Genomic DNA, 221,715 nt, shown 5'->3' on the forward strand with positions numbered 1-221,715 from the left:
GCGGCCCTGTCGCGGCTGCTCGACTTCTACCTGGCGTCCGCCGCGCAGATGTACATGATGGAGCGGCCAGGCGACAGCCTGCTCGACCAGATGGAGACGCCGCACTACCCGGGCCTGGTCTTCACCAACCGCTCGGAGGCGCTGACCTGGCTGTTCGGCGAAACCCGGTGCCTGATCGCGTGCGCCCTCCAGAACACCGGGCCCGCCGGGCTGCGGCGCGCCGTCGATCTGCTGCTGCTCACCCGGGACATGGCCGAGTCCGGCGCCAACAACCGCCAGTACGAACAGGCCAACCTCACCCTGCTCGCCGCCGCACTGGAGGCCGACGACCAGCACGCGGCCGGGCGGGCGCACTGGGCGCTGTCACCGATCTGCACCCAGTTCGGCAGGCTCAGCGACGCCGACGAGCACGCGAAGCTGGCGACCCTGCTCGGGCTCGCGGCCGGCGACCCGTTCAGCTCGTCCAACGGGCCCAACGACCGCGGCATCATCGCCGGCATCCGGCACCACCACGAAGAGGCGGAGGCGTACCTCAACCAGGCGCTGGTCGCCTTCCGCGACAACCGCAGCAAGCAGTCCGAGGCCAGCGCGCTGTGCAACCTCTCCCGCGTCCACCTGGACACCGGGCGCATCGACAGCGCGATCCACCTCGCCGAGCAGGGCATCGCCTGCTACCGCGAGGCCGGCGCCTCCCGCAGGCTGGGCAACGGCATGTACGCCCTGGGCATGGCCCTCACCCTGGCCGGGCGCCTCGACGAGGCCACGGACCAGCTCGCCGCCGCGCTCGCCATCTTCCAGGACAGCAGGCAGCGGTTCTGGGAGGGGATGACGTACCTGAGGATGGCCGAGGTCGACCTCGCCGCCGGGCGCCCCACCAGCGCCGCCAACTACGCCGAGCAGGCGCTCACCGCGCTCCGCGGCATCGGCGGCGGGCGCTGGCGCGCCGACACCCTGACCACCCTGGGGCACGCCCTCAGCCAGATCGGGCACACGGGCCGCGCCAAGGTCTGCTGGCAGGAAGTCATGTCGCTCCGCGCGCAGCTCGGCCTGCCCGCCGACACCGGCATGCACCACCTCATCTCTCCGGCGGCCGTCGCATAACTCCAGGTCAGGGCCTACGTCGCGGGCGTTTATCGATCGTTCATCGCCACGCGACAACCTCTTACACATCGAACCGCCGCCTCGGGGGGCAAGCGGCTCGGTGTCAGGGCCCCACCGCCAAGGTGTCAGGCTCTGGTCCACTCGTCCGGCAACCCACGGGGGAGTTGCCGGACGGGTGGCATCATCAGCGCCCACACACAGGAGTTGAGCCACCGTGAGCACTCAGAATCAGGCACGGCCAGGCGACGACAAGGACATCGTCCGGCCGATGGACAGCAACCGCCCGATCCAGCCCATGGACAGCAACCGTCCGATCCGCCCGATGGACAGCAACCGTCCCATCCAGCCCATGGACAGCAACCGCCCGGTCCGCCCGGCGGACAGCAACCGCCCCATCCAGCCGATGGACAGCAACCGCCCCATCCAGCCCATGGACAGCAACCGTCCGATCCGCCCGGCGGACAGCAACCGTCCGATCACCGACGGGCCGGCTCCTGCTGACGACACCGTGCGCAAGGCCGCGGGCGAGGACGCCATCCACACCAAGGACAGCAACCGCCCGATCGCCGACCCGAAGTAACCGGATCGCGCATCGGACCGTCGCGCATCGCCCATGCGCGCCGCAGTCCTTTCGCAGCGGATCCCGCCGTGCCGTGCCGGTGGCAGGGGATCCGCAGGGGGGAGGGCCGGAGGGTCGGGATCCGTGGGGGGACACGGGTCCTGGACACCGGCGCTCGTAAGGGGGGACCGGCAACCGGAACGACCGGAGCTCTGGGGAGGGACCGGTCGTTCCGGGCGTCCCGGCAGCCGTGCTGCCGGGACCGGGGGATCGCAGGGGCCGGATTCCGCGGCGGCAAAGGCCGACCGCGGAAACCGGCCCCTGCGGCACGCCCGCGACCACACCGCGCCCCAGCTCTCGCAACCGGCGTCAACTCACGGGATTTTTACGGAAGTTATCCGGTTCCGGTCGAACATCTGCCTGGTGAAGGGCTACCGTCGTTCGGCAAGAGATGTTTACACACGGGAACGCTCTATTCCAAGGCGCGTTCCTCACGGAGGAGTTGACATGAGTCGTACCCGACGCACGCTCGTCACCATCGCCCTCGCCGTCGCCGCCGCCGGCGCCGCGGCGACTCCGGCCCTGGCCGACAGCCACTTCCCCAGCCCCGGCCCGGGTGTCACCGCCCAGGACAGCCACTTCCCCGTGGCACCCGGCGACGTCACCACCCAGGACAGCCACATACCCGTGGCCCCGTAACCCGCGAACGCCACGCCTCGCACCCGTTCCCCGTCAGCAAACTCCGGTGGTTCACGCACCCCGGGACGGGGCCGGGTGCGAGCGGCCGTTGCGGCCCCTCAGAGCGCCGCGGCACGGCCGTCACCGGGGCGACCGCGTGCGAGGGGGCAGCGCCGCGCGCCCCCGGCAGCGGGCCGGGATACGGTGGTCCGCCTCGTTCCGATGTGCGATTTCGCCATCCGTGCGACGCCACCGCTGCCGCAAAGGAAGATCACCGTGTCCGCGTATCCACCGCCGCCGGACGGCCACACCCCCTACGGACAGCCGGGCCAGGCGCCTTACGGACCGCCGCCCCCGTACGGGCCGCCGCCGCAGGCCCCGCACGGACCGCAGGGCGCACCCCCGTACGGGCCGCAGGGGTCCGGCCCGATTCCCTACGGGCAGCCGCCGCAGGCCCCGTACGGGCAGGGCGGGCCGCAGCAGGGCGGGTTCGCGCCCGGCTTCCCGCCGCCTCCGGGCGGGAAGCGCGGCAATCCGGTGCGGTTCAGCCTCATCGCCGTGGCGCTGCTCGCCCTCGCGGGCGGCGGCCTCTGGGCGCTGACCGGCAACAGCACACCGGTACGCACCGCGAAGCAGGCACACGTCGGCGAGTGCCTGGAGAACCGGGGAACGACCGCGGACCCGGTGCTCTTCGTCATCGACTGCGGCGACGCGAAGGCCGAGTACAAGATCGGGGCGGACAGCTCCCGCATCGACGAGTGCCCCGCCGGGACCACCCGGTACGCCGAGCACCAGGGCCGCATCAAGACGGTCACGCTCTGCCTTGCGGACGTGAGCCACTGAGGCATGCCCGTAAGGGGCCCGCCCCTACGGGCGAGCACCCCTCGGGCGAGCGCCCTCCCGGGCCCGAGCGCGCCGCGACCGCGGGCCGGTGGCCGCCCCGCATCTGGACCTGACGCATCGTCAGTTCTAGGCTGGGCGCCCCGGTTCCGCCCGCTCCCCTCGCAGCCAGGAGGCGCGCCGTGTTTGAGTCCGCTCGCATACAGACGCTCTGGGAACTGGTCGATCACCGGGCCGGAGCCTCCCCCGACGCGCCGATGTTCTTCGACGGGGAGGGGCGGACCGTCACCTTCGGGGAGGCCCGTGACCAGGCCCTCCAGGTGGCGGCCGGGTTCCGGGAGCTGGGGATCGGGGCCGGAACGCGGGTGGTCTGGCAGCTGCCGACGCGGATCGGGACGGTGATCGCGTCGATCGCCCTGGCCCGGCTCGGGGCCGTGCAGACGCCGGTCATCCACCTCCACCGGGAACGTGAAGTCGGCTTCATCCTGGCCGAGTCGGCGGCCGAGTTCGTGCTCGTACCGGGGGTGTGGCGGGGCTTCGACTTCACGGCGATGGCGCGGAAGCTGGCCGGGGACGGGGTGCGGGTGCTCACCGTCGAGGAGGAGGGCCCCGGGGGCGGCGGATACGGTCTGCCGTCCGGTGACCCGCGCGCCCTCGCGGCGCCGGCGCCGGTGCCGGCGCCGGACGGCCACGCCACCGGAGACACCCGGTGGATCTACTACACCTCGGGCACCACCTCATCCCCCAAGGGCGTCGAGCACACGGACGCCTCGCTGATCGCCGGCGGGGTGGGTCTTGCCACCGCGCTGGGGATGTCGGCGGACGACGTCGGCTCGATCGCGTTCCCCTACGCGCACATCGCGGGGCCCGACTACCTCATCGCGATGCTGGTCAGCGGCTTTCCCGCGGTCGTCATCGAGGTGTTCAGGCCCGGCGATGCGGCGGCCGTCTACCGGCGTCACGGCGTGACCATGGCAGGCGGCAGCACCGCCTTCTACCAGGCGTTCCTGGACGAGTCGCGGCGCTACCGGCAGGAGTCGCCGCGGGCCGGGCGGCTGATCCCCGCGCTGCGGCTGCTGTCGGGCGGCGGGGCGCCGCTGCCGCCCGAGCTGTACGCCGAGGCCCGGCGGGAGCTGGGCTGCGCGCTCGTGCACGGGTACGGGATGACGGAGTCCCCGATGATCGCGATGGGCACGCCGTACGACCGGGACGAGCAGCTGGCGCACACCGTGGGGCGGCCGGTCGCGGGCGCGCGGGTGCGGATCGCCCGGCCGGACGGGAGCGCGGCGGCTGCCGGGGAGACCGGCGAGGTGCGGGTCAAGGGGCCGATGGTCTTCCGGCGGTACACCGATCCGGCGCTGACCGCCGACGCGTTCGACGCCGACGGCTACTTCCGCACCGGCGACCTGGGGCATCTGCGGCCCGACGGCCACCTCGTGCTGACCGGGCGCAGCAAGGACATCATCATCCGCAAGGGCGAGAACATCTCGGCGCAGGAGATCGAGGATCTTCTGCTGACGCATCCGGCGGTCGCCGAGGCGGCGGTGATCGGGCTGCCGGACCGGGCGCGCGGCGAGCGGGTCTGCGCGGTGGTCACACTCGCCGAACCGGCCGCGCCGCCGCCGACGCTGGCGGAACTGACCGCCCACCTGCGGGCCGCCGGGCTCATGCCGCAGAAGCTGCCCGAGCAACTGGAGATCACGGCCGGACTCCCCCGCGGCGGCCCGCTGGGCAAGGTGCTGAAGACGGCGCTGCGGGAGCGGTACGCGCCCGGATAGGGCCGCTCGTCCGGACCGGGCAGGGCGGTGCGGGCACGCCCGAAGCGGGCGGCGGTCGGGCGTACGGCGGTGTGGCGCGGGGGCGGTGGCGGCCCTGACGTCTTCACTGGAGGCCGGGCGGGTGGCACCGGCCGCGGATGCGCGGGGCGGACACGGCCGCGGCGCACCCGCCCTGGGCACCGGTGACGACGGAAGGAAGCCCGGACATGACCGAGACGATCGACTTCACGGCGCAGACGCGTCTGGTCGCGCAGCTCGCCGCGGACACCCGTGAGGACCAGCTCGACGCTCCCACGCCGTGCGAGGACTACGCCGTGCGCCATCTGCTGGGCCACCTCGTCGGCCTGACCGGCGCCTTCCGGAGCGCGGCGGACAAGGATCCGGGGCCTTCGACCGCCACCCCGCCCGGCGCGAGCAGACCGGACGTGCAGGCCGGCTGGCGGGCCCAACTGGAGCGGAATCTGGCCGAGATGGCGGATGCCTGGCACCGGCCGGAGGCGTGGGAGGGCGAGACCCAGGCGGGCGGTGTCACGCTGCCCGCCGCGATTGCCGGGCGGGTCGCGCTCAACGAACTGGTGCTGCACGGCTGGGATCTGGCCCGCGCCACGGGGCAGGCGTACGCGCCCGACACCGCCGCGCTCGGGGTCTCGTACGCGCTGCTCGCGCCGTCGGCCGGCGATCCGGAGCGCGGCATCTTCGGGCCCGCCGTTTCCGTGCCGGACGATGCGCCGCTGCTGGACCGGGTGGTGGCGCTGAGCGGGCGCAGCCCGTCCTGGGCACCGCCGCAGGGGCGGTAGGCGGCGGGCGCGCACCCGGCCCGGCGGCCGGGCCCCGCCGCCTCACGACTGCACTCCGGGGCGCGAACCGCCCGGCTGTGCCCCAGGGCGCGAACCGCCTTCCCGCAGCCGCCCCTTGAGGACCTTGCCTGCGGCGTTGCGCGGCAGTTCGGCGACGAACTCGACCTCCCGGGGGACCTTGTAGTTGGCCATCTCGCGGCGCGACCAGGCGATGAGGTCGTCGGCGGAGAGGGACGAGCGGGGGCGGCGGACGGCGTACGCCTTGCCGACCTCGCCCAGGCGGGGGTCGGGTATGCCGACGACGGCGACATCGGCGATCTCCGGGTGGCGGCCGAGCAGTTGCTCTATCTCGGCGGGGTAGGCGTTGAAGCCGCCGACGATGAACATGTCCTTGATGCGGTCGGTGATGCGGAGGTTGCCGTCCGCGTCGAGCACGCCGACGTCGCCGGTGTGCAGCCAGCCGTCGGGGGTGACGGCGCGGGCGGTGGCCGCCGGATCCTCGAAGTAGCCGGACATGACGTGATAGCCGCGGACCAGCACCTCCCCCGGGGTGCCGGGCGCCGCCGGGCGGCCATCGGGGCCGACGACGCGGACCTCGGTGCCGGGCAGGGCGCGGCCCGAGGTGGCGGCGACGGCCTCGGGCGGATCGCCACGGCGGCACATCGTGACGATGCCGGAGCTCTCCGACAGGCCGTACGCGGTCAGCACGGTGGAGACCTTCAGTTCGCCGCGCAGCCGCTCGACCAGCTCCAGGGGGACGACGGCGGCGCCGGTGACCACCAGCCGCAGCGCCGACAGGTCGTGCCGGTCGCGGGCGGGGTGGTCGAGGAGCTGCTGGTGGAGGGTGGGCGGCCCGGGGAGTACCGAGATCCGTTCGGCCGCGATGCGGGCGAGCGCCGCCGGGACGCTGAAGACGGACTGCGGGACCATCGTCGCGCCGCGCAGCAGGCAGGCGATGATGCCCGCCTTGTAGCCGAAGGTGTGGAAGAAGGGGTTGATGATGAGGTACCGGTCGCTCGCGCGCAGACCGGCCAGTTCGCTCCACACGCCGTAGGCGCGCAGGGTCTGGGCGTGGGTGATCACGGCGCCCTTGGGGTGACCGGTGGTCCCGGAGGTGAAGAGGATGTCGGACGGCGCGTCCGGGGGCAGCGCATCGGCCCGTGCGCGGACCGCGTCCGCGGGCACATCGGCGCCTTCGGCCAGGAACTCCTTCCAGGTGGTGAAGTCGGCGGGCGCGTCGTCGGAGAGCACCACCACCCGCTGGAGGTGCTCAAGGCCGGGCAGCGGTCCGCGGCCTTCGCCCTCATGGGCCGCGCGGCGCAGCGAGGCGACGTAGGACGTACCGAGGAAGGTGCCGGTGATGAAGAGGATCTTGGCGCGGGTGCGGCGCAGGACGTAGGCGGCCTCGGCGCCCTTGAAGCGGGTGTTGACGGGGACGAGGACGGCGCCGGCGGTGACGGCGCCGAGTGCGGAGACGATCCAGTCGGCGGTGTTGGGCGCCCAGACGGCGACCCGGTCGCCCGCCGCGACGCCGGAGGCGATGCAGGCGGCTGCCGCGCGCTCCACCCGGGCGCCCAACTCCGCGTAGGAGAGGCGGATTCTGCCGTCGATCACGGCCTCCCGGGGGCCGTGCCGTTCCACGGCCGCGCGCACCAGGCGGGGGATGGAGCCGTACTTCAGGTCCGCCCGCAGTTCCAGGTCACCGCGCATCGTCCGACCTCCCGGGAAAGTGCCGCCCGCCCGATAGCTGACTACCCGTCAGATTAACGGTAGCCTCCTCCGCTGTCAGCACTGGCGACCGACCACGGAGGTGGCGATGGGGGCAACTCTCAAGGACGCTACGGCGATAGCCGGCATCGGGCAGACTCCCTTTGCCAAACAACTGCCCGCCTCCGAGAAGGAGTTGGCCTGCCGCGCGATCGTCGCCGCACTGGACGACGCCGGCATCGCCGCATCCGAGGTGGACGCCTTCGCCTCCTACACCATGGAGGAGACCGACGAGGTCGAGGTCGCCAAGGCCATCGGCGCCGGCGACGTCACCCACTTCTCCAAGGTCGGCTACGGAGGCGGCGGTTCCTGCGCGACCGTGGCCCACCTGGCCGCCGCCATCGCCACCGGACAGGCGAGCGTCGGCGTCGCCTGGCGGTCCCGCAAACGCGGCTCGGGCCCCAGACCCTGGAAGAACACCGCGGTCCAGCTGCCCACCCCGGGACAGTGGACCCGGCCCTTCGGGCTGCTGCGCCCCGCCGACGAGATCGGCATGCTCGCCCGCCGCTACATGCACGAGTACGGCGCCACCCGCGATCACCTCTTCAACGTCGCACTCGCCTGCCGCAACCGCGCCAACCAGAACCCGGCCGCCGTCATGTACGAACGCCCGCTGACCCGGGAGATGTACATGACCGCACGCTGGATCAGCGAACCCCTCTGCCTCTTCGACAACTGCCTGGAGACGGACGGGGCGCTGGCCTGCGTGGTGGTCTCCGCCGAGCGCGCCCGCGACTGCCGCCGCAAGCCCGTCTACGTCCACTCCGCCGCCCAGGGCCTGCCCGCCCAGCACCACGGCATGGTCAACTACTGGAACGACGACCCGCTCACCGGGCCCGCCTGGACCGCCGCCCGCCACCTGTGGAAGGGCGCCGACCTCGGCCCGCAGGACGTCGATGTGGCACAGATCTATGACGCGTTCACCCCCCTGATTCCCCTCTCCCTGGAGGGCTACGGATTCTGCGGACGCGGCGAGGGCGCGGCCTTCACCGAGGGCGGCGCCCTGGAGACCGGCGGCCGGCTGCCGATCAACACCGGTGGCGGCGGCCTCTCCGAGGCGTACGTCCACGGCTTCAACCTCATCACCGAAGGCGTCAAACAGCTGCGCGGCACCAGCACGGCGCAGGTCAAGGACGCCACCACCTGCCTGGTCACCGCGGGCGAGGGAGTCCCCACATCGGCCCTGCTGCTGAGGAGTTGATACCCGATGAGCGCTCGTGACACCGCAGGCACAACGGGCCGGGAAGCCGCCGCACCGAGCGGGGAACCCGCCACCGCACCGATCAGGGAAACCACCGCACCGGACCAAAAAGCCACCGCGAACACTGTTGGTAATTCCATGGCACCCATCGTGACACCCCCCACTGACAATCCCCCCGAGACCGCCGCTGACCTGCTGGTTCCCGTCCCCGACGAGGACGGCGCGCCGTTCTGGGAGTACGCGGCCCGCGGCGAACTGCGCATCCAGGTCTGCACGTCCTGCGACGAGCTGCGCTTCCCGCCCCGCCCCTGCTGCCCGCACTGCCAGTCGTTCGACAGCCATTGGCGGCCGATGAGCGGCCGGGGCCGTATCTGGTCCTACGTCCTGCCGCACCCGCCGCTGCTGCCCGCCTACGCCGCGCAGGCGCCGTACAACGCGATCGTCGTGGAGCTGGCGGACGCGCCGCGCATCCGGCTCGTCGGCAACCTCGTCGCCTCGGCCGACGCCGCCCTCAACTCCGTCGACCCCGCGCGGCTGCGGATCGGCGCCCCGGTGAAGGTCGCCTTCCACACCCTGCCGGGAGGTACCACCGTGCCCCGCTGGCTCCTGGAGCGGCCGTGAGCATCAGGACCGAGATCGCGGACGGGGTCGCGCAGATCACCCTGGACCGGCCCGAGCGGCTCAACGCCATCGACCTCGCGTCGGCGGCCGAACTCGCCGCCGTCTGGCGGTCGTTCCGCTTCGACGACTCCGTACGCGCGGCCGTGGTCACCGGGGCGGGCGGCCGGGCCTTCTGCACCGGCATCGACCGCTCCGTGGACGTGCCGCAGCCGTCCTCGCCGTTCTCCCTCGACGACCCGCTGCTGCGGATCGGGCCCAAATCCAACGACCTGTGGAAGCCGGTGATCGCCGCGGTCGACGGCATGGCCTGCGGCGGCGCCTGCTACCTCCTGGGCGAGGCGGAATTCATCATCGCCTCCGAGACGTCCACGTTCTTCGACCCGCACACCACCTACGGGATGGTCAGCGCCTACGAGGCGATCCTCATGGCTCAGCGAATGCCCTACGGGGAAGCGGCCAGGATGGCCCTGATGGGCACGGCCGAGCGGCTGAGCGCGGCGCGCGCGCACGCCACCGGCCTGGTCAGCGAGGTGACCGCGCCCGGCGCCGCCGCCGCGACGGCGCTCCGCCGCGCCGCCGTCCTGGCCGCCCAGCCGACCGACGCCGTCCAGGGCACCGTGCGGGCCCTCTGGGCGGCCCACGAGGCGACCAGGGAACGGGCGCTGGCCCTGGCCCCGCAGCTGATCGCCCTGGGCAACCTGCCGCCGGACCGCCAGGCCGCCCTGTTCGCCGCCAGAGAGCGGGACGCCCCGACCTGACCCGGAGGACAGCCCTTAGGTCACCGCCCCGCTCACATCCGGGACTTGTCCGCCTTGGTGATCTCGCAGGTGAACCAGAACCGCGCGAAGGACGACTGGTTGACGGTGTAGCGGGCGGTGTACCTCTCGGTGTCGCCCGGCCCCACCACGATGCTCCGCTGGTGCCGCCCGTACGTGTGGCCGTCCGCCGGCTTCGACTTCATCCAGTTGACCTCCATGTCGTAGGAGAAGCTGTCGGACGAGGACGGGTTGGTGACGGAGACGGTGTACGAGAACTGGTGCAGCGACTCGGAGAAGTCGCAGCCGCTGCCGTCGACGTCGGAGCGGCCGTCCGGGTCGAAGTACTCCTGGGTCGGCGACGGCGACGAGGACGGCGCGTACGGGTCGTCGCTCGCGCCGTCCGCCGGGGTGGCGTAGGGGTCGGGCGTCGAGGTGGCGTACGGGTCGGCCGCTGGCGAGTAGGACGGCGCGGACACCACGTGGTCGGGGCCGCCGCCGATGCCTCCGATGAATCCGCCCCTGCCGTGGCTCCGTCCGCAGCCACCGACCGTGACGGCCGTGGCCAGCACGAGTCCCGCCGCCACCGCCGCCCGGGTGCGGGTGCGGATGTGTGCGCGCGTGCGCGTGCGTTGTTGCATGACGTGTCAGACCCCCGTGAAAACGACCTACCGCGCCCGCCCACCAGGCTTGACGCGTGCACGGCAGCCTAGCAAGCGGCGGCCACCGAAACCGCCGCGGACGGCTCCGCGCACCGGCCATGACACCCGTCCACAGGGCTTGACCGTCCGTCGCGGACATGTCTCGCGGGGGCCGACGGGCAGGCGTAGCGTCGGTGACGGAGGACATCAGGACCACCCGAAGCGAGGCGACGCCCGTGGTGCGCAACGTCATCGGATCCCTGATAGCCCTCGTAGGAGCGACGGCCGCCGTCTGGAGCCCCTTCCGTCCCTGGTACGACGGCCGTCACGGACGCGACGTCCGCATCGAGGACCTCTTCGGCGGCCTCACCACCGCCTCCGCGCCACTGCCGGCTTCGCTGCTGCTCCCCATGGCATTCGCCGCCCTGCTGACCCTGATCGGGGTGGCACTGCGCGCACGGGCCGTGGTCGCCGCGGCGGCGGTGGTGGTGTGCGGCTTCACCATCTTGTGGATGATCCGCCAGGGACAGGCGGCCGGCAGTCTCACCGCGGGCCACAATGGCCTGGGCACCGGCGTGGCCTACGCGCTGGGCGGCGGCGCGCTGCTGCTGATCGGCGCGCTGGTGATGCGCGGCCGACCGCCGCGCTACCGCGGCGACGCACCACGCCACGGCCGCGGACGGCACCGCGGCGGACGGCACGCCGACGGGTACGAAGCGGGCCGGTACGACCAGGGGCGGTACGGCGACGGCCGGCAGGGGATGCGGGAGCCCTACCCGCCCGAGCCGTGGGATCCGGGGCGGCCACCGGCCCAGCAGTGGACGCCGGGACCGCCCGGCACCCCCGCAGGGCAGGGCGCGTCGGCCGCCCCCTGGCCCGGCCCGGCAGCGCCGTCCCAGGACACCCGGCAGCCCCCGGAGAGACAGCCGGACGTCCGGGCCGCGCAGCAGCACCCCACGCCGCCGGTGCAGTGGGCCAAGGACCTGCGGCAGCACCCCGAGGGCCTGCCGCCCCGGCACAGCGGCGCACACCGCTCCCCCGACGGGGACGGCGAAGCGGAACCCGACCCGACGGTTCAGCAGCCGCAGGTGGACAGCGACGACACCGTGCAGCACCCGCGGGCACACCCCGCCGCCGGCGCCGGTGACGACCGGGCGCTCGACGACACCGTGCAGCGCCCCGCCTCCCCGCCGGACGACGGATCCGGATCCGGGCCCCAACACCCCCGCGACGAACGGGAATAGCCCGGCGGACGGTGTCCCCCGGGCCGCCTCACGTCCGTCGCGCCAGGCCCGTCCCCCGCGCCGCGTCCAGCGCGTACACGCAGCGGTCCTTGCTGCACGCGTACACCACGCCGCCCACCGCCACCGGAGAACCGGTGATCTCGCCTCCGGTGGCCAGCTTCCAGCGCAGCTGACCGCCCATCGCGTCCAGCGTGTACAGGCAGTGGTCGGCGGAGCCGAAGTGCACCCGGCCCTCGGCGACGACCGGCGAACCGATCACCTCGGCGCCCGCCTGGAACCGCCAACGCGGCGTGCCGGTCACGGCGTCCAGGGTGTAGAGCGCCTTGCCGCTGCCCAGGTGGACGGCGCCGTGCGCGACCAGCACCGGTTCGGCGGACTGCCGCGCCTCGGTGGCGATCCGCCAGCGGTCGCGGCCGTCGGCGGCGTCCAGTGCGTAGACCGTGCCGAGGTAGTCCGCCAGATAGACGCCGCCTCCGGTGACGGCGGGCCCCGGCGCGAAGGCGGGCGGGCTCAGGAAGACCGCGGGCGCCTCGAAGTGCCAGCGCACGTCGCCGCGCGCGCTGTCGATGGCCAGCACCCTGGCCCCCGCGACGACATAGACGGTGCCGTCCGGCGCCGCCGTCAGCCGCATCGGGACGCCGCCGCAGGCCGCCGCGTCACCCACCGGGTACGACCAGCGTTCGGCGCCGGTCCGCGCCTCCAGGGCCTTGAGCCTGGCGTCGGCCCAGACGTACACCGTGCCGCCGTGCACCACCGGGGCGGCGTCGGCCGTCTCGAAGTCCGTCTGGACGCCGCCGGTCTCCCACAGCAGTTCGCCGGTGCCCGCCTCCCACGCCTGGACGGTGCCACCGCGGGTGCTGGTGACGACGGTGCCGCGGTCGGCCGACAGGGCGTAGACCCAGCCCTCGGTGTGCAGCCGCCAGCGTTCGGTGCCGTCGTCCGCGTCCAGCGCGTACAGGCTCGGCCCGTCCGACGCGTGGATACGGCCGTCGGCCACCGCCAGTGCCCACGCCACGTCGCGGGTCTTGAACTTCCGCCGCCCGCTTGCCACATCGAGCGCGTGCACCTCGAACGAGGTGACGTAGAGCAGGTCACCGGCGACGGCGGGGGTGCCCCACACGTCGTTCGACATCCGGAACCGCCACGGGCGCCAGCGCCCCGGCTCCGCGCCGGGCGGCTCACTCGGCGCGGGCGGCGCGTCCTGCCGGGCCGCGCCCTGGGCCTCGCCGCCCTGGCCCGGCACACCGGGCGCGGCGGCGCCGGGTGGTCGTACCCAGTTCGTCGCCGCGCCTGCCTGCCCGCGCGGCTGCGGGTCGCGGCCGTCGGCGGCCCGCGGACCAGGCCCTATCGGAGCGGGCGAACCGCCGAGCCGTACCGGGCCGCCGACCCCATCCGCCTCGGGCGGCGCGGCGGGCGGCGCGGAGAGCGCGGCGGCAGGTGCCTGCGCGCCCACGGGCGGCGCGACGGAGACCGGCGTCGCACGGGCCGACGCCTCCGGTCCGAGCGAGCCCTGCGGCAGCGGGGCGCCGCGCGGGTCGGCGCCGCGGTGCGCACCGGGGCCCGCGGCGACCTGTCCCGGCCAGCCTGGCTGTGCCTGCGGCGCGTTGGCGGGGCGCGGCGGCACCGCCCGGGGCTCGGCGGGGCGCGCCGCGGCACGGCCGGCACCCGCGCGCTGGCTGTTCCTGGGGACGGACGAACGGCCGCCGCGCCGCCCCTCGATGAGCGCCACGGCGCCACAGGGCAGCCAGGCCGACGCCGTGCCGCTGTCGTCGCTGCCGGAGCCGAAGAGGTGCGGTGCGAGCTGCGACTGGAGGTCGGCGGGCGACGGCCGGTGGGCCGCCTCCATCTGCATGCAGGACTCCAGCAACGGCCGCAGCTCGTCCGGTAGCCCGGCGAGGTCGGGGCCCTCGCGCAGCAGCATGAAGACCGTCTCGACGGGGTTGGCGCCGTGGAAGGGCGCGTGTCCGGTGGCGGCGAACACCAGCGTCGAGCCGAGCGAGAAGACGTCGCTGGCGCCCGTGACACTGCGGGAGTCACGGGCCTGCTCGGGCGACATGTACGCGGGCGTGCCGACGGCCACATTGGTCATCGTCAGACGGGTGTTGGACACCCCGGACGCGATGCCGAAGTCGATCACCCGGGGGCCGTCCTCGACCACCAGGACGTTCGACGGTTTCAGGTCACGGTGCACCAGACCCGCGCCGTGGATGGACTGCAGCGCCTCGGCGATCCCGGCCGCCAGCCACCGCACCGCCTGGGCCGGCAGCGGCCCGCACTCATTGACTATTTCTTCCAGCGAGGGGGCCGGCACGTAGGCGGTCGCGAGCCAGGGCACCGCGGCACGCGGGTCGGCGTCGACCACCGCCGCGGTGTAGAAGCCGCTCACCGCGCGGGCCGCCTCGACCTCGCGGGTGAAACGGACCCGGAACAGCTGGTCCTCGGCGAGTTCCGTACGCACCGTCTTGATCGCCACGCGCCGGCCGGACGCCGAGCGCGCCAGATAGACCAGTCCCATGCCGCCGGCCCCGAGACGGCCGAGCACCTCGAACGGGCCGATCCGCCGGGGATCGTGCTGCGTCAGCTGCGTCAGCTGCTCCACCACTTGCCTGCCACCTCCCCGTGGGGCGTAAAAGAGACTCTCCAAAGCACCGAGCCGCCGAGAGCCACTGCCCCGAGCAGCGTCTCATCGCCTGGCCGAAACGGCCGTACGCGAGCTGATTCTTCCTGGCCTAGCCGACGGTGGCGAACCCGGGGCCCGGCCGCCGCACCCCGGCCCGCCTTCAGCAGTACGCAGCGAAACCGTTACCCGGGGTTATCAACCCTCGCCTGACGTGCACGGATACGTCCATCGGCGGGTGATTGCCCGGGGGTTACCGATCGGTTGCGGGACGCGGGCGAGAACCCGCCGCGCCCTTACACGGCCCGTGCGCCCACCGCCCGCCCGGCGGCCCCGCGCGTGGGCCAACGCGTGGGCCGAGACGTCACCGCTACCGCACGGGCCCGGCTCCGGCGCTCCGTATCGGCAGCCCCACCCGTCTCGGCCCCACCCGTCTGTGCCCCTCAGGATCCTGAGGGGCGGGTCTCCGCTCCCGCGCGCCCCCGGGATTCCGGCGCGAGCCCGCGGATCCGGGCGCCGCGTCCCGCGCCTTCGGCCGTCCCGTTGTCCGTGCGGCGCCGACGCGCCCCCGTTGCCTGCTGGTCATGCACTCCCCGCCGTCGCCCGTGCCGTTCCCCCAATTCTGCGGTGTCCACGGCTATTTCGGGGCCATGACACCGAAGGTGGCGCCTTGATTGTCGCGGAACACCGCGAACGGGCCGCCGGGGGACCGCTCGGGCCGCGCCACCACCTCGCCGCCGTGCCCCGTCGCGGTGCGGATCGCCTCGGCCATGTCGTCGACGAGGAAGCAGACCGTGAAGTGCGACGGCAGGTCGGCGGGCACCGACGCGTCCATCGCGATCCGGCAGCCGATCTCCCGTTCCTGGCCCGGCAGTCGCCACGGCAGGAAGCCCGGCCTGGCCATCGGGGCCTCCCGGGCCCCGGCGAAGCCGAAGACCTGGGCGTAGAAGGCGTCGGCGGCCTGTGGGTCACGGGTGTTCAGCCCCATCCAGACGTAGCTGCCGGGCTGCCTTGCGATCTCGAATCCCGTGTGCGCCCCGGCCTGCCAGGCGCCGAAGACCGCCCCTGCGGGGTCGGCGGCGATCAGCATCGAGCCCAGGTCGCCGACCGGCACCGCCTCGTGGAGGACCCGGCCGCCGGCTTCCCTGACCGCGGTTTCGGTGCGCCCGATATCGGAGGTCGCGAAGAAAATGCCCCATGCGGTGGGCATCGTCTCGTCGCTGCGGGGCATCAGCCCGGCCGCTTTCCTGCCGTCGCGGAACGCCTGGGTGTACCCGCCGAATTCGGCGGCGCCTTCGTCGAAGGTCCAGCCGAAGAGGTCGCCGTAGAAACGCTTTCCCGCGTCGAGATCCGGCAGCAGTACGTCGACCCAGCAGGGTGCGCCGTCCGCGAATGCAGTCATGCGGCCACGCTAGTGGCGAATCCGCGAGCGCGCCCGGCAGGAAATCGAACGGGTGGATCAATGTGAAATCCGGCACGTATCAGCGGGCTGCCGCACGACTCAACGGGCCGCCGCCGACGGCCACTTGTGGCGCGTTGTCCACCGAAGTTTTCCACAGGCTGTTGATAAGGTGATTCACCGGTTCGGACCAATCGGCCTTTTCCCGTACCGATACCGCGCCATTCACCGCGGCGAAGCCCGCGCCGCCTCGGCGACACCCGTCCCGCTCGCCCCGGATACGCCCGGAAAGCGCCGTCTTGGATACCTTGCGCACCGCCGCCACGTCAGAAGGAACCGGGACCGATGCGCGCGAACTCCCCCGTCCCCATTTGCAGGCAGCCAAATCGCGCTCCGATCACCCCTCGGTAAGCTGACGGCATGACAGGACAAGTGCGAACCGTCGACGGCAGAGTTGCCGGCCGCCGCGGGCAGGCCACGCGGCAGAAGCTTCTCGACTGCCTCAGCGACATGCTCAGTTCATCCCCGTACCGGGACGTCAAGGTCATCGACGTGGCCCGAAAAGCGGGTACTTCACCCGCTACGTTCTATCAGTACTTCCCCGACGTTGAGGGCGCCGTCCTCGAAATCGCCGAGGAGATGGCCAAAGAAGGCGCACAACTCACCGACCTTGTCGCCGGGCGCTCCTGGGTGGGCAAATCCGGCTGGCAGGCGGCCGAGGAACTCGTCGACGGATTCCTCTCTTTCTGGCGCAAGAACGACGCGATCCTCCGCGTCATCGACCTGGGCGCGGCAGAGGGCGACAAGCGGTTCTACAAGATCCGCATGAAGATCCTGAACGCCGTCACCAACTCGCTCACGGAGTCCATCCAGGAGCTCCAGGGCAAGAACAAGGTCGACAAGGAGGTGAGCGCGGCAGCCATGGCCGGTTCGCTCGTCGCCATGCTGGCAGCGGTCGCCGGGCACCAGAAGGGCTTCCAGAGCTGGGGCGTCAAGCAGGCCGAACTGAAGCCGAATCTGGCGCTGCTCGTGCACCTCGGCATCACCGGCAAGAAGCCGACGAAGTAGCCGCGGGCCCCGTTCGTCCCCCGCCGACGGGCCCTCGCGCACCGCTGCCGCACGCGGCGTCGCTCCCCGGCGCCGGCGCAGCCGCCGGGAGCGCGGCCCCCGGCCGAGCGCACTGCCGTGCAGTCACGGCGGCGCTCACTCCCCGGCCGTGCCGCGGGAGTTCCCCACCGTCCTGCCAGGGTGGCCGCCTGCCGCCCTCAGCCGGACGGCCGCGGGCGCCCGGCCCTCGGAAGGCCGGTACCGCAGGCGTCCGTCCCGCCCGACGACGGCCGCGTTCCGCGGCTCAGGGCTCCGGCGGGCCCGCGCCGCCCGCGCCACCGCTTCTCCGGCCCTTCCGTGCCCTTCCCTGCCCCGCGTCGCCCCCTGTCAGCGTCACCGCAGGTCCAGCCGGAAGAGCCGGATCTCCCGGTCCACCCGCGACTGGTACGCGGCGTACGGCGGCCAGCACGCGAGCGCGGCCGACCAGGCACGCTCCCGTTCCTCGCCCGCCAGCAGCCGGGCCCGTACCGGAAGGTCGCGCCCGCGCCAATTCACCTCCGCCTCCGGGTGCTTGATGAGGTTCCCGGTCCACGCCGGGTGCCCTGGCCTGCCGAAGTTGCTGCCGATCAGCAGCCAGCCGCCGTCCTCCTGGGGCAGGCAGGCCAGTGGCGTACTCCGGGGCAGGCCGCTGCGCGCGCCGGTCGCGGTCAGGATCGCCCCGGGCAGCATCCGCGCGCTGAGCAGGACCTTGCCGCGGGTCAGCCGGTGGACCGTGCGGTCGAGCGCGGGGACGACGTGCGGGGCGATCCGCGCGAAGGCACGCGTCGACGACACCGACTGCACCAGCCGCTCGCCGCGCGCCCTCACGCGCCGGCCGCCGCTCGCGCCCCGGCGCCGCCGCGCGCACCCGGTGTCCCGTCGCGGGCTCCGGTGACGAACAGCCCGGCCTCGTCCGCGGCCCGCGCGCGCAGCCGGTGCACGGGCCCCAGCAGCAGTTCGTCGCAGGCCGCGCGCTTGAAGTAGAGATGCGCCTCGTGCTCCCAGGTGAAGCCGATGCCGCCGTGCAGCTGCACCGCGTCGGCCGCCACCGCCCGCAGCGCCTCCAGCGCCTGCGCCAGCGCCAGTGCCCCGGCGCCGGGTTCGACGGCGCCCGCGGGCGCGGCGCCCGCAGCCCAGGCCGCGTAGTAGGCCGCCGAGCGCGCCGCCTGCACCGCCACGTACAGGTCGGCGAGCCGGTGCTGGACCGCCTGGAAGGCGCCGATGGGCCGCCCGAACTGCTCCCGGTCCTGGACGTGGGCGAGGGTGCGGGTGAGTGCCGCGTCGGCCGCGCCCACCGCCTCGGCCGCCAGCGCGGCAGCGGCGGTCCTGCCCACGGCCGCGAGCCCGTCCTCCGGCCCGCGCTCCGCCTCATCCCCCAGCAACTCCCCCTGCACCTCGCGCAGTTCGATCCGCGCCTGCGGCCTGGTCTCGTCCAGCACGGTCTGCCGGGTGCGTGAAAGGCCCGCCGCGTCACCCCGCACGAGGAAGAGCCGGGTGCGGCTGCGCGCGAAGCCGCCGGTGTGCGCGGCCACTAGCAGGACGTCGGCCGTGTGGCCGTCCAGGACCTGCCCCGCCTCGCCGTACAGCACCCACCACCCGTCGCGCCGCCGCGCCTGGATGCCGCCCGCCCGGCCGCCGCCGGCCCAGCCGCCGTCGTTGGGGCCGGTCAGCGCCAGCGCGGTGGCCAGCCGTCCGCCCGGTACGGCCAGCGTCCCGGTCAGCTCGCCGGCGGCGAGCCGGGGCAGCAGCGCGGACCGCTGCCGTTCGCTGCCCAGCGCGAGGATCAGCGGCGCGGCCAGTACGGCGGTCGCGACCAGCGGCGAAGGCAGCAGCGCCCGGCCGGTTTCCTCGCAGGCCAGGGCGAGTTCGGTGGGTCCGCAGTCCGCTCCGCCGTACGCGGCGGGCAGGGCGAGGCCCGGGAGTCCGAGCTGCCCGGCGAGCCGCCGCCACAGCTCCTCGTCGTAGCCGTGCGGGGTACGGGCCGCGGCCTTGACCTCGTCAGGGCCGCAGTGTGCGGCCAGCAGTGCGCGCAGGGTGCGGCGGATCGCTTCCTGCTCATCGGTGAACGCGGCATCCATCGGCGGACTCCTCCCGTCCGCGGACCGCTCCCGTCCGGTCCGACGGGAACCGTCCACGGAACTGACGGGCCGTCATAGTAAGGACGCGGGCCCGACTTTCCTAGGGTTCGCCCGCTCATCACGCCACCTCCCCGAGGCGCCCGCAGACCCCCTGCCCCGACCCCGATATCTGATGTACCGTCAGATTCATGACGTCAGGGAACCCCTACGGGAAGCGCAGGGTCGCCGTCGCCGGAGTCGCCCTGTCCGACTGCGGGCGCGTGGACGAGGCCACCCCCTACGCGCTGCACGCCCAGGCCGCCCGCCGGGCACTGGCCGACTCAGGACTCGACCGGTCGGTGATCGACGGCTTCGCCTCGGCCGGCCTCGGCACGCTCGCCCCCGTCGAGGTGGCCGACTACCTCGGACTGCGCCCCACCTGGGTGGACTCGACCTCGGTCGGCGGCGCCACCTGGGAGGTGATGGCCGCGCACGCCGCCGACGCGATCGCCGCCGGGCACGCCCGCGCCGTCCTCCTCGTCTACGGGTCCACCGCCCGCGCCGACCTCAAGGCCAAGCGCCGCACCGCCAACCTCTCCTTCGGCTCCCGCGGCCCCCTCCAGTTCGAAGTCCCCTACGGGCACACCCTGATCGCCAAATACGCGATGGCCGCCCGCCGTCACATGCACCAATACGGCACCACGCTGGAGCAGTTGGCGCAGATCGCGGTCCAGGCGCGGGCCAACGCGGTCGGCAATCCGGACGCGATGTACCGCGACCCGGTCACCGTCGACGAGGTGCTCTCCGGGCCGATGATCGCCGACCCGTTCACCAAACTGCACTGCTGCATACGGTCCGACGGCGGCTGCGCGGTCCTGCTCGTCGCCGACGACCTGGTGCCCGACCTCGCCAAGCCCCCGGTGTGGGTGCTCGGATCCGGCACCGCCGTCTCGCACACCACCATGTCGGAGTGGCCGGACTTCACCGTCTCGCCGGCCGCGGAGTCCGGACGCCTCGCCTTCGCGCGCGCCGGGGTCCGCCCGTCGGAGATCGACATCGCCGAACTGTACGACGCCTTCACCTACATGACGCTGGTGACCCTGGAGGACCTGGGCTTCTGCGCCAAGGGCGAGGGCGGCGCGTTCGTCGGGACGGGGCGGCTGCTGCGGGACGGCGAGCTGCCCGTCAACACCGACGGCGGGGGCCTGGCCGCCTGCCACCCCGGCATGCGCGGCCTGTTCCTGCTGGTCGAAGCCGTGCGCCAGCTTCGCGGCGAGGCCGGACCCGGCCGCCAGGTGCACAAACCCGGCGGCCGGCTGCCGCAACTCGCCGTCGCGTCGGGCACCGGCGGCTGGTTCTGCTCATCGGGGACGGTGGTGTTGGGGACGGGCTAGGGCCGCTTCCCGTAAGGGGCCGCGTCCCGTAAGGGCCGTCCCACCCCCGTGTCCCAGGGGCCGCGGGTCGCCCCGCGGCCCCTTACGGGTCGCCCGCCCTCAGCCCAGCCGCTCCTCGATGAGGTCGGCCGCGCGCCGGGCGCCGCCCTCCGCGCTTGCGTCCGCACGCAGGTGGGCCGAGCGTGCGGCCACGTCCGGGTCGGCCAGCAGCTCCAGCAGGCCCGTACGCAGCGCATCCCCCGTGGCGTCGGCGGTGTCGATGCGACGGGCGACTCCCAGCTCGACGAGCCGGTCGGCGTTCACGAACTGCTCGGCGCCCTGCGGGACCGCGATCATCGGCACCCCGCTCGCCAGCCCCTCGCTGCAACTGCCCATCCCCGCGTGCGTCACGAAGGCGTCGGCCTGCTCCAGGATCGCCACCTGCGGCACCCAGGACCGCACTTCGACGTTCCCGGGAATCGCGCCCAGCTCCGCCGGGTCGGTGTACTTGCCGATCTGCAGCACCACATGCCACCCGGGCAGACCGCCGAAGGCCGCCAGGCACTGCCGGTAGAACTCGGGCTGCCGGGTGTAGGCCGAGCCCAGCGAGATCAGCAGGACCTTCTCCGCGCCGGCCGGACGCGTCCAGCCGCCCTGGTCCGTGCGGTCGCCGAAGCAGGGTCCGACGAACGTCACGACGTCCGCGTCGACCCGGCCGGCGTGCGGCTGCATGGCGCGCGGGATCATCGCCAGGGCCCGCCGGGGCCGGCCGACGAACGTGTCCACGTCCGTGGTGGCCGCACCGCAGCCGGCCAGCCACTCGGCGAACCGCCGCTGGTAGACATCGGCCCCCGGAAGCCCGGCGAACATCGCGCCGGCCTCCTCCTGCATTCCCTCCCAGGCCACGAAGGTCGGGGAGAGCTGGACGAGGTCCCGGCCCTGCGCCTCCGCCAGCGCGCGGGCCGCGTAGGCGCCGATGTCGTAGAGGTAGAGGTCGGCCGGGTCCTCGTCGTACGCCCGGTGCAGCTGCGGGAGCACCGCGATGGCGTCGTCGAGGAAGAGCGAGGCAGCCGCCACCGGGTCCTGCGGCCAGGCATTGTCGATCACCGGGAGGGTGGAGGTGTAGCGGACGAACTCGGCGCCGGTGGGCGCGATCAGCCCGGCCGCGTGGTCGGTGTTGGCGTACGTCACGCGGTGGCCGCGGGCCACCAGCTCGCGGATGATCTCCAGGCTGGGCAGCACGTGGCTGACCATCGGCGTACCGACCATCGCGATGTGGGCGGGACGGCGGCCGACGGGAGACGTACGGGGGTGGTGCGGGGTGCGCTCAGGCACGGGACTTCCTTCGGGTCAGAAATACGGCAGGGGGACACGGCAGCCCGACGGCCCCGGGCAGCGGCGGCGCGGGCACGGCGAAGCCGGCCACGGGCGCGCTGCGCGCCAGGGTGCGGGCGGGGGCGGGACGTTGCGCCCGCTGCGGTGTCAGCCGTAGATCTGGAAGAGATGCATGCGAGGACAGTAGCGCCGCCGTCCGACAGCGGGCCAATGATTTTCCGGGCCGCTGTCGGACGGCACCCGGCCCGGCGCACGGCACCCGGTCCGGCGCACGGCCCGCAGCCGGACCGCTCGCGTCACCTGCCCGCCGCCGCTGCGCACGCCGTCCTACCGGGCAGGCCGTCGGGTGATGACACCGAAGGCGGTGCCGAAGGGGTCGGTGACCTCCGCCATCCGCCCGTACGGGGTGTCCTGCGACGCGCCTGCCGTACCGCCCGCGGCCACCGCGCGGGCCCGCAGCGCGTCGGTGTCCGCGACCTCGAACACGGTCCGCCAGCGCGCCGCCGCGCCACCCGGATCGCCGAAGATGCCGCCGATCTCGTGCCCGTCGGGCCGCCGCAGAAAGGTGAAATCGGCGTCCGGCAAGTCCTTGTTGCCGTCCAGCGTGAAGCCGAACACGGCCGCGTAGAAGCGGCGGGCGGGCTCCGGGGACGGGGCGGAGAGGTCGTTGCGCACCAGTGTGTCCGGTTCGTTGACGAGGGCGCAGCCGGGGTGCGTACGTCCCTGCCAGAGGCCGAACCGCGCCCCCACCGGATCCTCGACCACGGCCGCCCGCCCCAGCCCCGCGACATCGGTCGGCGGCTGGAGCACGGTGCCCCCGGCCCCCGTCACCCGGCGGACGGCCGCCGCGCAGTCGTCCGCCGCGAGGTACACCGTCCACCAGGACTCGCCCGCGGCATCCGTGGCCGCCACCGGCCGCAGCGCCGCCACCCGCCGCCCGCGCAGCAGACACATCGTGTAAGGACCGGTCGCGGCCGTCCGCTCCTCGTACTCCCAGCCGAACAGCGCGCGGTAGAAGTCCCGCGCCCGGCGGGGTTCGGCGACCCCCAGATCGAGCCAAGTCGGCGTTCCGTAGGGCTGGTTACCGCTGACGACGCTCATGACGCGCTCCTTCGCTCCGGCACGGGACCGGGGCGCGGCTTCGGAACGCGGCCCCGGTGCCCGAAGGTAGCCAGGGATGCGGACAGGAGGTGTCCTCGTTGCTCCTGGCCCCGGCCGCCCGGGGTGTCCGCCGTACGCTGCCCGGCATGGCCGATCACCGTGCAGATGACCAGGAAACCGCCGAGTCCCACGCCTTCCGCGCGCTGCTGCGGGGGCTGCGGGTCTGGGACCACGAGCTGCCCGCTTTCGACGTGTCCCGGGCGCCGGACGCGCCGCTGCCGCTCTTCCGGCAGTGGCTGCGGGAGGCCGCGGCAGCCGGCCAGCCCGAGCCGCACACCATGGCGCTGGCCACCGCCGACGCGGCCGGAAACCCGTCCGTACGCACCGTGATGCTGCACGACGCCGACGAGCGCGGCTGGCACTTCGGCTCGCACCGCGGCAGCCGCAAGGGCCGCGAACTGGCCGCCCGCCCCAGGGCCGCCCTCGGCTTCTACTGGCCGGTGGTCGGGCGGCAGGTGCGCGTCCACGGGACGGTGAGCGAGGCAGGCGCCGAGGAGAGCCAGGCGGCGCTGCACCGGCGTTCCCCTGGCGCGCTGGCCGCGGCGCTGGTCGGACGGCAGAGCGAGGCGCTCGGCTCGACGGATGAACTGGCCCGCGCATCGGACGCCGCCTGGGAACGGGCGCACCGCGAGCCGGGCGCCGCCGCACCGGGGTGGACGGAGTACCTGCTGCACCCCGATGAGGTCGAGTTCTTCCAGGGCGACGCGCGACGGCGGCACGTACGGCTCAACTACCTGCGGGAGGGCGGGAGTTGGCGGCAGGATCTGCTGTGGCCGTGACGGGGGCGCGGCCGGGACCGTGAAACGGGGCGGGACCACGGAACGGGGCGGGGCGGGACCGCGGAACGGGGCGGGGCGGACGGACGCCGGGCCTCCCGCCCGCCCCGTCGCCGTGTCACAGCTCCCGGTACATGATGTGCAGCCCCACGAATCCCTTGTCCGGGTGCCGGAACGCCTCAGGGACGGTGGCCAGGATCGTGAAGCCCAGGGACTTCCAGAGGGCCACGGCTCCGGTGTTGGCCTCCACGACGGCGTTGAACTGCATCGCGCGGTACCCCTCGGCGCGGGCCCGCTCCAGGACGTGTTCGCCCAGCGCCCGCCCGACGCCGCGGCCCGCCCGACGGGGGTCCACCATGAAACTGGCGCCCGCGATGTGCGAGCCGGCGCCCAGCTGGTTGGGGTTCATCTTGGCCGAGCCGAGCACCGTCCCGTCCTCGTCCACCGCGACGAACGTACGGCCCGGCGGGCGGAGCATCCAGATCTCGCGCCCACCGTCCTCGTCGAGGTCGCGCGGATAGGTGTAGGTCTCGCCGGCCGCGACGATCGCACGGAAGAACTCCCAGATGGCGGGCCAGTCGGCCGCGGTCGCTTCTCGGATCAGCATCGCCACAGCATCCGTGGTGATCCGGACGCCCGCCACCGGATATCCACGGACCAGGGCGGGACAACGGCCCCCTCCCCCTGCACCCCTCTGCCCTACGCCCCCTCCGCCGGCCGGAACACCGGGACGGCCCAGCCGCCGCCCCCGGCTTCCGCGCCGGGGTCACCGTCCCCGCCCTCCGTGCGGAAGCGGACCGTCAGCGGCATGCCGATCCGCAGGTCGTCCGCCGCGCAGTCGACGACCTCGGTCATCATCCTGGGGCCCTCGGCAAGGTCGACCACCGCCGCGACGTACGGGGTCCGGCCGCCGAACGGCGGCAGGTCGTTCCGGTGGACGACGGACCAGGTGTAGAGGGTGGCGCGACCGCAGGCCGGCTGCCACTCGACGTCCTCGCTCCAGCAGTACGGGCAGAACTCCCGCGGGTAGTGGTGCGCCGCCCCGCACCCCTCGGCCCGGCAGCGGCGCAGCAGCAGCCGCCCCTCGCCGGCCGCGTCCCAGTACGTGCGGGTGAATGCGTCGGCCTCCGGCAGGTCGAACCGCGCCACCGCCCCGCCGCCCCGCGTCGCGCCCCGCTTCCCCGCACCTTCGGCCTCGCCGCCCCGCTTCCCCGCGGCTTCCGCCTCGCCGGTCTGCCTCACGTATGCCCTCCCGCCGTCCGCACTCGCCGCGCCAGGAACCGTTGCGCGCGGCCGGGCCACGCCCTTCCCTTCCTGCCCACCACTAACGCCTTTTTGACGCTGCATCAGTTTTCCGTCAGGTCAGTTCAGCGGATGCCCGGCGGGGTACGCAAGAGGCGGGGCGCGGAGGGAGCGACCCCGCGCGCGCCGCGAAGCTTTACCGTGCAGCCCCATTCCTGACATGACGTCAGTTCAGTAATCTGACTGGGCGTCAGGTAATGAGAGCCGTCACACAGGAGCGGGCCTCTGCGATGCTTGGATCGACTCACGGCACCCTCAGCACTCACTCCCGGCCGGCCCGCGTCGTGGCCTGCGGGGAGCAACCACCTCACACCGTCCACGGCGTGGCCGATCCGGCCGACGGCGGCGGGCAGCGCGCCGACGGTACGGCGGACGTGGACGTCAGCGGGCGCCCGCTGCACGCCCCGGTGCCGGACCTGGACCGCTTCTTCCGGCCCGCTTCGGTGGCCGTCATCGGCGCGTCCGACACCGAAGGCCGCCCCAACACCGGCATCACCCGGCAGCTGATCGCCTGGTCCGAGCGGGTCGGCGCCCGGCTGCACCCGGTCAACCCGGGGCGGCGGAGCGTCTTCGGGCTGCCCTGCCACGCGGCCATCGCCGACCTCCCCGAGCCGGTCGATCTCGCCGTGCTGCTGGTCGGCGACCCGGTACCGGTCATCGAGCAACTGGCTGACGCGAAGGTGAAGTTCGCGGTCGCCTTCGCCTCCGGCTTCGCCGAGACCGGCGAGGAGGGTGCCGCCGCGCAGGAACGGCTGGCCGATGCCGTGCGGCGCTCCGGCCTGCGGCTGCTCGGCCCGAACACCAACCTCAACGCCTTCGAGAAGTTCCGCGAGGACCTCGAAGGGCCCGCCATCGCCCTGATCACCCAGTCAGGCCACCAGGGCCGTCCCGTCTTCACCCTCCAGGAACTCGGCATCCGCCTCTCCCACTGGGCCCCGACCGGCAACGAGGCCGATCTGGAAACCGCCGACTTCCTCTCCTACTTCGCCTCCCGTCCCGAGGTCGGCGCCATCGCCGCGTATGTGGAAGGGCTCAAGGACGGCCGCAGCTTCCTGCTCGCCGCCGATCACGCGGCCCGACAGAAGGTGCCCGTCGTCGCGGTGAAGGTCGGCCGCACCGAGACCGGCGCCCGCACGGCCGCCTCGCACACCGGCAAACTCACCGGCGCGGACGGGGTGGTGGACGCCGCGATGCGGCAGTTCGGCGTCATCAGGGTGGACGGTCTCGACGAACTCCAGGACACCGCCGCCCTGCTGGCCCGCGCCAAGCCGCCGGCCGCGGAGGGGGTCGCCGTCTATTCGATCTCCGGGGGCACCGGCGCCCACTTCTCGGACCTGGCGACCGCCGCGGGGCTGCGGCTGCCCACCCTGACGGACGCGAAGCAGGCCGAGCTGCACCAGTGGATACCGGAGTACCTCCACGTCGCCAACCCGATCGACAACGGCGGGCACCCGGTCGGCGACTGGCGGGGCCGCAAGATCATCGACGCGATCCTCGCCGACCCGTCCGTCGGCGTTCTGATCTGCCCGATCACCGGGCCCTTCCCGCCGATGAGCGACAAGCTCGCGCAGGATCTCGTCGACGCGGCGGAGGAGACCGACAAGCTGGTGTGTGTGGTGTGGGGCTCGCCGGTCGGCACCGAGGACGCCTACCGCAGCACCCTGCTCGGCTCCTCGCGGGTGGCGACCTTCCGCACCTTCGCCAACTGCATCACGGCCGTCCGCGCCTACCTCGACCACCACCGCTTCACGGCCGGCTACCGCTCCCCCTTCGACGACGCCCCGCGCACGCTCTCGCCTTCGGCGCGCAAGGCGCAGGCACTGATGCGCCCGGGAGAGCAGCTCAGCGAGCACGCGGCGAAGCAACTGCTGCGCGCCTACGGCATTCGCGTCCCGCGCGAACAGCTCGTCACCAGCGCCGCCGCGGCCGTCCGCGCGGCGAGCCAGGTCGGCTACCCGGTCGTCATGAAGGCGTCCGGGCCGCAGCTCGCGCACAAGACCGAGCTGGGTCTCGTCAAGGTCGGCCTGACCTCCGCGAGCCAGGTCCGCGACGCCTATCGCGAGCTGACCGACATCGCGCGCTACGAAGACGTCCCCCTCGACGGCGTACTGGTCTGCCAGATGATCGAGCGCGGGGTCGAGATGGTCGTCGGCGTCACTCACGACAGCCTCTTCGGGCCGACCGTGACCGTCGGGCTCGGCGGCGTCCTCGTGGAGGTACTCCGGGACGTCGCGGTGGGTGTGCCGCCCTTCGGGGAGCACCAGGCCCGCGCCATGCTCGGCGAACTGCGCGGCCGTGCCCTGCTGGACGGCGTACGGGGAGCCCCGCCCTCGGATGTCGACGCCCTGATCGAGGTCGTGCTGCGGGTGCAGCGGATGGCGCTCGAACTGGACGGGCGGCTCGCGGAGTTGGACATCAACCCGCTGGTGCTGCTGCCGAGCGGCCAGGGCGCCGTGGCGCTCGACGCGCTGGCCGTCTGCCACTGACCGCCCCGGACCCGCCCCTTGGAGCCGTACCCCCATGACCCACACCCCCGCTTCCCCCGAACCCCCGGACACCCCGGGCGCCGCGGACACCCGCACACCGGACACCCCCGCCGCGGCACCCGCTGATTCCTTGATACTGCACACCACTGACAACGGCGTCTCGTGGCTCACCCTCAACCGGCCGAAAGCCATGAACGCCCTCACCCACGACCAGCGCGAACACCTCATCGGCCGGCTCGCCGACGCCTCGGCCGACCCGGACGTACGGGCCGTGGTGATCACCGCGACCGGCAAGGGCTTCTGCGCGGGCGCCGACCTGCGGGGCGCACCGGCCGCCCGTCCCGGTGAGCGGGTGGCCGGCGATGTGGCGCGGCTGATCCGGAGCGGCGCGCAGCGTTTCATCGGCGCGGTGCTGGACTGCGAGAAGCCGGTGATCGCCGCGGTGAACGGCACGGCGGCCGGTCTCGGCGCGCATCTGGCGTTCGCCTGCGACCTGGTGCTGGCCGCCGAATCGGCGCGGTTCATCGAGGTGTTCGTCCGCCGCGGCCTGGTGCCGGACGGCGGCGGCGCCTACCTGCTGCCGAGGCTGATCGGGCCGCAGCGCGCCAAGGAGCTGATGTTCTTCGGCGACGCGCTGCCGGCCTCCGACGCCGAACGGCTGGGTCTGGTCAACCGGGTCGTACCGGACGACGCGCTGGAGAAGACCGCGCGGGAGTGGGCCGAGCGTCTCGCAGCCGGCCCCACCCGCGCCATCACGCTCACCAAGCAGCTGGTCAACGCCTCGCTCGACGCCGGCAGAAGCACCGCATTCGCCGCCGAGGCCACCGCCCAGGAACTCAACATGACGACCGCGGACGCCCAGGAGGGTGTCGCCTCCTTCGTGGCGCGCCGCAGCCCCGTGTACCGGGGGCGGTGAGCCGTACCGGAGGGCGGTGGGCGCGCCGCCTCTGCCGGTGGCGGGGCGGACCGCCCTGCCACCACAGGTGCTTCGCGTCTCCAGGACCGCCCGGCTTCCGCCCCGCCCTCAGGGAGACGACGCCGGTACGGCCGAACGGGCCGGGGCGACCGCCTGCCCGGTGGCGGCCCCTGGCTCGGCCTGTGCCTCCTCGGCCGCCCGCGCCACCGGACCGTCCGCTCCGGCCGGGCCCCCGGTGGCGGCGCCCGCGACCCCCAGAAGGCCGGCCGTGAGGATTCCGGCACCGACGGCGAAGGGGAACCTGCCGCGTACCCTCATCACTCAACTCCCCGCGTAGTGCGATTGCAGCACTCTGTACACGGTTGAACCATCTGCTCCGTATGACCTCACCAGAAGTGACCCGCGTCACACCGCGCGTCGCCACCCCGGGCCGCACCCGGGCCCGCGTGCGCCCCGGTCACGCCTCTCCCGCCGGGCACACCGGCACCTCTCGCGTGTTGCGCGTCCGCACCCCCGGCAGCCAGCCACGCGCGCCTTCCCCGGTCGTGACCAGGTACCAGCGGGTGGAGGTCAGGCCCTGTTCGTCGCGGACCATCCGGCCATCGGTGACCACGCAGTGGGCCTCCAGGACGTCGCCGTGCCAGACCCGGCCCGCGGTGTTGTCCCGCGCCGCGTAGCGCGCGTGCGGGTCCTTCGCCAGCCGCAGGGCGCACTCCAGGGTGCGGGTCTCGCGGCACACGGACTCGGTGTTGTAGACCGTGACCGGCACGGCCGGGCTCTTCGCGGGCGAGGGAAGCGCGCCGCCGCCGGGGCGCACCATCCACCACGCCCCGAGCGCCACGGCGGCGACCGTGGCGGCGACCGCGAAGGCGACGGCGTACGGTCTGCGGCGCGGCAGCGCTACGGCTTCGGGGCGCCGCTGTTCGGGCGCCGTCTCCCGGATCCTGGACCACAGTCCGGGCGGCATCTCGATCCGCTCGTCGGCCTGCCGCAGCCGCTCCCTGAGCAGCGCTTCGATGTCGTCCCCGCCGCCGCCCCCGGAGGCGCCGGTGCCGCCGCCCGCACCCCCGCCGCCCCGCCCGGCGCGTGCGTCGGGACCGGCGCCGTCCTCGGCGTCACCGCCGTACCGCCGGCCCGTGCCCACCGTGCCGTTCACCTCCCCGCCCGTCCCTGCTCCGATTCAACGAGGTGCGCGCGGAGCCTGTCCAGTGCGCGGGCGCGATGCCGGGCCGCGGTGCCACGGTGCACCTTCATGATCTTGGCGGCCTGGTCGATGGTGTAGCCGTCGAGGTCGACGAGGATGACGATGCCCGCCTGCCGGTGCGAGAGGGTGCCCAGCATCCGCACCGCTTCCAGCTCGGCGTGCCGGCGGCCGAGACCGCCGTCCCAGTCGCCGCCGGCCTCCCCGTCGCCGGACGCGGCGTCGTCGAACCCCTCGACCGCGTCGACCAGCACCTGCCTGCTGTCCTTGCGGTAGGCGTCCCTGGCGACGTTGAGTACGGCGGTGAAGGCGTACGCGTACGGCTCCGGGTGGGCGAGGAAGCGCTGCGGACGTACGGCGAGTTTGAGGTAGGCCTCATGCACCACATCCTCCGCGGACTGTCGCGAGCCGGCCAGCATCACCGCCCGCCGGTAGAGCCGGGGCAACAGCCCGCAGAAGACCTCGTCGAAGGTCGGTGACGCGGCAGACGAGGATGACGACGGCGTCACATCGGCCATGAACCGGAACTCTCCCCCGTTGCTCGGCTACGGGCGCGGCCGGGGTGGAGGCTACCCGTACGGCAGGCAGCCAACCAGGGGTATGGCACCGATCGCCCCGAATCGGCCCCTGCCTCACCCCTGAGGTCCCCCCAAACCACCCTTGAGGGTCAACCCTGGTTCCTCCCTTGCCCGTTGGGACTTCCTGACGCTTCCCATCTGACGCACCATCAGCTTCAATGGGGGCATGATGGGACATGCAGGAATGGCGGCCACGGCCGTGCGGTATCTGCGCTCGGCGGGTGCGCCGACCTCGGCCGCCGCACCCGCCACCGCACCACCACGCCCCGCCCTGCGCGCGGTACGCGACGACGAACGCGCCCCTCTGGACCCGGCCGAATTCCGGGACGTCCTGGGGCACTTCGCCAGCGGCGTCACGGTCATCACGACGCCGGAACCGGAGAGCGCGGAGAGCACAGCGGACGCCGCGGGACCGGCCGGGTTCGCCTGCCAGTCCTTCGCCTCGCTCTCCCTCGATCCCCCGCTGGTGACCTTCATGGTCGCCCGCACGTCCACGACCTGGCCGCGGATCGCCCGCGCCGGGGTGTTCTGCGTCAACATCCTGGGGGCGGAACAGGGGCCGCTGTGCAGGCAGTTCGCGGTCAGCGGCGCCGACAAGTTCGCCGGGGTCCGGCACACACCGGCCCCCGCGACCGGCTCGCCGCGTCTCGCCGAGGCGCCGGCCTGGATCGACTGCACCATCCAGGCGGTGCACACCGGGGGCGACCATCTCATCGTCGTCGGCCGGGTCGACGCGCTCGGCACGGACCCCGCAGCGGCCGACGCGGGACCGCTCCTCTTCCACCGCGGCGCCTTCGGCGGCTTCGGCGCTCTGTAGCGAAGAGCCCCCGGGCGGCCACCCGGGGGCAGGCCGTTCAGAAGACCAGCACGCCCCGCGCCACCCGTCCGTGGTGGGCGTCGTCCGCCGCCTTCGCGAAGTCCTCCACCGGGTAGGTGCAGGTCACCAACTCGTCGAGGAGCAGCCGTCCTTCGCGGTACATCCGGGCGTAGAGCGCGATGTCACGCTGTGGCCGCGAGGAACCGTAGCGGCAGCCGAGTATCGACTTGTCGAGATACATCGACGACACCAGGAACGACGCCTCGGCGGTGGCCGGCGGTACACCCAGCAGCACCGCCTGGCCGTGCCGGTCCAGCACGTCCACCGCCTGCCGGATCAGCCGGGTACTGCCCACGCACTCGAAGGCGTGGTCGGCGCCGGTCGGCAGCACCGCCTTCACCGCCTTGACCGCGTCCGGCACGGCGGACGCGTCGATGAAGTGCGTCGCGCCGAACTGCCGCGCCGCCGCCTCCTTCGCCGGGTTCGCGTCCACCGCGACGATCACCGAGGCCCCGGCGATCCGCGCCCCCTGGAGGACGTTCAGGCCGATGCCGCCGGTCCCGATGACCACCACCGAGTCACCGCGGTCCACCTTCGCGCGGTTGAGCACCGCCCCGACGCCGGTCAGCACCCCGCAGCCGATGAGCGCGGCCGAAGCCGCAGGGACGGCCGGGTCGATCTTCACCGCCTGCACGGCCTTGACGACGGTGCGCTCGGCGAAGGCCGAGTTGGAGGCGAACTGGTACAGCGCCTCACCGCCCCGCCGGAACGGCGTACCCGGCATCCCGATCGCCTTGCGGCACATCGTCGGCCGGCCCCGGTCGCACTCCGCGCAGGTCCCGCAGTTCGCCAGCGTCGACAGGGCCACCCGGTCACCGGGCGCGACGTGGCCGACCCCCGCGCCCACCGCCTCCACCACCCCGGCGCCCTCGTGCCCGAGCACCACGGGCACCGGGAACGGAATGGTCCCGTCCACCACCGAGAGGTCGCTGTGGCACAGCCCGGCCGCCTCGATCGCGACCAGCACCTCGCCAGGACCGGGGTCGCGCACCTCCAGGTCGTCCACGACCCGGGGCTTCTCGCCGTCGAAGATGACGCCTCTCATCAGTTCTCCAGTCGGGGGAGGCCGAGCACGCGCCCGGCGATGATGTTGCGCTGGATCTCGTCCGAGCCGCCGTAGACGGTGTCGGCCCGGGTGAACAGGAACAGCCGTTGCAGCGGGTCGAGTGCGTAGGGGGCGGCGGGGCTCCAGTCGGCCGGGCCGAGCGTCGCTGCGGCGCCGCGTACCCGCATGGCCAGTTCGCCGAGCCGCTGGTGCCAGCCGCCCCACAGCAGCTTCGCCACGCTGGGCGCCCCGGGGCCGCCCGCCGCGCCCAGGGTCCGCAGCGCGTTCCACCGCATCACCCGCAACTCGGCCCACTGGCGTACCAGTTGCCCGTGCAGTACGGGATCGTCGAGTGCGCCGCAGCGGACCGCTTCGCCGATCACCTCGTCCAGCTCGGCGGCGAAGCCGATCTGCTGGACGAGGGTGGACACCCCGCGCTCCAGGGCCAGCAGGCCCGTCGCGACCCGCCAGCCGGCGCCCTCGCCGCCCACCACGTGCCCGGCGTCGGCGACCGCACCGTCGAAGAACACCTCGTTGAACTCGGCCGTGCCCGACATCTGGCGGATCGGCCGCACCTCGATCCGTCCCGGCTGGTCCATCGGCACCAGCAGGAAGGAGAGCCCGCGGCGGCGGCGCTCGCGCGGGTCGGTGCGGGCGAGGACGAAGCACCAGTCGGCTTCGGCGGCCAGCGACGTCCAGATCTTCTGCCCGGTGATCCGGTACGCCGCCCCGTCCCGCACCGCAGCCGTACGCAGTCCGGCCAGGTCGGAGCCGGCGTCCGGCTCGGAGTAGCCCTGGCACCACAGCTCCTCACCGCGGGCGACGGCGGGCAGGAAACGGTCCCGCTGCGCCGCGTCCCCGAAGGCCAGCAGCGTCGGCGCGAGCAGGTTCTCGCCGATGTGCCCGACCCGGCCGGGCGCCCTGGCGCGGGCGTACTCCTCGGCCCAGACCACCTGCTGGGTCAGGCTCGCCGCACGGTTCCCGTACCCGCCGTTGGCACGGTCCCAGCCGATGCCGATCCAGCCACCGGCCCCCAACTCCCGCTCCCACACCCGGCGTTCCGCGGCGTCCTCGTGCTCGCTGCCGGGCCCGCCGCGGCCGGCGAGCGCGGCGAACGGGCCCGCCAGACGCTCCTGGAGCCACTGCCTGGCCTCACCGCGGAACCCGTCCTCCGCGCTCCCGAACCCGAAGTCCATCCCAGCCTCCCCACATTCGGCCGTACCGGACAGCTCCTACCGGTTGGGACGCGTGCCCGCCGCGGCTGCCGCGGCCATCGCCTCCAGCTGCGCCAGCATCGGCATCGGGTCCGTCCCGACCGTCCCCGGCAGGAACGCGGCGATCCGCTCCGGCGTCCACCCCTCCTCGCTGTAGGCGGCGCGCAGCTCGCGCGGCTGGGCCCAGACCGCGACCTTCGGGCCCGCGATCGTGTAGACCTGCCCGGTGATCTTCTCCTCGCGGGCCTTCTCGCTCAGCAGGTAGACGACCAGCGCCGCGACGTCCTCGGGCTCGCCGATCTCCGTCAGCTCCATCGGGACGTTCGCCGACATCCGGGTCCGCGCGACGGGCGCCACGGCGTTGGCGGTCACCCCGTACTTGTGCAGGCCGAGCGCCGCGCTGCGTACCAGCGAGATGATGCCGCCCTTGGCCGAGGCGTAGTTGGCCTGCGCGACGCTGCCCTGGTGGTTGCCGCTGGTGAAGCCGATGAGGGTGCCCGAGCCCTGCTTGCGCATCACCGCGCTCGCCGCCTTGAAGACCGTGAAGGTGCCCTTGAGGTGGGTGGCGACGACCGGATCCCACTCCTCCTCCGACATGTTGAAGAGCATCCGTTCGCGCAGGATGCCCGCCACGCACACCACCCCGTCGATCCGTCCGTAGCGGGCGAGCGCGGTGTCCACGATGCGCTGACCGCCCGCCATCGTGGAGACGTCATCGGCGACCGCGACCCCCTCGCCGCCTGCCGCCTCGATCTCCTTCACCACGGACGCGGCGACCTCGCTGCTCGGTTCGCCGCCCTCGATGGAGACCCCGTAATCGTTGACGATCACCTTCGCGCCGTGCGCGGCGCAGGCGAGGGCGACCGCCCGGCCGATGCCGCGCCCCGCGCCCGTTACGGCGATCACCTTGCCGGTCAAGAAGTTCCCCATGCCGCGCCCCTTCCCGCAGTTTCTGACGGACCGTTAGATTTTTGAGCAGTCCCGGTCCGAACACAAGACCCCGAGCCGAACCCGCCCCGAGGAGGGCCCGTGCCGCTGCCGCAGGAGTTCCACGACCTCGCCGAACGCGTGAACAACTGGGGGCGCTGGGGGCCCGACGACGAGATCGGCACCCTGAACCTGATCACCGACGAGGTGGTGCGGTCCGCCGCCCGCTGCGTCCGCCGCGGCCTGCGCATCCCGCTCGCCCTCCCGCTGCGGCAGGACGGCGTACAGACCGGCGCGATCCCCGGCAGGGTCAACCCGCTGCACACCATGACCGCGATCAACCAGCAGCTGTTCGGCCCCGGCACGGTCGCCACATCGGACGACGCGGTCACCATGAGCCTCCAGGCCGCCACCCACTGGGACGGCCTCGCGCACGTCTCGCACTCCGGCCGGCTCTACAACAACCGCCCCGCCGACACCGTCACCGCACACGGCGGCGCCACCCACCTCGGCATCGAGCAGGCCACCCCCCTCGTCTCGCGCGGGGTCCTGCTGGACGTCGCCCGCGCCCACGGCACCGACCAGCTGCCCGGCGGCTACGCCGTCACCCCCGAAGACCTGGACATGGCAGAGGAGTTGGCCGGCACCACGGTAAGGCCCGGCGACATCGTCCTGATCCGCACCGGCCAGCTGCGCCACTACCTCGCCGGCGACCGCCAGGCATACGCGTTCCCCTCGCCCGGCCTCTCCGTCCGCACCCCGCAGTGGTTCCACACCCGCGACGTGGCAGCCGTCGCCAACGACACCCTGACCTTCGAGATCTTCCCCCCGGAAATCGAGGGCCTGTGGATGCCGGTACACGCACTGCACCTGGTCGAAATGGGCATGCTCCAGGGCCAGAACTGGAACCTGGAGAACCTGTCGACCGCCTGCGCGGAACTGGGCCGGTCCACGTTCTTCCTGTCGGCGGTCGCCGAACCGTTCACGGGCGGCACGGGGGCGCCGGTGGCGCCGGTGGCGGTGTTGTGACGGGGGGATGGCGCGGGGCGGCCGGTGCTCGGTCCCTGCCTGCACGCCACGGGACAGCGTACGGACGGGGCGGCCTCAGGGGGAGTTCAGGCGGTGAACGACCACCCACCGCCCGGCGCGGTGAGCGTACTGCCTTCGGGGCTCAGAGCCACCTTCAACGAGCGAAGCGCGAACCGGTCCCCCTCTTCCCACCGTCGCCGGACACGCTCAACTTCCGAGGTGTTCGGGGGCGGGGAGACCAGGTATCGCACTCCGAACGGGAGGGCGGGGGTGGTCGCGGTGCTCATGCTGCGTACCTCCATGTTGTCGGTTTCCACGGTGTCTTGCCGACCCACCCCGGCAGGCGCTCGGGCTGTCCTGGACCGCGTTCCGCCGGGGCGGGGGTTTTCTACGCTGCCCGATGAGTCAACTCACCGGAGAACAGCGCAAGTTCGCATGGTGATGGTCCGTCGATTTCTCCGACGGACCGCCACGAAGAATCGAGGCTATTCCGACGAGTCGGCGGGGTAAGGCCGCTGTTCGCGGTACGCATCGAGCAGGTCCAGCGCCCGGTTCACCTTCCAGGCGAAGTCGCCCGCCTCCTCCACGGAAATCGACCCGATGAAGATTTTGTGCTCACCTCGCCGACAGCCGCCGCAGGGTTCTTTGATTTCGATCCCGTCGAAATCAATCTCCAGACGTCGGAATGCATTGACAAAGGAACTGGCCTTCTCCTCGGCCGCTCCCCGCTCGCGGGTAACCCAGTAATCGTGGCCAACTGTGCTGAATTCCATCTGCTGTGTGTCTCCGTGAGAGAGGGTTACGCCGCGACGGCGAGGGTGCAGTGTTCCCGGGCCTGCGAGCGGACCGGCTGCGGCTCGGTCCGACGCTCGCGGGCGACGAGGTACGGGCGGATGAGAGCGACGTCCTCGCAGACGAGGGGCCACGCCCGTTCCCGCACGTGATCGGCTACGGGCCGACGGGCATACGGCGGGGCCGGAGCGATGACCGGGGGCGCGGCGGGAGCCGCGGGTGGGAAAAGAGAGGCCGAGGCACTCCGTGCGACGGAGCGCGCACGGCACCGTGTCGGTTCCCCTAACCAAATGAACAAGAGGGCGATAAAATCGCGCACTGAATGTCAACTCCTCAGCGGTGGTGACTTCTTGCCCTGGCGGCCGTGGCTGCGGCCTACCGGGGTGGTACCCGCACCCCTGTCGCGGGAGATCAGCGCTTGCAGGCGCCGATCGGTTCATCCGGGACAGGGGGCGGGGCATCAGTGCCGCCGGGAGAGACCGGCGGCGAGAGAGATGGCCGAGTGCTCAACTCGTCCTGCGGGAAGCACATTTGCTGACGTCGTTCATCTGCCCCCGTCGCCGGGTTCGCCCACAGCCCCTGCCGGGTTCATGACGTGCAGGAATCCGCCCGCAGCCTCGATTTCTCCCGCGACCTGCTCGTATTCCTGCAGTACGGGCGAGATCATCGACCGCCCTGCCGTAAGCACCGCATGCGCCTCGCCGCCCGCGATGCGGCCGATGGCCTGCCTCAACCCCTCGCGGCCCTCCGGCGGCAGCAGCCCTGCGGCATCCTCGATTACGCCTGCGATCTCCCACCCGAACGCCTCGGCGTACTCGGTGCACTCCTTGCGAGGCGCACCGAGGTGCGCATTGGGCGCGCCGCACAGGTAGATCACACAGCGGAACCGCTCGATCTTCGCGGCCTCGACCGGCCCGTCATTCTCCCCCCGGGAGACGCCTGTTGCCGCGTCGGCGAGTGCTCGACGCCGACTACGGGCACCCTCAGTTCGACGGGCCTCAGTCGGCCCTTGACCTTGCCCACTCTCGATGCTGACCATGCATCAATCGTGTGCGATTGATCACCGCCAGTGAAGAGACGGGGCGTACTACCGGGCCAGGTTGTCCAGTCCCCACTTGTACGCTCCGTAAGGCTTACGCGATCAAGGGCACGCCGATCAGCTCGCTGATGTTCCGCACACGCGATGTGGAGACCTTGGCGATGCGCTTCCCGATGACGCCGGGCAACGCCTGGTGCTTGACCCACTCCGGCGCGTCGAGTCCGACCTCGATCAATGTGTCACCGGCCTTGTCGTGGAGACCGGTTGCGCACTGCGCGAGGGCCACATCGAGCTTGTAGCGATTGCGCGCCACCTTGGACATGCTCTTGGGAAGCTTCTGCATGTCAGGGTGATTGGCGAGCTTCAGGGCACGCCCGTAGTTCTTCAGCGCAACATGGATTCCTACCGCCTCTGTTTTGGCTGCCGTTGGACCGAAGCTCGTACCGTAAAGCTTCTCGTCGCGACCCAGCCTTGCCGCCGCAGCGTGAGCCTGCGAAATGTAGTCGTCTGCTGCGGCTTCGTCCTCGCGGCGCGAGGCTGCCACGGCCGCGGAGATCATCAGGCGTCCATACGCGAGAAGTTCGGGGCGTGCCGCCTTACTGAACGATGGCTCGATCGCCAAGGCCGCGCGCTCGGCCACAGCCACAGCGCGAGGTGTCTTGGCGCCTCGCAGATAGACCCATGACAGCGTGGATTCCAGCAGCGCAGTCATCACCGGGTCGTCGGCTTCCCTTGCGAGGAGTTTCGCCGACGTGAGCGCGCTGAGCGCAAGGTCTCGCTGGCCAAAGCCTGTTGCGCAGGATGCCGCGACCCGGTATGTGCTCGCCAGGACCAAGGCCAGTTGTTCACGCTCGACCCCTGTGGCGCTGTCGTATCGAACCTGTCCTTCCATGAGGATCTTCGAGGCGACAGCGCTTACCTGCGCCGTATCGCTGTCCCAGTAGGCAGTCCACGCGAGGTTGCGAGCCGCAGTCAGTTCGTCGAGGGTGCTCGGGTCATCGATGCCGTCCCACTCTCCGAGCGCGCTCTCGTGCACGGCGTCGGAGAGTTGGCGCAGGGCAGCACGGTCCCCCCGGTCCATGCCCCGTCGCGGTGCTTGCTGCCCCAGAATTACCCCGACGTCGGTCTTGAGCGCGCCGGCCAGCTTGAGCAGCGAGCCGACCGACAGCTCGCCGCGGTCCTGCTCGGCTTTCTGCACCAAAGCGAGCGAGACACCCGCGGCCTCGGCGAGCCCCTGCTGCGTCAGATCAGCGCCCCGTAGGTGCTTGATGCGCTTACCGTTCGTAAGATCGGCCCAGTTGCTCACGATCACCTCGGTGGATTGCTCGGGCTCAGTGGCTGTACTTCGATGCTAGGTCTCGCCGCCGATGCGCTCGGGGTGAACGGCACAGTAGGAATTCGGCCGCATCGGGCCCCAGCCCTCGCAGGAGCATTCCCGCACGGTGCCGAACCACACAGACGAAGCGCTGCCCGACGGTACGCCACGCATCGGCAACGACAAAGGCGCGCCCTCTCACCGGTGTTGGGCCGATGAACAGACGCGCATCGTCGTAGTGAAGGAATGCCACACAGCCGGGGCGGGAGCGGCGACGGAGGGGTGAGGCCGGGGAGGCAGGACCGGCCGGGAGGGGCTGGAGTGACCGTTTCGCCGGTGCCCCGGTTGCCGTCCTAATTCGCCAGCCGCGCCGGCCGTACGCCGCGCTGTTCGTACGTGCCCCGTTCGCCGCCAGCGGTGATCACCAGGGACTGGCCGCGGTCCACCTCGCACCAGATGCGTTTCCCGGTGCCCTCCGGCTGCCAGCCCCAGCGGTCGGCCAGGCCGTCGACGAGTTCCAGGCCGCGGCCGTGGGTGTCGTCGCCGTCGGCATGGCGCTGCGAGGGCGGGCGGGCGCTGGAGTCGATCACCTCCACCCGTACCGTTCCCACCACGGCGCCCGAGCCGGAGAAACACATCCGCAGCTCGGCCGCGGTGCCGGTATGGACCACGGCGTTGGTCACCAGTTCCGAGATCAGCAGGATCAGGGTCTCGGCCAACGGCTCGTCGACACCTATCCCCGACCCGGCCAGCCGCGACCTGGCCCACCGCCTGGCCCGCCCCACCTCCGCGGGGTCCGGCCGTACGTCCAACTGCACCTGAAGCACCTGCACCGCTCACACCATCCGAACCGGCGGAAACTTCGCCTTGCGCCTCCACGAAGTCACGGTGCGTGACCCCGTCAAGGCACAGCATGGTTGACGTTCTGTCACCCCAACAAGCGCTTCGGGCATATTCCAGCGCAAGGGAGTATGCGTGTTGCATACTGTGCGACGCACTTTGCGGGGAGTCGAACACGGGGGAATCCGCGGCCCCCGGCCGGGGCGAGGGGTGCGCAGTCCGTACCCCGGAGCCGCCTTTCCGACGGCACCGTGATCGTTGCGCCACAGAACCACTCGCATCCAAGTGAGCGTACCCGAGCGGGCCGTCGACTCCCGCGCGTAACGAGTCACACGCTGGTCACCCACCGATATCGACGCTCCGTGACCGAATCTGGCTGCCCAGTCCCGACATTTCGCGCATCGACTGCAAGAACCTGACATCGTCGGCCGCGTCAGGCGCAGTTCATCCGGCCGGCAGGTCGGCTGCGAGGCGTTCCTCCATCACGTGCGCGGGCCCCCAGCTCTCCGCGCGCAGCCACCCGCGCTTGAGGTGCAGGTGCACGTCCGCTTCCCAGGTGAATCCCATGCCACCGTGCACTTGCACGCAGTCGCGGGCGTTACGCACCGCTGCCTCGTCGGCGAGCAGCTTCGCGCCGGCCACCTCCTGCTCGCTCTGGGTGACCGCCGCCGCGTACACCGCGCTCCGTGCGATCTCGGCCCGTACGAGCATCCCGGCGCAGAGGTGCTTGACCGCCTGGAACGAGCCGATGGGCGCGCCGAACTGCTCGCGGGTACGGGCGTGGGCCACCGCGTCGTCGACCGTGCGGGCCGCGCTGCCGAGCTGCTGTGCGGCGGTCAGCAGGGTGGCTTCCCTGCGCAGCCGCGGTACGTCAACGGCCGTGCCCAGGGGGGTACGCGGGGCGTCGGAAGGGCCGGGGACGCGGGCGAGCGGGGTGAGCGGGTCGACGGATGACGGTGGCCGCTGCGCTGCCGCGCGGGCCTCGGGCGCCGGGATGCGGTAGGCGCCGCAGGGCTGCCCAGGCGGCTCGTCCAGCAGGATCAACTCGTCGCAGTCGGCCGGGTGTTCCCACCAGCCGGGGCCCTGCGCGGCGTCGGCCAGTGCGACGATCCGCTCGCCGTCCGCCACCCCGTCCACCACGCCGGCCAGCAGATGGCAGGCCACCAGCGGCCCGGGGAGCAGCGCCCGGCCGGCCTCCTCGCAGACCAGGACCGCTTCGGGCAGCCCCAGGCCCACCCCGCCCGCGGCCTCCGGCAGCCGCAGCGCGAAGAAGCCGGCCGCGCCCAGTTCACGCCAGAGCGCGCGGTCGAGCGCCGGGTCGCCGACCGCTTCCCGCAGCCGCTCCCTGCCGAACCGTCCGGCCAGCAGCTCCCGCGCGGCGGCCCGCAACGCCTGTTGATCATCGGTGAGTTGGAAGTCCACGTCACCGCCCCTTCGGCAGGCCGAGTATCCGCTCGGCGACGATGTTCCGCTGGATCTGCGAGGTGCCGGCCGCGATCGTGTACGAGAGCGAGGAGAGCCGGGCCGCGACCCACTCGTGGTCCGCGTCCAGCGCGCCGGCGCCCAGCACCTCTGCCGCCGCGTCGTACAGCTCCTGCCGGGCGTGCGAGTAGCGGAGCTTGAAGACCGAGCCGCCGGTGCCCGGCACGCCTCCGGTGCGCTGCGCCTCGCTGACGTTCCACTGCGTGAGCCGCCACAGCGCGGTGAACTCGGCGGCGAGCCGGCCGAGCCTGCGCCGCAGCACCGCGTCGTCCCAGCGTCCGTTGTCCCTTGCGGTACGGGCCAGCGCGGCCAGCACCCGCCGGCAGGCCACCACCTCGCCTACGAAGGCGGTGCCGCGCTCGAAGGACAGTGTGACCATGGTGACCCGCCAGCCGTCGTTCTCCGCCCCGATCCGGTTGCCCACCGGCACCCGCACCTCGTCGAGGAACATCTCGGCGAACTCGGCGGTGCCGGCGAGGGTGCGCAGCGGCCGTACGGTGACACCGGGGGCGTCCATGGGCAGGGCGAGCCAGCTGATGCCGCGGTGCTTGGGTGCGTCGGGGTCGGTGCGGACCAGGAGTTCGCACCAGTCGGCGACCTCGGCGTGCGAGGTCCAGATCTTGGCGCCGGTCACGACGTAGTCGTCGCCGTCGCGGACCGCTCTGGTGCGCAGCGCCGCGAGGTCGGATCCGGCGTCCGGCTCGCTGAAGCCCTGGCACCAGATCTCGTCCCCGCGCAGGATCGGCGGGAGCCAGCGGGCGCGCTGGCCCGCGGTGCCTTCGGCGGCGACGGTCGGCCCGGCGTGCAGCAGTCCGACGAAGTTCGCGCCGACGTAGGGCGCGCCGGCCCGCTCCGTCTCCTCCAGGAAGATCAGGTGCTGGGTCGGCGTCGCGCCCTGCCCGCCGGCGTCCCGCGGCCAGTGCAGCCCGGCGTATCCGGCGTCGTACAGCATCCGCTGCCAGGCCGTGTCGTAGGCCCGGCGGCCCGGCCAGTCGTCGGCTGCGGGGCGGGGCGGCAGCGTGGGCAGCGCCTCGCCGAGCCAGCGGCGCAGCCGGGCGCGGAAGTCCTCCTCGTCCGGCGTGTAGGAGAGGTCCACTACCGGTCCAGGTCGAGGTCGAGCATCCGGATGGCGTTGCCGCGCATCAGCTTGTACACCGTCTCGTCGTCCAGGCCCTTGACGTGGTCGAGCGCGACCTCCTTGGTGCGCGGCCAGGTGGAGTCGACGTGCGGGTAGTCGGTCTCGAAGGTGGCGTTGTCCCGGCCGACGACGTCCAGCGAGTCGATCCCGTGCTTGTCGCGGAAGAAGCAGCAGAAGATCTGCCGGTAGTAGTACACCGACGGCGGCTCGGGGATGAGGTCACGGACGCCGCCCCAGGCGCGGTGCTCCTCCCAGACGTCGTCGGCGCGCTCCAGGGCGTACGGGATCCAGCCCATCTGGCCCTCGCTGTAGGCGAGTTTGAGGCGGGGGAACTTCACCAGAACGCCACTGAAGAGGAAGTCCATCATCGAGGCCATCGCGTTGTTGAAGCTGAGCGACGCCTGCACGGCGGGCGGCGCGTCCGGCGACGCGGCCGGCATCTGCGAGCTGGACCCGATGTGCATGTTGACGACGGTGCCGGTCTCCTCGCAGGCCGCGAAGAACGGATCCCAGTAGCCGCTGTGGATGGACGGCAGCCCCAGGTAGGTGGGGATCTCGGAGAAGGTGACGGCGCGCACGCCGCGGGCGGCGTTGCGGCGGATCTCCGCGACGGCCAGGTCCACGTCCCACAGCGGGATGAGGCAGAGCGGGATCAGCCGCCCGCCGCTGTCCCCGCACCACTCCTCCACCATCCAGTCGTTGTACGCCCGCACGCACGCGAGGCCGACTTCCTTGTCCTGCGCCTCGGCGAAGGTCTGGCCGCAGAACCGCGGGAAGGTCGGGAAGCACAGTGACGCCTCGACGTGATTGAGGTCCATGTCGGCCAGCCGCGCCTGGGGATCCCAGCAGCCGCGCCGCATCTGCTCGCGGGTGATCCCGTCCAGCGTCATCTCGTCCCGCGAGAAGCCGACGGCGGCGATGATGCGCTTGTACGGGAAGACGTCGCCCTCGTAACTCCACCAGTCCGTCAGCTGGCCTGCCGGGTCGGTGGTGAACTTGTACTTGCCGCCGACGTAGGCCAGTTCACCGATCCCGGCCGTCAGCGGCTTCGGCCCCCGGTCGCGGTACTTCGCCGGAAGCCAGGTCTCGAAGAGGTGCGCGGGCTCGATCACATGGTCGTCGACGCTGATGATGCGCGGTAGCTCCACCGGATTCCCCTCACCGTTATCTGATGACCCGTCAGAAAGAGGCTAGCCCCGCACCCTCTGGACCGACAAGGCGCAGGCCCTTACCCTCGGGCCAGATCTGACGAGTCGTCAGTCACTGGGGAGGGGCCCATGACCGGCAGCACCCTGTGGGACCTGGTCGTCTGGCGCGCCGCGCGCACCCCGGACGCCCCCGCGCTCATCCAGGGCCGCGAGAGCGCGCGGCAGGAGCGCCGGATCACCTTCGGGGCCCTGCGCCGGCGCGCCGAACGGGTCGCCGCCGGGCTGTACGAACGCGGCGTACGCCCCGGCACCCGGGTGGTCTGGCAACTGCCGACGCGCATCGAAACCGTGCTGGTCAGCCTGGCGCTGGCCCGGATCGGCGCGGTCCAGAGCCCCGTCATACCGCTCTACCGCGACCACGAGACCGGCCACGTACTGCGCCGCACCAGGGCCGCGTTCCACCTGAGCCCCGGCACCTGGCGCGGCTTCGACCACACCGCGATGGCCCACCGCCTGGCCGCGGGGCTGCCGGACCCGCTCACCGTCATCGAGACCTACGGCGCGCTGCCCGACGCCGACCCCGCCGTGCTGCCCCCGCCGCCCCGGGACGCCGGAGCGGTCCGCTGGATCTACTGGACATCCGGCACCACCGCCGCGCCCAAAGGCGTCCTGCACACCGACCACAGCCTGCGCACCGCGGGCCGCTGCCTGGCCACGGCGCTGCGCATCGGCCCGTCCGACACCGGCTCGATGGCCTTCCCCTACGCCCATGTCGCCGGGCCCGACTACACCGTCATGCTCCTGCTGCACGGCATCCCCGCCGTCCTGCTGGAGCACTTCGCGCTGCCCGGCTCGCTTGCCGCCTACCGGCGCCACCGCGTCACCGTCGCCGGCGGCTCCACCGCCTTCTACACCCTCTTCCTCGCCGAACAGCGCCAACTGCCGCCAGGCCGCCGCCTGTTGCCGTCCCTGCGGCTGATGGCGGGCGGCGGCGCGCCCCGGCCGCCAGGACTCCACCACGACGTGGTCGCCGAACTCGGCTGCCGGCTCGCCCACGGCTACGCGATGACCGAGGCCCCGATGGTCACCATGGGCGACCCGCTGGAGCACCCGGAACACCTCGCGACCACCGAAGGACGCCCGCCCCCGGGGATGGAGATCCGCATCGCTCCGGACAGCGGCGAGATCCTGCTGCGCGGCCCGGCCGTCTGCCGCGGCTACCTGGACGAGCCGCCGCCCTTCGACGCCGACGGCTTCCTGCCCACCGGCGACCTCGGCCGCCTCACCCCCACCGGCCACCTCGTCGTCACCGGCCGCCTCAAGGACATCATCATCCGCAAGGGAGAGAACATCTCCGCCCGCGAGATCGAGGACCTGCTCCACCTGCACCCGGACGTCGCCGAAGCCGCCGTCATCGGACTGCCGGACACCACGCGCGGCGAACGGGTCTGCGCGGTCGTCGAACAGCCGCCGGACGCCGGGGATTTGACACTCGCCGAGGTCACCGCGCACCTGCGGGGCACCGGCCTGGCACCGCACAAGCTGCCCGAACAACTGGAAGTGCTGCCCGCCCTGCCGCGCGGCGCGACCCTGCGCAAGGTGCTCAAACAGGAGCTGCGCGAGCGGTTCGCGGACGGGCCACCGGATGCCTTCCCCCCGCCCACGGACCGGGAGTTGCGAGATCAGGCCGGACGGTAGCTGCCGGTCGCCTGGTCGTAGTAGCGGTCCACCTCGCGGCGGTCGCCGTGCGGGCCGATGACCTGGACGAGGTGGTAGCGGCCGTCATGGATCATCGCGAGGTTGCGCACGTACACCTCACGGCCGCTGCTGTCCTTCCAGGTGAAGGTGCCCTCGGCCATCGCCGTCCGCCCCACGTCCGTCCGCCGCAGACCGGACGCCGTCGCCCAGCCGGAACCGCGGTACGGCGCCAGCTCCGGCTCCTTGTCCTGCTGGTACGCCATCGGGTCGGCGCCGAACTTCGCCGTCGTGTCCCGGCCGGGCACGATCACCAGCTCGTAGCCGCCGCCGACATAGCGGACCTGGCCCCGGTCGTTCGCCGCCCTGCGCTGCCAGCCGTTGCGGACGCCGACCTGGAAGCCCTCGGGGTCCTTGCGCACCTCGAACCCGTCGGCGAGCCCGGCGGGCGCCGTGGTCTGCGGGCTGCCGGTGCCCGACGCGCCGCCGTGCTGCCCGCCCTGCGACGGCGTACCGGACGCGGCCGTCGCCTGCATGGCGCCACCAGGACCCGACGCCCGCGAACCGGCCTTCGGCAGGAACACCATCGCGTAGACGACGGCGCCCACCACCAGCAGCAGGATCAGCGCGAGCAGCAGCCTGCCGAGATGCCGCGGGTTGTGCCGCTGCGGCTTCGACGGCTTCGACGGCTTGCCCGGCCGGTCCAGGGCCGCCGCGCCCGCGACGGGTGCGGCCCGCTGCCGCTTCGGGCGCTTCGCGGGCCGGGGCGCGACGGCATCGGGCGACCGCCGCGCCGTACCGGCGGCGGCCCGGTCGGCGCGCGCCCGGCGTGCCGCGCCGCGCCGGGACCGCCCGGTGCGGACCAGTTCACCGCGCCGCCGCACGATCGGCAGCCGCCGCGGGTCACCACCCGCACCCGGCGCCGGCACCGTCACCAGCACACCGCCGAGATCCGGCTCGGGCGCCGTACGGATCACCGACCACAGCAGGACCCGCAGCTCGTCGAAGCCGGGCCTGGCCGCCGGATCCCGGCTCAGCAGCGCCTCGACGACCGGCCGCAGCCGCCCGCACCCGTCGGCCGCCGCCGGAAGCTGCGCACGGACCAGCCGCGCCAGCTCGACGCTGCTCTCCTCGGGAAACGGCGGCCGGCCCTGCACACAGCGGAACAGCAGCGCGCCGACCGCCCAGAGATCGGCGGCGGCACCCGGCGACGCCTGCGGGCCCGCCAGCTCCGGCGCCCAGCGCTCGGTGACCGGACCGATGACCTGGAGCCGTGCCTGCCGGGCCCGTTCGGCGGCGAGCGCCGCACCGGGACGCCCGCCCGGGGCCGCGTCCTGCGGCGGGCCCGCGGGCGCGGGCACCCGGGGTATGGACAGGTCAGGAGCCGATGCGCCAGGGGGCTCGGCGCTACGGGGTGCGGGCAGCCCGCCCGAAGGCCCCGCACCGGGCGCCGCGCCCGCGCCGTCCCCTCCCACCCGGGCGGGGTACGCGCCGGTGCCGGGCCCCTCGCCCGCCCCTGCGGCCGTCACCCCGGCAGGTACCGCCCGCGCCCCTTCCGCGGCGCCGTGGGCCGTCGCCGCCTGCTTCCGCATCTGCACCCGGGGCTCGGCCTGCGCAGGCCCGGCCCCCTCCCGCGGCACCGGATCGCCCCCGCACAGCGCCTCCTGGGCCGCGCCCACCGCCAGGCCGGTCAGCATCGCGCGGCCGTCGTGGCAGACCAGGACCGTACGGGCGGTGAGATTGCGGTGGGTCCAGCCGTGCGCGTGCAGGGCGCGGAGCGCGGTGAGCACATCGGCGGCGATCTCCGCGGCGCGCTGCACGGTCAGCGGCCCTTCGGCGAGCAGCGCGGACAGCGGGCGTGCGGCGACCAGTTCACCCGCGATCCACAGGCTGCCGTCCTGGACGAACACGTCGAAGACCTGGTCGAGCAGCGGATGGTCGGGCAGCTGCGCCGCGGCGGCTGCGGCCTCCAGCGCGCGCCGCGCCACCGGATCGTGCGGGCTGCGGTCTGCCGTCCCCGGCCGCCGGCCCGGCCGCGCCCCTGCGCCACCCGGCGGCCGGCCGCCCGCGCCCGGCTCCGCGTCGGCGAACTCCGCCTCCACCACCTCGGGCAACGGCACCTGACGGAGCAGCACTTCCTGCGCGCTGTACGTGTCGAAGGCCCGGGTCTCGGCGAAGTCCTCGTCCCCCGCGGGCCGCAGCGGAAGACGGTACCGCTCGGCGAGCACTCTCCCCGCGTACGCGTCCACGACGCCTCCCCACCCCGCAGCAGCTGCCGACCGCGGCCATCTCCGGCCCGCCTGTGCACACTTGCGGCGGTCCGCGCCTGCGGAACTCTCACGATACGCGGCCGGGCGCCCGGACACGGAGCCGAGTGCGTTTTCGACCGTAACCCGGGACCGGCCGGGGCGGCCGGCCCCTTACGTCAGCCGAAATCCCGGTAGGTCAGGGCTCCTCCGGCCGGAAGCTCTCGGTGAGCTGCTTCCACGCCGAGCGGCTGCCCTCACCGCTCCACTTGTCGGCCGGCGCGGTGTACATCAGGCCGTACCCGAGGTCGTCGTCGACGACGGTGCCGCGGTCCACGGAACGGAACTTCTTGCCGCCGTCCTCGTAGGTGAACTCCCAGTCGGCGGTGGGCCAGTCATGGAACTTCACGGACTTGATGGCGATCCGGTGGTAGTGCGAGCGGCGCATGCCGCCCTCCTGCTTCTTCCAGTCGGCGACCGGGTCGTCCTTCGGGGACGTCGTCCACCCCACGAGCAGCTTCTGGTCGTCAGGACCCGTGAAGCGGGCGCCCGCCTTGTCCGTGGAGCGGTACTTCCAGCCCTCCGGAAGCCGCAGCGAGAACCCCTGGTCGTGCGTGTACGAGGTGCCTTCGTCGGGCTTCGGGGACGGCTTGTGCGCCGGCTTGTCCGAGGGCGAGGGCGCGTCGCCGTCCTCGCCGTTCTCGTCCTTGTCGTCGCCCTCGCCCTTGTCCGCGCCCTTGGCGGGACGGCTCTGGTCGGCGGTCGCCTTGATGTCCTTGCCGGCCGCCGCGCCGTTGTCGCTGTCACCACCGCTGAGCGCGAAGGCCAGCACGCAGGCCACCACGACGACGACCACCACGACGGCCACCGTGATCAGGGTGCGGCGCGGTACGACGTCGGTGACCGAGGCCCGGGGCGGCGACGGACGGTCGCCCTCGCCGGGGGGTCTGGACTCCGGGCGGGCCGCGGCGGCTGCCGTGGCGGCGGCGTTGCGCACCGACTGGAGCGCCCCGCGCATCCGCTCCTTGGCCGCGTCCGAGTCGAACCCCGGCCGGCCGCCGCCGGACGACGCCTTCGCGGATACACCGGCCGCCGGCGCACCACCGGGCTTCGACGGCGCCTCGTCCTTGTCCCCCGACGCACCGCCGGACGCGCCACCGCCCGCCGCAGGCCCGGCCGGCTTCGGCTTGCGCTGCGGACGCTGCTTGGGCGCGGCCTTCGGCTTGGGCTTCGCCGCGGGCCGCGGCGGCGTCCGCTCCTCGGGGACCGTCGGCAGCGCCATCGCCCGGGTCGCGTCCATCGGCGCCTGCGCCTCGGCTTCATCCGGCGCGTGGATGACGTCCGTCAGCAGGGCACGCGCCCCCGCGTCGTCCAGCCGCCCCGCCGGGTCCTTGACCAGCAGGCCGTAGATGACCTCTTCCAGGGCGCCGGCGCTCTTCGGCTTCTCGACCGGCTCGGTCATCACCGCGGTCAGGGTGGCGATCGCCGACCCCTTGTCGTACGGGGGCACGCCCTCGACGCAGGCGTACAGCAGGCCGCCCAGGGACCACAGGTCGGCGGGCGGGCCCGGCTTCTGGCCGCGGGCCCGCTCGGGGGAGATGTAGGAGGGCGCGCCGACGAGCATGCCGGTGGAGGTCACCGACGGGTCGCCCTCGACCTGGGCGATGCCGAAGTCGGTCAGCACGACCCGCCCGTCGTCGGACATCAGGACGTTGGACGGCTTCACGTCGCGGTGCAGGATGCCCTCGCGGTGGGCGGCGCGCAGCACGTCCAGGACGGCCAGGCCGACCTCGGCGGCCCGACGCGGGGTGAGCGGCCCGTCGTCGCGCACCAGTTCTGCCAGCGAACGCCCCTCGACCAGCTCCATCACGATCCACGGCCGGTCGTCCTCGTCGACGACGTCGTACACCGTCACCGCGCCGTTGTTGCGGATCCGGGCAATCGCCTTGGCCTCGCGCAGGGTGCGGGTGATCAGCCGGCGCTTCTCGTCCTCTTCCACGCCGCCGGGGAAGCGCAGCTCCTTGACCGCGACCGTACGGCCCAGCACCTCGTCGCGCGCCCGCCAGACCGTGCCCATGCCGCCGCGGCCGAGGACTCCGGCGAGCCGGTAACGGCCGGCGAGCAGCCTGCCCTCCTTGCCGTCCATCTCGACCTCGTCGCCCACTGAATCCCCTCTGCAATCCAGCCGAGTTGGCGGCTTCGATATGGCATCGATCGCCAAACTGACCCAACTCGGACAACCCACCCTGGCAGAGCCTTCATTCTCCCTCATCCGCGGCCGTGCGGAAGGCCCGGGGCTGTGACGTGCCGCGCCCCGTACACCCGTCATCATGGCCCCGACGAACGGGAGTCCCGATGACGACGCGACGGCCGCGCAGCACATCCGGGGGCCCCGCACGCCCCGCGCTCCGGCCGCCGGGCAGCCGCCGCACCGGCCGTCTGCTCCGCGCCGCCGCACTGGCCCTGGCCCTCGCGGCGTGCACGGCGCCACCCGTCCGCACCCCCATCGGACCCGCGCCCCTGCACCGGCCGCCCGCCACGACCGTGCGGGCCCTGCACCGCCTGGTGGCCGCGGGTGCGCCGGGCGCCGCGTCCCTCATCACCCGCGACGCCGACCTCCACGCCTCGCGCTTCTCCACCGCCGGCGTCGCCGACCTGCGCAGCGGCCGGCGGATGGGCAGGTACGACCGCTTCCGGGCCGGCAGCCTGACCAAGACCCTGGTCGCCACCGTCGTCCTCCAGCTCGCCGCCGAAGGCCGCCTCGCGCTGGACGACACGGCGGCCCGGCGGCTGGCACAAGGCCCGCAGCGCACCGGCCCCGGCGTCCCGCGCAGCGCCCTGACACCGCTCGCACGGGTGACCATCCGCCAGCTCCTCGACCACACGAGCGGATTGTTCAACTACACCGACGACGCCGCGCTCGCCCGCCGGCTGCACGGCACGGGCTTCGGCGCGCACCGCTACGACACCTACACCCCCGCCGCACTCCTGCGCATCGCCCTGAGCCACCCGCCGACCGCACCCCTCGGGGCGCGCTACTCCTACTCCAACACCAACTACCTCGTCCTCGGCATGATCATCGAGGCGGTCACCGGACGCAGCTACGCCGAGGAGATCCGCCGCCGCCTGCTCGTCCCCGTACAGCTCCGCCGGACCTCGTTCCCCGGTACGGATCCGGCGCTGCCCCAGCCGCACGGCCGCGCGTACTCCGAGGCCGGCCACCACCGGGTGGACGCCACCGCCCTCGACCCCAGCCGGGCGGGCGCGGCGGGCGAGATGGTCACCACGCTCGACGACCTCAACCGCTTCTTCGCCGCGCTGCTCGGCGGCAAGCTGCTGCCGCCGCGCGAGATGGCCGAACTGCGCGACGAGCGGACCACCGGGGGCGCGTACGGACTCGGCCTGTACGCCACCCGGCTGCGGTGCGGCGTCACCGTCTGGGGCCACAACGGCAACATCAACGGCTCGTACGCGCAGACCGCGGGCAGCGCCGACGGCCGGCACCTCGTCAGCTACCGCCTCAACACCGACGACCTCACCGACCCGGCCCGCGGCACCGCCGTCCTGACGGCCGAGTTCTGCCCTCGGACGAAGGGCACGGCACGGGCGACCGCCGCGGCAGGCGACGGCCGCCCCGGATCCTGACCGCGGACTACAGCGGCACGATGTCGGGCGCGCCCAGCCGGGCCGCGTCCGCCGTCAGGTCGTCCGGCTGCCGCTGCGATTCGCGCTCCGCCTCGACCCGCTTCTGGTAGTGCGCGACCTCCTTGTCGACCTGCGCCGCGTCCCAGCCCAGCGCGGGCGCCATCAGTTCGGCCACCTCACGGGCGCAGCGGGTGCCGCGGTCGAAGGTCTCGATCGAGATGCGGGTGCGCCGGGTCAGCACGTCGTCCAGGTGCCGGGCGCCCTCGTGCGTGCACGCGTACACCGCCTCGGCCCGCAGGTAGTCGTCGGCGCCGGTCAGCGGCTCGCCCAGCGAGGGATCGGCCACCACAAGCTCCAGCAGCTCGTCGGCGAGGGAGCCGTAACGGTTCAGCAGATGCTCGATGCGGGCGACGTGCAGCCCGGTGCGGGCCGCGATCCTGGCCCGCGCGTTCCACAGCGCCTTGTAGCCCTCGGCGCCGACCAGCGGCACGTCCTCGGTCACGCACTCCGCGACCCGCTGGTCGAGACCGTGCACCGCCTCGTCCACCGCGTCCTTGGCCATCACCCGGTACGTCGTGTACTTGCCGCCCGCGACGACCACGAGACCCGGCACCGGGTGCGCCACCGTGTGCTCCCGCGACAGCTTGCTCGTCGCATCCGACTCACCCGCAAGCAACGGCCGCAGCCCGGCGTAGACACCCTCCACGTCGTCCCTGGTCAGCGGCGTCGCGAGCACCGAGTTCACGTGCTCCAACAGGTAGTCGATGTCGGCGCTGGACGCCGCCGGATGGGTCTTGTCCAGATCCCAGTCGGTGTCCGTGGTGCCGATGATCCAGTGCCGCCCCCAGGGGATGACGAACAGCACGCTCTTCTCGGTCCGCAGGATCAGCCCGGTCGTCGAATGGATCCGGTCCTTGGGGACGACGAGGTGGATCCCCTTCGACGCGCGGACGTGGAACTGCCCGCGCTCGCCGATCAGCGCCTGGGTGTCATCGGTCCACACCCCGGTCGCGTTGACGATCTGCCGGGCCCGCACCTCGTACGTCCCGCCCGCCTCGACGTCCTCCACCCGCGCACCGACCACCCGCTCGCCCTCGCGCAGAAAGCCCACCACCCGCGCCCGGTTGGCGACCTGCGCGCCGTACGCGGCGGCGGTCCGCACCATCGTCGCCACGTAGCGCGCGTCGTCCATCTGCGCGTCGTAGTACTGCAACGCCCCGACCAGCGCGTCCTTCTTCAGACAGGGCGCCACCCGCAGTGCCCGCTTGTGCGACAGATGCCGGTGGACGGGCAGCCCGCGGCCGTGCCCCGACGAGATCGACATGCCGTCGTAGAGCGCGACACCTGAACCGGCGTACCAGCGCTCCCAGCCCTTGTGCTGCAACGGGTAGAGGAAGGGCACCGGCTTCACGAGATGCGGCGCGAGCCGCTCCAGCAGCAGCCCGCGTTCCTTGAGCGCCTCCCGCACCAGCGCGAAGTCCAGCATCTCCAGATACCGCAGCCCGCCGTGGATGAGCTTGCTCGACCGGCTCGACGTGCCCGATGCCCAGTCGCGGGCCTCGACGAGTCCGGTGCTCAGTCCGCGGGTCGCCGCGTCCAGTGCGGTACCGGCGCCGACGACGCCGCCGCCGACCACCAGAATGTCCAGCTCCCGCTCCGCCATTCGGGCGAGCGCCTCGGCACGCTGTGCCGGTCCCAGTGTCGCTGTCTTCACCACTGCCTCCCGCTGTGATCGGGGCCACACCCCCGTCTGTCGAGTCTGTCCGCGCTACGTGGCCGTATCCACCCCCTCCGCCCGATGCGGCAACACCCCGCGACCTTGATCGACCAATTCCCATTCTGCGGGAAATGTCGGCTTAGTCTACTTATGCGTCAATCAGAAACCCGGGAAGGACGGCCGCAGCATGCCCGCAGACCTCGCCGTCATCGGACTAGGTCACCTCGGCCTCCCCCTCGCCCAGGCCGCCACCGCGGCCGGCATCAAAACCGTCGGCTACGACCCCGCACCGCACGCCGCCGCGCCCTCAGGCGCCGACGGGCCGCTCTCGGCGACCGAGATGCGCCGGCTCCTCGCGGCGGGCTTCCGCACCACCACCGACCCCGCCGCGCTCGGCAAGGTCCGCACCGCCGTCATCTGCGCGCCCACCCCGCTCGGCGAGGACCGCGCACTGGACCTGACCGGCATCGCCGACGCGGCCCGCGCGCTCGCCGCCCAGCTGCGCCCGCACACCACGGTCGTCCTCGAATCCGCCGGGTACCCCGGCACCACCGAGGAATTCCTGCGCCCGCTGCTCGAAGAGGGCTCAGGACTCACCGCGGGCCGCGACTTCCACCTCGCCTGCTCCCCCAGCAGGCACGACCCGGGCAACCGCGGCCACCGCTACGGCAACACCCCCAAGGTCATCGGCGGCCTCACCCCCGCCTGCACGGAAGCCGCCGCCGCCTTCTACGGCCGCCTCACCGACAAGGTCGTACGCGCCCGCGGCCCCCGCGAGGCGGAGACCGCCAAGCTCCTGGAGACCAACTACCGCCACATCAACATCGCCCTGATGAACGAGATGGCGGTCTTCTGCCACGACATCGGCGTCGACCTCTGGGACGTCATCCGCTGCGCCGAAACCAAACCGTTCGGCTTCCAGTCCTTCCGCCCCGGGCCCGGAGTCGGCGGCCACGCGGCCCCCGTCGACCCCAACTACCTCGCCTACAAAGGGCGTTCACTCGGCTACCCGCTCCGCATGGTCGAACTCGCCCAAGAGGTCAACACCCGCATGCCGCGCTACATCATCCAGCGCTGCGCCACGCTCCTCAACGAGCACGGCAAGTCCGCCCGCGGCGCCCGGGTCCTGCTGCTCGGCGTCACCTACAAGCCGGACATCGGCGACCAGGAGGGCTCCCCCGCCCGCGAAATCGCCGCCCGCCTCATGGAACTCGGTGCGCACATCACGTACCACGACCCCTACGTCCCCCACTGGACGGTCCTCGACCGCCCGGTCCCCCGCGCCGACTCCCTCTACGAAGCCGCCACCGGCGCCGACCTCACGGTCCTCCTCCAGCCCCACCGCACCTACGACCTCCAGGGCCTCTCGGTCAAGGCCCAACTCCTCCTGGACACCCGCGGCGCCACCCCGACCGGCACCGCACACCGCCTGTAACCGCACCCAGCAAAAAGACCGGCCCGCCGACACACGTCGGCGAGCCGGTCTCTGCCTGTCTCCACCCCCACTCAGGGGCGGGCGCCCGCCCCACAACCCACCCCGCTCCCGCCGCCAGGCGGGTTCAGAACAACGGACGAGGCACGGTGGGACAGACGGCAACGTGGGGAAAAACCCGCGTCAGCGGTTGTCGTGCTGCGACGGCGCCACCGTCACCTCGACCCGCTGGAACTCCTTCAGCTCGGAGTAGCCGGTGGTGGCCATCGCCCGGCGCAGCGCACCGAAGAAGTTCATCGAACCGTCCGGGGTGTTCGACGGGCCGAGCAGCACCTCCTCCGTCGTGCCGACCGCACCGAGGTCCATCCGCTTGCCGCGCGGCACGTCCTCGTGCACGGCCTCCATGCCCCAGTGGTGACCGCGGCCGGGCGCGTCGGTCGCGCGGGCCAGCGGGGAGCCCATCATCACGGCGTCCGCACCGCAGGCGATGGCCTTCGGCAGGTCGCCGGACCAGCCCACGCCGCCGTCGGCGATGACGTGGACGTAGCGACCGCCGGACTCGTCCATGTAGTCCCGGCGCGCAGCGGCGACATCGGCCACCGCCGTCGCCATCGGGACCTGGATGCCCAGGACGTTACGGGTGGTGTGCGCGGCGCCGCCGCCGAAGCCGACCAGCACACCGGCAGCGCCGGTCCGCATCAGGTGCAGCGCGGCGGTGTACGTGGCGCAGCCGCCGACGATGACCGGGACGTCCAGCTCGTAGATGAACTGCTTGAGGTTCAGCGGCTCGGCGGCGGACGACACGTGCTCGGCCGAGACCGTCGTCCCGCGGATCACGAAGATGTCCACGCCGGCGTCCACCACGGCCTTGGAGAACTGCGCGGTGCGCTGCGGCGAGAGCGCGGCGGCGGTGACGACACCCGAGTCGCGCACCTCCTTGATCCGCTGGCCGATCAGCTCTTCCTTGATCGGCGCTGCGTAGATCTCCTGGAGCCGCTTGGTGGCCGCGTCGCTGTCCAGCTCGGCGATCTCGGCGAGCAGCGGCTCCGGGTCCTCGTAGCGCGTCCAGAGCCCTTCCAGGTTCAGGACGCCGAGGCCGCCCAGCTCGCCGATGCGGATGGCGGTCTGCGGGGAGACCACCGAGTCCATCGGAGCCGCCAGGAACGGCAGGTCGAAGCGGTAGGCATCGATCTGCCAGGCGATCGAGACCTCCTTCGGGTCGCGCGTACGGCGACTCGGTACGACGGCGATGTCGTCGAAGGCGTATGCCCTACGGCCGCGCTTGCCGCGCCCGATCTCGATCTCAGTCACGTTGGTGTGGCCTTTCCCTCTACGTCTGCCGTTCCAGTATCCCCGACACGGCGGAACCCGCGGCCGGGGTCCGGCCGCGGGCTCCGTCGCGAGTGCTAGCGCCGGGAGTAGTTCGGCGCCTCGGTCGTCATCTGGATGTCGTGCGGGTGGCTCTCCTTGAGGCCCGCGGACGTGATCCGGACGAACCGGCCCTTGTCCTTCAGCTCCGGGATGTCGGCGGAGCCGACGTAGCCCATGGAGGCGCGCAGGCCGCCGACGAGCTGGTGGGCGACCGAGGAGAGCGGGCCGCGGTAGGGCACCTGGCCCTCGATGCCCTCGGGCACCAGCTTGTCCTCGGAGAGGACGTTGTCCTGGAAGTAGCGGTCCTTGGAGAAGGACCTGCCCTGCCCGCGGGACTGCATCGCGCCCAGCGAGCCCATGCCGCGGTACGACTTGAACTGCTTGCCGTTGATGAAGACCATCTCGCCGGGCGACTCCTCGCAGCCGGCCAGCAGCGAGCCCAGCATGACGGTGTCCGCACCGGCCGCGATGGCCTTGGCGATGTCGCCGGAGAACTGCAGGCCGCCGTCACCGATCAGCGGCACACCCGCCGCGTGCGCGGCCTGCGCGGCCTCGTAGATCGCGGTGACCTGCGGCACGCCGACACCGGCGACGACGCGGGTGGTGCAGATCGAGCCGGGCCCGACGCCGACCTTGATGCCGTCGACACCCGCGTCGATCATGGCCTGGGCGCCGTCACGGGTGGCGACGTTGCCGCCGACGACGTCCACGCCGATGTTGGACTTCACCTTGGCGATCATGTCGAGGATGCCGCGGCTGTGGCCGTGCGCACTGTCCACGACGAGGAAGTCCGCGCCGGCCTCGACCAGCGCCTGCGCCCGGTCGTACGCCGCGTCGCCGACACCCACGGCGGCACCGACGACCAGCCGGCCCTCGGCGTCCTTGGCCGCGTTCGGGTACTTCTCGGCCTTGACGAAGTCCTTGACGGTGATCAGGCCCTTGAGCACACCGGAGTCGTCGACCAGCGGCAGCTTCTCGATCTTGTGGCGGCGCAGCAGCTCGATGGCGTCCTCGCCGGAGATCCCGACCTTGCCCGTGACCAGCGGCATCGGCGTCATGACCTCGCGGACCTGACGGCTGCGGTCCATCTCGAAGGCCATGTCGCGGTTGGTCACGATGCCGAGCAGCTTGCCCGCGGCGTCGGTGACCGGCACACCGGAGATACGGAACTTCGCACAGAGCGCGTCGGCCTCGGCGAGGGTGGCGTCGGGACGGACCGTGATCGGGTCGGTGACCATGCCGGACTCGGAGCGCTTGACCAGGTCGACCTGGTTGGCCTGGTCCTCGATGGAGAGGTTGCGGTGCAGCACACCCGCACCGCCCTGACGCGCCATGGCAATCGCCATCCGCGCCTCGGTGACCTTGTCCATCGCCGCCGAGAGCAGCGGGATGTTCACCCGTACGTTCCGCGATACCCGGGAGGCGGTGCTGACCGCGTTCGGCAGCACCTCCGAAGCGCCGGGCAGCAGCAGAACGTCGTCGTATGTCAGCCCAAGCATGGCGAATTTGGCGGGCATACCGTCGACGTTGTCACTCATGACACCTTCCCCAATGCTCTTGCCTCAGCGCGGATCTCCATGCTAACGGCCCGCGGAGGTGTCTCATTCCACGAGCGATGAGGGGCTCATCACCCGTAGGTTCCTACGGCCATATCCAGCCAGTTCACAGGGGGTTTCCCGCCGCCGGGCTACTGCTCGGCGAGCGCCCGCAACCGGCTCAGCGCACGGTGCTGGGCGACCCGCACCGCACCCGGTGACATCCCGAGCATCTGCCCGGTCTCCTCGGCCGTCAGCCCGACGGCGACCCGCAGCAGCACCAGCTCGCGCTGATTCTCCGGAAGGTTGGCCAGCAGCTTCTTCGCCCACGCGGCGTCGCTGCTCAGCAGCGCCCGCTCCTCGGGGCCGAGCGAATCGTCGGGCTGCTCGGGCATCTCGTCGGACGGCACGGCCGTGCTGCCGGGCCCGCGCATCGCCGCCCGCTGGAGGTCGGCGACCTTGTGCCCGGCGATCGCGAAGACGAACGCCTCGAAGGGCTTTCCGGTGTCGCGGTAGCGCGGCAGCGCGCAGAGCACCGCGACGCAGACCTCCTGCGCCAGGTCCTCCACGAAGTGCCGGGCGTCACCGGGAAGCCGGGAGAGCCGGGTGCGGCAGTACCGCAGCGCGAGGGGGTGCACATGGGCCAGCAGATCGTGCGTGGCCCGCTGATCGCCCTCGACGGCGCGTGCGACGAGATCGCCGATCTCCTGCTTGCCGTCATCGCGCATCGGTCCATGGTGCCTTGGTGCGGCACCGGGTTCGGCACCGCCCTCGTCGTTGTGCACTGAACCGTTACGAGCCGCTGCATTAGCACGCACGTCCCACGCCTCCCCCGATCGGGTTGTGCCCATGCCGACCCCGAGTCCTCGCCGGTAGCGTGTATCCGTGCCGTGAGGCACCGGGTAGGGCTTGTCCGTCATGAGGTCTCTTCTGGCCGAGTGAGAAGCCCCGGCCTCCGCCGGGGAGGAGTCACACGTCAAGGATGCGGCATCCCGTGACGTTTCGGCGCCGAGCGTCGTACAACGGGGCTACGACGGCCGCCACCCGAACCAGCGGCGGCCCGCCGTAACCCCGTCGCTCAGCAGGTCAGCGGACGAGCCCCCAGCGGAAGCCCAACGCCACCGCGTGCGCCCGGTCGGATGCGCCGAGTTTCTTGAAGAGACGCCTGGCGTGCGTCTTGACCGTGTCCTCGGACAGAAACAGCTCGCGGCCGATCTCGGCGTTCGAGCGGCCGTGGCTCATCCCCTCCAGCACCTGGATCTCGCGGGCGGTGAGCGTCGGTGCGGCGCCCATCTCGGCGGACCGCAGCCGGCGTGGGGCGAGCCGCCACGTCGGATCGGCGAGCGCCTGGGTCACCGTCGCCCGCAGCTCGGCGCGCGAGGCGTCCTTGTGCAGATAGCCACGGGCACCGGCGGCGACCGCGAGCGCGACGCCGTCCAGATCCTCGGCCACCGTGAGCATGATGATCCGGGCACCGGGGTCGGCGGACAGCAGCCGCCGCACGGTCTCGACGCCGCCGAGTCCGGGCATCCGTACATCCATCAGAATCAGATCCGAGCGATCGGCACCCCAGCGGCGGAGGACTTCCTCGCCGTTGGCAGCCGTCGTCACACGCTCGACGCCGGGGACGGTCGCAACCGCCCGGCGGAGCGCTTCTCGGGCAAGCGGGGAGTCGTCGCAGACGAGGACGGAAGTCATGACCGTCCTCCGCAGCTGATGCGCGTCACCTTGAGCCTCCAGGCTGGTACGTATCGTCACCTGTGCGATTGACGGCCTCGGACACCTGCCCGAGGTCTACCTCTGTCAACCGCCTCCGCACACTCAACGACGGTCACTCGAAAGAGTTACGGGTTCGACGACCGACTTCGGCACGCTGCGTAAGGGCCTGGATACGCAGACGGAACAGCGGACGGCCGCCACCTCGCGCGCACCCTATGCCCTATTTGGCTCTCTTTCTTCCATTTTCCTGCCAGGTGAGGCTAGATTCGCAATGAGTCATATTTACATCTACTTACACAGTAGATGTACGTTCTTGAGCACCGAGCCCGATACAGCATCGCTTCGAGGGGACAAGCAATGGCAGATTTCTCCCGCCTCCCGGGCCCGAACGCAGACCTCTGGGACTGGCAGCTGCTGGCCGCCTGCCGCGGCGTGGACAGTTCACTGTTCTTCCACCCCGAGGGCGAGCGCGGAGCGGCCCGCAGCGCGCGTGAGACATCGGCGAAGGAGGTCTGCATGCGCTGCCCCGTGCGGGCCGAATGTGCGGCGCATGCCCTGGCCGTCCGCGAGCCCTACGGGGTCTGGGGCGGCCTGACCGAGGACGAGCGCGAGGAGCTGATGGGCCGGGCCCGCCACCGGCTGATTCCCGCGACCACGCTGGCCGGCCCCGCAGGTCCCGGCGTCGACTGACATCCAGGGAGCGCAATCACCCAGGAGAAACGTTCCTGCACCTCGGCCCGCGCACCCGTCCCGCACGCACGGGCGGAGTGTGGCTGCGGCCTTCGCGGGTGGCCGGGCGACGTTCGGGTCACCGTCCGGCGGCGCGCACCAGTTGGTCGAGCATGGCGTCGACCGCGGGCACCCTGGCCAGGTCGGGCAGCGTGAGCGCGACGATCTCGCGGTGCACGGGAGGCTCCAGGCGCACCGCTCTGGCCCCCTTGGGGCGTACCGACTCCACGGCGAGTTCGGGCAGCGCCGCCACCCCGAGACCCGCGCCGACCAGGCCGATCACGGCGGGGTAGTCGTCGGTGGCGAAATCGATGCGCGGGGTGAAGCCGGCGCTCTCGCAGACCTCCACCAGGTGCCTGCGGCACCGGGGGCAGCCCGCGATCCACGGCTCGTCGGCCAGGTCGGCGAAGCTCGCCGCGCCTGCCGCGGCCAGCCGGTGGCCCGTCGGCACCAGCCCGATCAGCCGGTCGGCGAGGATCGGCCTGACCACCAGGTCGTCCCACTCCGCCCCGGCCTCGGGGTCGGCGCCGCGTACCTCCGGATAGCGGAAGGCCAGCGCGATTTCGCAGTCGCCGTTGCGGAGCATCTCGATGGAGCGCGGCGGTTCGGCCTCCACCAGGGAGACGCGGGTGCGGGGATGGGCCGCGCGCATCGCCCCCAGCGCGGCGGGCACCAGCGTCGAACTGCCCGACGGGAACGACACCAGCCGCACCCGGCCGGCCCGCAGCCCGGCGATCGCGGCGATCTCCTCCTCGGCGGCGGTGAGCCCGGCCAGGATGCCGACGGCGTGCCGTACCAGCGCCTCGCCCGCTTGGGTCAGCCGCATCTCGCGGCCCGCGCGGACCAGCAGCGGGGTGCCGGCGGACTGCTCCAGGGCCTTCATCTGCTGGCTGACGGCCGGCTGGGTGCAGCCGAGTTCGCGTGCGGCGGCGGAGAAGGAGCCGGTGTGGGCGACCGCGCGGAGCACACGGAGATGACGAGCCTCGATCATTCTTCAAGCATAAGCGCGACTTGGAGGGGAACCGTAAATTCCGGACACGGCTTTGAGGAGGGCCACCGTCGGCCCCTTCGTCGCGAGAGACTTCCGGCCCGCTCGCTTACGTTGGCGATATGGAGCCTCAGCACCGTAGGCAGCTGTTGACCGTGAACGTGGGGCGCCCGGCCCCTTCCGCGCACACCGACGCCGACGGCGGGCGCACCGGCTTCGACAAACGGCCGGTGGACGGCCCAGTGACGGTGGCCGCGCCCGGCCCCAAGGGCCTGGCGGGCAGCGGGCTCACCGGCGACTCGGTGGTCGACATCCGCCATCACGGCGGCGACGACCAGGCCGTGTACGCCTACGCCCGCGAAGATCTGGACGTCTGGCAGCACGAACTCGACCGGGAGCTGGCCAACGGCGCCTTCGGCGAGAACCTCACCACCTCGGGTGTGGAGGTCACCGGCGCCCGGATCGGCGAGCGCTGGCGGATCGGCCGGCGGGTGCTGCTGGAGGTGACGTCGCCGCGCGTTCCGTGCCGGACGTTCCAGGGGCGGATGGGCCGCAGTGGCTGGATCAAGCGGTTCACGCAGGCGGGGCTGCCCGGCGCGTATCTGCGGGTGATCGAACCGGGCGAGATCCAAGCGGGCGACGGTGTCGGGCTGGTGTTCCGGCCGGATCACGACATCACCGTGGGGCTGGTGTTCCGGGCGGTGACCACGCGCCGGGAGCTGCTGCCGCGGCTGCTGGCCGCCGGGGACGCGCTGCATCCGGAGGCCCGGGGGCGGGCGCTGGCGTACATCGAGCGGCAGCGGAAGGGGAGTTGAGGGGCGGGTGCGGCGTCCTCGGGTGGCCGGGCGGCGGGGATGGGTGGGTTCATGTCATCCCTGCGGCGGATAGCGTGCCCGTATGACGACTGCATTGATCACGGGAGCGACCGCGGGCATCGGGGCGGCGTTCGCCCGGCGGCTCGCGGGCAACGGCCACAACCTCGTCCTGGTGGCGCGCGACGAGAAGCGGCTGCACGAGCAGGCGACCGAGCTGCACGACCTGCACGGCATCGAGGCGAAGGTGCTCAGCGCCGATCTGGCCACCGAGGAAGGCATCGCCGCCGTCGAGGCCCGGCTGGACGACCGTCAGCACCCGGTGGACCTGCTGGTCAACAACGCGGGCTTCGGCAACAAGGGCGAGTACCTGGAAGTGCCGATGGCCGACGAGCTGACGATGCTGAAGGTGCACTGCGAGGCGGTGCTGCGGCTGACCACCGCCGCGGTGCGCGGCATGCGCGACCGGCGGCGCGGCGCGGTCGTCAACGTCGCCTCGGTCGCGGCGTTCGTGCCGCGCGGGACGTACGGGGCGAGCAAGGCGTGGGTCGTGCAGTTCACGCAGGGCGCGGCGCGCGATCTGGCCGGGAGCGGGGTGCGTCTGATGGCGCTGTGCCCGGGGTTCGTAAGGACCGAGTTCCACCAGCGGGCGGGGATGGGCACGGACAACATCCCCGGCTGGCTGTGGCTGGACGCGGACAAGCTGGTGGACGCGGCGATGAAGGACCTCACCCGCGGCAAGTCGCTGTCCGTCCCCGACCCGCGGTACAAGGCGCTGATGGGCGCGGTGAAGCTGGCGCCGCGCGGGCTGCTGGGCGGCGTCACGTCGCGTACGGGGCGGAAGTACGGGCCCCGCTAGGCCGGTTGAGGACGGTGGGCGGGCGGCGACCGCCCACCCACCGCCCGTCGCTCAGCCGGTGGGGAACGGGATCTCGGTGGCCTCCCCGTCCGCCCATGTCACGTGCAGCAGGCCGGGGGTGACGCGGACGGTGGCCAGGGTGTCGGCGGGTGCCGGGTCGGGGACGTCCGTCAGGGAGGCGAGGGCGAGGAAGAGGGTGCCCTGGGGGTCGTCGGTGACGGTGCCTTCCAGGACGGTGGTGCGGGCGGCGGGGCCGATGAGGGTGCTGCCCGCGGGGATCTCCCGGGGCGGTCCTTCGTAGCCGCGGACGGGGTGGAGCTGGGCGGCCGGGCCTTCAGCGGTGACCGCCCAGCCGGTCTGGCAGACCCGGGTGCCGGGCGCGGCGCCGGTCACCAGGTGGGCGCGGAGTTCGGCGCGGTCGTGCACGAGGGTGGCGGAGTGGATCCGGACGCCGGGCAGCGGTTCGCCGTCGGCCCCGTGCGGGGTGTGCGCGGAGGCGGCCCAGCCGGGGCCTTGCCCTGACGGGGTCACCGGGCCGCGCTGGGTGGGCAGGCCGTCGGCGAGCAGCGCGAAGTGGTTGTCGGTGAGCTGCGCCGGGTCACTGCCTGACGTGCCGTCGGGGTCCGTGCCGTCGGCGGACCCGGGGTGCGCGGGGCCGGTGCGGGTGGAGTAGGCGAAGCGCGCGTAGTACGGGGCGAAGCTGGGGTGCAGGGCGCTGCTGCCGTGGTTGTGCAGGCGCACCAGGCCGTCCGCCGCGGTGGAGTGGACGAGCAGGCCGGTCGGGCCGAGCGGCAGTGCGACGTCGGAGGTCTCGGCGGGCAGCGCCTCCTCGGGCGCGGTCCAGGCCGGGTGGTCGGACGGCAGCAGCAGGCCGACGAAGCCCTTGGACGCCCAGTACGGCGATGCGGGGCCCGAGTACATCTGGATGAGCGGCGGGTACGGGCCGTACCAGCCGAGCGGCAGCAGCCCTTCGTCGCTGACGGCGCCCCGGTCGACGAAGTGGCGCAGCGCTCCGGAGGCGAGGCGGCGGGTGGTGCCGGGGGTGAGGGGCGTGTGTCCGGTGAGCGCGCCGATCCAGGGGGCGGCGGTCGCGGCGAACCGGTAGGTGAGGGAGCGTCCGAACGGCAGGGGCGCGCCGTTGGCGTCGAAGAGGCGGGCGGCGTGCGCGAGGTGGTCGTGCAGCCGTGCGCCGTGCGAGGCGAGCAGGGCGCGGTCGCCGGCGAGGTGGGCGTGCAGCATGGGGTAGAAGTGCAGGGCCCAGCCGTTGTAGTGGTCGAAGGAGCGGTTGGGGCCGTCGCTGTACCAGCCGTCGCCGACGTACCACTCGTCGATCCTGGCCAGTGCCCGGTCGATGGCGGTGCGGGAGCGGTCGGTCTCGATGCCGGCGTCGGCCAGGAAGCCGCCGACGGTCAGGCCGAAGAGCCACCAGTTGTTGTCCATCGGCGAGGGGCCGAGCGCGGGCCGCAGCCAGTCGGCGACCCGCTCGCGCACCTTCTCGTCGAGCCCGTCCCACAGCCAGCGGCGGGTCAGCCGCAGTCCCAGGGCGATGGAAGCGGCCTCGACGTGAGCCTGGTTCACGGCGTCGAGGCTCGGCCAGGATTCGGGGTGCTCGGCCGTCAACTGCCCGTCGGGGACGGGGGATTCGGTGCCGGCGGCCAGGCCCTGTGCGTAGCGGTCGAGGAAGCCGTGCGGATCGTCGCCGTTCGCGCCTGCCACCCGCAGGGCGGCGAGCAGGAAGGTACGGGCGAACCCTTCGAGTCCGTCCGAGCGGGTGCCGGAGAAGCTGGGCCGGCCGCCGGGCAGGAGCAGCAGCCCGTGGCGTGGTGTGGCATGGGCGAGCGCCGCCCGGAGCAGACCGTCGGCGGTCGCTTCCCAGTGGGCGCGGGTCCAGCCGGTGTACGGGCTGAGCCCGCGGTCATCGGCGGGTAGCGGGAAGGGCGGCGAAGCCATGGCGACCTCTCTCACGAACGGGGTGGGGGGCGCACGCCGGAGCGCGGGCCGGTGCTTGACTCCTTCCCCGTACGAACGAAGGATCATGCCGTCAAGTGCCCGCGGAGAGGCCCGCGTTCGTGCGGACCGCGCCGCCGGGCCACCGTGAAGGAGCGTCCCTGCCATGTCTCCCACCCCCGGCCACGGCCCGGGTCAGGCGGCCACGCCCGGCACCCGGCCCGCCCTGCTGCTGTCCATGGGCCCCGGCATGGCCGAACGGCTGCTGGCACCCCGTCACCACGCACGGCTGGCGGCACTCGCCCGTACCGATCCCCGGCTCGTCGCGCACGATCTGACCGCACCCGCGCCCGCGGTCGCCGCCGCGCTGGCCACCGCCGAAGTGCTGCTGACCTGCTGGGACGCGCCGCCGCTGACCGGGCGGGTACTGGAGCGCGCGCCCCGGCTGCGGGCTGTCGTGCACGCCGCGGGTTCCGTCAAGGAGCACATCACACCGGCCTGTTGGGAGCGCGGCATCGCGGTCTCGTCGGCGGCCGGGGCCAACGCGCTGCCGGTCGCGGAGTACACCCTCGCCGCGATCCTCCTCGCCAACAAGCGGGTGCTGCACGCGGCGCGGCGCTACCGGAGCCTGCGCACCGCGCACGACTGGCACCGCGAACTGGCCGCCGCGGGCAACTACCACCGCACCGTCGGCGTCATCGGCGCCTCCCGCACAGGCCGCCGGGTCATCGAGCTGCTGCGCCCGTTCGACCTGCGGGTTCTGCTGCACGATCCGTACGTGGACGCGGCGGACGCGGGGCGGCTCGGGGCGCGTGCGGTGCCGCTCGACGAGCTGTGCGCGGCCAGCGGCGTCGTCTCCGTGCACGCGCCCGCGCTGCCCGCCACCCGGCATCTGCTCGGCGCCGCGCAGCTCGCCCTGCTGCCGGACGGCGCGACGCTGGTCAACACCGCGCGCGGCTCCCTCGTCGACGAGGCCGCGCTCGTCACCGAGCTGCGCGGCGGCCGGATCAGCGCGGTCCTGGACGTCACCGAACCCGAACTCCCGCACCCCGCATCGCCGTTGTACGACCTGCCGAACGTGCTGCTGACCCCGCACGTCGCCGGGTCGCTCGGCGGTGAACTGCACCGGCTGGCCGACCACGCGCTGGACGAGCTGGAGCGCTACACCAGGGGCCTGCCGTTCGCCGAACCCGTACGGGCGGCGGATCTCGGCCATTCCGCCTGAGCCGGGGAGATCCGTCAGAAGCACCCGAGGCCCGGCCCCCGCGAAGGGGACCGGGCCTCGGTCAGGCACTACCGGATCGGCGCTGCCGACTAGTGGGAGTGACCGTGGCCGTGGCTGTGACCGGCCTCGGCCTCTTCCTCCGCCGGCTTCTCGACGACCAGGGTCTCGGTCGTGAGCAGCAGCGAAGCGATCGACGCGGCGTTCTCCAGCGCGGAGCGGGTGACCTTCACCGGGTCGATGACGCCGGCCTTGACCAGGTCGCCGTACTCGCCGGTGGCGGCGTTGAAGCCCTGGCCCTTGTCCTGCTCGGCGACCTTCGCGGTGATGACGTAGCCCTCGAGGCCCGCGTTCTCCGCGATCCAGCGCAGCGGCTCGACGACGGCGCGACGGACGACGGCGACACCGGTGGCCTCGTCGCCCTCCTTGCCGAGGGAGTCGTCCAGCACCTTGGCGGCGTGCACCAGGGCGGAGCCACCACCGGAGACGATGCCCTCCTCGACCGCGGCGCGGGTCGCGGAGATGGCGTCCTCCAGACGGTGCTTCTTCTCCTTGAGCTCGACCTCGGTGGCCGCACCCACGCGGATGACGCAGACGCCACCGGCGAGCTTGGCGAGGCGCTCCTGGAGCTTCTCGCGGTCCCAGTCCGAGTCGGTGGACTCGATCTCGGCCTTGATCTGGTTGACGCGGCCCGCGACGTCGTCGGAGTTGCCGCCACCGTCGACGATGGTGGTGTCGTCCTTGGTGACGGTCACGCGACGGGCGGTGCCCAGCACGTCGAGACCGGCCTGGTCGAGCTTGAGGCCGACCTCTTCGGCGATGACGGTGGCACCGGTGAGGGTGGCCATGTCGCCGAGCATCGCCTTGCGGCGGTCGCCGAAGCCGGGGGCCTTGACGGCCACGGCGTTGAAGGTGCCGCGGATCTTGTTGACGACGAGGGTGGAGAGCGCCTCGCCCTCGACGTCCTCGGCGATGATCAGCAGCGGCTTGGACGAGCCGGCCTGGATGACCTTCTCCAGCAGCGGCAGCAGGTCCTGGATCGAGCCGATCTTGCCCTGGTGGATCAGGATGTACGGGTCCTCGAGGACGGCCTCCATACGCTCCTGGTCGGTGACCATGTAGGGCGAGAGGTAACCCTTGTCGAAGGCCATGCCCTCGGTGAAGTCCAGCTCCAGACCGAAGGTGTTGGACTCCTCGACGGTGATGACACCGTCCTTGCCGACCTTGTCCATCGCCTCGGCGATGAGCTCGCCGACCTGCTTGTCCTGGGCGGACAGACCGGCGACGGCCGCGATGTCGGCCTTGTCCTCGATCGGGCTGGCGGTCGCGAGAAGGTCGTCGGACACGGCCTTGACCGCGGCGTCGATGCCCTTCTTCAGCGCGGCGGGGGAGGCGCCGGCGGCGACGTTGCGCAGGCCCTCGCGGACCAGCGCCTGGGCCAGCACGGTGGCGGTGGTGGTGCCGTCACCCGCGATGTCGTTGGTCTTGGTCGCCACCTCCTTCACGAGCTGGGCGCCCAGGTTCTCGTAGGGGTCGTCGACCTCCACCTCACGGGCGATGGTGACGCCGTCGTTGGTGATGGTCGGCGCGCCGAACTTCTTGTCGATGACGACGTTGCGGCCCTTGGGGCCGATCGTCACCTTCACCGTGTCGGCAAGCTTGTTGACGCCGCGCTCGAGGGCGCGACGGGCGTCCTCGTCGAACTTCAGAATCTTCGCCATGAGTTACGTGTCCTTAGTCGTACTCTCAACGAACTGCGCCCCTGCCCCGGTTGTTTAGACACGGGAACCAGGGGCGCAGATCACAGCAATGCTGGGTGACTTACTTCTCGACGATCGCGAGAACGTCGCGAGCCGAGAGGACGAGGTAGTCCTCGTTGTTGTACTTCACCTCGGTGCCGCCGTACTTGCTGTAGAGCACGACGTCGCCGACGGAAACGTCGAGCGGAAGACGGTTGCCGTCCTCGAAGCGGCCCGGACCGACGGCCAGGACGACGCCCTCCTGGGGCTTCTCCTTGGCAGTGTCCGGAATGACCAGGCCAGAGGCCGTGGTCTGCTCGGCGTCGAGCGGCTGGACCACAATGCGGTCCTCGAGCGGCTTGATGGCAACCTTGGTGCTGGCGGTCGTCACGATCCGACCTCCCCCTTCGGAGATCTCACGGGGTTAACTGTCTGAGGTGGCGACCAGGAGGATCCGTCGTCGCGGGTGCCGGACCAGCCCATCGCCGTGTTTAGCACTCCCCTGCGGAGAGTGCCAACGCCGACACTATGACGCAGTTAGCACTCGGTCAAGCGGAGTGCCAGTCGAGCCTTTGCGCGGGTCGCCGCCCACCAGGCGGTTCCGGTGCCGAACCGGACACACCTGGACCGGACACCGCAACCCTGCCCAGGTCCGCCTCGTCTACCTCTTCGACTGCCGAGCCGACAGCCAGGCCCGTCCCGTCCGGGGACTGCGGCTCCGACGAACCATGGCGGAGGAAACAGGTGCGAGAACCCACGAGTGTGCCCCGGGCGACGGGCGGAGAGGAGAACGAAGCCGAGCGCACCATGACCTTCGCCGCGCTCGCCCAGGCACCCGACCGCCGCAGGACGGAGGCCGGGCTGCTCGCGTTCGCCGTGGCGATCACCGTCTTCGGCTATGCGTACGCCGGTCTGTCGATCAAGGGTGAACTGCCCGACGGGCTGGCCGGCTTCGCCGCCGCCATGATCGGTGTCGCCCTGGTGCCACACCTGGTCGTACGGCGCTTCGCGGCCCGCGCCGACCCGCTGATCCTGCCGCTGGCCACCCTGCTGACCGGCCTCGGCCTGGTCCTGCTGCACCGTCTCGACCTCACCTACGAGGCCAGGCCCTCGCTGCACATGCAGCCGGCGGGCAGCGGCCAGTTGGTGTGGACCCTGATAGGGACGGCGGTCTGCGTCGGCATCCTGATAGTGCTGCGCGATCACCGCTTCCTCCAGCGTTACGTCTACCTGACGATGGCCGTCGGACTCGTGCTGCTGATGGCGCCGGCCTTCTTCGGCGCCGACCAGTTCGGCGCCAAGCGCTGGATCCTGCTCGGGCCGCTGTCGCTCCAGCCGGGCGAGTTCGTGAAGCTGATGATCGCGGTGTTCTTCGCGGGCTATCTGACGGTCAACCGCGACGCGCTCGCCCTGACCGGACGCCGGGTGATGGGCGTCCAGCTGCCGCCCGGCAGGCAGCTCGGGCCGATCTTCACGATCTGGGTCGTCAGCCTGCTGGTGCTGGTCTTCGAACGGGACCTGGGCACCTCGCTGATCTTCTTCGGCGTCTTCGTGATCATGCTGTACATGGCCACCCAGCGGACCGGCTGGGTGGTGTGCGGCCTGCTGATGGCCGTGGTCGGCGCCGCCGTCGTCGGCTCGGCGGAACCGCACGTCAAGGGCCGTGTGATGGCCTGGCTGCACCCCATGGACATCTTCCTCCCCGAGGGCAAGCGACCGCCGGGGCTGATCTCCGACCAGTCGGCGCAGGCGCTGTTCAGCTTCGGCAGCGGCGGCATCGGCGGCAGCGGCCTGGGCCAGGGGCACCCGGAGCTGATCGGCTTCGCGGGCAACAGCGACTTCATCCTCACCACCGTCGGCGAGGAACTGGGCCTGGCCGGGGTGATGGTCGTCCTGCTGCTCTACACGCTGCTCGCCCAGCGCGGGATGCGGGTGGGGCTGACCGCCCGCGACCCCTTCGGCAAGCTGCTCGCCGTCGGCCTCTCCGGTGCGCTGCTGCTCCAGGTCTTCGTCGTCTGCGGCGGCGTCACCGGGCTGATCCCGCTCACCGGCAAGGCCCTGCCGTTCCTCGCCAAGGGCGGCTCGTCGCTGGTCGCGAACTGGGTGATGGTGGCGCTGCTGATCCGGATCAGCGACAGCGCGCAGAAGCGCCGCGAACCGGTGGGCGCCTTCGCGCGGGGCTCGCGGCGCCGCGGCAGGGGCCGGCGCGCGGCGGCCCCGCCGGGCGACGGGTGACGGCCTGGGGGGCGGCCCGCGCCGGCCGCCCCCGCGCCTGGCTACATGTAGTCCTCAAGACGCGCCACCGCGTACCCCTGCCGGGTCGCCGTGTTCAGCACCTCGCGGACCAGGTCGGGCATGGTCGCCGACCAGTCCTCGCGGCCCCGGAAGTGGCTCAGGATGATGTCGCCCGGGTGGAGTTTTCGGTCGTCGCCGCTGTAGTCGAAGTGGTCGGGGAACGCCTCCGTGGCCCACAGCGGGAACGCCTGCACGCCACAGGAGGCCGCGGCCTTGAGGGTGTCAAGCGTGAAGTCGCCGTACGGCGGGCGGAACAGCCGGGGCGTGTGGCCGAGTTCGCGGGTGAGGTTGTCCTGCTGGCCGCAGATCTCGGTGCGCTGGTCGTCGGCGCTCAGTCCTGGCAGGTAGCGGTGGTGCAGCGTGTGGTTGTGCACGCCGTTGCCCAGCTGCTGCGCCGTGCGGAAGTAGGCGTAGCCGGCGCCGTCCTTGGCGAGGTAGTCGCTGAGGAACGCGCTGTAGGGGACCTTCAGCTCGTCCATCATCCGGAGGAAGTCCGGGTCCTTCTCGTAGCCGTCGTCGAGGGTGAGGAAGACGACCTTCTGGTCGGTGGGCACCCGGGAGACGGCCTGCGGCAGTTCCTTGCCGCCGCCCTGCGAGAACCACGGCTCGGTGGTCAGCTCCGGTTTGACGGCCGGCGGTTCGGGGGGCTCCAGCGGCACCGCGTCCAGCCCCCAGCGTTTGGCCGCCGCCACCTTGCGGGCCTGCGCCCGCTCCGCGTGCCGCGCCTGGGTCAGCAGCGCGCGGGCCTCCGGGGCCAGGGCGGCCCGGCGTGCGGCGGGTTCGTTGTCCTGCTGGTCACCGGAGTGTTCCGTGCCGCAGCCTGCGGCCAGCAGTCCGAGGACGCTCAGCGCCGCCAGGCCGCGCGCCCCGCGGGATGCCGTCCCGCTCCGGGCGGGTCTGTGCCCGCTTTTGTGCCGGAAAAATCTGACAAGATGCATAACGCCGGATACTGGCAGCGCCGCCCGCCGCCACGCCGCCCGCCACGCGGCAAGGTCCACCGACCGGCCCACCGCCCCCGGAGCCGGGACGGCACCCCCCGCCGGGCCGTGACACCGGCCCCCGCACCGGCACGCGATGATGGGCGGGTGACCGACCTCGACTCCTTCTCCGCGCTGCTCACCCCCGAGGGACAGGCGCTGCTGGCCGCACTGCACGACCACGACCCGGCCGACGAACTGGCCACCGCGACCAGGCTGCGCCGCGACCACCCCGCGGACCTGGTGTCCGCCGCCCTGGGGCAGGCCCGGCTGCGGCAGCGCGCCGCCGCCAAGTTCGGGGCGGACGCGAGCCGGATGTACTTCACGCAGAACGGCGTCGAGCAGTCCACCCGCGCCACCGTCGCCGCCCACCGCGCCGCCCGGCTCGCCGCGCTGGGCGTGCGCACACTGGCCGACCTGTGCTCCGGGATCGGCGGCGACGCCATCGCGCTGGCGCGGGCCGGGATCCGCGTCCTGGCCGTCGACCGCGACCCGCTGGCCTGCGCGGCGGCCCGCGCCAACGCCGACGCGCTGGGCCTCGCCGAGCTGATCGAGGTGCGCTGCGCGGACGTCACGGAGGTGGAAACCGCGGGGTACGACGCGGTGTTCGTCGACCCTGCGCGGCGTCAAAAGGTGCGGGGCGGCCGGATTTTCGACCCTGAGGCGTACTCGCCGCCGCTGTCCTGGGCCGTCGCGGCGGCCCGTACCGCCCCGTTCGCGGCGCTGAAGATCGCGCCGGGGGTGCCGCACGACGCGCTGCCCGATGACGCCGAGACGGAGTGGATCTCCGACGGGGGCGACGTGAAGGAGGCGGTGGTGTGGTTCGGCACGGAGCCGGGCGCCCGCCGCGCCACGCTGCTGCCGGCCGGCCACTCACTGCTCGGCGCCGGTCTGCCCGACCCGGAGCCAGGACCCGTGGGCCGCTATCTGTACGAGCCGGACGGCGCCGTGATCCGCGCCCATCTCGTCGCGGACGTCGCCCGGCAGGTCGACGGCCGGCTGATCGACCCGACCATCGCGTACGTCACCGCCGACGCGCTGCGCCCGACCCCGTACGCGACCGCCTACGAGATCACCAACGTCCTGCCGTTCCACGTCAAGCGGCTCAGGGCGCTGCTGCGGGAGCGCGGCGTGGGCATCGCGGTGATCAAGAAGCGGGGCTCCGCGGTCGAGCCGGAGGAGCTGCGCAAGAAGCTGAAGCTGCCCGGTGGCGGCAACTCCGCCACGATCTTCCTGACCCGGGTCGCCGGGGCGCCGTCGATGCTGCTCGGCCGGCCGGCCGGGGACGCGGTCACGTGAGGTCGGTGAGGTCCTCGGCGTAGATCCGGGCGAGCGGCTGCGGGCCGACGTACTGCTGGCAGGTGCACTGGCCCGCTTCGTACCTGACCGGCTTGCGGTCGGCGTCCCAGGCGATCGGCAGCTCCACCACCTCGTGGCACTTGCCCTGCTTGTCGTGCTTGGCGAGATGGTGGGTGCAGCCGCACACCGGCTTGGGCTGCTCCTGGGCGGCGGCCAGTTCCTGGCGCTCCTGGCGCACCGTCTCCAGGCGCTCCATCTTGCGCTCGTGGCGGGTGCGCAGCGCCGTACGGGCGGCGTCGGCGACCTTCGCGAAGCCGCCCGCCATGAAGAAGATGAACACCCACCAGAACCAGTCCACAGTTCGTCCCCTCCCGCTCCCCGCCCCTGTGCTGCCGTAGCCAGGGTATGACGTCCCCGCTGCCGGCGGTCCGTCAGGAGTAGAGGTTGTCCTTGCTGATCTCGTGGACGTGATCGTGGTCGTGGGAGTGACCGTGGGAGTGCGGGCCGCCCTCGCCGGGGACGTGCGGTTCGGTCACCGGGAGGGACGAGTCGGCGGACAGGTCCCAGTCCGATGCCGCGCGGTTGCGGGCCACCATCTCGGCGCCCAGGGCGGCGACCATCGCGCCGTTGTCGGTGCACAGCTTCGGCCGCGGCACCCGCAGGGTGATGCCCGCGTCCTCGCAGCGGCGCGCGGCCATCGCCCGCAGCCGGGAGTTGGCCGCGACCCCGCCGCCGATCATCAGGTGGTCGACGCCGTTGTCCTTGCAGGCGCGTACGGCCTTGCGGGTCAGCACGTCGACCACGGCTTCCTGGAAGGACGCCGAGACGTCCGCGACCGGGACCTGCTCGCCGGCCGCCCGCTTGGCCTCGATCCAGCGGGCGACCGCCGTCTTGAGGCCGGAGAAGGAGAAGTCGTAGAGCGGGTCGCGGGGTCCGGTCAGCCCGCGCGGGAAGCGGATCGCCTCGGGGTCGCCCTCGCGCGCGTAGCGGTCGATGACCGGGCCGCCCGGGAAGCCGAGGTTCAGCACCCGTGCCACCTTGTCGAACGCCTCGCCCGCCGCGTCGTCGATGGTCGCGCCCAGCGGCCGGACGTCGGCGGTGATGTCGGGAGCCAGCAGGAGGGACGAGTGGCCGCCGCTGACCAGCAGCGCCATCGTCGGCTCCGGCAGCGCGCCGTGCTCCAGCTGGTCGACGCAGATGTGCGAGGCGAGGTGGTTGACGCCGTAGAGCGGCTTGCCGAGCGCGTAGGCGTACGCCTTGGCCGCCGAGACGCCGACCAGCAGCGCGCCGGCCAGTCCAGGGCCCGCGGTGACCGCGATGCCGTCGAGGTCGCTCGCGGTGACCCCGGCGTCCTTCAGGGCGCGCTGGATGGTGGGGACCATCGCCTCCAGGTGGGCGCGGGAGGCGACTTCGGGCACCACGCCGCCGAAGCGGGCGTGCTCGTCGACGCTGGAGGCGACGGCGTCGGCGAGCAGGGTGTGCCCACGGACGATGCCGACACCGGTCTCGTCGCAGGAGGTCTCGATGCCGAGGACCAGCGGTCCGCCGCGTGAGTCAGCCATGATTCTTCAGTTTCCTTGTGACGGGGTGGTGTCGGGGGCGGAAGCGGCGCCGGGGCCGGTGTCGGGGTCGGGGTCCTCGGTGTCCGGGTCGGTCGCGGTCCTGCGCATGACCAGGGCGTCGATGTTGCCCGGCTGGTAGTAGCCGCGCCGGAAGCCGATCGGCGCGAAGCCGAAGCGTTCGTAGAGGCGCTGCGCGCGGACGTTGTCGACGCGGACCTCCAGCAGCACCTCGTGGCACTCGAAGGCGGTGGCGGCCGACAGCAGCGCGGTCAGCAGCCGGGCGCCGAGTCCGCTGCCCCACTGGTCGCGTGCGGTGGCGATGGTCTGGATGTCGCCGGTGCCGTCCACGGCGGCGAGGCCGCCGTAGCCGACCAGCCGGCCGGCCGGCCCCTCGCCCGACCACCGCCCCTCAACGTCACCGCTGCGCGGCGGCACCTCCAACTCGGCGACCAGGTAGCGGCGGTTGGCGCCGGCGCCGCGCGCGCGTGCCAGCTCGGACCAGAACATCCCGGGCGACCAGGCGTCGTCGGGGAACAGCTCGTGTTCCAGCGCGAGCACCGCGTCCAGGTCCCACCAGCGCATCTCGCGCAGCACCGGGGCGTCCGCTGCGGGTGCGCCGGCCGGCGCTCCGGAGACGGTGCGGGTCACTGGGGGGTGACCACCTTGTAATTGGCCGGCACCTGGGCGTCGGGGCGGCGCAGGTAGAGCGGCCGGTCCGGCAGGAACTCCTCGCCCGCCGCCAGCTTCTCGGCCGCCAGCGCGGCGAGCGCGGCGGCGGACTGGTGCTCGGGCCCCTCGCGCCGTACGCCGGTGAACACCGCGTCGTAGAGCAGCGCGCCGGCGCCGACGGCGGGGACGCCTGCCATCTGCTCGGCGAGGTCGGCCGGGCGGTCCACGGCGGGCTCGGTCAGCCGGGTTCTGGCGTCGGCGTAGCGGGCCCAGTAGACCTCCTTGCGGCGGGCGTCGGTCGCCACCACGAAGGGCTCGTCGAGGCCGGCGGCGTAGGCGAGGCCGTCCAGCGAGCACAGGCCGTGCACGGGGATGCCCAGCGCGGCGCCGAAGGTCGCCGCGGTGACCAGGCCGACCCGCAGGCCCGTGTAGGGGCCGGGGCCGACGCCGACCACGAGGCCGGTGACCGCGTCGAGCTTCGTTCCGGCCTCGGCCAGTACCCGGTCGACGGCGGGCAGCAGCAGCTCGCCGTGGCGGCGGGCGTCCACCTGGCGGGACTCGGCGATGACCCGGGAACCGTCGTGCAGCGCGACGGTGACGGCGGGGGTGGCGGTGTCAAGAGCTAGCAGCAGCACGCCCTCAAGACTACGGCGCGGCGGGCGGTGCCTGTTCCGGTGCTACGGTCGGCCCGTAGCAGCGGCGTTCGGGCCGCCGGGATCGGGGCTTCCCCTCTGACGGGGAGAGTACGGAAAGGTGGCACAGCGGTGCCCGCTAAGAGCAGCACGATCGTCACCGCTCTCACCGCGGCGGCCCTGGTCGCGGTCGGCGTACTCGGCTACCAGGCATCGGCGTCCGCGCCTGACGACCTGACGCAGGCCCGCAAGGCCGGCGGGCACTCCGCCGCCAAGAGGCCCTCCGGGCAGGACGGGCACGGCAAGAAGGAAGCGCACCCGGCACCTGCCGCCGTCCCCGCGGCGTCGGGCAAGGGCCGCCGGGTCGTCTACTCGCTCGGCGACAAGCGGGTCTGGCTGGTCGGCGCGGACGGCAAGGCCACCCGCACGTACCAGGTCGCGCCGAGCAGCGTCAGCCCGCCGATGGGGGCGTACGCCGTCACCTCGCGTTCGGTGAGCGTCACGGGCTCGGACGGCATCGCGATCGAGCACGTGGTGCTGTTCACCAGCGTCAACGGCGTGGTGATCGGCTTCAGTGCGGCCGTCGACGGCTCGACGCCGGATCCGGGCGCCTCGCAGAAGACCGGCGGGATCCGGGAGACGCGCGATGACGGTGCCGCGCTGTGGAAGTTCGGGCAGACCGGCACGAAGGTCGTCGTCGTCGCCTGACGCGCGCGCAGCGGCGTCACCGGGGCCGCCCGGTCGCTTTCCCGCCACCGGGCCGCCCCTCCCTCACGGACGCCCCTTTCGGGTTACGCCGCGTCGCGGCGCTCGGTGGACGCGGGGTCCGCGGCGCCGTCCTCCCCCTTCGCCGCACGGGCCGCTCCGGCGGCGCGTGCCTCGTCCGGGGCTTCGGGCGGTGTCGATACGGCGCTGGCCGCGGCGCAGGCGGCGAGCAGTTGGCGCATGGTGGGCGGCTGTTCACGTGCGTCGCGCTCATCGCGCCTGGCCGCCGCGAGGGGGGTGCCCCCGCGCCCGTCAGGCGTGGGAGAGGGCTGGTGGGCAGACATGGACGCCTCCCGGGCTCCTGGGGCAAGCGACAGAACGAGATTCAAAGTTAGGCAGACCTAACTTCCTCTGCCACCATGTCACCACGCCCGGTACCGCCCGCGCAACATGTTACCGACGGCTTGTCGGAAACTACGGGTGCACGGGACCGGGCCCCGGGCACTTCGGGGCCTGACAAACCAGCGGAAAAGCGGAGGTAAGGCCGGTCAGCCCGCGGCCAGCTCCGGCACGCCGGCGTCCGCCCAGCGCGCGCCGATGCCGGTGACGGTCACCTCGCGCACGTCGTCCACGTCGCTCCCCAGGGCTGTGTCCAGGGGGTCAGGGGCGTCCGCGCCGACCGCGCGCTCGATCACGACGTGCAGCCGGTCGTCGGACAGCTCCTCGACCTTGCCGTCGCCCCACTCCACGACCACCACCGAATCCGGCAGCGACACATCGAGGTCCAGATCCTCCATCTCGTCGAGACCGCCGCCGAGGCGGTAGGCGTCGACGTGCACCAGCGCGGGGCCGCCGGACAGCGGGGGGTGCACACGGGCGATGACGAAGGTCGGCGAGGTGACGGCGCCGCGTACGCCCAGGCCCTCGCCCAGGCCGCGGGTCAGCGTCGTCTTGCCCGCGCCCAGCTCGCCGGTGAGCAGCACCAGGTCGCCGGGGCGCAGCAGGGCGGCCAGCCTGCGGCCCAACTCCTGCATCTGGTCGGGGGACTTGACGGTGACGTGGGTCTGGGTGGCGGTGGTGCTCATGCCGGAAATGGTACGGGCAGGGCGGGGTGCGGGGTTTACTCCCCAGGTCATTGCCCCGGACGGATGGCCTCGGGTGTCAGGCCCGCGCCGAGCGGGAACGCCGTGGGGCCGCCGCCGCCCGTTCGACGAGGGACACCAGCTGTTCGGTGACCAGCTCGGGCCGCTCCAGCATCACCAGGTGCCCGGCACCCGACACGCGTACCAGCTCCGCGGCGGGCAGCAGCTCGGCGATGGCCTCGCTGTGGTCGGCGGGGGTGATCAGATCCTGCTCACCGGCGAGCACCAGCGCGGGCACGGTGTCGTACGCCACCAGCGAGGCGGCCTTGTCGTGCGTCGCGAAAGCCGGGAAGAACTCGGCGACCACGTCGATCGGCGTCGCCTCGATCAGCCGCTCGGCGAAGCGCGCGACCCCCGGGTCGACGTCCTGCGGCGTCCCGAACGAGTAGCGCTTGACGATCCCGGCGAACAGGTCGGCGGTGGCCCGCCGCCCCCGCTCGACCATGTCGCTCTGCGCGCCCAGCACCTTCAGGAGACCCGGTGCGAGCCGGTGGAACGCCTTGACGCCGAGCGACGGCAGCCCGAAGGCGACCTCGCTGAGCTTGCCCGCCGACGTACCGATCAGGGCCACCGCGACCACCCGCTCGGCCACGAACTCCGGGAACTGGTCGGCCAGCGCCATCACCGTCATCCCGCCCATGGAGTGCCCGACCAGCACGATCGGCCCCTCGGGCACCGCCGCGTCCAGGACCGCCTTGAGGTCGCGGCCCAGCAGGTCGATGGTGACCGGCTCGCTGCCGTCGGCCTGCGACCTGCCGCGGGCCGAGCGGCCGTGGCTGCGCTGGTCCCAGTGCACGGTGCGGACGGCGCCGCGCAGCGCGGCCCGCTGGAAGTGCCAGGAGTCCTGGCTGAGGCAGTAACCATGGCTGAAAACGACCGTGGGGGCGGGCGAGCGGCGCCGCAGTGCCGCGCCGAGCCGCTTGCGGAGCGCGGCCTGCGCCGCCGTCTGCGCCGCGGCGGCGGTGCCGGGCCCGCGACCGGCGGCGCCGTCCTTGCCCGCCGCGCCCTTGCCCTTCGCGCCCCGGCCCGGCTTCGCCGCCGGTGCGTCGCCCGCCTCGTCGACCTCGTAGGTCAGCTCGGTGCCGTCCTCGGCGTACGCCGTGCCGGGGGTGCCGCGCAGCGTGCCGTACGGGCCCGCGGAGTCCAGCGCCAGCCGGGCCCGGCGGCGCATCCCCCGGCCCACCGTCATCCGCTCGATCGCCACACCGGCCGCCGCGCCCGCGGCGACCACGCCGATCGCCGCGCCCGCGATGCCCGCGTGCCGCCCGGCCTTCGCCCAGTTGCCCGCGGTCTCGGATGCCGCCTCGATCGCCTGCGCCGCCGCGTCGGTGCCCTCGCTCATCCCGTGCCCCCCGTGTCCCGGCTGCCGGCCGCCGCGGGTACGCCGGCCTCCGGCGCGCTGTCCCGGTGGACGCGCGGCACCCGGTTTCCGATCCGCGTGACGATTTCGTAGCCGATGGTTCCGGTCGCCTGCGCCCAGTCCTCCGCGGTCGGCTCGCCGCCGTCCCCAGGACCGAACAGCACCGCGCGGTCCCCCGGCAGGGCGGTGTCCTCGCCCAGATCGACCACGAACTGGTCCATGGCGATCCGTCCGGCGACCCTCCGCCAGGCCCCGGCGACCAGCACCGGGCCGCTGCCCGACGCGTGCCGCGGGATGCCGTCGGCGTAGCCGAGCGGCACCAGCGCGAGGGTGGTCTCACCCGACGTCGTGTAGTGGTGGCCGTACGAGACGCCGTGGCCTTCCGGGACGCGCTTGACCGACGCCAGGGACGCCTCCAGCGTCATCGCGGGCCGCAGCCCGAGATCCCGCGCGGTGCCGATCTCGGGGGCAGGCGAGATGCCGTAGACGCCGATGCCGGTGCGCACCAGATCGAAGTGCGCCTCGGGGAGGGTGAGCAGCGCGGGGGTGTTGGCGATGTGCCGGACCTCGGGACGCAGCCCGGCGGCCTCGGCGACCGCCAACGCCGCGTGGAAGGCGGTGAGTTGGGCGGCGATGGACGGGTGGCCCGGCTCGTCCGCGCAGGCGAAGTGGGACCAGACGCCGGTCACGGAGATCAGCCCGGCGCTCTCGGCGTCGCGGGCGGCTGCGGTCAGCTCAGGCCAGTCGTCCGGCTGGCAGCCGTTGCGGCCCAGGCCGGTGTCGGCCTTGAGCTGCACCCGGGCTCTGCGGCCTGTGTCCCGGGCCGCCACCGTCACCTCGCGCAGCGCCCACAGCGCGCTGACGGAGACGTCGATGTCCTGCTCGACGGCCGTGCGCCACGGGCCGCCCGGTGTCCACAGCCAGCACATCAGCCGCCCGGTGTCGCCCGCAGCGCGCAGCGCGAACGCCTCCTCGGGCAGCGCGGTGCCCAGCCAGCTCGCGCCGGCCGCGCGGGCGGCGCGTGCACAGGGCACCGCGCCGTGTCCGTAACCGTCGGCCTTGACCACGGCCATCAGCTCTGCCCCGGGTGCGCGGCCCCGCAGCGCGCGCACATTCGACCGCACGGCGGCGAGGTCGATGGCGGCGCTGGCCCGCATTGCTGTCTCGTTCATCCCCCTCAGTGTCTCAGGCGATGCCCCGCAGACCCCGGGTACGGGCGGTGAACCCAGCCACGCGCGCCGCATCCGCCCCGTCCTTCGCACGGCCGACAGGCGTGCCCGTCCGGTACGCCGCACCCGCCGTACCGGCCCTTCCCTGCCCGCCCTTCCCCGTCAGTCCTGGACGTCGCGCCAGGCCACGCCCAGGTGGTCGGCCACCTGGGAGGCCGTGACCGGGGCGCCCCGCACCCCGGCCGCCCGCCGGGCCGCCAGACCGTGCAGGTAGGCGCCGACGGACGCCGCGTCACGGGCCGGAAGGCCGGCGGCCAGCAGCGATCCGGACAGCCCGGACAGCACATCGCCGCTCCCGGCCGTCGCCAGCCACCCGGTCCCCGTCGGATTGACCCGCACCGGCCCGGTCGCGTCGGCGACCAGCGTCGTCGAGCCCTTGAGCAGCACCGTCGCCCCGTATCCCGCCGCCAGTTCGCGCACCGCGCGCAGCCGGCCCGCCTCGATCTCCGCGCGGTCCCTGCCGAGCAGCGCGGCGGCCTCACCTGCGTGCGGGGTCAGCAGGGTGCCGGCCGTCCTGGCGCGCACCCGCTCCGGCGTCAGGAAGCGCAGCCCGTCGGCGTCCACCAGCACCGGCACGTCCGCCGCCAGGACGTCGTCCAGGGCCTCGGCCTCCTCGCCGATGCCGGGCCCGATCACCCACGACTGCACCCGGCCCGCCCGGTGCGGCGGGCCCGCGTGCACCAGCGTCTCCGGGAAGTGCGCGAGCACCGCGTCGGCCGCCGGACCGACGTACCGCACGGCCCCCGCGCCGCCGCGCAGCGCGCCCGCCACCGCCAGCACCGCGGCACCCGGATACCGCGCGGAACCGGCCACCACACCGACCACACCGCGCCGGTACTTGTCGCTCTCCGCCGCGGGCCGCGGCAGCAGCTCCGCGACGTCCGCGTGCTGCAACGCCTCGGCCGCCGGCTCCCCCGGCAGGCGGAGCCCGATGTCCACCAGCCGCAGCGCCCCGGCCCGCTCCCGCGCCGGGTCGATCAGCAGCCCCGGCTTGTACGCCCCGAACGTCACCGTCGCGTCGGCGTGCACCGCGTCGCCCGGCACCTCACCGGTGTCCGCGTCCACCCCGCTCGGCAGATCGACCGCCAGCACCGTCGCCGTAGCGGCAGCCGCCCGCACCAGCCGGTCGGCCTCCGGGCGCAGCCCGCCGCGACCACCGATCCCCACGATGCCGTCCACCACCAGATCGGCCCGCTCCAGGGCGGGCCGCGCCTCGTCCGCGACCCGGCCGCCGGCCGCCCGCAGCGCGGCCAGACCACCCGGATGCGCGCGGCCGGGCGACAGCAGAACGGCGGTCACCCCCGCACCACGACGGGCCAGCCCGGCACCCGCGTACAGCGCGTCCCCACCGTTGTCACCACTGCCCACCAGCAGCACCACCCGGGCGCCGTACACCTTCCCGAGCAACTCCCCACAGGCAACGGCAAGCCCGGCCGCCGCCCGCCGCATCAAGGCCCCTTCGGGAAGCCGCGCCATCAACTCCCGCTCCGCCGCCCGCACGTCCGCGACGCTGTACGCAGTCCTCATGGGGTCAGTGTCACATCGGGGGGGCGGCGTGGCCCCGCGCCACGGCAGGCCGTCGCGGCCCGCCCCTCACCCCTCCGCGATCACCACAGCCGAAGCAACCCCCGCGTCATGGCTGAGCGAGATGTGCCAGGAGCGGACGCCGAGTTCGGTGGCGCGGGCCTCGACCGTGCCGCGGACGCGGAGCCGGGGTTGGCCGCTGTCCTCGACGTACACCTCGGCGTCGGTCCAGTGGAGGCCGCCGGGGGCGCCGAGTGCCTTGGCGACGGCTTCCTTGGCGGCGAAGCGGGCGGCGAGCGAGGCGGTGCCGCGGCGTTCGCCGCTGGGCAGCAGCAGCTCCTCGTCGATGAAGAGCCGCTGTGCCAGTTCGGGCGTGCGCTCCAGTGCCGCGCCGAACCGGTCGATCTCGGCGACGTCGATGCCGACTCCGATGATCACCGGCCCGCTCCGTGTCCCGTCGAGGGGTGGGTGAGGCCGCTCATTCCACCGTCACCGACTTGGCGAGGTTGCGCGGCTGGTCGACCTCGTTGCCACGGGCGGTGGCCAGTTCGCAGGCGAAGACCTGGAGCGGGACGGCGGACACCAGCGGCTGGAGCAGCGTCGGCGTCTGCGGGATCCGCACGAGGTGGTCGGCGTACGGCACGACCGTCTCGTCGCCCTCCTCGGCGATCACGATGGTGCGCGCCCCGCGGGCCCTGATCTCCTGGATGTTGGAGACGATCTTGTCGTGCAGCACCGAACGGCCGCGCGGCGACGGAACCACGACGACGACCGGCACGTCCTGCTCGATCAGCGCGATCGGCCCGTGCTTCAGCTCGCCCGCCGCGAAGCCCTCCGCGTGCATGTACGCGAGTTCCTTGAGCTTGAGCGCGCCCTCCAGGGCGACCGGGTAGCCGACGTGCCGGCCCAGGAAGAGCACGGTGTTCTTGTCGGCGAGCCCGCGGGCCAGTTCGCGCACCGGCTCCATCGTGCCCAGCACCTGCTCGACCTGGGTGCCGATCTCGGCCAGTTCGCGGACCACGGCCCGGACCTCGTCGCCCCACTTGGTGCCGCGCACCTGGCCGAGGTACAGCGCCACCAGGTAGCAGGCCACCAACTGCGTCAGGAACGCCTTCGTCGACGCCACCGCCACCTCGGGCCCGGCGTGCGTGTACAGGACGGCGTCCGACTCGCGCGGAATCGTGGATCCGTTGGTGTTGCAGATGGCGAGGACCTTGGCACCCTGCTCACGGGCGTGCCGCAGCGCCATCAGGGTGTCCATCGTCTCGCCGGACTGGCTGATGGCGATGACCAGGGTCCGCGGGTCCATGATCGGGTCGCGGTAGCGGAATTCGCTGGCCAGCTCGGTCTCGCAGGGGATCCGCGTCCAGTGCTCGATCGCGTACTTGGCGATCATCCCCGCGTGGTACGCCGTACCGCAGGCCACGATGACGACCTTGTCGACCTCGCGCAGCACCTCCGCCGGGATCCGCACCTCGTCGAGCGCGAGCACACCGGCGGCGTCGATCCGGCCGAGCAGGGTGTCGGCGACGGCCTTCGGCTGCTCGGCGATCTCCTTGAGCATGAAGTAGTCGTAGCCGTCCTTCTCGGCTGCCGACGCGTCCCAGTCGACGTGGTACGCCCGCACCTGCGCGGGCGCGCCGTCGAAGTCGGTGACCGTCACGCCGTCCCTGCGCAGCTCCACGACCTGGTCCTGGCCCAGCTCGACGGCCTCGCGGGTGTGCGCGATGAACGCCGCCACGTCCGACGCCAGGAACGCCTCGTCCTCGCCGATGCCCACCACCAGCGGGGAGTTGCGGCGCGCCCCGACGACCAGGTCGGGTGTGTCCGCGTGCACCGCGACCAGCGTGAACGCGCCCTCCAGGCGGCGGCACACCTGCCGCATCGCCTCGGGCAGATCGCCGCAGGACGAGTACGCCTCGGCCAGCAGATGGGCGACCGCCTCGGTGTCGGTCTCGGACGTCAACTCGTGGCCGCGGCCGGTCAGTTCGGCGCGCAGCGCGGCGAAGTTCTCGATGATGCCGTTGTGGACGACGGACACCCGGCCGGCGTTGTCCAGATGCGGATGGGCGTTGTCGTCGGTGGGACCGCCGTGCGTCGCCCACCGGGTGTGGCCGATGCCCGTCGTACCCGTCGGCAGCGGCCGGCTCGCCAACTCCTTCTCCAGGTTGGCGAGTTTGCCCGCCTTCTTGGCCGCGGCGAGCTGCCCGTCGGCCAGCACGGCGACACCCGCCGAGTCATAGCCGCGGTACTCCAGCCGCTTGAGCCCGGCGAGGACGACATCAAGAGCGGGCTGCCCGCCCACATAACCCACGATTCCGCACATGCCCGCAGCCTACGCGCCCCCGCCCGGCGCCCCCCGGACCGCGACGCAGCGGGGAACGGGGCGCCGCCGGCCCGGGGTACGCCTCACCAGCCCCGGGCCAGCCGGTCCACCGCGTCCTGCACCGCGTCCAGGAACTCCGCCTCCTCCTCCGAGTCCGTCTCGCCGCCCCGCTCGTCGTTCTCGACGAGTTCGGCGAGGTCCTCGGCCAGGTCCATGTCCGGGTAGGCGTCCGCCAGCTCGGCGTGCACCTGCGCCGCGAATCCGTCCATCGCCATGTCGTCCCCCACTCCCCCGGCGGCCCCTCGGCCCCGGTCCTTCCTCACGGACCGCCACCCCGGCCGTCCGAACAGGCGCGCGTGCACGCCCACCCCCCGTACTTCCCTCGGGCCGCGTGCGACCCTCATCCACCACTGACGGTAACCGCGGAAACCCGCCGGGTACAGACGCCCTTCCGGCGCCTCCCCCGCTCCGCCCGCCTGTTGCGGCACGTATGCCCGCCTCCGGGCGGCGCCGCTCTCCCGCAGTGCCACCCCGAGGTGAACCGCCCGCCGCGGCTGCGCACAATGGGCGCGTGCCTGAGACGACCGATCCGCAGCAACGACGCCGCGCCGAGCGCTCCCCGTACGTCGATCTGACGCGTACGGAATGGAGCGCCCTGCGGGAGAAGACCCCGCTGCCTTTGACCGCCGAGGAGGTCGAACGGTTGCGCGGCCTCGGCGATGTGATCGACCTGGACGAGGTACGGGACGTCTATCTCCCGCTCTCCCGGCTCCTCAACCTCTACGTCGGCGCCACCAGCAATCTGCGCGGGGCGCTGAACACCTTCCTCGGCGACGCCGGCGGCGGCCACGGCGCGCAGCCAGGCACCCCGTTCGTCATAGGGGTGGCAGGCAGCGTCGCGGTCGGCAAGTCGACCACCGCCCGGCTGCTCCAGGCGCTGCTGGCGCGCTGGCCCGAGCACCCGCGCGTCGAGCTGGTCACCACCGACGGGTTCCTTTTCCCCAACGCCGAGCTGCACCGCCGCGGCCTGATGTCCCGTAAGGGCTTCCCCGAGTCGTACGACCGCAGGGCGCTGACCCGCTTCGTCGCCGACGTGAAGTCCGGCAGGTCCGAGGTCACCGCGCCCGTCTACTCGCACCTGATCTACGACATCGTGCCCGGCGAGCGGCTGACCGTGCACCGCCCCGACATCCTCATCGTGGAGGGCCTCAACGTCCTCCAGCCCGCGCTGCCCGGCAAGGACGGCCGCACCCGCCTCGGGCTCGCCGACTTCTTCGACTTCTCCGTCTACGTCGACGCGCGGACCGAGGACATCGAGAGGTGGTACCTCGGCCGGTTCCGCAAGCTGCGCGAAACCGCCTTCCAGAACCCGTTCTCGTACTTCCGCAAGTACACCCAGGTCTCCGAGGACGAGGCCCTGGACTACGCCCGGATGATCTGGCGCACCGTCAACAAGCCCAACCTCCAGCAGAATGTCGCCCCCACCCGCGGCCGTGCCAACCTCGTGCTGCGCAAGGGCCCCGACCACAAGGTGCAGCGGCTCTCGCTGCGCAAGCTCTGAAACGCCCGCCAGATCCGCCCGGCCCCGGAGAAACCGTGCTGCACCTGCGCCTGATCGTCCCAGCGGACCGCACCGACGACGTCCTGCGGCTGCTGGAGACGACCGTCGGCACCGCCCATCTCGCCGTGCTGACCGGCGCCGCCCGCGACCCGCGGGGCGATGTGGTGCTGTGCGACGTGGCCAGGGAGGCCGCCGACACGCTGCTGGAGGAGCTGCGCGCCCTCCGTCTCGACGAGGACGGCTCGATCGCGGTCGAGGACATCGGCCTGTCGCTGTCCGCACGCGCCGACCGTGCCGAGCGGGAGGCGCCGGGCGAGGGCGCCGACGCGGTGCTGTGGGAATCGCTGACCGACGCCACCCACGAGGAGTCCACGCTCTCCGTTACCTACCTCGCCTTCCTCACCCTCGCCACGATGATCGCGGCCTGCGGCGTGGTGCTGGACAACGCGATCCTCATCGTCGGCGCGATGGCGGTGGGCCCTGAGTTCGGCCCGGTGGCCGGGATCTGCACCGCGCTGGTCCGGCGGGCGCCGCGGCTGGCCTGGCGCTCCCTGCTGGCACTGCTCGTCGGCTTCGCGGTGGCGATGACGGTGACCATCGGCTTCAGCTTCTTCATGGACGCGGTGCACCTCTTCGACATCGGGGCCCTCGACGCCGCGCGCCCGAACACCGCCTTCATCTACCGGCCCGACTGGTTCTCCTTCGTCGTCGCCGTCCTGGCAGGTATCGCCGGGGTGCTGTCGCTGACCTCGTCGAAGTCCGGCGCGCTGGTCGGCGTGGCGATCTCGGTGACCACCGTCCCGGCCGCCGCCAACGCCGCGGTCGCCTTCAGCTACGGCAGGTTCGGCCAGGCCCGCGGCTCCACCGAACAGCTGCTGCTCAACCTCGGCGGCATCCTGCTGGCCGGCGTCGTCACGCTGCTCGCGCAGAAGCTGCTGTGGTCCCGGCAGCAGCGCCGGCAGCGCCAACGCAGCACCGCCTGACGGCACTCCGGGAACTCTCCCGCCCTCGGTGATTCTCCTGACGCACGCGTCTTGTCACCGGTACGGGCCGGCCTTACCGTCAGGTAACACGGTCTGAACACGAGCCCTATCGCACCGCGTCGACGGCGAGGCAGGTTTTATGGCGCGTTCACGTCCCTTCGGCGGCCCGGCAGTTGGCGACCCCACGGGCCGTCGGCACCCGGCGGCGACCACCGCGTCCGGCCCCGCACACCCGACCGTGTGAGCCGCGCGGGCCCGGCGGCCCGCCCGCACCGCACACGCACGGCCCCCTCGCACCCCTACCGCCATCCGGCCTGCCCCCACCCCCTCCGGCATGCCCTCCGGCGCGTCCCCTCGTTGGCAGTCCGTCGGGCTCCCCGACGCGTCAGGCTCCGGCCTGCCCACCCCCACCTGGAGGCCCCATGAACCGTCCCCCCGCACCCCGCCGGCCACTGCGCCGATGGCTCTGCGCCGCCGGCACCGCCCTGTGCCTGGGCGCCGCCGCCCTCACCGCCACCGCACCCGCCCAGGCCACACCCGCCCCCGCGGCCCCGCAGGCGCGGCCCGCCACCGCCGACGGACCGCCCTACCCCGTGGGCGACCTCGGCACCGCCGTACACAACTTCATCGCCAGCCCGGACACCGTCGCCGGCGCCAACGACTGGACGTGCAAGCCGACCTCGCGCCACCCCCGGCCGGTGGTCCTCACCCACGGAACCTTCGCCAACTCCGGGGCCAACTGGGTCGCGCTCGCCCCGATGCTCGCCAACGAGGGCTACTGCGTCTACACCCTCAACTACGGCATGAACCACCTGTCGCTGGGCCGGGTCGGCGGGCTCGCCGACATCGGCGCATCGGCCAAGTCGCTCGGCACCTTCGTCGACAAGGTGCTCGCCGCCACCGGCGCCGAACGGGTCGACCTGGTCGGCCACTCCCAGGGCGGCATGATGCCGAACCAGTACCTGAAGCGTCTCGGCGGCGCCAAGAAGGTCCACGCCCTGGTCGGCATCGCACCGAGCAACCACGGCACCACCCTCGACGGCCTGCTCAGCCTCGGCCGGTCGATGAACGCCCTCGGCTTCGCCAACAGCTTCCTCGACCTCGCGGGGCTGACCGCCCTCAAGCAGCAGGAAGCCGGATCGGACTTCCAGAACGCCCTGTGGAAGGACGGCGACACGGTGCCAGGTATCCGGTACACCGTCATCCAGACCCGGCACGACAAGGTCGTCACGCCCTACACCAACGCCTTCCTGCACGGCGAAGGCGTGACCAACGTCCTCCTCCAGGACCAGTGCCCCGACGACAAGGTCGGCCACGTCGGCCTCTTCCTCGACGGCCCCACCCTCCAGAACGTCATGAACGCGCTCGGCCCCGACGACCCGGACTTCAAGCCCGCCTGCACCAACTACGGACCGACGACCTGACAGGCAGTCAACTCCCGGCAGCACAAAGGGCCTTCCTTCCCCGGCCGGGGAAGGAAGGCCCTTCGGCACACGCCTCGCGTCCGGTCAGCCCAGCGCCGACTTCACCGCGTCCGCCAGCCGCTCGGCGACCGCGCGGGCCTGCTCGATGTCGGCGGCCTCGACCATCACCCGGACCAGCGGCTCCGTACCGGAAGGCCGCAGCAGCACCCGCCCGGTCGCGCCCAGCTCACGCTCCGCCTCGGCGACCGCCGCGGTCAGCGAGGGCGAGGTGGCGACCCGGGACTTGTCGACGTCGGGGACGTTGATCAGCACCTGCGGCAGCCGCTCCATCACCCCGGCCAGCTCGTCGAGCGGCCGTCCGGTCGCCGCGACCCTGGCCGCCAGCATCAGGCCGGTCAGCGTGCCGTCCCCGGTGGTGGCGTGATCCAGCACGATGACGTGCCCGGACTGCTCGCCGCCCAGCGCGAAGCCGTTCGCCTTCATCGCCTCCAGGACGTACCGGTCGCCGACCGCGGTCGCCACGAAGTCGATGCCCTCGCGCTCCATCGCCAGCTTGAAGCCCAGGTTGGACATGACCGTGCCGACGACGGTGTTCTTGCGCAGCGCACCGGAATCGCGCATGCCGAGCGCCAGAACGGCCAGGATCTGGTCGCCGTCGATCTCGTTGCCCGCCCGGTCCACGGCCAGGCAGCGGTCCGCGTCACCGTCGTGCGCCACACCCAGGTCGGCGCCGTGCTCAACGACCGCCGCGCGCAGCAGACCCAGATGGGTGGAGCCGCAGCCGTCGTTGATGTTCAGGCCGTCCGGGTCGGTGCCGATGGTGACGATATCCGCGCCGGCCCGCGCGAACGCCTCGGGCGAGACCCGCGCCGCCGCGCCGTGCGCACCGTCGATGACGATCTTCAGACCGTCAAGGCGGTTGGGGAGAACACCCACCAGATGGGCGACATAGTTGTCGAAGCCCTCGTCGTAGACGGTGACCCGGCCGACACCCGCGCCCGTCGGACGCTCCCAGGGCTCGCCCGTGCTGTGACCCCGGTACGTCTGCTCGATGCGGTCCTCCAGCTCGTCAGCGAGCTTGTGGCCGCCGCGGGCGAAAAACTTGATGCCGTTGTCGGGCATCGGGTTGTGGCTGGCGGAGAGCATCACGCCGAGGTCCGCGCCGAGCGACCCGGTCAGATAAGCGACCGCAGGGGTCGGCAGCACGCCCACCCGCAGCACGTCAACCCCCGCGCTGGCCAGGCCCGCCACCACGGCGGACTCCAGGAACTCACCGGACGCCCGCGGATCTCGCCCGACCACGGCCACCGGCCGATGCCCCTCGAAAGCCCGCCCGTCGCCCGGCCACCGCCCCTGTAGGGCGTGGCTTCGCCCCGACTCCTCCTCTGCGAGTACGTGCGCCGCAGCGACCGACAGACCGAGCGCCAGCTCCGCCGTCAGATCCGCATTGGCGACACCGCGCACCCCGTCCGTTCCGAAGAGTCGTCCCACTGGTGTCCTCCGAGTGTCTGAGCTTGGTCCAGCGTGTGGAATCCAGGTATACGCCCCCGGCGTCCAGATATACGTCCCTGGCCCCGGATAGCCGAACGCCCCGGCAGCACGGAAAGTGCCACCGGGGCGTTCGCCAAGTGCTGCATGTCGCAGCGAGCGCGCTTAGCGCTTGCTGTACTGCGGCGCCTTGCGGGCCTTCTTCAGACCGGCCTTCTTGCGCTCGACCGCACGGTCGTCGCGCTTGAGGAAGCCGGCCTTCTTCAGCGTGCCACGGTTGTTCTCGACGTCCGCCTCGTTCAGCGCACGGGCGACGCCCAGACGCAGCGCACCGGCCTGGCCGGAGATGCCGCCGCCGGAGATGCGCGCCACGACGTCGTAGCGGTTGTCCAGCTCGAGCACCTTGAAGGGCTCGTTGACTTCCTGCTGGTGCACCTTGTTGGGGAAGTAACCCTCAAGGGTGCGACCGTTGATCTTCCACTGGCCGGTGCCCGGAACGATCCGGACGCGGGCGATGGCGTTCTTGCGACGGCCCAGGCCGGCAGCCGGCTGCGGGTCGCCGAAGCGGGAGGCGAGGGACTCGGAGGTGTACTCACCCTCCACGACCTCGGTCTCGGTGGTGTATTCCTCGACGGCCGCCTCGTCGTTCTCGATGACGGGGGTCTCGGGAGTGGTCTCGGCCACGATGCTCCTCAGATTCTTTTCGTCTTAGGGGGTGGCCGGACTTACTGCGCGACCTGGGTGATCTCGAACGGGACCGGCTGCTGCGCAGCGTGCGGGTGCTCGGCGCCCGCGTAGACCTTCAGCTTCGAGAGCATCTGACGGCCGAGGGTGTTCTTGGGGAGCATGCCCTTGATGGCCTTCTCGACGGCCTTCTCGGGGTTCTTGTCGAGCAGCTCGTCGTAGCGGACGGACCGCAGACCACCCGGGAAACCCGAGTGGCGGTAGGCCATCTTCTGGCTCCGCTTGTTACCGGACAGGTGCACCTTGTCGGCGTTGACGATGATGACGAAGTCACCCATGTCAACGTGCGGCGCGTACACCGGCTTGTGCTTGCCCCTCAGGAGGGACGCGGCCTGGGTGGCCAGACGGCCCAGGACAACGTCCTGCGCGTCAATGATGTGCCACTGGCGCTGGACATCGCCGGGCTTGGGGCTGAACGTACGCACGGTCGTAGCCTTCGCTTCTTCAGTGATGGGGTCACCCCGTACCCGCGAGGGTCCGGAGGACGGGGTCCTGTACTGGACACCTGGTCGATCGCACCAGCACTGGCAGCGCTACGGGTGACGCAACCCGATCGTCCGCCGCTGGTTCATCGGCCCGGTGGCCGGCGTAAGGGCCCCTCACGTGAGATAGAGCAAGCCAATACGCATAACGAACCAGCAGAATACCGGCCTGCACCCAGCCGGGTCAAAACGCGCCGGAGCACCGGGCCGGGCCCGGCACTCCGGCGACCCGCCCTACCGCGCCCGCTCCACCCGGCGCTCGTCCCACACCGGCTCCGCCGTCTCCCGCACCAGACCGTCCGACCCGAAGACCAGATACCGGTCGAAGGACCGCGCGAACCACCGGTCGTGCGTCACCGCAAGCACCGTCCCGTCGTACGCCTCCAGCCCCTCCTGCAACGCCTCCGCGCTCTCCAGGTCGAGGTTGTCCGTCGGCTCGTCCAGCAGCAGCACGGTCGCACCCGCCAGCGCCAGCAGCAGGATCTGGAAACGGGCCTGCTGGCCGCCCGAGAGCCGCTCGAAGCGCTGCTCCGCCTGGCGTTCCAGCTCGTACCTGCGCAGCGCGCTCATCGCCCTGCCGCGGTCCTTGGCGTGCTCGGTCCACAGGATGTCCAGCAGGGTGCGGCCCTGAAGCTCGGGATGGGCGTGCGTCTGCGCGAAGTGCCCGGGTACCACCCGCGCGCCCAGCTTCCAGGCGCCGGTGTGCGCGACGGGATGCTCCGCGTCCCCGGCCAGCAGCCGCAGGAAGTGCGACTTGCCCGAGCCGTTGGATCCCAGCACCGCGACCCGCTCGCCGTAGAAGACCTCCAGGTCGAAGGGGCGCATCAGGCCGGTCAGCTCCAGGCCCTCACAGGTGATCGCGCGCACGCCCGTCCGGCCGCCCGCCAGTCGCATCGTGATGTCCTGCTCACGCGGCGGCTCCGGCGGCGGGCCCAGCTCCTCGAACTTGCGCAGCCGGGTCTGCGCCGCGTGATAGCGCGAGGCCAGCTCGTGGCTGTTCTCCGCGGCCTGCCGCAGATTGCGCACCAGCTTCTTGAGCTGCTCGTGCTTCTCGTCCCAGCGCCGCCGCAGCTCCTCGAAGCGCGCGAACCGCTCCTTGCGCGCCTCGTGGTACGTGGCGAAGCCGCCGCCGTGCACCCAGACGTCCGACCCCGCGGGCCCCGGCTCGACGCTGACGATCTTGTCGGCGGCCCGTGCCAGCAGCTCCCGGTCGTGGCTGACGAACAGCACCGTCTTCTTCGTCTCGCGCAGCCGCTCCTCCAGCCAGCGCTTGCCCGGCACGTCCAGATAGTTGTCCGGCTCGTCCAGCAGCAGCACCTCGTCGTTGCCGCGCAGCAGCGACTCCAGCACCAGACGCTTCTGCTCGCCGCCGGAGAGCGTGCGCACCAGCCGCCACTGCGCCTTCTCGTACGGCATCCCCAGCGCCGCCATGGTGCAGATGTCCCAGGCCGTCTCGGCCTCGTAGCCCTGCGCCTCCGCCCAGTCGCTGAGCGCCTGCGCGTACCGCATCTGCGCGGCCTCGTCGTCCACCGTCATGATCGCGTGCTCGGCCTCGTCCACCGCGGCAGCCGCCCGGCGCAGCCGCGGCTGGGCCACCGACACCAGCAGGTCGCGCACCGTGCGCTCGTCCCGCACCGAGCCGACGAACTGCGGCATCACACCGAGCCCGCCGCTGACCGTGACCGCACCGCCGTGCGGCGTCAGCTCCCCCGCGATCAGCCGCAGCAGCGTCGTCTTGCCCGCACCGTTGGCCCCCACCAACGCAACCGATGCGCCCTCCCCCACCCGGAAGGAGACGTCCCCCAGCAGGACCCTCCCGTCCGGCAGGTAGTACTCCAGATGCCCGGCCTCCACATGTCCCATGAAGCGGATTGTCACCGGACACCACCGGATTCCCCAAGCGGGTTTGTACGAGCGGGCCCGGGGAGCCCCTCCGGGCAGCCGCCGCCCCGGACCGGCTCCTCTAAGATGCGCGGCATGAGCTTTGGGCATGGGGGGCCGTTCGACGGCCCCGGGGGATCCGGTTCCACCCCGGACTGGGAAGCACTGGCCGAGGAGAGCGAAGCGGGCGCCAAGCGGAAGCGCTGGCTGCTGATCGGCGGCGGCGCCCTGGCCACCGTCGTCGTGGCGGGCATCGTCGCCACCGCGGTGGTCAGCAGCAACAGCGGCGGCTCCGACGGCAAACCGACGGCGCACGGCTCCGCGTCCGGCTCGGCCGTCGAACCGGACGCGCCGCACCCGTCCTTCTCCGACGTCTCGGTCCCGCCGCCGCCGAACCCGCGGGACTACATCACCGACCCGCAGAAGGACAAGGCGCCCTTCACCCCCGCCACCCTCTTCCCCGACAAGAAGATGGTGATCGGCGAGCACACCTACCCGCGCACCGCGACCGCCGCGTCCAAGGACTGCACCGAAGCGGCCCAGGGCGCCCTCGGCTCCCTGCTCAAGCACAGCGGCTGCACGTCGCTGCTGCGCGCCACGTACGCCAAGAGCGGCGTCGCGGTCACCGTCGGCGTCGCCGTCTTCGACTCCGCCGCAGCCGCCGATCACGTCAAGGACAAGGCTCCCAACAACCTCGCCCCGCTCTCCGGCGGCAGCGTCGACGAGACCTTCTGCCGCGGCACGGCCTGCCGGATGACGACCAACGCCACCGGCCGCTACGCCTACTTCACGATCGCCGGCTACCTCGACGGCAAGCGCGTCACGAACGCCTCAGCCCCGGTGATAAAGATCGGCAGGGACGGCGAGTCCTACGCGTTCGCCCGGATCATCCAGCGCGGCAAGGACCAGGCGGAGAAGGCCGCGGAGGCGCAGGCCGGCCAGTCCTGAGCCGGCCGGGCGGGGGCGGCACCGCACCGGCGGCCCCCGCCGCCCCCGGCCGCCTCAGCAGCAGCCGGCCCCCGGCAGCGTCCGCTTGTTGCGCGCCTCGCGGTTGCGGGCCATCAGCTGATCGTCGGCCGGGTAGCCGACCTCCTCCAGCGTCAGCCCGTGGGGCCGCACCACGTGCACCGCCGAGTCCCGCACCCCCGCGGCCAGCACCTTCCCCGGCCACTCCACCGGCCGGTGCCCGTCCCCGACGAACAGCAGCGCGCCCACCAGCGAACGCACCATGTTGTGGCAGAACGCGTCGGCCCGCACCGTCCCGGTCAGCACCCCGGCCGCGTCCCGCACCCAGCTCAGCTCCTGGAGCGTACGGATCGTCGTCGCACCCTCCCGCCGCTTGCAGTACGCCGCGAAGTCGTGCTCGCCCAGCAGCGCCTGCGAGGCCGCGTTCATCGCCTCGACGTCCAACTCCCAGTCGTGCCACAGCACATGGCCGCGCAGCAGCGGATCGACGCCCCCAGGGTGATCGGTCACCCGGTACGCGTACCGCCGCCAGATCGCCGAGAACCGCGCGTTGAAACCGTACGGCGCCTCGGCGGCCCGCCACACCCGTACGTCCTTCGGCAGCCGCCCGGCCAGCCGGCGCAGCAGCCGCTCGCCGTGCTCGGCCCAGACCGCCTCCGGCAGATCCACATGGGCCACCTGCCCGCGCGCGTGCACCCCGGCATCGGTCCGCCCGGCGACGGTCAGCTCGAACGTCTCGTCCGAACGGGTCACCGTCCGCAGCGCGGTCTCCAACTCCCCCTGGACGGTGCGCCTTTCGCGCTGCTTCGCCCAGCCGGAGAAGTCCTTTCCGTCGTACGAAAGATCCAGCCGCACCCGGACGTACCCGGGCTCCACCTCATCGCTCACGCGTCGATCCTCTCAGAGCGGGCAAACGGAACGGGCCCGCTCCCCGAAGGGAACGGACCCGTCCGCAGACTCAGCGGCCTCAGGCGTCCTTGGACTCCTCGGCCGGCGCCTCGTCGGCCTTGGCCTCGGCGGCCTCGTCCTTCTTCAGCGCGTCTTCCTTGACCGCACGCTTGGTGGCGGCCTCGGCCTCACCGGTGGCCTGCTGGGCCACGGTCAGGGCCTCCACCAGCTCGATGACGGCCATGGGAGCGTTGTCGCCACGGCGGTTACCGATCTTGGTGATGCGGGTGTAGCCACCCGGGCGGTTCTCGAACCGCGGGGCAACCTCGGTGAAGAGCGTGTGCACGACGCTCTTGTCCGAGATCAGCTGCATGACCTGGCGGCGGTTGTGAAGGTCGCCCTTCTTCGCCTTGGTCACCAGACGCTCGGCGTACGGACGCAGACGACGGGCCTTGGCCTCGGTCGTCGTGATGCGGCCGTGCTCGAAGAGCGCGGTGGCCAGGTTGCGCAGCATCAGACGCTCGTGCGCAGCGCTGCCGCCCAGACGGGCACCCTTGGCGGGCTTCGGCATGGTGTTTCTCCTTCATTGCTGCACCGGCCGTATCAGGTACCGGTGTCAGTTCCCACGAGGCGGGCGCCCCACGGAAGATTTCACGCGACCGGGCCCGGGGACGCACCCCGGGCCGGCCGGACAAACTCAGTACTGCTCGGTCTCGACATTGCGATCCCCTGAGGCCACGGCCCCAGCCGACTCAGTACTGTTCGGTCTCCACGAAACCGGCGTCCGCGTCGTCGTCGGCGCCGAAGGCGTCGGCGGCGGCGGTCGGGTCGAATCCGGGCGGGCTGTCCTTGAGCGCCAGGCCCATGCCGGCCAGCTTCGCCTTGACCTCGTCGATCGACTTCGCACCGAAGTTGCGGATGTCGAGCAGGTCCGCCTCGGAGCGGGCCACCAGCTCGCCCACCGAGTGGATGCCCTCGCGCTTGAGGCAGTTGTAGGAGCGGACCGTCAGCTCCAGCTCCTCGATCGGCAGCGCCAGATCGGCGGCCAGGGCGGCGTCCGTCGGCGACGGGCCCATGTCGATGCCCTCGGCGTCGATGTTGAGCTCGCGCGCCAGGCCGAACAGCTCGACCAGGGTCTTACCGGCCGACGCCATGGCGTCACGCGGACGCATGGCCTGCTTGGTCTCGACGTCGACGATCAGCTTGTCGAAGTCGGTGCGCTGCTCGACACGGGTCGCCTCGACCTTGTACGTGACCTTGAGCACCGGCGAGTAGATGGAGTCGACCGGAATCCGGCCGATCTCCTGGCCCACCTGCTTGTTCTGGACGGCGGAGACGTAGCCGCGACCGCGCTCGACGGTCAGCTCCATCTCCAGCTTGCCCTTGCCGTTGAGCGTGGCGAGGACCAGGTCGGGGTTGTGGACCTCGACACCGGCCGGCGGGGCGATGTCCGCGGCGGTGACCAGACCGGGGCCCTGCTTGCGCAGGTACATGACCACGGGCTCGTCGTGCTCGCTGGACACGACCAGCTGCTTGATGTTGAGGATGAGGTCGGTGACGTCCTCCTTGACACCCGGCACGGTGGTGAACTCGTGCAGGACGCCGTCGATGCGGATGGACGTGACCGCCGCACCCGGAATCGAGGAGAGGAGCGTGCGACGCAGGGAGTTGCCGAGGGTGTAACCGAAGCCCGGCTCCAGGGGCTCGATCACGAACCGCGAACGGTACTCGTCGACGACCTCTTCGGTCAGCGACGGACGCTGAGCGATAAGCATGTGTGCATCCTTCAGTCGTGGGCGCCCGCTATTTGACGCCCTCTGTACACAAGGGTACGGGCGGTACCGCTCCGAAGAGCCTGTACCGCCCGAGCCCGTCGCCCTACTTACTTGGAGTAGAGCTCAACGATCAGCTGCTCCTGCACCTGGGTGTCGATCACCTGGCGCTCGGGCATGCTGTGCACGAGGATCCGGAGGTTCGACGGGATCGCTTCCAGCCACGCCGGAACGGTCCTCTCGCCGGCCTCGGCCTGCGCCACCGCGAACGGGGTCAGGTTCCGGGAGCCCTCACGGACCTCGATGATGTCGTTCGCGGACACCCGAGCCGACGGAATGTCGGTCTTGTGGCCGTTCACTGTGATGTGTCCGTGACGCACCAGCTGACGGGCGTGGTCGCGGGACTTGGCAAAGCCGGCCCGGTAGACCACGTTGTCGAGGCGGGTCTCAAGGATGCGCAGAAGGTTCTCACCGGTCTTGCCGGTCTTCTGGTTCGCTTCCTTGTAGTAGTTCACGAACTGCTTTTCAAGGACACCGTAAATACGGCTGCACTTCTGCTTCTCACGAAGCTGGAGCAGGTATTCGCTGTCCTTGGTGCGCCCGCGACCGTGCTCACCCGGGGGGTAAGGACGAATCTCGATCGGGCACTTTGCGCTCTCGCACTTGCTCCCCTTGAGGAAGAGCTTCTGCTTCTCCCGACGGCAACGCTTGCAGTCGGCCCCGGTGTAACGCGCCATATTGTTTTGTCTCCTACTTCAGCGAGTCAGACGCGGCGACGCTTGGGCGGCCGGCATCCGTTGTGCGGAGTGGGGGTGACGTCCTGGATCGAACCCACCTCCAGGCCGGTGGCCTGGAGCGAGCGGATCGCGGTCTCACGGCCGGAGCCGGGGCCCTTGACGAAAACGTCGACCTTGCGCATGCCGTGCTCCTGCGCGCGACGGGCAGCCGACTCGGCGGCCATCTGCGCGGCGAACGGAGTCGACTTACGCGAACCCTTGAAGCCCACGTGACCGGCCGAAGCCCAGGAAATCACGTTGCCGGTCGGGTCGGTGATCGACACGATGGTGTTGTTGAACGTGCTCTTGATGTGAGCGTGCCCGTGGGCGACGTTCTTCTTCTCCTTGCGGCGCACCTTCTTGGCGCCGGCCGTACGGCCCTTCGGAGGCATTCATAACTCCCGTGGAGGTGGTCGGTCCTACAGCGAAGACCGCTTGGGGGGCCTAGGGGGAAGTCCCCCGGAGGCCACAGTGCGTCCTGCTGAGGACTACTTCTTGCCCGGCTTCTTCTTGCCGGCAATCGCGCGACGCGGGCCCTTGCGGGTACGGGCGTTCGTGCTGGTGCGCTGACCGTGGACCGGAAGGCCACGACGGTGACGCAGACCCTGGTAGCAGCCGATCTCGACCTTGCGGCGGATGTCGGCCTGAATCTCGCGACGGAGGTCACCCTCGGTCTTGAGGTTGTTGTCCACGTACTCGCGGATCTTGATCAGGTCTTCCTCGGCCAGGTCGCGGACCCGGGTGTCCGGGTTCACGCCGGTGGCGGCGAGGGTCTGCTGCGACAGCGTGCGCCCAATGCCGAAGACGTAGGTGAGGGCGACCTCCACGCGCTTTTCACGCGGGAGATCAACGCCTGCGAGGCGTGCCATTGATGTGGCTCCTGATGGCTATTCGGAGGTCTTCCGCAGCACCGTTCCCGTAAGACTCTGCTGAATTACGAGCCGGGCCCCGGCCTCCGAGCCGGGGGTGTCGTCCCCACGCGAGAAATGCGGGGGTCGGGTGTCTGCGTATGTACGTATTTACGTGCGTCGCGCGAAAAACTGCGAAATGCAGGTTGGTCGGCGTGCGTCAGCCCTGGCGCTGCTTGTGGCGCAGGTTGTCGCAGATGACCATGACCCGGCCGTGACGGCGGATCACCTTGCACTTGTCGCAGATCTTCTTGACGCTCGGCTTGACCTTCATGGGTGTGAGGTTCTCCGGGTCAGTGCCGTCACCCCACGGGAGCGGGGCGGCGACAAGATCTACTTGTAGCGGTAGACGATCCGGCCACGCGTCAGGTCGTACGGAGAGAGCTCCACCACGACCCGGTCATCCGGGAGAATACGGATGTAGTGCATCCGCATCTTGCCGCTGATGTGCGCGAGGACCTTGTGACCGTTCTGGAGCTCTACCTTGAACATCGCGTTCGGCAGAGACTCGATCACGGTGCCCTCGATCTCGATGGCACCTTGCTTCTTGGCCACGCTTCGCCTTTCGAATCGGCTACCTTGATCAACTCTCCTGCGTGGACCGCTCCGAGAAGCGGGCACACGGATGCACGAGAGCCGACGCGTCAGTCTACGTCAGCGTCACCGAAAAGACGAATCCACGATTATTGCCCACCCGGGGAGATCCTTACGCCACCGCGCCGCCATCGGCCCGTCACCGCGGCCCAGCAGCGGGTCCGAGCGTCGGATCAGGCGCCCGCGAGCGGGTCGGGCGCGGCCTGGATGCCCAGCTCGGCCAGCTTCGCCTTGCCGCCGTCCACCGCGGTCAGCACCAGCGGGCCCTCTTCGGTCAGCGCCACCGAGTGCTCCCAGTGCGAGGACCAGCCGCCGTCGTTCGACTTGACCGTCCAGTCGTCCTCGAGCACATGCGTCTTGGCGGTGCCGAGGTTGACCATCGGCTCGATCGCGATGCAGAAGCCGGGCACCAGCTTCGGGCCGCGCCCGCGCTTGCGGTCGACGTAGTTCAGCAGGTGCGGGTCCATGTGCATCTGCGAGCCGATGCCGTGGCCGCCGTAGTCCTCGACGATGCCGTACTTGCCGTTCGAGGGGCGCGGCTGCCGGCGGATGTAGCCCTCGATCGCCTTGGAGATGTCCATGAGGCGGTTGCCCTTGCTGACCGCGGCGATGCCGGCCCACATCGACTCCTCCGTCACCCGGCTCAGCTCGACCAGCTCCGCGGAGTGACCGCTGCCGACGAACGCGGTGTACGCGGCGTCGCCGTGCCAGCCGTCGATGATGGCGCCGCAGTCGATGGAGATGATGTCGCCGTCGCGCAGCACCGTCTCCGTGTCGGGGATGCCGTGCACCACGACGTCGTTCACCGACGTGCAGACCGTCGCGGGAAAGCCGCCGTAGCCAAGGAAGTTGGAGGTGGCGCCGTGCGCGGCGAGCACCTTGCGGGACACGTCGTCCAGGTCCTTGGTCGTCGCGCCCGGCACTGCGGCCTCACGGGTCGCCGCGTGAATGGCGGCGACCACCAGCCCCGCCTCGCGCATCTTCGCGATCTGCTCCGGGGTCTTGATCTCCACCATGGCGAATAACGCCTTCCTGAACCGACGATGACGACATCTGCGTCCTTTGCCCGGCCGACCGCCGGACGGGCGCGCCCGCCCCCATACACGATACGGCCGCGCCGCCCTCGCCGGGCAACGCGGCCGTACCGGAGTGTGTGTGCGGCCCTACGCGCCGCGACCCAGCGCGGTCATGGACCGCTGGGTGACCTCTTCGACCTTGCCGAGAGCCGGAATCGTCACGACGAGTTCCTGCGACTTGTAGTAGTCGATGATCGGCTCGGTCTCCGAGTGGTAGACCTCCAGGCGCTTGCGCACCGTGTCCTCGTGGTCGTCGTCGCGCTGGTACAGCTCGCCGCCGCAGACGTCGCAGACGCCCTCGGTCTTCGGCTTGCTGTACTCGGCGTGGAAGACGTGCGCGGAGTCCTTGCGGCAGATGCGCCGCCCGGCGATCCGCTTGACGACCTCGTCCTCGGGAACCTCCAGGTCGAGCACCGCGTCCAGCGCGATGCCCTTGCCCTTGAGGTAAGCGTCCAGCGCCTCGGCCTGCTTGAGGTTGCGCGGGAACCCGTCCAGCAGGAAACCCCCGGCCGCGTCCGACTGCTCCAGGCGGTCCTCGGCCATGCCGATCGTGACCTCGTCCGGCACCAGGTTTCCGGCGTCCATGTAGGACTTCGCCTGCACACCCAGGGGCGTGCCCTGGCTGATGTTGGCGCGGAACAGGTCGCCCGTGGAGATGTGCGGGATCTGGAGGTTCTTGGCAAGGTACGCAGCCTGCGTACCCTTACCGGCCCCCGGAGGTCCGACGAGGACGATTCGCATCAGCGGAGGAACCCTTCGTAGTTGCGCTGCTGAAGCTGGCTCTCGATCTGCTTCACGGTTTCCAGACCCACACCCACGATGATCAGGATGCTCGTCCCGCCGAACGGGAAGTTCTGGTTCGCGTTGAACAGCACCAACGCCACTGTTGGTACGAGTGCGATCAGCCCCAGGTACAGCGAGCCCGGCCACGTGATCCGGTTGAGCACGTAGCTGAGGTACTCGGCCGTCGGGCGACCAGCCCGGATGCCCGGGATGAAGCCACCATACTTCTTCATGTTGTCGGCAACTTCTTCGGGGTTGAAGGAGATTGCCACGTAGAAGAAGGCGAAGAACACGATCAACAAGAAGTACGTAACGATGTAAACCGGGTGATTGCCCTTGGTGAAGTTGGTGGCAACCCACGTCGCCCACGCCGCCTTCGATCCGCTGAACTGCGCGACCAGGGCCGGAATGTAGAGCAACGACGACGCGAAGATGACGGGAATCACACCCGCCTGGTTCACCTTGAGCGGGATGTACGTGGACGTACCGCCATAGGAACGGCGACCGATCATGCGCTTCGCATATTGGACCGGAATACGGCGCTGAGCCTGCTCGACGAAGACCACGAGGGCGACCATGGCCAGACCCACGACAATCACGGCGAAGAACTCGATCCAGCCGTCGGCCAGCTTGCCCTGGACCTTGATCTGCCAGAGGGCGCCCGGGAATCCGGCGGCGATCGAGATGAACATCAGGATGGACATGCCGTTGCCGATACCGCGGTCGGTGACCAGCTCACCGAGCCACATGACCATGGCCGTACCGGCGGTCATCGTGATGACCATCGTGATGGTGGTGAAGATGGAGTCGCTCGGCACGATCTCGCTGGCGACCGGGCAGCTCTGGAAGAGCGCACCACTGCGGGCGGTGGCCACCAGGCCGGTGCCCTGCAGGATCGCCAGCGCCACGGTCAGATAGCGGGTGTACTGGGTGATCTTCGCCTGACCGGTCTGCCCCTCTTTCTTGAGGGCCTCCAGTCGTGGAATGACCACGGTCAGCAGCTGGAGAATGATGCTCGCCGTGATGTACGGCATGATGCCCAGCGCGAAGATCGTGATCTGCAGCAGCGCACCACCGCTGAACATGTTCACCAGGGCGAACAACCCGCTGTTGCCGCCGGCCTGCTTCATGCAGGTCTCGACGTTCGCGTAGTTCACCCCAGGGACCGGGATATGCGCACCGATCCGGTAGAGCACGATGATGCCCAATGTGAACAGCAGCTTCTTGCGCAGGTCGGGCGTCTTGAACGCTCGGGCGAACGCGGTGAGCACGGTGCCTCCTGCGCCTCCCGCCTCGTGGGCGAGAGGTGACGGTCTTGAGGATCGACGAATAGAAAGTGGCAAACGCCGCACGACCGGGGCCGTACGGCGGGGGTCCGGTGCTCTCCCCCTGGAAAACACTGCACCGGCAAGCCACCTTACCGGCGACCGTACCCCCGTGGAACGACCAACCGGGGATGCCCCAAACGATGGGCATCCCCGGTCAGTTGAACCAACGAACTCAGATGAGTTCGGTGACGGTGCCGCCGGCAGCGGCAATCTTCTCCTTGGCGGAGCCGGAGACGGAGTCCACCGTCACCTGCAGTGCCACGGAGACCTCGCCGGCGCCGAGCACCTTGACGAGCTCGTTCTTGCGCACCGCGCCCTTGGCGACCAGATCGGCCACCGTGACCTCGCCACCCTGCGGGTACAGCGCGGCCAGCTTCTCCAGGTTCACGACCTGGAACTGCTTGTGGGCGGGGTTCTTGAAGCCCTTCAGCTTCGGGAGGCGCATGTGGAGGGGCATCTGCCCGCCCTCGAAGCGCTCCGGAACCTGGTAACGGGCCTTCGTGCCCTTGGTACCACGACCAGCGGTCTTACCCTTGGACGCCTCACCACGACCCACACGGGTCTTGGCGGTCTTGGCGCCCGGGGCGGGCCGGAGGTTGTGGACCTTCAGCGGGTTCTGCTCCGCCATGTCAGTCGACCTCCTCAACCGTCACGAGGTGGCGGACGGTGTGCACCATGCCGCGGAACTCGGGACGGTCCTCCTTGACAACCGAGTCGTTCAGGCGCTTGAGCCCGAGCGAACGCAGGGTGTCGCGGTGGTTCTGCTTGCTGCCGATGTAGGACTTCGTCTGCGTGATCTTGAGGTGCGCCATTACGCGGTCACCCCGGCACGCGCACGCAGCAGGGCTGCGGGAGCAACGTCCTCCAGCGGCAGGCCACGACGGGCGGCGATCTCCTCGGGACGCTGCAGTCCCGAGAGGGCCTCCACCGTGGCGTGCACGATGTTGATCGGGTTCGACGAACCGAGCGACTTGCTCAGGACATCGTGGATGCCCGCGCACTCCAGAACGGCGCGCACCGGGCCACCGGCGATCACACCGGTACCGGGGGAAGCCGGCTTGAGCAGGACGACGCCCGCAGCCTTCTCGCCCTGGATGGGGTGGGGGATGGTGCCCTGGATACGGGGGACCTTGAAGAAGTTCTTCTTGGCCTCTTCCACGCCCTTGGCGATGGCAGCCGGAACTTCCTTGGCCTTGCCGTAACCGACACCTACGGTGCCGTCACCGTCGCCCACCACGACCAGCGCGGTGAAGCTGAAACGACGACCACCCTTGACAACCTTGGCGACACGGTTGATCGCGACAACGCGCTCAACGTATGCGGTCTTCTCGGCGGCAGCGCCACCGTCGCGACCCTTCCGGTCCCGCCGCTCGCCGCCACCGGCACCGCTTCCGCGGCGCTGGGGTCCAGCCATTGGATTTACCTCTCTCTGTTACGTCCGCTAGCTCCGGAACCGGGGCTTAGAACTTCAGCCCGGCTTCGCGGGCGGCGTCCGCCAGAGCGGCAATGCGCCCGGCGTACTGGTTGCCACCGCGGTCGAACACGACGGCCTCGACGCCGGCGGCCTTGGCGCGCTCAGCGACCAGGGCACCGACCTGCTTGGCCTGGTCGCCCTTGCTGCCTTCGCCGCCACGGATCGACGCGTCCAGGTGCGACGCCGACGCGAGCGTGTGGCCCGCGATGTCGTCGATGACCTGGGCGGTGATGCCGCGGTTGGAACGCGTCACGACCAGACGCGGACGCGCCGGCGTACCCGCAATCCGCTTACGGATGCGGATGTGGCGCCGCTTGAGGGCGGCACCCTTACGGGCATTGCCCTTCGCGATCTTCACACCGTATGCCATGGCTTACTTACCAGCCTTTCCGACCTTGCGGCGGATGACCTCGCCGGCGTACTTGACGCCCTTGGCCTTGTACGGGTCAGGCTTGCGCAGCTTGCGGATGTTCGCCGCAACCTCGCCGACCTTCTGCTTGTCGATGCCCTCGACGCTGAGCTTGGTCGGGGACTCGACCTTGAAGGAGATACCCTCGGGCGCCTCGACGACGATGGGGTGGCTGTAGCCCAGGGCGAACTCCAGGTTGGAGCCCTTCGCCTGGACGCGGTAGCCGACACCGCTGATCTCGAGCGCCTTGCTGTAGCCCGTGGTCACGCCGGTGATCATGTTCGCCACCAGCGTGCGGGACAGGCCGTGGAGGGCCTTGTTCTGACGCTCGTCGTTCGGGCGCGAGACGGTGATGAAGCCGTCCTCACCCTTGGCGACCTCGATGGGCGCGGCAACGGTGTGCGAGAGGGAACCCTTGGGGCCCTTCACCGCGACCGTGCGGCCATCGATGGTGACGTCCACACCAGCGGGAACCTGGATGGGCAGCTTGCCAATACGCGACATTAGCTATTCCTCCGTTCCCTGGTTACCAGACGTAGGCGAGGACTTCCCCACCCACGCCCTTCTTGCTGGCCTGCTGACCGGTCAGGAGACCGTGGGACGTGGAGATGATCGCCACGCCCAGGCCGCCGAGGACCTTCGGCAGGTTGGTGGACTTTGCGTAGACCCGCAGGCCCGGCTTCGAAATCCGCTTGATGCCGGCGATCGAGCGCTCGCGGTTCGGGCCGAACTTCAGCTCGAGGGTGAGGTTCTTGCCGACCTCGGCGTCCTCGACCTTCCAGCCGGTGATGTAGCCCTCCTGCTGGAGGATCTCCGCGATGTGCGACTTGATCTTGCTGTGCGGCATCACGACGGTGTCGTGGTACGCCGAGTTCGCGTTACGCAGACGGGTCAGCATGTCTGCGATGGGATCAGTCATGGTCATGAATTGGCCTTCGGCCTCTCTCGCCGGGGTTTCCTATGTGCGCCATCCCTCTCCCCGATCAGAGTCGGGACGGGTGCGGCGCGGGGACCTACGGCGTAGTAAGCGACGTTATGCGGGCAGCGAGCCCGCGGTCGGTCTCGGGCGGCGGGGCGCCCAACCCTTCTACCCTACGGGACAAAGGGCGGGGCGCCTGCCGACCGGATGCTTACCGAGAGCTTCCGGGTGAACCCAACTAGGGGTTTACCAGGAGCTCTTGGTCACGCCCGGCAGCTCGCCACGGTGAGCCATCTCACGAAGGCACACGCGGCAGAGGCCGAACTTACGGTAGACGGAGTGCGGCCGGCCGCAGCGCTGGCAACGCGTGTACGCGCGCACAGCGAACTTCGGCTTGCGGGCCGCCTTAGCAATCAGGGCCTTCTTCGCCACGGTCAGTTCTCCTTGAACGGGAAGCCGAGGTGACGAAGCAGGGCACGGCCCTCATCGTCGTTCTGGGCGGTCGTCACCACGGTGATGTCCATGCCCCGGACCCGGTCGATCTTGTCCTGGTCGATCTCGTGGAACATGACCTGCTCCGTGAGACCGAAGGTGTAGTTGCCCCGGCCGTCGAACTGCTTCGGGGACAGACCACGGAAGTCGCGGATGCGCGGCAGCGCGAGCGACAGCAGGCGGTCCAGGAACTCCCACATGCGGTCACCACGGAGGGTGACGTGGGCACCGATCGGCTGGCCCTCACGCAGCTTGAACTGCGCGATGGACTTACGGGCCTTGGTGACGGCCGGCTTCTGGCCGGTGATCGTGGTGAGGTCCTTGATGGCACCGTCGATCAGCTTGGAGTCGCGGGCGGCGTCGCCCACACCCATGTTGACCACGATCTTGGTCAGACCGGGGATCTGCATGACGTTCTCGTACGAGAACTCGTCGCGCAGCTTTCCGGCGATTTCTTCGCGGTAGCGCTGCTTGAGGCGCGGCGCGTTGGTGGTGGCAGTCATCAGATGTCCTCACCGGTCCGCTTGGCAACGCGGATCTTGTTGCCGTCATCGTCGAAGCGGTAACCGACGCGGGTGACAACCTTGTTGCCGTCCTTCTCCACGACCAGCTGAACGTTGCTGATGTGGATCGGGGCCTCGGTCGTGACGATGCCGCCGGTCTGCGAACCGCGAGCGGTCTGGCCGGCCTTGGTGTGCTTCTTGACCCGGTTGACACCCTCGACCAGGACACGGTCCTCGCGGGGGAAGGCCGCGATGACCTTGCCCTGCTTGCCCTTGTCCTTACCGGTGATGACCTGGACCAGGTCGCCCTTCTTGATCTTCATCGGTTACAGCACCTCCGGCGCGAGCGAGATGATCTTCATGAACTTCTTCTCGCGCAGCTCACGGCCCACGGGGCCGAAGATACGGGTGCCGCGGGGGTCGCCATCGTTCTTGAGGATGACGGCCGCGTTCTCGTCGAAGCGGATGTACGAGCCGTCCGGACGGCGGCGCTCCTTGACGGTGCGAACGATGACGGCCTTGACGACGTCACCCTTCTTCACGTTGCCACCGGGGATCGCGTCCTTCACGGTGGCGACAATGACGTCACCGATGCCCGCGTAGCGGCGACCCGAACCACCGAGAACACGGATGGTGAGAATTTCCTTCGCACCCGTGTTGTCGGCGACCCGAAGTCGCGACTCCTGCTGGATCACGTCTATCTCCTGATCGTCTGCCGGTTCCCGGCAGGGACTTCAGCCGAAGTCCCTGCCGAGCCTGGCGGAACTGACCTGAGGGGTAACCCCCACAGGCGGTTTCTCTCGGAATTCCCTTACGGGAAATCCCTACTTGGCCTTCTCGAGGATCTCGACGATGCGCCAGCGCTTCGAGGCGGACAGCGGCCGGGTCTCCATGAGGAGGACGCGGTCGCCGACGCCGGCGGAGTTCTGCTCGTCGTGCGCCTTGAGCTTGTTGGTACGGCGGATGACCTTGCCGTACAGCGCGTGCTTGACACGGTCCTCGACAGCGACGACGACGGTCTTGTCCATCTTGTCGCTGACGACGAGACCCTCACGGGTCTTGCGGAATCCGCGGTCGTTCGTCTCAGTCACATTCTTCTCGCTCATCAGGCGCTCTCCACCGTCTCGATGCCCAGCTCGCGCTCACGCATCAGGGTGTAGATCCGGGCGATGTCCTTACGGACGGACTTGAGCCGACCGTGGTTCTCAAGCTGTCCGGTCGCCGCCTGGAAGCGGAGGTTGAACAGCTCCTCCTTGGCCTCACGAAGCTTGCCGACGAGGTCCTCGTCATTCAGCTCGCGCAGCTCGGTCGCCTTGATACCGGCCGCCATCACGACTCACCTGCCTCGCGCCGCACGATGCGGCACTTCATCGGAAGCTTGTGGGCGGCGCGGGTCAGCGCCTCCTTGGCAACCTTTTCGTTCGGGAAGGACAGCTCGAACATCACCCGACCGGGCTTGACGTTCGCGACCCACCACTCCGGAGAACCCTTACCGGAACCCATGCGGGTTTCGGCCGGCTTCTTCGTGAGCGGGCGGTCCGGGTAAATGTTGATCCAGACCTTGCCGCCACGCTTGATGTGACGGGTCATCGCGATACGAGCGGACTCGATCTGACGGTTCGTCACGTAAGCCGGGGTGACGGCCTGGATGCCGTACTCACCGAAGGCCAGCTCGGTGCCACCCTTGGCCATGCCATTGCGCTTCGGGTGGTGCTGCTTGCGGTGCTTGACCCTGCGAGGGATCAGCATGTCGGTCAGGCCTCCGTTCCGGGGGTCTCCGCCGGAGCAGCGGCAGCGGCCTCGGCCTTGGGGGCCTCGGCAGCGGCGTTCTGCTGCGGCTTGCGGCCTCGGCCGCCACGCTCGCCACCGCGGCGCGGGCGGTCGTTGCCGCCACCACGCGCCGGGCGGTTGCCCGCACGGGCGGCAGCGTTCTCCGCACGAACCTCGGCGATGTTCTTGACGTCGCCCTTGTAGATCCAGACCTTCACACCGATCCGGCCGAAGGTGGTCTTGGCCTCGAAGAAGCCGTAGTCGACGTTCGCACGGAGCGTGTGCAGGGGCACACGGCCCTCGCGGTAGAACTCCGAGCGGGACATCTCGGCGCCGCCGAGACGGCCACCACACTGGATCTTGATGCCCTTGGCGCCGGCCTTCATCGTCGACTGCATGCTCTTACGCATGGCGCGACGGAAGGAGACGCGGGAGGACAGCTGCTCGGCGACGGCCTGGGCCACGAGCTGAGCATCGGTCTCGGGGTTCTTGACCTCGAGGATGTTCAGCTGGACCTGCTTGCCGGTCAGCTTCTCCAGTTCGCCACGGATGCGGTCGGCCTCGGCGCCACGGCGGCCGATGACGATGCCCGGACGAGCGGTGTGGATGTCAACGCGGACGCGCTCACGGGTGCGCTCGATCTCCACCTTGGAGATGCCGGCGCGCTCCATGCCCTTCGTCATCATGCGACGAATGGCGACGTCTTCCTTGACGTAGTCCTTGTACAGCTTGTCGGCGTACCAACGCGACTTGAAGTCGGTGGTGATGCCGAGCCGGAACCCGTGCGGGTTAACCTTCTGGCCCATTACCGGGTTCCTTCCTTGCTGCTGACGACCACGGTGATGTGGCTGGTCCGCTTGCGGATCCGGTAGGCACGGCCCTGGGCGCGCGGCCGGAACCGCTTCAGGGTCGGGCCCTCGTCGACGTACGCCTCGGAGATGACGAGGCTGTCGGCGTCGGTGTGGTCGTAGTTGTGCGCGGCGTTGGCAATGGCGCTGTCCAGCACCTTGCCAACCGGCACGCTCGCGGCCTGCGGGGCGAAACGCAGGACCGCCTGAGCCTCCGTGGCATCCATGCCACGGATAAGGTCCACCACGCGGCGGGCCTTCATGGGCGTGACGCGGATGTACCGCGCCTGGGCCCTGGCTTCCATGGTTGTCCCTTCGGTGTCAGTCATAGTCTTCGCACTCCGCCGATCAACGACGCCGCGACTTGCGGTCGTCCTTCTCGTGGCCGCGGAAGGTGCGGGTCGGCGCAAACTCGCCGAGCTTGTGGCCGACCATCGACTCGGTGACGAACACCGGGACGTGCTTGCGGCCGTCGTGCACCGCGATCGTGTGGCCGAGCATGGCCGGGACGATCATGGAGCGGCGGGACCAGGTCTTGATGACGTTCTTGGTGCCGGCTTCGTTCTGGACATCCACCTTCTTGGTGAGGTGTCCGTCGACGAAGGGCCCCTTCTTGAGACTGCGCGGCATCTAAACCCGCTCCTAGCGCTTCTTGTTCGTCTTGCGGCGGCGGACGATGTACTTGTTGCTGGCCTTCTTCGGCGAGCGAGTACGACCCTCCTTCTGACCCCAGGGCGAGACCGGGTGGCGACCACCGGAAGTCTTGCCTTCACCACCACCGTGGGGGTGGTCGACGGGGTTCATCACGACACCGCGCACGGTCGGGCGAACGCCCTTCCAGCGCATACGGCCGGCCTTGCCCCAGTTGATGTTCGACTGCTCGGCGTTGCCGACCTCGCCGACAGTGGCGCGGCAGCGGACGTCGACCAGGCGGATCTCACCGGACGGCATACGAAGGTGGGCCATCGAGCCCTCCCTCGCCAGCAGCTGCACGGAGGCACCGGCCGAGCGGGCGAACTTCGCACCGCCGCCCGGACGCAGCTCGATCGCGTGGATCGTCGTACCCACGGGGATGTGGCGCAGCGGCAGGTTGTTGCCGGGCTTGATGTCGGCACCGGGGCCGTTCTCAATCCGGTCACCCTGCGACAGGCCACGGGGCGCGATGATGTAGCGCTTCTCGCCGTCTGCGTAGTGCAGCAGCGCGATGCGCGCGGTGCGGTTGGGGTCGTACTCGATGTGCGCGACCTTGGCCGGCACGCCGTCCTTGTCGTGACGACGGAAGTCGATCACTCGGTAGGCGCGCTTGTGGCCACCGCCCTGGTGGCGAACGGTCACACGACCGGCGTTGTTACGGCCGCCCTTGCTGTGCAGCGGGCGGACCAGCGACTTCTCCGGCGTGGACCGCGTGATCTCGACAAAGTCGGCGACGCTGGAGCCACGACGGCCCGGGGTCGTCGGCTTGTACTTGCGGATACCCATTTCTCAGTCCTCGTCCGATTCCGGACGACTCGACCTCCGTCAGGAGGTCGGGCCGCCGAAGATGTCGATACGGTCGCCCTCGGCGAGGGTCACGATGGCGCGCTTGGTGTCAGCGCGCTTGCCGAAACCGGTACGGGTGCGCTTGCGCTTGCCCTGCCGGTTGATCGTGTTGACCCCGGTGACCTTGACCGAGAAGACCGCCTCGACGGCCTGCTTGATCTGGGTCTTGTTGCTGCCGGGCGCGACGATGAACGTGTACTTGTTCTCGTCCAGCAGCGCGTAGCTCTTCTCCGAGACAACCGGCTTGACGAGAATGTCGCGCGGGTCCGAGAAGGTCTTGCTGGTGACGACGGCCTCACTCATCAGGCGTCGCTCCCTTCGGTCTCAACGGCCTTGGGGCCAGACACGAAGGACTCGAAAGCGGCCTTGGTGAAGACCACGTCGTCCGAGACGAGCACGTCGTACGTGTTCAGCTGGCCCGGCTCCAGGATGTGAACCTGGGGCAGGTTGCGGGCGGAGAGCAGCGAAGTCTCGTCCGAGCGCTCGATGACCAGGAGCACGTTCTTGCGCTCGCTGACCTTGCCGAGCAGGCTCTTCGCGGCCTTCGTCGAGATCTCGCCATCGGCCACGCCGGACACGACGTGGATGCGGCTGTTGCGGGCCCGGTCGGTGAGGGCACCGCGCAGGGCGGCAACCTTCATCTTCTTGGGCGTCCGCTGCGAGTAGTCACGCGGCACGGGGCCGTGGACGACGCCACCGCCGGCGAACTGCGGCGCACGGGTCGAACCCTGGCGCGCGCGGCCGGTGCCCTTCTGGCGGTACGGCTTCTTGCCACCGCCGCGGACCTCGCCGCGAGTCTTGGTCTTGTGCGTGCCCTGACGGGCCGCGGCCAGCTGTGCGACAACGACCTGGTGGATCAGCGGAACGCTGACCTTGGCGTCGAAGATCTCCGAGGGGAGTTCGACGGTCCCGGCCTTGTCGCCTGCCGGCGAAAGGATGTCAATGGTGCTCATCGGTTACCTCAGGCCCCCTTGGCCGCGGTACGGACCAGGACGAGGCCGCCGTTCGGACCAGGAACTGCGCCCTTGATGAGCAGCAGACCCTTCTCCGCGTCAACGGCATGGACGGTCAGGTTCTGGGTGGTGACCCGCTCGTTGCCCATACGACCGGCCATCCGCATGCCCTTGAACACGCGGCCCGGGGTGGCGCAGCCACCGATGGAGCCCGGCTTGCGGTGCACACGGTGGGCACCGTGGGAAGCCTTGCCGCCGTGGAAGCCGTGACGCTTCATGACGCCGGCGAAGCCCTTGCCCTTGCTCTTGCCGGTCACGTCCACCTTGATGCCGGACTCGAAGGTCTCGGCAGTCAGCTCCTGGCCGAGGGTGTACTCGCCGGCATCGGCGGTACGGACCTCGACGAGGTGGCGGCGGGGGGTGACGTCGGCCTTCGCGAAGTGGCCCTTGAGGGGCTTGTTCACCTTGCGCGGGTCGATCTCGCCGAAGGCGATCTGGACGGAGTCGTAGCCGTCCTGGTCATTGGTGCGCACCTGGGTAACGACACAGGGGCCGGCCTTCACCACGGTCACCGGAACGACACGGTTGTTGTCGTCCCAGACCTGGGTCATGCCGAGCTTCTCGCCCAGGATGCCCTTGATCTGCTTAGCCATCTCTTCCGCGCCTCTCAGAGCTTGATCTCGATGTCAACGCCGGCCGGAAGGTCCAGGCGCATCAGCGAGTCAACGGTCTTGGGCGTCGGGTCGAGGATGTCGATCAGGCGCTTGTGCGTGCGCATCTCGAAGTGCTCGCGCGAGTCCTTGTACTTGTGCGGCGACTTGATGACGCAGTACACGTTCTTCTCAGTGGGCAGCGGCACCGGGCCCGCGACCGACGCACCAGTTCGCGTCACCGTCTCGACGATCTTCTTCGCCGAGCTGTCGATGACCTCGTGGTCGTAGGCCTTGAGCCGGATGCGGATCTTCTGTCCCGCCATGGCTACTTCGTAGTCCTGTCTCTCGTAACGCTCTGGGACTCGGTGCGTTCGCGTCCCGCCTCCGACCCACGCGGTCGGGCGTGTCGCGCTCCTTCCCGGAAATTTCCGTAAGGGAAACCCCTGAGAAGGAGAAGTGGGGGCAGAACACCCACCGAGTGCCTGGCTGAGGCACCCCGCTGACACTTCCCGGAAGATTCCCGTACTTCCGCCCCTGAGAAGGGACGACGAATACCTGGGACTCGCTTCCGGTCCTCCCGGCGGGAGGCGCGCAGCATCGGCACTCAACCGAGCAACCTGGACAGTGTGCCATACCAGCACCATGGCTGGCCAACTGAAGCCGGGGAGGGTACCCCACGACACCGGCGTCCAACCCTGCGGCTCGCGCGAAAGGGCGGTTTGCCCACTCTTTCCGGCCGCCGCGGGCAGTCCCCGCCGTACGTGCACCCCCGCGTCCGCAGGGCGCCCCTGCCCCCGCGGACCCCCGTCCCGGGGCAGCGGAAAGCGCCCGCACGACCGAAGTCGTACGGGCGCTTCCATGAGCCGAGGCTCGAATGCTCCGGGGAGCTACCGGGTTACCCCGATCAACGGAATTACTTGTTGATCTTGGTGACCTGGCCGGCGCCGACGGTCCGGCCACCCTCACGGATGGCGAACTTCAGGCCCTCCTCCATGGCGACCGGCTGGATCAGCTCGACCGACATCTCGGTGTTGTCGCCCGGCATGACCATCTCGGTGCCCTCGGGGAGGGTCACGACGCCGGTCACGTCAGTCGTACGGAAGTAGAACTGCGGGCGGTAGTTGTTGAAGAAGGGGGTGTGACGGCCACCCTCGTCCTTCGACAGGATGTACGCCTGGGCCTCGAAGGAGGTGTGCGGCGTGACCGAACCCGGCTTGATGATGACCTGGCCGCGCTCGACGTCCTCGCGCTTGATGCCGCGAAGCAGCAGACCGACGTTCTCACCGGCCTGACCCTCGTCCAGCAGCTTCCGGAACATCTCGATGCCGGTCACCGTGGTGGTGGTCTTGTCCTGCTTGATGCCGATGATGTCGACGGTCTCGTTGACCTTGAGGACACCACGCTCGATACGACCGGTGACAACGGTGCCACGGCCGGTGATCGTGAAGACGTCCTCGATCGGCATCAGGAACGGCTTGTCGACGTCACGGTCGGGAGCCGGGATCGCCTCGTCGACGGCCTTCATCAGGTCGACAACGGACTTGCCCCACTCGGCGTCGCCCTCGAGCGCCTTGAGCGCCGAGACCTTGACGACCGGAACGTCGTCGCCCGGGAACTCGTACTCGGAGAGGAGCTCACGGACCTCGAGCTCGACGAGCTCCAGGATCTCCTCGTCGTCCACCATGTCGGCCTTGTTCAGGGCGACAACGATGTAGGGAACGCCGACCTGGCGGGCCAGGAGCACGTGCTCCTTGGTCTGCGGCATCGGGCCGTCGGTGGCGGCAACCACGAGGATGGCGCCGTCCATCTGCGCCGCACCCGTGATCATGTTCTTGATGTAGTCCGCGTGACCGGGGCAGTCGACGTGGGCGTAGTGACGGTTCTCCGTCTGGTACTCGACGTGCGCGATCGAAATCGTGATACCGCGCTGGCGCTCCTCGGGAGCCTTGTCGATCTGGTCAAAGGCCGAAGCCTCGTTCAGGTCCGGGTACTCGTCGTGCAGCACCTTGGTAATGGCGGCCGTGAGGGTCGTCTTACCGTGGTCGATGTGACCGATGGTGCCGATGTTGACGTGCGGCTTAGTCCGCTCGAACTTCGCCTTCGCCACTGGTTCCTCCTGAAGTGGTTCTGTACGCCTTACTCATCGGCGCCAGGTGATCTTTGCTGGGATGCCGGCTGCCGGGACATTCCTCACGGATTGCGGGGATTGCCCCGGCAGACGGTGTCAAGCCTAAAGCGTGTTCCGACTATCGGGAGACGGAGCTACTCGCCCTTGGCCTTCGCGATGATCTCCTCGGCGACGTTCCGGGGAACCTCGGCGTAGGAGTCGAACTGCATCGAGTAGCTTGCGCGACCCGACGTCTTGCTGCGGAGGTCTCCGACGTAGCCGAACATCTCCGACAGCGGGACCAGGCCCGTGACGAGCTTGGCGCCGCTGCGGTCCTCCATGGACTGGATCTGACCGCGGCGCGAGTTGATGTCGCCGATGACGTCACCCATGTAGTCCTCGGGCGTCGTCACCTCGACCTTCATCATCGGCTCCAGCAGGGCCGGGCTGGCCTTGCGGGCGGCCTCCTTGAAGGCCATCGAACCGGCGATCTTGAAGGCCATCTCGGACGAGTCGACCTCGTGGAAGGCACCGTCGAGCAGGGTGACCCGGACGCCGGTCAGCGGGTAGCCGGCGAGAACACCGAACTCCATGGCCTCCTGGCAGCCCGCGTCCACGGACGGGATGTACTCCCGCGGGATACGGCCACCGGTGACCTTGTTCTCGAACTCGTACCCGTCGCCCTCGAGCGGCGCGATCGCGATCTGGACCTTCGCGAACTGACCGGAACCACCGGTCTGCTTCTTGTGCGTGTAGTCCAGGCGCTCGACCGGCTTGCGCAGCGTCTCACGGTAGGCCACCTGCGGCTTACCGACGTTGGCCTCGACCCGGAACTCGCGCTTCATACGGTCGACCAGCACGTCGAGGTGCAGCTCGCCCATACCCGCGATGATGGTCTGGCCGGTCTCCTCGTCGGTGTGGACCTGGAACGACGGGTCCTCTTCCGCGAGGCGCTGGATGGCGACACCCAGCTTCTCCTGGTCGCCCTTGGACTTGGGCTCAATGGCGACCTGGATGACCGGAGCGGGGAACTCCATCGACTCCAGGATCACCGGGCTGCCCGCGTCGCAGAGGGTCTCACCGGTGGTGGTCTGCTTGAGACCCATGACGGCGACGATGTCACCGGCACCCACCGACTCGATCTCCTCACGCTTGTTCGCGTGCATCCGGTAGATCTTGCCGATGCGCTCCTTCTTGCCCTTCACCGAGTTCTGCACCTGCGAGCCGGCCTCAAGGCGGCCCGAGTACACCCGGATGAACGTGAGCTTGCCCAGGTGCGGGTCGCTCGCGATCTTGAAGGCGAGGGCGGCCAGCGGCTCGTCCTCGGAAGGCTTACGGGTGACGACCTGCTCGGCGTCGTTGACCGCGTGGCCCTCGATGGCCTCGACGTCCAGCGGCGACGGGAGGTAGCGCACGACCGCGTCGAGCAGGGGCTGCACGCCCTTGTTCTTGAACGCGGTACCGCAGAACACCGGGGTGACGGTGGTGTTCTCCGCCTTGCCCGAAGCGATCGTGATCCGACGAATCGCGGCGTAGAGCTGCTCCACGGTGGGCTCCTGGCCCTCCAGGTACAGCTCCATCATGTCTTCGTCGTTCTCCGCGACGGCTTCGAGGAGCTTGCCGCGCCATTCCTCGGCTGCCTCGGTGTGCGTGGCCGGGATGTCGACGGTGTCGTACATCTCGCCCTTGGCCGCCTCGGCGGACCACACGAGGGCCTTCATGGTGACGAGGTCGACGACGCCCTGGAAGTCCGCCTCGGTACCGATCGGCAGCTGCATCACGATCGGCACCGCGCCCAGGCGGTCCGTGATCATGTCGACGCAGCGGTGGAACTCGGCGCCGGTACGGTCGAGCTTGTTGACGAAGCAGATGCGCGGCACGCCGTAGCGGTCCGCCTGACGCCAAACGGTCTCGGACTGGGGCTCAACACCGGCAACGCCGTCGAACACCGTCACTGCACCGTCGAGGACGCGCAGCGAACGCTCCACCTCGACGGTGAAGTCGACGTGGCCCGGCGTGTCGATGATGTTGATGGTGTGGTCGACGTCGTTCAGCGGCCAGTGGCAGGTCGTCGCGGCAGACGTGATCGTGATGCCGCGCTCCTGCTCCTGCTCCATCCAGTCCATCGTGGCAGCGCCGTCGTGGACTTCACCGATCTTGTAAGAGACACCGGTGTAGAACAGGATCCGCTCGGTGGTGGTCGTCTTGCCCGCGTCGATGTGGGCCATGATCCCGATGTTGCGGACCTTGGCCAGGTCAAGCGAAGTGGTGGCCATATCGGCTCAATCTTCTCTCGGTCTCGATGTGGGTTGCGACTACCAGCGGTAGTGCGCGAAGGCCTTGTTGGACTCGGCCATCTTGTGCGTGTCCTCGCGCTTCTTGACCGAAGCGCCGAGGCCGTTGGAGGCGTCGAGCAGTTCGTTCATGAGGCGCTCGGTCATGGTCTTCTCGCGACGGGCGCGGGAGTAGCCCACGAGCCAGCGGAGCGAGAGGGTGGCGGCACGGCCGGGCTTGACCTCGACCGGGACCTGGTAGGTCGCGCCACCGACACGGCGGGACTTGACCTCAAGGGTCGGCTTGATGTTCTCGAGCGCGCGCTTGAGCGTGATGACCGGGTCGTTACCGGTCTTCTCGCGCAGACCCTCCATGGCGCCGTAAACGATGCGCTCGGCGGTGGAGCGCTTTCCGTTCAGCAGAACCTTGTTGATGAGGGAGGTCACCAGAGGAGAGCCGTAGACCGGGTCGATGATGACCGGGCGCTTCGGGGCGGGGCCCTTACGAGGCATTCTTACTTCTCCTTCTTGGCGCCGTAGCGGCTGCGAGCCTGCTTGCGGTTCTTGACGCCCTGCGTGTCGAGGGAGCCGCGGATGATCTTGTACCGAACACCCGGCAGGTCCTTCACACGGCCGCCACGCACGAGCACGATCGAGTGCTCCTGCAGGTTGTGGCCCTCACCCGGAATGTAAGCGGTGACCTCGATCCCGCTGGTCAGACGCACACGCGCGACCTTACGCAGGGCCGAGTTCGGCTTCTTCGGGGTGGTCGTGAAAACACGCGTGCAGACGCCGCGGCGCTGGGGCGAACCCTCCAGTGCGGGCGTCTTGTTCTTCTCGACCTTGTCCTGCCGGCCCTTCCGGACCAGCTGCTGGATCGTAGGCACTACTTCTCCGGTTTCTGTGTGCCAATCACGGTAAAGCTAACCTGAAACGCACGCCGACCCACGAGGTCGGGTGTGTCGAAACTGCATGCTCCCGCTGCGAGGCGGAAAAGGCGCAGATTGCGGCGTGGCCGAAAACGGCTCGCCATGCGGCTGAAGACACGCATGGCAGCCAGGGCACACCCCAGGCACAAGGTCTGAGCGTACCTACCTCACCGACTCCGGTCAAAACAAATGCCTCGGGGCCGACACGCCGGGCACAACCGGTCAGAAGCCGGTCACCGTGAGCCCCGCGACGCCGAAGCCGTACGCCGGCCGGCCCCGCGGCCGACGGTCACCTGCCGGAAGCCACCGCGACGAAGAACACCAGGAAGAACAGCGCCCAGCCGCCGATCCCCAGCCAGCCAAGCACCAGACCCGTCAGCGCCTGCCCGTCCCCGCGCTCACCGCTCCTGCGGATCTCGGCGCGCGCCTTGTGCCCCAGGATGACGGCAGGGATGGCGGTCAGCCCCCAGGTCACCGGCGTCATGATCCCGCACACCAGCGCGCCGGTGGCGGAGCTGTTCGTGTGGACCGGCATCGGCATCTGCATCGGCAGGAAAGCCGCCGGCACCGGCCGCGGCGTGAACTGCGCCTGCGGCACCGGCCCCTGCGGAAGATCCGCGACCAGCATCTGCAACTCGGCGTGCGTCTGCGCCTGATACGCCCGCGTGATGCGCTGCTCGTACTCCCCCTGCGCGAGCCTGCCCTCGGCGAATCCCGCCTTCAGCACGTCGACCGCACGCTCACGGTCCGCATGCGAGGCACGCATCGCCGGCACCTGATTGAGCGGCTGAGCAGGCTGCCCACCCTGCCAAGGCTGGAATGCCATGCGCGCTCCTCCCCCGCTCGACAGTTCTCCCCATCTTCTCATCACAGACGCAGCAATGGGAGGACAAGTTCCCCGGGGCCGCGACGCGACGTTTGCACAACGCCGCAGGGCGGTCACCCGATCGGGTGACCGCCCTGCGGTTGAGCACGTATCCGGCGCGCGGCCGGATGGCCGTCCTACTGGTTGTAAGGACCGTAGTCGTAGTCCTCCAGCGGGACCGCCTGGCCGGAGCCGGTGCCGAAGGGCGAGTAGTCGATGTCGTCGTAACCGACGGCCGAGTACATCGCGGCCTTGGCCTCTTCGGTGGGCTCGACCCGGATGTTGCGGTAGCGGGACAGACCCGTACCGGCCGGGATGAGCTTACCGATGATGACGTTCTCCTTGAGGCCGATCAGGGAGTCCGACTTGGCGTTGATCGCCGCGTCGGTCAGGACCCTGGTCGTCTCCTGGAAGGACGCCGCCGACAGCCAGGACTCGGTGGCCAGCGAAGCCTTGGTGATACCCATCAGCTGCGGACGGCCGGAGGCCGGGTGGCCGCCTTCCGCCACGACGCGACGGTTCTCGCCCTCGAACTTCGTGCGCTCCACCAGCTCGCCCGGCAGCAGCTCCGCGTCGCCGGACTCGATGATCGTCACGCGGCGCAGCATCTGCCGGATGATGATCTCGATGTGCTTGTCGTGGATCGCCACGCCCTGGCTGTTGTAGACCTTCTGGACCTCGCCGACGAGGTGGACCTGAACGGCACGCTGGCCGAGGATCCGCAGCACGTCGTGCGGGTTGATGGCACCCAGCGTGAGCGGCTGGCCGACCTGGACGTGGTCGCCCTCGCCCACCAGCAGACGGGCGCGCTTCGAGACGCCGTAGGCGGTCTCGTCGCTGCCGTCGTCGGGGGTGACGACAACCTTCTTGGTCTTCTCGGTCTCCTCGATGCGGACGCGGCCGGCCGCCTCCGAGATCGGCGCGACACCCTTGGGCGTACGGGCCTCGAAGAGCTCGACGACACGCGGCAGACCCAGGGTGATGTCGTCACCCGCCACACCACCGGTGTGGAAGGTACGCATCGTCAGCTGGGTGCCGGGCTCACCGATGGACTGGGCGGCGATGATGCCGACCGCCTCACCGATGTCGACCAGCTTGCCGGTGGCCAGCGAACGGCCGTAGCAGAAGGCACAGGTGCCGACCGCGGACTCACAGGTCAGGACCGAGCGGGTCTTGACCTCCTCGACGCCGTGCGCGACCAGCTGGTCGATGAGCACGTCACCGAGGTCGACGTTCGCGGAGGCGATGACCTTGCCGTCGACGACGACGTCCTCGGCCAGCATGCGGGCGTAGACGCTCGACTCCACGTCGTCCGTCTTGCGCAGGCTGCCGTCGGCGCCGCGGGTCGCGATCTTCAGCTTGAGGCCGCGCTCGGTGCCGCAGTCCTCCTCGCGGATGATCACGTCCTGCGAGACGTCCACCAGACGACGGGTCAGGTAACCCGAGTCGGCGGTACGCAGGGCGGTGTCCGCGAGACCCTTACGGGCACCGTGGGTGGAGATGAAGTACTCCAGCACGGAGAGACCCTCACGGAACGACGCCTTAATGGGTCGCGGAATGGTCTCGTTCTTCGCGTTCGACACCAGACCACGCATACCGGCGATCTGACGCATCTGCATCATGTTTCCTCGGGCACCCGAGTCAACCATCATGAAGATGGGGTTCGTCTTGGGGAAGTTCTCATTCATCGCCTCGGCAACCTCGTTGGTCGCCTTGGTCCAGATGTTGATGAGCTCCTGCGTGCGCTCGTCCTTGGTGATCAGACCGCGCTCGTACTGCTTCTGGACCTTCTCGTCCTGGGCTTCGTAGCCCGCGACGATGCCCTTCTTGGCCTCCGGGACGACGATGTCCGAGACGGCGACGGTGACGCCGGAACGGGTCGCCCAGTGGAAGCCGGCCGCCTTCAGGTTGTCGAGCGTCGCCGCCACGATGACCTTGGGGTAGCGCTCGGCCAGGTCGTTGACGATCGCGGAGAGCTGCTTCTTGCCCACCGAGTAGTCGACGAACGGGTAGTCCTCGGGCAGCAGCTCGTTGAAGAGCGCGCGGCCCAGGGTCGTCCGCAGGCGGAAGCTGTCACCCTGCTGCCACTCGGGCTCGCCCTCTTCCGGAGCCGGCGGGGTCCAGCCACGGGGCGGGACGGTGCCGATCGGGAAGCGGATGTCGACCTTCGCCTGGAGCGACAGCTCCTTGGCGTCGAACGCCATGATCGCCTCGGCGACCGAGCCGAACGCCCGGCCCTCGCCGATGACCTTGCGCTCTTCCTCGTCGGTGGTGAGGAAGAACAGGCCCAGCACCATGTCCTGGGTCGGCATGGTGACCGGACGGCCGTCGGCCGGCTTGAGGATGTTGTTCGAGGACAGCATCAGGATGCGGGCCTCGGCCTGCGCCTCCGCGGACAGCGGGAGGTGGACGGCCATCTGGTCACCGTCGAAGTCCGCGTTGAACGCGGTGCAGACGAGCGGGTGGATCTGAATGGCCTTGCCCTCGACCAGCTGCGGCTCGAAGGCCTGGATGCCGAGGCGGTGCAGGGTGGGCGCACGGTTCAGCAGCACCGGGTGCTCGGCGATGACCTCTTCGAGGACGTCGTACACGACGGTGCGGCCACGCTCGACCATGCGCTTGGCCGACTTGATGTTCTGCGCGTGGTTCAGGTCGACCAGGCGCTTCATCACGAACGGCTTGAAGAGCTCCAGCGCCATGGCCTTGGGCAGACCGCACTGGTGCAGCTTCAGCTGCGGGCCGACGACGATGACGGAACGCGCCGAGTAGTCGACTCGCTTACCGAGCAGGTTCTGACGGAAACGGCCCTGCTTGCCCTTGAGCATGTCGCTCAGGGACTTCAGCGGACGGTTACCGGGACCGGTGACCGGGCGACCGCGACGACCGTTGTCGAAGAGGGCGTCCACGGCCTCCTGGAGCATGCGCTTCTCGTTGTTCACGATGATCTCGGGCGCACCGAGGTCGAGAAGCCGCTTCAGGCGGTTGTTGCGGTTGATCACACGGCGGTACAGGTCGTTCAGGTCGGAGGTCGCGAAGCGGCCACCGTCCAGCTGCACCATCGGACGCAGGTCCGGCGGGATCACCGGGATGCAGTCCAGCACCATGCCCTTGGGGCTGTTGCGGGTCTGCAGGAAGGCGGAGACGACCTTGAGGCGCTTGAGCGCACGGGTCTTCTTCTGGCCCTTGCCGGTCCGGATGATCTCGCGGAGGCGCTCGGCCTCCTCGTCCAGGTCGAAGGTCTCCAGGCGCTTCTGCAGCGAGGCGGCGCCCATCGCACCGTCGAAGTACGTGCCGAAGCGGTCACGCAGCTCGCGGTAGAGCAGCTCGTCGCCCTCCAGGTCCTGGACCTTGAGGTTCTTGAAGCGGTTCCAGACCTCGTCGAGGCGGTCGATCTCGCGCTGCGCGCGGTCGCGCAGCTGCTTCATCTCACGCTCGGCGCCCTCGCGCACCTTGCGGCGCACGTCGGCCTTGGCGCCCTCGGCCTCCAGCTCGGCCAGGTCGGTCTCGAGCTTCTTGGCGCGGGCCTCCAGGTCGGAGTCGCGGCGCTGCTCGATCTGCTGACGCTCGACGGAGACGTGCGCCTCCAGCGAGGGCAGGTCGCGCGTACGGCGCTCCTCGTCCACCCACGTGATCATGTAGGCGGCGAAGTAGATGACCTTTTCGAGGTCCTTGGGCGCGAGGTCCAGCAGGTAGCCGAGACGGCTCGGCACGCCCTTGAAGTACCAGATGTGGGTGACGGGAGCGGCCAGCTCGATGTGGCCCATCCGCTCACGGCGCACCTTGGCGCGAGTGACCTCGACGCCGCAGCGCTCGCAGATGATGCCCTTGAAGCGGACGCGCTTGTACTTACCGCAGTAGCACTCCCAGTCCCGGGTCGGACCGAAGATCTTCTCGCAGAAGAGTCCGTCCTTTTCGGGCTTGAGGGTGCGGTAGTTGATGGTCTCCGGCTTCTTGACCTCACCGTGGGACCACTGACGGATGTCGTCAGCGGTGGCGAGGCCGATCCGCAGCTCGTCGAAGAAGTTGACGTCGAGCACTGTCGTCAATCCCTCTTTCAGGGTCGAGTCTCAATCATGGTCTGACGGGGGGTCCGGGGACGGCCGGGGCTCTGAGTGGGAGCCCCGGCCAGACCCGTCAGACCTCTTCGACGCTGCTCGGCTCGCGCCGGGACAGGTCGATACCGAGCTCTTCCGCTGCACGGAAGACGTCCTCGTCGGTGTCGCGCATCTCGATGGACATGCCGTCCGATGACAGCACCTCCACGTTGAGGCAGAGCGACTGCATTTCCTTGATGAGCACCTTGAAGGACTCGGGAATGCCGGGCTCGGGGATGTTCTCGCCCTTGACGATGGCCTCGTAGACCTTCACGCGGCCGGTGACGTCGTCGGACTTGATCGTGAGCAGCTCCTGGAGTGCGTACGCGGCGCCGTATGCCTCCAGCGCCCACACCTCCATCTCACCGAAGCGCTGGCCACCGAACTGGGCCTTACCACCCAGCGGCTGCTGGGTGATCATCGAGTACGGACCGGTCGAGCGCGCGTGCAGCTTGTCGTCGACCAGGTGGTGCAGCTTGAGGATGTACATGTACCCGATCGAGATCGGGTCCGGGAACGGCTCACCGGAGCGGCCGTCGAACAGCCGCGCCTTGCCGGAACCCTTGACCATGCGCTCGCCGTCGCGGTTCGGGATCGTGGACTCGAAGAGACCGGAGATCTCGTCCTCGCGCGCACCGTCGAACACCGGGGTGGCGACGTTGGAGCCGGGAGCGACCTCGTCCGCCGCAATGGCGTGCAGACGCTGCTTCCACTCCTCCTCGACGCCCTCGACCTTCCAGCCCTGGCTGGCGAGCCAGCCGAGGTGGATCTCCAGGACCTGGCCCGGGTTCATTCGGGACGGGACACCCAGCGGGTTGAGGATGATGTCGACCGGGGTGCCGTCCTCCAGGAACGGCATGTCCTCGACCGGCAGGATCTTCGAGATGACGCCCTTGTTGCCGTGACGGCCGGCGAGCTTGTCACCGTCGGTGATCTTGCGCTTCTGCGCGACGTAGACGCGAACCAGCTGGTTCACACCCGGGGGCAGCTCGTCGCCCTCTTCGCGGTCGAAGACGCGGACGCCGATGACCTTGCCGATCTCACCGTGCGGCACCTTCAGCGAGGTGTCGCGCACCTCGCGCGCCTTCTCACCGAAGATCGCGCGGAGCAGGCGCTCCTCGGGGGTCAGCTCGGTCTCGCCCTTGGGCGTGACCTTGCCGACGAGGATGTCGCCGGCGACGACCTCGGCACCGATACGGATGATGCCGCGCTCGTCGAGGTCGGACAGGACCTCTTCGGAGACGTTCGGGATGTCCCGGGTGATCTCCTCCGGGCCGAGCTTGGTGTCACGGGCGTCGACCTCGTGCTCCTCGATGTGGATCGAGGAGAGGACGTCGTCCTGCACGAGGCGCTGCGACAGGATGATCGCGTCCTCGTAGTTGTGACCCTCCCACGGCATGAACGCCACGAGCAGGTTCTTGCCGAGCGCCATCTCGCCTTCGTCCGTGGACGGACCGTCGGCGAGGACCTGGCCCTCGATGACCCGCGCGCCCTCGTCCACGACGACCTTCTGGTTGAAGGAGGTGCCCTGGTTGGAGCGGGTGAACTTGGCGACGCGGTACGTGGTGTACGTGCCGTCGTCGTTGGCGACGGTGATGTAGTCCGCGGAAACCTCCTGGACCACACCGTCCTTCTCCGCCTTGATGACGTCACCGGCGTCGACCGCGCAGCGGTACTCCATGCCGGTGCCGACCAGCGGGGACTCCGCCTTGATCAGCGGAACCGCCTGGCGCATCATGTTCGATCCCATGAGCGCGCGGTTGGCGTCGTCGTGCTCGAGGAACGGAATCATGGCGGTCGCGGCCGACACCATCTGGCGCGGCGAGACGTCCATGAAGTCGACGTCCTCGGCGGGGATCAGGTCGACCTCGCCGCCACGCTGACGGACCAGCACACGCTGCTCGGCGAAGCGCATGTCCTCGGTGAGCTTGGCGTTGGCCTGCGCGATCAGGAAGCGGTCCTCCTCATCGGCGGTGAGGTAGTCCACCTCCTCGGTGACCTGGCCGTCGACGACCTTGCGGTAGGGCGTCTCGATGAAGCCGAAGACGTTGACCCGGCCGTAGGAGGCCAGCGAGCCGATCAGACCGATGTTGGGACCTTCAGGGGTCTCAATCGGGCACATGCGGCCGTAGTGCGAGGGGTGCACGTCACGGACGTCCAGGCCGGCCCGCTCACGGGAGAGACCACCCGGGCCAAGCGCCGACAGACGGCGCTTGTGGGTCAGACCCGACAGCGGGTTGGTCTGGTCCATGAACTGGGACAGCTGGCTGGTGCCGAAGAACTCCTTGATGGAGGCGACGACCGGCCGGATGTTGATCAGCGTCTGCGGCGTGATCGCCTCGACGTCCTGGGTGGTCATGCGCTCACGCACGACGCGCTCCATACGCGCCAGGCCCGTACGGACCTGGTTCTGGATGAGCTCGCCGACGTTGCGCAGACGACGGTTGCCGAAGTGGTCGATGTCGTCGGTCTCGACCACGATCGAACGACCGGACTCGCCGATCGTCTCGGTCTCGCCGGCGTGCAGCTTGACCAGGTACTTGATCGTGGCGATGACGTCATCGGTGGTCAGCACACCGGCGTCCAGCGGCTCGTCGCCGCCCAGCTTCTTGTTGACCTTGTAGCGGCCGACCTTGGCGAGGTCGTAACGCTTGGGGTTGAAGTAAAGGTTCTCCAGCAGCGTCTGCGCGGCCTCACGGGTCGGCGGCTCGCCCGGACGCAGCTTGCGGTAGATGTCGAGCAGCGCGTCGTCCTGGCCCTGGGTGTGGTCCTTCTCCAGGGTGGCGCGCATGGACTCGTACTCGCCGAACTCCTCCAGGATCTGCTCGGTCGTCCAACCGAGAGCCTTGAGCAGGACGGTGACGGACTGCTTACGCTTGCGGTCGATGCGCACACCGACCATGTCGCGCTTGTCGATCTCCAGCTCCAGCCAGGCACCCCGGGACGGAATGACCTTGGCCGAGAAGATGTCCTTGTCGGACGTCTTGTCGATGGAGCTGTCGAAGTAGACACCCGGCGAGCGCACCAGCTGCGAGACGACGACACGCTCGGTGCCGTTGATGCAGAAGGTGCCCTTGTTCGTCATGAGCGGGAAGTCGCCCATGAAGACCGTCTGGGACTTGATCTCGCCGGTCTCGTTGTTGGTGAACTCCGCGGTGACGAAGAGCGGAGCCGCGTACGTGAAGTCGCGCTCCTTGCACTCGTCGATGGAGTTCTTCGGGGGCTCGAAGCGGTGGTCGCGGAACGTCAGCGACATCGACCCGGAGAAGTCTTCGATCGGGGAGATCTCTTCAAAGATCTCTTCGAGACCGGACTTGGTGGGGACTTCCTGCCCACTCTCCAGCGCAGCCTCGACGCGACCCTTCCATGCGGCATTGCCGAGCAGCCAGTCGAAGCTTTCGGTCTGCAGCGCAAGGAGGTTCGGAACCCCGAGGGGCTCCTTGATCTTCGCAAAAGAGATGCGCAGCGGGGCGGTGCTGTCGCCGTTGTTCGTATTGGCAGTCGAGGCGTTGCGCGAGGCGGCCAAGAGGGGGTCCTTCCGAGGGCTCGGACTCACTACGCGCGTACCGGTCCCGAATCGAACAGACTGAGGGAAAGCCCCGGTCAGGGCGGTTCAGTCAGTGATGCTCAGGTTCGGGCATGCCCCTGGTGACGGGCAGGGAGCAGCTAACAGGCAGCGCAAAGGGTCAGTGTAGCCACTTGGCACACTGATGTCCAGAGCGAGTTTCCGGAGACCGGTCCAGCACCGTGATACCGATCTTCTCCCTCCGGGAGGTGGCGTCCCCCGAGCCGGAGGAACCCCTCGTTGTTCTTCTCTGCGTCCAATGCCCTGCGCCTGCCGAAAGCCCTTGCGCCAGTGGCGCACACCGATGCTTCCCTCTTCGCCCGCGATCCATGCCTCGGACCCTGGATCGCTTCTGCGTTGCGTCCCGAGAATTGCGCGCCGCGTCCGGTTCGTCAAGGCCCCCCGCCCCTGCGAGATCGTCACACGGGGCACGTCAGGGCAACGAAGATCACCATACTCGCACGCCGGGCCGGGGCAACGCAGCCGTGGCGAGCACGCCGAAGGGCGACCACCCGCTTGGGTGATCGCCCTTCGCTGTGTCCAGGGGCGCCGGAGGCGCTCAGGACGTGAGTCGGAGACTCAGTGAGGTCACTTGACCTCGACGGAGGCGCCGGCGCCCTTGAGGGCCTCGGCGGCCTTGTCCGCGGCGGCCTTGTCGACCTTCTCGAGGACGGGCTTCGGGGTGCCGTCGACGAGGTCCTTGGCCTCCTTCAGGCCCAGGGAGGTCAGCTCACGCACGACCTTGATGACCTGGATCTTCTTGTCGCCGGCGCCGGTGAGGACGACGTCGAACTCGTCCTGCTCCTCGGCCTCGGCGGCGGCGGGGGCACCGGGGACACCGGCGGCAACGGCGACCGGGGCGGCAGCCTCGACGTCGAACTTCTCCTCGAAGAGCTTCACGAACGCGGAGAGCTCGAGAAGGGTCATGTCCTCGAACTGCGCGAGCAGGTCTTCCTGGCTGAGCTTCGCCATGGTGGCGGTCCTTCCACTAATTCGGCTGGTGCCGGATGAACATGTCTGGCGGGCGTACGGGCCCGCTGGACTGCTGAGAGCCACGCCCCGCGAGGGGCATGAAGGTGCTTACTCGGCAGCCTCGGCGGGAGCCGGCGTACCGGCACCGCCCTGCTCCACCTTGCTGCGAAGCGCGTCCGTGGTGCGGACGAACTTCGTGAGGGGGGCCTGGAAGGTCGCCGCGGCCTTGGCCATGGACGCCTTCATGCCACCCGCCAGCTTGGCGAGCAGAACCTCGCGGGACTCGAGGTCCGCAAGCTTCTTGATCTCGTCGGCGGACAGCGCCTTGCCATCAAGGACACCGCCCTGGATGACGAGAGCGGGGTTCTCCTTGGCGAAGTCACGAAGACCCTTCGCCGCCGTGACCGGGTCACCGGTCACGAAGGCAACTGCGGTCGAGCCCTTGAGGTGCTCGTCCAGCGCGATTCCGGCCTCATTCGCCGCAATCTTGGTCAGCGTGTTCTTCACCACACGGTACTGAGCGTTGTCACCGAGCGAACGGCGCAGCTCCTTGAGCTGCGCAACGGACAGTCCGGTGTACGCGGTCACCACAGCTGCGTTGGAGTTACGGAACTTGTCCGTGATCTCCTCAACTGCTGCGACCTTGTCGGGCCTCGCCATGAGCCTCGGCCTCCTTCCGGGTGATGAGGACCGCGCAGAAGGGGCTGGGCAAAACAAACGCCCCGGCGCAGGCGCACGGGGCGTGACTCGACCGGACGGAAAACGTCCGGGAGTTCATCCACTCACACCTGCGCAGGCCGTCCGCAGCTAGCGGATCCTTCGGCCACTGCGTATCCGGGAAGGACACACAGAGACAACCAGCGGTCTTTGGCTTCTTCGGTACGGTACGCGAACGGCCTGTGCCCAGGCAAATCGGCCGAGCGGGGGCGCCGGAGCGCCCCCACGATGCGTCCCTACTGGGAGACCTTGTCGAAGTCGACGGTCTCGCCGGCCGGCGGCTCCTCGGCCGTGACCTTCGTGCCGTAGTCCGAGTAGAAGACCGTCGAGTCGAAGGACGTGGCCGAACTGTCCATCCGCTCGCGCTTCTTGACCAGCAGGTTGTCCGAGCTGATCCACAGGTCGATGGTCTCGGCCTTGCTGCCGGCCTGCTCCATCTGCGCTTCCAGCGCCTTGAGGTCGGCCTCGCTGAGGTTCTTCGACTGCATGCGGGTCAGCTCTTGGACCGACAGCGTGCCGGTGAAGTGGGTCGCCTGGACGCCGCGGACGTCCTCCTTGCCGACTTCCTTGACCTTGCCCGAGGCGATCATCAGCTCCATCGCCCGGGTCGGGTTGTTGTTCTGCATCTGGTCCTTGAGCAGCGCGCCGGTCGGACCCATCTTCTTCGCCAGGGCGTCGTAGTCGTACTTCACCCAGTTCTTGCCCGCCACCGGCATGCCCGCGGCGCCCATGTTCATGAACATGGCGTCCGGCGTGTAGAGCGCCTTCACGGGCTTGCCCGCCATCGGGCTCTGGCCGGACTGCGTGATGTCGACGTTCATCCGCATGCCCTGGGACCAGTCCAGGGCACCCTTCATGGTCTGGTTCGACGGGCCGTTCTTGACGGTCCCCTCGACCTTGGCGGACTTCTTGCCGTCGGTCTGCCGGGCCGCCGTCTTCAGAGACGCCAGTGCCACGTCCAGCGGGGACTGCTTCTCCCCTGCCGCGTCACTGCTCGTGCCGCCGCTGCCGTTGCCGCCGTTGCAGGCGGTCAGACCGGCCATCATGACGGCCCCCGCCACGACGGCGGTGATACGTGTGCTGCGCACTGAGGCTCCCCCTTTTTAGATCATTTTTACGACCTCGGGAGGACTGTAATGCAGGGCACCGACAGCGGAAGCAGCAGGCCCCGCCCTCCGGAGCGGAGAGCGGGGCCTGCGTCACGTAGCGCGCGCCACGAAGCGTCGATCAAGCGATCAGACGGCTTCTTCCTCGGTAAGGAGGTTGCGGGTGCGGTTGGCGTCCAGCGGGATGCCGGGGCCCATCGTGGTGGTGATGGTCGCCTTCTTGATGTAGCGGCCCTTCGCAGCGGAGGGCTTGAGGCGGTTGATCTCCTCGAGCGCCGCGGCGTAGTTCTCCACCAGCTTGGTCTCGTCGAAGGAGACCTTGCCGATGATGAAGTGGAGGTTCGCGTGCTTGTCCACGCGGAACTCGATCTTGCCGCCCTTGATGTCGGTGACAGCCTTGGCGACGTCCGGGGTGACCGTGCCGGTCTTCGGGTTCGGCATCAGACCACGGGGACCGAGCACGCGGCCGAGGCGGCCGACCTTGCCCATGAGGTCCGGGGTGGCGACGACGGCGTCGAAGTCCAGACGGCCCTTGGAGACCTCGTCGATCAGTTCGTCCGAGCCGACGATGTCGGCGCCGGCGGCTTCCGCGGCGGCTGCACGGTCGCCGGTCGCGAAGACCAGGACCCGGGCGGTCTTACCGGTGCCGTGCGGGAGGTTCACGGTGCCACGGACCATCTGGTCGGCCTTGCGCGGGTCGACGCCCAGACGCATGGCAACCTCGACGGTCGCGTCGAACTTCACGGAGGTGGTGTCCTTGGCGAGACGGACGGCCTCGAGCGGGGCGTAGACGCGCTCCCGGTCGATCTTCGCGTCCGCGTTGCGAAGAGTCTTGCTGCGCTTCACTGCTGCTCCTGTGTGCTGGAGATGGAGTCGTGGTGCGGGCCAGCGCCTGGCCCTGCCACGGACGGCGGCCTTCTGCGGCTACCGCCGGGGGCTACGAGGTGACTTCAGCCCTCGACCGTGACGCCCATGGACCGGGCGGTGCCGGCGATGATCTTCGCGGCGGCGTCCAGGTCGTTGGCGTTCAGGTCGGGCATCTTGGTCGTGGCGATCTCGCGCACCTGGGCGTCGGTGATCTTGGCGACCTTCTTGGTGTGCGGCTCGCCTGAGCCCTTGTCCACACCAGCGGCCTTGAGGATCAGCTTCGCGGCCGGCGGGGTCTTGGTCACGAAGGTGAAGGAGCGGTCTTCGTAGACCGTGATCTCCACCGGCACGACCATGCCACGCTGCGACTCGGTCGCGGCGTTGTAGGCCTTGCAGAACTCCATGATGTTGACGCCGTGCTGGCCCAGCGCGGGGCCGACCGGCGGAGCCGGGTTCGCGGCGCCGGCGCTGATCTGGAGCTTGATGAGCCCCGTGACCTTCTTCTTCTTGGGAGGCATGCTCTCTCCGGGTCCTAGTGAGAGGTGGTTCGCCCCGCAATCCGGTCATCCGGATGGAGGCATACCGCACCACGATAACGGGTATGGTCGTGCGGCTAAAAACCGAGCAGGTCAGACCAGCTGCGAGAGCCGGCCTGACCTGTTCGGAAGCGGTGGTCCGAAGAACGTCAATTCTTCTGGATCTGGTCGAAGCTCAGCTCGACCGGGGTCTCGCGGCCGAAGATCTCGACGAGGCCCTTGACCTTCTTCGAGTCGGCGTTGATCTCGTTGATCGTGGCCTGCAGCGTCGCGAACGGACCGTCGGTGACCGTGACCGAGTCGCCCACCTCGAAGTCCAGCACCTGGACCTCGACCTTGCGGGACGGCGCCGGCTTGCCCTCGGCCGCGGCGGCCTCCTTGGCGGCCTTCTCCTCGGCCTCCGGGGCGAGCATCTTGACGATCTCGTCCAGCGTCAGCGGGTACGGGTCGTAGGCGTTGCCGACGAAGCCGGTGACACCGGGAGTGTTGCGGACGACGCCCCAGGACTCGTTCGTCAGATCCATGCGCACGAGCACGTAGCCCGGGAGCTTGTTCTGGCGAACGTTCTTCCGCTCGCCGTTCTTGATCTGGACGATCTCCTCTTCGGGGACCTCGGCCTGGTAGATGAACTCCTCGACGTTCAGCGAGACCGCGCGCTGTTCGAGGTTGGCCTTCACGCGCTTCTCGTAGCCCGCGTAGGTGTGGATGACGTACCACTCACCGGGCAGGAAGCGCAGCTCGTCGCGGAGTGCGGTCACCGGGTCGACCGGCTCCTGCTCCTCCTCGTCCGCTGCGTCCTCGACGGTCTCGGCGTCGTCCTCGACGGTCTCGGCGTCGTCCTCGACGGTCTCGGCGTCGTCCTCGACGTGCACCGCTGCGGACTCGGCGGGCTCGCCCGCCTCGGCGTCCTCGGCATCGAGCGCGTCGGCGCCGTCGGCGTTCTCGACGATCTCCACGGCGCCCTCGTCATCAGAGACGGCGGCAGCGTCGCCCTCGACCTCCGCCGGGACGGCCGCGTCCGCGTCGGCCTCTGCGGCCGCGACGGGCTCGGCGGCGTCGTTCAGGTTCGGGTCAGACACGTGGCTGCTTCTTCCTGGCTTCAAGGGGTTGAACATGCGAAAGGGCACCCCGCTGAGGTGCCCTCCGCGGGATCAGCCGAAGACGTACCCGACGACTCGGTTGATTCCCAAGTCAATCACGGTTACGAGACCGATGATGATGACAACGAAGACGATCACCACGGTGGTGTACGTCGACAGCTGGTTGCGCGTGGGCCAGACGACCTTGCGGAGTTCCGCCACGACCTGGCGGTAGAAAAGCGCGAGACGCGCAAAAGGCCCCTTCTTGCCGCGCTTACCGCCGCGACGGGGCTTCTTGGATTCCGCTGTGTCGTCCTCGGAACGACCGCGCTCAGGCATGTCGATGGAGCCCAGGGCGTCCGTCACTCGTCCTCACCTGAATCCGGGTCGTGGCCGTGCGGCGTCCGGCCCGGCCGCACGGCGGTGCATTTCAGTACGTACGCGTGCACGCACCTTGGTGAAGAAGTGCGTGTAGCAGGGCCGGAGGGACTTGAACCCCCAACCGCTGGTTTTGGAGACCAGTGCTCTACCAATTGAGCTACGACCCTTTGTGTGTCCCCAACCTACCGCATGCGACCGACTGCTCTAAGTGCGTGAGCCGCGGTGGCCTGTTGGGAGCCAACGGTCAGCGAGTGTACGTGTTCCGGAGCCGGGCGTCGAACAGAAACGTCCCGGGTGGTGCCCGCAAACCCCCGCACCGGGCCGCTCCGAGGTCTGCGACGATGCATGTATGAGCGCTGCTACTCCCTCCGAGTCGTCCTCCGCCAACCAGCCGGGGCAGTCCCCGGCGGACCGTCGCGTATCCACCCGCGTCGGGTCCATCTCCGAGTCCGCCACTCTCGCCGTCGACGCCAAGGCCAAGGCACTCAAGGCCGCCGGGCGGCCGGTGATCGGCTTCGGCGCGGGCGAACCGGACTTCCCCACGCCCGACTACATCGTCGAGGCGGCCGTGGAAGCCTGCCGGAACCCCAAGTTCCACCGGTACACGCCGGCCGGCGGCCTCCCCGAGCTGAAGTCCGCGATCGTCGCGAAGACGCTGCGTGACTCGGGGTACGAGATCGAGGCCGCCAACGTCCTGGTGACCAACGGCGGCAAGCAGGCCATCTACGAGTCGTTCGCGGCTCTCCTCGACCCGGGTGACGAGGTCATCGTCCCGGCGCCTTACTGGACCACCTACCCCGAGTCGATCCGGCTCGCGGGCGGCGTCCCTGTGGACGTCGTCGCGGACGAGACGACCGGTTACCGCGTGACCGTCGAGCAGTTGGAGGCGGCCCGTACGGAGCGCACCAAGGTGCTGCTGTTCGTCTCGCCGTCGAACCCAACGGGCGCGGTCTACACCCGCGAGCAGGTCGAGGCGGTCGGCCGCTGGGCCGCTGAGCACGGCCTGTGGGTGCTGACCGACGAGATCTACGAGCATCTCGTCTACGGCGACGCGGAGTTCTGCTCGCTGCCGGTCGTCGTCCCGGAGCTGCGCGACAAGTGCGTCATCGTCAACGGAGTGGCGAAGACGTACGCGATGACCGGCTGGCGGGTCGGCTGGGCGATCGGTCCGAAGGACGTCATCAAGGCCGCGGCGAACCTCCAGTCGCACGCCACGTCCAACGTCGCCAACGTCTCGCAGGCCGCGGCCATCGCCGCCGTCTCCGGTGACCTCGACGCCGTGGACGCGATGAAGGTCGCCTTCGACCGCCGCCGGCGCACGATCGTGCGGATGCTCAACGAGATCGACGGCGTGCTCTGCCCCGAGCCGGAGGGCGCGTTCTACGCGTACCCGTCCGTCAAGGAGCTGCTGGGCAAGGAGATCCGCGGCAGGCGTCCGCAGACCAGCGTGGAGCTGGCCGAGCTGATCCTGGAGGAGGCGGAGGTCGCCGTCGTCCCGGGTGAGGCGTTCGGCACCCCCGGCTACCTGCGTCTTTCGTACGCGCTTGGCGACGAGGACCTGGCCGAGGGCGTCTCGCGGATCCAGAAGCTGCTGGCCGAGGCGAAGTGAAGCAGTGACTCACGTGAGTCACTGCTGATTGCGGGCCACCGGGAGCCATCCCGGTGGCCCGTACGCGTTTTCCCGGGGCACTTCGTTCGGGGGCCGCCCTACCGGCGGGCCGGGTGCGTACGGCAAGATCGGTGAATGGAGAGCGTTCGTGACGTGCGTCAGTTGCCGAAGGCCCATCTGCACCTGCACTTCACCGGGTCGATGCGTGCCGCGACCCTGCTGGAGCTGGCCGACAAGTACGGCGTCCATCTGCCCGAAGCGCTGCGCGGCGGCGAACCGCCGCAGTTGCGGGCGACGGACGAGCGCGGCTGGTTCCGCTTCCAGCGGCTGTACGACATCGCGCGGTCGTGCCTGCGGACGCCCGACGACATCCACCGGCTGGTGCGCGAGACCGCCCAGGAGGACGTCGCCGACGGTTCGGGGTGGCTGGAGATCCAGGTGGATCCGACGTCCTACGCGCCCCGGCTCGGCGGGCTGATCCCGGCGCTTGAGATCATCCTGGACGCGGTGCACAGCGCGTCCAGGGAGACCGGTCTCGGCATCCGGGTCCTGGTCGCGGCGAACCGCATGAAGCACCCGCTGGACGCCCGCACGCTGGCCCGGCTCGCGGTGCGCTATGCCGACCGGGGCGTCATCGGCTTCGGCCTGTCCAACGACGAACGCCGGGGTTTCGCCCGGGACTTCGACCGCGCCTTCGCCATCGCCAGGGACGGCGGGCTGCTGGCCGCGCCGCACGGCGGCGAGCTGTCGGGCCCTTCGAGCGTGCGGGACTGCCTGGACGACCTGCACGCCGGCCGGGTCGGGCACGGCGTACGCGCCGCGGAGGACCCGGCGCTGCTGCGGCGGCTGGCGGAGCGCGGGGTGACGTGCGAGGTGTGCCCGGCGTCGAATGTGGCGCTCGGGGTGTACGAGAAGCAGGAGGACGTGCCGCTGCGGACGCTCTTCGAGGCCGGGGTGCCGATGGCGCTGGGCGCGGACGACCCGCTGCTGTTCGGCTCCCGGCTGGCGGCACAGTACGAGATCGCACGCCGCGCGCACGGCTTCACGGACGCCGAACTGGCCGAGCTGGCACGGCAGTCGGTGCGCGGCTCCCGGGCGCCGCAGGCGGACCAGGAGCGCCTGCTGACGGGGATCGACGCCTGGCTGGCCGCCTGAGCGCCGCCGACGCCCCAGAGGGCCGCTGAGTGCGCTCAGCGGCCCGGGAGGCTTCGCGTCGGGCCCCTAGAGGCTGACGCCGACCGTGACCGGTTCGTTGACGAGGGTGACGCCGAAGGCCGCGTGCACGCCGTCGCGCACCTCCCTGGCCAGGGCGAGCAGGTCATCGGTTGTGGCCTCGCCGCGGTTGGTGAGGGCGAGGGTGTGCTTGGTGGAGATACGGGCCGGGCCGCTGCCGTAGCCCTTGGTGAAGCCCGCCTTGTCGATGAGCCAGGCGGCGGAGGTCTTCACCAGGCCGTCGCCCGCAGGGAAGGCCGGCGGCGCGGTGTCCTGGCCGAGGCGGTCGTGCACCCGCTGGACGAAGGCGGTGTGCTCGGTCTCGGTGAGGACCGGGTTGGTGAAGAAGGATCCGGCCGACCAGGTGTCGTGGTCGTCGGCGTCCAGGACCATGCCCTTGCCGGCGCGCAGGGCGAGCACCGTGGCGCGCGCGGTGGCCGCCGGCACCCGCTCGCCGGCCTCCACACCGAGCACCCGGGCGGTCTCCGGGTACTTCAGGGGCGCGGAGAGGCCGCCGGCGTCCTCCAGGGCGAACCTGACCCGCAGCACGACGAACCGGTCGGGGTCCTGCTTGAACCGGCTGTGGCGGTAGGCGAAGGCGCAGTCGGCGTTGGTGAGGGTGACCGTCTCATCCGCCCGGCGGTCGTAGGCGACGACCTCGGTGATCGTCGCGGAGACCTCCTGGCCGTACGCGCCGACGTTCTGGATCGGGGTGGCGCCGGCCGAGCCGGGGATGCCGGCCAGGCACTCGACGCCGGCCAGCCCTGCCTCGACGGTGCGGGCGACCGCGTCCGACCAGTTCTCGCCCGCGGCGAGCTCCAGCTCCGTGCCGTTCAGGGTGAAACCGCGGGTGGCGATGCGCAGCGCGGTGCCGTCGAAGCCCTTGTCGCCGATGACGAGGTTGCTGCCGCCGCCGATGACCAGCAGCGGGGTGCCCGCGGCGTCGGCGGCGCGGACGGCGGCGATCACTTCGTCGTCGGTGGTGGCCGTGACCAGGCGGGTCGCCGGGCCGCCGAGGCGGAAGGTGGTCAGCGGGGCGAGGGGGGCGTCGTGGAGTTCCTGCACGCGCCCCAGCGTACGGGGGCGGACCGACAACGACGGGCCGGCCGCCCCCTCGGGTGCCGTCTCAGGCGAGGCGGACCACGGCGCGGGACATGCCCAGCACCTTCTTGCCCGCGCTCACCGCGGTGAGGTCGACGCGGACCGTACGGGCGTCGTCGTCGAGCTTGGCCGCGACCTTGCCGCTGACCTCGATCAGCGCACCGGCCTCGTCGTTGGGGACGACGACCGGCTTGGTGAAGCGGACGCCGTACTCCGTGACAGCCGCCGGGTCGCCCGCCCAGTCGGTGACCACGCGGGCCGCCTCGGCCATCGTGAACATGCCGTGCGCGATGACGTCAGGAAGCCCGACCTCCTTGGCGAACTTCTCGTTCCAGTGGATCGGGTTGAAGTCGCCCGATGCGCCGGCGTAGCGGACGAGTGTGGCGCGGCTCACCGGGAAGGACTGCGCCGGGAGTTCGGTGCCGACCTCGACGTCGTCGTAGGAGATTTTCGCGGTCATGTCAGCCCTCCTCGGATGCGGCGCGGGCGACCAGCTTGGTGAGGGCGGTCACGACGTGCTCGCCCGCCTCGTCGTGCACCTCGCCGCGGATGTCGAGAATGTCGTTGCCCGCCATGGATTTGATCGCCTCGATGGTGGAGGTGACGGTCAGCCGGTCGCCGCTGCGGACCGGGCGGGTGTAGACGAACTTCTGGTCACCGTGCACCACGCGGCTGTAATCCAGGCCGAGTTGCGGGTCCTCGATCACCTGCCCCGCGTCCTTGAATGTGATCGCAAACACAAAAGTCGGCGGCGCGATCACATCGGGGTGCCCGAGAGCCTTGGCCGCTTCGGTATCGGTGTAAGCGGGATTGCTGTCACCGATCGCCTCGGCGAATTCGCGGATCTTTTCCCGGCCGACCTCGTACGGGTCGGTGGGCGGGTACGTACGACCCACGAATGACTGGTCGAGCGCCATGGCTCGCGACCTCCCTGTACTGCTGCGGTGATAACGCCGTGAGGCCGCCCCCAAGAAATGGGGACGGCCTCACGAACGAGCCTGTGTTATCGCGTCTCGCGGTGCGCGGTGTGCGAGTTGCAACGGGGGCAGTGCTTCTTCATCTCAAGACGGTCCGGGTCGTTACGCCGGTTCTTCTTGGTGATGTAGTTCCGCTCCTTGCACTCCACGCAGGCCAGCGTGATCTTCGGGCGGACGTCTGTGGCAGCCACGTGAGTGCTCCTTGACGGACGGATGGACGGATGAACGCATAAAAGAGTAGCCGATCGGAGGACCGACCCCACAATCGGCTACTGTCAGTAGCGGTGACCGGACTTGAACCGGTGACACAGCGATTATGAGCCGCTTGCTCTACCGACTGAGCTACACCGCTGTGATGCGAGGGGGCCCTCGCCCGAAGACGAGGTACCTCACACATCAGAGCCCCAATACGGAATCGAACCGTAGACCTTCTCCTTACCATGGAGACGCTCTGCCGACTGAGCTATTGGGGCGAGCGATGAAGACATTACACGGCCCGCAGCCAAACGTGAAATCCGTATCCGGAGGGCACCCCGGCGGCCTCACGCACCACACCGGTACGACTATTCCGCGCCTGCTCGAAGCGCCCAGGGCCGCGCCCTAGGCTCGGACCACGCTGCGTGATCATGCACGCCCGTGCCTTCGAGGAGCGCGATGTCCGACAGCAGTTCACCGCAGCCACCGCCGCAGCCGGGGAAGCCGGACAGCGGCCCGTCCGCGCGGTCCGAAGGGGGCGCGCTGGTCCTGTGCGGCGCCCGGCTCGCCGACGGCCGCACGGTGGACGTACGGCTCGGCGGCGGGCGCATCGAGGCGGTCGGCACGGCCGGGGCGCTCGTGCGGCAGGGCGCGCGCGTCGACCTCAACGGCTATCTGCTGCTCCCCGCGCCCGCCGAGCCGCACGCGCACTGCGACACGGCTCTGACGGCGGACTGCGAAGGACCCGCTTCGGACTCCCCCGATGACATCCAGCGGCGCACCACCGAGGCGGCCCTGCTCCAGCTCGGGCACGGCGCGACCGCGTCCCGCACCCACGTACGCGTCGGCGGGGTGCGGGGGCTGCGCTCCCTGGAGGCGGTGCTCAAGGCCCGCAGGTCGCTGCGCGGGCTCGCGGACCTGGCGGCGGTCGCGGTGCCCAGGGTGCTGACCGGGGCCGCCGGGGCGGACGGCCTGGCGATGCTGCGGGACGCCGTGAAGATGGGGGCTTCGGTGATCGGCGGCTGTCCCGATCTCGACCCCGATCCGGCGGGGTACGTCGAGGCCGTCCTGGAGGTGGCCGGGGAACACGGCTGCCCGGTGGACCTGCATACGGACGGGGACGATCCGGCACGGCTCGCGCGCTTCGCGGCGATGGCCGGCGGGCTGCGGCCCGGTGTGGCCATCGGGCCGTGCGCCGGGATGACGCGGATGCCGCGCAGTGTGGCGGCGCGGGTCGCCGAGCAGCTCGCGGCTGCCGACGTCACGGTGATCTGCCTGCCGCAGGGCGACTGCACCGGCCTGGAGCGGTACGGCTCCCGGGTCGCCAGGCCGGCTCCGGTGCGGCTGCTGCGGGCTGCCGGGGTGCGGGTGGCGGCGGGCAGCGGCGCGCTGCGGGACGTGGCCAACCCGGTGGGACGCGGCGATCCTCTGGAGGCCGCGTATCTGCTGGCGTCCTTGGGGGAGACGAGTCCGGAGGCGGCGTACGAGACGGTGAGTGCGGCGGCGCGGGCGACGCTGGGGCTGCCCGACGTGCGCGTCGAGGCGGGCTTTCCCGCGGAGTTGCTGGCCGTACGGGGCGAGCGGATCGCCGGGGTGCTGTCGCTCGCGTACAGCCGGGTCGTGGTGCACCGGGGGCGGGTGGTGGCGCGGACCAGCGCGGTGCGCGAGTACTGCGATTCGGCGGCGGCCGTGGCGCTGGAGCTGCCCCGGCAGTCGCAGCGCTGAGCGGGGCCGCCGCCCGGCCGGTGGCGGTGGTGTCGCGCGGCGCACGCTCCTGCCCGTGCGCTGCCGCGCCGGGGGCGTACGGTCGGCAGCATGCGCATTGTCATCGCAGGTGGACATGGTCAGATCGCGCTTCGGCTGGAGCGGTTGCTCGCCGGGCGCGGGGACGAGGTGGCGGGGATCATCCGCCGGCCGGAACAGGCGGGCGATCTGCTGGCGGCGGGCGCCGAACCGGTCGTGTGCGACCTGGAGTCGGCGTCGGTCGAGGACGTGGCACGGCATCTGGAGCAGGCGGACGCCGCCGTCTTCGCCGCGGGCGCCGGCCCCGGCAGCGGCGCGGACCGCAAGGACAGCGTGGACCGCAGGGCCGCCGCGCTGTTCGCCGACGCGGCGGAGGCGGCCGGTGTGCGCCGTTTCCTCGTCGTCTCGTCGATGGGCGCGGACCGGGTGCCGCCGGAGGGCACCGATCCGGTGTTCGCGGCCTACCTGCGCGCCAAGGGCGCGGCGGACGCGGACGTACGGGCCCGGGGCGGGCTCGACTGGACGATCCTGCGTCCCGGGCGGCTGACGGACGACCCGGGGACCGGCCACGTCCAGCTCGCCGACGCGACCGGGCGGGCCGATGTGACCCGGGACGACGTGGCCGCCACGCTGGCCGCGCTGCTCGCCGAGCCGGGCACGGCCGGCCGGACGCTGGAGCTGGTCAACGGCGTTACGCCGGTGGCGGATGCGGTGCGGGCGGTGGCCGGGAGCTAGCGGCCTGGACAGGCCCCTAGCCGCGTGCCCGGCGTGTGCCGTGGTCGTCAGCCGTACACCGTCGCCCGTGCGCGGGCGTAGTTCTCGCGGATGCGGCGGCCGGTGGCGGGGTCGGCAGGGGCGGGGACGTGGCGGGCTGCGGCGAGCGGCCAGTGGGGCGGTTCGGGGGTGCGGGTCAGGGCCCAGGCGGCCTGCCGGGCGGCGCCGAGCGCGACGTACTCGGCGGGTTCGGGGACGGTGACCGGGGCGCCGAAGATCCCGGCGGCGATCTCCCCGACCACCGGCGCCTTGGCCGCGCCCCCGATGATCAGCACGCGGCGGGTGCCGATGCCCTGGCCGCGCAGCTCGTCCAGGGCGTCGGCCATGTTGCACAGCATGCCTTCGACGGCCGCGCGGGCGAGCTGCGGCGGATGCATGTTGGACGTCCGCATGCCCAGCAGGCTCCCGGCGGCATCGGGGAGGTTGGGGGTGCGTTCGCCGCCGAGGTAGGGCAGGTGGACGAGGCCGTCTGCGCCGGGTTCGGACTCGCGGGCGAGCCGGTCGATGTCGGTGAGGGCGGTGCCCAGCAGGGTGGCGGCCGAGCTGAGGACGCGGGCGGCGTTGAGGGTGCAGACCAGGGGCAGGAACCGGCCGGTGGCGTCGGCGAAGCCGGCCACCGCGCCGGACGGGTCGGCCACCGGGCGCTCGGAGACCGCGAAGGCCGTGCCGCTGGTGCCGAGCGAGACCACCGCGTCGCCCGGCCGCAGCCCGAGCCCGAGCGCCGCGGCCATGTTGTCGCCGGTGCCCGCCGCGACCAGGGCGCCGTGCGGGGTGCGCCCTGCGGCCTCGTACGGGCCGATGACGCGCGGCAGTTGGGGCGTGCGACCGCCGAGGGCGAGCGCGAGCAGGTCGCGGCGGTAGTCGCCGTCGGCGGGTGACCAGTAGCCCGTGCCGGAGGCGTCGCCGCGGTCGGTGACCGGTGCCGCACCGCTGCCGGGGCCGCCGCACAGCCGCCAGGTCAGCCAGTCGTGCGGCAGCATCACCTGGGCCGTGCGGTCGGCGGTGCGGGGTTCATTATCGGCCAGCCAGCGGAGCTTGGCGACGGTGAGGGCGGCGACCGGGACGGTGCCGACCGCGCGGGCCCACGCGTCCGGCCCGCCCAGCTCCGCGACGAGGTCGTCGGCGGCCCGCGCGGAGCGGGTGTCGTTCCACAACAGGGCGTCGCGCAGCGGCAGTCCGGCCTCGTCCAGCGCCACCAGGCCGTGCTGCTGGCCGGCGACCGCGACGGCGTCCACGTCCGCCAGCAGACCGCCGCCGGCCTCGTCCAGGGCCTGCCACCAGGCTTCTGGGGCCACTTCGGTGCCGTCGGGGTGGGCGGCCCTGCCCTGGTGCAGGACCTCTCCGGTGCCGGCGTCGCAGACGACGACCTTGCAGGACTGGGTCGAGGAGTCCACCCCGGCGACTGTCGGCATGCGGTGTTCGCTTCCGTACGGCGGGACGAAGGGCGGGAGGCGCGGGCGCAACTCCCGCTGCGGGCAACGGTTCAGGAAGCGGCGGGCCTGATCTGGATCTTGCGTCCCGTGCCGTCGCGGAAGGTCTGGAGCGCGGTGCCGAACTCGTCCAGGCCGAAACTGTGCGTGAGCATCGTGCCGGCGTCGATGACCCCCTTGGCCATCAGGTCGACGGCCCGGCCGAAGCTGTGCAGCACCGCCATCGAACCGACGATGGTGATCTCGTCGTTGTAGACCTGGAACGGCGAGAAGGACGCCTTGGCGGCGGACGGCGCCACCCCGAACTGCTGGAAGGTGCCGCCGCGGCGCACCCGGGTCAGCCCGTCCTCGATGACGGGGACGACGCCGGTGCAGTCGATGACGGTCTCCCAGCCCTGCGGCCGGTCCAGCGCGTCGGCGTCGGCACCGGTGGCGTCGGCGCCCAGCCGCTCGGCGATCTTGAGGCGGTCCTGGTTGATGTCGACGACCGAGAGGGAGGCGGCGCCCGCCGCCCTGGCGAGCTGGAGCATCAGCAGCCCCATCGTGCCGGCGCCGTAGATCAGGTAGTGGTCGCCGAGACGCCGCGGCAGCACGTCGAAGCCGCGGACCGCGCAGGACAGCGGCTCGATCAGGGTGCCCTGGAAGACGTCCACGCTCTGCGGCAGCCGGTAGCAGTTGGCGGCGGGCACCTTGGCGTACTCGGCCATCGCGCCGTCCACGGTGTCGCCGATCGCGCCCCAGTTCTCGCACAGGTTGCCGTGCCCGATCGCGCAGAAGTGGCAGGAGCCGCAGAACAGCGAGGGGTCGACGGCGACCTGTTCGCCGGTGCGCAGCCCGGTCACCCCCTCCCCCAGTGCGACGACCTCGCCGGTGAATTCGTGGCCGGGAATGATCGGGTACGGGGTGGGCGCGAACTCGCCCTCGACGATGTGCACATCGGTCCCGCAGATGCCGACGGCGGCGGGCGCGACGGCGACCTCGCCGGGGCCCGGAGCGGGATCGTCCACCGTGGTGACCGAGTAGTTGCCTGGGGTTTCGATGACGACGGCGCGCATGGGTCGGGCCTTTCTCGGGGTACGGCTCGGGGCGCGGAGCCTCAGCTCTGCGGGGTGACGGTGTGGATCGCGACGCCGAGGTCCCGTACGGACCTGAGTTCGCTCTCGGCGGCGCCTGCGTCGGTGACCAGCAGGTCGTACCCGCTGACGTCGCCGTAGGAATGCGTGGCGGTGCGGCCGAACTTGCTGTGGTCGACGGCGAGTACGGCGCGGTCGGCGGCCTGGAGGTAGGCGTCCTTGTTGTCGGCGTACTCGCGCACCGGGTGGTAGAGCCGGCCCTCGCTGACCGAGGTGGCGGTGACGAAGGCGATGCCGGCCCTGAGGTGTTTCAGCTCGCGGCGGGCCTGCGGCCCCGCGCAGGATTCGAAGTCCTCGTAGAACCGGTCGCCGAGCAGGGTCACTTCGACCGCCGAGCCGGACAAGAGGTACGTGACGCGCAGCGAGTTGGTGATCACCCGCAGCCCTTCGACGCCGGCCAGCCTGCGGGCGAGCGGGAAGAGCGTGGAGCCGCAGTCGATCAGCACCGTGCTGCCGGGTGCGACCTCCTTGACGAGCACGTCGGCCATGGCCTCCTTGGCCGCCATGTTGACGTGCTCGCGGAAGCGGAGGGCGCTCTCCATGGTGAGGTTGGGGAAGGCGGTGGCCACTCCCCTGCCCTTGCGCAGGAGTTGGCGTTCGTGGAGGTTGTCGAGATCGCGGTGCATGGTCATCACGCTCACGCCGAGCCGTCCGGCGAGGTCGGCGATGCGGATCTCGCCTTCCTCGGCGACGCGGCGCAGCACCCCTTGGCGGCGCTCCTCCACCTCGGCCTCGGACCCACGACTCGGTCGCCTCACCGGTCGCCCCCTTCGCTTCCCTCGATGATCGCGCTCACCGCCGCCCCGACGATAGAACATCACACACTTTCTGTGAACCTCTCGCCGTTATCTGAGAACGTCGGCCCTGCGGCGGCCCACCCCACAGTCCACACCCCCGGGAAGCGCCCTCGCTGGGACTCACCGGAATTACCGCCCACGGGGAACCGGCACCGGAAAACGAAAAGACCCCCGTTCTACGTTTCCGTAGAACGGGGGTCTTTCCCTTTATCTGTGGCGGCGCCAGGATTCGAACCTGGGAAGGCTGAGCCGGCAGATTTACAGTCTGCTCCCTTTGGCCGCTCGGGCACACCGCCAAGATGCGCTGCCGGTGAGTTCCGCTGTGGGGCGGCGCTCGGTGGCAACGACGTAAACCATACCCGATGGCTGGGGGTGCTTCGCCACTCGATTACCCCCGACGGGATCGCGGGCGGCGGGGGCGCCTCCTCTAGGCTGGCGGGGCGGCCCGGAACGGGCCGCTTCCCTGACGGATCTACGTACGAGGAGCCAACTCAACATGGCCGACTCCAGTTTCGACATCGTCTCGAAGGTCGAGCGGCAGGAGGTCGACAACGCCCTCAATCAGGCCGCCAAGGAGATCTCGCAGCGCTACGACTTCAAGGGCGTGGGCGCGTCGATCGAGTGGTCCGGCGAGAAGATCGAGATGCGGGCCAACGCCGAGGAGCGGGTGAAGGCCGTACTCGACATCTTCCAGTCCAAGCTCGTCAAGCGCGGGATCTCGCTGAAGGCGCTGGACGCCGGTGAGCCGCAGGCGTCGGGCAAGGAGTACAAGATCTTCGCCTCCATCGAGGAGGGGATCTCGCAGGACAACGCGAAGAAGGTCGCCAAGATCGTCCGCGATGAGGGCCCGAAGGGCGTCAAGGCGCAGGTGCAGGGCGACGAGCTGCGGGTCAGCTCGAAGAGCCGGGACGACCTGCAGTCGGTGCAGCAGCTGCTCAAGGGCAAGGACCTGGACTTCGCGATCCAGTTCGTGAACTACCGGTAGTCGTTGCCGACGGTGGCGCGCGGCCTTCGGGCCGGGCCGCCGGGTGTGTGACCGGGTGGGGCGGTGTGCCGTGGGCACGCCGCCCCACCGGCGTTGGGGACGGGGGCAGGCGGCGGGACGGGGGACGTCAGCCGGGCGCGCGGTGCCTCAGCGGGTGGCGAAGGGCCGGTCGGTGGGGACGATGTCGCGGCCGAGCGGCATGAGGGAGATCGGGATCATCTTGAAGTTGGCGATGCCGAACGGGATGCCGATGATCGTCACGCAGAGCGCGAGGCCGGTGATGATGTGGCCCAGGGCCAGCCACCAGCCCGCGAAGATGATCCAGATGATGTTGCCGATCACCGAACCGGCGCCCGCGTCGCGCCGTTCGACGGTGGTGCGGCCGAAGGGCCACAGCGCGTAGCCGGCTATCCGGAAGGACGCGATGCCGAACGGGATCGTGATGATCAGGATGCAGCAGACGATGCCCGCGGCGACGTAACCGAGCGCCAGCCAGAGGCCGCTCAGGACCAGCCAGATGACGTTGAGGATGAACTTCATGATCGACAGCCTTCCACGGGCGGAGCGGAGAGTGGGTCCGTCCTGCCAGGCAGGTACGGCTTCGGACTCACTCATCTGGACGCTGGGTGGTGGTGAGGCGTTGCGCGGGCGGCGGATCAGGGGCGGGAGCGGCCCGCCATGCGTTCGAGGCGGCTGATGCGCTCGCGCATCGGGGGGTGGGTGGAGAAAAGTTTCGCCATGCCCTCGCCTGCTCGGAAGGGGTTGGCGATCATCATGTGGCTCGCCGTCTCCAGACGCGGCTCCGGGGGGAGCGGGAGTTGCTGGGTACCTGTTTCGAGCTTACGCAGGGCCGAGGCGAGGGCCAGCGGGTCGCCGGTGAGCTGGGCGCCCGACGCGTCGGCCTGGTACTCGCGGGAGCGGCTGACGGCCAGCTGGATCAGGGAGGCCGCGACCGGCCCCAGGATCATGATCAGCAGCATGCCCACTATGCCGGGGCCCTCGTCATCGTCGTCGGAGCGGCCCACGGGGATCAGCCAGGCGAAGTTCACCAGGAACATCACCACCGACGCGAGCGCGCCCGCGACGGATGAGATCAGGATGTCGCGGTTGTAGACGTGACTCAGCTCGTGGCCGATGACGCCGCGCAGTTCGCGTTCGTCCAGGAGCTGGAGGATGCCGTCGGTGCAGCAGACCGCGGCGTTGCGGGGATTGCGGCCGGTGGCGAAGGCGTTCGGGGCCTGGGTCGGGGAAAGGTAGAGGCGCGGCATGGGCTGCCGGGCGGCCGTCGACAGCTCGCGGACCATGCGGTAGAGCGCGGGGGCCTCGAACTCGCTGACCGGGCGGGCGCGCATGGCCCGCAGCGCCAGCTTGTCGCTGTTCCAGTACGCGTAGGCGTTCGTGCCCAGTGCGAAGAGCACGGCGACGATCAGGCCCGTACGGCCGAACAGGCTGCCGATGGCGATGATGAGGGCGGACAGTCCCCCGAGGAGTACGGCGGTCCTGAGCCCGTTGTGCCGGCGGTGCACGGTGCGCCCTCCAAGCGATGCGGCAGGGGAACCCTGTGCTGCGTTTCTCCACTCTCCAGTGGACCCTTACTCACTGGTCAACGCGAGATGAGGAGGGCAGGTTCCCTGGTGCGCGGGCCGCGGGCCGCAGCGGGGCCCGGGAGGCGCCCGGTGGGGGCCTACCGGCGTACGGGCCCGGCAGGCGCTCCTGGGGAGGGCGCCTGCCGCGTTCCGCTCAGAGGAGGGCGCCGGAGGCGAAGCGGAGGACGAGCTGCGGGGCGCCGGAGAGGGCGATGCCGAGGAGGGTGGCGAGGGTGAGGGCGGCGGCGAGCGGGGCCGGGATCCTGGCGCGCGGCGGGCGGGCGGGGCGCGGAGCCTCGGTGTCCACGTCGATGGCGGTGTCCGTGGCCGTGCGGTGGCCGCCGTCCGCGGGGGTGCGGGGCCCGGTGGCCGTGCCGTGCCCGGTGGCGGCTGCGGCTGCGTCCTGCGTTGCCGCGTCCTCCGTGGCGCCGTGGAAGAGGACGGCGGTCCACCGGAGGTAGTAGTAGAGCGCGATCACGACATTGACGGCCATGATCACGGCGAGCCAGCCCAGGCCCGCGTCGACGGCCGCCGAGAAGACCGTGACCTTGGCGAACAGGCCGATGACACCGGGCGGCAGGCCGGCCAGGCAGAGGAGGAAGAAGCCGAGGGCGAGCGCCACCAGGGGGCGCTCGGCGTACAGGCCCCGGTAGTCGGTGATCCGGTTCGCGGGGCGGGTGCGCGCCACCAGGGCGGCGACGGCGAAGGCGCCGAGGTTCACCGCCGCGTACATCAGGGCGTAGGCCACGGTCGAGCCGATGGCGTGCGCCGGGTCGTCGGCGTACCCGGCGGCGGCGATCGGCACCAGGAGGTAGCCGGCCTGGCCGACGGACGACCAGGCGAGGAGGCGGACGGCGCTGTGTGCGCGGTCCGCGTTCTGGCGGATGGCGGCGACGTTGCCGACGGTCATGGTGAGCGCGGCGAGTACGGCCAGCGCCGGGCCCCAGACGTCCGCGTACGAAGGGAAGCCCTTGACCGTGACCAGGATGAGGCCCGAGAAGCCGACGGCCTTGCCGACGACGGAAAGGTAGGCGGCGATGGGGAGCGGGGCGCCCACGTAGGTGTCGGGCACCCAGAAGTGGAACGGGACGGCGGCGGTCTTGAAGGCGAAGCCGACGAGGGTGAGGGCGACGCCGGCGCTCGCGAGGGTCGCCAGGCGGGGGTCGGGGAGGGCGGTGAGCGCGTGGGCCACCCGGCTCAGGTGCAGGCTCCCGGTGGCGGCGTACAGGAAGCTCACGCCGAGCAGCATCACGGCGGTCGCGGCGACCGACGAGAGGAAGAACTTGAGGGCGGCCTCGGAGGAGAGCCGGTCGTCGCGGCGCAGGCCGACCAGCGCGAACGCGGGCAGCGAGGCGACTTCGAGTGCGATGACGAGGGTCGCGAGGTCGCGGGACGCGGGCAGCAGGGCCGCGCCCGCCGCGGAGGACAGCAGCAGGAACCAGTACTCGCCGGCGGGCAGCCCGTGGTCCTTGACGGTGTCGATGGACATCAGGGCGGTCAGCAGCGCGCCGGCGATCACCAGGAACTGGATGACCAGGGCGAACGGGTCGGCCGCGTAGCTGCACACGTCGGGGTGGCCGGTGAGGCAGAAGGTGCGGCGGTCGCCGTCCAGGAGGGGCAGCAGGGAGAGCGCGGCGACGGCGAGACCGGCGACGGCGATCCAGCCCAGCAGCGGCTTCCTGGCCGCGGGGAGGAAGAGGTCGGCGACGAGCACCACCAGGGCGACGGCCGCGGTCAGGGCGGGCGGCGCGATGGCGAGCCAGTCGACGGACTGCACCAGAGAGGCCACCGGGTTCGCGGCCAGTGAGGTCATCGGGCTCATCACTTACCGCCTCCGAGGAGCTGCTGGACGGCCGGGTCGGTGAGGCCGAGGAGGGCCGCGGGCCACAGTCCCGCGAGGACGGTGAGGACGGCCAGGGGGGTCCAGGCCGCGTATTCGTAGCGCGCGAGGTCGGGGATGACGGGGAGGCGCGGCGCGGCGGCGGGGCGCCCGGTGGCGGGCCGGGTGTCCGGCGCGCCCTGGTGGCCTGCGGCTGCTTCGGCGTCGGTGGCGGTGCCCTCCTCGACCGCGGCGGTGGACTCCGCGATGTCCGGGGTGCTGCCCATGCAGACGCGGCGGACGACGAGCAGCAGGTAGGCGGCGGTCAGCAGGGTGCCGATGCCGGCCAGCACCATGAACGTCAGGAAGGCGGGGCGGCTCAGTCCTGCGGCCGGCTGGAAGGCGCCGAACATGGCGAGCATCTCGCCCCAGAAACCGGCGAGTCCTGGGATGCCGAGGGAGGCGACGGCGGCGAACGCGAGCAGGCCGCCGAAGCGGGGCGCCTTGCCGTAGAGAGCGGCGCCCGTGGAGCCTGCCAGGGTGTCGATGTCGGTGCTGCCGTAGCGGTCCTTGAGGGCGCCGACCAGGAAGAAGAGCAGGCCGGTGATCAGGCCGTGGGCGATGTTGGCGAACAGCGCGCCGTTGACGCCGGTGGGGGTCATGCTGGCGATGCCGAGCAGGACGAAGCCCATGTGGCCGACGGAGCTGTAGGCGATCAGCCGTTTGAGGTCGCCCTTGGCGCCCTTGCGGACGAGGGCGAGGCAGGCGAGCGACCCGTAGACGATGCCGATGGCGGCGAGGGCCGCGAGGTACGGCGCGAAGGTGTGCATGCCTTCGGGAGTGATCGGCAGCGCGATCCGCACGAAGCCGTACGTACCCATCTTCAGCAGCACGCCGGCCAGCAGCACGGAGCCGACGGTGGGGGCCGCGGTGTGCGCGTCCGGCAGCCAGCTGTGCAGCGGCCACAGCGGGGACTTGACGGCGAGTCCGATGCCGATCGCGAGCACAGCGACAAGCTGGACGGTGTGGCTGAGCTGGGACTTCGGGCCGTTGTCAGTGGCGAGTGCCACCATGTCGAACGTGCCGGATTTCACGCCGATGAGGAGGAGGCCGAGGAGCATCACGACCGAGCCGAGCAGCGTGTAGAGGATGAACTTCCAAGCCGCCGCCTGCCTCTGCGCACCGCCCCAGCGGGCGATGAGGAAGTACATCGGGATGAGGACCATCTCGAAGGCCAGGAAGAACAGCACCAGGTCGAGGACGGCGAAGGTGGCGAGGGTGCCGGACTCCAGGAGGAGCAGCAGGGCGACAAATGCCTTGGGTGACGGGCCCGCAGGCATCTTGAAGTAGCTGTAGAGCGCGCAGAGGAAGGTCAGCAGCGCGGTCAGGACGACAAGGGGGAACGAGATGCCGTCGACGCCGAGATGGATGCGGATGTCGAGCGCCGGGATCCAGCTGATGTCGGTGGTGGCCTGCATTCGGGCCGGGTGGTCGTGGTCGAAGCCGATCGCCAGCGCGATGGCCGCGGCGAGGACGACGCCGGTGACGGTGACGCCGTGGCGCAGGACGGCCTGGTCGGGACCGCGGCCCCGCAGGCCGGGAGGAGCGGGCAGCAGGGCGCCCGCCGCGCCCAGGAGGGGGAGCACGATGAGGGCCGCGAGGAGGATCTGCATAGCGGTGTGATTCATGGCTCAGGCTCCCGTGCCCGTAGCGACGAGGACGGCGGCGACGGCCAGCAGGAGCGAGCCCGCGAGCAGCGCGCCGAGGTAGGTCTGCACGTTGCCGGTCTGGGCGCGGCGGACGGCGGCCCCCAGCCAGCGGGGTGCGGTCCCGGCGGCGCGGACGTAGGTGTCGACGACCTCGCGGTCGAGGAAGCGGACGAGCGTGGCGGCGGCCTGTACGGGCCGGACGAACAGCGTCGTGTAGACGGTGTCCAGGTGGAAGCCGGCGGCGGCGTGCCGGTGCAGCGGGCCGAGCAGGAGCCGGCCGGGGTCGGCCGGGTCGGCGGCGCCCGCGATGTGGCCGTAGGCCGGGGTGTGGGTGGCGATGGCCGCTTCCTCGGAGACGGCCGGGGCGGCGTCCGGGGCGACGGCGACCGCGCCGATGGGGGTGCGGGCGGCCATCGCGGTGGTGTGCCGCCAGGTCGCGTAGGTGACCAGGCCGCCGACGAGGGCGATGCCGGTGCCCAGGACGGAGGTGGTGAGGGTCGGGGTGAGGGAGCGTCCGTCGAACCAGTCGGGCAGGAAGGGGGCGGCCAGGCCGAAGGCGGCGGTGGGGATGAAGAGGACCCACAGCACGGCGTTCATGGCGACCGGCCGGGGGCCGTGGTCCGGTACTTCGGGCCCGCTTCCCCGGAAGGCCAGCAGCCACAGGCGGGTGGCGTAGCCGGCGGTGAGGAGGGCGGCGATCAGTCCGGAGATCAGCACCGTCCAGCCGGCGGCGCCGGGGATGCCGTGTGCACCGCCGGTGGCGGCGTGCTCGGCGGCGCCCAGGACGGCTTCCTTGGAGAAGAAGCCGGCGAACGGCGGGATGGCGGCGAGGGCGAGCAGCGCGACGGTGACGGTCCAGTAGGCGTCGGGGATGCGCCGGGCGAGGCCGCCCATGCGGGACATGGCGGCCAGCGAGTTGGTGCCGGCGGCGTGGATGATCACGCCGGCGCCGAGGAAGAGCAGGGCCTTGAAAGCGCCGTGCGACAGGAGGTGGAAGACGGCGGCGCCGCGGTCGCCGACGGCCAGTGCGCCGGTCATGTAGCCGAGCTGGCCGACGGTCGAATAGGCCAGTACACGCTTGATGTCGTCCTGGGCCAGGGCGGCCAGACCGGAGCCGATCATGGTGATCGCGGCCATGACGGCGAGGACCACAAGTGCCGCGGCGGAGGCGGCGAAGACGGGGAGGAGACGGGCCACGACATAGACACCGGCGGCCACCATCGTCGCGGCGTGGATGAGCGCCGAGACGGGGGTCGGGCCGGCCATCGCGTCCGGCAGCCAGGTGTGCAGCGGGAACTGCGCCGACTTGCCCGCGACACCGGCCAGCAGCAGCAGGGCGATCAGCGTCGGGTGGTCCAGGCCGTCCCTGGTCACCGAGCTGAGGATGCCGGTGATGCGGAAGGTGCCGGTGTCGGCGGCCAGCGCGAAGATGCCGAAGAGGAAGGGGACGTCGCCGAGCTTGGTGACGAGGAACGCCTTGAGGGAGGCGGCGCGGGCGGCCTCGGTCTCCCAGTAGTGGCCGACGAGGAAGTACGAGCAGATGCCCATGACTTCCCAGCCGACCAGCAGCACCATCAGGTCGCCTGTGTAGACGACCAGCAGCATCGCGGAGGTGAAGAGCGAGACCAGAGCGGCGTAGGAGGGGTAGCGCGGGTCGTCGCGCAGATAGCCGGTGGAGTAGATCTGCACGCAGGTCGCGACGACGCCGACGAGGACGGCGATCAGCGCGGCGAAGCCGTCGACGTGCAGGGCCAGGTCGATCGGGACGGAGCCGGTCGGGGTGAGCCGGGTGGCGACGTCGGTGGCCGCGCCGCCGCCCTGGCCGACGGCGACGGCGACCGCGAGCGCGGCGGCGGCGAGCGTCGGCAGGATGGCCAGCGGCCGGACGAAGCCGGGCGCGCGCCGGCCGAGGAGCAGGCCCGCGACCGCCCCGAGGAACGGCAGGAGAGGGACGAGGACGGCGGTGGTCGTGAGCGTCACGCGGTGGCCTCCGCCTTGGTGTCCGGCTGCGGCTGCTGCGGAACGGCGGCGTCCGCGTCGCCCGGTGTCTCGGCGAGGTCGCGCAGCCGGTCGATGTCTGCGGTGCCGCGGTTGCGGTGTACGAGCAGCACGATCGCCAGGCCGATGCCGATCTCGGCGGCGGCGACGGCGATGGTGAAGAGGGTCAGCGCCTGGCCTGCGTGCAGGGTGTCGCGCAGCCAGACGTCGAAGGCGACGAGGTTGAGGTTGACGGCGTTGAGCATCAGCTCGACGGACATCAGCATCAGGATCGCGTTGCGGCGGGCGAGCACGCCGTACAGACCGGTGCAGAAGAGGAGGACGGCGAGGACGGCCGGGTAGGCGAGATGCATCAGCGCTGCTCCTCTCGCGGGGCGCGGGCCGTGGGTGCGGCGGGGGCCGCGGCGGCCGACGGCGCGTCGGTCTTCCTGCGGGACAGCACGATCGCGCCGACCAGCGCGGCAAGCAGCAGGACGGACAGCGCTTCGAAGGGCAGCACCCAGTACTGGAAGAGGGTGCGCCCGGAGGCTTCGGTGCTGCCCTGGGCGGCGCCGCCCAGGTTGATCCACGTGGCACGGAAGGCGTCGACGACCACCCACACCAGGGCCGCCGCCGAAGCGAAGGCGACGGCGAGGGCGGCCCAGCGGTTGCCCGAATCGGCGTCCGGGGAACGGCCGATGGGCGCCTTGGTCAGCATCAGCCCGAAGAGGAGGAGGACGACGACGGAACCGACGTAGATCAGCACCTGCACCCAGGCGATGAACTCCGCCGTCAGCAGCAGGTACTCGACGGCGATGCCGCCGAGGGCGACGACCAGCCACAGGGCGGCGTGCACCAGCTGCCGGGTGGTGACCGTGATCAGGGCAGCGCCGAACGTGACGAGGCCGACGAGGACGAACGCGATCTCCACACCGGACGGCGTCAGGAAGCCGTGGCTTGCGGCGGCGAGCGTCACGATCCCTCCTCGGGGGGCGCGGCGGCCTGTGCCTCGGCCTCCTGGGCGGCGAGCTTGTCGGCCGCCTTACGGGCGGCGGCGATTTCCTTGGGTTCCTCGGCCGCCGGGTCGAGCGCGGGCGGTTCGGGCACGGTCCACATCCACTCGCGGAGCTTGTCGCGCTCGTGGGTCAGCTCGTGGATGTCCGTCTCGGCGTACTCGAACTCCGGTGACCAGAAGAGCGCGTCGAACGGGCAGACCTCGATGCAGATACCGCAGTACATGCAGAGCGAGAAGTCGATGGCGAAGCGGTCGAGGACGTTGCGGCTGCGCTCGCGGCCTCCGGGGGCGGCCGGCGGCACCGTCTCCTTGTGGGAGTCGATGTAGATGCACCAGTCAGGGCACTCGCGGGCGCACAGCATGCAGACCGTGCAGTTCTCCTCGAACAGCCCGATGACACCGCGGGTGCGCGGCGCGAGGTCGGGCTGGGTGTCGGGGTACTGCGCGGTGACCGTCCGCTTCGTCATGGTCCGGAGGGTGACGGCCAGGCCCTTCGCCAGGCCGGAACCGGGGAATCCGGACGAGTGGCGGTGCTGCTTGTCCGCGGCCATCAGGAGATCACCACCTTGATGACGCCGGTGAGGGCGATCTGAGCGAGGGCGAGCGGGATCAGAGCGGTCCAGGCGAGCTTCTGCAGCTGGTCCTCACGCAGCCGCGGGTAGGTGACCCGCAGCCAGATGACGCCGAAGGCGAGGACCACGGTCTTCAGCAGCATCCACAGCCAGCCGAGGCCGTCGGCGCCGAACGGGCCGTGCCAGCCGCCGAGGAAGAGGACCGAGGTCAGGGCGCAGAGCACGACGATGCCCGCGTACTCGGCGAGCAGGAAGAGCGCGAACCGCAGCCCGGTGTACTCGGTGTACGCGCCGAAGATGATCTCCGAGTCGGCGACCGGCATGTCGAACGGCGGCCGTTGCAGCTCGGCGAGGCCGGCCACGAAGAAGACCACTCCGCCGACGATCTGCCACGGCACCCACCACCAGTGGAAGCCGTCCAGGATGCCGGGCAGCGAGAGTGTGCCGGCCGCCATCGCGACCGAAGCCGCGGCGAGCAGCATCGGCAGTTCGTACGCGAGCAGCTGGGCGGCCGTGCGCAGGCCGCCGAGCAGCGAGAACTTATTGGCCGACGCCCAGCCCGCCATGATCGAGCCGAGCACGCCGACGCCCATCACGGCGAGCACGAAGAAGATGCCCGCGTCGATGTCGCGTCCGACGGTGTGCGGCCCGAGCGGGACGGCGGCGAGCACCAGGAGGTACGGCAGCAGGGCGACGGCAGGCGCGAGCTGGAAGACCCGCCGGTCGGCGCCCGCCGGGACGATGTCCTCCTTCTGCGCGAACTTCACGCCGTCGGCGACCAGTTGCGCCCAGCCGTGGAACCCGCCCGCATACATCGGCCCGAGACGGCCCTGCATGTGGGCCATGACCTTGTGCTCGGTCTGCCCGATGACCAGGGGGAAGACGAGGAAGGCGACGAAGACGGCGAGCAGGCGCACCACGATGTCGACAAGGTCGCTCATGGGGTGTCACCTCCTCCTGCCGGGTTCTGCTTCCGGTCCTGGGCCTGGTCAGGGGCCGGGGCCTTGCCCTGCTCCTCGGGGGCTTCGTCCGTGGGGGCTTCGTCCGTGGGGGCGGCGTCCTTCGGGGCGGCGTCCTCCGGAGCCCGTTGCGGATCGCTCGGTTCCGGTCCCGAGGCGTCCCCTGCCGGTTTCGCCTCGCTTCCTGCCGGTTTCGTCTCGGCCGCTGCCGGTTTCGCCTCGGCCCGCTCCGGTTCGGCGGATGCCGGGCGCGCGTGGTGCCAGGGGGCGTCCCCGGTCGTCGCTTCCTTGGCCGGGGCCTTCGCGGGGGCGGGAGCCGCCTTCGCCGCGTCGGGAGCCGCCGTCGCCTCCGGCGTCTTCGCCACGTCCGGCGTCGCCGTCGCCTCGGCCGTCTTCGCCTCGGCCGTCGCCTCGGTCGTCTTCGCCGCGTCCGCCGCCTGCTGGCTGGCCGAGCCCGCGCTCGCCGAGCGGGTGCGCCGCGCCGGGCGCTCCCCCGCAGCCGCCACTCCGGCACCGCCTGCCGCACGGGCACCACCGGCCGCACGGGCGCCTCCCGCCGCACGCGCACCGCGTGCCGGGCGGGCCGGAGCCGGCGGCAACTGGCCCTTCAGCGGGCCCCATTCGTTCGGGTCGGGGACGCCGGGCGGCAGCATCTGCCGCCGCTTCGGGCCACCGTGCTCGGATTCGCCCGGCTCCTTGGCACCCGGCCACGCCTTGGCGACCCGCGCCGCCAGCACGAAGTCCTTGCGCAGCGGGTGGCCCTCAAAGCTGTCCGGGAGCAGCAGCGGCACGAGGTGCGGGTGGCCGGTGAAGTCCACGCCGAACATCTCGTGCGTCTCGCGCTCGTGCCAGGCAGCGCCCGCGTACACGTCGATGGCGGTGGGCAGCGCGGCGTCCTCGTGCGGCACGGTCGTACGGACCAGCAGCCGGCGGACGCTTCCCGGGCGGGACACGTCCGCCACGTGTGCGCAGACGCGGAAGCCGGTGCCGGGCTCGTCGACGGCGCTCAGCCAGTCGAAGTAGCGGCAGCCGAGGTCGTCGCGTGCGGCGGTCAGCGCGGCGGTCCAGGCGTCGGCCGGGACGTCCACGGTCAGCAGGTCGTACGCCAGCTCCGCGGTGGCTCCCGGGCCGAAGAGGTGGCTCGCGGGCCGCGGCAGCCAGCCGACCAGGGGCTCTTCGGACTGCCCCGCCGTCTCCGTCTCGTCCTGCTCCGGCGTCTCGGGCTGCTGCTCACTCATCGCGGCTCCTCCCCCGGTGTGCCGTCGGCGGGCGCCGGGGGTGCCACCAGGCCGCTGCGCAGCGCGGCCACCGAGGGCCCTGCCTGCCGTGCGCCGGAGCCGGTGGCGTACCGCTCGCCCAGCGACTCGCGCGCGATCTTCTCCTGAAGCTTGAGGATGCCCTGGAGCAGCGCCTCCGGGCGCGGCGGGCAGCCCGGTACGTAGACGTCCACCGGGATGATCTGGTCGACGCCCTTGGTGACCGAGTACGAGTCCCAGTAGGGGCCGCCGCAGTTGGAGCAGGCGCCGAAGGAGATCACGTACTTCGGCTCGGGCATCTGCTCGTACAGCCGCTTGACGGCGGGCGCCATCTTGTCGGTGACCGTGCCGGAGACGACCATCAGGTCGGCCTGGCGCGGTCCTGGCGCGAACGGGATGACGCCGAGCCGGATGAAGTCGTGCCGCGCCATGGACGCGGCGATGAATTCGATGGCGCAGCAGGCGAGGCCGAAGTTGAAGACCCACAGGCTGTAGCGGCGGCCCCAGTTGAGGACCACCTTCATCGGTTCGGGCGCGAGGCGGGCCAGCGTACCCAGGCGGCGCGGGGTCGGCAGGTACTCCGGGGCGGGGCCCTCGGGGCCGTTCGCCTGGCCGTCGGATGCGGGGGTCACGTCCATTCCAGGACGCCCTTCTTCCATGCGTAGAGCAGGCCGACGGTGAGGAAGCCGAGGAAGATGAACATCTCCACGAGCGTGACGCCGCCGAAACCGGGGGCGGCGAAGACCGTCGCCCAGGGGAACAGGAAGATCGAGTCGACGGCGAAGATGACGTAGAGGAAGGCGTAGACGTAGTAGCGGACCTGGGTGTGCGCCCAGCCCTCACCGACCGGATCCACGCCGCATTCGTACGTCAGCAGCTTCTCGGGGGTCGGCACCACGGGCCGCAGCAGCCGCCCCGCCCCGAACGCCACGGCAACGAAGAGGACACCGACGACGGCGACGAGGCCGACGAACGAGTACCCCTGGAAATAGTCCGCGGCGCTGATGGTGCGCACGGTCGTGTCGTCCGGCACGTCCGCCCCTCGCTCCCTGACTGCGCTTGTTCAACGACTTCGACGATCTGTATGCACGAAGTCTAGACGAGCTGACCCCCTGCACCTTGGGCCGCCCGAGGGACGGGACGGTGGGTGTCCGGTCGGCGGACGCGGTGGATTGCCGCCAGGAGAACCGGCCCTGTCGTCACCGGGGGTGCCCGTACGCGCCACCGGGGCCGGAGCCGGCCGGGGTGTGGCCGGTGTACACCGGCGGTGCGGGCGGGGCCGATGCTCCCGGAGGTGTCCCCCCGGCCGGGCCGTGCTGTCCGGGAGCCGCGGGCCGGCCGCGGGACACCGCGCGGTTCATCACCTCGCCCGCGATCCGCGCCGCGGCCTTCAGCGTCCGCTCCCCGAGGAGTTCGGTGCGTATGGCGCCGCCGGCCGCGAGGTGCCGGTCGTACGGGAGCGGCAGCACCGCCGCGCCGCCGGTGCCCAGATGTTCGGCGGCCCGCCGCAGGTCGAGTGCCGTATCGGGCGCACCGTGGCTGAGCACCACGACGGTCGTCGGCAGGATCCCGCGGTGCAGGCCGCCCACCCAGTCCAGCACGGCGCGGGTGGCCACCACGCCCTCCGGGGTGGCCGGCGAGACCAGCACCCTGGCCTGCGTGGTCACCAGTGCCGTGCGCGCCACCTCGGCGGGCAGCGTCTCGCAGTCCACGACGGTGGTCGCGAAGTACCGGCGCAGCGAGGTCATCACGATCCGGTACGTATCGAGATCGAGGCGGGTGCCGATCGCGCCCTGGCTGCCGGGCAGCAGCCAGCCGCCGCCCGGGAACGGCAGCAGATATCCCGTCAGGTCCGTGATCAGCATCGACGGGTCGACGATCTGCGCCAGGTCGGTGCCCGACCAGCGGACCTCCGTCGCGCCGAGCCGGTGCGGCAGCGTGCCGAGCGCCGGGTCGGCCTCGACGGCGAGCACCGGGTCGGCACGGTAGTGCGCGTAGGTCAGCGCCAGCAGGGCGGCGACGGTGGACTTGCCCGCGCCGCCCCGGATGCTGGACACCGCGATCTGGCGGCCGGTGGTGACGGGCTGCTGGATCGCGTACGCGGTCTCGGTGGCGGCGGCCGTCTCCGCGGCGGGCGAGGACGCGAGGGCCCGCCGCACGGCACGCCCCGCCCGCTGCACGACGGACTCGCCGTGCCGCGCCTTGGCCCGCAGCGCGTCCAGATCGGGCGGCAGCAGCGGCACGGAGACGGGGGTGGGGGACGAGGTGTGGACGCGGACTCCCGGGGCGGAGCGGTAGGCGGGGGCCTGGGGTGCGGGGGTGGGCGGCGTGCCGTAAGTGGGTGGCGTGCCGTAAGTGTCGGGTGTGGCCTGGGGGGCCGGCATGGCCTGAGGGGTCGGCGTGGCTCGGGTGACCGGCACGGCCTGGGTGGAAGGCGGCGGCATGGCGGGGCCGGGGACCGGTGGCTGCGGGAGCGGGACTTGCTGCCCGGGGTCCGGGGCGCCGGGGGTGGCGGCCACCGGAACGGGCGTCCCGATCGGCGGCTGCGGCGCGTACGGCGCGGCAAGCGGCTGCGGAGCGGGCGGCTCCGTAGCCGACGACGGCGTGGGCGGCGGCGCACCCAGGGGCGGCGCCGCAACCGGCGGCGGGTCGAAAGGCGAGCGTGTCTCCCGCACCGCCCGCTCCGTCTCCCCCGCCTGCTCCTCCCGCACCATCCGCTCCTGCGTCTCCGGTCCCGCCGCAGGCCCGGCCGTCTCGTGGCCTTCTGACATGGGTTGCTCCGCCGCCCTTCCGGCTCAGAACGTCTGCAGCAGCCGGCTGTAGACCCCGAACGCGCCGAACGCGACCGGGAACAGCGCCACCACACCGACGGACTCGACGAGGTTCATCACACGGCGCAGCCGCACCCGTATGTGCTCGGGCACCCGTATCGCGAGCGCCGCCAACGGCAGCACCGCCAGGAGGCTCAGCGCCACCAGCGCCCCCATGGGGTCGTCGGAAGCCGCCGCCCACCGGAGCACCAGCCCGGCACCCACCGCCGTACCGGCCGCCAGCAGGGCGATGACCTCCGGCGCCAGGGGATAGGCACGGGCCCGGGAGAACAGCAGCAGGCACACCAGCAGCGCGGCGGCCGTCGCCCACCCGTCATCCGCGCCGGCCGCCAGGATTCCCGCCGCGCCCGCCGATACGGCCACGGCCACCGTGGCGAGCGCGAGACCGCGATGGGTCGCGCCGAGCGCCGTCGCCACCCGGTGCCGGCTCACCGGGGTGCCGCCCGAGCGCTGGTCGTCGAGCCGGGTCAGGCCGGCCGCCGTCAGCGCGAGCCGGGGCAGATGTCCCAGGACCAGGACCGACACCACGCCGAGCGCAACTCCCGTACGGGGCACGTCGGTCAGCGCGAGGACGGCCTCCCAGACGCCGACGGCGAGCCCGACCGCCGCCGCGCCGATGAGGCCGCCGCGGCCGAGTCCCGTGCAGCGGCCGAGCAGCGCGAGGGCGGCGGCGACGGTCAGCCCCGCCGCGGCCAGCCGCGCCGGGCCCGCCGAGGTGGCCTGCCACGACGCGAGCACGCCGACGGCACCGGCCAGCACCAGCAACGCGACCGCGAGCGGTCGCCGTTCGAGCAGCCCGCACACCGCGCCGGCCGCCGCGGCGAGCACTCCGGCGACGCCGAGCCAGAGCGCGGCGTGCGCCGGCCCGTACCAACCGGCCGCGCACACACCGGCGGTCAGCGCCAGCAGCACGCTCGCGGCGCCCGCCGTCCACGTCCGGCTCAGGTCGCCCCAGCGCCAGGCGCGGACGTCCAGAGCGTCCGGCACCTCATCGACCGCGTCGTCCGCGACCTGCGCGCCCGCATCCGTATGCACGCTCACCATGCCGACGCCGCCCCTGTGTCGCTGCCGGAAGGCGCCACGGGACGGCTGTCGTCCCGGAGCCCGCGCCGCCGCGCGGAAGCCGGATCCGGCTTCCTGCGGTCGTCATCCCGCGCCATCGTCCCTCCCCCGCACCGTTCCCTACTGCAACACGATACGGGGCCACTCCGACACCCCCGTCACCCTCGGGCTGCGGAACTTCCGCATACCCGCCGCCTCGCCGCCAACGGGCACAGAGGCGGCCAACACCCGGCAAGAAGGGGGCAATCACCCAGGTACGGAATTCTCCGTCACGTCCATGGATCTCCGGAGAACGGCCGGGGTCCGCCCGGCGCACATCCTTTGCACCACAGAACCGGCAGGCCGTCCGGTGCCGCAAGGTAGGGAAAACCCCACCCCCGCCACCCCACGTCCCCCATGGCCCCGAAGCCCCCGGCCCGGCAGGCTTGGCTGTATGAGCGACAGATCCCAGGTCAGTACCGGCGCCGATGTCCAGGAGGGCGCGCCGCCTCCGCCGCCGCGGGCGCCGCTCAGCGGCTGGACCTGGCGGGAGATCGGGTACCTGCTGGCCAACTTTCCGCTGGGGGTGTTCGCGTTCGTCGTCGTGATGGTGTGGCTGGTGCTGGGCATCGGTCTTTCGGTCACGGTGATCGGGCTGCCGCTGCTGGCCGTGGGGCTGTTGGTGTGCCGGCAGTACGGGAGACTGGAGCGCGCGCGGGCGCGGGTGCTGCTCGGCGTGCGGGTGCCGGAGCCGAGCCCGCCGCGGCCCCGGGAGGACGGCTTCTTCCCGTGGCTGTGGGTGCGGCTGACGGATCCGGTCGCCTGGCGGCACGCGCTGTTCGCGGTGGTCAGGCTGCCGTGGGCCGTCCTGACCTTCGCCGTCGTCCTCGCCTCGCTCTTCGTGGGCTGGCCCGCGCTGCCGTGGGTGGCGCGCTGGCTGTCGAACGTGGACCGGGCGATGGTGCGCGGGCTGCTGTCGCCGTCCGACGAGTTGGAGCGGCGGATCGCCGAGCTGGAGTCGGACCGGATGACGGTGACGGACACGGCGGCGGCCGATCTGCGGCGGATCGAGCGGGATCTGCACGACGGCGCGCAGGCCAGGCTGGTGGCGCTGGCCATGGGCCTCGGTCTTGCCAAGGAGAAGCTGCGGGAGGGCCAGGCCGACGAGAGCGTGGCGGTGATGGTGGACGAGGCGCACGGCGAGGTGAAGCTGGCGCTCCAGGAGCTGCGGGATCTGGCCCGCGGCATCCATCCGGCGATCCTCACCGACCGCGGGCTCGGCCCGGCGCTGCTCTCGCTGGGCGGGCGCTGCACGGTGCCGGTGACGACCTCGGTCGAGCTGCCGGAGCGTCCGGTCGCCGCCATCGAGGGCATCGCCTATTTCACCGTCTCCGAGCTGCTGCAGAACATCTCCAAGCACAGTGCGGCGCGGTCGGCTTCGGTCGAGGTGTGGCGGTCCGGCGGGCGGCTGCTGATCCGGGTGGAGGACGACGGGCGGGGCGGTGCCCGGCTGGACGGCGGGAGCGGGATGGCCGGGCTCGCGGAGCGGCTGGAGTCGGTGGACGGGCTGTTCGTGCTGGATTCGCCCGAGGGCGGGCCGACGCGGGTGACGGCGGAGCTGCCGTGGCGCGGGCGGCGGTGAGCGGACGTCTCGCGGGGGTGGGGAAAACCCCCGGCGAAGACTGCGAGGAGCCTCATGGTGTCCGGCGCGTGGTCCGGAGAGTCTTGAGATGAGGGGGAGCGCGGTCCCGGCAGGTCGGGCGGCTCCGGCCGGTGAGGCTTCGACGGCGCACCGGTGATCACGTCGCCGGATACGGCAGAACGGAAACGAAACGATGGATTCCGCATACGCCCCGCAGGCTTCCGCCTCCCGCGTGCCGATCGGGCTGCGTGCGCCGTTCTCGGGACGCACCTGGCGGGAGTTCCTCTACCTCCTCATCAGCCTCCCCATCGCCGTCGTGATGTTCACGTACGCGACGGCGGTGATCTCGCTCGGCACCGGCCTGCTGGTGACATTCCTGGGGATCCCGGTGTTCGCGGGCGGGCTGGCCGGCGCCCGCGGTCTCGGCGGCATGGAGCGGGCGCGCGCCCGCGCGCTGCTGGGGGTGCGGGTGGCCGACCCGGCGCCGCTGCGCGCGGCCAAGCCCGGCCTGATGCCGTGGGTCGGCAGTGTCCTCAAGAGCGGGGCCTCCTGGCGCCACCTGCTCTACTGCATGCTGCACTTCCCGTGGGCGGTGTTCTCCTTCGTCTTCTCCCTGACGTTCTGGGTGCTCGGCTGGGGGCTGCTGGCCTACCCGCTGTGGCACTGGGTGTTCCCCGCCTACGTCGGCCAGCCGGGAATCCAGATGTGGGGCGACGGCGCGGGCCACGGCTTCTACCTCTCGTCGTCCGCCGGAATCTGGGGCACCAGCGGGATCGGGCTGCTGATGGTGTTCGCCGGGCCGTGGGTGATCCACGGTCTGACGCAGCTCGACCGGGTCATGGTCCACGGCCTGCTCGGCCCCTCGGCGCTGGCCAGCCGGGTGTCGGAGCTGGAGACCGACCGCGGCGTGGTGGTCGACACCGCAGCCGCCGACCTGCGGCGCATCGAGCGGGATCTGCACGACGGCGCGCAGGCCAGGCTGGTGGCGCTGGCCATGGATCTGGGTCTTGCCAAGGAGAAGCTGGCGAAGGACCCGGAGGCCGCCGCGCGGATGGTGGACGAGGCGCACGGCGAGGTGAAGACCGCACTCCAGGAACTGCGGGACCTGGCCCGCGGCATCCACCCGGCGATCCTCACCGACCGCGGGCTCGGCCCGGCCCTGTCGGCGCTCGCCGCGCGCTGCACCGTGCCGGTGACGGTGACGGTGGATCTGGACCGCAGGCCCGCCGCCGCGATCGAGGGCACCGCGTACTTCACCGTCTCCGAACTCCTGCAGAACGTCTCCAAGCACGCCCGCGCGAGCAGCGCCACGGTGGACGTCTGGCGCACCGAGAACCGGATCGTCCTGCTGGTCACGGACGACGGCAGGGGCGGCGCCGGCACGGCCGCAGGCAGCGGCCTGGCCGGTCTCGCCGACCGTCTCGCCGCCGTCGACGGCCTCCTGGCCATCGACTCCCCGAACGGCGGCCCGACCTCCGTCACCGCCGAACTGCCCTGGCGGTCCTAGCCCGTACGGGCAGGCCGTCGGCGGGCCGGTATCCCCTTCGCACGCCCCGCCCCGCGCTCCTTTCCTCCCTCGTCTCCCCGTCCGCTCCTCCCTCCGCGTCCGAATGCTGGGATGCTGGGGTCTTGAGGGCGGCCAGGACGGCGTCCCGGAGGGCGCAGAGCGCCGGGTGGGGTTCGATGATGCGGGGGGTTGTGAGCGTGGAGGACACAGTGCGGGTGGTCATCGCCGAGGATTCGGTGCTGCTCAGGGAGGGGCTGACGCGGCTGCTGACCGACCGCGGGCACGAGGTCGTGGCCGGGGTGGGGGACGCCGACGCGCTGATCAAGGTGATCGGCGAGCTGGCCGACGCCGGTGCGCTGCCCGACGTGGTGGTGGCGGACGTGCGGATGCCGCCGACCCACACCGACGAGGGGGTGCGCGCCTCGATCCAGCTGCGCCGCGCGCATCCGGATCTGGGGGTGCTGGTGCTCTCGCAGTACGTCGAGGAGCAGTACGCGACGGAGCTGCTGGCCGGTTCGAGCCGGGGCATCGGCTATCTGCTCAAGGACCGGGTCGCGGAGGTGCGGGAGTTCGCCGACGCGGTGGTGCGGGTCGCCGAAGGGGGTACCGCGCTGGATCCTGAGGTGGTCGCGCAGCTGCTCGGCCGCAGCCGCAAGCAGGACGTGCTGGAACGGCTGACGCCGCGGGAGCGCGAGGTGCTGGGGCTGATGGCCGAGGGGCGGACGAACTCGGCGGTCGCCCGGCAGCTGGTGGTCAGCGACGGCGCGGTGGAGAAGCACGTCAGCAACATCTTCCTGAAGCTGGGCCTGTCGCCGAGTGACGGGGATCACCGCCGGGTGCTCGCCGTGCTGACCTATCTCAACTCCTGAGAATCTGACGTGGCGTCGGACGCGCAGGCCGGAGCCCTTTCGGCCAGGACCCAGGACCTTGGTCCTAGAACCTTTTGAGGAGTCGGGAGCGCTGGGGAGAAGGAGAGGAAAAAGCAGCTATTCCGTGACAATCTCCACCGGAATGTCGTCTCATGAAGAAGTCCATCATGTGATCGACCCAGGGAAGGTGACCCTTACCCCCGTACGATGGCGAGGGGACCACCGGTCGGCACGACACGTCCCGAGCCCTGCCGCAAGGCGGGGAGCCTTACGCCTCTAGGGAGGTCCGAAGCAGTGACCAGCCAGGTCAACAGCACAGCCGAGCAGGCCGACGGAGCGCTTGTCGGGGAACAGCGCACTACCGGTGACAGCGGCGGAGGTAAGGAAGTCCGGCGCCTCGACCGGGTGATCATCCGGTTTGCGGGCGACTCCGGTGACGGTATGCAGCTCACCGGCGACCGGTTCACGTCCGAGACCGCGTCGTTCGGTAATGACTTGTCGACGCTGCCGAATTTCCCTGCCGAGATCCGGGCACCCGCCGGCACTCTGCCCGGTGTTTCCAGTTTTCAGCTGCATTTCGCCGATCACGACATTCTTACTCCCGGGGATGCGCCGGACGTTTTGGTGGCGATGAATCCGGCGGCGCTGAAGGCGAATCTCGCCGACGTCCCGCGCGGCGCGGACATCATCGTCAACACCGATGAGTTCACCAAGCGCCCGATGGCGAAGGTGGGGTACGCGACCAGCCCGCTGGAGGACGGGTCGCTGGAGGCTTACCACGTTCACCCGGTGCCGCTGACGACGCTGACGATCGAGGCGCTGAAGGAGTTCGGCCTGTCCCGCAAGGAGGCCGAGCGCAGCAAGAACATGTTCGCGCTCGGCCTGCTGTCGTGGATGTACCACCGTCCGACGGAGGGCACCGAGAAGTTCCTGCGGGCGAAGTTCGCGAAGAAGCCGGACATCGCCGAGGCCAACGTGGCGGCGTTCCGCGCGGGCTGGAACTTCGGTGAGACGACGGAGGACTTCGCCACGTCCTACGAGGTCGCCCCGGCGACGACGGCGTTCCCGGCCGGCACCTACCGCAACATCTCCGGCAACCTGGCGCTGTCCTACGGGCTGATCGCCGCGGCCCGCCAGGCGGACCTGCCGCTGTACCTCGGCTCGTACCCGATCACTCCGGCGTCCGACATCCTGCACGAGCTGTCCAAGCACAAGAACTTCGGCGTGCGCACGTTCCAGGCGGAGGACGAGATCGCCGGGATCGGCGCCGCGCTGGGCGCCGCGTTCGGCGGTGCGCTGGCGGTGACGACGACGTCGGGCCCCGGTGTGGCGCTGAAGTCGGAGACCATCGGCCTGGCCGTCAGCCTCGAACTGCCGCTGCTGATCGTGGACATCCAGCGCGGCGGCCCCTCGACGGGCCTGCCGACCAAGACCGAGCAGGCCGACCTGCTCCAGGCGATGTACGGCCGCAACGGCGAGGCCCCGGTGCCGATCGTGGCGCCCCGCACCCCGGCCGACTGCTTCGACGCGGCCCTGGACGCCGCCCGGATCGCCCTCACCTACCGCACGCCGGTCTTCCTGCTCTCCGACGGCTACCTCGCCAACGGCTCCGAGCCCTGGCGGATCCCCGACGTCGCGGACCTGCCGGACCTGAGCGTCCAGTTCGCCTCCGGGCCCAACCACCAACTGGCCGACGGCACCGAGGTGTTCTGGCCCTACAAGCGCGACGAAGCCACCCTCGCCCGCCCCTGGGCGGTGCCGGGAACGCCGGGCCTCGAACACCGCATCGGCGGCATCGAGAAGCAGGACGGCACCGGCAACATCTCCTACGACCCCGCCAACCACGACTTCATGGTCCGCACCCGGCAGGCCAAGACCGACGGCGTCGACGTCCCCGCCGTCGAGGTCGACGACGTCTCCGGCAACGCCAAGGTCCTCGTCCTGGGCTGGGGTTCGACGTACGGGCCGATCACCGCGGCCGTCCGGCGGGTGCGCAACGCCGGCGGGCAGATCGCCCAGGCCCACCTGCGTCACCTCAACCCCTTCCCCGCCAACCTCGGCGAGGTCCTGGCCCGTTACGACCGGGTGGTCGTGCCGGAGATGAACCTCGGGCAGCTCGCCACCCTGCTGCGCGCCAAGTACCTCGTCGACGCGCGCTCGTACACCCAGGTCAGCGGAATGCCGTTCAAGGCCGAGCAGCTCGCGGAGGTCTTCCAGGAGGCCATCAAGGAGGCCGTCAATGACTGAGACGATCGCACAGGGGCCCACCCAGCCGACCGCCCTGTCGCTGGTGCCCAAGGCCGAGGCCAAGCAGTCCATGAAGGACTTCAAGTCCGACCAGGAAGTGCGCTGGTGCCCCGGCTGCGGCGACTACGCCGTCCTCGCCGCCGTCCAGGGCTTCATGCCCGAACTCGGCCTGGCGAAGGAGAACATCGTCTTCGTCTCCGGCATCGGCTGCTCCTCCCGCTTCCCGTACTACATGAACACCTACGGGATGCACTCCATCCACGGCCGCGCCCCGTCCATCGCCACCGGTCTGGCCACCTCGCGCCGCGACCTGTCCGTATGGGTGGTCACCGGCGACGGCGACGCGCTGTCCATCGGCGGCAACCACCTCATCCACGCGCTGCGCCGCAACGTCAACCTCAAGATCCTGCTGTTCAACAACCGGATCTACGGCCTGACCAAGGGCCAGTACAGCCCCACGTCCGAAGCCGGCAAGATCACCAAGTCGACGCCGATGGGGTCGCTCGACGCGCCGTTCAACCCGGTCTCGCTGGCACTCGGCGCCGAGGCGTCCTTCGTGGCCCGCACGGTCGACTCCGACCGCAAGCACCTCACCTCGGTGCTGCGCGAGGCGGCGGCCCACCCCGGTACGGCGCTGGTGGAGATCTACCAGAACTGCAACATCTTCAACGACGGCGCCTTCGATGTGCTCAAGGACAAGGAGAAGGCCGAGGAGGCCGTCATCCGCCTGGAGCACGGCCGGCCGATCCGCTTCGGCCCCCTCGCCCCCGACGGCCTCGGCTCCAAGGGCGTGGTCCGCGACCCGGCCACCGGCGACCTCAAGGTCATCGACGTACGGGAGGAGGGCGCCGGTGGCGTGCTGGTCCACGACGCGCACAGCCCCTCCCCCACCACCGCCTTCGCCCTGTCCCGCCTCGCCGACCCCGACACACTCCACCACACCCCCATCGGGGTGCTCCGCAGCACCGAACGCCCCGTCTACGACACCCTCATGGCGGACCAGCTCGACACCGCCACCGAGCAGCAGGGCAAGGGCGACCTCGGCCGACTGCTCGCGGGCAACGACACCTGGACGGTCGTCGGCTGACACCCGCTCCACGGGCCCCTCCCGGACGGCCCGCCTGTCATGACCGTATGGCGATACGCGCATGACAGGCGGGCCGTCCGGCGTTACCTTCACAGGGTCGTTGTCGAGGCAGCACCGGGAGGGCCGCCCCTTGGACGCTCGAAGCACGCAGCGCACCGGACTCGCCTACGGCTTCGCCGCCTACGGCATGTGGGGCCTGCTGCCGCTCTACTGGCACCTGCTGGACGCCGCTTCGCCGGCCGAGATCCTGGCCCACCGCATGGTGTGGTCGCTGCCCGTCGCCCTGGTCATCCTGGCCGCGCTGCGCCGCTGGTCGTGGGTGAGGCCGCTGCTGCGGCAGCCCCGGCGGCTGGGGCTGATCCTGCTGAGCGCGACCGTCATCTCGGTCAACTGGTTCCTGTACATCTGGGCCGTCAACACCGGGCACGTCCTGGAGGCTTCGCTCGGCTACTTCATCAACCCGCTGGTCAGCATCGCGTTCGGGGTGCTGGTGCTGCGTGAGCGGCTGCGTCCGTTGCAGTGGGCGGCGGTGGGTGTCGGCGCCCTCGCGGTCGTCGTGATGGCCGTCGCGTACGGCAGGGTGCCCTGGATCTCGCTCGTCCTGGCGTTCACGTTCGCGACGTACGGCCTGGTCAAGAAGGGCATCAAGCTCGACGGTGTGGCCGGATTCAGCGCGGAGACGGCGATCCAGTTCCTGCCCGCGCTGGGCTTCCTGCTCTTCCTCGGCGGGCGCGGGCAGTCCAGCTTCGTCAACGACGGGACCGGTCCCGCGCTGCTGCTCGCGGGCTGCGGGATCGCGACCGCGGTGCCGCTGATCGCCTTCGGCGCGTCGGCGGTACGGCTGCCGCTGACCACGCTCGGGATGATCCAGTACCTGGCGCCGACCTTCCAGTTCCTGCTGGGTCTCGTGGTCTTCCACGAGGCGATGCCTCCGGAGCGCTGGGCCGGGTTCGCGCTGGTGTGGCTGGCGCTCGTGGTACTGACCTGGGACGCGCTGCGGACCGCGGGCAAGGGGCGCGCCGCGCTGGCCGCCGCGGCGACGCGGGCCGGCGAGACGGCGGCCGATGAGGCCGCGGCGCTGGCGGCCAGGGACACCGCGGTACCGGGGCGGCCGGCCGGCCAGGAGGACGTGCGGCCCGCCGGGGGCGGCACCGTCTGACCCCACCGGTGCCGCCTGTTCCCCGTGGGTGCCGTGCCGCACCACAGGAGGCGCCGTACCGGCCGGTGATGCGGCAGGTACGGCGCCTCCGGGGCGCAGGGGCGGCCGGTCGCTAGCGGTGGCGCCGCGGCGCACCCTGCGCGGGTGGGGGCGTCACTTGGCGGAGCCTGCCGCGTTGGCCGCGTTCACCAGCGCCTGCTTGTCGACGGCGCCGACGTAGACCGAGCCGTCGTCGGTCATCAGGGCGTTGACCAGGCGGGTGCTGAAGACCCGGCCGGAGCCGAAGTCGCCGGTCACCTTGTCGCCGATGCTGTCGAGGAACGACGCGGCGGCGCCGCCCTCCTTGCCGGACGGCAGACCGGACCCGGAGCCCTTGATCGTGGCGATGGACGTCCAGCCCTTGCCGACCACGTCGAACCCGCCCAGGCCCTGGGGCCCCTTGGCGCCCTGGGATCCCTTGAAGCCCTTGGGGAGGCCGTCGGCGTGCTGCTTGTCGCCGTCGACGACCTTGGCGCCCTTGGGAGGCGTGAAGGCGAACGTGGCGGCGGCGGGCTTGCCGAAGTCGACCTCGGTGAAGCCGGCCTCGACGGCAGCCGCTCCGCCGCTCTTGGGCGTGAGGGTGAACTTCAGCGGCACGCCGTTCCCTGCGTCCACCGCGATCCGGATCGCGCCGACCGTCGACGCGGACTGCTTCGGCTTGATCACCAGCTGGTACGCGTCCCGCCCTGCGACCTTCGCGGTGCCGTCGACGGTGACCGACGTGGTGTCACCCGCCGCCTTGAGCGCCTCCTTGGCCAGCTCCTGCGGGGTGGCGTGCTCCAGGCCCTTCGGCAGGTCCTTGGATCCGCCGTGCTGCCCGGCCTGCTCGCCGTTCCCGGCGCTGCGGCTGTGCACGGCGGTGTTGCTGCCGCCGTCGTACGCCCAGACCTCCTGGCCGTTGTGGACGAGGCTGTACTCGGCGGACCTGTCGACGATCGACACCCGCTGCCGTTCCGGGCCGTCGGCGGCCACCTTCAGCGTGTGCGTACCGGACGCCAGCTCCATCAGCTTGCTCTGCGGGGAGGCCGACGCGCCGTCGCCCTTCGCGCCGCCTTCGCCGGCCGCGCCGCCGAGGCCACCGGGCAGGGACGGCAGCCCCAGATCGGTGCTGATGCGGAAGGTGCCGGACAGCTGCTGGGTGTCCGATGCGGCGATCTTGGCGATCAGCTGCTGCGCCGAGATCTCCGGCAGGTCGGGGGAACCGGATCCGGCGAACGCCGGGACCAGCCCGATCGTCGCCGCCGCCACCCCCGCCACCGCGACCGGCACTCCGTACCGCACCGCCTTACGGCGCTTCGTCGAGCGCTCCCCGTCCGCGTACCGGTCGTCGGCGACCTCTGTCGGTTCGTTCCGTGGCATGTGCCCTACCTCCGTCGTGAGCGGCGGTTTCCGCGCTGCGCACTCGTCCGCCCCTGGGCCCCGGTAGGGGGCCTTCCGCCGCGTTGTGGTGCGTTCCATCCCATCAAAACGGCCGGGATCGCGCGTCAACCAGGGGGAGCAACTCGTCCTCCCCCTGGGGGATGACGTCCGATCACCCCGGGGGCGGTTCCGTACACCGGGAGAGTGATCGCTCCCTAGGGGACGACGGATGGAGGGTGCCGGCCCGGAACGGTCAGCTCCGGGCGCCGCCGCTCATCCGGCGCGGTGCACCACCGCGTCGCACAGGCTCTCCAGCGCGGTCTTGGCCATGCAGTCCGGCAGCGGCGCCAGCGCGGCGCGGGCCTCCTCGGCATAGCGCACGGTGTCCCGGCGGGCCTGTTCCAGCGCCGGGTGGGCGCGCAGCCGCGCCAGGGCGTCGGCGTGCCGTGTGTCGTCGGTGAGGTCGCCGGCCAGCAGCTCGCACAGCGCGCGGTCATCGGCGGTGCCCGCCTCGCTCTCGGCGCGGGCCCGCAGGTGCAGCACCGGCAGCGTCGGGATGCCCTCGCGCAGGTCCGTACCGGGGGTCTTGCCCGATTCGTGCGAGTCGCTGGCGATGTCCAGGACGTCGTCGGCCAGCTGGAAAGCGGTGCCGAGCCGCTCGCCGTACTGGGTGAGGATGCTGACCGTCGACTCGTCGGCGCCCGACATCATCGCGCCGAAGCGGCAGGCGACGGCGACCAGCGAGCCGGTCTTGCCCGCGAGGACGTCCAGGTAGTGGTCGATGGGGTCGCGGCCGTCGCGCGGGCCCGCGGTCTCCAGGATCTGGCCGGTCACCAGGCGCTCGAACGCCTCGGCCTGGATACGGACCGCGTCGGGCCCGAGGTCGGCCAGGATGTGCGAAGCGCGGGCGAAGAGGAAGTCGCCGGTGAGGACGGCGAGGGAGTTGCCCCAGCGGGCGTTGGCGCTGGCCACCCCGCGGCGCACGTCCGCCTCGTCCATCACGTCGTCGTGGTAGAGCGTCGCCAGATGCGTCAGCTCCACGACCACGGCCGACGGCACCACGCCGGGGGTGTACGGATCACCGAATTGGGCGGCCAGCATCACCAGCAGCGGCCGGAACCGCTTACCTCCTGCACGCACGAGGTGCTGCGCGGACTCGGTGATGAACGGCACGTCGCTTTTGGTGGCCTCCAGCAGGCCCTCCTCGACAGCCGCCAACCCGGCCTGGACATCGGCCTCAAGAGCCTGGTCCCGCACGCTCAGCCCGAAGGGCCCGACGACGGTCACGAGGGGTACTCCTGTCTGCTGACGATCAAACGGATTGTCGATCTGTCGCTGTCTCCACCGTTGGCCAGCGTATCCGGTCCCAGTTCGATCACCGTGAGCGCCCGTCCCCCGAACCACCTCGGAAGTCGGCCGACCCTCCGCCCGGTATGTTCTTGATCACCCTTTGTGAAGGTTTTGCTAGAGGGGCGGCGGAAGAACAGCAGCACCCGCACTCCCAGGAGTCACTCCCGTCACCGGAAAACCCGACACCCGCGAGGGTCACCGCGTCACCCACGAGGGCCACGCGCACTTCGGCCATCCTTCACTTCGGCCATCCTCGCGGACGGCTTCCCCGCTGCGCGTGCGGTCGGCGTCATGGGAGGGGGCGGCACGGGCGCGGACGGGGGTTTTCCACAGGCCGCACGTGGGGTGGCGGGGCGGTCGTACTCTGTGCGGCGGGGGCCCACCGGCCCGTCGGCCCACCGGCGACGAAGAACGCGAGGAGCTGTCATGACCGAGCAGAGCCCGTTCGACCTGGCGGAAGGCGATCCCTTCGGCCCGCACACCCTCCCCTACGGCGTCTTCAGCACCGCCGCGGCACCCGCGTTGCGCAGGATCGGTGTCCGGTACGGCCGTCATGTACTGGATCTGAGTGCGCTGCCCGATGCGGTACGGCCCGAACACGCCGATGTGCTCGCCGCGCCGACGCTCAATCCTCTGCTGGCCGCAGGGCGTTCGGTGTGGCAGGAGGTCCGCGCGGCCGTGCGGACCGCGGTGACCGACCCCGCGCACCACAGTGCGATCGCGCCCCTGCTGCATCCGCTGGAAGAGGTCACGCTGCACCTCCCGTTCGAGGTCGCCGACTACGTCGACTTCTATGCCAGCGAGCATCACGCCACCAACGTCGGCAAGATCTTCCGCCCGGACGACGCCGCGCTGCCCCCCAACTGGAAGCATCTGCCGATCGGTTACCACGGCCGGGCCGGCACCGTCCTGGTCAGCGGCACGCCGGTGGTGCGCCCCAACGGCCAGCGGAAGGCACCCGCGGACGCCGTTCCCTCGTACGGGCCTTCCACCCGGCTCGACATCGAGGCGGAGGTCAGCTTCGTGGTCGGCACCCCGTCGGCGCTGCACGAACCGGTCGCCCTGGGCGCTTTCCGCGACCACGTCTTCGGCGTCTGCCTGCTCAACGACTGGTCCGCACGGGACATCCAGGCGTGGGAGTACGTCCCGCTCGGCCCGTTCCTCGGCAAGTCCTTCGCGACGTCCGTCTCCGCCTGGATCACCCCGCTCGACGCCCTGGACCACGCCCGTACCGCCCCGCCCGCCCGCGACCTGCCGCTGCTGCCGTACCTCGACGACGCGGCGGCCGAGCCGGGCGGCATCGACCTGCGCATCGAGGTGCGCATCAACGACGAGACGGTCTCCCGCCCGCCGTTCTCCACGATGTACTGGACCGCCGCCCAGCAGCTGGCCCATATGACCGTCAACGGCGCCTCGTTGCGCACCGGCGACCTCTTCGCGTCCGGTACGGTCTCCGGCCCCGAACCCGACCAGCTCGGCTGCCTGCTCGAACTCACCCAGGGCAAGGGGCCGTACCTCCAGGACGGCGACGAAGTCACCCTCACCGCCTGGGCGCCGGGCCCGGAGGGCGCCCGGATCGGCCTGGGCGAGGTCACCGGCCGCATCCTGCCCGCGCGGGACGCGTCCTCGGGGGCCTGAACGGGCCGCCGGGCGCGCTCGATCCGCTGGAGGAGCGGGGCGCGGCGCACGCGAAGTGAGGGCGCTGCGCCGTTGCGGGTGACTCCCTTGCCGGACCGCGCATTTGGCCCGACAAGGGAGTGGGCCGCCCGCCGACCGACCGAGATCACCAGGGGTGCACAATGACCGCGTGCCGATAACTAACATCTCAAAGAGGGCAACGATCGACGACGCCCAGATGGTCAGCCGCGCGCTGGCCCGCGCGTTCGACGACGACCCGATGATGCGCTGGTTCTTCCCCGAAGACTCCTCTCGCGAGGCAGGGCTGGGCCGTTACTTCACCACGCTCTTCACCCGGCAGTACGTGCACCACGGCGTGTGCGAGCGCACCGACGCGGCAGCCGCCTTCTGGGTGGCGCCCGAGGGGCAGGCGAAGGCCGTTCCCGACGCGGAGACCGTCCAGGAGCTCCAGGACATCCTCGGCGACCGGGCTCCGCTGTTCCGCGATGCCGTCGAGGCGGCGGCCGAGCACACACCGGGCGAAGCGCACTGGTACCTGGCCGTGATCGGCGCCGATCCGGCCGCCCGGGGCCAGGGGCACGGGTCCGCCCTGCTGCGCTCGGGGCTGGCCCAGGCCGACGCGGCGGGCCTGCCCGTCTACCTGGAGTCCTCCAAGCCGTCCAACCTCCCCATCTACGAGCACTTCGGTTTCACCGTGCTCGGGGAGATGCAACTGCCGGGCGGCGGCCCCACGCTGTGGGCCATGCGGCGCGCCCCCCGCACCCCGTCCACCGGCTGAAGGCCCTCCGTCGGGCAGCCGGCGGATCCGCAGCCGCATCGCGGCGGGGATCACCGCGTAAGCGTGAATGGACGGCGGCCCACAGCCGCCGTCCAACTCCCGTAGCGTGCGCGCTGCTGTGCGGGGTTGTCGTCGAGTCACGGGTCTCCCGCCTCCGTGCAACGGACACATATGCAGGGGTTTGCAAGTGGAACGCGGGGCCGTAGCGTCGCTGTTCGCATGATCAGAAAGCTTGCTCGTGACGCTCTTGAGGCTGGTGAGGCTTGGGGGTGAGTGGCAGGGGCGGCACCCTTAGGTGGAGGAATAGCGATGCGCGTTCAGAGAATGCCGGTCCTCGCTGTGGCTGTGGTCGCGGCCGGTCTCTCGCTCACGGCGTGTGACGGCGGCAGCGGCGATGACGCGTCTTCGGGCGCGAGCGCGGCTTCCTCGCAGAGCGCGGCGGACGGTGGCACTGCGGCGCCCGAGAGCGGATCGCCCTCGGCTTCACCCAAGGAGTCGACGTCGGCTTCGGCCGCACCGAAGGAGTCGGCCTCGGATTCGCCGGAGACGTCGGCTCCGGCCAAGAAGCCGGCTTCCGGGGCCGATTCCGCCAAGGCGACGAAGCCGGAGGCCGGGGCGAACGCGCCACGGCAGTCGGCCCCCATTGGCTGCAAGACCTCACACCTGAAGATGAGCTTCTCCGACGGGAAGGCCGAGGGGCAGGTTCTGATCCATCTCAAGAACACGGGCGCCGCGACGTGTTCGATGCAGGGCTTCCCCGGCGTCGACCTCAGGACGCAGGACGGCGGCCTCAGCGCGAAGCGCACCTCGTCCCCCGCGCCGCGCGTGACGTTGCGGACGGGGCAGGACACCCGATTCACGCTGCGCTTCCCACCGAACCACTCGGGCGGCAGCGGCCTGACCTTCACCAGCACGGTGGTCACCCCGCCCAACGAGACCCACTCCCGCACCTTGACGCTCCACATCAACGTTGCTGCCTCCGACTCCGCCCCGAACATCACCGTGAGCCCGGTCGGCGCCGACAAGTAGCCTCCGGCGGCCTGCCGCACGCGCGGCAGTACCGGGAGGCAGGGGCGGAGGCGGCATCTCTCGCCGCTGCCTCCCGGGGGCCGGCCGGCTGCTAGCCTCACGTCCTCCTGTTCCACCACCGACCGAGGAGACGTACGTGCGCAAGGCAGTGCAGATCGCCGGAGCGACCGCCCTCGTCGCGATGCTGCTCAGCGGCTGCGGCGACAGCGGCGGCAGCAACTCCGGGAACAAGGAGGGCAAGCAGCCGGAGACGACGGCTCCCACGGCGCCGGACGACGCGGGCAGGCCCGCCGACGGCGGTTCCCTCGACGGCGCGTGGCAGACGAAGGCGGGGGACGACCCGCTGATCCTGGTCGTCTCCAAGGGGACGGTGGCGCTCAGCCAGGGCCACAAGACGGCCTGTCTGGGCAAGGTCGAGAAGATGGGCGGCATGGCCATGGCCGCGCTCAAGTGCACCACCGGGGACGACACCCGCACCATGGGCACACTCAAGCCCAGCTCCGACGGCAAGTCCCTGACCGTCGACTGGAAGAGCGGCCCCACCGAGAAGTACACCCGGTCGACCGACGGCAAGGTGAAGATCCCCGACCTGCCGGAGCTGCCCAGCGGCGTACCCAACGGCAGTTGAGAGCGCGGGCCGGCGCACGAACGGCCGCTGCCCGGCATCCCTTTCACAGGTGCCGGGCAGCGGCCGTTCGCGTATCGGTCGGGGCCCCGGGGCGCGCCGGGGTCAGCGGACGAAGACGCTCGCCTGGCCCGCCAGATCGAGGAAGTACTGCGGCGCCAGACCGAGTACGACGGTGACGGCGACGCCGACCGCGATGGCCGTCGTCGTCAGCGGGCTGGGCACCGCGACCGTCGGGCCGTCGGTCTTCGGCTCGCTGAAGAACATCAGCACGATCACCCGGATGTAGAAGAACGCGGCGATCGCCGACGAGAGCACACCGATGACGACCAGCCAGCCGGCGCCGCTCTGCGCCGCGGCCTTGAACACCGCGAACTTTCCGGCGAAACCTGAGGTCAGCGGGATGCCCGCGAAGGCCAGCAGGAAAATCGCGAACACCGCGGCCACCAGCGGCGAACGCCGCCCGAGCCCCGCCCACTTGGACAGGTGCGTCGCCTCGCCCCCGGCGTCCCGCACCAGGGTGACGACGGCGAAGGCGCCGAGCGTCACGAAGGAGTACGCGGCGAGGTAGAAGAGCACCGAGGAGATGCCGTCCTCACTGGTGGCGAGGACACCGGCCAGGATGAAGCCGGCGTGCGCGATGGAGGAGTAGGCCAGCAGCCGCTTGATGTCGTTCTGGGTGATGGCCACGATCGCACCGCCCAGCATGGTGATGATCGCGACGCCCCACATCAACGGCCGCCAGTCCCACCGCAACCCCGGCAACACCACGTACAACAACCGCAGCAGCGCTCCAAAGGCCGCGACCTTGGTGGCCGCAGCCATGAAGCCGGTGACCGGGGTGGGGGCGCCCTGGTAGACGTCCGGCGTCCACATGTGGAACGGGACGGCGCCGACCTTGAACAGCAGGCCCATCAGCACCAGCGCGCCGCCGATCAGCAGCAGCGCGTCGTTGCCCATCGTGCCGGCCAGCGCCGGGTCGATCTGCTTGGCGCCGTCGGCGACGACCTCGGCGATGCCGGCGTAGGTGACCGTCCCGGCGTAGCCGTACAGCAGGGCGATGCCGAACAGGAGGAACGCCGAGGAGAACGCGCCGAGCAGGAAGTACTTGAGCGCGGCTTCCTGCGACAGGAGCCGCTGACGGCGGGCCAGCGCGCAGAGGATGTAGAGCGGGAGGGAGAAGACCTCCAGGGCGATGAAGAGCGTCAGCAGGTCGTTGGCCGCGGGGAAGACGAGCATGCCGCCGACCGCGAACAGCACGATCGGGAAGACCTCGGTGGTGGTGAACCCGGCCTTGACGGCTTCCTGTTCGGCCTTGCCGCCGGGCACCGCCGCGGCCTGCGCGGCGAAGGAGTCGACCCGCTTGCCGTGCGACGCCGGGTCGAGCCTGCGCTCGGCGAAGGTGAACACGGCGACCAGCGACACCAGCAGAATGGTGCCCTGGAGGAAGAGCGCGGGGCCGTCGACGGCGATTGCGCCCATCGCCGCGACATGCGCCTTCGTCGTGCCGAAGCCGCCGGCCGCCAGGCCGATCACCGCGGCGAACGCGGCGGCCAGCGCCACCACGGACAGCAGCAGTTGGGTGTAATAGCGGCTGCGGCGCGGCAGGAACGCCTCGACGACGATGCCGAGGACCGCGGCGCCGAGGACGATCAGCGTCGGGGAGAGCTGGGCGTACTCGATGTGCGGTCCCGGGATCTTGCCGGGTGTATCGGCCACCATTGTCCACAGGCTGTGGACACTTGCCACGGAACTCACTTCGCGGCCTCCGCATCGTCACCGTGCGTGGCATGGCCGGACCGGCTGCCGCCGGTGGTGGCATCCACGTGCACGTCGGGCTTGGGGTCCTGCTTGTCCACGACGGAGAGGGTGTGATCGACCGCCGGATTGACGAGGTCGGTCAGCGGCTTCGGGTACACCCCGAGGAAGAGCAGCAGCGCGATCAGCGGAGCCACCACCACCAGCTCCCGCACCCGGAGGTCCGGCATCTTCCGCACCTCGGTCCTCACCGGTCCGGTCATCGTCCGCTGGTAGAGGACGAGGACGTAGAGCGCGGCGAGGACGATGCCGGCGGTGGCGATGATGCCGATCACCGGGTAGCGGCTGAACGTGCCGACCAGCACCAGGAATTCGCTGACGAACGGGGCGAGGCCGGGCAGCGAGAGGGTGGCCAGACCGCCGATCAGGAACGTGCCGGCGAGGACGGGCGCGACCTTCTGCACCCCGCCGTAGTCCGCGATCAGCCGCGAGCCGCGGCGGCTGATCAGGAAGCCGGCGACCAGCATCAGCGCGGCGGTCGAGATGCCGTGGTTGACCATGTAGAGGGTGGCGCCGCCCTGGCCCTGGGAGGTCATCGCGAAGATGCCCAGGATGATGAAGCCGAAGTGGGAGATCGAGGCGTAGGCGATCAGGCGCTTGATGTCCCGCTGGCCGACCGCGAGCAGTGCACCGTAGAGGACGCTGATCAGGGCGAGGACCAGGATGACCGGGGTGGCCCACTTGCTGGCCTCGGGGAAGAGCTGGATGCAGAAGCGGAGCATCGCGAAGGTGCCGACCTTGTCGACGACGGCGGTGATCAGCACGGCGACCGGCGACGTCGACTCACCCATGGCGTTGGGCAGCCAGGTGTGCAGCGGCCACAGCGGCGCCTTCACCGCGAACGCGAAGAAGAAGCCGAGGAAGAGCAGGCGTTCGGTGCCGGCACCGAAGTCCAGCTTCCCCGCGGCCCGCGCCTCGACGATCTGCGGCAACGAGAAGGTGCCCGCGCCGATTTGGTCAGCCGTGGCGGCATACAGGCCGATGACCGCGGCCAGCATGATCAGTCCGCCGGCGAGGTTGTAGAGCAGGAACTTCACTGCGGCGTAGGACCGTTGGGTGGCGGCCTGCTCCTCGCCGTGCTCCCCCGCGCCGTCCCCGAAGCCGCCGATGAGGAAGTACATCGGGATCAGCATGGCTTCGAAGAAGAGGTAGAAGAGGAAGACGTCGGTGGCCTCGAAGGAGATGACCACCATCGCCTCGACGGCCAGGATCAGCGCGAAGAAGCCCTGGGTGGGGCGCCAGCGGCGGTTGGGGCGGGTCTCCTCCAGGGGGTCGGCGTCGTGCCAGCCCGCCAGGATGACGAACGGGATCAGCAGGGCGGTGAGCGCGATCAGGGCGACGGCGATGCCGTCCACGCCGAGTTCGTAGCGGACGCCGAAGTCGGCGATCCAGGCGTGCGATTCGGTCAGCTGGAAGGGGCCCTTGGCGCCTGGTGTGAAGCGGAACGCGATCACGAGGGCCAGGACGAAGGTGACCAGCGAGAAGGACAGCGCCACCCACTTGGCGGCGGTGCGCTTGGCCGCGGGCAGCGCGGCGGTGGCGACGGCACCGACCGCCGGCACCACCGCGGTGGCCGTCAGCAGGGGAAACGACATGGCTCAGACACCCCTCATCAGCAGGGTCGCGGCGACGAGCACGGCCGCCCCGCCCAACATCTGGACTGCGTAGGAGCGGACGAAGCCGCTCTGCAACCGGCGCAGCCGGCCGGAGAGTCCGCCCATCGTGGCCGCGGTGCCGTTGACCGCGCCGTCCACCAGCGAGTGGTCGAGGTAGACCAGGGTGCGGGTGAGGTGTTCGCCGCCGCGTACCAGGACGACGTGGTTGAAGTCGTCCTGGAGGAGATCGCGGCGGGCGGCGCGGGTGAGCAGCGAGCCGCGCGGGGCGACGGCGGGGACGGGCTTGCGGCCGTACATCAGCCAGGCGAGGCCCACGCCGACGAGCAGCACCACGATCGTCGCGGTGGTGGTGGCCGTCGCGCTGAGCGGCGAGTGGCCGTGCTCGAAGGAGGTGACCGGCTCCAGCCAGCTGACGAACGCGTCGTTGATGCTGAACAGGCCACCGGCGAAGACCGATCCGACGGCCAGCACGATCATCGGGATCGTCATGGTCCTGGGCGACTCGTGCGGATGGACCTCCTGCGGATCCCAGCGCTTCTCGCCGAAGAACGTCATCAGCATCACGCGCGTCATGTAGAACGCGGTGATCGCGGCGCCCAGCAGGGCGGCTCCGCCGAGGATCCAGCCCTCGGTACCGCCCTTGGCGAACGCCGCCTCGATGATCTTGTCCTTGGAGAAGAAGCCGGACAGACCGGGGAAGCCGATGATCGCGAGGTACCCGAGGCCGAAGGTGATGAAGGTGACCGGCATGTACCTGCGGAGACCGCCGTAACGGCGCATGTCCACTTCGTCGTTCATGCCGTGCATCACGGATCCGGCGCCGAGGAAGAGGCCCGCCTTGAAGAAGCCGTGGGTGACCAGGTGCATGATCGCGAAGGCGTAGCCGATCGGGCCGAGGCCGGCCGCCAGGATCATGTAGCCGATCTGCGACATCGTCGAACCGGCCAGCGCCTTCTTGATGTCGTCCTTGGCACAACCGACGATCGCACCGAAGAGGAGCGTGACGGCGCCGACCACGACGACGGCCATCTGGGCGTCCGGCGCGGCGTTGAAGATCGCCCCGGAGCGGGTGATGAGGTACACGCCGGCGGTGACCATGGTGGCGGCGTGGATCAGGGCCGAGACCGGGGTCGGGCCCTCCATCGCGTCACCCAGCCAGGACTGGAGCGGCACCTGGGCGGACTTGCCGCAGGCGGCCAGCAGCAGCATCAGGCCGATGGCGGTGAGCTTGCCCTCGCCCGTGTCGCCGGTCGAGGCGAGCACCGGGCCGAAGGCGAAGGTCCCGAAGGTGGTGAACATCAGCATGATCGCGATGGACAGGCCGACGTCACCGACGCGGTTGACGAGAAATGCCTTCTTGGCGGCGGTGGCGGCGCTTGGCTTGTGCTGCCAGAACCCGATGAGGAGGTACGAGGCGAGGCCGACACCCTCCCAGCCGACGTACAGCAGGAGGTAGTTGTCGGCGAGCACCAGCAGCAGCATCGCCACGAGGAAGAGGTTGAGGTAGCCGAAGAAGCGGCGGCGCCGCTCGTCGTGCTCCATGTAGCCGATCGAGTAGATGTGGATCAGCGATCCGACACCGGTGATCAGCAGGACGAAGGTCATCGACAGCTGGTCGAGCTGAAAGGCGAGGTCGGCGCGGAAGCCGCCGACCGGGATCCAGCTGAACAGGTGCTGGTGCAGGGCGCGGTCCCCGGCACTCTTGCCGAGCATGTCGGCGAAGAGCACCGCGGCGACGGCGAACGAGGCCACCGCCAGGAGCGTGCCGATCCAGTGGCCCGCGCGGTCGAGCCGTTTTCCGCCGCACAGCAGCAGGGCCGCACCGACCAGCGGTGCCGCGACAAGCAGCGCGATCAAGTTCTCCACTTTGTGCGACCCCTTACAGCTTCATCAGGCTGGCGTCGTCGACCGAGGCCGTATGACGGGTGCGGAAGATCGTCACGATGATCGCCAGGCCGACCACGACCTCGGCCGCGGCGACGACCATCGTGAAGAAGGCGATGATCTGGCCGTCGAGATTGCCGTGCATCCGCGAGAAGGTGACGAAGGCGAGGTTGCAGGCGTTGAGCATCAGCTCGATGCACATGAACACCACGATGGCGTTCCGCCTGATCAGCACCCCGGCCGCGCCGATGGTGAACAACAGGGCGGCGAGATAGAGGTAGTAGACCGGGTTCATGTGCTGGCCTCCTCCTTCGGCTCGGCCGGCGTGGGTGACTGTGCGGCCGGGGGTTTCTCCGTCTCACGGCCCAGCCATTGCGTGGACCGCTGCTCCAGCGCCTTCAGTCCGGCCAGCGACTCCCCGGAGACGTCGCGGATCTGACCGCGGCTGCGCAGCGTGGGATTGACGGTCAGCTCGGACGGGCTGCCGTCGGGCAGCAGGCCGGGGATGTCCACGGCGTTGTGCCGGGCGTAGACGCCGGGGGCGGGCAGCGGCGGCACCTGCTTGCCTTCGCGGATCCGCGCCTGGGACTGCTCGCGCTGGGATGCGGGGCGTTCCGTGCGCTCCCGGTGGGTGAGCACCATCGCGCCGACGGCGGCGGTGATCAGCAGGGCGCCGGTGATCTCGAAGGCGAAGACGTACTTCGTGAAGATGAGGGCGGCCAGGCCCTGGACGTTGCCTCCGGCGTTGGCCTCGCCCAGGCCGTTGAACTCCTTGAGCGAGGCGTTGCCGATCCCGGCGATGAGCAGGATGCCGAAGCCGATGCCGAGGCCGGCGGCCAGCCAGCGCTGGCCCTTGAGCGTCTCCTTGAGCGAGTCGGCCGCGGTGACGCCGACCAGCATGACGACGAACAGGAACAGCATCATGATCGCGCCGGTGTAGACGACGACCTGGACGACACCGAGGAAGTACGCGCCGTTGGCGAGGTAGAACACCGCGAGGACGATCATGGTCCCGGCGAGCGAGAGTGCGCTGTGCACGGCCCGCTTCATCAGGATCGTGCACAGCGCGCCGACGACCGCGACGGTGCCCAGGATCCAGAACTGCACGGCCTCGCCCGTGGAAGCCGCGGCGGCGAGGGAGTTCATCGTTCGATCACCTCCGGCGACGCGGGCTCGTTGTCCCCCGCCGTGTGGGCCGCCTCCTGGGGCATCTCGCCCTTGGTGTGCGCGACCTGCCGGACCGTGCCGGGTGCGGCTTCGGTGACCAGGCCCTTGTAGTAGTCCTTCTCCGTCATCCCGGGGAAGATCGCGTGCGGCGAGTCGACCATGGTGTCCTCCAGGCCCGCGAGCAGCTCTTCCTTGGTGTAGATGAGCGATTCGCGTGACCTGTCGGCGAGTTCGTACTCGTTGGTCATGGTCAGGGCGCGGGTCGGGCACGCCTCGATGCACAGGCCGCACAGGATGCAGCGCAGGTAGTTGATCTGGTAGACGCGGCCGTAGCGCTCCCCGGGTGAGTAGCGCTCCTCAGGGGTGTTGTCCGCGCCCTCGACGTAGATCGCGTCCGCCGGGCAGGCCCAGGCGCACAGCTCGCAGCCGATGCACTTCTCCAGCCCGTCGGGATGGCGGTTGAGCTGATGGCGGCCGTGGAAACGCGGCGCCGTCGGTTTCTTCTCCTCCGGGTACTGCTCGGTCAGCCGCTTCTTGAACATGGCCTTGAAGGTCACGCCGAAGCCGGCCACAGGGTTCTGGAACTCAGGCACCGTCGCCCCCCTTTCCGTCGAGTCCATTTCCGTCACTGACAGTGTCCACCCCACCACTGACAATCAACTCGCGTTCGTGGCGCGGCCGTCGGCGCGGCACGGGTGGCAACTCCTGTCCCGGCAGCGGCGGCACGGGGAATCCGCCGGCCATCGGGTCGAACGCGCCGTCGGCACCGTCGCCCTCGCCGGCCGGCTCCGCCTCCCTCTCGCCCCGCCGGAAGAAGTCCACGACGAGGGAGATCAGCAGCAGGGCGACCGCGGCCCCGGCGACGTAGAGGACGATCTGCTGGAAGGCGTAGCCCTCGTTCTTGAGGGCGCGGACGGTCGCCACCAGCATCAGCCAGAGGAGCGAGACCGGGATGAGGACCTTCCAGCCCAGCTTCATGAACTGGTCGTAGCGCACGCGTGGCAGCGTGCCGCGCAGCCAGATGAAGAAGAACAGCAGCAGCTGGACCTTGATGGTGAACCAGAGCAGCGGCCACCAGCCGTGGTTCGCGCCCTCCCAGAACGTCGAGATGGGCCAGGGTGCCTTCCAGCCGCCCAGGAAGAGGGTGATCGCGACCGCCGACACGGTGACCATGTTGATGTACTCGGCGAGCATGAACATCGCGAACTTGATGGACGAGTACTCGGTGTTGAAGCCGCCGACGAGATCGCCCTCGGACTCCGGCATGTCGAACGGCGCGCGGTTGGTCTCGCCCACCATCGCGACGATGTAGATGATGAAGGAGACCGGCAGCAGCAGGACGTACCACCTGCTCTGCTGCGCTTCCACGATGGTCGAGGTCGACATCGACCCGGAGTAGAGGAAGACCGCGGCGAACGACATGCCCATCGCGATCTCGTAGGAGATCATCTGGGCGCACGAGCGGAGCCCGCCGAGCAGCGGGTACGTCGATCCCGACGACCAGCCGGCCAGCACGATGCCGTAGATGCCCACCGAGGCCGTGGCCAGGATGTAGAGGATGCCGATCGGCAGGTCGGTCAGCTGCATCGGGGTGCGCTGGCCGAAGATCGAGATTTCGTTGTCGGCGGGCCCGAAGGGGATCACCGCGATGGCCATGAAGGCGGGGATCGCGGCGACGACCGGCGCCAGGATGTAGACCGCCTTGTCGGCCCGCTTGACGACCAGATCCTCCTTCAGCATCAGCTTGATGCCGTCGGCGAGCGACTGGAGCATGCCCCAGGGGCCGTGCCGGTTGGGGCCGATGCGCAGCTGCATCCAGGCGACGACCTTGCGTTCCCAGACGATCGAGAACAGCACCGTCACCATCAGGAACGCGAAGCAGAAGACCGCCTTGATGACGATCAGCCACCACGGGTCGCGGCCGAACATCGACAGGTCTTCCTGCGCCAGCGCGCCGCCGGTGAGGGCGAGTTGCTGCATCATGCGTCCACCTCCTCGGCCGGCTCCGGCGCACCGGGGACAGCGGAGATCTTCACCAGTTCACCGGGGAGCGCCCCGGTGTCGGCCGCCACGCCGCCGCCCACGGAGTTGAGCGGCAGCCACACCACCCGGTCGGGCATCGACGTGACCTGCAACGGGAGTTGGACCGCGCCCGCGGGGCCGGTGACCGCCAGGAGGTCGCCGTCCTTGACGCCGGTCTCCTCGGCGGTGGCCTGCGACATCCGGGCCACGGCCGCGTGCCGGGTGCCGGCCAGCGCCTCGTCGCCCTCCTGGAGCCGCCCCCGGTCCAGCAGCAGCCGGTGCCCCGCGAGCACCGCCTCGCCGGTCTGCGGGCGGGGCACCGGCTGCCCGCTCTCCAGGGGCTCAGGCGCGTACGGCCCGCTCCGCCCGCCGAGCCGGTCCAGCTCACGGCGTACGGAGTGGACGTCGGGCAGCGCCAGGTGCACGTCGAGGGCGTCGGCGAGCATGTCCAGGACCCGGGCGTCCGGCAGCAGGTGCCTGCGGGTCATCTGGTCCGGCTTGAGCGCGGCCTCGAACAGCCGGGCCCTGCCCTCCCAGTTGAGGAAGGTGCCGGCCTTCTCCACGACGGCCGCCACCGGGAGGACCACGTCCGCCCGTTCGGTCACTTCGGACGGCCGCAGCTCCAGGCTGACCAGGAAGCCGACCTCGTCGAGCGCCGTCCTGGCGCGGGCCGGGTCGGGCAGGTCGGCGAGTTCCACGCCGCCCACCAGGAGGGCGCCCAGTTCGCCGGTCGCCGCGGCCTCGATGATCTGGCCGGTGTCCCGGCCGTGCCGGTTCGGGAGCTGGGCCACGCCCCAGACGGCGGCGACCTCGTCGCGCGCCCTCGGGTCGGTGGCAGGACGGCCACCGGGCAGCAGACCCGGCAGCGCGCCCGCCTCGACGGCGCCGCGTTCACCGGCCCGCCGCGGGATCCAGACCAGGCGGGCCCCGGTGGCGGTGGCGGCGCGGACCGCCGCGGTCAGCGCCCCCGGCACCGTCGCGAGCCGCTCGCCGACAACGATGACGGCACCGTCGGCCCGCAGCGCCTCGGCCGCCGCGTGCCCCTCGCCCTCCAGGCCGACGCCGCCCGCGAGCGCGTCCAGCCATTCGGTTTCGGTGCCGGGTGCGGCCGGCAGCAGGGTGCCGCCCGCCTTGGTCAGGCCCCGCGAGGCGTGGGTGGCCAGGCCGTAGGTGCGCTGGCCGCTCTTGCGGTACGCCTTGCGCAGCCGCAGGAAGACGCCGGGCGCCTCCTCCTCCGCCTCGATCCCGGCGAGCAGGACGGCGGGCGCCTTCTCCAGGGCGGTGTACGTGACCCCGCTGCCGTCCAGATCACGGCCGCGCCCCGCGACCCGGGCCGCCAGGAAGTCGGCCTCCTCCGCGCTGTGCGCACGGGCCCGGAAGTCGATGTCGTGGGTGTCCAGGGCGACCCGGGCGAACTTGGCGTAGGCGTACGCGTCCTCGACGGTCAGCCGGCCGCCGGTCAGCACGCCGGCCCGCCCCTTGGCCGCCGCCAGCCCGCGGGCCGCCGCCTCCAGGGCCTCGGGCCAGCTCGCCGGCTCCAGGGCGCCGGACTCCGGGTTGCGCACCAGCGGGGTCTCCAGCCGGTCACGCTGCTGCGCGTACCGGAAGCCGAACCTGCCCTTGTCGCAGATCCACTCCTCGTTGACCTCGGGGTCGTCGGCGGCCAGCCGCCGCATCACCTTGCCGCGCCGGTGGTCCGTACGGGTCGCACAGCCGCCCGCGCAGTGTTCGCACACGCTCGGCGACGACACCAGGTCGAAGGGGCGGGAGCGGAAGCGGTACGCGGCGGAGGTGAGCGCACCGACCGGGCAGATCTGGATGGTGTTGCCGGAGAAGTACGACTCGAACGGGTCGCCCTCGCCGGTGCCGACCTGCTGGAGGGCGCCGCGTTCGAGCAGCTCGATCATCGGGTCGCCGGCGATCTGGTTGCTGAAGCGGGTGCAGCGCGCGCACAGCACGCAGCGCTCGCGGTCCAGCAGGACCTGGGTGGAGATCGGCACCGGCTTCTCGAACGTCCGCTTCTTGCCGTCGAAGCGGCTGTCCGGGTCGCCGACCTGCATCGCCTGGTTCTGCAGCGGGCACTCGCCGCCCTTGTCGCAGACCGGGCAGTCCAACGGGTGGTTGATCAGCAGCAGTTCCATCACTCCGCGCTGGGCCTTCTTGGCCACCGGGGAGGTGAGCTGCGACTTGACGACCATGCCGTCGGTGCAGGTGATGGTGCAGGAGGCCATCGGCTTGCGCTGGCCCTCGACCTCGACGATGCACTGACGGCAGGCGCCTGCCGGGTCCAGCAGCGGGTGGTCGCAGAAGCGCGGGATCTCGATGCCGAGGAGTTCGGCGGCGCGGATGACCAGCGTCCCCTTGGGGACCGAGATCTCGATGCCGTCGATCGTCAGGGAGACGAGGTCCTCCGGCGGTTTCGCCGCCTCGCCGCCCCCGTTGGGAGCATTGGTCGTGACGGTCATGCATTCACCCCCAGGTGAGCGTCGTTGTCGGCCCAGACGGTCGACTTGGCGGGGTCGAAGGGGCAGCCCTTGCCTGTGATGTGCTGCTCGTACTCCTCGCGGAAGTACTTCAGCGAGGAGAAGATCGGCGAGGCGGCGCCGTCGCCGAGGGCGCAGAAGGACTTGCCGTTGATGTTGTCGGCGATGTCGTTCAGCTTGTCGAGGTCGTCCATCACGCCCTTGCCGGCCTCGATGTCACGCAGCAACTGCACCAGCCAGTACGTGCCTTCGCGGCAGGGCGTGCACTTCCCGCAGGACTCGTGCGCGTAGAACTCGGTCCAGCGGGTGACCGCGCGCACGACGCAGGTGGTCTCGTCGAAGCACTGGAGCGCCTTGGTGCCGAGCATCGAGCCGGCCGCGCCGACGCCTTCGTAGTCGAGCGGGACGTCGAGGTGCTCGTCGGTGAACATCGGGGTCGAGGAGCCGCCAGGCGTCCAGAACTTCAGCCGGTGGCCGCGCCGGATGCCGCCGCTCATGTCGAGCAGCTGGCGCAGCGTGATGCCCAACGGGGCTTCGTACTGGCCGGGGTTGGTGACGTGGCCGCTGAGCGAGTACAGCGTGAAGCCCGGGGACTTCTCGCTGCCCATCGACCTGAACCAGTCTTTTCCCTTGTTCATGATGGCGGGAACCGACGCGATGGATTCGACGTTGTTCACGACAGTGGGGCAGGCGTACAGGCCGGCCACCGCGGGGAAGGGAGGACGCAGCCTGGGCTGTCCGCGACGGCCCTCCAGTGAGTCGAGCAGCGCGGTTTCCTCACCGCAGATGTACGCGCCGGCGCCCGCGTGCACGATCACGTCCAGGTCGAGGCCCGACCCGAGGATGTCCTTCCCGAGGAAGCCCGCCGCGTACGCCTCACGCACCGCCTCGTGCAGCCGCCGCAGGACGGGCACGACCTCACCGCGCAGGTAGATGAAGGCATGGTTCGACCGGATCGCGTGACAGGCGATGACGATCCCCTCGATGAGGGAATGCGGGTTCGCGAAGAGGAGCGGGATGTCCTTGCAGGTCCCGGGCTCCGACTCGTCGGCGTTGACAACTAGATAGTGCGGTTTGCCGTCGCCCTGCGGGATGAACTGCCATTTCATGCCGGTCGGGAAGCCTGCGCCGCCGCGACCGCGCAGTCCGGCGTCCTTGACGTACGCGATGACGTCGTCAGGAGCCATGGCGAGGGCCTTGCGCATGCCCTCGTAGCCCTCGTGCCGCCGGTAGGTCTCCAGGGTCCAGGAATCGGGCTGGTCCCAGAAGGCGGACAGGACCGGCGCGAGGATCTTCTCCGGGCTGGTCTCGTTGATCTCGGCTGCCACCGTCATCACTCCCCCTCCTCGGCTGTGGGCCCGGACGGGTGCTCCACATCGGACGCCGAGGTCTGCTGCGGTGCGTCGTGCGAGCTGGGGTGCCCGCCCGACGCCTCTTCGGCCGGGCGGCCGGACGGCGGTTCGCCCGTGGTCGGTGCGTCGGCGCGCGGCGCGTCCGGGGTGCCGTCCGTGGTGGCGCGCGGCGCGATGACGTGGTCGGTGCCGCGTCCGGTGACGGGTTCGCCCTTGGCCAGGCGCAGTCCGACCAGCGAGGCGGGGCCCGCGCCGCCGGTGGCCTCGACGGCTCCCGGGCGCTGGTCGGGGAAGCCGGCCAGCATCCGCGCCGTCTCCTTGAAGGTGCACAGCGGCGCGCCCCGGGTGGGCTCGACGGTGCGTCCCGCCCGGAGGTCGTCGACCAGCCGCTTGGCGGACTGCGGCGTCTGGTTGTCGAAGAACTCCCAGTTCACCATCACGACGGGCGCGAAGTCGCAGGCCGCGTTGCACTCGATGTGTTCGAGGGTGACGGCGCCGTCCTCGGTGGTTTCGCCGTTGCCGACGCCGAGGTGCTCCTTGAGTTCGTCGAAGATGGCGTCGCCGCCCATGACGGCGCAGAGCGTGTTGGTGCAGACCCCGACCTGGTAGTCGCCGCTCGCCCGGCGGCGGTACATGGTGTAGAAGGTCACGACCGCGGTGACCTCGGCGGTGGTCAGGTCGAGCTGTTCGGCGCAGAAGCGGATGCCGGTCCTGGTGACGTACCCTTCCTCGGCCTGTACGAGGTGCAGCAGCGGCAGCAGCGCCGAACGCGAGCCGGGATAGCGGGCGATCACCTCCTTGGCGTCGGCTTCGAGCCGGGCCCGTACGTCGGCCGGGTAGTCGGGGGCGGGGAGCTGAGGCATGCCCAGGCTCGTCGCAGTGGTCTCATTCACCGGTCGACGCCTCCCATCACGGGGTCGATGGATGCGACGGCGACGATGACGTCGGCGACCTGGCCGCCTTCGCACATCGCCGCCATGGCCTGAAGGTTGGTGAAGGACGGGTCGCGGAAGTGCACCCGGTAGGGGCGGGTGCCGCCGTCGCTGACGGCGTGCACCCCCAGCTCGCCCTTGGGGGATTCCACGGCGGAGTACGCCTGCCCCGCCGGCACCCGGAAGCCCTCCGTCACCAGCTTGAAGTGGTGGATGAGGGCCTCCATCGAGGTGCCCATGATCTTCTTGATGTGGTCGAGGGAGTTGCCGAGTCCGTCCGGCCCCAGGGCCAGTTGGGCGGGCCAGGCGATCTTCTTGTCCGCGACCATGACGGGGCCCGGCTCAAGACGGTCCAGGCACTGCTCGACGATCCGCAGCGACTGGCGCATCTCCTCCAGGCGGATCAGGAACCGCCCGTAGGCGTCGCAGGTGTCGGCGGTCGGCACCTCGAAGTCGTAGTTCTCGTAGCCGCAGTAGGGCTGCGTCTTGCGCAGGTCGTGCGGCAGGCCAGCGGAGCGGATGAGGGGCCCGGTGGCGCCGGTGGCCATGCAGCCGGCCAGGTCGAGGTAGCCGATGCCCTCCATGCGGCCCTTGAAGACGGGGTTGCCGCTGGCGAGCTTGTCGTACTCGGGAAGGTTCTTGCGCATCTTCTTGATCAGGGCGCGCACCTGGTCGACGGCGCCGGGCGGCAGGTCCTGGGCGAGCCCGCCGGGCCGGATGTAGGCGTGGTTCATCCGCAGGCCGGTGATCAACTCGTAGATGTCGAGGATGAGTTCACGGTCGCGGAAGCCGTAGATCATGATGGTGGTGGCGCCCAGCTCCATGCCGCCGGTGGCGATGGCCACGAGGTGGGAGGAGAGCCGGTTCAGCTCCATCAGCAGCACGCGGATGACCGAGGCGCGGTCCGGCACCTGGTCGGTGATGCCGAGCAGCTTCTCCACGGCCAGGCAGTACGCCGTCTCGTTGAAGAACGGCGTGAGGTAGTCCATCCGGGTGACGAACGTGGTGCCCTGGGTCCAGGTCCGGTATTCGAGGTTCTTCTCGATGCCGGTGTGGAGGTAGCCGATGCCGCAGCGGGCCTCGGTGACGGTCTCGCCGTCGATCTCCAGGATGAGCCGCAGCACGCCGTGCGTGGAGGGGTGCTGGGGGCCCATGTTGACGATGATGCGCTCGTCGTCCGACTTCGCGGCGGCCGCCGCGACCTCGTCCCAGTCGCCGCCGGTGACGGTGTAGACGGTGCCCTCGGTCGTCTCGCGGCCGGACGCCTGCGAAGCGGACGGCGCTTCGGGGGTGGGGGAAGGGGACATCAGCTGTACGACCTCCGCTGGTCGGGAGCCGGGATCTGGGCGCCCTTGTACTCGACGGGGATGCCGCCGAGCGGGTAGTCCTTGCGCTGCGGGAAGCCCTGCCAGTCGTCGGGCATCATGATCCGCGTCAGCGCCGGATGGCCGTCGAAGATGAGACCGAAGAAGTCGTAGGTCTCGCGCTCGTGCCAGTCGTTGGTGGGATACACCTCCACGAGCGAGGGCACATGCGGATCCGTGTCGGGGGCGGAGACCTCCAGCCGGATCAGCCGGTTGTGGGTGATCGAGCGCAGGTGGTAAACGGCGTGCAGCTCGCGGCCCTTGTCGCCGGGGAAGTGCACGCCGCTCACGCCGGTGCACAACTCGAAGCGCAGCGCCGGGTCGTCGCGCAGCGTCCTGGCGACGACCGGGAGGTGCTCCCGCTCGATGTGGAAGGTCAGCTCGTCCCGGTCGACGACGGTCTTGTCGATGACGTTCTCGGGGACCAGGCCCTGTTCCTCCAGGGCGCCTTCCAGTTCGTCGGCGACCTCGTCGAACCAGCCGCCGTACGGCCGGCCGCTCGCGCCGGGCAGCCTTACGGTGCGTACGAGGCCGCCGTATCCGGAGGTGTCGTCGCCGTTGGCGGCGCCGAACATGCCGTGGCGGGTGGCGATGAGGTCGCCTGCGTTGTCGCGCTGCGCCGGGACGTTCTGGCCGGGCGCGTTCGGGTCGTCCTGCTCGCTCACCGCAGCAGCCCCTTCAGCTCGATCGTCGGGAGCGCCTTGAGCGCGGCTTCCTCCGCCTCGCGGGCCGCCTCCTGCTGATTGACCCCGAGCTTGGTCTCCTGGATCTTCTGGTGCAGCTTGAGGATGGAGTCCAGCAGCATCTCGGGACGCGGCGGGCAACCCGGCAAATAGATATCAACCGGAACAATGTGGTCGACGCCCTGAACAATCGCGTAATTATTGAACATTCCGCCCGATGAGGCGCAAACCCCCATGGAAATCACCCACTTCGGGTTCGGCATCTGGTCGTAGACCTGCCGCAGAACGGGCGCCATCTTCTGGCTCACCCGGCCGGCCACGATCATCAGGTCCGCCTGCCGCGGCGACCCGCGGAAGACCTCCATGCCGAAGCGCGCCAGGTCGTAGCGCCCGGCGCCGGTCGTCATCATCTCGATGGCGCAGCAGGCGAGCCCGAAGGTCGCGGGGAAGACCGACGACTTGCGCACCCAGCCCGCGGCCTGCTCGACAGTGGTCAGCAAAAAGCCGCTGGGCAGCTTCTCTTCAAGTCCCATTGGTGGCCCCTAGTCCCATTCCAGGCCGCCACGACGCCAGACGTAGGCGTAGGCGACGAAGACGGTGAGCGCGAAGAGGAGCATCTCGACGAGCCCGAACAGCCCCAGGGCGTCGAAGGTGACGGCCCAGGGGTAGAGGAAGACGATCTCGATGTCGAAGACGATGAACAGCATCGCCGTCAGGTAGTACTTGATCGGAAATCGACCGCCGCCGGACGGCTGCGGGGTCGGCTCGATTCCGCATTCGTACGCTTCGAGCTTGGCCCGGTTGTAGCGCCTGGGCCCGACGAGCGTGGCCATCACGACAGAGAAGATCGCAAAGCCTGCCCCGAGGGCACCCAGTACGAGGATGGGCGCATAGGCGTTCACCGTCCTCGCTCCCTTCAGTCGACGATGACTGGATGGCGGTCCGCCCGGACTCGATCTTCACCTCATGGAGATCGCGCGCATGTGAGGCAGTTCACAAGCCCGAACCGCCTGCATCTTATGCCCGACGGTCTGTGATCTGCGACACGGGGTACGCCAACGTCTTTGTGATCTCCACCACCTGACGAAGGATCATGAAGTCGGATGAGCGGTGATCTTCGTACGTGAAGCACGCGAGTGATCACGAGAGGTGATATTCACGCGGGTTACCGCTGGTCAGGACGGCAACGCCACTATCAAGACATGGCCGATACAAGCAAATTGGCACTGGACGCCGTCAACTGCTATACGCAGCACACCCGCAGGCGTGACCCGCTCGTGATCCCGCCGTGATCGTCCGTACGTGCACGCGTTCACGAACACGCGCCGACGAGAGGTCACGGGAACATAACGGACACTCAGGAGTGAGCTATCCCACGCGGCTTCGCGTCATAACTCCTTGACTCGCGGGAAGCCTTGGCGTGGCGCGTGGAGAGGTGATAGGCGCCCCCGGACCCCCGTATCGGCTGCAAATGCCATGCGTAGGAACATGATCACGAAATTCGGGCATCGCGTTGCCGAGTCGACGGACAGTCAAAAGTCCGTTTTGTTCACCGTGTACGCGTCAAGTGTGGTGCAGGCCACCTTTGTTGGCAGCACCCTGTGGCTCCTGATAGCCGTGGTGCCATGTCCCCGAACGCACTCATACCCAGCCACCGGAAGCCCCGCCGTTCCGCGTCCTCGCGGGCACTGCGTGCGGGAGTGACCGGTGGCATCCTCACCCTCGCGGTGGCCGGCGCCAACGTGCCCGCCAACGCCGCCGAGAAGCCGGTCTCCGAAACCCAGGAGATGCCGACCATCACCACGGCGCTCGCCGCCGACCTCGCCGAGAGCGCCGACACCACCCAGCAGGTCGCGCTCTCCTACGAGCGTCAGGCCGCGCAGGACAGCGCCCTGACGACGGCCGCCAAGACCGCGAAGAAGGACCAGACAGAGGCGGAGAAGAAGGCCGAGGCCAAGAAGAAGGCCAAGGCCGAGGCGGAGCAGAAGGCCAAGGAGGAGGCGCAGGCCCGCGCTTCGCGCTCCTCCGAGCGCACCGCCCTCGTCGGCGCCTCCACGCCGGCCACCTCCGGGACGTCCGAGACGACGGCACCGGCCTCCAGCGGCAGCACCTCCGCCCTGGTCTCCTTCCTGCGCGCCCAGATCGGCAAGGCGTACGTGATGGGCTCCACCGGCCCCGCCGCTTACGACTGCTCCGGCCTCACCCAGGCCGCGTTCCGCCAGATCGGCATCAGCCTGCCGCGCGTCTCGCAGAGCCAGTCGACCGCCGGCACCCAGGTCGGCCTGGACAACCTCCAGGTCGGCGACCTCCTTTACTGGGGCAGCGCGGGCAGCGCGTACCACGTGGGTGTCTACGTCGGTAACGGCAACTTCATCGGCGCCCAGAACTCCAGCACAGGCATCGTCGAGCGTCCGCTGAGCTACGACCAGCCCACGGGTGCCGTCCGTGTCCTCTGAGCCGCCCTGAGCGCCGCGAGCCCCTGAAGCACGCGGCACCCCGGCACGCTCCGGCGACAACTCACGGACACGGGCAGCGCGTTATGCCGCTCATGTCCCATAGCGCCTGAAAAGGGCCGCCCCTCCCCCGCTCGGGAGGGGCGGCCCTTCGCGCGTCCGCCGCGCAGCTCAGCCGTTCGCCGTCGGCCCCCAGCACGCGGCCCCCGCCGGACGGCGGGGGCCGCTGTCATGTCGCCGGGCGTGCGCTCACGCCTTCGGCGCCACCTTGCTCAGGCCGTTGATGATGCGGTCCATCGCGTCGCCGCCGGTGGGGTCCGTGAGGTTGGCGAGCATTTTGAGGGTGAAACGCATGAGGAGGGGGTGGGTCAGGCCGCGCTGGGTCGCGATCTTCATGACCTTCGGGTTGCCGATGAGCTTCACGAAGGCGCGGCCGAGCGAGTAGTAGCCGCCGTAGGTCTCCTTGAGGATCTTCGGGTAGCCCTGGAGGGCCAGTTCGCGCTGTGCGTAGGTGGCGCGGGCGTGCGCCTGGACGATGACCTCGGCGGCGATGGAGCCCGACTCCATGGCGTACGCGATGCCCTCGCCGTTGAAGGGGTTCACCAGGCCGCCGGCGTCGCCGACCAGCAGGAGGCCCTTGGTGTAGTGCGGCTGGCGGTTGAAGGCCATCGGGAGGGCGGCGCCGCGGATCGGGCCCGTCATGTTCTCCGGGGTGTAGCCCCAGTCCTCGGGCATGGAGGCGCACCACGCCTTGAGGATCTCGCGCCAGTCCAGTTCCTTGAAGGCGGAGCTGGAGTTGAGGATGCCGAGGCCGACGTTGCTGGTGCCGTCGCCCATGCCGAAGATCCAGCCGTAGCCGGGCAGCAGCCGGTCCTGGGCGCCGCGGCGGTCCCACAGCTCCAGCCAGGACTCCAGGTAGTCGTCGTCGTGGCGCGGGGAGGTGAAGTAGGTGCGGACCGCGACGCCCATGGGGCGGTCCTCGCGGCGGTGCAGGCCCATCGCCAGGGACAGCCGGGTGGAGTTGCCGTCGGCGGCGACGACCACGGGGGCGTGGAAGGTGACCGGGGTCTTCTCCTCGCCGAGCTTGGCGTGCACGCCGGTGATGCGGCCCGTCAGGTCGTCGATGATCGGGGCGCCGACGTTGCAGCGCTCGTGCAGCCGGACGCCGGCCTTCTGCGCCTGGCGGGCCAGCGTTTCGTCGAAGTCGTCGCGCTTGCGGACCAGACCGTAGTCGGGGAAGGACGCGAGATCCGGCCAGTCGAGCTGGAGGCGGGAGCCGCCGCCGATGATGCGCAGCCCCTTGTTGCGCAGCCAGCCCGCTTCCTCCGAGATGTCGATGCCCATCCCGACGAGCTGCTTGGTGGCGCGCGGGGTGAGGCCGTCGCCGCAGACCTTCTCCCGGGGGAAGGCGGTCTTCTCCAGAAGGAGCACGTCCAGACCGGACTTGGCCAGGTGGTAGGCGGTGGTCGAGCCGGCAGGACCGGCTCCGACGACGATCACATCCGCGCTGTTCTCCGAGCGGGGTGTGGTCACGGACTCGGTCAAGGACTCGGTCACGGGGGGTCTCCCGGAAGTCGAAATCGGGGTATCTGCATATCTGGGTGCCGAAGGGCACCGAGCAGGGGCAGTCTATGGGTGCCTTGGTGATCACCTCCTGAAGGGTTGGCCCGTGAAGCCGATGACGAAGACCACGGACAGGCCGCTGCCGGCCGTCGAGCTGCGGGTGCCCACGGATGAGGACGCGCTGCACTGGCACCGCGCCTTCCGGCACCCCGATGTCATGGAATTCCACGGCGGCGCACCGGCCGAACTGTCGGTGTACGACGAGCTGACCGCCCGCCAGCGCCGGCATCACGCCGAACGCGGCTTCTGCTTCTACACGCTGCTCGCCCCGGAGGACGGCGCGGTGCTCGGCTTCACCGGGGCCCAGCCGTGGCCGTACGACGACTGGGGTCCTGTGGGCGAGATAGAGATCGGCTGGCGGCTCGGCCGCGAGCACTGGGGCAAGGGCTACGCGACGGCGGCGGCGCGGGCCGCGCTGGATGCCGTACGGGCGGGCGGCGTACGGGATGTCGTCGCGATGATCGACGTGCGGAACGAGCGGTCCGTCGCGGTGGCCGAGCGGCTGGGGATGCGGCGGACGGAGACGGTGCGCACGCCGGTGTCGCAGCGGGAGGGGTACTGCTACCGGCTTGATCTGTGACCGGGGCCCAACGGGTGGGCGGGTGGCCGCTGTTCACCGGGCGGGCGGTGAACAGCGGTCCGCCGGCCGGGCCGCGGCCCGGCCCGTCATCAGGCCGGCCTGGTCCCCCGGTGCAGGGCCACCACGCCGCCCGTCAGGTTGCGCCAGGCGACCTTCGTCCAGCCCACGCCCTGCATCCGGGCGGCCAGTTCGGGCTGGTTGGGCCAGCTGCGGATGGACTCGGCGAGGTAGACGTACGCGTCGGGGTTGCTGCTGACCGCGCGGGCGACCGGCGGCAGTGCGCGCATCAGGTACTCGGTGTAGACGGTGCGGAACGGCGCCCAGGTCGGCTCGCTGAACTCGCAGATCACCACCCGGCCTCCGGGCTTGGTGACGCGGTACAGCTCGGCGAGCGCCGCGTCGGTGTCCTGGATGTTGCGCAGCCCGAAGGAGATGGTGACGGCGTCGAACACCGCGTCCGCGAACGGCAGGCGGGTGCCGTCACCCGCGGTGAACGGCAGCCAGGAGTGCCGCTTCTTGCCCTCCGCCAGCATGCCGACGGAGAAGTCGCACGGCACGACGTAGGCGCCGGTCGCGGCGAAGGGCAGCGAGGACGTGCCGGTGCCGGCCGCGAGGTCGAGGACCCGCTCGGCGGGCCGCGCGGCCACCGCCCGGTCCACCTCCTTGCGCCACAGCCGGGCCTGGCCCAGCGAGAGCACGTCGTTGGTGAGGTCGTACCGCGCCGCCACGTCGTCGAACATCGCGGCGACTTCGTGCGGCTGCTTGTCCAGGGATGCGCGGGTCACCCGTCCATTGTGGCAGTACGCCCCCCGGCCCCGTCCGCAGGGCCGCGGCCCGGTCCGTTGCGGGTCAGCGGCGGCGGTGGACCAGGCGTCCTTCGATGACCGTGGCGACGCAGGTGGCGGCGCCGAGCCTGACGAGCGCGGCCCGGTCCGGCACGTCGAACACGGCGAACCGTGCGGGCCCGCCCGGCTTCAGCGGCGGCAGCAGGACGAGCGGGACCGGCGAGAAGGACGCAGGGCCCGGCAGGTTGTCCGGGCGCTGCCCGACCGCGAGCCCGGCCCTGCGCACCGCGTCCACGGCGGCCCGGCCGCGCAGTTCCCCGGCGATGGCGACGGTGCCGTGCGCCAGCATCCGCTGCACCCCGCGCCTGGCGCTGGCGCCCTGCCGTGCCGGGTCGGCGCGGAAGATGGCCCGCGCGCGTTCACCGGTGATCGGCTCGGTGCCGAACTCGCCGGCCTCGCGCGGGTCCGGGTGGTAGGTGCCTTCGAGCAGCTCGGGCCCGTACGGGTTGAGCAGCCCGGGGGTGAGGATGCCGGGCCATCGCCGCACCCGGGCTTCGGGGCGGACGGCGGCCAGCTCCTCGTACGGGCCGACGGCGGCGATGGCCGCGCCGTCGACGAGGACCGCGGACTCCGGGGAGGCTTCGGCGACGTGAAGTGTCAGCACCGTGGGCTCAGTTGGCGTCGATGAGCTTGAGTTCGGGGTGGGCGGTGCCGCCCTCGATGGCCGTCGAGGAGATGTGCGAGGCGACGCGGTCGTCGACGGGGTCGTTGGCCGGGTCGTCGTGCACGACGAGGTGCTCGTAGGTGGTCGCGCGCTGGGCGGGCACCCGGCCCGCCGTGCGGATCAGCTCGATGATCTCCATGCGGTTGGAGCGGTGCTTGGCGCCCGCCGAGGAGACGACGTTCTCCTCCAGCATGATCGAGCCGAGGTCGTCGGCACCGTAGTGCAGCGACAGCTGGCCGACCTCCTTGCCGGTGGTCAGCCAGGAACCCTGGATGTGCGCGACGTTGTCGAGGAAGATCCGGGCGAGCGCGATCATCCGCAGGTACTCGAAGAGGGTGGCCTGCGTCTGGCCCTTCAGGTGGTTGTTCTCCGGCTGGTAGGTGTACGGGATGAAGGCGCGGAAGCCGCCCGTACGGTCCTGGACGTCGCGGATCATGCGCAGGTGCTCGATGCGTTCGGCGTTGGTCTCGCCGGTGCCCATGAGCATGGTGGAGGTGGACTCCACGCCCATGGTGTGGGCGGTCTCCATGATCTCCAGCCAGCGCTCGCCGGACTCCTTGAGCGGGGCGATGGCCTTGCGCGGGCGGGCCGGGAGGAGTTCGGCTCCGGCACCGGCGAAGGAGTCCAGGCCGGCCGCGTGGATGCGGCGGATCGCCTCTTCCGGCGTCACCTTGGAGATCCGGGCCATGTGCTCGACCTCGGATGCGCCGAGGGAGTGGATGACCAGCTGCGGGAACGCCTTCTTGATCGCCGAGAAGTGCTCTTCGTAGTACTCGACGCCGTAGTCCGGGTGGTGGCCGCCCTGGAACATGATCTGGGTGCCGCCCAGTTCGACGGTCTCCGCGCAGCGGCGCAGGATGTCGTCGAGGTCCCGGGACCAGCCCTTCTTGGTGTCCTTCGGGGCGGCGTAGAAGGCGCAGAACTTGCAGGCCGTCACGCAGACGTTGGTGTAGTTGATGTTCCGCTCGATGATGTACGTCGCGATGTGCTCGGTGCCTGCGTAGCGGCGGCGGCGCACCGCGTCGGCCGCCCGGCCGAGGGCGTGCAGCGGCGCGGAGCGGTACAGGTCGAGTGCTTCCTCCGGTGTGATGCGACCGCCCTGCGCGGCGCGGTCGAGTACGGACTGGAGGTCGGCGTTCTCGGTCACCGGGGCGTCCCTTTCGGAGGGGTATTGACGGACCGGTCCAGCGTACGCCAGGGGTTTCGGCCCGCCCGGCCGCCTCCCGCCGGGCGGTGGGGAGGCAGCCGCCGCACGGACTCAGTAGTACGGGTTGTACGCCTTGGCGCTGTAACAGGAGGAGGCGGGGCTGCTGCCCTTGATGTTCTGGACCTCGACGCGGGCGCTGACGATGCCCGCACTGTGGGAGACGTAGGTGTTCCACCGCTTGCTCGTGCCGGAGCCGCCGTGGTGCGCGTGCCAGGAGTAGGTGACCCGCTTGCCGGACGCTGTGACGATGTCCAGGCGCACCCGCGGCCAGGCGCCGTCCTTCCCCATGTCGTGCGCGCCGAGCACCACCGGGTTCATCTTGGTCTTGCCGGTGTATCCCCAGTTGAGGGTGCCGCCGGCGCCGCCGCCCGGCGTACCGCAGCTGACCGTGTTGACGCCGGCCGCGCCTGCCGGTGCCGCCGACAGCGTGGCGAGCACCGCGACGGCGCCGGTCACGGCGGCGAGCGCGCGGGGCAGTGCCCGGGAGCGGGCGCGTTCCTCCGGTGGTGTCCTCATGAAATCCCCCTTGGCGTGGACAGGATCAGTCAAGATCAGTTCTGATCATGTCAAACGTGGGGGCGGCGCACGCCGCGATTCCCGGGACCGTCCCGGCGGCCGGTCAGTGGCCCAGCAGGTCCACCTTCACGTCGGCGGGGAAGCCGGTGGACGGGCCGACCCGGCGGGCGAACTCGGTGACGCCGCGCAGCTGGTCGGGGCCGAAGCGGAAGTCCAGGGTGGTGAAGTACCGCTCCAGGAGCTGCTCGTCGAAGGTCTCCCAGCGCGCCGCCTGCTCGGCGACCTTGGTGACCTCTTCCAGGGACACGTCACGGGAGGCCAGGAACGCCTCGTGGACCTTCTCCACGACCAGCGGCTCGCGCTCCAGGTAGTCGCGCCTGGCGGCCCAGACGGCGAAGACGAACGGCAGGCCCGTCCAGTCCTTCCACATCTGGCCGAGGTCGTGCACCTCCAGGCCGAGCCGGGGCCCGTCGTGCAGGTTGGCGCGCAGCGCGGCGTCTCCGATGAGGACGGCGGCGTCCGCCTCCTGCATCATCAGACCCAGGTCTGGCGGGCAGGTGAAGTAGTCGGGACGGACCCCGATCTTCTCGGCGAGCAGCAGCTGGGCGAGGCGCACGGAGGTGCGCGAGGTCGACCCGAGGGCCACCCGTGCCCCGTCCAGCTGGTCCAGCGGCTTCTGCGAGACGATCACGCAGGACATCACCGGGCCGTCGCAGCCGACCGCGAGGTCGGGGAAGGCCACGAGGTCGTCGGCGGCGCGCAGGAACTCCACGAGGGTGATCGGCGCGATGTCGAGATCCCCTTGGACCAGCTGTTCGCTGAGCTTCTCCGGGGTGTCCTTGGTCAGCTCTAGGTCGAGCAGGGTGCCCGTACGGGCGAGGCCCCAGTAAAGGGGCAGGCAGTTCAGGAACTGGATGTGGCCCACCCGCGGCCGGCTGCGACGGAGGTCGGCAGCGGCGTCTTCGGGCGCGTCTCCAAAGGTTGAATTGTCCACATGCGGAGGCTAGACCTGTGGGGCGCGCACCAGCACGGCGGGGGCGCACATGGCCGGTAGGCCGGTCGGGTAAACGACCTCCCCAGGTCGTAAACGTGATCTTTGGCTCTTCCGCCTCACGAGTGCCCCATGCTACGCTCAGCGCAAGTTGCAGTTTGGTTTCCCTTGCAGTACAGAGCCTGCGGAGCATGTGACCCGCAGGCTTTTGTAGTTTTCAGACTTGTTTGCAGGTTCTGGAGCAGGGCAACCCTTTGGCCCAAGGAGGGCTTATGGCTACCGGAACCGTCAAGTGGTTCAACGCTGAAAAGGGCTTCGGCTTCATCGCCCAGGACGGCGGCGGCCCGGATGTCTTCGTCCACTACTCGGCGATCAACGCCTCTGGTTTCCGCTCCCTGGAGGAGAACCAGCAGGTGAACTTCGACGTCACGCAGGGTCCGAAGGGCCCGCAGGCGGAGAATGTCACGCCGGTCTGAGTTGCCCGGTCCGACCTGAAAACCTTTAGGTCGAGCTAACGCAGTACCCAAGGAGCCCCGCTCCTCCACTTCGGTGGGGAGAGGGGCTCCTGCCTTTTGCGGGGCGGTCCTTTCGCGGATGCGGGCCCTTTCACCGGCCGGGTGCCTTTTGTCGGTCCGGGGCCCTTTGTCGGCCGCTTCCCTTTCCCGGTGCGCGTCCGTTCCTTTGTCCGGGCCCTCACCCCTGCCGCCGCCTTTCCGCGGACGCCGCATTCCGGCGCCGGGGCGGTCAGCCGCGTCCGGCCGCCACCGCCGCCGGATCCCAGCCCTCCCGGGGGACCGCGGCGAGCAGCGCCTTCGTATACGAGGCCGACGGGGCGGCGAGCACCTGCTCGGTGCGGCCCTGCTCGACGGCTCGGCCGCGCCGCATCACCAGCGTCTCGTCGGTGAGGTGCCGCACCACCGCGAGGTCGTGGCTGACGAAGACCAGGGCGACGCCGGTGTCGCGGCGGATGGTGGCGAGCAGTTCGAGGATCTGCGCCTGGATGGAGACGTCCAGCGCGGCCACCGCCTCGTCCAGGACCAGCACCCGCGGGTCGACGGCCAGCGCCCGCGCGATGGCGAGACGCTGCCGCTGGCCGCCGGACAGGCCGTGCGGCCTGGCGCCGGCTTCCCTGGCGCCCAGGCCCACCTGGTCGAGGAGTGCGGCGGCCCGGTCGGCGGCGGCCTGCGGTGCGGTGCCGTGCAGCCGGAGCACGGTGAGCAGGCACTGGCGCGCGGTGAGCCGGGGGTCGAGCGAGACGTAGGGGTCCTGGAAGACGATCTGGATCTCCCGGGCCCTGGCCAGCCGGGCGGCCCGGCCGCGGGGGGTGCGCGGCGGGCGGACGCGCCCTTCGACGGTCACCGTGCCCGCGTCCGGGCGCACCAGGCCCACCAGCATCCGGGCCACGGTCGTCTTGCCCGATCCGGACTCGCCGACGATGCCGACCGAGCCGCCACGGGGCACGGCGAAGGTGATCGAGTCGGCGGCGAGGTGACGGCCGCCGCCCGGCATCGGGTACGCCTTGGACAGTCCGTCGGCGACGAGGACGGGCGCGGCGCCGTCCGTCGTGCCGGGCCCGGCGTCCTGGCGGGGGCGTGGCTCGGTCATCGCGTCCTCTTCTCGTCCGCCTTGCGGCAGGCCACGGTGGAGCCGCCGGTGACGGTGGCCGGGGCGGGGGTCCAGGTCGCGCAGGCGTCGTCGCCGTCGGCGCAGCGCGCGACGAAGGGGCAGCCGGTGAAGGTGTCGGCGAGGGACGGCGGGCGGCCCGGGATGGGGCGCAGTGGGCGCGGGGCCGCCGTCACGTCGGGCGAGCAGTCGAGCAGGCCGCGGGTGTAGGGGTGCCGTGGGGCGGCGAAGAGGGCGGCGGCGGGGGCGGACTCGACGACGTGGCCCGCGTACATGACGTGCACGCGGTCGCAGTAGGCGGCGGCGAGTTGCAGGTCGTGGGTGATGAAGAGCTGGCCGGTGCCATGGGTGTCGCGCAGGGTGCGCAGCAGGGCGAGGATCTCGGCCTGGGTGGTGACGTCCAGGGCGCTGGTGGCCTCATCGGCGAGGAGCAGGTGGGGTTCGGCGGCGAGCGCGCCGGCGATGACGACGCGTTGCAGCATGCCGCCGGAGAGTTCGTGGGGGCGCTGGCGGATGCGGCGTTCCGGATCCGCCAGGCCGACGGCGGTCAGGAGTTGGACGGCGCGGGCGCGCAGCGCGGCCCGGTCGGCTCCGGTGTGGGCGAGCCGTTCGGCGAGGAAGTCGCCGATCCTGCGGACCGGGTTGAGTGCGGAGCGCGGGTCCTGGTGGACCATCGCGACGGTGCGGGCGCGGTGGGCGCGCAGCGCCGCTCCGGTCAGGGACAGCACGTCGGTGCCTGCGACGCGGACGCTTCCGGTGGCGCGGGCGCCGTCGGGCAGCAGCCGCAGTGCGGCCTTGGCGGTGGTGGACTTGCCGGAGCCCGACTCCCCCACCAGGCCGACGACTTCGCCGGGTGCGACGTGCAGTGAGACATCGGTGAGCACCGGGCGGGCGGTGCCGGGCAGGTGGAGGGTGAGGTGGTCGATGGCGAGGAGCGGCCCGCCGGACGGGGCGGGTGCGGCGCTGCCGCGGACGGTGGCTGAGGTGTGCGGCATGCGGCTATCCCTTCGCGGAGAGTCGGTCGGCGGCCCAGACGCCGGCGACGTTGAAGGCGACCACGACGGCGGCCACCGCGCAGCCCGGCACCATGGCGGGCAGCAGGGCGCCCTGGACGACGGCGGCCTGGCCTTCCTGGACCATCAACCCCCAGTCGGAGCTGGGCGGTTGGGTGCCGAAGCCGAGGTAGCTGAGGGTGGCCAGGCTCATCAGGGCCTCGCCGAAGAGGACGACGAGGTAGCCGGCGATGGCCCGGCCGAGGTTGGGGACGAGGTGCCGGGCGCAGATCCGGGCGCCGCCCATGCCCTGCACCCGGTAGGCGTCGATGTAGGGCTTGGCGCGTTCGGCGAGGGCCACGCTGCGGGTGTACTTGGCGATGGTGGGGGCGAAGGCCAGGCCCAGGGCGAGGACGGACGTGGTGATGCCGGCGCCGAAGACCGCGATGATCAGGACGACGAACAGCAGCCCGGGGAAGGCGTACATGACGTCGGTGACGCGGGAGAGCAGGGTGTCGGCCCAGCCGCCGCGCCAGGCGGCGACGGTGCCGAGGGTGACGCCGATGACGGCGGCCAGCGCGAGCAGCAGCAGCGGCGCGATCAGGCTGGTCCTGGCCCCGTACAGGACGCGGCTGAGCAGGTCCTGTCCTGAGGCGTCGGTGCCGAGCAGGTGGGCGCGGCCGGTGCCGACGAGGGAGGACGAGAGGTCGATGCGGTCGGGGGCGTACGGCGCGAGCAGCGGCGCGCACACCGCGGCGAGCACCACCAGGGCGAGGAATCCGGCCGCGATCAGCGGGCCGATGGGGCGCTTGGTGGGGATGCGGGGCGGGGCGATCGGGCCTGCCGGTGCGGTGAGGGAGGTGGTCATGCGGCGCTCCTTGCGACCGTGACCCGGGGGTCGAGCAGCGGGTGCACGAGGTCGACGAGGGTGGTGACGAGGATGTAGCCGGTGACCATCAGCAGCAGGACGGCCTGGGCGACGGGGAAGTCGTGGGTGTTGATGGCGCCGACCAGCAGCGAGCCGATGCCGCTGATGCCGAAGGCGGTCTCGATGACGACGGTGCCGGCCAGCATGCCGGCGGTGACCAGGCCGCACATGGTGACGATCGGGCCGAGTGCGTTGCGCAGCACGTGCCGCAGCACGATGTCGCGTTCGGGGACGCCGGATGCCCGTGCGACCTCGACATGGTCGGCTGCCTGGGCGTCGAGCATGGCCTGCCGGGTGACCCGGCTGATGATCGCCAGCGCGCCCAGCGCCATGGACACCGCGGGCAGCGTGAGGTGGCGGACCGTGTCGCCGAGCCCTTCGCCGCCGCCGGTCACCGGGAACCAGCCGAGCCGCACCCCGAAGACGGAGACCAGGGCGATGGCGGCGACGAAGGAGGGGACGGAAGCGGCGAGGGTGGTGAGGCCGACGACGGCGGAGTCCGCCCAGCCGCGGCGGACCGCGGCGAGCACCCCGGCGCCGACGCCGAAGAGGACGAACAACACCGTGGCGTAGCCGACGAGTTCGAGGGTGGCGGGCAGCCGGGCGGCCACCAGGTCGGCCACCTGGTCGCCGTATTTGAAGGAGCGCCCGAGGTCGGTGTGGACGCAGTCCCACAGCCAGCGGCCGTACTGGACGACCAGCGGTTCGTCGAGGTGGTACTGCTCGCGGACGGCGAGGAGCTTTTCCGGGGTGAGCTTGTCCCGGCCGCCCGCCAGGAAGACCGCCGGGTCGCCGGGTGCCGCGTAGACGGCGGCGAAGATGACGAAGGAGGCGGCCAGCAGGGTGGCGAACAGGCCGGCGATGCGCCGGACGAGACTGCGGAGCACGGCGGTTCAGTCCTTCCCTGAGGCGTGGTGCGGGGCGGCGCCCAGGTCGGCGGCCCACGGGTGGTAGAGGTACGCCTGCGAGGCGGGCGGTCCGGTGAGGCCGTCCTTGAGGACCAGGACGGACGGCACCTGGGCCACAGGTATCCACACGGCGGCCTCGGCGAACTGCCGCTGGGCGCGGACGGCGAGGCGGGCGCGCTCGGCGTCGTCCAGGGTGCGCAGCGCGGTGCGGACGGTGGTGTCGTAGGCCGGGTCGTGGAAGCCGACCCAGTTGTTGGAGCTGGTGGACAGGCCGTTGTCGTAGAAGCCCATCGGGTCGCTCTTGGAGATGTACCAGTCGCCGACCAGCAGGTCGATGTCCGAGCGGGCCGCCCGTGAGCTGTAGAACTCCTCGAACTGGGCGGTCGGGACGGTCTTGATCTGCCCGGTGAGCCCGATGCGCGCGAGTGCGTCGCGTACCGCGTTGGCGATGACGGTCCTGCCCTGGCCGGCGTCGGTCCCGATGACGATGGGCGCGGTGGGTGCGCCCGCTTCCTTGACGAGCTTCCTGGCCGTGGCGAGGTCGCGTGCGTCCGGATGGTCGGGGGCCAGGGCCGCCATCTTCCGCTGCGCCGCGGCGAATTGCGGCTTCTGGTAGCCCCAGGCGCCGGAGCCGACCGGGGTGGCCCAGGGCTGGACGAGGCCGCCGTAGCCGGCGGTGGCGATGCCGGTGCGGTCCAGGGCGAGGGAGAGGGCACGGCGGATCGCGGGGTTCTTGAGGCCGCCGCGTTCGGTGGGGATCAGGGCGAGCGAGGCGGTGCTGGGGCCGTAGTACGCGTGCAGGCCCCGCCGGCCGGCGAGGGCGGCGGCGGTGTTGGAGGATTCGGCGTAGCCGCCGTCGGCCGCGCCGGTGGTGAGGGCGTTGACGAAGGCGCTGTCGGCGGCCCAGCGGAAGACGACCTTCCGGGTCAGTGGTGCGGTGCCCCAGTAGTGGGCGGCCCGCTCGATGGTGATCGAGTCGCCGGACTTCCAGCGGGTCAGCCGGTACGGGCCCGAGCAGGCGTCGCCGCGTCCCGGGGTGCCGAACTCCTTGCCCGCCGCCTGCACTTCGCCGCGCTGGTAGACGATCCCGGCGTCACCGGCCAGCGCCTTGGTGAAGAGCGCGTCGGGTTCCTTGAAGGTGACGGTGATCCGGTGCGGTCCGGTCTTCGTCATCTTCTTGACGTTCTCGAACTCGTCGGCCTGTTCCATGTCCGGGTCGGCGTGCCGCTTCAGGCTCCACAGCACGTCATCGGCGGTCATCGTGGCGCCGTCGTGGAAGGTGACGTCCTCGCGCAGGTCCAGGACGAGGGTGGTGGGGTCGGGCCTGGTGACCTTGCGGGCGAGGAAGGGGCGGGCGGACATGTCGGGCCGCAGCTGGTAGAGCCGTTCGCAGACGTTGGTGAGGACGATCCGTCCCGCGCTGCTGCCCTGGGTGTCGAGGTCGAGGGAGTCGGGTTCGTCCTCAAGGAGCCAGTTGACGGTGCCGAGGTGGCCGGTGGCCCTGGCGGTCGTGGGGGTGAGTTCGAGGTCGGCGGCGCGCAGGGCCTTGCCGCCGCCTGTGGTGTTCGTGGCGCCGCTGCACGCCGCGGCGCCGAGTGCCAGGACGGTGACGGCGGCGGCCAGCGCGGCCCGGCGCAGGCCCGGTGCCCGCGTCATCGCCGTGCCCCGTCGGAACAGTGCCCGTCGGCGGGTGCGCCGGGGCCGTCGTAGAGGTTCCACGGCAGGTGCTGGTAGGTGTGATCGCAGGGGGTGCCGGCCGTCGCGTGGTAGTCGCCGGTGGTGAGGTCGACGCAGGAGGAGACCAGCGTCGTCCAGTGCTTGAGCAGGGGGGTGCGGGGGTCGGGGTGGGTGCACAGCGACTCGGGGTGGCCCAGGTGGTCCGACATCGCCTCCCGGATGATCCTGCGGGAGTCGTCGGGCCCGGTGGAGGTGCGCAGCGCGCGCAGTCCGGCCTCGGCGCGCGGCACCCTGACCAGCGAGTCGGACGCCATCGGGCGGTATCCGGCGGCGAGCGCGGCGGGGACGCCCGCCTGGTAGTGGTTGCCGTGCACCAGCAGTCCGTCGGCCGGGTACATCCAGCCGTGCCCGGCCGGGGTGGTCTCCAGGTCGATGGCGAAGCCTTCGCGGCAGGTCAGCAGGGCGTTGCTGGCGATGTGCGCGCGGGTGCGGCACAGCACGTCGAGGGCGTCGGTGATGCTGTGCCGGTCCAGGACGCTGCGCCGTACGACGGTCTGCGGCAGCCCGACAGTGTCGTCGAAGCGGCCACCGAGGCCGTTGGCGTTCAGGGCGATACCGGCCGAGTTGGCGCCCTGCCGGCCTATCTGCCCGGCCTCGACCTGCATGATCAGGGTCGGTTTCGGCGGCTGCACGATCCGGATCAGGACGACGGTGTCGGCGACACCGGCCCGCCAGTCCCAGTTCTGCCCGGCCCAGACGTGCCCGTCGCCGCTGGCCTCGCCGAACGCGGCGAAGGAGGTGCAGCCTTCGGCGGGCTCCTCGTCGTCCGGGGCGCCCGGGTGCCCGCCGCCGTCCGCGGCCATCGCGGCGAACGACTTGTCGTAGATGACCTCGCCGCGGGCGTTGAGGGCGAGGATGTCGAGCAGGCCGACGCCGGCGCCGTCGGCGATGCCCTGCATCTCCTCGACCAGGTGCGGCGCGTAGTCGCGGACGGGCGCCAGCCAGCGGGCGGCGCGGGCGGTGACCTGTTCCCAGGTCAGGCCGCTGGAGGCGCCGAAGGCCGCTTCGTAGTAGGCGGTCGCGGCGTGGATGCGGTCGCGCACCGCCTCGCCGTACTGGCGGCCCCGCTCGGCCGGCGGGCCGGAGATCTCGATGACCGGAAGAGTGCGCTGTGCCATGTGTCTCCCTGCGCAGGGCCCGCTGCTGTAACGTCGATTTCAGCAAGTGGCTCTCTTGAAATGCGTTGTCCAGGAGAGTAACGGCGGTCACACGAAAGTCAATGGTGGTAATGGAGATTCCAGAAACGTCGCAGGCCGGCCACCCGGGGCGGACGGCGGACGACGGCCCGCACCCCGCGGACGGCGGCACCGGTCTCACCCGGCTGCGGGCCGCCGTCCGCGACGCCTGGGACGGGCTGACCACGTCCGAGCGTGCCGTCGCCCAGTACCTGGCAGGCGCCGAGGCCGAGCAGCTGCTCTTCGCCAGCGCCCAGGAGCTGGGCGGCGCCAGCGGCACCAGCAACGCCACCGTCGTCCGCGCCCTCCAGCGCATCGGCTACGCGGGCCTGCCCGCGCTCAAGCGCGACCTGGCCGCCGACTTCACCACGTCTGTCGCCCCCGAGGTCCGGCTGCGGCAGCGCATCGCCCACGTCGGCCAGGACCTGCGGGGCATCTGGGACGACGTCTTCAACGAGGCGGAGGAACGCATCGGGCACGCCAGGCGGCTGACCGACACCGCGTCCTTCCAGCGCGCGGTGGCGGCGCTCGCCCCGGCGGGCGAGGTGTTCTGCTACGGCGTCGCGGCGTCCGAACTCGCCGCCCGCCACCTCGCGTTGATGCTCGCCAGGACCGGCCGCCGGGCCCGTTTCCTGGGCGCGACCGGGTTCGCGCTCGCCGACGCGCTGCTCCCGCTGGGCCGCGGCGACGCGGTGGTGGTCTTCCAACCCGGGCGCCCGCTGGACGAGTTCACGGTGCTGGTGGAACGGGCCCGCGCGGTCGGCGCCAAGGTCGTCTTCGTCACCGACGAGCTGGGGGAGACCTTCGGGGGCCGCATCGAGGCGGTGCTGACCGCGCCGCACACCCCCACCGGCATCACCGCCGAATCACTGACCGGCCTGGTCGTCGCGGACGCCCTGCTGCTCGCCCTGACGACGCTCGACGAGACCCGCGCGGTGGAGACCTCACATCAACTCACGGCGCTCCGCGAGCAGTTGCTCGCTCCGCAGCCGAAGTCGCGGGGCCGCAGGGAGACGCCGTAGCGCGCTGCCGCGGCGGGCGGCCCCGTCCCGCGGTCAGGCCGCCTGCGGCTGGACCCGCCCCTTCCGCATGGCCAGGTACAGCGCCACCAGCCAGCCCACGAACGAGGCCCCGAACAGCACGTTGATGACGAGCACCAGCCACCGGTTGTCGATGCGCCGGTAGAACGCGACGTAGGACGGCAGGAAGTAGACCACCAGCACCACTATCCCGAGCAGCACCACTCCCACGGACCCCAGATCTGCCAGCACCACGCACCACTCTCCCGACTCCTGACCGACAACCGGCATCCACCGCTCGCCACAACGGTACCCACCCGCCACACCCGCCCCTTTCCGGTGCACGAGCCCGCGGGAACTGCCCGTGGACGGACGGTGTCCTGACCGGCATGGAAGCGAAATCGGGACGGGCAGGAGCGGCCGGCTGCCTGGTGGCGGCGCTCGCGGCGGGTACCGGGTTCCAGGCGTGGCTCCACGGCGCGCGCCCCGGGCTGCGCGGGGCGTTCGAAGGGGAGCGCGACCTCAGCCTGCTGTACGTCGAGCTGCCCTGCATGCTGCTCGGCCTGCCCGCGCTCACCCTCCTGTCGTGGACGGCGGCCCGTTCCGCCGTCGGCGCACGCCCAGGCCGTGGCGTGCGGGGCGCGGTGTCCGGCGCCGTGGTGCTGCTGACCCTCGGCGCCCTGACCTGGGCCTGCCGGGCGTGGCTCGCCCACCGCGTCGGCTGGGTGTCGCCGGAATCTTGACCTCCGCAGACCGCCGCAGCCCCGGCGCACGCCGCACGCGCCCCGACGTCAGCGATCCGCAAGGGCCGGGGCGCGGGCCGTCAAGGACCCGTCATGACAGGGCCGAAACCGCCGCACGGCGGGGATACCTTCGGTGCCGCGCCACGGGCTGCCTCCCCGCATCCCCGGGCGCACCATCCGTGATCCCCAGGAGACCCCATGTGCCTGTACGAGTACGCCGACGACCCCGAGCCGGAAGAACCGGTCCCGGCCGGACCCCTGTACGTGCCCGTCCGGCCGGGAGGAGCGGGGGTGGCGGTGCGTCTGTTCCGCACCCCGCTGGGCGCCCGTACCGCCGTCGCCTTCACCTGCCCGGAACGCCTGACCGGCACGCTCGGCGCAGGCCAGCCCTGGATCCGGCTCTCAGGACCCGTCCTGCGCGCGATGACCCGGCCGCTCGGCGTGCGGCTGCTGACCGTCGACCCGACGTTCACCGCCGCCCAGGCCGCGCCCGCGCCCGCCGTCCCGTACCGGCCGTCGGCGAACGGCCGGCCCGCGGCCAGGACCGCCTGAAGGGGCCGCACTCCATGACCACAGCAGTCCTCCCCCAACTCCCCGCCGACGCCGACGACCTGTCCGTCTGGCCGGCCTCCACCACCCGGCTCCCGGACGGCGGCCTGGCCGTCGCCGGCGTCTGCCTCACCGAGACGGCCGACCGCTTCGGCACCCCCGCCTACGTCCTGGACGAGGGCGAGATCCGGGCCCGCTGCCGGATGTACCGCGACGCCTTCCCCGACGCCGACGTGCTCTACGCCGCCAAGGCGTTCCTCTCCCGCGCCATGGTGCGCTGGATCGACGAGGAAGGGCTCGGGCTCGACGTGTGCTCGGCCGGTGAACTGGAACTCGCGGTGACGGCCGGCTTCCCGCCGGAGCAGATCGTGCTGCACGGCAACGCCAAGTCGCCCCACGACATCGAGACCGCGCTGCGGCTCGGCGTGGGCCGGATCGTCATCGACAGCCCGTCCGAGATCGCCCGCCTGGCCGCCGCGGTCGGGCCCAAGGGCCACCAGAAGGTGATGGTCCGCGTCGTCCCCGGCATCTCCGCCGGCGGCCACGAGAAGATCCGTACCGGCACCGAAGGGCAGAAGTTCGGCCTGTCCCTCACCGACGGCTCCGCGCAGCACGCCATCGCCCGGATCATGGGCCAGCCGCAGCTCCAACTGACCGGCCTGCACTGCCACATCGGCTCCCAGATCACCAGCGTCAAGCCGTACCTCGCGGCGCTGCGCAGGGTCGTGGGGCTGATGGCCCGCATCCGCGACACGCACGGCGTGGTGCTGCCCGAGCTGGACATGGGCGGCGGCCACGGCATCGCCTACCGGCCCGGCGAGCCCGCACTCGACCTCACGGCGCTGGCCCGCAAGCTGCGCGCCGAACTCATCGAGAGCTGCGCGGCGGCCGGCCTCACCGTGCCCCGCCTGATCATCGAGCCGGGCCGCGCGGTGGCGGGCCCGGCCGGCATCGCGCTGTACCGGGTGCTGGCCGTCAAGCGCACCGGCGGCCGGGTGTTCGTCGCGGTCGACGGCGGGATGAGCGACAACCCGCGCCCCGCGCTCTACGGGGTGCGCTACGCGCCGCGTCTGATCGGCCGCCGCCCGGACGCCGCGACGTGCCAGGCGACGGTCGTCGGGCGGCACTGCGAGGCGGGCGACGTCCTGGCCGCCGACGTGCCGCTGCCCGCCGACGTCCGGCCTGGCGACCTGCTGGCGGTGCCGGTGGCCGGCGCGTACCAGCTGTCGATGGCCTCGGGCTACAACCTGGTGGGCCGGCCCCCGGTGGTGGCCGTCCACAACGGCAGGGCCCGGCTGCTCATGCGGCGCGAGTCGCTGGACGACTTCCGCAGCCGGGACGTGGGGTTCTAGCGCAGCCGAAGCGTCGGCCTTCCAGGCCGCGCCATGGGTGTCCGGCGGTCGTGACGGGCCGCCGGACACCCACGCGACTCCCTTACGACCTGGGGAGCAATAGTCCTCGGCGTCGCGGCGTCCGGCACGGCCGCTCCTTCTTCCGAGGACTATTGCTCCCCAGGTCGTTACGGCTGACGGGCGTCCGCCTCCGGCGCCCCGCCCGCCCGCACCGCCGCCAGCGCCGCCGCCTCGACGCGCTCCGCGAGCGGGTGGGCTCCCCGGGCGGGCAGGACGAGGGTGAAGGGGACCGGGGGCGCGTCCGCGAGGGGGACGTAGGCGACGGAGGGGTGGCCGTATTCCCTCGCGCAGTGCGGGGCCACCCCTATTCCGCGGCCCGCCGCTATCGCCGCCAGCCACTCGTCGAAGTTCCGGTATTCGTGGGCGATTTCGGGGCGCTCGCCGTCCGGCCACAGATGCGTGCCGACCGTCCCCGTTCCTTCGCGGCCGATGACCATGAGGGGATGGCCGGCGATTTCGGCCCAGCGCAGCCGGCGGCGGCGGGCGAGCGGGCCGCTGCGGGGGACGACGGCGATGCGGGGTTCCTCGAAGAGTTCGACGGTGCGCAGGGACGGGTGCGAGACCGTGCCGTGAATGACGGCGGCGTCCACGAGGCCCCGGTCCACCCCGGCCAGGAATTCGTCCCTGCGCAGCAAGTCGATGCCGATCCCGATGCTGCGCTCCACGGCCGGCAGCACGGACCGGAGCCATTGGGGCGGCAGCAGCCAGGGAAATCCGAGACGGAATTCCGCGGCGCCGCCCGCTGACTGGAGCGCGGCGTCGAGCTGCCCCAGCGCCCCGGCGAGATCCCCGTACAGCCGCCGTCCGACCGCGGTCAGGGACACGCTCCTCGTGGTCCGCTCGACGAGCCGTACGCCCAGGTCACGCTCCAGCGAGGCGACCATGCGCGACAGCGTCGGCTGGGACACCCGGCAGCGCGCGGCGGCGACGGAGAAGTGCTCTTCCTCGGCCAGCGCGAAAAAGCCGCGCAGCACCCGCAGTTCGACGTGTTCGAGATTCATACACACCGAGCATAAATGGCGTCCGTTCCGTATTTCTCCCGCCTCTCGATGCGGCCTAGCGTCGTTGTCACGCCCCGGCCGGACGTGTTCTCCAGATCTCGACGTGTTCTCCAGATCTCCCGTAAAACCCGGAAAGAAGTGTGACGGCAATGCGCATCGACGACATCAAGCAGGTAACGGCCACTCCCCTGTCGAGCCCGGCGTTCCCGCCCGGCCCCTACCGTGCCGTCAACCGCGAGTACCTGCACATCACTTACCGGACCGACCCCGACGCGCTGCGCGCCGTCGTCCCCGAGCCGCTCGCCGTCGACCCCGCCAACCCCCTCGTGAAGTTCGAGGTGATGCGGACACCCGACACCTCGGGGATGGGCGACTTCACCGAGTGCGGCCAGGTCATTCCGGTGACGTACGAAGGAAAGCCGGGCGCGTACCTGCACGCCCTCTACCTGGACAACGCCCCGGCCATCGCGCTGGGCCGGGAGACCGCCGCGTACCCGAAGAAGGCCGGCTCGCCGCGCCTCTTCGTCGACAACGACACGCTGGTCGGCAGCCTGGACTACGGCACGCTGCCGGTCGCCACCGCGACCATGGGCTACAAGCACCGCCCGCTCAACCTCGACACCGTGCGGGCGGGCATGAGCGGCCCCACCTACATGCTCAAGGTGCTGCCCCACTACGACGGCGGCCAGCGCATCTGCGAGCTGCTGCGCATCCGGCTGACCGACTTCACCGTGCGCGGCGCCTGGACCGCCCCCGCCCGCCTCCAGCTCTTCGAGCACGTCTCGGCTCCGCTGGCCGACCTCCCCGTACGCGAGGTGGTCTCGGCCGACCACATCCTCGCCGACGTCACCATCCCGGTCCCCGAGGTCGCCCACGACTATCTGGCCTGAGCGGGCCGATGCCTCTCGCGCCGGTCCGCCCGCGGCGGCGGCCGGCGCGAACAGCGGTACCACAGAAGGAGGAAGACCATGAGCAAGATCGCCTTCATCGGCCTTGGCGTCATGGGCGCGCCGATGGCCGCCAACCTCGTCGCGGCGGGCCACCGGGTGACCGGCGTCGATCCCGTACCCGCCGCGCGGCAGCGCCTGGTGGACGCGGGCGGCGCGGCGGCCGAGCGGATCGGCGACGCCGTACGGAACGCGGATGCCGTCCTGACCATGCTCCCCGACTCACCGGTCGTCGAAGAGGTGTGGCTCGGCGCGGACGGCGTGCTCGCCCACACCCGCCCCGGCACCCTGCTCATCGACATGAGCACCATCGCCCCGCAGACCAGCCGCAAGGTCGCACGGGCCGCCCGCGCGGCGGGACTTCGCCCCCTGGACGCCCCGGTGAGCGGCGGCGAACCGGGCGCGGTGGCCGGCACCCTGTCCATCATGGCGGGCGGCGAAGCGGCCGACTTCGCCGCCGCCGAGCCGCTGCTGTCCGCCCTGGGGTCGGTCATCACCCACCTCGGCTCCGACGGCGCGGGCCAGCTCGTCAAGGCCACCAACCAACTCCTGCACGGCGGCATCATCACCCTCGTCTCCGAGGCGATCGTGGTCATCGAAGCGGCGGGGGTGGACGGCACCAAGGGCCTGCGGGTCCTGGCCAACGGCTGGGGCGCCAACCGGATCCTGGACCACAAGGCCGCCTCCATGCTGGCCCGCGACTTCACCCCCGGCTTCCGCATCGACCTGCACCACAAGGACATGGGCATACTCGGCCAGGCGGCCCGCGAACTGGGTGTCAGCCTGCCGATGACCGGCCTGGTCACCCAACTCATCGCCGCCGCCCGCGCCCAGGGCCTCGGCGCCCTGGACCACACGTCCCTGCTGACGGTGGTCGAAGGACTCAACGGACGTCCGAGCGGGGGACGGGACGGCGAGCTCGCGGCGGGGTCACGGCGTAGCGGAACCCGCTGACGGCCCGGCCCTCCGCCGCCCGTCCCTCCCCAAGGGGCAGCCCAGTTCAGCACGCATACGGTTCGGCGAGCAGGTCACCACTCCCAGCGACAGGAACAGCGGGCGTCCGAGGTAGAAGCCGTACACCACGTCCTGCCCGCGGGCGAGCCGGTCGGTGGCCGCGGCGACCTTCAGCGAGAGACGGACGGCCTCGCGGTCCTGCTCCGACGCGAACCTGGCGGCGTGGGTGGCAAGTTGACCGGCGAGCCAGGCCGTGGCGCCCTCCGGGTCCTGCCAGGTCCCCGGATGGTCGTGGCCGGCTTGGTGAGCCACAGCGCGACCTCGATCGGCGGCACCTCGCTCGTACGCCACTCCGCCGCGGCCCGCCGGTACCGCTCGATCAGGTCCGGCGGGCTCGTCGCCGCCGGTTCCGTCGCGGGCGGCGGCCTCCGGATGCCCTCGCGGTCGAAATGGACGCCGTCCGCCCCGCCGCCCTCCGCCCCGTACGACTTCGCCCCTCGCTCCGGGAGCCGCTTCGGCCCCACCCAGAGATACCCATGGTGATGCAACGTGCCGCCCTTTCCGACGAACGGGCGACCGTCAGGCCGAGAGCCCGAAACGAGCCGGGTCGATACCGGCCGCCTCCAGCTCCTCCGTGGTGAACCGCAGCGGTTCGGCCCCGGGCCGCTTGCTGTCCGCGACGGCCCACACTCCGGGGCGGATACGGCCGAGCGTGACGCAGGATTCACCGTCGGGGTGCGTATTGCCGCCGCACGCCCTGACGAATTCCACTCCGTCGAGCGGCAGCACATACAGGTCGTTCTCGCGCATGACGAACCTTCCTCATTCCTCGGAGGACGAGTTTTCCCGGTTCATCTTCCGCCCGAATCCGGCCCGCTCCGACCGCTTTCCTGTTCCCGCAAGAAGTCGTCCCGGATGCCTTCAATCATGATGCGCATGGCATCACCGGAAACCGCCACCCGCTCGAACCCCTCGAACTTGCGGACGTAGATTTCCACATCCCTGGGGTCCGTCACCGTCATCTTCGCGTGCATCGTTTCCACCGCCACCATGCGCTCGTCGTGGATCACGAAGGAATGGCTCGGCACGTCGTGCTGTTGCACCCCGAGAGGGACGACCCGAATGTCCACGTGGGCGAGTCGTGAAATCGAAATGATGCGATCCAATTGCGCAGCCATCATTTGAGGGGGCACCAAGCGCCAGCGCAGGACAGGCTCGGTGACGATGAAGCGCAGCACCTTGCCCGCGTCGTAGAGAACTTCCTGCCGTTCCAACCGGCCACTGATGGTACGCAGAAGGGAATCTTCGGACAGCCCGTGGCGCGAGAGAACGCACCGGACATACTCCGGCGTTTGCAACAGTCCCGGGACAAGTGCGGGCTGGAAAAGCCGTAACGTGGACATCTGCGCTTCGAGAGCCCTCGTCGCCTGCTGCGACTTATGAATGCCCGATCGTTTCAGCAGGCGCCACGCAACGGCCTCCGTGGTCGCCTCGCGCGAGGCTTCTATGTATTCAACCTTGACCGCGTCCGATACGCCGATGGCCGTCAGGATGCGCGCGACGTCCTGAGGGCTGGGGATCAGCCTGCCGTTCTCGATCTTCGACAGCTTGGACGGCGACATGACTGCGCCGCGGGCCACGGCCTTGGCCTCCTTCTCGGACGCCTTTCGCAGTGCCCGCAGCGCCGCCCCGAGCTGTGCACGATTCACTGGCCGTGCTTTGCCCACCAGTCAGGGAAGGGCTCGGCGAGAGCCAACGCCTTCTCCCGGTACGCGATGAATTCCTGCGCCCTGTCGGCCGGCAACTCTTCCGGCCCCAAGAAGCCCCCCTCGTCGTCGTAGTTCAACATGGCGACCAACTCGGAGTCGAAGAGCCAGAAGTCCGGCACACCTTCGAACGGGTTCGGCTGCTCCGTGGTGTCGAGGATGAAGAATTCTTCCCCGCCGGTCATGTTCTTCCAGTATGCCCAGCCGAGTTCATACTGGAGGTACGGCGTCAGCGGCCGGGAAAGGACATGCACGCGGTAAATCCTCTTGCCGCCGGCAGAGCGCTTGCGGAGCTCCGCCACCCAGCGCTCGTTGTAGTTCTCCGGCTGCGGCTTCCCCGCCAGAAACGTCTGGAACGCTTCGGTGTTCCCCGACTTGCCGTAGTCGTCGAGCATTTCGAGCCTGAACGCTTCCCGCCCGAAGCTCTCGAAGTACTCCCCCAGCGTCCTAGATGAGCTTGCCACGGATCGCCTTCCTGATGAGTTCCACGGGGATCTCCACGAGGGTTTCATGGCCGGGAATTTCCAGGCCATGGTCAGTCGGCGTCTCCCCCTGCACCAAAAACGTCCCCCGGTCGGTGGCGTACAGGGTGGGACAGTTGTCGTAATCGCACGTGCTGACCAGTTTGGTGAGCTGCATGGTCATACTTACCCCCACTTCGCACGACGCCGATGCGTCGCGTCCAGGTCGATCCTTGCGGTCCTCCAACAGAGGGTCAAGCAGGGATTGTTGAGAGAACGGGAAACCGACTTGCGGGTCATTTCTATACGCCAAGACCCCCGTGGCCGCAGCCGATCGGGGGTCCTTCGCGTCGCTCGGGGATTGCCTACGCGCTGAGCCCGTCGGCCTTGACCGCCGTGACGAAGTGGTGCCAGGCGGCTGCCGGGATCATGAGCGCCGGGCCGCCCGGGGCCGCCTTGGAGTCGCGGACGGGGACGAGGCCGGGGAGGTTGTCGGCGACCTCGATGCACTCGCCGCCATCACCGTTGCTGTAGCTGCTCTTGCGCCAGTGGGCGTCCCCGAGGAACCCCTCGGCCACCTCGATGCAGTCGCCGCCGTCGCCGTTGCTGTAGCTGCTCTTACGCCAGTAGGCCGCGCTCAAGTCAGTTCCTTTGCTTGCCATTTCGGAAATCCTCTGCCGCTTCGTCGATCATGGCGAGGGACGCCTCCGGAGACAGCGCGGCGGCCCTGAGCCGATCGTATGCCTTGCGGTACTGCTTCACGAGGGCCGGATCGTCGATGATCTGGCCGTGATAGGGCCCCTCCGCGTAGACCAACTGCGGTGCGTCATCGAACTCCATGAACATGAGCGACAACTCCGTAAAGGGCCGGGTCGCTGCATTCCACGGGAGGGCTTGTGTCACCACCCTGCCGGAGCGCGCCAAGTCAGCGATGCGGACCAGCTGTTCGGCCATTTCAGATGGTGCCAGCAGCGGGTCAGGGTCTCGCACCAGGGATGCGTGCAGGATGACCCAGTACTCCGGCTTCTTCGGATTGTCGAAGAGTTCCGCTCGCTGCAACCTGGCGCGCACCTTGGCCTCGACCTCTTCCGGCAGGTCCAGCGGATGAGTGGCCCTGATGACCGCGCGGGCGTACGCCTCGGTCTGGAGCAGGCCGGGGATAAGCGCGTTGCTCCATCGCTCGATGGTCCGCGCCCGCTTCTCCGAATCAGCTATGGCCGCGAAGTACTCCGCGTGCGCACCCTGGCGCGCCTTCCGTACGTCCTCGCAGCGTCGTTCGAAGAAGCCGTCCGTCTCCAGGAAACGGTCGACGTGGCGGGCGAGTTCCAGCGGCATGCGGCGGGTGCCGCGTTCGATCTCGCTGAGGTAGCTCGGGGCGAAGAAGCTGCCTTCGACGGTCTCCTGAAGGGTGCGGCCCGCCCTCTCCCGCTTCCAGCGCAACTCCTTGCCGTAGAAGGCGGGGACGCTGGATGACCCGTCAATGTTCTTAGGTGCAGGCATGGTTCACCGTTCCACGGTATGCGCAGTGGGGCCCGATTCCCTTCCCACGCTACTCCGCGTGACGGCACGCTGTGAGCGGTTCGTCACGATGCGCACAGGAAGGTGTCTGCCATGTCCGAGCACCACAACCGTCCCTCCCCCGACCCCGATGACGTGCAGGAGTGCGCCGAGGCGCTACGGGGTGCGCTGGGGGCGCACGGGATCACTCTGCCGTCGCTCGGAATCGATCTGCCGGCGTTCGCGGGGGCCTATCACGCGCCGCTCGTCGCGCTCGGTAACTGCAATGCGGCGACGGCGCTGCGGCTGGCCGATGCGCTGCGGAAGGCCGCGGCGCGGTGAGGACGACGCTGGTCATCGAGCTGCTCGCGGTTCCGGGGGCGGTGCGGGGCGTGCGGCGGGTGCTGCGTCGGTACCTCGGGGACGCGGGCGGGACGGCGCAGTTGTGCGTGAGTGAGCTGCTGAGCAACGTGATTGTGCATGTCGGGGAGGGGGCGCCGGTCACGGTGCGGGTGCGTGGGGAGGGGGACGGGCGGATCCGGATCGAGGTGGCGGATCCGGATCCGTACGGGGTGCCGGTGCGGCGGTCGGCCGCGCGGGACGAGGAGGGTGGGCGCGGGATAGCGCTGCTGGAGGCCGTATCGCTGGGGTGGGGGGTGTGGCCTGCGGACGGGGGCAAGACCGTGTGGTGCGAGGTCGCGGAGGCGGCGGCGTGCCCGGACGGTGCGAAGCCCCCGTGCCACCTCCCCCACAGAGGTGACACGGGGCTTCCAGTCTGACGCGCCGCGGGGCCTGGCTCCAGAGGAGACGACGGGTTTCTTACGCCGGAGTCAGGTGCGGTGCGGGACGAGTGGGGCCGGTGGGGCCCGTGCGGTCCGTGGGCGGTGTCAGCGGGACGCGTAGAGGGCCTCGATCTCCGCGGCGTAGTCGCGGGTGACGGCGGCCCTGCGGATCTTGAGCGACGGGGTGAGGTGGCCGGACCGTTCGGTGAACTCCTTGGGGAGTACGGCGAAGCGGCGGATCGACTCGGCGCGCGAGACCAGTTCGTTCGCGTCGTCGACGGCGTGCTGGAGGTCGGCGCGCAGCCGGTCGTCGTGGATCAGTTCGGCGAGCGGGACGTCCTGCTTCTTCTTCATCTGGCGCCAGTGCGCGAGGCCGTCGGGCTCCAGGGTGATCAGGGCGGTGATGTACGCGCGGTCGTCGCCGATGACCAGGCACTGGCCGACCAGCGGGTGGGCCCGCAGGCGGTCCTCCAGGGGCGCGGGGGCGACGTTCTTGCCGCCGGACGTCACGATGATCTCCTTCTTGCGGCCGGTGATGGTGAGGTAGCCGTCCGCGTCGAGGGCGCCGAGGTCGCCGGTGGCGAACCAGCCGCGGTCGGTGACCGGCACGGCCGCCGCCCGGGACGCGTCCCAGTAGCCGGCGCACACCTGGCCGCCGCGCAGCAGCACCTCGCCGTCGTCGGCGATCCGCACCCCGGTGCCGGGCAGCGGCCAGCCGACGGTGCCGATGCGGGGGCGCAGCGGCGGGGTGACGGTCGCCGCCGCGGTGGTCTCCGTCAGGCCGTAGCCCTCGAAGATCTCGATGCCGGCGCCGGAGTAGAAACCGGCGAGGCGGCGGCCCAGCGGGGAGCCGCCGCAGATCACGTGGCGGACCCGGCCGCCGAGTGCGGCCCGGATGCGGCGGTAGACCAGCGGGTCGTAGAGCTTGCGGGCCGCCCGCAGGCCGGGTCCTGGGCCCTTGCCCGTGCCGTGTTCCTGGGCCTCGACCGCCTCGCCGTACGCACGGGCGATGCGGGTGGCGCGGTCGAAGGAGGCGGCGCGGCCCATCTTCTCGGCGGTGGCGCGGCCGGTGTTGAAGACCTTCTCCAGGACGTACGGGACGGCGAGCAGGAACGTCGGCCGGAAGCCCGCCAGGTCGGCGAGGAGGTCGTCGGTCTGGATGCTGGGGGCGTGGCCGAGGCGGACCCGGGCGCGCAGGCAGCCGATGGCGACCATCCGGCCGAAGACGTGCGCCAGCGGGAGGAAGAGGAGGGTGGACGCCGGGTCCTTGCTGACCGACGTGAACACCGGGTGCAGCAGTTCCACGGCGTTGTCGACCTCGGCGAAGAAGTTCGCGTGGGTGAGGACGCAGCCCTTGGGGCGTCCGGTGGTGCCCGAGGTGTAGATGAGGGTCGCGATGGCGTCGGGGGCGACGGCCGCGCGCCGCTCGTCGACCGCGGAGTCCGGGAGGTCGCGGCCCGCGGAGACGAGCTGGGACACGGCGCCGGTGTCGAACTGCCACAGGTTCGCGAGTCCTGGCAGGCCGGTGCGGATGCCACTGATCAGGCGGGCCTGTTCGACGTTCTCGACCGCGCAGGCGGTGGCGCCGGAGTCGTGCAGGATCCACTGCGTCTGGAGGGCTGACGAGGTGGGGTAGACGGGGACGGTGACCAGCCCTGCGGCCCAGGCCGCGAAGTCGACGAGGGTCCACTCGTAAGTGGTGCGGGCCATGATCGCGAGGCGGTCGCCGGGGCGCAGGCCGTGCGCGACCAGGCCCTTGGCGACGGCGCGCACCTCGGTGGCGAACTCGGCGCAGGTCACGTCGTGCCAGGTGGCGCCGGTGCTGGGCCGCTTGCGGGCGAGCGCCACGTCGTCGGGGGAATCGGCGGCGTTGGCGAACGGGAGGTCGCCGAGTGAGCCGTGGGTGAGGGGCGGGGCCAGCGGGGGGACGGTGACCTCGCGGACGGTGCCGTCCCTGACCGTCTTCTGCGGGGCGACGAGCGGGGGTTGGGGCGGTGCACTTTCCTGGGTGGTCACCAGCGGCTCCTCGTCTGGGGTGGGTGCGGTCGCCTCGGGGGTGGGGTGGGGTGGGGTGCGGTGGTGCGGTGGTGCGGGCGCGTTCGCCGGGCGGGGGTGGTGGGGGGGGGGGGGGGGGGGGGGGGGGGGGGGGGGGGGGGGGGGGGGGGGGGGGGGGGGGGGGCGGGGGGGGGGTGGGGGGTCGGAGGGGCCGTACCGGGGTGTCTCCTCGACGCATGTGCCCTCGGGTACGTGTCGACGGCACCCCGGCGTTGGCACCTGTCGCTGCGGGGAGCACCCCGGTACGGCCCCTCCGACCCACTCGGTCTCGATGGCGGCTGCGGGGCGGTGGGCCTGCTCCTGTGCGGAGTTGCTGCCGGGGATGGGACGTGCAGGGCGTGCGGGGCGTCCGGGGTGCGGTTGCTCGCCTTGGCCCCAACTCGTTGTGGTGCGCGGCCGGTTGCGGGATCCTGAGGTTCGTTCTCGACCAACTCCTGACCCGACAGTAACCTTACTTCCTGGTAAATTTACGCGAGGACCAGGAGTTGGCCAATGCCCGATCGCTACCTTCGTCTGAGCAATTCCGGGGCCGGTCGCTTCCTCGCTCGTCGGGTCGGGCTGCCGCAGCCGGTCCCACTGCGGCGCTGGGAACCCGGGCGCACCGCTCTGGACGGGCCCGTCCTGCGGCTGACGGCGGGCACATCGGCCGCCAACCCCGCCGCCGTACTCGCTCGCACCGGCCTCACCGTCCACACCAGCCCCAAGACCGGTGCAGCCGACGCCCGTTACGCCGGTGTCGTGCTCGACGCCACGGGAGTCGACGGCCTGGACGGCCTGCGCGCGGTGCACGGTGCGCTGCATCCGGCCATGCGGGCGCTCGCCGACGACGCCAGGCTCGTGGTGCTGGGCAGCGCGCCCGATCCGCTCGACCACCATCAGGCCGCGGCGCAGCAGGGGCTGGAGGGGTTCGTGCGGTCGCTGGGGAAGGAGGCCGGGCGGGCGCGTACCGCCCAACTCGTGCGCGTGGCACCGGGGTCGGCCGATGCCGCCGAGTCCACGCTGCGGTTTCTGCTCTCGCCGCGGTCCGCGTTCGTCAGCGGTCAGGTGATCACGGTCGGCGCCGGCGGTGCCGTCGTGCCGGACGACTGGGAACGGCCGCTGGCCGGCCTTACGGCCCTGGTCACCGGGGCCGCGCGGGGCATCGGCGAGGCGGTCGCCGAGACACTGGCGCGGGACGGCGCCCGGGTCGTCTGCCTGGATGTGCCGCGGGCCGCCGGCGACCTGGAGGCCGTCGCCGCCCGGCTCGGCGGCAGCGCACTCCCGCTGGACATCAGCGCCGACGACGCGGGCGCGGTGATCGCGGGGGCCCTGCCGCCCGACGGCCTCGACATCCTCGTCCACAACGCCGGCATCACCCGCGACCGGCGGCTCGCCAACATGACCGAAGAGCGCTGGAGTTCCGTGCTGGACGTCAACCTCGGCGCCGTGCTGCGCACCACCGACCACCTGCTGTCGGCGGGCGCGCTGCGGCGCGGCACCGGCCGCATCATCGGCACCGCGTCCATCGCCGGCATCGCGGGCAACACCGGACAGACCAACTACGCCACCGCCAAGGCCGGCATCATCGGCCTGGTGCGCTCGCTGGCCCCGCGCGCGGCGGCCGAACACGGCGTCACCGTCAACGCCGTGGCCCCGGGCTTCATCGAGACGAAGATGACCGCCGCGGTCCCGCTGTTCATCCGGGAGGCCGGCCGCCGGATGAGTTCGCTCGGGCAGGGCGGGCAGCCGGTCGACGTCGCCGAGACCATCGCCTGGCTGGCGAGCCCCGCCTCGTCCGCGGTCAACGGCCAGACCGTGCGGGTCTGCGGCCAGAGCCTGCTGGGTGCCTGATGGCCGCCGCCCGGCCGACGGCCACCGTCCTGCGCCGCGCGCCCCGGTTGATGCCCGCGCTCGGCAAGGGCGTCCTGACCGGCATCGGCAAGCGACCGCGCCCGGACGCCACGCTGCCCGGCGCCCGGCTCGTACAGCCCGCCGTACGGGCCGACCCCGCGAAGGTCGCCGCGTACGCGCAGGTCTGCGGCTTCCGGGCCGACGGCACGCTGCCGGTCACCTACCCGCACATCACCGGATTCCCGCTGGCCGCCCGGCTGATGAGCGCCCGCCGCTTCCCGCTGCCGCTGCTGGGACTCGTCCACACCGGCATCGAGATCCGGCAGTGGGACACGTTGCGGGTCACGGACGCACTCGAACTCACCGTGTATGCCGAGGAGTTGCGGGCGCACCGGCGCGGGACGGAAGCGGTACTGATCACCGAGGCGCGCCGCGACGGCGTGCTCGTGTGGTGCGACCGGAGCAGCTATCTGGCGCGGCACCGCGTCCCGGAAGCCCACCGGGCCACGGTGGAGACGGCCGACGGTGACGGTGCGCGGCCCGCGGGGCCGCCGCCGCACACCACCTGGCAGTTGGCCGCCGACCTCGGCCGCCGGCACGCCGCGGTCTCCGGCGACTACAACCCGATCCACCTCCACCCGCTCACCGCCCGGCCACTCGGCTTCCCGCGCGCCATCGCGCACGGCATGTGGACGTTCGCCCGCTGCGCCGCCGATGCCGTACCGCCGGGCGCGGGCCCGCTCCGCATCGGCGCGGAATTCCGCGCTCCGGTGCTGCTCCCGGCCACGGTGTCCTACGGGCGGCGGGACGTGGCCGGTAGCGGTAGCGGAGGTGGTAGCGGTACCGGCGGCGGTTGTGTCTTCCAGTTGAGCGGTGACGGGGCGGGCGGCGGGGGTGCGGGGCGCGTCCACCTCGACGGGTGGCTGGAGGTGGGGCGCTGAGAGGTGGGGTGGGCCCTTGCAGGCCGGGCAAGCCGGGCGGATCGGGCAGGCCGGACTACGGTGCCGTGGCCGGGCCGGGGGTGCCGGGGGCCCAGCGTTCGCCGCCCATCAAGCGGCCCAGGCCGGCCCAGGCGAAGTTCATCAGGGTGGCCGCGGTTTCCTTCGCCGACGGCTGCTCCCGCTCCCCGGCGGCGTCCCCGTCCGCGGGCACGTTGACCCACTCCGCCAGTGACTCGGCCGCGCCGACCAGCGCGTGCGCCAGACCGGCCACCTCGCGGTCGGCCAACTCGCCTTCACAGCCCGCCTCTTGGGCCGCGGCGGCGATGAGTCCCGTCACGAACTCGGTGATCTCGGCCCGCATCACGGCCACTTCGCGCACGAACGGCTCGCCCTGCGTACGCGCCTGCTGGTGCAGCACCGCCCAGCCGTCCGGGTGCTCAGCGGTGTGCGCGAAGAAGCCCTTCAGGCCGCTCCACAGCTGCCGGTCGGCCGCCACGTCCGGCTCGACGGCCGCGGTGACGGCCTCGACCAGCGCCGCCGACTCGCGCCGGATGACCGCGCTGAACAGCTCTTCCTTGGAGTGCAGGTAGAGGTAGACCAAGGGCTTGGAAACCCCGGCCAGTTCGGCGATCTCGTCCATCGATGCGGCCCGGTACCCGCGCCGCGCGAAGGTGGTCACCGCCGCGTCCATCATCTGCTGCTCGCGCACCGCTCGCGGTACCCGCTTGCCCTTCACCGCACCCACGCCGAATGTCCTTCCGTCCCACCCCTTTACCGCAAGGGAAGTTTACGATCTTCCGCCCGCACATCCTTTCCCTTGACGCTGACCAGCCACTGCGAGACGATACGTCTCGTTACGTTGACGACGCCCAGGAGGCCCACCCATGCAGCAGTTCATCGAAGCCGCCCCCGGTGTCCGCCTGTGGACCGAACAGCACGGCGCCCCCGACGCTCCCCCGCTGCTGCTGGTCATGGGCGCCCAGGCATCGGGCCTCGGCTGGCCCGACCCATTCGTCGAAGCGCTCGCCGCCCGGCACCGCGTGATCCGCTACGACCACCGCGACACCGGCCGCTCCACCTGGTCGTTCGCCGACAACCCGTACCGCATCGCCGACCTCGCCCAGGACGTGATCACCGTCCTCGACGGGCTCGGCATCGACCGCGCGCACATCGTCGGCATGTCCCTCGGCGGCATGCTGACGCAGATGGCACTCGCCGACCGTCCCGAACGGTTCCTCAGCGCCACCCTCATGTGCACCATGGCCCTGAGCACCCGCCCGTACACCGCCCCGGACGGCGCCGAGACACCCGTCGCCGACCTCCCCGGCATCGCGCCCGAGGTACTGGAGATGTGGGCCAGACCCGTCGAGGACCACGGCCTGGAGGCCGAACTCGACCGCCGCACCCAGCACTGGCGGGTCCTCAACGGCGGCCGGCTCCCCTTCGACGCCGCGTACTTCCGCGCCCAGGAACGCCGCATCATCGAACACACCGGCCGCTACGCCACCTCGACCGCCCACGGCACCGCCGACGACGCCGGCATGCTGCGCACCGAAGCCCTGGCCGCCAACCGCGTCCCCACCCTCGTCATCGCCGCCACCGCCGAACCGGTCTTCCCGCCCCCGCACCCCCAGCACATCGCCCAGTGCCTCAACACCCCCCACCTCACCGAAATCCCCGGCATGGGCCACGCACTCCCCCCAGCCGTACACACCCCTCTCGCGACGGCCATCCTGGAGCACACAGGGGCGGAGGGGGCGGGAGTGGGGAGTTGAGGAGCGCGGGCCGATCGGGTGCGCGGGGGCCCGGGGCCGACGGGGCTCCGGGGCGGTGACTGTTCCAGCGGTCCCGCCCCGGCTTCCGATCCATTATCTCCGCCCCCAGGGGCCCCCGTCACCCTTCTCCCGAACGATCTTTGTGGGTGGTTTGCGCCTTTAGGGTTGCCTGCGATCGGTACAACACAACTGTCTGACCAGGGAGTTGAGAGTGGCGCAGGATATTGCCGCACTGACGGATGAGCTCGTGCGGATGGCCGCGGCGGACCAGCGGGCCTCGGTGCACGCGAACGGTGAGGACCCGGCGGGGCAGTTGGCGTGGCGGCGGCTGACCGCCCGGCACGGCGACCGGCTGAACGCGATCATGGATGAGTGCGGCTGGCCGACGGCGGAACTGGTCGGCGAGGACGCGGCGCGTGCGGCGTGGCTGATCGCGCAGCACGCCGACCGGCAGCTCGACGTCCAGCGGCGGGCGCTCCGTCTGATGGAGCAGGCGGTGGCGGCGGGCGCGGCCGGCCCCCGCGAGCTGGCCTTCCTGCGTGACCGCACGCTGGTCAACGAGGGGCGCAAGCAGGTCTACGGCACCCAGATCGCCGGCGTGCGGGACGGCTCGCCCCTGCCGTGGCCCTGCGAGGAGCCCGAGCGCATGGACGCACTGCGCGCCGAGGTGGGCATCGAGCCCTTCGACGCGTACGTCGCCCGGTTCCCGGCGGACTGACGCACCGCGCCGGCCTTCCGGAGCGAGCGCGGACACGGCTGCGCCCCGACCCGTCGAGCGTCAGGGGTCGGGGCGCAGCCGTGCGGCGGGCCGGAATTACGCGGGGACCGGCTCCGGGGCGGAGACCTGCTCGTCCGCGCCGTCGGCGGCGTCGTCCTCAAGACGGCTGCCGTGCGCCTGTGCGTAGGCGTCGCGGTCCAGGATCTTCTCCTTGGCGGAGACCAGGATCGGGATCACCGACTGGCCCGCGACGTTGGTGGCGGTGCGCATCATGTCGAGGATCGGGTCGATGGCCATCAGCAGGCCGACGCCCTCCAGGGGCAGGCCCAGGGTGGAGAGGGTCAGGGTCAGCATGACGGTCGCGCCGGTGAGGCCGGCGGTGGCGGCGGAGCCGATGACCGAGACGAAGGCGATCAGGACGTAGTCGCCGATGCCCAGCGGGACGTCGAAGATCTG

The 221,715-nt window shown here is 71.1% G+C and carries 220 protein-coding genes, 4 tRNA genes and 1 pseudogene (2 of these 225 running past the window's edge); 61 read left to right on the forward strand and 164 right to left on the reverse strand.

Annotation, left to right across the window (positions count from 1 at the left end):
- The 6 genes from ACGFNI_RS13680 to ACGFNI_RS13705 form a co-directional block, all read left to right on the forward strand.
- Positions 1-1,101, forward strand: partial view of a BTAD domain-containing putative transcriptional regulator gene (locus tag ACGFNI_RS13680; RefSeq protein ID WP_393683466.1) — the 3' portion only. 1,842 nt of this gene lie to the left of the window's left edge; the window shows 1,101 of its 2,943 coding nt (coding positions 1,843-2,943); its start codon lies beyond the left edge, outside the window; its stop codon occupies positions 1,099-1,101.
- A 214-nt stretch (positions 1,102-1,315) separates the two neighbouring features.
- Positions 1,316-1,681, forward strand: coding sequence for a laminin G (locus tag ACGFNI_RS13685; RefSeq protein ID WP_393683468.1), 366 nt, complete (start codon positions 1,316-1,318; stop codon positions 1,679-1,681).
- Positions 1,682-2,167: 486 nt separating this feature from the next.
- Entirely contained in the window at positions 2,168-2,359 is a 192-nt protein-coding gene (locus tag ACGFNI_RS13690) for a hypothetical protein (protein ID WP_393683470.1), read from the forward strand.
- Between the two features lie 255 nt (positions 2,360-2,614).
- Positions 2,615-3,181, forward strand: coding sequence for a hypothetical protein (locus ACGFNI_RS13695; protein ID WP_393683472.1), 567 nt, complete (start codon positions 2,615-2,617; stop codon positions 3,179-3,181).
- A 179-nt stretch (positions 3,182-3,360) separates the two neighbouring features.
- The gene (locus tag ACGFNI_RS13700) at positions 3,361-4,956 is read left to right on the forward strand and encodes a class I adenylate-forming enzyme family protein (protein ID WP_393683474.1); all 1,596 of its coding nucleotides are present in this window, start codon (positions 3,361-3,363) and stop codon (positions 4,954-4,956) included.
- Between the two features lie 206 nt (positions 4,957-5,162).
- The gene (locus tag ACGFNI_RS13705) at positions 5,163-5,753 is read left to right on the forward strand and encodes a TIGR03086 family metal-binding protein (protein WP_393683476.1); all 591 of its coding nucleotides are present in this window, start codon (positions 5,163-5,165) and stop codon (positions 5,751-5,753) included.
- A 42-nt stretch (positions 5,754-5,795) separates the two neighbouring features.
- Here ACGFNI_RS13705 and ACGFNI_RS13710 read toward each other — a convergent pair whose 3' ends face one another.
- Positions 5,796-7,463 (reverse strand): FadD3 family acyl-CoA ligase, encoded by a 1,668-nt coding sequence (locus ACGFNI_RS13710; protein WP_393683478.1) that lies wholly within the window; start codon positions 7,461-7,463, stop codon positions 5,796-5,798.
- A gap of 106 nt (positions 7,464-7,569) precedes the next feature.
- Between ACGFNI_RS13710 and ACGFNI_RS13715 the strand changes: the two genes are divergently transcribed.
- The 3 genes from ACGFNI_RS13715 (at position 7,570) to ACGFNI_RS13725 (ending at position 10,100) form a co-directional block, all read left to right on the forward strand.
- Positions 7,570-8,721, forward strand: coding sequence for a lipid-transfer protein (locus ACGFNI_RS13715; protein ID WP_393683480.1), 1,152 nt, complete (start codon positions 7,570-7,572; stop codon positions 8,719-8,721).
- 138 nt (positions 8,722-8,859) lie between these two features.
- Complete coding sequence (locus ACGFNI_RS13720) at positions 8,860-9,342, forward strand: Zn-ribbon domain-containing OB-fold protein (RefSeq protein ID WP_393683872.1); 483 nt, start codon at positions 8,860-8,862, stop codon at positions 9,340-9,342.
- Positions 9,339-10,100, forward strand: coding sequence for an enoyl-CoA hydratase/isomerase family protein (locus ACGFNI_RS13725; RefSeq protein ID WP_393683482.1), 762 nt, complete (start codon positions 9,339-9,341; stop codon positions 10,098-10,100). Before ACGFNI_RS13720 ends, ACGFNI_RS13725 begins: the two co-directional genes overlap by 4 nt.
- 32 nt (positions 10,101-10,132) lie before the next feature.
- Here the strand turns inward: ACGFNI_RS13725 and ACGFNI_RS13730 are convergent, their stop codons facing one another.
- Positions 10,133-10,738 carry a hypothetical protein gene (locus ACGFNI_RS13730; RefSeq protein ID WP_393683484.1) on the reverse strand — a complete coding sequence of 202 codons (606 nt, stop codon included), beginning with the start codon at positions 10,736-10,738 and terminating at the stop codon, positions 10,133-10,135.
- A 194-nt stretch (positions 10,739-10,932) separates the two neighbouring features.
- Between ACGFNI_RS13730 and ACGFNI_RS13735 the strand changes: the two genes are divergently transcribed.
- Positions 10,933-11,982 (forward strand): hypothetical protein, encoded by a 1,050-nt coding sequence (locus ACGFNI_RS13735; protein ID WP_393683486.1) that lies wholly within the window; start codon positions 10,933-10,935, stop codon positions 11,980-11,982.
- A gap of 28 nt (positions 11,983-12,010) precedes the next feature.
- Here the strand turns inward: ACGFNI_RS13735 and ACGFNI_RS13740 are convergent, their stop codons facing one another.
- From ACGFNI_RS13740 to ACGFNI_RS13750, 3 genes are all read right to left on the reverse strand, one after another.
- Positions 12,011-14,584, reverse strand: coding sequence for a PQQ-binding-like beta-propeller repeat protein (locus tag ACGFNI_RS13740; RefSeq protein WP_393683488.1), 2,574 nt, complete (start codon positions 14,582-14,584; stop codon positions 12,011-12,013).
- Positions 14,585-15,236: 652 nt separating this feature from the next.
- A complete protein-coding gene (locus tag ACGFNI_RS13745) occupies positions 15,237-16,001 on the reverse strand; it encodes a VOC family protein (RefSeq protein WP_393683490.1) in 765 nt (254 codons plus the stop codon).
- A gap of 79 nt (positions 16,002-16,080) precedes the next feature.
- Positions 16,081-16,323, reverse strand: a complete 243-nt coding sequence (locus ACGFNI_RS13750; protein WP_393683491.1) for a hypothetical protein — start codon at positions 16,321-16,323, stop codon at positions 16,081-16,083.
- A 95-nt stretch (positions 16,324-16,418) separates the two neighbouring features.
- Between ACGFNI_RS13750 and ACGFNI_RS13755 the strand changes: the two genes are divergently transcribed.
- Positions 16,419-17,066 carry a TetR family transcriptional regulator gene (locus tag ACGFNI_RS13755; RefSeq protein ID WP_393683493.1) on the forward strand — a complete coding sequence of 216 codons (648 nt, stop codon included), beginning with the start codon at positions 16,419-16,421 and terminating at the stop codon, positions 17,064-17,066.
- A gap of 372 nt (positions 17,067-17,438) precedes the next feature.
- On the opposite strand, the gene ACGFNI_RS13760 is transcribed toward ACGFNI_RS13755, so the two are convergent.
- Entirely contained in the window at positions 17,439-17,912 is a 474-nt protein-coding gene (locus tag ACGFNI_RS13760) for a nitroreductase family deazaflavin-dependent oxidoreductase (RefSeq protein ID WP_393683495.1), read from the reverse strand.
- The gene (locus ACGFNI_RS13765) at positions 17,909-19,162 is read right to left on the reverse strand and encodes an acyl-CoA dehydrogenase family protein (RefSeq protein WP_393683496.1); all 1,254 of its coding nucleotides are present in this window, start codon (positions 19,160-19,162) and stop codon (positions 17,909-17,911) included. Before ACGFNI_RS13765 ends, ACGFNI_RS13760 begins: the two co-directional genes overlap by 4 nt.
- A 188-nt stretch (positions 19,163-19,350) precedes the next feature.
- Between ACGFNI_RS13765 and ACGFNI_RS13770 the strand changes: the two genes are divergently transcribed.
- Positions 19,351-20,535, forward strand: a complete 1,185-nt coding sequence (locus ACGFNI_RS13770; RefSeq protein ID WP_393683498.1) for an acetyl-CoA acetyltransferase — start codon at positions 19,351-19,353, stop codon at positions 20,533-20,535.
- A 99-nt stretch (positions 20,536-20,634) separates the two neighbouring features.
- Here the strand turns inward: ACGFNI_RS13770 and ACGFNI_RS13775 are convergent, their stop codons facing one another.
- Together ACGFNI_RS13775 and ACGFNI_RS13780 are read right to left on the reverse strand one after the other, a co-directional pair.
- Positions 20,635-21,783: a macrolide family glycosyltransferase gene (locus ACGFNI_RS13775; protein WP_393683874.1), complete on the reverse strand. Its 1,149-nt coding sequence runs from the start codon at positions 21,781-21,783 to the stop codon at positions 20,635-20,637.
- 393 nt (positions 21,784-22,176) lie between these two features.
- Positions 22,177-22,950: a VOC family protein gene (locus tag ACGFNI_RS13780; protein WP_393683499.1), complete on the reverse strand. Its 774-nt coding sequence runs from the start codon at positions 22,948-22,950 to the stop codon at positions 22,177-22,179.
- 146 nt (positions 22,951-23,096) lie between these two features.
- On the opposite strand from ACGFNI_RS13780, the gene ACGFNI_RS13785 reads away from it, so the two are divergent.
- Positions 23,097-23,789, forward strand: a complete 693-nt coding sequence (locus tag ACGFNI_RS13785) for a pyridoxal 5'-phosphate synthase (RefSeq protein ID WP_393683500.1) — start codon at positions 23,097-23,099, stop codon at positions 23,787-23,789.
- Positions 23,790-23,904: 115 nt separating this feature from the next.
- On the opposite strand, the gene ACGFNI_RS13790 is transcribed toward ACGFNI_RS13785, so the two are convergent.
- The gene (locus ACGFNI_RS13790) at positions 23,905-24,393 is read right to left on the reverse strand and encodes a GNAT family N-acetyltransferase (protein ID WP_393683502.1); all 489 of its coding nucleotides are present in this window, start codon (positions 24,391-24,393) and stop codon (positions 23,905-23,907) included.
- Positions 24,394-24,485: 92 nt separating this feature from the next.
- The gene (locus ACGFNI_RS13795) at positions 24,486-24,935 is read right to left on the reverse strand and encodes a Zn-ribbon domain-containing OB-fold protein (RefSeq protein ID WP_393683876.1); all 450 of its coding nucleotides are present in this window, start codon (positions 24,933-24,935) and stop codon (positions 24,486-24,488) included.
- 383 nt (positions 24,936-25,318) lie between these two features.
- On the opposite strand from ACGFNI_RS13795, the gene ACGFNI_RS13800 reads away from it, so the two are divergent.
- Complete coding sequence (locus ACGFNI_RS13800; RefSeq protein ID WP_393683504.1) at positions 25,319-27,574, forward strand: acetate--CoA ligase family protein; 2,256 nt, start codon at positions 25,319-25,321, stop codon at positions 27,572-27,574.
- A 34-nt stretch (positions 27,575-27,608) separates the two neighbouring features.
- Positions 27,609-28,490 (forward strand): enoyl-CoA hydratase/isomerase family protein, encoded by an 882-nt coding sequence (locus tag ACGFNI_RS13805; protein WP_393683506.1) that lies wholly within the window; start codon positions 27,609-27,611, stop codon positions 28,488-28,490.
- 108 nt (positions 28,491-28,598) lie between these two features.
- Here ACGFNI_RS13805 and ACGFNI_RS13810 read toward each other — a convergent pair whose 3' ends face one another.
- The 3 genes from ACGFNI_RS13810 to ACGFNI_RS13820 form a co-directional block, all read right to left on the reverse strand.
- A complete protein-coding gene (locus ACGFNI_RS13810; protein ID WP_393683508.1) occupies positions 28,599-28,808 on the reverse strand; it encodes a hypothetical protein in 210 nt (69 codons plus the stop codon).
- Positions 28,809-28,947: 139 nt separating this feature from the next.
- Positions 28,948-29,646 carry a hypothetical protein gene (locus ACGFNI_RS13815; RefSeq protein WP_393683509.1) on the reverse strand — a complete coding sequence of 233 codons (699 nt, stop codon included), beginning with the start codon at positions 29,644-29,646 and terminating at the stop codon, positions 28,948-28,950.
- On the reverse strand, positions 29,643-30,209 hold the full coding sequence (locus tag ACGFNI_RS13820; protein WP_393683511.1) for an RNA polymerase sigma factor: 567 nt from the start codon (positions 30,207-30,209) through the stop codon (positions 29,643-29,645). Before ACGFNI_RS13820 ends, ACGFNI_RS13815 begins: the two co-directional genes overlap by 4 nt.
- Before the next feature lie 244 nt (positions 30,210-30,453).
- On the opposite strand from ACGFNI_RS13820, the gene ACGFNI_RS13825 reads away from it, so the two are divergent.
- Positions 30,454-31,086 carry a flavin reductase family protein gene (locus ACGFNI_RS13825; RefSeq protein ID WP_393683878.1) on the forward strand — a complete coding sequence of 211 codons (633 nt, stop codon included), beginning with the start codon at positions 30,454-30,456 and terminating at the stop codon, positions 31,084-31,086.
- 37 nt (positions 31,087-31,123) lie between these two features.
- Here ACGFNI_RS13825 and ACGFNI_RS13830 read toward each other — a convergent pair whose 3' ends face one another.
- From ACGFNI_RS13830 to ACGFNI_RS13840, 3 genes are read right to left on the reverse strand one after another with little or no spacing between them, the layout of a single operon-like run.
- On the reverse strand, positions 31,124-32,191 hold the full coding sequence (locus tag ACGFNI_RS13830) for a Zn-dependent alcohol dehydrogenase (protein ID WP_393683513.1): 1,068 nt from the start codon (positions 32,189-32,191) through the stop codon (positions 31,124-31,126).
- The gene (locus ACGFNI_RS13835) at positions 32,191-33,387 is read right to left on the reverse strand and encodes an acyl-CoA dehydrogenase family protein (RefSeq protein WP_393683515.1); all 1,197 of its coding nucleotides are present in this window, start codon (positions 33,385-33,387) and stop codon (positions 32,191-32,193) included. Before ACGFNI_RS13835 ends, ACGFNI_RS13830 begins: the two co-directional genes overlap by 1 nt.
- A gap of 36 nt (positions 33,388-33,423) precedes the next feature.
- The gene (locus tag ACGFNI_RS13840) at positions 33,424-34,335 is read right to left on the reverse strand and encodes an SDR family oxidoreductase (protein ID WP_393683517.1); all 912 of its coding nucleotides are present in this window, start codon (positions 34,333-34,335) and stop codon (positions 33,424-33,426) included.
- Between the two features lie 99 nt (positions 34,336-34,434).
- Here ACGFNI_RS13840 and ACGFNI_RS13845 point away from each other — a divergent pair, with 99 nt between their 5' ends.
- On the forward strand, positions 34,435-35,361 hold the full coding sequence (locus ACGFNI_RS13845; protein WP_393683519.1) for a cyclase family protein: 927 nt from the start codon (positions 34,435-34,437) through the stop codon (positions 35,359-35,361).
- 485 nt (positions 35,362-35,846) lie between these two features.
- Here the strand turns inward: ACGFNI_RS13845 and ACGFNI_RS13850 are convergent, their stop codons facing one another.
- From ACGFNI_RS13850 to ACGFNI_RS13880, 7 genes are all read right to left on the reverse strand, one after another.
- The gene (locus ACGFNI_RS13850) at positions 35,847-36,134 is read right to left on the reverse strand and encodes a hypothetical protein (protein WP_393683521.1); all 288 of its coding nucleotides are present in this window, start codon (positions 36,132-36,134) and stop codon (positions 35,847-35,849) included.
- 563 nt (positions 36,135-36,697) lie between these two features.
- The gene (locus ACGFNI_RS13855; protein WP_393683523.1) at positions 36,698-37,192 is read right to left on the reverse strand and encodes a hypothetical protein; all 495 of its coding nucleotides are present in this window, start codon (positions 37,190-37,192) and stop codon (positions 36,698-36,700) included.
- Positions 37,193-37,286: 94 nt separating this feature from the next.
- Positions 37,287-38,498, reverse strand: coding sequence for a helix-turn-helix domain-containing protein (locus ACGFNI_RS13860; protein WP_393683525.1), 1,212 nt, complete (start codon positions 38,496-38,498; stop codon positions 37,287-37,289).
- Positions 38,499-38,860: 362 nt separating this feature from the next.
- Positions 38,861-39,340 carry an ATP-binding protein gene (locus ACGFNI_RS13865; protein ID WP_393683527.1) on the reverse strand — a complete coding sequence of 160 codons (480 nt, stop codon included), beginning with the start codon at positions 39,338-39,340 and terminating at the stop codon, positions 38,861-38,863.
- 451 nt (positions 39,341-39,791) lie between these two features.
- A complete protein-coding gene (locus ACGFNI_RS13870) occupies positions 39,792-40,769 on the reverse strand; it encodes an acyl-CoA dehydrogenase family protein (protein ID WP_393683529.1) in 978 nt (325 codons plus the stop codon).
- 1 nt (position 40,770) lies between these two features.
- Positions 40,771-41,925, reverse strand: coding sequence for an acyl-CoA dehydrogenase (locus tag ACGFNI_RS13875; RefSeq protein ID WP_393683531.1), 1,155 nt, complete (start codon positions 41,923-41,925; stop codon positions 40,771-40,773).
- Positions 41,925-43,115, reverse strand: coding sequence for an amidohydrolase family protein (locus ACGFNI_RS13880; RefSeq protein WP_393683533.1), 1,191 nt, complete (start codon positions 43,113-43,115; stop codon positions 41,925-41,927). The genes ACGFNI_RS13875 and ACGFNI_RS13880 overlap by 1 nt, the downstream gene beginning before the upstream one ends.
- A 129-nt stretch (positions 43,116-43,244) precedes the next feature.
- Between ACGFNI_RS13880 and ACGFNI_RS13885 the strand changes: the two genes are divergently transcribed.
- Positions 43,245-44,813 (forward strand): class I adenylate-forming enzyme family protein, encoded by a 1,569-nt coding sequence (locus ACGFNI_RS13885; RefSeq protein WP_393683535.1) that lies wholly within the window; start codon positions 43,245-43,247, stop codon positions 44,811-44,813.
- Here ACGFNI_RS13885 and ACGFNI_RS13890 read toward each other — a convergent pair.
- Both ACGFNI_RS13890 and ACGFNI_RS13895 read right to left on the reverse strand, forming a co-directional pair.
- A complete protein-coding gene (locus ACGFNI_RS13890; protein WP_393683537.1) occupies positions 44,798-47,059 on the reverse strand; it encodes a protein kinase in 2,262 nt (753 codons plus the stop codon). The genes ACGFNI_RS13885 and ACGFNI_RS13890 overlap by 16 nt on opposite strands.
- A 196-nt stretch (positions 47,060-47,255) precedes the next feature.
- The gene (locus tag ACGFNI_RS13895) at positions 47,256-49,220 is read right to left on the reverse strand and encodes a protein kinase (protein WP_393683539.1); all 1,965 of its coding nucleotides are present in this window, start codon (positions 49,218-49,220) and stop codon (positions 47,256-47,258) included.
- 191 nt (positions 49,221-49,411) lie between these two features.
- Between ACGFNI_RS13895 and ACGFNI_RS13900 the strand changes: the two genes are divergently transcribed.
- A complete protein-coding gene (locus tag ACGFNI_RS13900; RefSeq protein WP_393683540.1) occupies positions 49,412-50,701 on the forward strand; it encodes a serine hydrolase domain-containing protein in 1,290 nt (429 codons plus the stop codon).
- A 7-nt stretch (positions 50,702-50,708) separates the two neighbouring features.
- On the opposite strand, the gene ACGFNI_RS13905 is transcribed toward ACGFNI_RS13900, so the two are convergent.
- On the reverse strand, positions 50,709-52,415 hold the full coding sequence (locus tag ACGFNI_RS13905; RefSeq protein ID WP_393683542.1) for a glycerol-3-phosphate dehydrogenase/oxidase: 1,707 nt from the start codon (positions 52,413-52,415) through the stop codon (positions 50,709-50,711).
- A gap of 190 nt (positions 52,416-52,605) precedes the next feature.
- Here ACGFNI_RS13905 and ACGFNI_RS13910 point away from each other — a divergent pair, with 190 nt between their 5' ends.
- Positions 52,606-53,853: a nucleotide sugar dehydrogenase gene (locus ACGFNI_RS13910; RefSeq protein WP_393683544.1), complete on the forward strand. Its 1,248-nt coding sequence runs from the start codon at positions 52,606-52,608 to the stop codon at positions 53,851-53,853.
- Between the two features lie 180 nt (positions 53,854-54,033).
- Here ACGFNI_RS13910 and ACGFNI_RS13915 read toward each other — a convergent pair whose 3' ends face one another.
- The 4 genes from ACGFNI_RS13915 to ACGFNI_RS13930 all read right to left on the reverse strand — a co-directional run bounded on the left by ACGFNI_RS13915 (position 54,034) and on the right by ACGFNI_RS13930 (position 58,454).
- Positions 54,034-55,161, reverse strand: coding sequence for a GuaB3 family IMP dehydrogenase-related protein (locus ACGFNI_RS13915; protein ID WP_227050149.1), 1,128 nt, complete (start codon positions 55,159-55,161; stop codon positions 54,034-54,036).
- A 95-nt stretch (positions 55,162-55,256) separates the two neighbouring features.
- Positions 55,257-56,759 (reverse strand): IMP dehydrogenase, encoded by a 1,503-nt coding sequence (guaB, locus tag ACGFNI_RS13920; RefSeq protein ID WP_393683546.1) that lies wholly within the window; start codon positions 56,757-56,759, stop codon positions 55,257-55,259.
- A 149-nt stretch (positions 56,760-56,908) separates the two neighbouring features.
- Entirely contained in the window at positions 56,909-57,484 is a 576-nt protein-coding gene (locus ACGFNI_RS13925; RefSeq protein ID WP_285229389.1) for a sigma-70 family RNA polymerase sigma factor, read from the reverse strand.
- A gap of 358 nt (positions 57,485-57,842) precedes the next feature.
- The gene (locus tag ACGFNI_RS13930; RefSeq protein ID WP_003948568.1) at positions 57,843-58,454 is read right to left on the reverse strand and encodes a response regulator transcription factor; all 612 of its coding nucleotides are present in this window, start codon (positions 58,452-58,454) and stop codon (positions 57,843-57,845) included.
- Between the two features lie 378 nt (positions 58,455-58,832).
- On the opposite strand from ACGFNI_RS13930, the gene ACGFNI_RS13935 reads away from it, so the two are divergent.
- Positions 58,833-59,165 carry a WhiB family transcriptional regulator gene (locus ACGFNI_RS13935; RefSeq protein WP_393683548.1) on the forward strand — a complete coding sequence of 111 codons (333 nt, stop codon included), beginning with the start codon at positions 58,833-58,835 and terminating at the stop codon, positions 59,163-59,165.
- Positions 59,166-59,283: 118 nt separating this feature from the next.
- On the opposite strand, the gene ACGFNI_RS13940 is transcribed toward ACGFNI_RS13935, so the two are convergent.
- A complete protein-coding gene (locus ACGFNI_RS13940) occupies positions 59,284-60,195 on the reverse strand; it encodes a LysR family transcriptional regulator (RefSeq protein ID WP_393683550.1) in 912 nt (303 codons plus the stop codon).
- A 119-nt stretch (positions 60,196-60,314) separates the two neighbouring features.
- Between ACGFNI_RS13940 and ACGFNI_RS13945 the strand changes: the two genes are divergently transcribed.
- Both ACGFNI_RS13945 and ACGFNI_RS13950 read left to right on the forward strand, forming a co-directional pair.
- Positions 60,315-61,007 (forward strand): MOSC domain-containing protein, encoded by a 693-nt coding sequence (locus ACGFNI_RS13945; protein WP_393683552.1) that lies wholly within the window; start codon positions 60,315-60,317, stop codon positions 61,005-61,007.
- An 82-nt stretch (positions 61,008-61,089) separates the two neighbouring features.
- On the forward strand, positions 61,090-61,863 hold the full coding sequence (locus ACGFNI_RS13950; RefSeq protein ID WP_393683554.1) for an SDR family NAD(P)-dependent oxidoreductase: 774 nt from the start codon (positions 61,090-61,092) through the stop codon (positions 61,861-61,863).
- Between the two features lie 51 nt (positions 61,864-61,914).
- Here ACGFNI_RS13950 and ACGFNI_RS13955 read toward each other — a convergent pair whose 3' ends face one another.
- Positions 61,915-63,813: a DUF2264 domain-containing protein gene (locus ACGFNI_RS13955; protein WP_393683555.1), complete on the reverse strand. Its 1,899-nt coding sequence runs from the start codon at positions 63,811-63,813 to the stop codon at positions 61,915-61,917.
- A gap of 163 nt (positions 63,814-63,976) precedes the next feature.
- Here ACGFNI_RS13955 and ACGFNI_RS13960 point away from each other — a divergent pair, with 163 nt between their 5' ends.
- On the forward strand, positions 63,977-65,035 hold the full coding sequence (locus ACGFNI_RS13960; protein WP_393683557.1) for a hydroxyacid dehydrogenase: 1,059 nt from the start codon (positions 63,977-63,979) through the stop codon (positions 65,033-65,035).
- A gap of 89 nt (positions 65,036-65,124) precedes the next feature.
- On the opposite strand, the gene groL is transcribed toward ACGFNI_RS13960, so the two are convergent.
- Both groL and groES read right to left on the reverse strand, forming a co-directional pair.
- On the reverse strand, positions 65,125-66,753 hold the full coding sequence (gene groL / locus ACGFNI_RS13965; protein ID WP_393683559.1) for a chaperonin GroEL: 1,629 nt from the start codon (positions 66,751-66,753) through the stop codon (positions 65,125-65,127).
- A gap of 100 nt (positions 66,754-66,853) precedes the next feature.
- On the reverse strand, positions 66,854-67,162 hold the full coding sequence (gene groES / locus ACGFNI_RS13970; protein WP_227050159.1) for a co-chaperone GroES: 309 nt from the start codon (positions 67,160-67,162) through the stop codon (positions 66,854-66,856).
- A 416-nt stretch (positions 67,163-67,578) separates the two neighbouring features.
- On the opposite strand from groES, the gene ACGFNI_RS13975 reads away from it, so the two are divergent.
- Entirely contained in the window at positions 67,579-69,006 is a 1,428-nt protein-coding gene (locus ACGFNI_RS13975) for an FtsW/RodA/SpoVE family cell cycle protein (RefSeq protein WP_393683880.1), read from the forward strand.
- Between the two features lie 41 nt (positions 69,007-69,047).
- Here the strand turns inward: ACGFNI_RS13975 and ACGFNI_RS13980 are convergent, their stop codons facing one another.
- Entirely contained in the window at positions 69,048-70,004 is a 957-nt protein-coding gene (locus ACGFNI_RS13980) for a polysaccharide deacetylase family protein (protein ID WP_393683561.1), read from the reverse strand.
- Positions 70,005-70,151: 147 nt separating this feature from the next.
- Here ACGFNI_RS13980 and ACGFNI_RS13985 point away from each other — a divergent pair, with 147 nt between their 5' ends.
- Complete coding sequence (locus tag ACGFNI_RS13985; protein WP_393683563.1) at positions 70,152-71,342, forward strand: SAM-dependent methyltransferase; 1,191 nt, start codon at positions 70,152-70,154, stop codon at positions 71,340-71,342.
- On the opposite strand, the gene ACGFNI_RS13990 is transcribed toward ACGFNI_RS13985, so the two are convergent.
- The 4 genes from ACGFNI_RS13990 to tsaB form a co-directional block, all read right to left on the reverse strand.
- Complete coding sequence (locus ACGFNI_RS13990) at positions 71,335-71,700, reverse strand: hypothetical protein (RefSeq protein ID WP_393683564.1); 366 nt, start codon at positions 71,698-71,700, stop codon at positions 71,335-71,337. The two genes, ACGFNI_RS13985 and ACGFNI_RS13990, sit on opposite strands and share 8 nt — an antisense overlap.
- Positions 71,701-71,773: 73 nt before the next feature.
- On the reverse strand, positions 71,774-72,904 hold the full coding sequence (gene tsaD, locus ACGFNI_RS13995) for a tRNA (adenosine(37)-N6)-threonylcarbamoyltransferase complex transferase subunit TsaD (protein ID WP_393683566.1): 1,131 nt from the start codon (positions 72,902-72,904) through the stop codon (positions 71,774-71,776).
- Between the two features lie 6 nt (positions 72,905-72,910).
- Positions 72,911-73,486 (reverse strand): GNAT family N-acetyltransferase, encoded by a 576-nt coding sequence (locus tag ACGFNI_RS14000; protein ID WP_393683882.1) that lies wholly within the window; start codon positions 73,484-73,486, stop codon positions 72,911-72,913.
- Between the two features lie 62 nt (positions 73,487-73,548).
- Entirely contained in the window at positions 73,549-74,208 is a 660-nt protein-coding gene (gene tsaB, locus ACGFNI_RS14005) for a tRNA (adenosine(37)-N6)-threonylcarbamoyltransferase complex dimerization subunit type 1 TsaB (RefSeq protein ID WP_393683568.1), read from the reverse strand.
- Between the two features lie 129 nt (positions 74,209-74,337).
- Between tsaB and ACGFNI_RS14010 the strand changes: the two genes are divergently transcribed.
- Positions 74,338-74,913: a hypothetical protein gene (locus tag ACGFNI_RS14010; protein WP_393683570.1), complete on the forward strand. Its 576-nt coding sequence runs from the start codon at positions 74,338-74,340 to the stop codon at positions 74,911-74,913.
- Positions 74,914-74,996: 83 nt separating this feature from the next.
- Here ACGFNI_RS14010 and ACGFNI_RS14015 read toward each other — a convergent pair whose 3' ends face one another.
- From ACGFNI_RS14015 to ACGFNI_RS14050, 8 genes are all read right to left on the reverse strand, one after another.
- Positions 74,997-75,254, reverse strand: a complete 258-nt coding sequence (locus ACGFNI_RS14015) for a hypothetical protein (protein ID WP_393683571.1) — start codon at positions 75,252-75,254, stop codon at positions 74,997-74,999.
- Between the two features lie 204 nt (positions 75,255-75,458).
- On the reverse strand, positions 75,459-75,995 hold the full coding sequence (tsaE, locus tag ACGFNI_RS14020) for a tRNA (adenosine(37)-N6)-threonylcarbamoyltransferase complex ATPase subunit type 1 TsaE (RefSeq protein ID WP_393683573.1): 537 nt from the start codon (positions 75,993-75,995) through the stop codon (positions 75,459-75,461).
- A gap of 76 nt (positions 75,996-76,071) precedes the next feature.
- Positions 76,072-77,394 carry an alpha/beta fold hydrolase gene (locus tag ACGFNI_RS14025; protein WP_393683575.1) on the reverse strand — a complete coding sequence of 441 codons (1,323 nt, stop codon included), beginning with the start codon at positions 77,392-77,394 and terminating at the stop codon, positions 76,072-76,074.
- Positions 77,391-78,584, reverse strand: coding sequence for an alanine racemase (alr, locus tag ACGFNI_RS14030; RefSeq protein WP_393683576.1), 1,194 nt, complete (start codon positions 78,582-78,584; stop codon positions 77,391-77,393). Before alr ends, ACGFNI_RS14025 begins: the two co-directional genes overlap by 4 nt.
- Positions 78,585-78,743: 159 nt before the next feature.
- Positions 78,744-80,168 (reverse strand): NAD(P)H-hydrate dehydratase, encoded by a 1,425-nt coding sequence (locus ACGFNI_RS14035; RefSeq protein ID WP_393683577.1) that lies wholly within the window; start codon positions 80,166-80,168, stop codon positions 78,744-78,746.
- A 66-nt stretch (positions 80,169-80,234) separates the two neighbouring features.
- Positions 80,235-80,603, reverse strand: a complete 369-nt coding sequence (locus ACGFNI_RS14040) for a holo-ACP synthase (RefSeq protein ID WP_393683578.1) — start codon at positions 80,601-80,603, stop codon at positions 80,235-80,237.
- Positions 80,604-80,643: 40 nt separating this feature from the next.
- Positions 80,644-82,491 (reverse strand): glutamine--fructose-6-phosphate transaminase (isomerizing), encoded by a 1,848-nt coding sequence (gene glmS, locus ACGFNI_RS14045; protein ID WP_393683580.1) that lies wholly within the window; start codon positions 82,489-82,491, stop codon positions 80,644-80,646.
- Positions 82,492-82,574: 83 nt separating this feature from the next.
- Entirely contained in the window at positions 82,575-82,766 is a 192-nt protein-coding gene (locus tag ACGFNI_RS14050; RefSeq protein WP_393683581.1) for a hypothetical protein, read from the reverse strand.
- A gap of 296 nt (positions 82,767-83,062) precedes the next feature.
- Between ACGFNI_RS14050 and coaA the strand changes: the two genes are divergently transcribed.
- The 3 genes from coaA to ACGFNI_RS14065 all read left to right on the forward strand — a co-directional run bounded on the left by coaA (position 83,063) and on the right by ACGFNI_RS14065 (position 86,459).
- Positions 83,063-84,052 (forward strand): type I pantothenate kinase, encoded by a 990-nt coding sequence (coaA, locus tag ACGFNI_RS14055; protein WP_393683583.1) that lies wholly within the window; start codon positions 83,063-83,065, stop codon positions 84,050-84,052.
- 35 nt (positions 84,053-84,087) lie between these two features.
- On the forward strand, positions 84,088-85,035 hold the full coding sequence (locus ACGFNI_RS14060) for a DUF389 domain-containing protein (RefSeq protein WP_393683585.1): 948 nt from the start codon (positions 84,088-84,090) through the stop codon (positions 85,033-85,035).
- Between the two features lie 422 nt (positions 85,036-85,457).
- Positions 85,458-86,459, forward strand: a complete 1,002-nt coding sequence (locus tag ACGFNI_RS14065; RefSeq protein ID WP_393683587.1) for an esterase/lipase family protein — start codon at positions 85,458-85,460, stop codon at positions 86,457-86,459.
- 84 nt (positions 86,460-86,543) lie between these two features.
- On the opposite strand, the gene glmM is transcribed toward ACGFNI_RS14065, so the two are convergent.
- The 4 genes from glmM to ACGFNI_RS14085 form a co-directional block, all read right to left on the reverse strand.
- Positions 86,544-87,950, reverse strand: a complete 1,407-nt coding sequence (glmM, locus tag ACGFNI_RS14070) for a phosphoglucosamine mutase (RefSeq protein WP_393683588.1) — start codon at positions 87,948-87,950, stop codon at positions 86,544-86,546.
- 162 nt (positions 87,951-88,112) lie between these two features.
- Entirely contained in the window at positions 88,113-88,631 is a 519-nt protein-coding gene (rpsI, locus tag ACGFNI_RS14075; RefSeq protein WP_227046503.1) for a 30S ribosomal protein S9, read from the reverse strand.
- A 41-nt stretch (positions 88,632-88,672) separates the two neighbouring features.
- Positions 88,673-89,116, reverse strand: coding sequence for a 50S ribosomal protein L13 (gene rplM, locus ACGFNI_RS14080; RefSeq protein ID WP_227046502.1), 444 nt, complete (start codon positions 89,114-89,116; stop codon positions 88,673-88,675).
- Positions 89,117-89,407: 291 nt separating this feature from the next.
- Positions 89,408-91,036, reverse strand: coding sequence for an ABC-F family ATP-binding cassette domain-containing protein (locus ACGFNI_RS14085; protein ID WP_393683589.1), 1,629 nt, complete (start codon positions 91,034-91,036; stop codon positions 89,408-89,410).
- Between the two features lie 114 nt (positions 91,037-91,150).
- Here ACGFNI_RS14085 and ACGFNI_RS14090 point away from each other — a divergent pair, with 114 nt between their 5' ends.
- Positions 91,151-92,002 (forward strand): hypothetical protein, encoded by an 852-nt coding sequence (locus tag ACGFNI_RS14090; RefSeq protein ID WP_393683591.1) that lies wholly within the window; start codon positions 91,151-91,153, stop codon positions 92,000-92,002.
- A 54-nt stretch (positions 92,003-92,056) separates the two neighbouring features.
- Here the strand turns inward: ACGFNI_RS14090 and truA are convergent, their stop codons facing one another.
- The 47 genes from truA to ACGFNI_RS14325 all read right to left on the reverse strand — a co-directional run bounded on the left by truA (position 92,057) and on the right by ACGFNI_RS14325 (position 129,363).
- Positions 92,057-92,908 carry a tRNA pseudouridine(38-40) synthase TruA gene (gene truA, locus ACGFNI_RS14095; protein WP_393683593.1) on the reverse strand — a complete coding sequence of 284 codons (852 nt, stop codon included), beginning with the start codon at positions 92,906-92,908 and terminating at the stop codon, positions 92,057-92,059.
- A 79-nt stretch (positions 92,909-92,987) separates the two neighbouring features.
- Positions 92,988-93,479, reverse strand: a complete 492-nt coding sequence (gene rplQ, locus ACGFNI_RS14100) for a 50S ribosomal protein L17 (RefSeq protein ID WP_393683595.1) — start codon at positions 93,477-93,479, stop codon at positions 92,988-92,990.
- A gap of 181 nt (positions 93,480-93,660) precedes the next feature.
- Positions 93,661-94,683, reverse strand: coding sequence for a DNA-directed RNA polymerase subunit alpha (locus tag ACGFNI_RS14105; protein WP_003956430.1), 1,023 nt, complete (start codon positions 94,681-94,683; stop codon positions 93,661-93,663).
- A gap of 107 nt (positions 94,684-94,790) precedes the next feature.
- Entirely contained in the window at positions 94,791-95,417 is a 627-nt protein-coding gene (rpsD, locus tag ACGFNI_RS14110; RefSeq protein WP_393683597.1) for a 30S ribosomal protein S4, read from the reverse strand.
- Between the two features lie 26 nt (positions 95,418-95,443).
- The gene (rpsK, locus tag ACGFNI_RS14115; protein WP_004571845.1) at positions 95,444-95,848 is read right to left on the reverse strand and encodes a 30S ribosomal protein S11; all 405 of its coding nucleotides are present in this window, start codon (positions 95,846-95,848) and stop codon (positions 95,444-95,446) included.
- Positions 95,849-95,944: 96 nt separating this feature from the next.
- Positions 95,945-96,325 (reverse strand): 30S ribosomal protein S13, encoded by a 381-nt coding sequence (gene rpsM, locus ACGFNI_RS14120; protein WP_384594962.1) that lies wholly within the window; start codon positions 96,323-96,325, stop codon positions 95,945-95,947.
- A 199-nt stretch (positions 96,326-96,524) separates the two neighbouring features.
- The gene (rpmJ, locus tag ACGFNI_RS14125) at positions 96,525-96,638 is read right to left on the reverse strand and encodes a 50S ribosomal protein L36 (protein ID WP_003956441.1); all 114 of its coding nucleotides are present in this window, start codon (positions 96,636-96,638) and stop codon (positions 96,525-96,527) included.
- Positions 96,639-96,697: 59 nt separating this feature from the next.
- Positions 96,698-96,919 (reverse strand): translation initiation factor IF-1, encoded by a 222-nt coding sequence (infA, locus tag ACGFNI_RS14130; protein WP_003956442.1) that lies wholly within the window; start codon positions 96,917-96,919, stop codon positions 96,698-96,700.
- 212 nt (positions 96,920-97,131) lie between these two features.
- Positions 97,132-97,974 carry a type I methionyl aminopeptidase gene (gene map, locus ACGFNI_RS14135; RefSeq protein ID WP_393683599.1) on the reverse strand — a complete coding sequence of 281 codons (843 nt, stop codon included), beginning with the start codon at positions 97,972-97,974 and terminating at the stop codon, positions 97,132-97,134.
- 147 nt (positions 97,975-98,121) lie between these two features.
- Positions 98,122-98,775 (reverse strand): adenylate kinase, encoded by a 654-nt coding sequence (locus ACGFNI_RS14140; RefSeq protein WP_393683601.1) that lies wholly within the window; start codon positions 98,773-98,775, stop codon positions 98,122-98,124.
- Positions 98,775-100,088: a preprotein translocase subunit SecY gene (gene secY / locus ACGFNI_RS14145; RefSeq protein ID WP_393683603.1), complete on the reverse strand. Its 1,314-nt coding sequence runs from the start codon at positions 100,086-100,088 to the stop codon at positions 98,775-98,777. The genes ACGFNI_RS14140 and secY overlap by 1 nt, the downstream gene beginning before the upstream one ends.
- Before the next feature lie 229 nt (positions 100,089-100,317).
- Positions 100,318-100,773, reverse strand: a complete 456-nt coding sequence (rplO, locus tag ACGFNI_RS14150; protein ID WP_227046493.1) for a 50S ribosomal protein L15 — start codon at positions 100,771-100,773, stop codon at positions 100,318-100,320.
- Between the two features lies 1 nt (position 100,774).
- On the reverse strand, positions 100,775-100,957 hold the full coding sequence (gene rpmD, locus ACGFNI_RS14155) for a 50S ribosomal protein L30 (RefSeq protein ID WP_393683606.1): 183 nt from the start codon (positions 100,955-100,957) through the stop codon (positions 100,775-100,777).
- Positions 100,957-101,559: a 30S ribosomal protein S5 gene (gene rpsE / locus ACGFNI_RS14160; protein WP_088798403.1), complete on the reverse strand. Its 603-nt coding sequence runs from the start codon at positions 101,557-101,559 to the stop codon at positions 100,957-100,959. The genes rpmD and rpsE overlap by 1 nt, the downstream gene beginning before the upstream one ends.
- A gap of 46 nt (positions 101,560-101,605) precedes the next feature.
- On the reverse strand, positions 101,606-101,989 hold the full coding sequence (rplR, locus tag ACGFNI_RS14165; protein WP_227046491.1) for a 50S ribosomal protein L18: 384 nt from the start codon (positions 101,987-101,989) through the stop codon (positions 101,606-101,608).
- A gap of 3 nt (positions 101,990-101,992) precedes the next feature.
- Entirely contained in the window at positions 101,993-102,532 is a 540-nt protein-coding gene (rplF, locus tag ACGFNI_RS14170) for a 50S ribosomal protein L6 (protein WP_393683608.1), read from the reverse strand.
- A 22-nt stretch (positions 102,533-102,554) separates the two neighbouring features.
- On the reverse strand, positions 102,555-102,953 hold the full coding sequence (gene rpsH / locus ACGFNI_RS14175; protein ID WP_227046489.1) for a 30S ribosomal protein S8: 399 nt from the start codon (positions 102,951-102,953) through the stop codon (positions 102,555-102,557).
- A 240-nt stretch (positions 102,954-103,193) separates the two neighbouring features.
- Complete coding sequence (locus ACGFNI_RS14180; protein WP_004571834.1) at positions 103,194-103,379, reverse strand: type Z 30S ribosomal protein S14; 186 nt, start codon at positions 103,377-103,379, stop codon at positions 103,194-103,196.
- A 2-nt stretch (positions 103,380-103,381) separates the two neighbouring features.
- Positions 103,382-103,942 carry a 50S ribosomal protein L5 gene (gene rplE, locus ACGFNI_RS14185; protein ID WP_227046488.1) on the reverse strand — a complete coding sequence of 187 codons (561 nt, stop codon included), beginning with the start codon at positions 103,940-103,942 and terminating at the stop codon, positions 103,382-103,384.
- Positions 103,942-104,265: a 50S ribosomal protein L24 gene (rplX, locus tag ACGFNI_RS14190; RefSeq protein WP_393683611.1), complete on the reverse strand. Its 324-nt coding sequence runs from the start codon at positions 104,263-104,265 to the stop codon at positions 103,942-103,944. The genes rplE and rplX overlap by 1 nt, the downstream gene beginning before the upstream one ends.
- Positions 104,266-104,268: 3 nt before the next feature.
- The gene (rplN, locus tag ACGFNI_RS14195; RefSeq protein ID WP_003974257.1) at positions 104,269-104,637 is read right to left on the reverse strand and encodes a 50S ribosomal protein L14; all 369 of its coding nucleotides are present in this window, start codon (positions 104,635-104,637) and stop codon (positions 104,269-104,271) included.
- Between the two features lie 129 nt (positions 104,638-104,766).
- Positions 104,767-105,048 (reverse strand): 30S ribosomal protein S17, encoded by a 282-nt coding sequence (gene rpsQ, locus ACGFNI_RS14200; protein WP_393683613.1) that lies wholly within the window; start codon positions 105,046-105,048, stop codon positions 104,767-104,769.
- Entirely contained in the window at positions 105,048-105,272 is a 225-nt protein-coding gene (gene rpmC, locus ACGFNI_RS14205; RefSeq protein WP_030074787.1) for a 50S ribosomal protein L29, read from the reverse strand. The genes rpsQ and rpmC overlap by 1 nt, the downstream gene beginning before the upstream one ends.
- Positions 105,272-105,691, reverse strand: coding sequence for a 50S ribosomal protein L16 (gene rplP, locus ACGFNI_RS14210; protein WP_004571829.1), 420 nt, complete (start codon positions 105,689-105,691; stop codon positions 105,272-105,274). The genes rpmC and rplP overlap by 1 nt, the downstream gene beginning before the upstream one ends.
- A gap of 5 nt (positions 105,692-105,696) precedes the next feature.
- Positions 105,697-106,518, reverse strand: coding sequence for a 30S ribosomal protein S3 (gene rpsC / locus ACGFNI_RS14215; protein WP_393683615.1), 822 nt, complete (start codon positions 106,516-106,518; stop codon positions 105,697-105,699).
- Positions 106,518-106,865, reverse strand: coding sequence for a 50S ribosomal protein L22 (gene rplV, locus ACGFNI_RS14220; protein ID WP_030619142.1), 348 nt, complete (start codon positions 106,863-106,865; stop codon positions 106,518-106,520). The genes rpsC and rplV overlap by 1 nt, the downstream gene beginning before the upstream one ends.
- A 43-nt stretch (positions 106,866-106,908) precedes the next feature.
- Positions 106,909-107,190 carry a 30S ribosomal protein S19 gene (gene rpsS, locus ACGFNI_RS14225; protein ID WP_052859621.1) on the reverse strand — a complete coding sequence of 94 codons (282 nt, stop codon included), beginning with the start codon at positions 107,188-107,190 and terminating at the stop codon, positions 106,909-106,911.
- Positions 107,191-107,202: 12 nt separating this feature from the next.
- Positions 107,203-108,039: a 50S ribosomal protein L2 gene (gene rplB / locus ACGFNI_RS14230; RefSeq protein WP_030283452.1), complete on the reverse strand. Its 837-nt coding sequence runs from the start codon at positions 108,037-108,039 to the stop codon at positions 107,203-107,205.
- Positions 108,040-108,078: 39 nt separating this feature from the next.
- Positions 108,079-108,402, reverse strand: coding sequence for a 50S ribosomal protein L23 (gene rplW / locus ACGFNI_RS14235; protein ID WP_227046484.1), 324 nt, complete (start codon positions 108,400-108,402; stop codon positions 108,079-108,081).
- Entirely contained in the window at positions 108,402-109,052 is a 651-nt protein-coding gene (gene rplD, locus ACGFNI_RS14240; protein ID WP_393683617.1) for a 50S ribosomal protein L4, read from the reverse strand. Before rplD ends, rplW begins: the two co-directional genes overlap by 1 nt.
- Positions 109,053-109,060: 8 nt before the next feature.
- Positions 109,061-109,705: a 50S ribosomal protein L3 gene (gene rplC, locus ACGFNI_RS14245; protein ID WP_227046482.1), complete on the reverse strand. Its 645-nt coding sequence runs from the start codon at positions 109,703-109,705 to the stop codon at positions 109,061-109,063.
- A 14-nt stretch (positions 109,706-109,719) separates the two neighbouring features.
- Positions 109,720-110,028, reverse strand: coding sequence for a 30S ribosomal protein S10 (gene rpsJ / locus ACGFNI_RS14250; protein ID WP_003948644.1), 309 nt, complete (start codon positions 110,026-110,028; stop codon positions 109,720-109,722).
- 590 nt (positions 110,029-110,618) lie between these two features.
- Positions 110,619-111,812: an elongation factor Tu gene (gene tuf / locus ACGFNI_RS14255; protein ID WP_393683619.1), complete on the reverse strand. Its 1,194-nt coding sequence runs from the start codon at positions 111,810-111,812 to the stop codon at positions 110,619-110,621.
- 155 nt (positions 111,813-111,967) lie between these two features.
- The gene (gene fusA, locus ACGFNI_RS14260; RefSeq protein WP_393683621.1) at positions 111,968-114,088 is read right to left on the reverse strand and encodes an elongation factor G; all 2,121 of its coding nucleotides are present in this window, start codon (positions 114,086-114,088) and stop codon (positions 111,968-111,970) included.
- A 39-nt stretch (positions 114,089-114,127) separates the two neighbouring features.
- On the reverse strand, positions 114,128-114,598 hold the full coding sequence (gene rpsG / locus ACGFNI_RS14265) for a 30S ribosomal protein S7 (RefSeq protein ID WP_004571813.1): 471 nt from the start codon (positions 114,596-114,598) through the stop codon (positions 114,128-114,130).
- Between the two features lie 2 nt (positions 114,599-114,600).
- Positions 114,601-114,972 (reverse strand): 30S ribosomal protein S12, encoded by a 372-nt coding sequence (gene rpsL / locus ACGFNI_RS14270; RefSeq protein WP_003948652.1) that lies wholly within the window; start codon positions 114,970-114,972, stop codon positions 114,601-114,603.
- A 331-nt stretch (positions 114,973-115,303) separates the two neighbouring features.
- Entirely contained in the window at positions 115,304-115,780 is a 477-nt protein-coding gene (locus ACGFNI_RS14275) for a DUF1707 and DUF4190 domain-containing protein (RefSeq protein ID WP_393683884.1), read from the reverse strand.
- A gap of 236 nt (positions 115,781-116,016) precedes the next feature.
- Positions 116,017-119,916 carry a DNA-directed RNA polymerase subunit beta' gene (locus ACGFNI_RS14280; protein ID WP_393683886.1) on the reverse strand — a complete coding sequence of 1,300 codons (3,900 nt, stop codon included), beginning with the start codon at positions 119,914-119,916 and terminating at the stop codon, positions 116,017-116,019.
- 97 nt (positions 119,917-120,013) lie between these two features.
- Positions 120,014-123,499: a DNA-directed RNA polymerase subunit beta gene (gene rpoB / locus ACGFNI_RS14285; protein WP_393683623.1), complete on the reverse strand. Its 3,486-nt coding sequence runs from the start codon at positions 123,497-123,499 to the stop codon at positions 120,014-120,016.
- 627 nt (positions 123,500-124,126) lie between these two features.
- Entirely contained in the window at positions 124,127-124,510 is a 384-nt protein-coding gene (rplL, locus tag ACGFNI_RS14290; protein ID WP_227046477.1) for a 50S ribosomal protein L7/L12, read from the reverse strand.
- Positions 124,511-124,618: 108 nt separating this feature from the next.
- Positions 124,619-125,170 (reverse strand): 50S ribosomal protein L10, encoded by a 552-nt coding sequence (rplJ, locus tag ACGFNI_RS14295; RefSeq protein ID WP_393683625.1) that lies wholly within the window; start codon positions 125,168-125,170, stop codon positions 124,619-124,621.
- Positions 125,171-125,463: 293 nt separating this feature from the next.
- Complete coding sequence (locus ACGFNI_RS14300; protein ID WP_393683627.1) at positions 125,464-126,315, reverse strand: hypothetical protein; 852 nt, start codon at positions 126,313-126,315, stop codon at positions 125,464-125,466.
- Positions 126,316-126,462: 147 nt separating this feature from the next.
- A complete protein-coding gene (rplA, locus tag ACGFNI_RS14305; protein WP_393683629.1) occupies positions 126,463-127,179 on the reverse strand; it encodes a 50S ribosomal protein L1 in 717 nt (238 codons plus the stop codon).
- A gap of 104 nt (positions 127,180-127,283) precedes the next feature.
- The gene (gene rplK, locus ACGFNI_RS14310; RefSeq protein WP_143940025.1) at positions 127,284-127,718 is read right to left on the reverse strand and encodes a 50S ribosomal protein L11; all 435 of its coding nucleotides are present in this window, start codon (positions 127,716-127,718) and stop codon (positions 127,284-127,286) included.
- A gap of 167 nt (positions 127,719-127,885) precedes the next feature.
- Entirely contained in the window at positions 127,886-128,815 is a 930-nt protein-coding gene (nusG, locus tag ACGFNI_RS14315; RefSeq protein ID WP_393683632.1) for a transcription termination/antitermination protein NusG, read from the reverse strand.
- Positions 128,816-128,887: 72 nt separating this feature from the next.
- Positions 128,888-129,181: a preprotein translocase subunit SecE gene (gene secE / locus ACGFNI_RS14320; RefSeq protein ID WP_227046473.1), complete on the reverse strand. Its 294-nt coding sequence runs from the start codon at positions 129,179-129,181 to the stop codon at positions 128,888-128,890.
- 109 nt (positions 129,182-129,290) lie between these two features.
- A tRNA-Trp gene (locus ACGFNI_RS14325) sits at positions 129,291-129,363 on the reverse strand.
- A gap of 182 nt (positions 129,364-129,545) precedes the next feature.
- On the opposite strand from ACGFNI_RS14325, the gene ACGFNI_RS14330 reads away from it, so the two are divergent.
- Positions 129,546-130,805 carry a pyridoxal phosphate-dependent aminotransferase gene (locus tag ACGFNI_RS14330; protein WP_393683634.1) on the forward strand — a complete coding sequence of 420 codons (1,260 nt, stop codon included), beginning with the start codon at positions 129,546-129,548 and terminating at the stop codon, positions 130,803-130,805.
- Positions 130,806-130,940: 135 nt separating this feature from the next.
- A complete protein-coding gene (locus ACGFNI_RS14335) occupies positions 130,941-131,960 on the forward strand; it encodes an adenosine deaminase (RefSeq protein ID WP_393683636.1) in 1,020 nt (339 codons plus the stop codon).
- 66 nt (positions 131,961-132,026) lie between these two features.
- On the opposite strand, the gene ACGFNI_RS14340 is transcribed toward ACGFNI_RS14335, so the two are convergent.
- From ACGFNI_RS14340 to ACGFNI_RS14365, 6 genes are all read right to left on the reverse strand, one after another.
- Positions 132,027-133,082, reverse strand: coding sequence for a UDP-N-acetylmuramate dehydrogenase (locus ACGFNI_RS14340; RefSeq protein WP_393683638.1), 1,056 nt, complete (start codon positions 133,080-133,082; stop codon positions 132,027-132,029).
- A gap of 61 nt (positions 133,083-133,143) precedes the next feature.
- The gene (locus ACGFNI_RS14345; RefSeq protein ID WP_393683640.1) at positions 133,144-133,578 is read right to left on the reverse strand and encodes a MaoC family dehydratase; all 435 of its coding nucleotides are present in this window, start codon (positions 133,576-133,578) and stop codon (positions 133,144-133,146) included.
- A gap of 1 nt (position 133,579) precedes the next feature.
- Complete coding sequence (locus tag ACGFNI_RS14350; RefSeq protein WP_393683642.1) at positions 133,580-134,035, reverse strand: MaoC family dehydratase N-terminal domain-containing protein; 456 nt, start codon at positions 134,033-134,035, stop codon at positions 133,580-133,582.
- 86 nt (positions 134,036-134,121) lie between these two features.
- On the reverse strand, positions 134,122-134,286 hold the full coding sequence (rpmG, locus tag ACGFNI_RS14355) for a 50S ribosomal protein L33 (protein ID WP_006604855.1): 165 nt from the start codon (positions 134,284-134,286) through the stop codon (positions 134,122-134,124).
- A gap of 88 nt (positions 134,287-134,374) precedes the next feature.
- Positions 134,375-134,447: transfer RNA gene (locus tag ACGFNI_RS14360), tRNA-Met, on the reverse strand.
- 48 nt (positions 134,448-134,495) lie between these two features.
- A tRNA-Thr gene (locus ACGFNI_RS14365) sits at positions 134,496-134,568 on the reverse strand.
- 181 nt (positions 134,569-134,749) lie between these two features.
- Between ACGFNI_RS14365 and ACGFNI_RS14370 the strand changes: the two genes are divergently transcribed.
- A complete protein-coding gene (locus tag ACGFNI_RS14370) occupies positions 134,750-136,015 on the forward strand; it encodes an amidohydrolase family protein (protein ID WP_393683644.1) in 1,266 nt (421 codons plus the stop codon).
- A gap of 90 nt (positions 136,016-136,105) precedes the next feature.
- Positions 136,106-136,768, forward strand: a complete 663-nt coding sequence (locus ACGFNI_RS14375) for an NAD(P)H-binding protein (RefSeq protein WP_393683646.1) — start codon at positions 136,106-136,108, stop codon at positions 136,766-136,768.
- Positions 136,769-136,815: 47 nt separating this feature from the next.
- On the opposite strand, the gene xylB is transcribed toward ACGFNI_RS14375, so the two are convergent.
- The 4 genes from xylB to ACGFNI_RS14395 all read right to left on the reverse strand — a co-directional run bounded on the left by xylB (position 136,816) and on the right by ACGFNI_RS14395 (position 140,463).
- Positions 136,816-138,219: a xylulokinase gene (gene xylB / locus ACGFNI_RS14380; RefSeq protein ID WP_393683648.1), complete on the reverse strand. Its 1,404-nt coding sequence runs from the start codon at positions 138,217-138,219 to the stop codon at positions 136,816-136,818.
- Positions 138,220-138,290: 71 nt separating this feature from the next.
- On the reverse strand, positions 138,291-139,292 hold the full coding sequence (locus ACGFNI_RS14385) for a zinc-dependent alcohol dehydrogenase family protein (RefSeq protein WP_393683650.1): 1,002 nt from the start codon (positions 139,290-139,292) through the stop codon (positions 138,291-138,293).
- A gap of 41 nt (positions 139,293-139,333) precedes the next feature.
- Positions 139,334-140,128: a DeoR/GlpR family DNA-binding transcription regulator gene (locus tag ACGFNI_RS14390; protein WP_393683652.1), complete on the reverse strand. Its 795-nt coding sequence runs from the start codon at positions 140,126-140,128 to the stop codon at positions 139,334-139,336.
- Between the two features lie 253 nt (positions 140,129-140,381).
- Positions 140,382-140,463: transfer RNA gene (locus tag ACGFNI_RS14395), tRNA-Tyr, on the reverse strand.
- Positions 140,464-140,663: 200 nt separating this feature from the next.
- Here ACGFNI_RS14395 and ACGFNI_RS14400 point away from each other — a divergent pair.
- Positions 140,664-141,152: a YajQ family cyclic di-GMP-binding protein gene (locus ACGFNI_RS14400; RefSeq protein WP_393683654.1), complete on the forward strand. Its 489-nt coding sequence runs from the start codon at positions 140,664-140,666 to the stop codon at positions 141,150-141,152.
- A gap of 147 nt (positions 141,153-141,299) precedes the next feature.
- Here ACGFNI_RS14400 and ACGFNI_RS14405 read toward each other — a convergent pair whose 3' ends face one another.
- From ACGFNI_RS14405 to ACGFNI_RS14470, 14 genes are all read right to left on the reverse strand, one after another.
- Positions 141,300-141,692 (reverse strand): YccF domain-containing protein, encoded by a 393-nt coding sequence (locus ACGFNI_RS14405; protein WP_393683888.1) that lies wholly within the window; start codon positions 141,690-141,692, stop codon positions 141,300-141,302.
- Positions 141,693-141,808: 116 nt separating this feature from the next.
- Positions 141,809-142,678: a zinc metalloprotease HtpX gene (htpX, locus tag ACGFNI_RS14410; protein WP_393683656.1), complete on the reverse strand. Its 870-nt coding sequence runs from the start codon at positions 142,676-142,678 to the stop codon at positions 141,809-141,811.
- 214 nt (positions 142,679-142,892) lie between these two features.
- Positions 142,893-144,551: an NADH-quinone oxidoreductase subunit N gene (locus ACGFNI_RS14415; RefSeq protein ID WP_393683890.1), complete on the reverse strand. Its 1,659-nt coding sequence runs from the start codon at positions 144,549-144,551 to the stop codon at positions 142,893-142,895.
- A gap of 8 nt (positions 144,552-144,559) precedes the next feature.
- Positions 144,560-146,245 (reverse strand): NuoM family protein, encoded by a 1,686-nt coding sequence (locus tag ACGFNI_RS14420; RefSeq protein WP_393683658.1) that lies wholly within the window; start codon positions 146,243-146,245, stop codon positions 144,560-144,562.
- A gap of 3 nt (positions 146,246-146,248) precedes the next feature.
- On the reverse strand, positions 146,249-148,246 hold the full coding sequence (locus ACGFNI_RS14425) for an NADH-quinone oxidoreductase subunit L (protein WP_393683660.1): 1,998 nt from the start codon (positions 148,244-148,246) through the stop codon (positions 146,249-146,251).
- Positions 148,243-148,617: an NADH-quinone oxidoreductase subunit NuoK gene (nuoK, locus tag ACGFNI_RS14430; RefSeq protein ID WP_393683662.1), complete on the reverse strand. Its 375-nt coding sequence runs from the start codon at positions 148,615-148,617 to the stop codon at positions 148,243-148,245. Before nuoK (ACGFNI_RS14430) ends, ACGFNI_RS14425 begins: the two co-directional genes overlap by 4 nt.
- Positions 148,617-149,219 (reverse strand): NADH-quinone oxidoreductase subunit J, encoded by a 603-nt coding sequence (locus ACGFNI_RS14435; RefSeq protein ID WP_393683664.1) that lies wholly within the window; start codon positions 149,217-149,219, stop codon positions 148,617-148,619. The genes nuoK (ACGFNI_RS14430) and ACGFNI_RS14435 overlap by 1 nt, the downstream gene beginning before the upstream one ends.
- The gene (locus tag ACGFNI_RS14440; protein ID WP_393683666.1) at positions 149,216-149,809 is read right to left on the reverse strand and encodes a NuoI/complex I 23 kDa subunit family protein; all 594 of its coding nucleotides are present in this window, start codon (positions 149,807-149,809) and stop codon (positions 149,216-149,218) included. The genes ACGFNI_RS14435 and ACGFNI_RS14440 overlap by 4 nt, the downstream gene beginning before the upstream one ends.
- Complete coding sequence (locus ACGFNI_RS14445; RefSeq protein WP_393683668.1) at positions 149,809-150,771, reverse strand: NADH-quinone oxidoreductase subunit H; 963 nt, start codon at positions 150,769-150,771, stop codon at positions 149,809-149,811. Before ACGFNI_RS14445 ends, ACGFNI_RS14440 begins: the two co-directional genes overlap by 1 nt.
- Positions 150,768-152,027 (reverse strand): NADH-quinone oxidoreductase subunit C, encoded by a 1,260-nt coding sequence (locus ACGFNI_RS14450; RefSeq protein ID WP_393683670.1) that lies wholly within the window; start codon positions 152,025-152,027, stop codon positions 150,768-150,770. The genes ACGFNI_RS14445 and ACGFNI_RS14450 overlap by 4 nt, the downstream gene beginning before the upstream one ends.
- Positions 152,024-152,683 carry an NADH-quinone oxidoreductase subunit B gene (locus tag ACGFNI_RS14455; protein WP_393683672.1) on the reverse strand — a complete coding sequence of 220 codons (660 nt, stop codon included), beginning with the start codon at positions 152,681-152,683 and terminating at the stop codon, positions 152,024-152,026. Before ACGFNI_RS14455 ends, ACGFNI_RS14450 begins: the two co-directional genes overlap by 4 nt.
- Positions 152,674-153,078, reverse strand: coding sequence for an NADH-quinone oxidoreductase subunit A (locus tag ACGFNI_RS14460; RefSeq protein ID WP_393683674.1), 405 nt, complete (start codon positions 153,076-153,078; stop codon positions 152,674-152,676). The genes ACGFNI_RS14455 and ACGFNI_RS14460 overlap by 10 nt, the downstream gene beginning before the upstream one ends.
- A 166-nt stretch (positions 153,079-153,244) precedes the next feature.
- On the reverse strand, positions 153,245-154,816 hold the full coding sequence (locus ACGFNI_RS14465; RefSeq protein ID WP_393683676.1) for a hypothetical protein: 1,572 nt from the start codon (positions 154,814-154,816) through the stop codon (positions 153,245-153,247).
- Between the two features lie 24 nt (positions 154,817-154,840).
- On the reverse strand, positions 154,841-155,920 hold the full coding sequence (locus ACGFNI_RS14470) for a secretion protein snm4 (protein WP_393683678.1): 1,080 nt from the start codon (positions 155,918-155,920) through the stop codon (positions 154,841-154,843).
- Between the two features lie 451 nt (positions 155,921-156,371).
- Between ACGFNI_RS14470 and ACGFNI_RS14475 the strand changes: the two genes are divergently transcribed.
- The 6 genes from ACGFNI_RS14475 to rarD all read left to right on the forward strand — a co-directional run bounded on the left by ACGFNI_RS14475 (position 156,372) and on the right by rarD (position 164,428).
- Positions 156,372-157,559 (forward strand): sensor histidine kinase, encoded by a 1,188-nt coding sequence (locus ACGFNI_RS14475; RefSeq protein ID WP_393683680.1) that lies wholly within the window; start codon positions 156,372-156,374, stop codon positions 157,557-157,559.
- 193 nt (positions 157,560-157,752) lie between these two features.
- Positions 157,753-159,066 (forward strand): sensor histidine kinase, encoded by a 1,314-nt coding sequence (locus tag ACGFNI_RS14480; protein ID WP_393683682.1) that lies wholly within the window; start codon positions 157,753-157,755, stop codon positions 159,064-159,066.
- Between the two features lie 209 nt (positions 159,067-159,275).
- Positions 159,276-159,935: a LuxR C-terminal-related transcriptional regulator gene (locus ACGFNI_RS14485; RefSeq protein ID WP_393683892.1), complete on the forward strand. Its 660-nt coding sequence runs from the start codon at positions 159,276-159,278 to the stop codon at positions 159,933-159,935.
- Positions 159,936-160,229: 294 nt separating this feature from the next.
- Positions 160,230-162,182 carry a 2-oxoacid:acceptor oxidoreductase subunit alpha gene (locus tag ACGFNI_RS14490; RefSeq protein ID WP_393683684.1) on the forward strand — a complete coding sequence of 651 codons (1,953 nt, stop codon included), beginning with the start codon at positions 160,230-160,232 and terminating at the stop codon, positions 162,180-162,182.
- Complete coding sequence (locus ACGFNI_RS14495; protein WP_393683686.1) at positions 162,175-163,269, forward strand: 2-oxoacid:ferredoxin oxidoreductase subunit beta; 1,095 nt, start codon at positions 162,175-162,177, stop codon at positions 163,267-163,269. Before ACGFNI_RS14490 ends, ACGFNI_RS14495 begins: the two co-directional genes overlap by 8 nt.
- 130 nt (positions 163,270-163,399) lie before the next feature.
- Positions 163,400-164,428: an EamA family transporter RarD gene (rarD, locus tag ACGFNI_RS14500; protein WP_393683688.1), complete on the forward strand. Its 1,029-nt coding sequence runs from the start codon at positions 163,400-163,402 to the stop codon at positions 164,426-164,428.
- Between the two features lie 153 nt (positions 164,429-164,581).
- Here the strand turns inward: rarD and ACGFNI_RS14505 are convergent, their stop codons facing one another.
- Positions 164,582-165,826: an outer membrane lipoprotein carrier protein LolA gene (locus ACGFNI_RS14505; protein WP_393683690.1), complete on the reverse strand. Its 1,245-nt coding sequence runs from the start codon at positions 165,824-165,826 to the stop codon at positions 164,582-164,584.
- Positions 165,827-166,099: 273 nt separating this feature from the next.
- Positions 166,100-167,113, reverse strand: coding sequence for a polyprenyl synthetase family protein (locus ACGFNI_RS14510; protein ID WP_393683692.1), 1,014 nt, complete (start codon positions 167,111-167,113; stop codon positions 166,100-166,102).
- Positions 167,114-167,602: 489 nt separating this feature from the next.
- On the opposite strand from ACGFNI_RS14510, the gene fahA reads away from it, so the two are divergent.
- Both fahA and ACGFNI_RS14520 read left to right on the forward strand, forming a co-directional pair.
- Positions 167,603-168,814, forward strand: coding sequence for a fumarylacetoacetase (gene fahA / locus ACGFNI_RS14515; RefSeq protein ID WP_393683694.1), 1,212 nt, complete (start codon positions 167,603-167,605; stop codon positions 168,812-168,814).
- A 217-nt stretch (positions 168,815-169,031) separates the two neighbouring features.
- On the forward strand, positions 169,032-169,592 hold the full coding sequence (locus tag ACGFNI_RS14520; protein ID WP_393683894.1) for a GNAT family N-acetyltransferase: 561 nt from the start codon (positions 169,032-169,034) through the stop codon (positions 169,590-169,592).
- Positions 169,593-169,909: 317 nt separating this feature from the next.
- On the opposite strand, the gene ACGFNI_RS14525 is transcribed toward ACGFNI_RS14520, so the two are convergent.
- Entirely contained in the window at positions 169,910-170,245 is a 336-nt protein-coding gene (locus ACGFNI_RS14525; RefSeq protein ID WP_393683696.1) for a hypothetical protein, read from the reverse strand.
- 16 nt (positions 170,246-170,261) lie between these two features.
- On the opposite strand from ACGFNI_RS14525, the gene ACGFNI_RS14530 reads away from it, so the two are divergent.
- Together ACGFNI_RS14530 and ACGFNI_RS14535 are read left to right on the forward strand one after the other, a co-directional pair.
- Entirely contained in the window at positions 170,262-170,621 is a 360-nt protein-coding gene (locus tag ACGFNI_RS14530) for a DUF4232 domain-containing protein (RefSeq protein ID WP_393683698.1), read from the forward strand.
- 136 nt (positions 170,622-170,757) lie between these two features.
- Entirely contained in the window at positions 170,758-171,249 is a 492-nt protein-coding gene (locus tag ACGFNI_RS14535) for a hypothetical protein (RefSeq protein WP_393683700.1), read from the forward strand.
- Positions 171,250-171,351: 102 nt separating this feature from the next.
- Here the strand turns inward: ACGFNI_RS14535 and nuoN are convergent, their stop codons facing one another.
- The 14 genes from nuoN to ACGFNI_RS14605 are packed head-to-tail and all read right to left on the reverse strand — an operon-like array spanning position 171,352 to position 187,469.
- Positions 171,352-172,968 carry an NADH-quinone oxidoreductase subunit NuoN gene (gene nuoN, locus ACGFNI_RS14540; protein ID WP_393683702.1) on the reverse strand — a complete coding sequence of 539 codons (1,617 nt, stop codon included), beginning with the start codon at positions 172,966-172,968 and terminating at the stop codon, positions 171,352-171,354.
- 32 nt (positions 172,969-173,000) lie between these two features.
- Positions 173,001-174,659 (reverse strand): NADH-quinone oxidoreductase subunit M, encoded by a 1,659-nt coding sequence (locus ACGFNI_RS14545; protein WP_393683704.1) that lies wholly within the window; start codon positions 174,657-174,659, stop codon positions 173,001-173,003.
- Positions 174,660-174,662: 3 nt separating this feature from the next.
- Positions 174,663-176,546 (reverse strand): NADH-quinone oxidoreductase subunit L, encoded by a 1,884-nt coding sequence (nuoL, locus tag ACGFNI_RS14550; RefSeq protein ID WP_393683706.1) that lies wholly within the window; start codon positions 176,544-176,546, stop codon positions 174,663-174,665.
- Between the two features lie 13 nt (positions 176,547-176,559).
- Complete coding sequence (gene nuoK / locus ACGFNI_RS14555) at positions 176,560-176,859, reverse strand: NADH-quinone oxidoreductase subunit NuoK (protein WP_227046425.1); 300 nt, start codon at positions 176,857-176,859, stop codon at positions 176,560-176,562.
- Positions 176,856-177,710 carry an NADH-quinone oxidoreductase subunit J gene (locus ACGFNI_RS14560; RefSeq protein WP_393683708.1) on the reverse strand — a complete coding sequence of 285 codons (855 nt, stop codon included), beginning with the start codon at positions 177,708-177,710 and terminating at the stop codon, positions 176,856-176,858. The genes nuoK (ACGFNI_RS14555) and ACGFNI_RS14560 overlap by 4 nt, the downstream gene beginning before the upstream one ends.
- Complete coding sequence (nuoI, locus tag ACGFNI_RS14565) at positions 177,707-178,351, reverse strand: NADH-quinone oxidoreductase subunit NuoI (RefSeq protein ID WP_393683710.1); 645 nt, start codon at positions 178,349-178,351, stop codon at positions 177,707-177,709. The genes ACGFNI_RS14560 and nuoI overlap by 4 nt, the downstream gene beginning before the upstream one ends.
- Complete coding sequence (nuoH, locus tag ACGFNI_RS14570) at positions 178,317-179,714, reverse strand: NADH-quinone oxidoreductase subunit NuoH (protein WP_393683711.1); 1,398 nt, start codon at positions 179,712-179,714, stop codon at positions 178,317-178,319. Before nuoH ends, nuoI begins: the two co-directional genes overlap by 35 nt.
- Entirely contained in the window at positions 179,711-182,218 is a 2,508-nt protein-coding gene (locus ACGFNI_RS14575) for an NADH-quinone oxidoreductase subunit G (RefSeq protein WP_393683712.1), read from the reverse strand. Before ACGFNI_RS14575 ends, nuoH begins: the two co-directional genes overlap by 4 nt.
- Positions 182,215-183,570, reverse strand: a complete 1,356-nt coding sequence (nuoF, locus tag ACGFNI_RS14580) for an NADH-quinone oxidoreductase subunit NuoF (RefSeq protein ID WP_393683714.1) — start codon at positions 183,568-183,570, stop codon at positions 182,215-182,217. Before nuoF ends, ACGFNI_RS14575 begins: the two co-directional genes overlap by 4 nt.
- Entirely contained in the window at positions 183,570-184,451 is an 882-nt protein-coding gene (gene nuoE, locus ACGFNI_RS14585) for an NADH-quinone oxidoreductase subunit NuoE (RefSeq protein WP_393683896.1), read from the reverse strand. The genes nuoF and nuoE overlap by 1 nt, the downstream gene beginning before the upstream one ends.
- 26 nt (positions 184,452-184,477) lie before the next feature.
- Positions 184,478-185,827 (reverse strand): NADH-quinone oxidoreductase subunit D, encoded by a 1,350-nt coding sequence (locus tag ACGFNI_RS14590; protein ID WP_393683716.1) that lies wholly within the window; start codon positions 185,825-185,827, stop codon positions 184,478-184,480.
- On the reverse strand, positions 185,827-186,549 hold the full coding sequence (locus ACGFNI_RS14595; protein ID WP_393683718.1) for an NADH-quinone oxidoreductase subunit C: 723 nt from the start codon (positions 186,547-186,549) through the stop codon (positions 185,827-185,829). The genes ACGFNI_RS14590 and ACGFNI_RS14595 overlap by 1 nt, the downstream gene beginning before the upstream one ends.
- Positions 186,546-187,100 (reverse strand): NuoB/complex I 20 kDa subunit family protein, encoded by a 555-nt coding sequence (locus ACGFNI_RS14600; protein WP_393683720.1) that lies wholly within the window; start codon positions 187,098-187,100, stop codon positions 186,546-186,548. Before ACGFNI_RS14600 ends, ACGFNI_RS14595 begins: the two co-directional genes overlap by 4 nt.
- A 9-nt stretch (positions 187,101-187,109) precedes the next feature.
- Positions 187,110-187,469, reverse strand: a complete 360-nt coding sequence (locus ACGFNI_RS14605; protein ID WP_030262580.1) for an NADH-quinone oxidoreductase subunit A — start codon at positions 187,467-187,469, stop codon at positions 187,110-187,112.
- Between the two features lie 723 nt (positions 187,470-188,192).
- On the opposite strand from ACGFNI_RS14605, the gene ACGFNI_RS14610 reads away from it, so the two are divergent.
- The gene (locus tag ACGFNI_RS14610; protein WP_393683722.1) at positions 188,193-189,023 is read left to right on the forward strand and encodes a C40 family peptidase; all 831 of its coding nucleotides are present in this window, start codon (positions 188,193-188,195) and stop codon (positions 189,021-189,023) included.
- 246 nt (positions 189,024-189,269) lie between these two features.
- Here ACGFNI_RS14610 and ACGFNI_RS14615 read toward each other — a convergent pair whose 3' ends face one another.
- Complete coding sequence (locus ACGFNI_RS14615; RefSeq protein WP_393683898.1) at positions 189,270-190,553, reverse strand: geranylgeranyl reductase family protein; 1,284 nt, start codon at positions 190,551-190,553, stop codon at positions 189,270-189,272.
- A gap of 145 nt (positions 190,554-190,698) precedes the next feature.
- Here ACGFNI_RS14615 and ACGFNI_RS14620 point away from each other — a divergent pair, with 145 nt between their 5' ends.
- Positions 190,699-191,223 (forward strand): GNAT family N-acetyltransferase, encoded by a 525-nt coding sequence (locus tag ACGFNI_RS14620; protein ID WP_393683900.1) that lies wholly within the window; start codon positions 190,699-190,701, stop codon positions 191,221-191,223.
- 89 nt (positions 191,224-191,312) lie between these two features.
- On the opposite strand, the gene ACGFNI_RS14625 is transcribed toward ACGFNI_RS14620, so the two are convergent.
- The 5 genes from ACGFNI_RS14625 to ACGFNI_RS14645 form a co-directional block, all read right to left on the reverse strand.
- Positions 191,313-192,008 carry a demethylmenaquinone methyltransferase gene (locus ACGFNI_RS14625; protein ID WP_393683723.1) on the reverse strand — a complete coding sequence of 232 codons (696 nt, stop codon included), beginning with the start codon at positions 192,006-192,008 and terminating at the stop codon, positions 191,313-191,315.
- 64 nt (positions 192,009-192,072) lie between these two features.
- Positions 192,073-192,672, reverse strand: coding sequence for a hypothetical protein (locus ACGFNI_RS14630; protein WP_393683724.1), 600 nt, complete (start codon positions 192,670-192,672; stop codon positions 192,073-192,075).
- 7 nt (positions 192,673-192,679) lie between these two features.
- A complete protein-coding gene (gene mqnC, locus ACGFNI_RS14635; RefSeq protein WP_393683725.1) occupies positions 192,680-193,879 on the reverse strand; it encodes a cyclic dehypoxanthinyl futalosine synthase in 1,200 nt (399 codons plus the stop codon).
- Positions 193,880-193,990: 111 nt separating this feature from the next.
- Positions 193,991-194,455 (reverse strand): hypothetical protein, encoded by a 465-nt coding sequence (locus ACGFNI_RS14640; RefSeq protein WP_393683726.1) that lies wholly within the window; start codon positions 194,453-194,455, stop codon positions 193,991-193,993.
- Between the two features lie 103 nt (positions 194,456-194,558).
- The gene (locus ACGFNI_RS14645) at positions 194,559-195,449 is read right to left on the reverse strand and encodes a menaquinone biosynthetic enzyme MqnA/MqnD family protein (protein WP_393683727.1); all 891 of its coding nucleotides are present in this window, start codon (positions 195,447-195,449) and stop codon (positions 194,559-194,561) included.
- Positions 195,450-195,718: 269 nt separating this feature from the next.
- On the opposite strand from ACGFNI_RS14645, the gene ACGFNI_RS14650 reads away from it, so the two are divergent.
- Positions 195,719-195,922 carry a cold-shock protein gene (locus tag ACGFNI_RS14650; protein WP_003984261.1) on the forward strand — a complete coding sequence of 68 codons (204 nt, stop codon included), beginning with the start codon at positions 195,719-195,721 and terminating at the stop codon, positions 195,920-195,922.
- A gap of 268 nt (positions 195,923-196,190) precedes the next feature.
- Here ACGFNI_RS14650 and ACGFNI_RS14655 read toward each other — a convergent pair whose 3' ends face one another.
- The 6 genes from ACGFNI_RS14655 to ACGFNI_RS14680 are packed head-to-tail and all read right to left on the reverse strand — an operon-like array spanning position 196,191 to position 202,752.
- Positions 196,191-197,051, reverse strand: coding sequence for an ABC transporter ATP-binding protein (locus tag ACGFNI_RS14655; protein WP_393683729.1), 861 nt, complete (start codon positions 197,049-197,051; stop codon positions 196,191-196,193).
- The gene (locus ACGFNI_RS14660) at positions 197,048-198,064 is read right to left on the reverse strand and encodes an ABC transporter ATP-binding protein (protein WP_393683730.1); all 1,017 of its coding nucleotides are present in this window, start codon (positions 198,062-198,064) and stop codon (positions 197,048-197,050) included. The genes ACGFNI_RS14655 and ACGFNI_RS14660 overlap by 4 nt, the downstream gene beginning before the upstream one ends.
- A 4-nt stretch (positions 198,065-198,068) precedes the next feature.
- Complete coding sequence (locus ACGFNI_RS14665) at positions 198,069-198,929, reverse strand: ABC transporter permease (protein WP_393683732.1); 861 nt, start codon at positions 198,927-198,929, stop codon at positions 198,069-198,071.
- Complete coding sequence (locus tag ACGFNI_RS14670) at positions 198,926-199,876, reverse strand: ABC transporter permease (protein ID WP_393683734.1); 951 nt, start codon at positions 199,874-199,876, stop codon at positions 198,926-198,928. Before ACGFNI_RS14670 ends, ACGFNI_RS14665 begins: the two co-directional genes overlap by 4 nt.
- A gap of 6 nt (positions 199,877-199,882) precedes the next feature.
- The gene (locus ACGFNI_RS14675) at positions 199,883-201,553 is read right to left on the reverse strand and encodes an ABC transporter substrate-binding protein (protein ID WP_393683736.1); all 1,671 of its coding nucleotides are present in this window, start codon (positions 201,551-201,553) and stop codon (positions 199,883-199,885) included.
- A complete protein-coding gene (locus tag ACGFNI_RS14680) occupies positions 201,550-202,752 on the reverse strand; it encodes a C45 family autoproteolytic acyltransferase/hydolase (RefSeq protein WP_393683738.1) in 1,203 nt (400 codons plus the stop codon). The genes ACGFNI_RS14675 and ACGFNI_RS14680 overlap by 4 nt, the downstream gene beginning before the upstream one ends.
- Positions 202,753-202,853: 101 nt before the next feature.
- On the opposite strand from ACGFNI_RS14680, the gene ACGFNI_RS14685 reads away from it, so the two are divergent.
- Positions 202,854-203,831: a MurR/RpiR family transcriptional regulator gene (locus ACGFNI_RS14685; RefSeq protein WP_393683739.1), complete on the forward strand. Its 978-nt coding sequence runs from the start codon at positions 202,854-202,856 to the stop codon at positions 203,829-203,831.
- A 33-nt stretch (positions 203,832-203,864) separates the two neighbouring features.
- Here ACGFNI_RS14685 and ACGFNI_RS14690 read toward each other — a convergent pair whose 3' ends face one another.
- Positions 203,865-204,083 carry a superinfection immunity protein gene (locus tag ACGFNI_RS14690; protein WP_393683741.1) on the reverse strand — a complete coding sequence of 73 codons (219 nt, stop codon included), beginning with the start codon at positions 204,081-204,083 and terminating at the stop codon, positions 203,865-203,867.
- Positions 204,084-204,217: 134 nt separating this feature from the next.
- Between ACGFNI_RS14690 and ACGFNI_RS14695 the strand changes: the two genes are divergently transcribed.
- The 3 genes from ACGFNI_RS14695 (at position 204,218) to lysA (ending at position 206,472) form a co-directional block, all read left to right on the forward strand.
- Positions 204,218-204,571, forward strand: a complete 354-nt coding sequence (locus ACGFNI_RS14695; RefSeq protein WP_393683742.1) for a hypothetical protein — start codon at positions 204,218-204,220, stop codon at positions 204,569-204,571.
- 198 nt (positions 204,572-204,769) lie between these two features.
- Positions 204,770-205,123 carry an SAV_915 family protein gene (locus ACGFNI_RS14700; protein WP_393683744.1) on the forward strand — a complete coding sequence of 118 codons (354 nt, stop codon included), beginning with the start codon at positions 204,770-204,772 and terminating at the stop codon, positions 205,121-205,123.
- Positions 205,124-205,137: 14 nt separating this feature from the next.
- Positions 205,138-206,472: a diaminopimelate decarboxylase gene (lysA, locus tag ACGFNI_RS14705; protein ID WP_393683746.1), complete on the forward strand. Its 1,335-nt coding sequence runs from the start codon at positions 205,138-205,140 to the stop codon at positions 206,470-206,472.
- A gap of 167 nt (positions 206,473-206,639) precedes the next feature.
- Here lysA and ACGFNI_RS14710 read toward each other — a convergent pair whose 3' ends face one another.
- A complete protein-coding gene (locus tag ACGFNI_RS14710) occupies positions 206,640-207,533 on the reverse strand; it encodes a LysR family transcriptional regulator (protein ID WP_393683748.1) in 894 nt (297 codons plus the stop codon).
- A gap of 149 nt (positions 207,534-207,682) precedes the next feature.
- Here ACGFNI_RS14710 and ACGFNI_RS14715 point away from each other — a divergent pair, with 149 nt between their 5' ends.
- Both ACGFNI_RS14715 and ACGFNI_RS14720 read left to right on the forward strand, forming a co-directional pair.
- Positions 207,683-208,423: an acetoacetate decarboxylase gene (locus tag ACGFNI_RS14715; RefSeq protein ID WP_393683750.1), complete on the forward strand. Its 741-nt coding sequence runs from the start codon at positions 207,683-207,685 to the stop codon at positions 208,421-208,423.
- 42 nt (positions 208,424-208,465) lie between these two features.
- Positions 208,466-209,434 (forward strand): annotated as a pseudogene (locus ACGFNI_RS14720) (NAD(P)-dependent oxidoreductase); the annotation flags it as partial.
- On the opposite strand, the gene ACGFNI_RS14725 reads toward ACGFNI_RS14720, so the two are convergent.
- The 7 genes from ACGFNI_RS14725 to ACGFNI_RS14755 form a co-directional block, all read right to left on the reverse strand.
- A complete protein-coding gene (locus ACGFNI_RS14725) occupies positions 209,411-209,746 on the reverse strand; it encodes a hypothetical protein (RefSeq protein WP_393683751.1) in 336 nt (111 codons plus the stop codon). The pseudogene ACGFNI_RS14720 and the gene ACGFNI_RS14725 overlap by 24 nt on opposite strands.
- A gap of 267 nt (positions 209,747-210,013) precedes the next feature.
- Positions 210,014-210,244 carry a DUF397 domain-containing protein gene (locus ACGFNI_RS14730; RefSeq protein WP_393683753.1) on the reverse strand — a complete coding sequence of 77 codons (231 nt, stop codon included), beginning with the start codon at positions 210,242-210,244 and terminating at the stop codon, positions 210,014-210,016.
- A 41-nt stretch (positions 210,245-210,285) separates the two neighbouring features.
- Entirely contained in the window at positions 210,286-211,143 is an 858-nt protein-coding gene (locus ACGFNI_RS14735; RefSeq protein WP_393683754.1) for a helix-turn-helix domain-containing protein, read from the reverse strand.
- Positions 211,140-211,664, reverse strand: a complete 525-nt coding sequence (locus ACGFNI_RS14740) for a DUF6879 family protein (RefSeq protein WP_393683756.1) — start codon at positions 211,662-211,664, stop codon at positions 211,140-211,142. The genes ACGFNI_RS14735 and ACGFNI_RS14740 overlap by 4 nt, the downstream gene beginning before the upstream one ends.
- Positions 211,648-211,839 (reverse strand): hypothetical protein, encoded by a 192-nt coding sequence (locus ACGFNI_RS14745; protein WP_393683902.1) that lies wholly within the window; start codon positions 211,837-211,839, stop codon positions 211,648-211,650. Before ACGFNI_RS14745 ends, ACGFNI_RS14740 begins: the two co-directional genes overlap by 17 nt.
- Positions 211,840-212,026: 187 nt before the next feature.
- Positions 212,027-212,323 carry a DUF397 domain-containing protein gene (locus ACGFNI_RS14750; protein WP_393683757.1) on the reverse strand — a complete coding sequence of 99 codons (297 nt, stop codon included), beginning with the start codon at positions 212,321-212,323 and terminating at the stop codon, positions 212,027-212,029.
- On the reverse strand, positions 212,304-213,161 hold the full coding sequence (locus tag ACGFNI_RS14755; protein ID WP_393683758.1) for a helix-turn-helix domain-containing protein: 858 nt from the start codon (positions 213,159-213,161) through the stop codon (positions 212,304-212,306). The genes ACGFNI_RS14750 and ACGFNI_RS14755 overlap by 20 nt, the downstream gene beginning before the upstream one ends.
- Positions 213,162-213,272: 111 nt before the next feature.
- On the opposite strand from ACGFNI_RS14755, the gene ACGFNI_RS14760 reads away from it, so the two are divergent.
- Together ACGFNI_RS14760 and ACGFNI_RS14765 are read left to right on the forward strand one after the other, a co-directional pair.
- On the forward strand, positions 213,273-213,500 hold the full coding sequence (locus tag ACGFNI_RS14760) for a hypothetical protein (RefSeq protein WP_393683760.1): 228 nt from the start codon (positions 213,273-213,275) through the stop codon (positions 213,498-213,500).
- Positions 213,497-213,937, forward strand: coding sequence for an ATP-binding protein (locus tag ACGFNI_RS14765; RefSeq protein ID WP_393683761.1), 441 nt, complete (start codon positions 213,497-213,499; stop codon positions 213,935-213,937). The genes ACGFNI_RS14760 and ACGFNI_RS14765 overlap by 4 nt, the downstream gene beginning before the upstream one ends.
- Before the next feature lie 108 nt (positions 213,938-214,045).
- Here the strand turns inward: ACGFNI_RS14765 and ACGFNI_RS14770 are convergent, their stop codons facing one another.
- A complete protein-coding gene (locus tag ACGFNI_RS14770) occupies positions 214,046-215,959 on the reverse strand; it encodes an AMP-dependent synthetase/ligase (RefSeq protein WP_393683904.1) in 1,914 nt (637 codons plus the stop codon).
- 528 nt (positions 215,960-216,487) lie between these two features.
- On the opposite strand from ACGFNI_RS14770, the gene ACGFNI_RS14775 reads away from it, so the two are divergent.
- The gene (locus tag ACGFNI_RS14775) at positions 216,488-217,825 is read left to right on the forward strand and encodes a 3-oxoacyl-ACP reductase (protein ID WP_393683763.1); all 1,338 of its coding nucleotides are present in this window, start codon (positions 216,488-216,490) and stop codon (positions 217,823-217,825) included.
- Positions 217,825-218,766 (forward strand): MaoC family dehydratase, encoded by a 942-nt coding sequence (locus ACGFNI_RS14780; protein WP_393683764.1) that lies wholly within the window; start codon positions 217,825-217,827, stop codon positions 218,764-218,766. The genes ACGFNI_RS14775 and ACGFNI_RS14780 overlap by 1 nt, the downstream gene beginning before the upstream one ends.
- Before the next feature lie 55 nt (positions 218,767-218,821).
- On the opposite strand, the gene ACGFNI_RS14785 is transcribed toward ACGFNI_RS14780, so the two are convergent.
- A complete protein-coding gene (locus ACGFNI_RS14785; protein WP_393683766.1) occupies positions 218,822-219,511 on the reverse strand; it encodes a TetR/AcrR family transcriptional regulator in 690 nt (229 codons plus the stop codon).
- Positions 219,512-219,650: 139 nt separating this feature from the next.
- Between ACGFNI_RS14785 and ACGFNI_RS14790 the strand changes: the two genes are divergently transcribed.
- Entirely contained in the window at positions 219,651-220,541 is an 891-nt protein-coding gene (locus tag ACGFNI_RS14790; protein ID WP_393683767.1) for an alpha/beta fold hydrolase, read from the forward strand.
- A 211-nt stretch (positions 220,542-220,752) separates the two neighbouring features.
- The gene (locus ACGFNI_RS14795; protein WP_393683769.1) at positions 220,753-221,259 is read left to right on the forward strand and encodes a DUF6624 domain-containing protein; all 507 of its coding nucleotides are present in this window, start codon (positions 220,753-220,755) and stop codon (positions 221,257-221,259) included.
- A gap of 96 nt (positions 221,260-221,355) precedes the next feature.
- On the opposite strand, the gene ACGFNI_RS14800 is transcribed toward ACGFNI_RS14795, so the two are convergent.
- Positions 221,356-221,715, reverse strand: partial view of a dicarboxylate/amino acid:cation symporter gene (locus tag ACGFNI_RS14800; protein ID WP_393683771.1) — the end only. It continues 999 nt past the right edge of the window; 360 of the gene's 1,359 nt are visible here — the last part of the coding sequence; its start codon lies off the right edge, out of view — the gene reads right to left on this strand; its stop codon occupies positions 221,356-221,358.

The organism is Streptomyces sp. NPDC048644 (assembly GCF_043199105.1).
Classification (GTDB): Bacteria; Actinomycetota; Actinomycetes; order Streptomycetales; family Streptomycetaceae; genus Streptomyces.

Excerpts from the sequence above, each read along its gene's own strand:
- ACGFNI_RS13690 (WP_393683470.1), top strand. The coding sequence starts at position 2,168 with ATGAGTCGTACCCGACGCACGCTCGTCACCATCGCCCTCGCCGTCGCC.
- ACGFNI_RS13705 (WP_393683476.1), top strand. The coding sequence starts at position 5,163 with ATGACCGAGACGATCGACTTCACGGCGCAGACGCGTCTGGTCGCGCAG.
- ACGFNI_RS13710 (WP_393683478.1), bottom strand. The coding sequence starts at position 7,463 with ATGCGCGGTGACCTGGAACTGCGGGCGGACCTGAAGTACGGCTCCATC.
- ACGFNI_RS13715 (WP_393683480.1), top strand. The coding sequence starts at position 7,570 with ATGGGGGCAACTCTCAAGGACGCTACGGCGATAGCCGGCATCGGGCAG.
- ACGFNI_RS13720 (WP_393683872.1), top strand. The coding sequence starts at position 8,860 with ATGGCACCCATCGTGACACCCCCCACTGACAATCCCCCCGAGACCGCC.
- ACGFNI_RS13730 (WP_393683484.1), bottom strand. The coding sequence starts at position 10,738 with ATGCAACAACGCACGCGCACGCGCGCACACATCCGCACCCGCACCCGG.
- ACGFNI_RS13745 (WP_393683490.1), bottom strand. The coding sequence starts at position 16,001 with ATGACTGCATTCGCGGACGGCGCACCCTGCTGGGTCGACGTACTGCTG.
- ACGFNI_RS13755 (WP_393683493.1), top strand. The coding sequence starts at position 16,419 with ATGACAGGACAAGTGCGAACCGTCGACGGCAGAGTTGCCGGCCGCCGC.
- ACGFNI_RS13765 (WP_393683496.1), bottom strand. The coding sequence starts at position 19,162 with ATGGATGCCGCGTTCACCGATGAGCAGGAAGCGATCCGCCGCACCCTG.
- ACGFNI_RS13770 (WP_393683498.1), top strand. The coding sequence starts at position 19,351 with ATGACGTCAGGGAACCCCTACGGGAAGCGCAGGGTCGCCGTCGCCGGA.
- ACGFNI_RS13775 (WP_393683874.1), bottom strand. The coding sequence starts at position 21,783 with ATGGTCGGTACGCCGATGGTCAGCCACGTGCTGCCCAGCCTGGAGATC.
- ACGFNI_RS13780 (WP_393683499.1), bottom strand. The coding sequence starts at position 22,950 with ATGAGCGTCGTCAGCGGTAACCAGCCCTACGGAACGCCGACTTGGCTC.
- ACGFNI_RS13785 (WP_393683500.1), top strand. The coding sequence starts at position 23,097 with ATGGCCGATCACCGTGCAGATGACCAGGAAACCGCCGAGTCCCACGCC.
- ACGFNI_RS13790 (WP_393683502.1), bottom strand. The coding sequence starts at position 24,393 with ATGCTGATCCGAGAAGCGACCGCGGCCGACTGGCCCGCCATCTGGGAG.
- ACGFNI_RS13800 (WP_393683504.1), top strand. The coding sequence starts at position 25,319 with ATGCTTGGATCGACTCACGGCACCCTCAGCACTCACTCCCGGCCGGCC.
- ACGFNI_RS13805 (WP_393683506.1), top strand. The coding sequence starts at position 27,609 with ATGACCCACACCCCCGCTTCCCCCGAACCCCCGGACACCCCGGGCGCC.
- ACGFNI_RS13810 (WP_393683508.1), bottom strand. The coding sequence starts at position 28,808 with ATGAGGGTACGCGGCAGGTTCCCCTTCGCCGTCGGTGCCGGAATCCTC.
- ACGFNI_RS13820 (WP_393683511.1), bottom strand. The coding sequence starts at position 30,209 with ATGGCCGATGTGACGCCGTCGTCATCCTCGTCTGCCGCGTCACCGACC.
- ACGFNI_RS13825 (WP_393683878.1), top strand. The coding sequence starts at position 30,454 with ATGGCGGCCACGGCCGTGCGGTATCTGCGCTCGGCGGGTGCGCCGACC.
- ACGFNI_RS13830 (WP_393683513.1), bottom strand. The coding sequence starts at position 32,191 with ATGAGAGGCGTCATCTTCGACGGCGAGAAGCCCCGGGTCGTGGACGAC.
- ACGFNI_RS13835 (WP_393683515.1), bottom strand. The coding sequence starts at position 33,387 with ATGGACTTCGGGTTCGGGAGCGCGGAGGACGGGTTCCGCGGTGAGGCC.
- ACGFNI_RS13840 (WP_393683517.1), bottom strand. The coding sequence starts at position 34,335 with ATGGGGAACTTCTTGACCGGCAAGGTGATCGCCGTAACGGGCGCGGGG.
- ACGFNI_RS13850 (WP_393683521.1), bottom strand. The coding sequence starts at position 36,134 with ATGGAATTCAGCACAGTTGGCCACGATTACTGGGTTACCCGCGAGCGG.
- ACGFNI_RS13855 (WP_393683523.1), bottom strand. The coding sequence starts at position 37,192 with ATGGTCAGCATCGAGAGTGGGCAAGGTCAAGGGCCGACTGAGGCCCGT.
- ACGFNI_RS13885 (WP_393683535.1), top strand. The coding sequence starts at position 43,245 with ATGACCGGCAGCACCCTGTGGGACCTGGTCGTCTGGCGCGCCGCGCGC.
- ACGFNI_RS13900 (WP_393683540.1), top strand. The coding sequence starts at position 49,412 with ATGACGACGCGACGGCCGCGCAGCACATCCGGGGGCCCCGCACGCCCC.
- ACGFNI_RS13910 (WP_393683544.1), top strand. The coding sequence starts at position 52,606 with ATGCCCGCAGACCTCGCCGTCATCGGACTAGGTCACCTCGGCCTCCCC.
- guaB (WP_393683546.1), bottom strand. The coding sequence starts at position 56,759 with ATGAGTGACAACGTCGACGGTATGCCCGCCAAATTCGCCATGCTTGGG.
- ACGFNI_RS13925 (WP_285229389.1), bottom strand. The coding sequence starts at position 57,484 with ATGCGCGATGACGGCAAGCAGGAGATCGGCGATCTCGTCGCACGCGCC.
- ACGFNI_RS13930 (WP_003948568.1), bottom strand. The coding sequence starts at position 58,454 with ATGACTTCCGTCCTCGTCTGCGACGACTCCCCGCTTGCCCGAGAAGCG.
- ACGFNI_RS13935 (WP_393683548.1), top strand. The coding sequence starts at position 58,833 with ATGGCAGATTTCTCCCGCCTCCCGGGCCCGAACGCAGACCTCTGGGAC.
- ACGFNI_RS13940 (WP_393683550.1), bottom strand. The coding sequence starts at position 60,195 with ATGATCGAGGCTCGTCATCTCCGTGTGCTCCGCGCGGTCGCCCACACC.
- ACGFNI_RS13945 (WP_393683552.1), top strand. The coding sequence starts at position 60,315 with ATGGAGCCTCAGCACCGTAGGCAGCTGTTGACCGTGAACGTGGGGCGC.
- ACGFNI_RS13950 (WP_393683554.1), top strand. The coding sequence starts at position 61,090 with ATGACGACTGCATTGATCACGGGAGCGACCGCGGGCATCGGGGCGGCG.
- ACGFNI_RS13955 (WP_393683555.1), bottom strand. The coding sequence starts at position 63,813 with ATGGCTTCGCCGCCCTTCCCGCTACCCGCCGATGACCGCGGGCTCAGC.
- ACGFNI_RS13960 (WP_393683557.1), top strand. The coding sequence starts at position 63,977 with ATGTCTCCCACCCCCGGCCACGGCCCGGGTCAGGCGGCCACGCCCGGC.
- groL (WP_393683559.1), bottom strand. The coding sequence starts at position 66,753 with ATGGCGAAGATTCTGAAGTTCGACGAGGACGCCCGTCGCGCCCTCGAG.
- ACGFNI_RS13975 (WP_393683880.1), top strand. The coding sequence starts at position 67,579 with ATGACCTTCGCCGCGCTCGCCCAGGCACCCGACCGCCGCAGGACGGAG.
- ACGFNI_RS13980 (WP_393683561.1), bottom strand. The coding sequence starts at position 70,004 with ATGCATCTTGTCAGATTTTTCCGGCACAAAAGCGGGCACAGACCCGCC.
- tsaD (WP_393683566.1), bottom strand. The coding sequence starts at position 72,904 with ATGGCTGACTCACGCGGCGGACCGCTGGTCCTCGGCATCGAGACCTCC.
- ACGFNI_RS14000 (WP_393683882.1), bottom strand. The coding sequence starts at position 73,486 with ATGCGCTGGTGGGACCTGGACGCGGTGCTCGCGCTGGAACACGAGCTG.
- ACGFNI_RS14015 (WP_393683571.1), bottom strand. The coding sequence starts at position 75,254 with ATGTCTGCCCACCAGCCCTCTCCCACGCCTGACGGGCGCGGGGGCACC.
- tsaE (WP_393683573.1), bottom strand. The coding sequence starts at position 75,995 with ATGAGCACCACCGCCACCCAGACCCACGTCACCGTCAAGTCCCCCGAC.
- ACGFNI_RS14025 (WP_393683575.1), bottom strand. The coding sequence starts at position 77,394 with ATGAGCGAGGGCACCGACGCGGCGGCGCAGGCGATCGAGGCGGCATCC.
- alr (WP_393683576.1), bottom strand. The coding sequence starts at position 78,584 with ATGAACGAGACAGCAATGCGGGCCAGCGCCGCCATCGACCTCGCCGCC.
- ACGFNI_RS14035 (WP_393683577.1), bottom strand. The coding sequence starts at position 80,168 with ATGAGGACTGCGTACAGCGTCGCGGACGTGCGGGCGGCGGAGCGGGAG.
- glmS (WP_393683580.1), bottom strand. The coding sequence starts at position 82,491 with ATGTGCGGAATCGTGGGTTATGTGGGCGGGCAGCCCGCTCTTGATGTC.
- ACGFNI_RS14050 (WP_393683581.1), bottom strand. The coding sequence starts at position 82,766 with ATGGCGATGGACGGATTCGCGGCGCAGGTGCACGCCGAGCTGGCGGAC.
- ACGFNI_RS14065 (WP_393683587.1), top strand. The coding sequence starts at position 85,458 with ATGAACCGTCCCCCCGCACCCCGCCGGCCACTGCGCCGATGGCTCTGC.
- ACGFNI_RS14085 (WP_393683589.1), bottom strand. The coding sequence starts at position 91,036 with ATGGGACATGTGGAGGCCGGGCATCTGGAGTACTACCTGCCGGACGGG.
- ACGFNI_RS14090 (WP_393683591.1), top strand. The coding sequence starts at position 91,151 with ATGAGCTTTGGGCATGGGGGGCCGTTCGACGGCCCCGGGGGATCCGGT.
- rplQ (WP_393683595.1), bottom strand. The coding sequence starts at position 93,479 with ATGCCGAAGCCCGCCAAGGGTGCCCGTCTGGGCGGCAGCGCTGCGCAC.
- ACGFNI_RS14105 (WP_003956430.1), bottom strand. The coding sequence starts at position 94,683 with ATGCTTATCGCTCAGCGTCCGTCGCTGACCGAAGAGGTCGTCGACGAG.
- rpsD (WP_393683597.1), bottom strand. The coding sequence starts at position 95,417 with ATGGCGCGTTACACCGGGGCCGACTGCAAGCGTTGCCGTCGGGAGAAG.
- rpsK (WP_004571845.1), bottom strand. The coding sequence starts at position 95,848 with ATGCCTCCGAAGGGCCGTACGGCCGGCGCCAAGAAGGTGCGCCGCAAG.
- rpsM (WP_384594962.1), bottom strand. The coding sequence starts at position 96,325 with ATGGCACGCCTCGCAGGCGTTGATCTCCCGCGTGAAAAGCGCGTGGAG.
- rpmJ (WP_003956441.1), bottom strand. The coding sequence starts at position 96,638 with ATGAAGGTCAAGCCGAGCGTCAAGAAGATCTGCGACAAGTGCAAGGTG.
- map (WP_393683599.1), bottom strand. The coding sequence starts at position 97,974 with ATGGTGGAGATCAAGACCCCGGAGCAGATCGCGAAGATGCGCGAGGCG.
- ACGFNI_RS14140 (WP_393683601.1), bottom strand. The coding sequence starts at position 98,775 with ATGCGAATCGTCCTCGTCGGACCTCCGGGGGCCGGTAAGGGTACGCAG.
- rplO (WP_227046493.1), bottom strand. The coding sequence starts at position 100,773 with ATGGCGGAGCAGAACCCGCTGAAGGTCCACAACCTCCGGCCCGCCCCG.
- rpmD (WP_393683606.1), bottom strand. The coding sequence starts at position 100,957 with ATGGCGCACCTCAAGATCACGCAGACGAAGTCCTACATCGGCAGCAAG.
- rpsE (WP_088798403.1), bottom strand. The coding sequence starts at position 101,559 with ATGGCTGGACCCCAGCGCCGCGGAAGCGGTGCCGGTGGCGGCGAGCGG.
- rplR (WP_227046491.1), bottom strand. The coding sequence starts at position 101,989 with ATGGCATACGGTGTGAAGATCGCGAAGGGCAATGCCCGTAAGGGTGCC.
- rplF (WP_393683608.1), bottom strand. The coding sequence starts at position 102,532 with ATGTCGCGTATTGGCAAGCTGCCCATCCAGGTTCCCGCTGGTGTGGAC.
- rpsH (WP_227046489.1), bottom strand. The coding sequence starts at position 102,953 with ATGACCATGACTGATCCCATCGCAGACATGCTGACCCGTCTGCGTAAC.
- rplE (WP_227046488.1), bottom strand. The coding sequence starts at position 103,942 with ATGACTGCCACCACCAACGCGCCGCGCCTCAAGCAGCGCTACCGCGAA.
- rplX (WP_393683611.1), bottom strand. The coding sequence starts at position 104,265 with ATGAAGATCAAGAAGGGCGACCTGGTCCAGGTCATCACCGGTAAGGAC.
- rpsQ (WP_393683613.1), bottom strand. The coding sequence starts at position 105,048 with ATGAGCGAGAAGAATGTGACTGAGACGAACGACCGCGGATTCCGCAAG.
- rpmC (WP_030074787.1), bottom strand. The coding sequence starts at position 105,272 with ATGGCGGCCGGTATCAAGGCGACCGAGCTGCGCGAGCTGAATGACGAG.
- rplP (WP_004571829.1), bottom strand. The coding sequence starts at position 105,691 with ATGCTGATCCCTCGCAGGGTCAAGCACCGCAAGCAGCACCACCCGAAG.
- rpsC (WP_393683615.1), bottom strand. The coding sequence starts at position 106,518 with ATGGGCCAGAAGGTTAACCCGCACGGGTTCCGGCTCGGCATCACCACC.
- rplV (WP_030619142.1), bottom strand. The coding sequence starts at position 106,865 with ATGGAAGCCAGGGCCCAGGCGCGGTACATCCGCGTCACGCCCATGAAG.
- rpsS (WP_052859621.1), bottom strand. The coding sequence starts at position 107,190 with ATGCCGCGCAGTCTCAAGAAGGGGCCCTTCGTCGACGGACACCTCACC.
- rplB (WP_030283452.1), bottom strand. The coding sequence starts at position 108,039 with ATGGGTATCCGCAAGTACAAGCCGACGACCCCGGGCCGTCGTGGCTCC.
- rplW (WP_227046484.1), bottom strand. The coding sequence starts at position 108,402 with ATGAGTGAGGCCGTCGTCACCAGCAAGACCTTCTCGGACCCGCGCGAC.
- rplD (WP_393683617.1), bottom strand. The coding sequence starts at position 109,052 with ATGAGCACCATTGACATCCTTTCGCCGGCAGGCGACAAGGCCGGGACC.
- rplC (WP_227046482.1), bottom strand. The coding sequence starts at position 109,705 with ATGGCTAAGCAGATCAAGGGCATCCTGGGCGAGAAGCTCGGCATGACC.
- rpsJ (WP_003948644.1), bottom strand. The coding sequence starts at position 110,028 with ATGGCGGGACAGAAGATCCGCATCCGGCTCAAGGCCTACGACCACGAG.
- fusA (WP_393683621.1), bottom strand. The coding sequence starts at position 114,088 with ATGGCCACCACTTCGCTTGACCTGGCCAAGGTCCGCAACATCGGGATC.
- rpsG (WP_004571813.1), bottom strand. The coding sequence starts at position 114,598 with ATGCCTCGTAAGGGCCCCGCCCCGAAGCGCCCGGTCATCATCGACCCG.
- ACGFNI_RS14275 (WP_393683884.1), bottom strand. The coding sequence starts at position 115,780 with ATGCGTGCCTCGCATGCGGACCGTGAGCGTGCGGTCGACGTGCTGAAG.
- rplL (WP_227046477.1), bottom strand. The coding sequence starts at position 124,510 with ATGGCGAAGCTCAGCCAGGAAGACCTGCTCGCGCAGTTCGAGGACATG.
- rplJ (WP_393683625.1), bottom strand. The coding sequence starts at position 125,170 with ATGGCGAGGCCCGACAAGGTCGCAGCAGTTGAGGAGATCACGGACAAG.
- rplK (WP_143940025.1), bottom strand. The coding sequence starts at position 127,718 with ATGCCTCCCAAGAAGAAGAAGGTCACGGGGCTCATCAAGCTCCAGATC.
- ACGFNI_RS14330 (WP_393683634.1), top strand. The coding sequence starts at position 129,546 with ATGAGCGCTGCTACTCCCTCCGAGTCGTCCTCCGCCAACCAGCCGGGG.
- ACGFNI_RS14335 (WP_393683636.1), top strand. The coding sequence starts at position 130,941 with ATGGAGAGCGTTCGTGACGTGCGTCAGTTGCCGAAGGCCCATCTGCAC.
- ACGFNI_RS14345 (WP_393683640.1), bottom strand. The coding sequence starts at position 133,578 with ATGACCGCGAAAATCTCCTACGACGACGTCGAGGTCGGCACCGAACTC.
- ACGFNI_RS14350 (WP_393683642.1), bottom strand. The coding sequence starts at position 134,035 with ATGGCGCTCGACCAGTCATTCGTGGGTCGTACGTACCCGCCCACCGAC.
- ACGFNI_RS14370 (WP_393683644.1), top strand. The coding sequence starts at position 134,750 with ATGTCCGACAGCAGTTCACCGCAGCCACCGCCGCAGCCGGGGAAGCCG.
- ACGFNI_RS14375 (WP_393683646.1), top strand. The coding sequence starts at position 136,106 with ATGCGCATTGTCATCGCAGGTGGACATGGTCAGATCGCGCTTCGGCTG.
- xylB (WP_393683648.1), bottom strand. The coding sequence starts at position 138,219 with ATGCCGACAGTCGCCGGGGTGGACTCCTCGACCCAGTCCTGCAAGGTC.
- ACGFNI_RS14385 (WP_393683650.1), bottom strand. The coding sequence starts at position 139,292 with ATGCGCGCCGTCGTCATCGAAACCCCAGGCAACTACTCGGTCACCACG.
- ACGFNI_RS14400 (WP_393683654.1), top strand. The coding sequence starts at position 140,664 with ATGGCCGACTCCAGTTTCGACATCGTCTCGAAGGTCGAGCGGCAGGAG.
- ACGFNI_RS14405 (WP_393683888.1), bottom strand. The coding sequence starts at position 141,692 with ATGAAGTTCATCCTCAACGTCATCTGGCTGGTCCTGAGCGGCCTCTGG.
- ACGFNI_RS14415 (WP_393683890.1), bottom strand. The coding sequence starts at position 144,551 with ATGACCTCACTGGCCGCGAACCCGGTGGCCTCTCTGGTGCAGTCCGTC.
- ACGFNI_RS14420 (WP_393683658.1), bottom strand. The coding sequence starts at position 146,245 with ATGAATCACACCGCTATGCAGATCCTCCTCGCGGCCCTCATCGTGCTC.
- nuoK (WP_393683662.1), bottom strand. The coding sequence starts at position 148,617 with ATGCATCTCGCCTACCCGGCCGTCCTCGCCGTCCTCCTCTTCTGCACC.
- ACGFNI_RS14440 (WP_393683666.1), bottom strand. The coding sequence starts at position 149,809 with ATGGCCGCGGACAAGCAGCACCGCCACTCGTCCGGATTCCCCGGTTCC.
- ACGFNI_RS14445 (WP_393683668.1), bottom strand. The coding sequence starts at position 150,771 with ATGAGCGACCTTGTCGACATCGTGGTGCGCCTGCTCGCCGTCTTCGTC.
- ACGFNI_RS14450 (WP_393683670.1), bottom strand. The coding sequence starts at position 152,027 with ATGAGTGAGCAGCAGCCCGAGACGCCGGAGCAGGACGAGACGGAGACG.
- ACGFNI_RS14455 (WP_393683672.1), bottom strand. The coding sequence starts at position 152,683 with ATGGACGTGACCCCCGCATCCGACGGCCAGGCGAACGGCCCCGAGGGC.
- ACGFNI_RS14465 (WP_393683676.1), bottom strand. The coding sequence starts at position 154,816 with ATGTCAGAAGGCCACGAGACGGCCGGGCCTGCGGCGGGACCGGAGACG.
- ACGFNI_RS14470 (WP_393683678.1), bottom strand. The coding sequence starts at position 155,920 with ATGGTGAGCGTGCATACGGATGCGGGCGCGCAGGTCGCGGACGACGCG.
- ACGFNI_RS14475 (WP_393683680.1), top strand. The coding sequence starts at position 156,372 with ATGAGCGACAGATCCCAGGTCAGTACCGGCGCCGATGTCCAGGAGGGC.
- ACGFNI_RS14480 (WP_393683682.1), top strand. The coding sequence starts at position 157,753 with ATGGATTCCGCATACGCCCCGCAGGCTTCCGCCTCCCGCGTGCCGATC.
- ACGFNI_RS14495 (WP_393683686.1), top strand. The coding sequence starts at position 162,175 with ATGACTGAGACGATCGCACAGGGGCCCACCCAGCCGACCGCCCTGTCG.
- ACGFNI_RS14505 (WP_393683690.1), bottom strand. The coding sequence starts at position 165,826 with ATGCCACGGAACGAACCGACAGAGGTCGCCGACGACCGGTACGCGGAC.
- fahA (WP_393683694.1), top strand. The coding sequence starts at position 167,603 with ATGACCGAGCAGAGCCCGTTCGACCTGGCGGAAGGCGATCCCTTCGGC.
- ACGFNI_RS14520 (WP_393683894.1), top strand. The coding sequence starts at position 169,032 with ATGGTCAGCCGCGCGCTGGCCCGCGCGTTCGACGACGACCCGATGATG.
- ACGFNI_RS14530 (WP_393683698.1), top strand. The coding sequence starts at position 170,262 with ATGAGCTTCTCCGACGGGAAGGCCGAGGGGCAGGTTCTGATCCATCTC.
- nuoN (WP_393683702.1), bottom strand. The coding sequence starts at position 172,968 with ATGGTGGCCGATACACCCGGCAAGATCCCGGGACCGCACATCGAGTAC.
- ACGFNI_RS14545 (WP_393683704.1), bottom strand. The coding sequence starts at position 174,659 with ATGTCGTTTCCCCTGCTGACGGCCACCGCGGTGGTGCCGGCGGTCGGT.
- nuoK (WP_227046425.1), bottom strand. The coding sequence starts at position 176,859 with ATGAACCCGGTCTACTACCTCTATCTCGCCGCCCTGTTGTTCACCATC.
- ACGFNI_RS14560 (WP_393683708.1), bottom strand. The coding sequence starts at position 177,710 with ATGAACTCCCTCGCCGCCGCGGCTTCCACGGGCGAGGCCGTGCAGTTC.
- nuoI (WP_393683710.1), bottom strand. The coding sequence starts at position 178,351 with ATGGACTCGACGGAAAGGGGGGCGACGGTGCCTGAGTTCCAGAACCCT.
- nuoH (WP_393683711.1), bottom strand. The coding sequence starts at position 179,714 with ATGATGCAGCAACTCGCCCTCACCGGCGGCGCGCTGGCGCAGGAAGAC.
- ACGFNI_RS14575 (WP_393683712.1), bottom strand. The coding sequence starts at position 182,218 with ATGACCGTCACGACCAATGCTCCCAACGGGGGCGGCGAGGCGGCGAAA.
- nuoF (WP_393683714.1), bottom strand. The coding sequence starts at position 183,570 with ATGACGGTGGCAGCCGAGATCAACGAGACCAGCCCGGAGAAGATCCTC.
- nuoE (WP_393683896.1), bottom strand. The coding sequence starts at position 184,451 with ATGCCTCAGCTCCCCGCCCCCGACTACCCGGCCGACGTACGGGCCCGG.
- ACGFNI_RS14590 (WP_393683716.1), bottom strand. The coding sequence starts at position 185,827 with ATGTCCCCTTCCCCCACCCCCGAAGCGCCGTCCGCTTCGCAGGCGTCC.
- ACGFNI_RS14600 (WP_393683720.1), bottom strand. The coding sequence starts at position 187,100 with ATGGGACTTGAAGAGAAGCTGCCCAGCGGCTTTTTGCTGACCACTGTC.
- ACGFNI_RS14610 (WP_393683722.1), top strand. The coding sequence starts at position 188,193 with ATGTCCCCGAACGCACTCATACCCAGCCACCGGAAGCCCCGCCGTTCC.
- ACGFNI_RS14620 (WP_393683900.1), top strand. The coding sequence starts at position 190,699 with ATGACGAAGACCACGGACAGGCCGCTGCCGGCCGTCGAGCTGCGGGTG.
- ACGFNI_RS14640 (WP_393683726.1), bottom strand. The coding sequence starts at position 194,455 with ATGAGGACACCACCGGAGGAACGCGCCCGCTCCCGGGCACTGCCCCGC.
- ACGFNI_RS14650 (WP_003984261.1), top strand. The coding sequence starts at position 195,719 with ATGGCTACCGGAACCGTCAAGTGGTTCAACGCTGAAAAGGGCTTCGGC.
- ACGFNI_RS14655 (WP_393683729.1), bottom strand. The coding sequence starts at position 197,051 with ATGACCGAGCCACGCCCCCGCCAGGACGCCGGGCCCGGCACGACGGAC.
- ACGFNI_RS14660 (WP_393683730.1), bottom strand. The coding sequence starts at position 198,064 with ATGCCGCACACCTCAGCCACCGTCCGCGGCAGCGCCGCACCCGCCCCG.
- ACGFNI_RS14665 (WP_393683732.1), bottom strand. The coding sequence starts at position 198,929 with ATGACCACCTCCCTCACCGCACCGGCAGGCCCGATCGCCCCGCCCCGC.
- ACGFNI_RS14675 (WP_393683736.1), bottom strand. The coding sequence starts at position 201,553 with ATGACGCGGGCACCGGGCCTGCGCCGGGCCGCGCTGGCCGCCGCCGTC.
- ACGFNI_RS14680 (WP_393683738.1), bottom strand. The coding sequence starts at position 202,752 with ATGGCACAGCGCACTCTTCCGGTCATCGAGATCTCCGGCCCGCCGGCC.
- ACGFNI_RS14685 (WP_393683739.1), top strand. The coding sequence starts at position 202,854 with ATGGTGGTAATGGAGATTCCAGAAACGTCGCAGGCCGGCCACCCGGGG.
- ACGFNI_RS14695 (WP_393683742.1), top strand. The coding sequence starts at position 204,218 with ATGGAAGCGAAATCGGGACGGGCAGGAGCGGCCGGCTGCCTGGTGGCG.
- ACGFNI_RS14700 (WP_393683744.1), top strand. The coding sequence starts at position 204,770 with ATGTGCCTGTACGAGTACGCCGACGACCCCGAGCCGGAAGAACCGGTC.
- lysA (WP_393683746.1), top strand. The coding sequence starts at position 205,138 with ATGACCACAGCAGTCCTCCCCCAACTCCCCGCCGACGCCGACGACCTG.
- ACGFNI_RS14710 (WP_393683748.1), bottom strand. The coding sequence starts at position 207,533 with ATGAATCTCGAACACGTCGAACTGCGGGTGCTGCGCGGCTTTTTCGCG.
- ACGFNI_RS14715 (WP_393683750.1), top strand. The coding sequence starts at position 207,683 with ATGCGCATCGACGACATCAAGCAGGTAACGGCCACTCCCCTGTCGAGC.
- ACGFNI_RS14730 (WP_393683753.1), bottom strand. The coding sequence starts at position 210,244 with ATGCGCGAGAACGACCTGTATGTGCTGCCGCTCGACGGAGTGGAATTC.
- ACGFNI_RS14745 (WP_393683902.1), bottom strand. The coding sequence starts at position 211,839 with ATGCAGCTCACCAAACTGGTCAGCACGTGCGATTACGACAACTGTCCC.
- ACGFNI_RS14750 (WP_393683757.1), bottom strand. The coding sequence starts at position 212,323 with ATGGCAAGCAAAGGAACTGACTTGAGCGCGGCCTACTGGCGTAAGAGC.
- ACGFNI_RS14755 (WP_393683758.1), bottom strand. The coding sequence starts at position 213,161 with ATGCCTGCACCTAAGAACATTGACGGGTCATCCAGCGTCCCCGCCTTC.
- ACGFNI_RS14760 (WP_393683760.1), top strand. The coding sequence starts at position 213,273 with ATGTCCGAGCACCACAACCGTCCCTCCCCCGACCCCGATGACGTGCAG.
- ACGFNI_RS14775 (WP_393683763.1), top strand. The coding sequence starts at position 216,488 with ATGCCCGATCGCTACCTTCGTCTGAGCAATTCCGGGGCCGGTCGCTTC.
- ACGFNI_RS14780 (WP_393683764.1), top strand. The coding sequence starts at position 217,825 with ATGGCCGCCGCCCGGCCGACGGCCACCGTCCTGCGCCGCGCGCCCCGG.
- ACGFNI_RS14790 (WP_393683767.1), top strand. The coding sequence starts at position 219,651 with ATGCAGCAGTTCATCGAAGCCGCCCCCGGTGTCCGCCTGTGGACCGAA.